This is a genomic window from Pseudomonas sp. CLCA07 (assembly GCF_053615335.1).
In genome coordinates this window covers 5,260,652-5,491,337 of record NZ_CM132131.1, presented here as the reverse complement: position 1 = coordinate 5,491,337, position 230,686 = coordinate 5,260,652, and the positions used below count along the sequence as shown (strand labels likewise).

The 230,686-nt window shown below is 58.1% G+C and carries 196 protein-coding genes, 5 tRNA genes and 7 pseudogenes (2 of these 208 cut by a window edge); 72 read left to right on the top strand and 136 right to left on the bottom strand.

Translation table 11 applies throughout. From position 1 onward, the window contains the following. The 15 genes from ACWGZX_RS25200 to ACWGZX_RS25130 all read right to left on the bottom strand — a co-directional run. A protein-coding gene (locus ACWGZX_RS25200) for a type II secretion system protein (RefSeq protein ID WP_452625902.1) crosses the window boundary here: on the bottom strand, positions 1-470 show its 5' portion. The gene continues 4 nt to the left of window position 1, outside the view; the window shows 470 of its 474 coding nt (coding positions 1-470); its start codon is at positions 468-470; its stop codon lies off the left edge, out of view. 2 nt (positions 471-472) lie between these two features. Then, the gene (locus ACWGZX_RS25195; RefSeq protein WP_452625901.1) at positions 473-2,497 is read right to left on the bottom strand and encodes a secretin N-terminal domain-containing protein; all 2,025 of its coding nucleotides are present in this window, start codon (positions 2,495-2,497) and stop codon (positions 473-475) included. Next, entirely contained in the window at positions 2,494-3,009 is a 516-nt protein-coding gene (locus tag ACWGZX_RS25190; RefSeq protein WP_452625900.1) for a hypothetical protein, read from the bottom strand. Before ACWGZX_RS25190 ends, ACWGZX_RS25195 begins: the two co-directional genes overlap by 4 nt. Continuing rightward, positions 3,009-3,557: a GspMb/PilO family protein gene (locus ACWGZX_RS25185; RefSeq protein WP_452625899.1), complete on the bottom strand. Its 549-nt coding sequence runs from the start codon at positions 3,555-3,557 to the stop codon at positions 3,009-3,011. Before ACWGZX_RS25185 ends, ACWGZX_RS25190 begins: the two co-directional genes overlap by 1 nt. Continuing rightward, entirely contained in the window at positions 3,544-4,089 is a 546-nt protein-coding gene (locus tag ACWGZX_RS25180; RefSeq protein WP_452625898.1) for a PilN domain-containing protein, read from the bottom strand. Before ACWGZX_RS25180 ends, ACWGZX_RS25185 begins: the two co-directional genes overlap by 14 nt. Before the next feature lies 1 nt (position 4,090). Next, the gene (locus tag ACWGZX_RS25175; RefSeq protein ID WP_452625897.1) at positions 4,091-4,894 is read right to left on the bottom strand and encodes a hypothetical protein; all 804 of its coding nucleotides are present in this window, start codon (positions 4,892-4,894) and stop codon (positions 4,091-4,093) included. Continuing rightward, positions 4,875-6,581, bottom strand: coding sequence for a GspE/PulE family protein (locus ACWGZX_RS25170; RefSeq protein ID WP_452625896.1), 1,707 nt, complete (start codon positions 6,579-6,581; stop codon positions 4,875-4,877). The genes ACWGZX_RS25175 and ACWGZX_RS25170 overlap by 20 nt, the downstream gene beginning before the upstream one ends. 85 nt (positions 6,582-6,666) lie before the next feature. Next, positions 6,667-7,200, bottom strand: a complete 534-nt coding sequence (locus tag ACWGZX_RS25165; RefSeq protein ID WP_452625895.1) for a response regulator — start codon at positions 7,198-7,200, stop codon at positions 6,667-6,669. A 221-nt stretch (positions 7,201-7,421) separates the two neighbouring features. Then, positions 7,422-8,375: a peptidylprolyl isomerase gene (locus ACWGZX_RS25160; RefSeq protein WP_452625894.1), complete on the bottom strand. Its 954-nt coding sequence runs from the start codon at positions 8,373-8,375 to the stop codon at positions 7,422-7,424. A gap of 13 nt (positions 8,376-8,388) precedes the next feature. Then, positions 8,389-9,939 (bottom strand): cytochrome c/ABC transporter substrate-binding protein, encoded by a 1,551-nt coding sequence (locus ACWGZX_RS25155; RefSeq protein ID WP_452625893.1) that lies wholly within the window; start codon positions 9,937-9,939, stop codon positions 8,389-8,391. Positions 9,940-9,948: 9 nt separating this feature from the next. Next, the gene (locus tag ACWGZX_RS25150) at positions 9,949-10,569 is read right to left on the bottom strand and encodes an SCO family protein (protein WP_452625892.1); all 621 of its coding nucleotides are present in this window, start codon (positions 10,567-10,569) and stop codon (positions 9,949-9,951) included. Further along, entirely contained in the window at positions 10,566-11,222 is a 657-nt protein-coding gene (locus ACWGZX_RS25145) for an SCO family protein (RefSeq protein WP_452625891.1), read from the bottom strand. The genes ACWGZX_RS25150 and ACWGZX_RS25145 overlap by 4 nt, the downstream gene beginning before the upstream one ends. A gap of 13 nt (positions 11,223-11,235) precedes the next feature. After that, entirely contained in the window at positions 11,236-13,188 is a 1,953-nt protein-coding gene (locus tag ACWGZX_RS25140; protein ID WP_452625890.1) for a YncE family protein, read from the bottom strand. Between the two features lie 174 nt (positions 13,189-13,362). Continuing rightward, positions 13,363-19,179: a manganese-oxidizing multicopper oxidase MnxG gene (gene mnxG, locus ACWGZX_RS25135; RefSeq protein ID WP_452625889.1), complete on the bottom strand. Its 5,817-nt coding sequence runs from the start codon at positions 19,177-19,179 to the stop codon at positions 13,363-13,365. 207 nt (positions 19,180-19,386) lie between these two features. After that, positions 19,387-19,995, bottom strand: coding sequence for a lytic transglycosylase domain-containing protein (locus ACWGZX_RS25130; protein WP_452625888.1), 609 nt, complete (start codon positions 19,993-19,995; stop codon positions 19,387-19,389). Between the two features lie 195 nt (positions 19,996-20,190). On the opposite strand from ACWGZX_RS25130, the gene gspG reads away from it, so the two are divergent. The 3 genes and pseudogenes from gspG to ACWGZX_RS25115 form a co-directional block, all read left to right on the top strand. Next, positions 20,191-20,625 carry a type II secretion system major pseudopilin GspG gene (gspG, locus tag ACWGZX_RS25125; RefSeq protein ID WP_452625887.1) on the top strand — a complete coding sequence of 145 codons (435 nt, stop codon included), beginning with the start codon at positions 20,191-20,193 and terminating at the stop codon, positions 20,623-20,625. A 12-nt stretch (positions 20,626-20,637) separates the two neighbouring features. Beyond that, on the top strand, positions 20,638-21,825 hold the full coding sequence (locus ACWGZX_RS25120) for a type II secretion system F family protein (protein WP_452625886.1): 1,188 nt from the start codon (positions 20,638-20,640) through the stop codon (positions 21,823-21,825). Positions 21,826-21,975: 150 nt separating this feature from the next. Beyond that, positions 21,976-22,530 (top strand): annotated as a pseudogene (locus tag ACWGZX_RS25115) (hypothetical protein); the annotation flags it as partial. Between the two features lie 500 nt (positions 22,531-23,030). On the opposite strand, the gene ACWGZX_RS25110 reads toward ACWGZX_RS25115, so the two are convergent. From ACWGZX_RS25110 to ACWGZX_RS25080, 7 genes are all read right to left on the bottom strand, one after another. Continuing rightward, complete coding sequence (locus ACWGZX_RS25110; protein WP_452625885.1) at positions 23,031-23,927, bottom strand: LysR family transcriptional regulator; 897 nt, start codon at positions 23,925-23,927, stop codon at positions 23,031-23,033. A 326-nt stretch (positions 23,928-24,253) separates the two neighbouring features. Continuing rightward, complete coding sequence (ycaC, locus tag ACWGZX_RS25105) at positions 24,254-24,880, bottom strand: isochorismate family cysteine hydrolase YcaC (RefSeq protein WP_452625884.1); 627 nt, start codon at positions 24,878-24,880, stop codon at positions 24,254-24,256. 71 nt (positions 24,881-24,951) lie between these two features. Beyond that, complete coding sequence (locus ACWGZX_RS25100; protein WP_452625883.1) at positions 24,952-26,790, bottom strand: amidohydrolase; 1,839 nt, start codon at positions 26,788-26,790, stop codon at positions 24,952-24,954. Beyond that, on the bottom strand, positions 26,787-27,380 hold the full coding sequence (locus tag ACWGZX_RS25095; RefSeq protein WP_452625882.1) for an antibiotic biosynthesis monooxygenase: 594 nt from the start codon (positions 27,378-27,380) through the stop codon (positions 26,787-26,789). The genes ACWGZX_RS25100 and ACWGZX_RS25095 overlap by 4 nt, the downstream gene beginning before the upstream one ends. Further along, positions 27,373-27,789, bottom strand: a complete 417-nt coding sequence (locus ACWGZX_RS25090) for a DoxX family protein (RefSeq protein WP_452625881.1) — start codon at positions 27,787-27,789, stop codon at positions 27,373-27,375. The genes ACWGZX_RS25095 and ACWGZX_RS25090 overlap by 8 nt, the downstream gene beginning before the upstream one ends. Before the next feature lie 308 nt (positions 27,790-28,097). Next, positions 28,098-28,403, bottom strand: a complete 306-nt coding sequence (locus tag ACWGZX_RS25085) for a DUF6124 family protein (RefSeq protein WP_452625880.1) — start codon at positions 28,401-28,403, stop codon at positions 28,098-28,100. A 515-nt stretch (positions 28,404-28,918) separates the two neighbouring features. Further along, complete coding sequence (locus ACWGZX_RS25080) at positions 28,919-29,839, bottom strand: LysR substrate-binding domain-containing protein (protein ID WP_452625879.1); 921 nt, start codon at positions 29,837-29,839, stop codon at positions 28,919-28,921. A gap of 240 nt (positions 29,840-30,079) precedes the next feature. Here ACWGZX_RS25080 and ACWGZX_RS25075 point away from each other — a divergent pair, with 240 nt between their 5' ends. Further along, the gene (locus tag ACWGZX_RS25075; protein WP_452625878.1) at positions 30,080-30,520 is read left to right on the top strand and encodes a helix-turn-helix domain-containing protein; all 441 of its coding nucleotides are present in this window, start codon (positions 30,080-30,082) and stop codon (positions 30,518-30,520) included. A 143-nt stretch (positions 30,521-30,663) separates the two neighbouring features. On the opposite strand, the gene ACWGZX_RS25070 is transcribed toward ACWGZX_RS25075, so the two are convergent. After that, a complete protein-coding gene (locus ACWGZX_RS25070) occupies positions 30,664-31,488 on the bottom strand; it encodes an alpha/beta fold hydrolase (protein ID WP_452625877.1) in 825 nt (274 codons plus the stop codon). Positions 31,489-31,519: 31 nt separating this feature from the next. Further along, positions 31,520-32,095 (bottom strand): flavodoxin family protein, encoded by a 576-nt coding sequence (locus ACWGZX_RS25065; RefSeq protein ID WP_452625876.1) that lies wholly within the window; start codon positions 32,093-32,095, stop codon positions 31,520-31,522. A gap of 321 nt (positions 32,096-32,416) precedes the next feature. On the opposite strand from ACWGZX_RS25065, the gene ACWGZX_RS25060 reads away from it, so the two are divergent. After that, a complete protein-coding gene (locus tag ACWGZX_RS25060; RefSeq protein WP_452625875.1) occupies positions 32,417-35,221 on the top strand; it encodes an ATP-binding protein in 2,805 nt (934 codons plus the stop codon). Here the strand turns inward: ACWGZX_RS25060 and ACWGZX_RS25055 are convergent. Together ACWGZX_RS25055 and ACWGZX_RS25050 are read right to left on the bottom strand one after the other, a co-directional pair. Next, positions 35,186-36,670, bottom strand: a complete 1,485-nt coding sequence (locus tag ACWGZX_RS25055) for an ATP-binding protein (RefSeq protein WP_452625874.1) — start codon at positions 36,668-36,670, stop codon at positions 35,186-35,188. The two genes, ACWGZX_RS25060 and ACWGZX_RS25055, sit on opposite strands and share 36 nt — an antisense overlap. Positions 36,671-36,855: 185 nt before the next feature. Then, entirely contained in the window at positions 36,856-37,806 is a 951-nt protein-coding gene (locus tag ACWGZX_RS25050; RefSeq protein WP_452625873.1) for a GlxA family transcriptional regulator, read from the bottom strand. A 256-nt stretch (positions 37,807-38,062) separates the two neighbouring features. Here ACWGZX_RS25050 and ACWGZX_RS25045 point away from each other — a divergent pair, with 256 nt between their 5' ends. After that, a complete protein-coding gene (locus ACWGZX_RS25045; RefSeq protein ID WP_452625872.1) occupies positions 38,063-38,785 on the top strand; it encodes a pirin family protein in 723 nt (240 codons plus the stop codon). Positions 38,786-38,886: 101 nt separating this feature from the next. Here the strand turns inward: ACWGZX_RS25045 and ACWGZX_RS25040 are convergent. Further along, positions 38,887-39,177: pseudogene (locus tag ACWGZX_RS25040) on the bottom strand (LysR substrate-binding domain-containing protein); the annotation flags it as partial. Between the two features lie 175 nt (positions 39,178-39,352). Between ACWGZX_RS25040 and ACWGZX_RS25035 the strand changes: the two are divergent. After that, positions 39,353-39,685: pseudogene (locus tag ACWGZX_RS25035) on the top strand (alpha/beta hydrolase); the annotation flags it as partial. Here the strand turns inward: ACWGZX_RS25035 and ACWGZX_RS25030 are convergent. Both ACWGZX_RS25030 and ACWGZX_RS25025 read right to left on the bottom strand, forming a co-directional pair. Continuing rightward, on the bottom strand, positions 39,657-41,468 hold the full coding sequence (locus ACWGZX_RS25030; protein ID WP_452629063.1) for an ABC transporter ATP-binding protein: 1,812 nt from the start codon (positions 41,466-41,468) through the stop codon (positions 39,657-39,659). The pseudogene ACWGZX_RS25035 and the gene ACWGZX_RS25030 sit on opposite strands and share 29 nt — an antisense overlap. After that, a complete protein-coding gene (locus ACWGZX_RS25025; protein WP_452625871.1) occupies positions 41,468-42,487 on the bottom strand; it encodes an AraC family transcriptional regulator in 1,020 nt (339 codons plus the stop codon). The genes ACWGZX_RS25030 and ACWGZX_RS25025 overlap by 1 nt, the downstream gene beginning before the upstream one ends. A gap of 167 nt (positions 42,488-42,654) precedes the next feature. Between ACWGZX_RS25025 and ACWGZX_RS25020 the strand changes: the two genes are divergently transcribed. The 3 genes from ACWGZX_RS25020 (at position 42,655) to ACWGZX_RS25010 (ending at position 44,695) form a co-directional block, all read left to right on the top strand. Further along, positions 42,655-43,506, top strand: a complete 852-nt coding sequence (locus ACWGZX_RS25020; protein WP_452625870.1) for a 3-hydroxybutyryl-CoA dehydrogenase — start codon at positions 42,655-42,657, stop codon at positions 43,504-43,506. Further along, positions 43,493-44,095 carry a TetR/AcrR family transcriptional regulator gene (locus ACWGZX_RS25015; protein ID WP_223511618.1) on the top strand — a complete coding sequence of 201 codons (603 nt, stop codon included), beginning with the start codon at positions 43,493-43,495 and terminating at the stop codon, positions 44,093-44,095. The genes ACWGZX_RS25020 and ACWGZX_RS25015 overlap by 14 nt, the downstream gene beginning before the upstream one ends. A 186-nt stretch (positions 44,096-44,281) precedes the next feature. Then, complete coding sequence (locus tag ACWGZX_RS25010; RefSeq protein WP_223511616.1) at positions 44,282-44,695, top strand: VOC family protein; 414 nt, start codon at positions 44,282-44,284, stop codon at positions 44,693-44,695. 72 nt (positions 44,696-44,767) lie between these two features. Here ACWGZX_RS25010 and ACWGZX_RS25005 read toward each other — a convergent pair whose 3' ends face one another. The 3 genes from ACWGZX_RS25005 to ACWGZX_RS24995 all read right to left on the bottom strand — a co-directional run bounded on the left by ACWGZX_RS25005 (position 44,768) and on the right by ACWGZX_RS24995 (position 47,466). Beyond that, positions 44,768-45,994 carry an RtcB family protein gene (locus ACWGZX_RS25005; protein WP_452629062.1) on the bottom strand — a complete coding sequence of 409 codons (1,227 nt, stop codon included), beginning with the start codon at positions 45,992-45,994 and terminating at the stop codon, positions 44,768-44,770. Positions 45,995-46,010: 16 nt separating this feature from the next. Then, positions 46,011-47,030 carry an ABC transporter substrate-binding protein gene (locus ACWGZX_RS25000; RefSeq protein ID WP_452625869.1) on the bottom strand — a complete coding sequence of 340 codons (1,020 nt, stop codon included), beginning with the start codon at positions 47,028-47,030 and terminating at the stop codon, positions 46,011-46,013. Positions 47,031-47,250: 220 nt separating this feature from the next. Beyond that, positions 47,251-47,466: a TOBE domain-containing protein gene (locus tag ACWGZX_RS24995; protein ID WP_452625868.1), complete on the bottom strand. Its 216-nt coding sequence runs from the start codon at positions 47,464-47,466 to the stop codon at positions 47,251-47,253. Between the two features lie 329 nt (positions 47,467-47,795). Here ACWGZX_RS24995 and ACWGZX_RS24990 point away from each other — a divergent pair, with 329 nt between their 5' ends. After that, positions 47,796-48,002, top strand: coding sequence for a hypothetical protein (locus ACWGZX_RS24990; protein WP_452625867.1), 207 nt, complete (start codon positions 47,796-47,798; stop codon positions 48,000-48,002). 315 nt (positions 48,003-48,317) lie between these two features. Here the strand turns inward: ACWGZX_RS24990 and ACWGZX_RS24985 are convergent, their stop codons facing one another. From ACWGZX_RS24985 to ACWGZX_RS24935, 11 genes are all read right to left on the bottom strand, one after another. Continuing rightward, positions 48,318-48,641 carry a hypothetical protein gene (locus ACWGZX_RS24985; RefSeq protein WP_452625866.1) on the bottom strand — a complete coding sequence of 108 codons (324 nt, stop codon included), beginning with the start codon at positions 48,639-48,641 and terminating at the stop codon, positions 48,318-48,320. A gap of 444 nt (positions 48,642-49,085) precedes the next feature. Next, on the bottom strand, positions 49,086-49,505 hold the full coding sequence (locus ACWGZX_RS24980) for a hypothetical protein (RefSeq protein WP_452625865.1): 420 nt from the start codon (positions 49,503-49,505) through the stop codon (positions 49,086-49,088). Positions 49,506-49,681: 176 nt separating this feature from the next. Beyond that, positions 49,682-50,041 (bottom strand): hypothetical protein, encoded by a 360-nt coding sequence (locus ACWGZX_RS24975; protein ID WP_452625864.1) that lies wholly within the window; start codon positions 50,039-50,041, stop codon positions 49,682-49,684. After that, positions 50,041-54,834, bottom strand: a complete 4,794-nt coding sequence (locus ACWGZX_RS24970; RefSeq protein WP_452625863.1) for an RHS repeat-associated core domain-containing protein — start codon at positions 54,832-54,834, stop codon at positions 50,041-50,043. Before ACWGZX_RS24970 ends, ACWGZX_RS24975 begins: the two co-directional genes overlap by 1 nt. A 260-nt stretch (positions 54,835-55,094) precedes the next feature. Then, positions 55,095-56,738, bottom strand: coding sequence for a fatty acid--CoA ligase (locus ACWGZX_RS24965; protein ID WP_452625862.1), 1,644 nt, complete (start codon positions 56,736-56,738; stop codon positions 55,095-55,097). Positions 56,739-56,839: 101 nt separating this feature from the next. Further along, the gene (locus ACWGZX_RS24960; RefSeq protein ID WP_452625861.1) at positions 56,840-58,618 is read right to left on the bottom strand and encodes an acyl-CoA dehydrogenase C-terminal domain-containing protein; all 1,779 of its coding nucleotides are present in this window, start codon (positions 58,616-58,618) and stop codon (positions 56,840-56,842) included. A gap of 7 nt (positions 58,619-58,625) precedes the next feature. Further along, positions 58,626-61,160: an efflux RND transporter permease subunit gene (locus ACWGZX_RS24955; RefSeq protein ID WP_452625860.1), complete on the bottom strand. Its 2,535-nt coding sequence runs from the start codon at positions 61,158-61,160 to the stop codon at positions 58,626-58,628. Positions 61,161-61,175: 15 nt separating this feature from the next. Further along, entirely contained in the window at positions 61,176-62,264 is a 1,089-nt protein-coding gene (locus ACWGZX_RS24950; RefSeq protein WP_452625859.1) for a WD40/YVTN/BNR-like repeat-containing protein, read from the bottom strand. 149 nt (positions 62,265-62,413) lie between these two features. After that, positions 62,414-63,772 (bottom strand): DUF1329 domain-containing protein, encoded by a 1,359-nt coding sequence (locus tag ACWGZX_RS24945; protein WP_452625858.1) that lies wholly within the window; start codon positions 63,770-63,772, stop codon positions 62,414-62,416. Between the two features lie 54 nt (positions 63,773-63,826). Beyond that, positions 63,827-65,830 (bottom strand): DUF1302 domain-containing protein, encoded by a 2,004-nt coding sequence (locus tag ACWGZX_RS24940; protein WP_452625857.1) that lies wholly within the window; start codon positions 65,828-65,830, stop codon positions 63,827-63,829. Positions 65,831-65,961: 131 nt separating this feature from the next. After that, complete coding sequence (locus tag ACWGZX_RS24935; RefSeq protein ID WP_452625856.1) at positions 65,962-66,528, bottom strand: RBBP9/YdeN family alpha/beta hydrolase; 567 nt, start codon at positions 66,526-66,528, stop codon at positions 65,962-65,964. Between the two features lie 353 nt (positions 66,529-66,881). On the opposite strand from ACWGZX_RS24935, the gene ACWGZX_RS24930 reads away from it, so the two are divergent. The 4 genes from ACWGZX_RS24930 (at position 66,882) to ACWGZX_RS24915 (ending at position 71,145) form a co-directional block, all read left to right on the top strand. After that, positions 66,882-67,916: an AraC family transcriptional regulator gene (locus tag ACWGZX_RS24930; RefSeq protein WP_223511595.1), complete on the top strand. Its 1,035-nt coding sequence runs from the start codon at positions 66,882-66,884 to the stop codon at positions 67,914-67,916. A 418-nt stretch (positions 67,917-68,334) separates the two neighbouring features. Then, positions 68,335-68,694: a DUF6124 family protein gene (locus ACWGZX_RS24925; protein WP_452625855.1), complete on the top strand. Its 360-nt coding sequence runs from the start codon at positions 68,335-68,337 to the stop codon at positions 68,692-68,694. 193 nt (positions 68,695-68,887) lie between these two features. Continuing rightward, positions 68,888-70,486 carry a phospholipase effector Tle1 domain-containing protein gene (locus tag ACWGZX_RS24920; protein ID WP_452625854.1) on the top strand — a complete coding sequence of 533 codons (1,599 nt, stop codon included), beginning with the start codon at positions 68,888-68,890 and terminating at the stop codon, positions 70,484-70,486. A gap of 2 nt (positions 70,487-70,488) precedes the next feature. Further along, entirely contained in the window at positions 70,489-71,145 is a 657-nt protein-coding gene (locus ACWGZX_RS24915) for a DUF2931 family protein (RefSeq protein ID WP_452625853.1), read from the top strand. Between the two features lie 145 nt (positions 71,146-71,290). Here ACWGZX_RS24915 and ACWGZX_RS24910 read toward each other — a convergent pair whose 3' ends face one another. From ACWGZX_RS24910 to ACWGZX_RS24880, 7 genes are all read right to left on the bottom strand, one after another. Beyond that, entirely contained in the window at positions 71,291-72,301 is a 1,011-nt protein-coding gene (locus ACWGZX_RS24910; RefSeq protein WP_223511587.1) for a YeiH family protein, read from the bottom strand. Beyond that, entirely contained in the window at positions 72,298-72,624 is a 327-nt protein-coding gene (locus tag ACWGZX_RS24905) for a Rieske (2Fe-2S) protein (protein WP_223511585.1), read from the bottom strand. The genes ACWGZX_RS24910 and ACWGZX_RS24905 overlap by 4 nt, the downstream gene beginning before the upstream one ends. Beyond that, a complete protein-coding gene (locus ACWGZX_RS24900) occupies positions 72,621-73,283 on the bottom strand; it encodes a DsbA family oxidoreductase (RefSeq protein WP_452625852.1) in 663 nt (220 codons plus the stop codon). Before ACWGZX_RS24900 ends, ACWGZX_RS24905 begins: the two co-directional genes overlap by 4 nt. Then, on the bottom strand, positions 73,280-74,611 hold the full coding sequence (locus tag ACWGZX_RS24895) for an MFS transporter (protein ID WP_452625851.1): 1,332 nt from the start codon (positions 74,609-74,611) through the stop codon (positions 73,280-73,282). Before ACWGZX_RS24895 ends, ACWGZX_RS24900 begins: the two co-directional genes overlap by 4 nt. 92 nt (positions 74,612-74,703) lie before the next feature. Beyond that, the gene (locus ACWGZX_RS24890) at positions 74,704-75,756 is read right to left on the bottom strand and encodes a BKACE family enzyme (protein WP_223511579.1); all 1,053 of its coding nucleotides are present in this window, start codon (positions 75,754-75,756) and stop codon (positions 74,704-74,706) included. 83 nt (positions 75,757-75,839) lie between these two features. Next, positions 75,840-76,688 (bottom strand): TauD/TfdA dioxygenase family protein, encoded by an 849-nt coding sequence (locus tag ACWGZX_RS24885; protein ID WP_223511577.1) that lies wholly within the window; start codon positions 76,686-76,688, stop codon positions 75,840-75,842. Positions 76,689-76,701: 13 nt separating this feature from the next. After that, positions 76,702-77,682: a quinone oxidoreductase family protein gene (locus tag ACWGZX_RS24880; RefSeq protein WP_223511575.1), complete on the bottom strand. Its 981-nt coding sequence runs from the start codon at positions 77,680-77,682 to the stop codon at positions 76,702-76,704. A 532-nt stretch (positions 77,683-78,214) separates the two neighbouring features. Between ACWGZX_RS24880 and ACWGZX_RS24875 the strand changes: the two genes are divergently transcribed. The 21 genes from ACWGZX_RS24875 to ACWGZX_RS24775 all read left to right on the top strand — a co-directional run bounded on the left by ACWGZX_RS24875 (position 78,215) and on the right by ACWGZX_RS24775 (position 104,656). Then, positions 78,215-78,895 (top strand): DUF3313 domain-containing protein, encoded by a 681-nt coding sequence (locus tag ACWGZX_RS24875; RefSeq protein ID WP_452629061.1) that lies wholly within the window; start codon positions 78,215-78,217, stop codon positions 78,893-78,895. Between the two features lie 142 nt (positions 78,896-79,037). Continuing rightward, on the top strand, positions 79,038-79,499 hold the full coding sequence (locus ACWGZX_RS24870; RefSeq protein WP_452625850.1) for a hypothetical protein: 462 nt from the start codon (positions 79,038-79,040) through the stop codon (positions 79,497-79,499). A 551-nt stretch (positions 79,500-80,050) separates the two neighbouring features. Beyond that, a complete protein-coding gene (locus ACWGZX_RS24865) occupies positions 80,051-80,872 on the top strand; it encodes a winged helix-turn-helix domain-containing protein (protein WP_452625849.1) in 822 nt (273 codons plus the stop codon). After that, positions 80,869-81,351 (top strand): hypothetical protein, encoded by a 483-nt coding sequence (locus tag ACWGZX_RS24860; RefSeq protein ID WP_452625848.1) that lies wholly within the window; start codon positions 80,869-80,871, stop codon positions 81,349-81,351. Before ACWGZX_RS24865 ends, ACWGZX_RS24860 begins: the two co-directional genes overlap by 4 nt. 277 nt (positions 81,352-81,628) lie before the next feature. Beyond that, complete coding sequence (locus tag ACWGZX_RS24855) at positions 81,629-81,928, top strand: hypothetical protein (RefSeq protein ID WP_452625847.1); 300 nt, start codon at positions 81,629-81,631, stop codon at positions 81,926-81,928. A gap of 206 nt (positions 81,929-82,134) precedes the next feature. Further along, the gene (locus tag ACWGZX_RS24850; RefSeq protein WP_452625846.1) at positions 82,135-82,521 is read left to right on the top strand and encodes a hypothetical protein; all 387 of its coding nucleotides are present in this window, start codon (positions 82,135-82,137) and stop codon (positions 82,519-82,521) included. Between the two features lie 199 nt (positions 82,522-82,720). Next, positions 82,721-83,689, top strand: coding sequence for a helix-turn-helix domain-containing protein (locus tag ACWGZX_RS24845; RefSeq protein WP_452625845.1), 969 nt, complete (start codon positions 82,721-82,723; stop codon positions 83,687-83,689). Positions 83,690-84,028: 339 nt separating this feature from the next. Continuing rightward, a complete protein-coding gene (locus tag ACWGZX_RS24840) occupies positions 84,029-85,000 on the top strand; it encodes an EAL domain-containing protein (protein ID WP_452625844.1) in 972 nt (323 codons plus the stop codon). Positions 85,001-85,105: 105 nt separating this feature from the next. Beyond that, positions 85,106-85,609, top strand: coding sequence for an outer membrane beta-barrel protein (locus tag ACWGZX_RS24835; protein WP_223511563.1), 504 nt, complete (start codon positions 85,106-85,108; stop codon positions 85,607-85,609). 234 nt (positions 85,610-85,843) lie between these two features. Further along, positions 85,844-86,446, top strand: a complete 603-nt coding sequence (locus ACWGZX_RS24830) for a transglycosylase SLT domain-containing protein (RefSeq protein WP_452625843.1) — start codon at positions 85,844-85,846, stop codon at positions 86,444-86,446. A gap of 1,683 nt (positions 86,447-88,129) precedes the next feature. Beyond that, the gene (locus ACWGZX_RS24825; RefSeq protein ID WP_452625842.1) at positions 88,130-89,569 is read left to right on the top strand and encodes a tyrosine-type recombinase/integrase; all 1,440 of its coding nucleotides are present in this window, start codon (positions 88,130-88,132) and stop codon (positions 89,567-89,569) included. 90 nt (positions 89,570-89,659) lie between these two features. Then, positions 89,660-90,094 (top strand): hypothetical protein, encoded by a 435-nt coding sequence (locus tag ACWGZX_RS24820; RefSeq protein ID WP_452625841.1) that lies wholly within the window; start codon positions 89,660-89,662, stop codon positions 90,092-90,094. 174 nt (positions 90,095-90,268) lie between these two features. Further along, complete coding sequence (locus ACWGZX_RS24815; protein WP_452625840.1) at positions 90,269-90,469, top strand: AlpA family transcriptional regulator; 201 nt, start codon at positions 90,269-90,271, stop codon at positions 90,467-90,469. Between the two features lie 3 nt (positions 90,470-90,472). Then, the gene (locus ACWGZX_RS24810; protein WP_452625839.1) at positions 90,473-90,835 is read left to right on the top strand and encodes a hypothetical protein; all 363 of its coding nucleotides are present in this window, start codon (positions 90,473-90,475) and stop codon (positions 90,833-90,835) included. Between the two features lie 17 nt (positions 90,836-90,852). Continuing rightward, the gene (locus ACWGZX_RS24805; protein ID WP_452625838.1) at positions 90,853-91,740 is read left to right on the top strand and encodes a toprim domain-containing protein; all 888 of its coding nucleotides are present in this window, start codon (positions 90,853-90,855) and stop codon (positions 91,738-91,740) included. Continuing rightward, positions 91,737-93,725: a DUF927 domain-containing protein gene (locus ACWGZX_RS24800; RefSeq protein WP_452625837.1), complete on the top strand. Its 1,989-nt coding sequence runs from the start codon at positions 91,737-91,739 to the stop codon at positions 93,723-93,725. Before ACWGZX_RS24805 ends, ACWGZX_RS24800 begins: the two co-directional genes overlap by 4 nt. Before the next feature lie 8 nt (positions 93,726-93,733). Beyond that, on the top strand, positions 93,734-94,306 hold the full coding sequence (locus ACWGZX_RS24795; protein WP_452625836.1) for a hypothetical protein: 573 nt from the start codon (positions 93,734-93,736) through the stop codon (positions 94,304-94,306). A gap of 189 nt (positions 94,307-94,495) precedes the next feature. Next, on the top strand, positions 94,496-96,328 hold the full coding sequence (locus tag ACWGZX_RS24790) for an AAA family ATPase (RefSeq protein WP_452625835.1): 1,833 nt from the start codon (positions 94,496-94,498) through the stop codon (positions 96,326-96,328). A gap of 2 nt (positions 96,329-96,330) precedes the next feature. Beyond that, the gene (locus tag ACWGZX_RS24785) at positions 96,331-96,975 is read left to right on the top strand and encodes a 4Fe-4S single cluster domain-containing protein (protein ID WP_452625834.1); all 645 of its coding nucleotides are present in this window, start codon (positions 96,331-96,333) and stop codon (positions 96,973-96,975) included. 14 nt (positions 96,976-96,989) lie between these two features. Next, positions 96,990-103,301: an AAA domain-containing protein gene (locus tag ACWGZX_RS24780; protein WP_452625833.1), complete on the top strand. Its 6,312-nt coding sequence runs from the start codon at positions 96,990-96,992 to the stop codon at positions 103,299-103,301. Continuing rightward, positions 103,298-104,656: a hypothetical protein gene (locus ACWGZX_RS24775; RefSeq protein WP_452625832.1), complete on the top strand. Its 1,359-nt coding sequence runs from the start codon at positions 103,298-103,300 to the stop codon at positions 104,654-104,656. Before ACWGZX_RS24780 ends, ACWGZX_RS24775 begins: the two co-directional genes overlap by 4 nt. A 210-nt stretch (positions 104,657-104,866) precedes the next feature. Here ACWGZX_RS24775 and ACWGZX_RS24770 read toward each other — a convergent pair whose 3' ends face one another. The 4 genes from ACWGZX_RS24770 to ACWGZX_RS24755 all read right to left on the bottom strand — a co-directional run bounded on the left by ACWGZX_RS24770 (position 104,867) and on the right by ACWGZX_RS24755 (position 113,389). Next, positions 104,867-110,011, bottom strand: coding sequence for a RecQ family ATP-dependent DNA helicase (locus ACWGZX_RS24770; protein ID WP_452625831.1), 5,145 nt, complete (start codon positions 110,009-110,011; stop codon positions 104,867-104,869). Between the two features lie 1,112 nt (positions 110,012-111,123). After that, the gene (locus ACWGZX_RS24765) at positions 111,124-111,738 is read right to left on the bottom strand and encodes an AAA family ATPase (protein WP_452625830.1); all 615 of its coding nucleotides are present in this window, start codon (positions 111,736-111,738) and stop codon (positions 111,124-111,126) included. After that, positions 111,735-112,445: an FAD-dependent thymidylate synthase gene (thyX, locus tag ACWGZX_RS24760; protein ID WP_452625829.1), complete on the bottom strand. Its 711-nt coding sequence runs from the start codon at positions 112,443-112,445 to the stop codon at positions 111,735-111,737. The genes ACWGZX_RS24765 and thyX overlap by 4 nt, the downstream gene beginning before the upstream one ends. 44 nt (positions 112,446-112,489) lie before the next feature. Continuing rightward, positions 112,490-113,389 (bottom strand): dCTP deaminase domain-containing protein, encoded by a 900-nt coding sequence (locus ACWGZX_RS24755; protein ID WP_452625828.1) that lies wholly within the window; start codon positions 113,387-113,389, stop codon positions 112,490-112,492. Positions 113,390-113,595: 206 nt separating this feature from the next. On the opposite strand from ACWGZX_RS24755, the gene ACWGZX_RS24750 reads away from it, so the two are divergent. Next, the gene (locus ACWGZX_RS24750; RefSeq protein ID WP_452625827.1) at positions 113,596-113,805 is read left to right on the top strand and encodes a hypothetical protein; all 210 of its coding nucleotides are present in this window, start codon (positions 113,596-113,598) and stop codon (positions 113,803-113,805) included. An 11-nt stretch (positions 113,806-113,816) separates the two neighbouring features. Here the strand turns inward: ACWGZX_RS24750 and ACWGZX_RS24745 are convergent. Beyond that, positions 113,817-114,500, bottom strand: a pseudogene (locus tag ACWGZX_RS24745) (transposase); the annotation flags it as partial. Between the two features lie 117 nt (positions 114,501-114,617). On the opposite strand from ACWGZX_RS24745, the gene ACWGZX_RS24740 reads away from it, so the two are divergent. The 4 genes from ACWGZX_RS24740 (at position 114,618) to ACWGZX_RS24725 (ending at position 120,244) form a co-directional block, all read left to right on the top strand. Next, positions 114,618-114,968, top strand: coding sequence for a nucleotide pyrophosphohydrolase (locus ACWGZX_RS24740; protein ID WP_452625826.1), 351 nt, complete (start codon positions 114,618-114,620; stop codon positions 114,966-114,968). After that, on the top strand, positions 114,965-116,434 hold the full coding sequence (locus ACWGZX_RS24735; RefSeq protein ID WP_452625825.1) for an HNH endonuclease: 1,470 nt from the start codon (positions 114,965-114,967) through the stop codon (positions 116,432-116,434). The genes ACWGZX_RS24740 and ACWGZX_RS24735 overlap by 4 nt, the downstream gene beginning before the upstream one ends. 365 nt (positions 116,435-116,799) lie before the next feature. Next, complete coding sequence (locus ACWGZX_RS24730; protein ID WP_452625824.1) at positions 116,800-119,040, top strand: MrcB family domain-containing protein; 2,241 nt, start codon at positions 116,800-116,802, stop codon at positions 119,038-119,040. Next, positions 119,030-120,244: an McrC family protein gene (locus tag ACWGZX_RS24725; RefSeq protein WP_452625823.1), complete on the top strand. Its 1,215-nt coding sequence runs from the start codon at positions 119,030-119,032 to the stop codon at positions 120,242-120,244. The genes ACWGZX_RS24730 and ACWGZX_RS24725 overlap by 11 nt, the downstream gene beginning before the upstream one ends. 306 nt (positions 120,245-120,550) lie before the next feature. Here the strand turns inward: ACWGZX_RS24725 and ACWGZX_RS24720 are convergent, their stop codons facing one another. Beyond that, the gene (locus tag ACWGZX_RS24720; protein ID WP_452625822.1) at positions 120,551-122,068 is read right to left on the bottom strand and encodes a DNA sulfur modification protein DndB; all 1,518 of its coding nucleotides are present in this window, start codon (positions 122,066-122,068) and stop codon (positions 120,551-120,553) included. A 932-nt stretch (positions 122,069-123,000) separates the two neighbouring features. Between ACWGZX_RS24720 and ACWGZX_RS24715 the strand changes: the two genes are divergently transcribed. Continuing rightward, positions 123,001-123,471 carry a hypothetical protein gene (locus ACWGZX_RS24715; RefSeq protein WP_452625821.1) on the top strand — a complete coding sequence of 157 codons (471 nt, stop codon included), beginning with the start codon at positions 123,001-123,003 and terminating at the stop codon, positions 123,469-123,471. Positions 123,472-123,570: 99 nt separating this feature from the next. On the opposite strand, the gene ACWGZX_RS24710 is transcribed toward ACWGZX_RS24715, so the two are convergent. The 9 genes from ACWGZX_RS24710 to thrS all read right to left on the bottom strand — a co-directional run bounded on the left by ACWGZX_RS24710 (position 123,571) and on the right by thrS (position 131,027). Continuing rightward, positions 123,571-123,647, bottom strand: a tRNA-Pro gene (locus tag ACWGZX_RS24710). A gap of 89 nt (positions 123,648-123,736) precedes the next feature. Then, complete coding sequence (locus ACWGZX_RS24705) at positions 123,737-124,093, bottom strand: MerR family transcriptional regulator (protein WP_003179985.1); 357 nt, start codon at positions 124,091-124,093, stop codon at positions 123,737-123,739. Continuing rightward, positions 124,074-124,376 (bottom strand): integration host factor subunit alpha, encoded by a 303-nt coding sequence (gene ihfA / locus ACWGZX_RS24700; RefSeq protein WP_002553164.1) that lies wholly within the window; start codon positions 124,374-124,376, stop codon positions 124,074-124,076. The genes ACWGZX_RS24705 and ihfA overlap by 20 nt, the downstream gene beginning before the upstream one ends. A 3-nt stretch (positions 124,377-124,379) precedes the next feature. After that, entirely contained in the window at positions 124,380-126,761 is a 2,382-nt protein-coding gene (pheT, locus tag ACWGZX_RS24695) for a phenylalanine--tRNA ligase subunit beta (protein ID WP_452625820.1), read from the bottom strand. A gap of 26 nt (positions 126,762-126,787) precedes the next feature. After that, positions 126,788-127,804, bottom strand: coding sequence for a phenylalanine--tRNA ligase subunit alpha (gene pheS / locus ACWGZX_RS24690; protein ID WP_007905876.1), 1,017 nt, complete (start codon positions 127,802-127,804; stop codon positions 126,788-126,790). 109 nt (positions 127,805-127,913) lie between these two features. Continuing rightward, positions 127,914-128,270, bottom strand: a complete 357-nt coding sequence (gene rplT, locus ACWGZX_RS24685) for a 50S ribosomal protein L20 (protein WP_007905879.1) — start codon at positions 128,268-128,270, stop codon at positions 127,914-127,916. Between the two features lie 28 nt (positions 128,271-128,298). Next, a complete protein-coding gene (rpmI, locus tag ACWGZX_RS24680; RefSeq protein ID WP_002553160.1) occupies positions 128,299-128,493 on the bottom strand; it encodes a 50S ribosomal protein L35 in 195 nt (64 codons plus the stop codon). A 60-nt stretch (positions 128,494-128,553) separates the two neighbouring features. After that, complete coding sequence (gene infC / locus ACWGZX_RS24675; RefSeq protein ID WP_172435341.1) at positions 128,554-129,105, bottom strand: translation initiation factor IF-3; 552 nt, start codon at positions 129,103-129,105, stop codon at positions 128,554-128,556. Further along, on the bottom strand, positions 129,105-131,027 hold the full coding sequence (gene thrS / locus ACWGZX_RS24670) for a threonine--tRNA ligase (protein WP_223511537.1): 1,923 nt from the start codon (positions 131,025-131,027) through the stop codon (positions 129,105-129,107). The genes infC and thrS overlap by 1 nt, the downstream gene beginning before the upstream one ends. A gap of 374 nt (positions 131,028-131,401) precedes the next feature. Here thrS and ACWGZX_RS24665 point away from each other — a divergent pair, with 374 nt between their 5' ends. Beyond that, positions 131,402-131,704, top strand: coding sequence for a hypothetical protein (locus ACWGZX_RS24665; RefSeq protein WP_452625819.1), 303 nt, complete (start codon positions 131,402-131,404; stop codon positions 131,702-131,704). Positions 131,705-131,996: 292 nt separating this feature from the next. Beyond that, positions 131,997-132,209, top strand: a complete 213-nt coding sequence (locus ACWGZX_RS24660; protein WP_003179963.1) for a cold-shock protein — start codon at positions 131,997-131,999, stop codon at positions 132,207-132,209. Positions 132,210-132,281: 72 nt separating this feature from the next. Here ACWGZX_RS24660 and ACWGZX_RS24655 read toward each other — a convergent pair whose 3' ends face one another. Next, positions 132,282-132,602, bottom strand: coding sequence for an I78 family peptidase inhibitor (locus ACWGZX_RS24655; RefSeq protein WP_452625818.1), 321 nt, complete (start codon positions 132,600-132,602; stop codon positions 132,282-132,284). 164 nt (positions 132,603-132,766) lie between these two features. Beyond that, positions 132,767-133,072: a hypothetical protein gene (locus ACWGZX_RS24650; protein ID WP_452625817.1), complete on the bottom strand. Its 306-nt coding sequence runs from the start codon at positions 133,070-133,072 to the stop codon at positions 132,767-132,769. Positions 133,073-133,204: 132 nt separating this feature from the next. Here ACWGZX_RS24650 and ACWGZX_RS24645 point away from each other — a divergent pair, with 132 nt between their 5' ends. Next, entirely contained in the window at positions 133,205-133,417 is a 213-nt protein-coding gene (locus ACWGZX_RS24645; protein WP_452625816.1) for a hypothetical protein, read from the top strand. A gap of 31 nt (positions 133,418-133,448) precedes the next feature. Here the strand turns inward: ACWGZX_RS24645 and ACWGZX_RS24640 are convergent, their stop codons facing one another. From ACWGZX_RS24640 to ACWGZX_RS24605, 8 genes are all read right to left on the bottom strand, one after another. Next, a complete protein-coding gene (locus tag ACWGZX_RS24640; protein ID WP_452625815.1) occupies positions 133,449-134,477 on the bottom strand; it encodes a nucleoside hydrolase in 1,029 nt (342 codons plus the stop codon). Between the two features lie 43 nt (positions 134,478-134,520). Further along, entirely contained in the window at positions 134,521-134,925 is a 405-nt protein-coding gene (rbsD, locus tag ACWGZX_RS24635; protein ID WP_452625814.1) for a D-ribose pyranase, read from the bottom strand. After that, positions 134,922-135,839 carry a ribokinase gene (gene rbsK, locus ACWGZX_RS24630; protein ID WP_452625813.1) on the bottom strand — a complete coding sequence of 306 codons (918 nt, stop codon included), beginning with the start codon at positions 135,837-135,839 and terminating at the stop codon, positions 134,922-134,924. Before rbsK ends, rbsD begins: the two co-directional genes overlap by 4 nt. A gap of 57 nt (positions 135,840-135,896) precedes the next feature. Continuing rightward, positions 135,897-136,916: a LacI family DNA-binding transcriptional regulator gene (locus ACWGZX_RS24625; protein WP_452625812.1), complete on the bottom strand. Its 1,020-nt coding sequence runs from the start codon at positions 136,914-136,916 to the stop codon at positions 135,897-135,899. 3 nt (positions 136,917-136,919) lie between these two features. After that, positions 136,920-137,897: an ABC transporter permease gene (locus ACWGZX_RS24620; protein WP_223511526.1), complete on the bottom strand. Its 978-nt coding sequence runs from the start codon at positions 137,895-137,897 to the stop codon at positions 136,920-136,922. Beyond that, positions 137,894-139,447 carry a sugar ABC transporter ATP-binding protein gene (locus ACWGZX_RS24615; RefSeq protein WP_452625811.1) on the bottom strand — a complete coding sequence of 518 codons (1,554 nt, stop codon included), beginning with the start codon at positions 139,445-139,447 and terminating at the stop codon, positions 137,894-137,896. Before ACWGZX_RS24615 ends, ACWGZX_RS24620 begins: the two co-directional genes overlap by 4 nt. A 55-nt stretch (positions 139,448-139,502) precedes the next feature. Continuing rightward, entirely contained in the window at positions 139,503-140,459 is a 957-nt protein-coding gene (locus ACWGZX_RS24610) for a substrate-binding domain-containing protein (protein ID WP_452625810.1), read from the bottom strand. Positions 140,460-140,650: 191 nt separating this feature from the next. Next, positions 140,651-141,097 (bottom strand): hypothetical protein, encoded by a 447-nt coding sequence (locus ACWGZX_RS24605; protein WP_452625808.1) that lies wholly within the window; start codon positions 141,095-141,097, stop codon positions 140,651-140,653. A 347-nt stretch (positions 141,098-141,444) separates the two neighbouring features. Here ACWGZX_RS24605 and ACWGZX_RS24600 point away from each other — a divergent pair, with 347 nt between their 5' ends. From ACWGZX_RS24600 to ACWGZX_RS24590, 3 genes are all read left to right on the top strand, one after another. Beyond that, complete coding sequence (locus ACWGZX_RS24600; RefSeq protein WP_223511522.1) at positions 141,445-142,533, top strand: asparaginase; 1,089 nt, start codon at positions 141,445-141,447, stop codon at positions 142,531-142,533. Positions 142,534-142,702: 169 nt separating this feature from the next. After that, the gene (locus ACWGZX_RS24595) at positions 142,703-142,993 is read left to right on the top strand and encodes a DUF1654 domain-containing protein (protein ID WP_123434414.1); all 291 of its coding nucleotides are present in this window, start codon (positions 142,703-142,705) and stop codon (positions 142,991-142,993) included. Between the two features lie 4 nt (positions 142,994-142,997). Next, positions 142,998-143,687 (top strand): endonuclease, encoded by a 690-nt coding sequence (locus ACWGZX_RS24590; RefSeq protein ID WP_452625807.1) that lies wholly within the window; start codon positions 142,998-143,000, stop codon positions 143,685-143,687. A 68-nt stretch (positions 143,688-143,755) separates the two neighbouring features. Here the strand turns inward: ACWGZX_RS24590 and ACWGZX_RS24585 are convergent, their stop codons facing one another. Further along, positions 143,756-144,133, bottom strand: a complete 378-nt coding sequence (locus tag ACWGZX_RS24585; protein ID WP_452625806.1) for an SPOR domain-containing protein — start codon at positions 144,131-144,133, stop codon at positions 143,756-143,758. Positions 144,134-144,383: 250 nt separating this feature from the next. Between ACWGZX_RS24585 and csrA the strand changes: the two genes are divergently transcribed. After that, a complete protein-coding gene (csrA, locus tag ACWGZX_RS24580) occupies positions 144,384-144,578 on the top strand; it encodes a carbon storage regulator CsrA (protein WP_007938114.1) in 195 nt (64 codons plus the stop codon). 189 nt (positions 144,579-144,767) lie between these two features. On the opposite strand, the gene ACWGZX_RS24575 is transcribed toward csrA, so the two are convergent. From ACWGZX_RS24575 to ACWGZX_RS24565, 3 genes are all read right to left on the bottom strand, one after another. After that, positions 144,768-145,223, bottom strand: coding sequence for a DUF2214 family protein (locus tag ACWGZX_RS24575; protein ID WP_223511515.1), 456 nt, complete (start codon positions 145,221-145,223; stop codon positions 144,768-144,770). Positions 145,224-145,721: 498 nt separating this feature from the next. After that, a complete protein-coding gene (locus ACWGZX_RS24570) occupies positions 145,722-145,916 on the bottom strand; it encodes a hypothetical protein (RefSeq protein WP_150781553.1) in 195 nt (64 codons plus the stop codon). A 135-nt stretch (positions 145,917-146,051) separates the two neighbouring features. Continuing rightward, the gene (locus ACWGZX_RS24565; protein ID WP_452625805.1) at positions 146,052-146,210 is read right to left on the bottom strand and encodes a hypothetical protein; all 159 of its coding nucleotides are present in this window, start codon (positions 146,208-146,210) and stop codon (positions 146,052-146,054) included. Positions 146,211-146,712: 502 nt separating this feature from the next. Between ACWGZX_RS24565 and ACWGZX_RS24560 the strand changes: the two genes are divergently transcribed. After that, positions 146,713-147,459 (top strand): hypothetical protein, encoded by a 747-nt coding sequence (locus tag ACWGZX_RS24560; RefSeq protein ID WP_452625804.1) that lies wholly within the window; start codon positions 146,713-146,715, stop codon positions 147,457-147,459. Positions 147,460-148,041: 582 nt separating this feature from the next. On the opposite strand, the gene ACWGZX_RS24555 is transcribed toward ACWGZX_RS24560, so the two are convergent. Further along, positions 148,042-148,218: a hypothetical protein gene (locus tag ACWGZX_RS24555; protein WP_452625803.1), complete on the bottom strand. Its 177-nt coding sequence runs from the start codon at positions 148,216-148,218 to the stop codon at positions 148,042-148,044. A 177-nt stretch (positions 148,219-148,395) separates the two neighbouring features. Here ACWGZX_RS24555 and ACWGZX_RS24550 point away from each other — a divergent pair, with 177 nt between their 5' ends. Continuing rightward, the gene (locus ACWGZX_RS24550; RefSeq protein WP_452625802.1) at positions 148,396-148,977 is read left to right on the top strand and encodes a hypothetical protein; all 582 of its coding nucleotides are present in this window, start codon (positions 148,396-148,398) and stop codon (positions 148,975-148,977) included. A 525-nt stretch (positions 148,978-149,502) separates the two neighbouring features. Here ACWGZX_RS24550 and ACWGZX_RS24545 read toward each other — a convergent pair. After that, positions 149,503-149,579, bottom strand: a tRNA-Val gene (locus ACWGZX_RS24545). Positions 149,580-149,762: 183 nt separating this feature from the next. On the opposite strand from ACWGZX_RS24545, the gene ACWGZX_RS24540 reads away from it, so the two are divergent. Beyond that, the gene (locus ACWGZX_RS24540; RefSeq protein ID WP_452625801.1) at positions 149,763-151,046 is read left to right on the top strand and encodes an NAD(P)/FAD-dependent oxidoreductase; all 1,284 of its coding nucleotides are present in this window, start codon (positions 149,763-149,765) and stop codon (positions 151,044-151,046) included. A gap of 187 nt (positions 151,047-151,233) precedes the next feature. On the opposite strand, the gene ACWGZX_RS24535 is transcribed toward ACWGZX_RS24540, so the two are convergent. From ACWGZX_RS24535 to leuC, 23 genes are all read right to left on the bottom strand, one after another. After that, a complete protein-coding gene (locus ACWGZX_RS24535; RefSeq protein ID WP_452625800.1) occupies positions 151,234-152,205 on the bottom strand; it encodes an XdhC family protein in 972 nt (323 codons plus the stop codon). Between the two features lies 1 nt (position 152,206). Beyond that, entirely contained in the window at positions 152,207-153,442 is a 1,236-nt protein-coding gene (locus ACWGZX_RS24530) for a c-type cytochrome (RefSeq protein ID WP_452625799.1), read from the bottom strand. Positions 153,443-153,444: 2 nt separating this feature from the next. Further along, entirely contained in the window at positions 153,445-153,984 is a 540-nt protein-coding gene (locus tag ACWGZX_RS24525) for a (2Fe-2S)-binding protein (protein WP_452625798.1), read from the bottom strand. Continuing rightward, a complete protein-coding gene (locus ACWGZX_RS24520; RefSeq protein ID WP_452625797.1) occupies positions 153,977-156,808 on the bottom strand; it encodes a xanthine dehydrogenase family protein molybdopterin-binding subunit in 2,832 nt (943 codons plus the stop codon). The genes ACWGZX_RS24525 and ACWGZX_RS24520 overlap by 8 nt, the downstream gene beginning before the upstream one ends. A gap of 473 nt (positions 156,809-157,281) precedes the next feature. Continuing rightward, positions 157,282-157,358 (bottom strand) — tRNA-Asp (locus tag ACWGZX_RS24515). A gap of 92 nt (positions 157,359-157,450) precedes the next feature. After that, a tRNA-Asp gene (locus tag ACWGZX_RS24510) sits at positions 157,451-157,527 on the bottom strand. Positions 157,528-157,582: 55 nt separating this feature from the next. Then, positions 157,583-157,658, bottom strand: a tRNA-Val gene (locus ACWGZX_RS24505). Between the two features lie 247 nt (positions 157,659-157,905). Next, positions 157,906-158,682 (bottom strand): SDR family oxidoreductase, encoded by a 777-nt coding sequence (locus ACWGZX_RS24500; protein WP_452625796.1) that lies wholly within the window; start codon positions 158,680-158,682, stop codon positions 157,906-157,908. Then, positions 158,679-159,890, bottom strand: coding sequence for an O-succinylhomoserine sulfhydrylase (locus ACWGZX_RS24495; protein ID WP_452625795.1), 1,212 nt, complete (start codon positions 159,888-159,890; stop codon positions 158,679-158,681). Before ACWGZX_RS24495 ends, ACWGZX_RS24500 begins: the two co-directional genes overlap by 4 nt. A 164-nt stretch (positions 159,891-160,054) precedes the next feature. Further along, positions 160,055-161,560 (bottom strand): amidophosphoribosyltransferase, encoded by a 1,506-nt coding sequence (gene purF, locus ACWGZX_RS24490; protein ID WP_007935163.1) that lies wholly within the window; start codon positions 161,558-161,560, stop codon positions 160,055-160,057. Positions 161,561-161,601: 41 nt separating this feature from the next. Further along, a complete protein-coding gene (locus tag ACWGZX_RS24485; RefSeq protein WP_046026887.1) occupies positions 161,602-162,162 on the bottom strand; it encodes a CvpA family protein in 561 nt (186 codons plus the stop codon). A gap of 99 nt (positions 162,163-162,261) precedes the next feature. Then, positions 162,262-162,921: an SPOR domain-containing protein gene (locus tag ACWGZX_RS24480; protein WP_452625794.1), complete on the bottom strand. Its 660-nt coding sequence runs from the start codon at positions 162,919-162,921 to the stop codon at positions 162,262-162,264. After that, a complete protein-coding gene (folC, locus tag ACWGZX_RS24475; protein WP_452625793.1) occupies positions 162,905-164,212 on the bottom strand; it encodes a bifunctional tetrahydrofolate synthase/dihydrofolate synthase in 1,308 nt (435 codons plus the stop codon). The genes ACWGZX_RS24480 and folC overlap by 17 nt, the downstream gene beginning before the upstream one ends. Further along, positions 164,209-165,129 carry an acetyl-CoA carboxylase, carboxyltransferase subunit beta gene (accD, locus tag ACWGZX_RS24470; RefSeq protein WP_452625792.1) on the bottom strand — a complete coding sequence of 307 codons (921 nt, stop codon included), beginning with the start codon at positions 165,127-165,129 and terminating at the stop codon, positions 164,209-164,211. Before accD ends, folC begins: the two co-directional genes overlap by 4 nt. A 253-nt stretch (positions 165,130-165,382) precedes the next feature. After that, a complete protein-coding gene (locus ACWGZX_RS24465; protein WP_452625791.1) occupies positions 165,383-166,009 on the bottom strand; it encodes a phosphoribosylanthranilate isomerase in 627 nt (208 codons plus the stop codon). A gap of 63 nt (positions 166,010-166,072) precedes the next feature. After that, complete coding sequence (gene truA, locus ACWGZX_RS24460) at positions 166,073-166,897, bottom strand: tRNA pseudouridine(38-40) synthase TruA (protein WP_223511637.1); 825 nt, start codon at positions 166,895-166,897, stop codon at positions 166,073-166,075. A 300-nt stretch (positions 166,898-167,197) separates the two neighbouring features. Then, the gene (locus ACWGZX_RS24455; RefSeq protein ID WP_452625790.1) at positions 167,198-169,807 is read right to left on the bottom strand and encodes a FimV/HubP family polar landmark protein; all 2,610 of its coding nucleotides are present in this window, start codon (positions 169,805-169,807) and stop codon (positions 167,198-167,200) included. 208 nt (positions 169,808-170,015) lie between these two features. After that, positions 170,016-171,026: an aspartate-semialdehyde dehydrogenase gene (locus ACWGZX_RS24450; RefSeq protein ID WP_452625789.1), complete on the bottom strand. Its 1,011-nt coding sequence runs from the start codon at positions 171,024-171,026 to the stop codon at positions 170,016-170,018. Between the two features lie 240 nt (positions 171,027-171,266). Further along, positions 171,267-172,379 (bottom strand): aspartate-semialdehyde dehydrogenase, encoded by a 1,113-nt coding sequence (gene asd, locus ACWGZX_RS24445; RefSeq protein ID WP_007944112.1) that lies wholly within the window; start codon positions 172,377-172,379, stop codon positions 171,267-171,269. A 68-nt stretch (positions 172,380-172,447) separates the two neighbouring features. Beyond that, the gene (leuB, locus tag ACWGZX_RS24440; protein ID WP_123434394.1) at positions 172,448-173,530 is read right to left on the bottom strand and encodes a 3-isopropylmalate dehydrogenase; all 1,083 of its coding nucleotides are present in this window, start codon (positions 173,528-173,530) and stop codon (positions 172,448-172,450) included. A 65-nt stretch (positions 173,531-173,595) separates the two neighbouring features. Then, the gene (locus tag ACWGZX_RS24435; protein ID WP_452625788.1) at positions 173,596-174,363 is read right to left on the bottom strand and encodes a class I SAM-dependent methyltransferase; all 768 of its coding nucleotides are present in this window, start codon (positions 174,361-174,363) and stop codon (positions 173,596-173,598) included. 135 nt (positions 174,364-174,498) lie between these two features. Beyond that, positions 174,499-175,143 carry a 3-isopropylmalate dehydratase small subunit gene (leuD, locus tag ACWGZX_RS24430; protein ID WP_007944116.1) on the bottom strand — a complete coding sequence of 215 codons (645 nt, stop codon included), beginning with the start codon at positions 175,141-175,143 and terminating at the stop codon, positions 174,499-174,501. Positions 175,144-175,154: 11 nt separating this feature from the next. Continuing rightward, positions 175,155-176,573: a 3-isopropylmalate dehydratase large subunit gene (gene leuC, locus ACWGZX_RS24425; protein ID WP_223511451.1), complete on the bottom strand. Its 1,419-nt coding sequence runs from the start codon at positions 176,571-176,573 to the stop codon at positions 175,155-175,157. 148 nt (positions 176,574-176,721) lie between these two features. Here leuC and ACWGZX_RS24420 point away from each other — a divergent pair, with 148 nt between their 5' ends. Both ACWGZX_RS24420 and ACWGZX_RS24415 read left to right on the top strand, forming a co-directional pair. Then, the gene (locus ACWGZX_RS24420; RefSeq protein WP_223511450.1) at positions 176,722-177,612 is read left to right on the top strand and encodes a LysR family transcriptional regulator; all 891 of its coding nucleotides are present in this window, start codon (positions 176,722-176,724) and stop codon (positions 177,610-177,612) included. A gap of 69 nt (positions 177,613-177,681) precedes the next feature. Continuing rightward, on the top strand, positions 177,682-180,975 hold the full coding sequence (locus ACWGZX_RS24415) for a sensor domain-containing protein (protein ID WP_452625787.1): 3,294 nt from the start codon (positions 177,682-177,684) through the stop codon (positions 180,973-180,975). Positions 180,976-181,037: 62 nt separating this feature from the next. Here the strand turns inward: ACWGZX_RS24415 and ACWGZX_RS24410 are convergent, their stop codons facing one another. After that, a complete protein-coding gene (locus ACWGZX_RS24410; protein WP_452625786.1) occupies positions 181,038-181,409 on the bottom strand; it encodes a DUF6124 family protein in 372 nt (123 codons plus the stop codon). Between the two features lie 230 nt (positions 181,410-181,639). Beyond that, positions 181,640-182,209 (bottom strand): DUF4174 domain-containing protein, encoded by a 570-nt coding sequence (locus tag ACWGZX_RS24405; protein ID WP_452625785.1) that lies wholly within the window; start codon positions 182,207-182,209, stop codon positions 181,640-181,642. 180 nt (positions 182,210-182,389) lie between these two features. Here ACWGZX_RS24405 and ACWGZX_RS24400 point away from each other — a divergent pair, with 180 nt between their 5' ends. Continuing rightward, positions 182,390-182,758, top strand: a complete 369-nt coding sequence (locus ACWGZX_RS24400; RefSeq protein ID WP_452625784.1) for a VOC family protein — start codon at positions 182,390-182,392, stop codon at positions 182,756-182,758. Between the two features lie 20 nt (positions 182,759-182,778). Here the strand turns inward: ACWGZX_RS24400 and ACWGZX_RS24395 are convergent, their stop codons facing one another. Beyond that, positions 182,779-183,564, bottom strand: coding sequence for a sulfite exporter TauE/SafE family protein (locus tag ACWGZX_RS24395; RefSeq protein WP_452625783.1), 786 nt, complete (start codon positions 183,562-183,564; stop codon positions 182,779-182,781). A gap of 192 nt (positions 183,565-183,756) precedes the next feature. On the opposite strand from ACWGZX_RS24395, the gene ACWGZX_RS24390 reads away from it, so the two are divergent. Next, positions 183,757-184,053 carry a transposase gene (locus tag ACWGZX_RS24390; RefSeq protein WP_452625782.1) on the top strand — a complete coding sequence of 99 codons (297 nt, stop codon included), beginning with the start codon at positions 183,757-183,759 and terminating at the stop codon, positions 184,051-184,053. Next, positions 184,050-184,883: an IS3 family transposase gene (locus ACWGZX_RS24385; protein WP_452624859.1), complete on the top strand. Its 834-nt coding sequence runs from the start codon at positions 184,050-184,052 to the stop codon at positions 184,881-184,883. The genes ACWGZX_RS24390 and ACWGZX_RS24385 overlap by 4 nt, the downstream gene beginning before the upstream one ends. Before the next feature lie 137 nt (positions 184,884-185,020). Here ACWGZX_RS24385 and ACWGZX_RS24380 read toward each other — a convergent pair whose 3' ends face one another. Then, on the bottom strand, positions 185,021-185,770 hold the full coding sequence (locus ACWGZX_RS24380; RefSeq protein WP_452625781.1) for a hypothetical protein: 750 nt from the start codon (positions 185,768-185,770) through the stop codon (positions 185,021-185,023). Between the two features lie 232 nt (positions 185,771-186,002). Between ACWGZX_RS24380 and ACWGZX_RS24375 the strand changes: the two genes are divergently transcribed. Together ACWGZX_RS24375 and ACWGZX_RS24370 are read left to right on the top strand one after the other, a co-directional pair. Further along, complete coding sequence (locus tag ACWGZX_RS24375; RefSeq protein ID WP_452625780.1) at positions 186,003-186,824, top strand: aldo/keto reductase; 822 nt, start codon at positions 186,003-186,005, stop codon at positions 186,822-186,824. A 30-nt stretch (positions 186,825-186,854) separates the two neighbouring features. Beyond that, positions 186,855-187,325, top strand: coding sequence for a DUF1810 domain-containing protein (locus ACWGZX_RS24370; protein WP_452625779.1), 471 nt, complete (start codon positions 186,855-186,857; stop codon positions 187,323-187,325). Here ACWGZX_RS24370 and ACWGZX_RS24365 read toward each other — a convergent pair. Further along, positions 187,290-189,650 carry a DNA polymerase II gene (locus ACWGZX_RS24365; protein ID WP_452625778.1) on the bottom strand — a complete coding sequence of 787 codons (2,361 nt, stop codon included), beginning with the start codon at positions 189,648-189,650 and terminating at the stop codon, positions 187,290-187,292. The genes ACWGZX_RS24370 and ACWGZX_RS24365 overlap by 36 nt on opposite strands. Positions 189,651-189,872: 222 nt before the next feature. Between ACWGZX_RS24365 and ACWGZX_RS24360 the strand changes: the two genes are divergently transcribed. Then, entirely contained in the window at positions 189,873-190,313 is a 441-nt protein-coding gene (locus tag ACWGZX_RS24360) for a CBS domain-containing protein (RefSeq protein WP_007944798.1), read from the top strand. Between the two features lie 139 nt (positions 190,314-190,452). Here the strand turns inward: ACWGZX_RS24360 and ACWGZX_RS24355 are convergent, their stop codons facing one another. Next, entirely contained in the window at positions 190,453-191,076 is a 624-nt protein-coding gene (locus ACWGZX_RS24355) for a glutathione S-transferase (RefSeq protein ID WP_452625777.1), read from the bottom strand. A gap of 250 nt (positions 191,077-191,326) precedes the next feature. Between ACWGZX_RS24355 and ACWGZX_RS24350 the strand changes: the two genes are divergently transcribed. After that, complete coding sequence (locus ACWGZX_RS24350) at positions 191,327-191,611, top strand: hypothetical protein (protein WP_452625776.1); 285 nt, start codon at positions 191,327-191,329, stop codon at positions 191,609-191,611. An 80-nt stretch (positions 191,612-191,691) separates the two neighbouring features. Here the strand turns inward: ACWGZX_RS24350 and ACWGZX_RS24345 are convergent, their stop codons facing one another. Then, a complete protein-coding gene (locus ACWGZX_RS24345) occupies positions 191,692-192,786 on the bottom strand; it encodes a DUF1615 domain-containing protein (RefSeq protein ID WP_452625775.1) in 1,095 nt (364 codons plus the stop codon). A gap of 186 nt (positions 192,787-192,972) precedes the next feature. Here ACWGZX_RS24345 and ACWGZX_RS24340 point away from each other — a divergent pair, with 186 nt between their 5' ends. Beyond that, positions 192,973-194,508, top strand: coding sequence for an FAD-dependent oxidoreductase (locus ACWGZX_RS24340; RefSeq protein WP_452625774.1), 1,536 nt, complete (start codon positions 192,973-192,975; stop codon positions 194,506-194,508). 62 nt (positions 194,509-194,570) lie between these two features. Here ACWGZX_RS24340 and hemB read toward each other — a convergent pair whose 3' ends face one another. The 3 genes from hemB to ACWGZX_RS24325 form a co-directional block, all read right to left on the bottom strand. Beyond that, on the bottom strand, positions 194,571-195,545 hold the full coding sequence (hemB, locus tag ACWGZX_RS24335) for a porphobilinogen synthase (RefSeq protein WP_223518514.1): 975 nt from the start codon (positions 195,543-195,545) through the stop codon (positions 194,571-194,573). A 292-nt stretch (positions 195,546-195,837) separates the two neighbouring features. Further along, positions 195,838-196,680, bottom strand: coding sequence for a PhzF family phenazine biosynthesis protein (locus ACWGZX_RS24330; RefSeq protein ID WP_452625773.1), 843 nt, complete (start codon positions 196,678-196,680; stop codon positions 195,838-195,840). 24 nt (positions 196,681-196,704) lie between these two features. Next, a complete protein-coding gene (locus ACWGZX_RS24325) occupies positions 196,705-197,403 on the bottom strand; it encodes a glutathione binding-like protein (RefSeq protein WP_452625772.1) in 699 nt (232 codons plus the stop codon). 372 nt (positions 197,404-197,775) lie between these two features. On the opposite strand from ACWGZX_RS24325, the gene ACWGZX_RS24320 reads away from it, so the two are divergent. Both ACWGZX_RS24320 and ACWGZX_RS24315 read left to right on the top strand, forming a co-directional pair. Then, the gene (locus tag ACWGZX_RS24320) at positions 197,776-198,450 is read left to right on the top strand and encodes a histidine phosphatase family protein (protein WP_452625771.1); all 675 of its coding nucleotides are present in this window, start codon (positions 197,776-197,778) and stop codon (positions 198,448-198,450) included. Positions 198,451-198,541: 91 nt separating this feature from the next. After that, positions 198,542-199,597 (top strand): permease, encoded by a 1,056-nt coding sequence (locus ACWGZX_RS24315; protein WP_452625770.1) that lies wholly within the window; start codon positions 198,542-198,544, stop codon positions 199,595-199,597. A 137-nt stretch (positions 199,598-199,734) separates the two neighbouring features. On the opposite strand, the gene mnmH is transcribed toward ACWGZX_RS24315, so the two are convergent. The 5 genes from mnmH to ACWGZX_RS24290 form a co-directional block, all read right to left on the bottom strand. Then, entirely contained in the window at positions 199,735-200,838 is a 1,104-nt protein-coding gene (mnmH, locus tag ACWGZX_RS24310) for a tRNA 2-selenouridine(34) synthase MnmH (protein ID WP_452625769.1), read from the bottom strand. Beyond that, positions 200,838-201,872 carry a selenide, water dikinase SelD gene (gene selD / locus ACWGZX_RS24305; RefSeq protein WP_452625768.1) on the bottom strand — a complete coding sequence of 345 codons (1,035 nt, stop codon included), beginning with the start codon at positions 201,870-201,872 and terminating at the stop codon, positions 200,838-200,840. Before selD ends, mnmH begins: the two co-directional genes overlap by 1 nt. A 199-nt stretch (positions 201,873-202,071) precedes the next feature. Further along, positions 202,072-203,028, bottom strand: coding sequence for a quinone oxidoreductase family protein (locus tag ACWGZX_RS24300; RefSeq protein WP_452625767.1), 957 nt, complete (start codon positions 203,026-203,028; stop codon positions 202,072-202,074). A 28-nt stretch (positions 203,029-203,056) separates the two neighbouring features. Further along, positions 203,057-203,230: a DUF1427 family protein gene (locus ACWGZX_RS24295; RefSeq protein ID WP_452625766.1), complete on the bottom strand. Its 174-nt coding sequence runs from the start codon at positions 203,228-203,230 to the stop codon at positions 203,057-203,059. 302 nt (positions 203,231-203,532) lie between these two features. Next, complete coding sequence (locus tag ACWGZX_RS24290; RefSeq protein WP_452625765.1) at positions 203,533-204,312, bottom strand: AraC family transcriptional regulator; 780 nt, start codon at positions 204,310-204,312, stop codon at positions 203,533-203,535. A 146-nt stretch (positions 204,313-204,458) separates the two neighbouring features. Between ACWGZX_RS24290 and ACWGZX_RS24285 the strand changes: the two genes are divergently transcribed. After that, a complete protein-coding gene (locus ACWGZX_RS24285) occupies positions 204,459-204,686 on the top strand; it encodes a DUF6555 family protein (RefSeq protein ID WP_452625764.1) in 228 nt (75 codons plus the stop codon). A gap of 133 nt (positions 204,687-204,819) precedes the next feature. Here ACWGZX_RS24285 and ACWGZX_RS24280 read toward each other — a convergent pair whose 3' ends face one another. The 3 genes from ACWGZX_RS24280 to ACWGZX_RS24270 all read right to left on the bottom strand — a co-directional run bounded on the left by ACWGZX_RS24280 (position 204,820) and on the right by ACWGZX_RS24270 (position 206,852). Then, positions 204,820-204,987, bottom strand: coding sequence for a metallothionein (locus ACWGZX_RS24280; protein ID WP_452625763.1), 168 nt, complete (start codon positions 204,985-204,987; stop codon positions 204,820-204,822). A 72-nt stretch (positions 204,988-205,059) separates the two neighbouring features. Then, positions 205,060-205,404, bottom strand: a complete 345-nt coding sequence (locus ACWGZX_RS24275; RefSeq protein ID WP_452625762.1) for a DMT family transporter — start codon at positions 205,402-205,404, stop codon at positions 205,060-205,062. 131 nt (positions 205,405-205,535) lie between these two features. Next, positions 205,536-206,852 carry a Na+/H+ antiporter family protein gene (locus tag ACWGZX_RS24270; protein ID WP_452629060.1) on the bottom strand — a complete coding sequence of 439 codons (1,317 nt, stop codon included), beginning with the start codon at positions 206,850-206,852 and terminating at the stop codon, positions 205,536-205,538. A gap of 216 nt (positions 206,853-207,068) precedes the next feature. On the opposite strand from ACWGZX_RS24270, the pseudogene ACWGZX_RS24265 reads away from it, so the two are divergent. Beyond that, positions 207,069-208,502 (top strand): annotated as a pseudogene (locus ACWGZX_RS24265) (PDC sensor domain-containing protein); the annotation flags it as partial. A 150-nt stretch (positions 208,503-208,652) separates the two neighbouring features. Beyond that, the gene (locus tag ACWGZX_RS24260; RefSeq protein ID WP_411741858.1) at positions 208,653-209,408 is read left to right on the top strand and encodes a methyl-accepting chemotaxis protein; all 756 of its coding nucleotides are present in this window, start codon (positions 208,653-208,655) and stop codon (positions 209,406-209,408) included. Between the two features lie 126 nt (positions 209,409-209,534). Here ACWGZX_RS24260 and ACWGZX_RS24255 read toward each other — a convergent pair whose 3' ends face one another. From ACWGZX_RS24255 to ACWGZX_RS24240, 4 genes are read right to left on the bottom strand one after another with little or no spacing between them, the layout of a single operon-like run. Further along, positions 209,535-210,848, bottom strand: coding sequence for a sensor histidine kinase (locus ACWGZX_RS24255; RefSeq protein WP_452625761.1), 1,314 nt, complete (start codon positions 210,846-210,848; stop codon positions 209,535-209,537). Beyond that, entirely contained in the window at positions 210,845-211,513 is a 669-nt protein-coding gene (locus ACWGZX_RS24250; protein ID WP_452625760.1) for a response regulator transcription factor, read from the bottom strand. The genes ACWGZX_RS24255 and ACWGZX_RS24250 overlap by 4 nt, the downstream gene beginning before the upstream one ends. A 3-nt stretch (positions 211,514-211,516) precedes the next feature. Then, on the bottom strand, positions 211,517-211,822 hold the full coding sequence (locus ACWGZX_RS24245; RefSeq protein WP_452625759.1) for a PepSY domain-containing protein: 306 nt from the start codon (positions 211,820-211,822) through the stop codon (positions 211,517-211,519). After that, positions 211,822-212,130 carry a PepSY domain-containing protein gene (locus ACWGZX_RS24240; RefSeq protein WP_452625758.1) on the bottom strand — a complete coding sequence of 103 codons (309 nt, stop codon included), beginning with the start codon at positions 212,128-212,130 and terminating at the stop codon, positions 211,822-211,824. The genes ACWGZX_RS24245 and ACWGZX_RS24240 overlap by 1 nt, the downstream gene beginning before the upstream one ends. Positions 212,131-212,446: 316 nt before the next feature. Between ACWGZX_RS24240 and ACWGZX_RS24235 the strand changes: the two genes are divergently transcribed. The 4 genes and pseudogenes from ACWGZX_RS24235 (at position 212,447) to ACWGZX_RS24220 (ending at position 219,268) form a co-directional block, all read left to right on the top strand. After that, complete coding sequence (locus ACWGZX_RS24235; RefSeq protein ID WP_452625757.1) at positions 212,447-213,526, top strand: patatin-like phospholipase family protein; 1,080 nt, start codon at positions 212,447-212,449, stop codon at positions 213,524-213,526. Between the two features lie 268 nt (positions 213,527-213,794). Further along, positions 213,795-214,979 carry a tyrosine-type recombinase/integrase gene (locus tag ACWGZX_RS24230; protein WP_452625756.1) on the top strand — a complete coding sequence of 395 codons (1,185 nt, stop codon included), beginning with the start codon at positions 213,795-213,797 and terminating at the stop codon, positions 214,977-214,979. A 391-nt stretch (positions 214,980-215,370) separates the two neighbouring features. Then, positions 215,371-215,612 (top strand): annotated as a pseudogene (locus ACWGZX_RS24225) (hypothetical protein). Positions 215,613-215,869: 257 nt separating this feature from the next. After that, positions 215,870-219,268 (top strand): Ig-like domain-containing protein, encoded by a 3,399-nt coding sequence (locus ACWGZX_RS24220; protein WP_452625755.1) that lies wholly within the window; start codon positions 215,870-215,872, stop codon positions 219,266-219,268. 590 nt (positions 219,269-219,858) lie between these two features. Here the strand turns inward: ACWGZX_RS24220 and ACWGZX_RS24215 are convergent. Genes ACWGZX_RS24215 through ACWGZX_RS24205 form a run of 3 tightly spaced genes read right to left on the bottom strand, consistent with a single transcriptional unit; the run spans position 219,859 to position 223,974 of the window. Continuing rightward, complete coding sequence (locus tag ACWGZX_RS24215; protein WP_452625754.1) at positions 219,859-221,739, bottom strand: potassium transporter Kup; 1,881 nt, start codon at positions 221,737-221,739, stop codon at positions 219,859-219,861. 10 nt (positions 221,740-221,749) lie between these two features. Next, complete coding sequence (gene kdpE, locus ACWGZX_RS24210; RefSeq protein WP_223461100.1) at positions 221,750-222,442, bottom strand: two-component system response regulator KdpE; 693 nt, start codon at positions 222,440-222,442, stop codon at positions 221,750-221,752. After that, positions 222,439-223,974, bottom strand: a complete 1,536-nt coding sequence (locus ACWGZX_RS24205) for a DUF4118 domain-containing protein (RefSeq protein WP_452625753.1) — start codon at positions 223,972-223,974, stop codon at positions 222,439-222,441. Before ACWGZX_RS24205 ends, kdpE begins: the two co-directional genes overlap by 4 nt. Before the next feature lie 167 nt (positions 223,975-224,141). Here ACWGZX_RS24205 and ACWGZX_RS24200 point away from each other — a divergent pair. Next, positions 224,142-224,433: pseudogene (locus ACWGZX_RS24200) on the top strand (IS5/IS1182 family transposase); the annotation flags it as partial. A gap of 302 nt (positions 224,434-224,735) precedes the next feature. Here ACWGZX_RS24200 and ACWGZX_RS24195 read toward each other — a convergent pair. The 7 genes from ACWGZX_RS24195 to ACWGZX_RS24165 all read right to left on the bottom strand — a co-directional run. Next, on the bottom strand, positions 224,736-225,530 hold the full coding sequence (locus tag ACWGZX_RS24195) for a DNA adenine methylase (protein ID WP_452625752.1): 795 nt from the start codon (positions 225,528-225,530) through the stop codon (positions 224,736-224,738). 203 nt (positions 225,531-225,733) lie between these two features. Beyond that, the gene (locus tag ACWGZX_RS24190) at positions 225,734-226,768 is read right to left on the bottom strand and encodes a phage late control D family protein (RefSeq protein ID WP_452625751.1); all 1,035 of its coding nucleotides are present in this window, start codon (positions 226,766-226,768) and stop codon (positions 225,734-225,736) included. A gap of 52 nt (positions 226,769-226,820) precedes the next feature. Then, entirely contained in the window at positions 226,821-227,027 is a 207-nt protein-coding gene (locus tag ACWGZX_RS24185) for a tail protein X (protein ID WP_027923855.1), read from the bottom strand. Beyond that, entirely contained in the window at positions 227,002-227,859 is an 858-nt protein-coding gene (locus ACWGZX_RS24180) for a phage tail protein (RefSeq protein WP_452625750.1), read from the bottom strand. Before ACWGZX_RS24180 ends, ACWGZX_RS24185 begins: the two co-directional genes overlap by 26 nt. Positions 227,860-227,868: 9 nt before the next feature. Beyond that, positions 227,869-230,220 carry a phage tail tape measure protein gene (locus ACWGZX_RS24175; RefSeq protein ID WP_452625749.1) on the bottom strand — a complete coding sequence of 784 codons (2,352 nt, stop codon included), beginning with the start codon at positions 230,218-230,220 and terminating at the stop codon, positions 227,869-227,871. A gap of 142 nt (positions 230,221-230,362) precedes the next feature. Continuing rightward, positions 230,363-230,671, bottom strand: a complete 309-nt coding sequence (locus ACWGZX_RS24170; RefSeq protein WP_452625748.1) for a phage tail assembly protein — start codon at positions 230,669-230,671, stop codon at positions 230,363-230,365. Positions 230,672-230,682: 11 nt separating this feature from the next. After that, positions 230,683-230,686: the 3' portion of a phage major tail tube protein gene (locus ACWGZX_RS24165; protein WP_223512645.1), read on the bottom strand. The gene runs 500 nt beyond the window's last position; only the last 4 of its 504 coding nucleotides appear in the window; its start codon lies beyond the right edge, outside the window; its stop codon occupies positions 230,683-230,685.

The following is a 230,686-nucleotide window of genomic DNA, read 5'->3' as shown; positions in this document are numbered from 1 at the left end:
CACTCCCGGTACGCGATGCCGTTGAGCCCTTTGCCCCGGGCCTTGGAGTAGACGTCAAAGACGTCTTCACCGTCGCGCGGGTTTTGAGCCGTGCTGTCATATGAGCGCAAGCCCCAGCCACCTTCGTCGTCACGCTTGACCGTCGTCAGCGGGTCATGGGGTATGCGGCGCAAAAAGTAGAACTTGGCGCCCTTGGCGCTGCGCACATCGCGCACGCCCTCCACCAGGACTTGAAGATTGGGTGGATAACCGTTGCTGTTCAGCGACTTCTCGATATAACCGGCGTCAAAGGCGCGTTTGTAGTCGTCAATGGCGTCGCGAATCTGGTACAGCGCCGTGCGCAATTCCTGCTCTTTGCCCCGGCGCACGATGGTCTCGGTCAGCGGCGCGGCCATACTGGCCAGCAGGCCGATCAGGGCCAGCGTCACGACGACTTCGACCAAGGTAAAACCACGTTGCGAGGCGTTCATGATCAAGGCTTCTCGATGGTCACTTGGGTGGTGGCAGCCAGCGGCCGGCCGACGGTCACTTGGGTAGTGGCGGCCGCCGGCCGACCGCCGCTCACTTGGGTGGTCACGCCAGCCACCGGCCGACCGCCGCTCACTTGGGTGGTCACGCCAGCCACCGGCCGACCGCCGCTCACTTGGGTGGTCACGCCAGCCACCGGCCGACCGCCGCTCACTTGGGTGGTCACGCCAGCCACCTGCTGTTCGTTGCTCTGGGGCTCAATCGAAGTTTGCATCCCACGATCCGGCGCCTGGACGTGCATGCTGGTTTCGGTACCGGTCTGGAATTCCATGTCCGAAGGGCTTTGGTATGGCAGGTTGCGCACGATCCGTGGGGTGATCGACAGCACCAGCTCCGATTTGCCGACGGTGTCCTTGTTGCTGCCGAACAACCGGCCAAGGCCTGGAATGTCGCCAAGACCCGGGATCTTGTTACCCGTGCTGCCATGATCGTTACGCACCAGACCGGCCAGGATCTGGGTTTCGCCGTCATGCAGACGCAGTGTGGTCTGGGCGTTGCGGGTATCGACCTGAACCGGAATGGTGCCCTGGCGGGTCGGCTCCAGCGGCGTGGCGTTACTGACTTCCAGAGCGATCTTGATCGCCACTTCATTATTCAAGTGCACGATCGGTTGCACTTCGAGCTTCAGACCGACATCGAGGTAGGTGACGCTTTCGGTGATCACCGGCCCTTGAGTCGACGGCACCGAGGTCGCACTGATGATCGGCACGCGTTGACCAATGTGGATGCGCGCCTGCTCACGGTTGGTAACTCGAATCACCGGGCTGGCCAAGGTGTTGATGTCGTTGTCTTGCGCGTTGATCTTGGCTTGCGGCGACGGCGAAATGGTGATCCGGCTGGAGTCGATGCCTTTGAGTTGATCGAGGATCGTCACGGGCGAACCGTCGGTGTTGATCACGCCGAAGGTGTTCGGCCATTGCAGACCGAGGTCGAGAATCCGTTGACGGGCCACTTCCATCACTTCGACTTCCAGCACCACTTCCGGGTTGGACTGATCCTGTGATTGCAGGAGCTTTTCCGCCATGCGGACGGCGTCTTCGGAGTCGCGCATGGTCAAGGTGTTGAGGCGTTCGTCCACAAACACGTCGCGGGTCTTGAGCATGGTTTTGATCATGTTCAGCGCGGTGTTCGCATCGATGCTGGTCAGGTAGAACGTGCGCATCACCAGCTCTTGGTAATCCTTGAGCTTCTGTGGCGAGTCCGGGTAGATCAGCAGGGTGTTTTCGTTCACCACTTTCTGGTGCAGCTGGTTCTGTTGCAGCAGCAGTTGCACCGCGTCCTCGATGCGCACGTCGCGCACGAAGATCGTGGCTTTCATGTCCGGGCGCAGGTCCTTGTCGAAGATGAAATTCAACCCGGCCACCTGGGACAGCACTTCGAAGATGGTTTTCAGGTTGGCGTCGCGAAATTCCAGGGTTACCGGACGGTCCAGCCGGGTGCGCAGTTGTGGATACGGGACCACGTTGCGACTCTGCACCAGGCGAATGCTGGCTTGCAGTTCCAGGGCGCCGTCATTCTGGGGGTCGAGTTCAAGGATCTGTTTGACCTGACGGTCGGCCCCGTAGATGTCGCCGCGACGCAGGTCACCACGGGCCAGTTCGAGTTTTTCATCCATGCTGCGCAAGTAGTCGAGTTGACGCAGCGCGTCCTGGGCACGGCGGTTGTTCGGTTCGATGTTCAGCACTCGGCCGTAAGCCAGGCGCGCCGAGGGGAAATCGCGTTGTGCACGATCCATGTCGCCTTGGGTCAGTAACGATGTCACTGCCAGGGCCCGTCCGCTGGTGAGGGCTATGTGCAGCGAGGTATCGCGAGGGTTTTCGCGCAACCCCTCTTCGATACGTGCCAGGCCGGCTTCGTACTGCCCCGACTCGATCAGCTCGGTGCCTTCCTGGTTCGCGATCTGCGCCGAACTGCACGCGGCCAGCGCTGCAACGATGCAGACGCTCAGCAGTAAACGGGATCGGTTCATTGCTCGCTCCCCAAAGACAAAGTCTGGGACAAATGCAGAGGCAAGTAGACAAAGCTCAGTTCCACATCGGAAATCCGCTCGATCCGCCAGATGTCGTCGATCACATCCCCTTTGCGTACGACGTATATTTTTTCGCCGCTCTGCAAAAACACTTGCAGGTCGGAATGGTCATCAAGCTTGCCAATGAACTGGAAAGGCATCGGCGGTACGCTGGGGGCTTGGACCACCGGGGTTTGGTTGACGGGTTGTTCGGTGACGCTGGCCAGGGTCGGTGCCGGCTTCCAGCTGCGGGCGCCGAACAGGTCGCCGGACGGGCTCAGGTCCTTGATCACTGCCGGTTTGCCATTGGCAGATACAGCCGGCAGCGCGCCGCCGGTTTTGCCTTTGGCCGGGGTGGTCACGGCGCCAGTACCCTCACCCTCCTCCGCTTGCTGGAAGTATTGAGGCCCCCAAGCCAGCCCCCCGGCCACGCCGAAGAACGCCACCCAACTCATTACGCGCTTGGTATTCATCATGACCTCGACAGGTAAAGGGTCATGCGGATCCGCCCGGTCAGCTCGGTGTCGGCGATTTTTTTACGCTGAAACTCCATGTCTTCCACCACCACCGCCGGCAACTGGCCAAGCAAGGCGTGCAGGAAGCGCCGCAGTTGCGGATAGCTGCCGCGCACCGGCAACAGAATCTGGTAGCGGGCCAGGTGCGTCTTGGGGTCGATGCCTAGCGAATACTCACCACGGGACAGGGTGATGCGTTCCTGGGCGGCCAATGCGTAGATCTTGTCGATGGCCACGGTGGCCTGAGGTTGTGCCGGCAATTTGCTGCGGAAGTCATCGAGCTGACGTTGCGGCACTACCGGGGCCGCGACGCTGCCGTCTTCAACCTTGGCCAGGTACTCGCCGGCTTCACGGGTCTGCTGGCTTAGCTGTTGCAGCGCTTGCCAATCCGGCATCAAGCCGCCCAGGCCATACACCAGGGCTACCAGCAGCAGCGCCATGCCGGCCAGGCCGGGAATCCCCAGACCTTGCAGGTATTCGTGGATGATCAATTTAGGGACTCGCATCGCCGATCTCCCAACTGGCCGACAGGTTGAATTGCACCGGGTGTTCCGGCACGTTGGCGACGATTTCGTGGCTGAGCAACGACACGTCGGACAGCTCGTCGCTGGCTTCCAGTCGTTGGTGGAATTCGAGCATGGCTTCCAGATCCCGCGCCTCGGCACTGATGCGCACCTGACCCTTGCGAGCATCCGGGGTCAGCGTCAGCAAGGCGACGTTTTCCCTTGGCATGGCTTCGAGCATGGCGAACAAGCGCTCCCAAGGCCGACGCAGTTGCTGGGAGACTTTGCGCATTTCGGCCAGGTTCTGTGCCTGCTCGCGGATTTCGGCAGGGGTCAAGGTGACTTTGCTGCCGGTGTCGCCGGTGAGCACACGCTGGGTGTGCTGCAAATGCCCTTGCAGTTGCGAGGCCTGTTCGTCGAGGTGCTGCTGGGCGAAGAAACACACCAGCGCCAGTACCACGCCACCGCCGAGCAAGCTCCAGCCCAATGGGCCGGAACGGCGGCGCGGCTGGAAGTCGAGCATCAGCGGGCGCATGTCAGGCCACCGCCCGAGACATGACGTACAAACTGTCGCGTACGGATGTCTGGTCTTCTTCAAGGGTGCGCAACTGCACACCGGGCACGTCAGGGTGTGAGTCGAAGCGCGCCGGGGCATGCAGGTAGAGATTGAACGGCCGTTCGCTGGTGGAGGCCTGTAGTTGGCTTTCACGGCCGATCAGTGCGGTCAGTGCGGCATCGCTGTCACTGCTACCCACCGAACGCACGGCCACCCAACGCCCTTCCCGCGCCAGCAGCAATACACTGCGCACCGGCTCGGCAACCACAAACAGAAAGTCGCCACCGTCAAAGCTCTTGTCGAAGTGGTTGAACGCGGCCATCAGGTACGGCTGCACCGAACGCAAGCGCAGGCCGCGACCGCTGACCAGGCTGCGCAGGCGCGTCAGCAAGTCTTGCGGCAGCGCAGTGGCGATCCGGTCGTAACCCGCAGGCTCGGCCGACAGCACGATGCTCCAGGGTTGAGCCGGGACACCGTAAAGGTCTTCGAAGCACAGTTGGGCGAACCCGAGCAATTCGTCGGGGGTGCTGATCTCTTCACTCCAGGGCACCAGGCAGAAACGGCTGAAGTGCCCGGAAATAACCACACTCAATTCCGCACCGGCATGAGCGTGTTCGCCCAGCAAACGGTCGAGCGTTTCTAGGGCGACTGCCCATGCATGGAAGCCTTCATCGATAAAGCCGACGCTGCCCAGCCACAGGGTTTCGCTGCCCTTGCGCTGGCCCAGGCCGACACCACTGGCGCCGAGCACGGCGATATACCGATCACGAGACAAAAGTGACACGATTGATCTCCTCGAGCGTGGTCCGCCCCTGCTGCACCAGCTCCAGTGCCGACTCGCGCAGCAGGCGCAGGCCACGTTTGCACGCATGGGCCTTGATTTTCGAAATGGGTTGGCGCTCTACAATCATTTGCCGCAGCTCATCGTCCAGGTGCAGCAGTTCGGCGATCGCACTGCGCCCGCGATACCCGGTACCCCGGCAGTGGCCACAACCCTTGCCATGCACAAAGTGGTAGTGCCCGACTTCTTTTGGATCGAGACCCGACGCCTGCAACTCGTCGTCGGTGGGGGTGACCGGTGCACTGCAACTGGCGCAGACCAGACGGATCAAGCGCTGCGCCAGCACCGCGTTGAGGGCCGACACCAGGCTGTAAGGGTCGATTTCCATTTGGGTGAAACGACCGATCACGTCGAACACGTTGTTGGCGTGGATGGTGGTAAACACCAAGTGCCCGGTGAGTGCTGATTGCACGGCAATTTGCGCGGTGTCCGGGTCGCGGATTTCACCGACCATGATCTTGTCCGGGTCATGGCGCAGGATCGAGCGCAAACCACGGGCAAAAGTCAGGCCTTTCTTTTCATTGACCGGGATTTGCAGCACGCCCGGCAGTTGATACTCCACGGGGTCTTCGATGGTGATGATCTTGTCCACGCCGTGGTTGATCTCGGTGATCATCGCGTACAGCGTGGTGGTTTTGCCGCTACCGGTCGGCCCGGTCACCAGCACCATGCCATAAGGTTCGGCTGCCAGGCGCCGCAACTGGCGCAGGGTTTCCTCTTCGAAGCCCAGCGCCTGCAATTGCACGCCGCTGACCTTGTCAGCCAGGTCTTGTTTATCGAGGACCCGCAGCACCGCGTCTTCACCGAAAATGCTCGGCATGATCGACACCCGGAAGTCGATTTGCCGACCGCTGATACCGATCTTGAAGCGACCGTCCTGGGGCACGCGTTTTTCGCCGATGTCCAGTTCGGCCATGACCTTGACCCGGGAAATGACCTGCTCGGCGAATTCGCTGCCCTGGATTTTACTGATGTTGTTCAGCACGCCATCGATTCGGTACTTGATCACCAGGCCGCTGCCGGTGGTGCCTAGGTGGATATCACTGGCGTGCATTTTCAAGGCGTCGTAGAGGGTCGAGTTGACCAGTTTGACGACGACGCTGGCGTCTTCGCTGATGCTGGTCAGGGACAGGCTTTGCAGGTTATCGATTTCGACGCCGGTATCGGATTGGGCATTGAGCGACTCCACCGCGTGGAAGCTCTCTTCGTGACGCGCCAGGTAGGCTTTGAGGTCGTCGGCATGCACCAGGTACAGCGGAGCACCGTGCAGGCAGTCGTCGATCCAGGCCAGGCGCGCCGTATCAAAGGGGTCGGCAAACACGCCAATGACCGCATCCTCGTGACGCAGCAGGATGAATTCGCGTTTGAGGCATTGGGCCAGGGTGACCCGGTCGAATACCGGGATGGCCTTGAACAGGCTGTCGGTGTCGAGCACCGGATAATGCAGGGTTGTGCCGAGGCACTGGATGAAGGGCATCGGGGCCAGTTCGCTCAAAACCCCAAGAGCTTCCAGTACCCGTTCGCCGGAACTGGTGGCGCGGACCCGGGCCTGGGCTAATTGCTCACTGGAAAAACGAGACGGTACGCAGTCCAACAACGCCGGTTCGACGGCAAGGGATAGACGGTCCATGAAATGCTCTCCAACACCCGGGGCTTTAAGCCCTGTCGGCGCGGCGAGTCATTGCGGCGTGTGCCGGAACGTCTTGTCGCGCCAATTACTCCCCGGTGAGCAGTTGTTCGTCGTCTGGCGCCAAGGAGGCCGAGGTTTTTTTTCGGCGATCCGCAAGCACCCAACTACCGTCGTACAACTGCAGCGGGAAACTCTCGGTCCTGCTCTGGCGTCGTTCGACGAATCCTTCGCTAGTGCTTACGCCCGTTCTGGGTTCGCGCTTCATCCCTAAAAGGTCACAGACTGCACGGGCCAATTCCGCCAAAGGAAACGGTTTGAACAGGATATGGCTGACTCCCAGTTGCCGGGCCCGCTCACATACTTCAGCGGTTGGGTGCCCGGTAATCAACACATAGTGGCACTTCCTGTTTGGGCGGACGGCATCTAGCACCTCAAAGCCTTCCATATCGGGCAAGCGGTAATCGAACACCATCACATCGGGTGCAAATCTTTCGACTTCGCCGATAGCCTTCGCACCGTCGTTCGCTACCAGGACTTCCAGCCCCTGCGCCGCCAGATAATCCTGGAGGTTTTGTGCAAGCAGCTGTTCGTCTTCAACAACCAGTATTTTGTTCAACAAGGTCGACTCCTTGTAACCACAGGTCCGATATTCGTGCCTGGGAGTACGTGCCCTAATTAGGCTAACGCACACTTCATGCCAGACTGAGAGCCGGTTTTCGACCGGAACATCTCTTTGATTCTCATGATAAAACTTTTTCGCTCACGAATTCCGTCCCCCAAAAACGGGGAAGCGTCAGGATTTGCAATGATGCTTTCCCCACTATTGGGGGGGGACAAGCGTTAATCATCATCAATCCGTTCGATTCGATTGCTTGATCGAAGCTGCGCCAAGACTTGCAGGCGAGCCTGAGCCTGTTCCTGTCGGGCAAGGTACGCCCGTACCATTTCAAGCCCCTGCGTTTCTGTGACATCGGCCGCATCCCAGTGGTTCTTTAGATAAATCAAATGCCAACCCAGTGGCGTGCGCACCGGCTCACTGACGTCACCCGGCGCCAGAGCAAAAGCCGCTGCTTCGAACTCCGGCATCATGCGCCCACGAGGGAAAGTGCCCAAGTCCCCACCTTCGCTGGCAGTCGCGTCTTCGGAGCCGGCCTGGGCAACGCTGGCAAAGTCTTCACCCTGGCTAATTTTCACGCGCATCTCTATCAAGCGTAGCCGTGCCGCTTCCACTGTGGCGGCATCGGCACCCTGGGGCACCTTGATCAGGATGTGCCGGGCCTGAATTTCTTCCGGCCGGTTTATGTCGGCGCGGTGTTCCTCGTAAAACGCCCTGACCTGTTTTTCATCCGGCTTGCCCACCTGAATCAGGTCGGCAAAGACCTGCTGGGCCGCCAACTCACGGCGGGTGTATTCGGTAAAACCGGCTTCATCGAAACCGGCGTCTTCGAGCCGGCGGGCAAACACCTCGGGGCCACCGATCGCTTGCCGGGTCTGGGCGACCTGGTTTTGCACGTCGGCGTCGCTGATCACCACGCCGCGCTTGACCGCTTCCTGCCACAACAACTCCTTGTCGATCAACGCATCCAGCGCCTTCTGACGCAGTTGCTTGTAGGCCTTGGGGTTACGAATGTTGCCCACAGCCCGGCCCTGATCTTCAAGGAATTCGGCGAAATAGCGCTCCAGGCGAAACTCGGAAATCTCTTCTCCATTAACCCGCGCAGCGGCCGGCCCGTTGCTGCAGAACGCCACCGGGGCCCACAGTGTCAGCAGTATCAGCACAGTGTTGAGTTTCATGATCGACCTCCGTTCAAGGCATGACACTAATGGGTTTGTAGGGGGCAACCAGGAAGAAGCGCTGGCCGGGCAGGTCCACCGTGACGACATGCGCTCCACTCAAGCCCTGGCGTCGACCCGGGCCAAAGCTGATCAGCGGGGTCAGCCCGGTATCGAAATTGTGCAGGCCTTCCAGGGCACTGATGAGCTTCTCGCGGCTGGCGTCGCGCCCGGCCTGCTTCATGCCTTCGCTCAACAGTTGCATCGAACTGTAGGCGCCCACTTGCAGCACTGAGTGCTGACCGCCAAGCCCCTGTTTTTCGCGCAATTGCGTCAGCGCCAGGCGTCCGGCCAGCGTCCAGTCACTGGGCACGAACGGGTAGGCCAAAAACAATCGACGGGAAAATCCACTGGGCACGTTCAACACCTCACCGGCCACCTGATTCGACGCGGCGAACAGGTAAGGCACCTGCCCCGCTGTTTGCAAACGTTCGGCCAGACGACAGAAGCCGCTGCCACTGCCCAGGTAAAACACCGACCGCGAACCCAGCGGCAGTTCGTCTTGTGCCTCGTCCCAGGCTTGCAGGCGCACTTGTTTCCAGGCGTTATCTTGCAAGTACTGACCAAGGTTTTGCGCCGCCAGCCGTTGGCTCGGTTCGTCCGGGTAGGTAATCAGCGTCGGCCCCTGGAGCACACGCAAACTGGCCGCAGCGTAGTTGGCCAGGGCGATCAGCTGTTCGCGCAGCCCCGGCAACGGTTCAAAGATTTGCCGACTGGCCTGCGCCGAGCCCTGCAACGAAAGCGGCCCGATCAGCGGAATCCCCACCTGTTCCAGACGCGCCGCCAGGTCCGCGTCCAGCGCCGGTGCCAGCGGTGCAATCAGGGCGAACACTTGCTCCTGCTCGATCAATTGGTCCAGCGCCCACTCGGCGCTGGCGCGGTCCAGGCCAGGATCGAGAATGGTCAGGCGCAATTGCCGACCATGGATGCCACCCGCCGCATTAATCCGCGCCACGCTGCCCTTGAGCACTGCCGCTACGGTGACACCCTCGTCGGCCAAGGGTCCCTGACTGGGCAACAACGTACCCAAGTGCAAACTGTCGGCGGTCAAACCGGGGTCGCGGTCTTCGGCCACACGCTTGAGGTAGGCCGTGAGGTTGCGTTGATCTTTCATCGACAGCACGAACCGCGGCATCGCCGGGTCGAGTCGGTTGTTGGCTGAGTCGCGACCTTGCGCAATGGCGCGGGCCAGCGTGCCCTCGGTGTAAGCCGGATAGTCGCGACCGTTGATTTGCTCCTGGCCATAGCGGCTGGAGAGCCGCGACCAACTGATGTCCGGGGGACGTACCCCGCCTTCCGGCCGCCCCTGACCGTCAGCGCCATGACAGTTGGCGCACGGCAAGCTGCTGGCCGGCAGCAACATATCGGCGGCGCCGACCCTCGCCATGACCGGTTCACCACTCTCGGACACGCCTTCGCGGTACAGGCGTTTGCCCGCACTTTCGCTGGGGGTCAACGCTAATGCATAGGCGGCGAAAGGAGTGCCGCCAAGCAGTAGCAGGCCGAAAACGAGGGAGGTTTTCATGATGCGCACTCAGCGACCGGCCACGGGCATGGTCAGCAACTGCAAGCGCTGAGCAATGGCGGCGGCCGTGGCATCGGGACGGATTTTGCTCCAACGCTTGTTCGCCACATCACCGACGATCAACTGCGTTGAATGCTGTTCGGGGGTCGGCACAATCTGGCCGATACGCCCCAGGACAAGGTCCATTTGCGCCTTGTCGCCGGTAAGAAAAAGCCAGTGGGGCCCATCGACGCCCTGCTTCAAGGTATAGGCCTTGAGTACCGCCGGTGTATCACGCAGCGGATCACTGGTAAGGGAGATAAAGGTGATGCCATCCGCCTTGTCGCCCAGCAACTCACGCACTTCCTTGAGCTTGCGGGTGATCAGCGGGCAGGCATCGTTGCAACTGGTGAAAATCACGTTTAGCAGCACCACGCGGTTTTGCAGCACGTCACTGTAAAAACGCAAGGTCTCGCCGTTCTGATCCTGCAACGGCGTGTCGGTGAACCAGGTTTGTGCGTCGTACGTGCCGGTCGCCGGTTGCGCGGCAGCCACTGCTGGCGCGGTTTCTTCGTGCCCTTCGTGGGCAAACGCCGTCAAGCTGAACAGGCCAAAGCACATCGACATGAGGGTCAAGGTGAGTGCTCTCATGGCTGTTGCTCCATGGCAATGGCGGTGTGTTTGACGTGGGTATTGCGCTGGCCGCTAAGTTTCTCGACTTCACGAGTCAGCACCGCCGGGTCCGTGAACCCGTAGTAGCGTGTCCAGTGACGGCTGTTGCCGTCGCCGACGAGGATCAATGGCTGATGGTTCTCAAAGTCACCGCTGAACGAGCCGAGACCTTTGAGGGTTTCATTGATCGACTGCGAACTGCCGGTCAGCCAACTCCAGCCCGGTCCATTCTGGAAGTTGCGGGCGTAGTCGTTCAGGCGTTTGGCGTCGTCGCGCTGCGGATCGACGCTGATCGACACCAGTTGCACCTCGCCGCCGACCCGCGCACCCAGTTGTTTTTGCACCTTGCCCATGATCGAGGACACCACCGGGCACACCGTGGTGCAACTGGTGTAGATGAAGCTCATGACCACGATTTTGTTGCGGATCAGGTCCTTTTCCAGGCGCACCGGTTTACCGTCCTGGTCCACCAGTGCCACATCGGCGAATTTGACCTGGGCACTTTCGGAACTGGCGCTTTGGGCCGGTATGTCGTGCCCGGCATGCTCATCCGCCGAATGCGCCAGGGCTTGACCGATACCGGCAGTCAACAGGCAGAACGTCAGCAATCCACGATTTGCGAAACAGTTCATGTCAGTGTCCTCTTCAGTTCGTATTGCCGGGCAGAACCCGCACGCTGGCAAAAGTCTTGTCGTCAAAATTCGCACCCAGCGACGCCGCACGGACGTGCAAGTACCACGCGCCGTTCTGGTCCAGGGTCACCGGAGCCTCATAGATGCCGTTGCCCACGTCGAGGGCGGCGACTTCCTGAACCCGTGAAGTCGGGGCGAGGAAGTAGCGCACCTGCACATCCTTGACCCCGCTGCGCTGGGCTTTCTGCTGACCCTCGACGATGCGAAAGCGCACCACGTAAGGGCTGCCGATGGCGGTCGCTGCCTTGTCGAGCATGAACTCTACTTTGGGCATGCCAGCGTGCTGGACGAGTTGTTTGTCGGGCTCAACCAATGCCGTGAAGCAATGGATGATGTTCGGTTGATTGAGCAGAAACGCCACGTCGAAACGCCCGGCCGAGGGCAGCTTGATCCGCGCGCTGTACAGCCCCGGTTCGACCTCGCGCAGGCTGCGGTCGATGACCATCGCCGCCCGTGCCACTTGCCCGCGATTGGGGTAGCCGGACATCGGCGCATTCATGCCTTCGGCGTAGAAATAGGTAGTGTTGTCGACCGGATTGACCACAAACACCGCGTTGTCGTCCCGCGACACCGCCAGGCTCGACGCCAGCGGCAGATCACCGACCAGCCGTGGCGGCTGCGGCCCGGCTTCGAAACCCTGGCTGATCGGCGTGCGACCCTGGCCCAGCGACGACAGGTTGATCATCGTGACTTTGGCCGACGCCAGTCCGCGTACATAGGCATACGCTTTGGTAAACACCACTTGATACGGCTCGGCCGACACGTCCACTTCATGGATCAGCGAGTCGGTGGCGGCGTCGATTACCGAGGCCTGGTTCTCCAGCGTGTTGAGCACAATGCCGAATCGACCGTCAGCACTGAACCCCATCGGCCCAAGTCCCTGCTTCACCTGGATCACCCGACGCACCGCCAGGCTGGCGCTGTCGACCACGGTCACGGTGCCGTCCTGGCCATCGGCGACATACACCGCCTGGGACAGCGGCGAGTACGCCACGGATAGCGGGTGCGAGCCGGTCTTGAGTTGTTTGCTCACGGTCAGGCTAGCGATGTCGATGATGCTCAATGTGCCGTCGTCGCGGTTGGTGACGAAGGCAAACCGGCTGTCCTTGCTGAAGGCGATTTCGTGATGCCCGGCCCCGGTGGCCAGGTGTTTGAGGGTCTTGAGGCTGTGGGTGTCGATCACCGTGACGCCGGACTCGTCGGCTTTCGACGCATTGTTGCCGACCCACAGCAAACGTTCATCCGGTTGCAGGGCCACACGCACCGGGTTGCTGCCGGCAGTCACCGACTCCAGCAACTTGAATTGCTCGCTGTCGATCACCGCCACTTCCCCGGCCGTCGGCATCGACACAAACACCCGTTTGTTGTCCTTCTGGGTTACCCAATCCATCGGCGGCTGTTTGAGGTTGATCCGTGCCATGGTGCTGGTGATGCCCCCCACCGACACCGACGGGTCGACCACCGAAACGCTGGCATCGCGATTCATCACCAGCAGGAAATAGCTGTTCAGGTCCAGTAACGGCCGCGCGCCAATGCTGGATTTGAGGAACACCCCGACCCGCGACTTGCAACTTTGCTCGCGGCCTTGGGCCTGGTCGGCGGCGACGGTTTCGGGGTCGAGCCAGGCGCCGGGATTGACGCCCGACAACGGCTGGCCCGAGGCACTGTCGTTGACCCGGAACTGCACGTCGGCGAACTCACCTTCGTGCAGCACACCGTCCTTGGCCAACGGCTTGACTTCAAGCGCCACCGAAATACCGTCACGGGAGAGACTTTGGCTGCTCCAGGTGTCCGGCAGGGCGACCTTGCTCGGCATGTCGGGCGGCGCGGTGCGCCAGACGCCGAGGCTGATCAGCGCGCCCCCGACAACCAGCGCACAACTGGCGATTTTGATAGTCCTGTCCATCCGCTCTCTCCCCTCTTTAATTCTGTACCCTGTGGCGAGGGGGCTTGCCCCCGTTGGGTTGCGAAGCAGCCCCAAAATCTCTGATGCAACAAGATCCTGTGAGTGCTACGCACTCAAACGGGGCGGTGCGGCGGTCCGACAAGCCCCCTCGCCACATCTCTCTCATCTCTCGGCCTACGGAGTCGGCGCCGGTTCAGGTTCGTTGGTCACCCGCAGCAAACCCCAAAGCCCTGCGGTATTGCCGTACGCCGCGTAATCACGAAACAGGTAGTCGCCCGGTATCGCATTGCTGCCCCCGGCGCTCGGGTGCATGAAGCTGAAGTGCGCCGCCGGCAGGATGCTTTCGTGGGCGCCGATGTACATCGACATCGGGTTGTAGCCGAACCGCACCGAACCCACGCCAGGCGTCCACATCGGGTAACCGCCGGTGTCGCTCTTCTCCGACTGGAACGGGTTGACCGACCAGACGTGACCGTCAAGCTGGAAGGTCGAACCGCGGCTGCCACCGGTCGGCATCAGGATGTGGGTGCGGAACGGTTGCCCCGGCTTCGCATACAGCACCGGCGTTTGCGGATCGCCTCCCACCAGCGCGTTGCTAAAGGCCATGTGCGCGTTGGGCACGTCGCCGTAACCAAAACCGTTGGCGTGACCGAAAGGTGCATCCGGCGGCAGGCCGAAGCGGTACCACATCGGTTCGGTTTTATAGTTGATCGCCATGCTCGAGTTGTCCTGCGGATCAGTCGGCACACCCGCTTGCGAGGCAATACCTTCGACCGGACGACCATTGGCCCAACGCATGTTCAACGCCTTCTGCCAGACCATCGCAAAGTCGCGGTAGCTGGTCTGCCCAGGTGCGGTGACCGTGGCATTGACTTTGCGCGTGTCTTCAACCCAGGTCGCGCCGACCGGCAGGATGCTCATTGCACCACCGAGGCCTTTTTGTGGCTGCTTGATCACGTCCGCCGGGGTGAAATTCAACCCGCCAAACTCCACCGGCGTGGCGTTGATGTTGTCGACATTGCGCCCCCCTTGCATGTTCGGCTTGCCTTCGCGTTCCAGGTGCCCGGCGTAGTACTGATAAGTACGAGTCGGGTACGCTCCGCTGTTGCCAACACGTGGAGGTACGGTCTGGATCGGATTGACGCCGACGTTGGTGCCGTCGGATTTGGTGATGTCATATGCCAGCAGTTGCGCGTGCAGGCCAACGTGGCTGGACGGCCGCATCAGGTTGTTGCTGAAGGTGGTCGAGCCTTCGCTGCCGTTGCGGTCACGCTTGACTATGCCCATCACCGACGCCGTCTGGGTCAGGTCCGGCATCACGCTCGGCAGGCGATTTTCCAGGGTGATGTTGATGCAGTCACCGGCCGCCGCGCGCAGCACCAGCGGTTCGACAGGTACACCGGATTTCAGCTTGCCGGTGGCCGGATCGAGGTCGGCCTTGCGCACGTACAGAATCGCGGTCGGGTCATGCAATGGGCCGCTTTGCCCGCCGATGGTGAAGGTCGTCCCGTCCTCAGGGTCGTTCACCGTGACCTGAGGAATGCTTACTGCACGGGAGTTGTACACCAACGTACCGCCCGCCGGATTTAACGCCCCGCCGACATGCTGGCCAAGCCCCGCCGGATCCGCCATGGACAGGTTCAGCGGATTGCCGAGGATGTCGTTGGCCAGTGCCGCGACTACTTCAAAGTTGCGTTGCACGGTGGGGCGGTTGCCATTGCCGTTCGGATTGGCGCCAACCCGTGGGCAAGTGCCATCGAATGCCGCGGTGTTGCGCGCGCCGATCGGCTTCGGGTTGTTTGGCAGTACAAACAGATCGTTGCGTTGCGCGGTGTAGTTGCGCATCACGCCCCAGATTCCGCTCCAGTAACCTTCCAGGGACGCATCCATCGAGTACAGATAATCCCCGGTGCTCGCCGCCGAACTGGATAGCATCGAGACGGGCGCAATGAAGCCCATCTGCTCGGAGATCCCGATCATTTGCGACGCGCGCCAGCCGGAGTTGGAGCTGTTGCCGAAACCGGAACCGTTTTGCAGCCATTTCACGCCGTGCAAGGTCACGTTGTGCTCTTCTTCGTGACCGCCGGCATGCACCCGCAACCGCACATTGTCACCGGTGTAGGTACGCAGCATCGGCGTGAACGGGTCACCCGGCTCCGCACCGCCACGGTTGATGTGTGGCGGAAACAGCGTGGTGCCGCCGGTTGGGCCGGTGGCGGCGGTGACCTGGTTTGGCGCCAGGTTCATCGCCGGGATCGCCCGGTCGGTACGGCTTTGCATGGCGTACGCGAGGTCGCCGCCGAGGCCGTCGGCCTGCATGCCGCGCTTGCCGTCCGGGCCGATCTTGTTCGGGTCGTACACCCGCAGGGCCAGCGGTTCGTTGCGGTAATTGACCACGAACATCCCCGGATCATCCACCGAGATGGCTTGCGGGCAAGGCCGGCTTGGGCAGCCAGGCGACAGTCCACCGCGCGCTTCGACCACCTGTTCAAGCAGGGTTGCGGCCTCCTTGCGCACCGGCGGGTTGATCGCGTAACGGAAGCTGTCGGCGGTGGCCGGAAAGGCTTGCGCATCCGGCACGCCATTGGGGCCGGCGCCGACGTACACACCGGCTTCATAAGCGTGCTGGAAGTCGCTGTATTCGAGGAAGAACTCACGGAAGCTGTCGTTCTTGCCGTCGCCATCCAGATCACCGGTAGACACCACCGCTTGCCACGAGGTCGGCCCGCCATCCTGCCGCGCGCCGCTGTACAACGGCTCGCCGGTTTCGGCGTGGAACCAGGTGGAACCTGCTGGCTCTGCCAGTACGGTGGCGTACAGACCGATTTGTTGGTGCGTCGATGGGCCTAAGTGGTCGTGGGTGAAAATGGTCCCCAGGCCACGGTCGACACCCTTGGTGTTGACCACCGGATCGACAAACCAGCGCTGCATCGCCGTGCGCGCGCCCACCCAGTCAGCCCGGCCATATTGGCCAAAGAACGGATGCGCCTTGGCCACCGGGCAGACCGGCGTGCCGTCACGCGGGTCGGTGCCTTCGCACTGGTTGAATAGACGAATGGCGTGGATGCGCTCTTGCACGGCACCGGGGGAAAGCACGCCGTCTTCATAGTTCCAGCCGTTGGCCGAGCCGTCAGCGGCGGTCAGGTCCCATTTGGGCAGGTGAATGTGCTGGCCGATCACGTCGGTCGGTGTGCGCACCTGATAGTCGTCCATCTCGTAGATGGCCGGCACCAGGTTGGTTTGCTGATACTGCACGCAGTCGAAGGTGTTCATGCGCATCACCAGAGGCTCCGGCGGACGCTGTTTGGTGATCACCGGCCAGGCGTCTTCCCACAGCGCCAGAATGCGCGCTTGCGGGAAGTGGTAGCCGACCTTGTTGTACACCGCATCAAACTGGATGTTTGCCGCTTTGTAGATGCGTGGGCGGTCGGCGGTGAAGGTCGACGAACCGGTGAACGACAAGCCGTCGATCCGTTCGCCGCTGTTGAACTCGCCCGTGCCGGCGCTGGCGGTCAGGCGTTTTTGCCGATCGTCCATGCACGGTTCGTAGTACGGCGCACCCGCCATCGGCAAGGCGCCGTTGGTGCGGAAGTTGCGCGCCACCACTTGATTGCCCGGCAGTACGGCGTAGCTCGCGTGTTCTTTTTTGGCGTGGAACGCCATGGCCGCCTGTTCGACTTCGGTGCCTTCTTCAGGCATGTAGATCGGTTTGGCCCGGGTCACTTCCTTGGAGAAATCCAGCGAAGTGGTCACTGTGTGCGCCTCACCACCCGAGGAGAATCCATCCAGTGAGTGGCGCCCCAATCCACCGTCCCAGCCACCGGACTGCGCCGGATCAAGGTTGGCCCACAAGGCATTGCCGCTGGTTTTCAGGGATTGCGCCTTGGCGGCGTCAAGCATGTCCAGCGGCGGGGTTGGCGGACGTTGGCCGACCGATGTTTCCATGCCGCCGATCCAGAACGGATAGCCAGGGTTTTTCAGGCTGCCGTCGGCATTGCGGTTGGCTTCGCTGCGGTCGACCAGGGCCAGGGAACCGATGGCTTGAGCACCACCGCTGCCACCGTGATGTTCGCCGTCGTCATCGCCATTACCGGCCACCAGGGTTTCGCCGATCTTCGGCACGACCGCCACTTTCCCCGGCATCGGCGCCATGGCTTTGCCTGGCAGCGGCACCACTGCTGGAATCGGCGTGCCGGCAATGATCTCGCCATCAGGCAAGGCCCGGGCACCCGCCGCCGGTTTACCGCTGCGCAGGGCGTAAGGTTCGCTGTGATAGCCGTCGTTACCTTGTTGGGAAACTTCGAGTTTGGTGCCCTCTTCAAACACATCGTGCACTCGCCACATCGCCCACATGCCTTGGGCAAAGTGCGGATAGAAGTGGCAGTGATAGATCGCATCGCCCGCCACTCGGTTGCGGTTGCCCGAACCACCGTTGGCGATTTCGTAGGTGTAACCGGCGCCCGGGCCAATGCCCTGGGCGTCTACATAGTCGGAGTTATCGTCGTTGGGGTTGAACAGCCATTGATGGCCGTGCAGGTGGAAGATGTGTTGCTCGTGGCCATTGTGTGTGTTGCGGAATTTAACGAAGTCACCGATGTAGCTGTGGTTGACGTTCGACGGCTCGGACGGATACAGCGCCATGGTCGCCTTGACCCCGATTTGATCGGCGCGTGGCGTTTCACCCGGACGAATGCTTTCCAGGCCGACGTTGGCCGGTACGTCCACCAGCATCGCCACGTCCCCCACGGTGTGGGAGCTGAGGAAGAATTCTTCGTAGGCGCAGGACAGGCAATCGTGCATCGGCCCGACGCCCAAACGGTTGGCCACCACCTCGGCGCCCATACCGCCGGAACCGTAATTGATCATGAACGAGTCGCGGGTCGGCTCCAGCACGTGGGCCATCACCGGGTCAGCCCAATACGCCGGGAATGCCTGGGTCGCGGCGGTTTCATCCTGGAACTGCGAAGCGAAATCGCGGAACGGTTCCAGCCGGTTTGGCAGCGCCGGGTTGCGTTTGCCGATGGATTCCAGCGGATAGGTCGAGGGCGCAAAGCTGCCGTCGGCGTTGCTGCCCATCACGATCGCGTCGCTCTCGCTGGAGATGATTTCATTGCCGTCGACCATGTTGATGATCGGCGTGCCGGCCTTACCTTCACGGATCCACGGCTCACGCTGCGGGTAGCGCGCCTGGTAATCGACAATCGGCTGGCCGGCCGGAGTACGGCCAGCGCTGGCCAGGCGCATCTCTTCTTCAGTCAACGTGTTGCGATAGGTACGGCCGCCCCTGGGTACCACCACCACTTCGCCGAACAGACCGTTGGCCACGTTGCCCGCATCGCCCTCCCCGCCGAAGGTGGCGCCACGGCTGCTGGCGGCAAACGCGCCTTCGCGCTCGGCGTACAAGGTGTAGGAACGGGTGGCGCCAGGCGGGATCAATGTATTGGCGTTGCGTCCGGTAAAAGAGGCGATGTCGTCAATGCTGTTAACCGCTTGCAGGCCGTTTACCTGGAAGCCGACGTGACGGTCGGTGACTTGCTCATCGACCTTGAATTCGTCGGCATTGCCGGTTGCTCCCCCTTCTTCACCCCCTTCTTCACCCTCGACTTCGGTCTCTTCGTGTTTGCCAGGGTTGGCCCGATACGCCAGCAGGTTTTGCAGGTTGATCGTCAGGCAATCACCGGCGGCCACACGCAGCACCAGTGGACGCGGACGCTTGTCGGGGCGCAGCGAGACTTTGCCCGGCACCGCCGCCCCGCCCCGGGCCAAAGACATATTGTTGTCATCGACCACGTCGCGGCGCAGGGCGAACATCATGCCATTAGCGTTCTGTGCACCCAGGCGGTTGAACATCAGCGGCTGATCCAGCGCCACGACGTTCGCCACCAGATTACGCTCGCAACGCACGGCTGCTTCGGCCAGCTCGATGCCGAGCATCGACGCCACCAACAGCAGCAGATGAAACAACGTCGGAGCGTAAGGTATGCCGGTCATGACCACGGGCCTCGCGGTGGGTGCTCACAGGAGTAATTCTCGACAAGTGCGGCAAAGCAATCCCCATGCCACAAATATTTTTGTTATTTTTCAGCTAGTTATATTGATAACTTGATAAATCGGGGGGGTATTCCCCACTTATTCCCCCACTTTTCTGCCGGGGCAAAAATTCCCCACTATTGGGGGTTGTCGGCACGCCGTTTTCGATTACAACGGCGCATCCACGGCCAGACCCTGCAGGCGGCGGTATTGGCGTAAAACATCCGGTACGTAACGCTGGGTTTCGGCGAACGGCGGGATTACTCCGCCACGGCTGAGCACTGCCTGCGGCCCGGCGTTGTAGGCTGCTACCGCAAGGGCAATGTCGTTATCGAACAGGGTCAACAGACGCTTGAGGTATTTGGCGCCGCCCTGGATGTTGGCCTTCGGATCGTAGACATCCTTGACGCCCATCTCCCGCGCGGTGTCGGGCATCAATTGCATCAGCCCGCCAGCGCCCTTGGGGGACCTTGCGTCGGCGTTGTAACGGGACTCGGCGCGGATGACCGCATGCAACAGTGCCGCCGGCACTTCATTGGCCGTGGCGGCCGCCGAGACCAGCTCGGCATAGGGTTGCGCGGCGATCATCTGGGGCTGCTGATCGAGGCTGACGACCGCCGCGGCAGGCTCGTGAATGACCCGTTCATAGGTGCGGCCGGGACGGTGAACGTTGGACAGCACGTAGCTGCCCTTGGCGTCCACGGAAACGAATACGTCGGCCTGTGCAACGCTGGTCAGCAGCAAATATCCGAGTAATCCAGTGGTGAGTGTTTTCATTGTTCTACCTCCCCTGGCCGGCCCCGAAAATTGGGGGTATTGCCCCAGTGGCCGATCGTGAATCAGCCATATGCAAGCTCTGCGCCGTAAGCGCGAAGGCCCATGGCACGGGGAGTCCAGAAGGTTGCCCAAAGCTGAGCATGGCAATTGCATAAACCTTTATTGCGACCCTTCTGCCGATTGTGTGAGGTCATCATGAAACAACGTCTATTTCGTGCCCGGCGTACTCAACGCGGGTTCACCCTGCTCGAACTGCTGGTGGTGCTGGTGGTGCTGGGGCTGTTGGCCGGTATCGTCGCGCCGAAGTATTTCGCCCAACTGGGCCGTTCCGAAGTCAAAGTCGCCAAGGCGCAAATCGAAGGCCTGGGCAAGGCACTGGATTTGTATCGCCTGGAGGTCGGCCATTACCCGTCGACCGAACAGGGCTTGCAGGCGCTGGTCACTGCGCCAAGCGATGAAACCCGCTGGACCGGCCCTTACTTGCAGAAAAAATTGCCCCAGGACCCATGGGGTCGTAACTACACCTACCGCTATCCCGGCGAAAACGGTGAGTACGATTTACTGTCCATGGGCAAGGACGGGCAGCCCGGCGGCGAAGGCGAAAACGCCGAAGTCACCAGCTGGCAATGACGAGGGGAGACCATGCGCTTTCATCTCAAAGCCGTGGGCAAGGCCGGTGTGGTCTCGATGACCGTCGAGGCCCCCGGCCACAGCGAAGCCCGGCGAATTGTCGAAGACCAGGGCATGCGGGTGGTCAGCCTGCACGCCGAGCGGCATTGGCGCGCCTTGCGTCTTCAAAAGCGGGAGAGCTTCAACCTGGTTTTATTCAGCCAGGAACTGACCACATTGCTCAACGCGGGCCTACCGTTGATCGATGCGCTGGAAAGCCTGGCCGAAAAAGAATCCGCGCCACAAGCCCGTAAAACCTTGAGTGAGCTGGTGCGCTTGCTTTATGAGGGCAAATCGTTTTCCCAGGCATTGGGCCAGTTGTCGGGGGTTTTCCCGCCGTTGTACGTTGCGCTGGTACAGTCCAGTGAAAAGACCGGTGCCGTGGGCGAAGCCCTGGGCCGATATGTCAGCTATCGCCAGCGCATGGACGAGGTTCGCCAGAAAATCGTCAGCGCGTCGATCTACCCCATGCTGTTGCTGGTGGTGGGAGGTGGCGTGGTTTTGTTTTTGATGGGTTACGTGGTTCCGCGCTTCAGCCTGGTGTTTGAAGGTCTGGGGTCGAACCTGCCGTGGCTATCGCAAGTCCTGATGACCAGCGGGATGTTCCTCCACGCGCATCAGGGCGAATTCTTCGGCGGGTTGCTGGCGCTCATCGCCGCCCTCGCCTTCCTCCAGCGCCAACCGGCCTTTCGTCGGGGCGTAGACCGTCTGATCGAAAAACTCCCGGCGATCCATCAACGCATCTTCATGTATGAACTGGCGCGCTTCTACCGCTCGCTGGGGATTTTGCTGCAAGGTGGCATTCCCCTCGTCACGGCCATGGGCATGGTGCGTGGCCTGCTCACCGTGGCCTCCCGCACACGCCTGGACGCAGCCTGCGAACGGGTGCGCGAGGGTCAATCGCTGTCGGCTGCGCTTGAGCTCAATCACCTCGTGACCCCGGTATCCCTGCGTTTGCTGCGTGCTGGCGAGCAGTCCGGCAACCTCGGGCAAATGATGGAGCGTAGCGCCGACTTCTACGACGAAGAAATCAGTCGTTGGCTCGAATGGTTCGTAAGGCTGTTTGAACCGCTGCTCATGACCTTCATCGGCCTATTGATCGGGGTCATCGTGATCCTGATGTACATGCCTATTTTCGAACTGGCTTCAAGCATTCACTGACCCTCTGGAACAGGGTCGAGCAGTACGTTGCATTTTTTTCGACGTTACATCTGAATAAATCAGAACACTGAGGTGTTCTTCTACTGAATCGAGCAGCACGTTGCATTGTTCATCAACGCTCCAACCCTGAACAAGAAGATGGAGAACGACATGCACATCAACAAGCTTTTACTTGCAGTAGCTATTGGCGCAGTCCTGTCGGCGTCCACCGTATTGATACCGGACAGTTTGTCCAGTATGTCAACTGCTCAGGCCAAGGATGGTGGTGGGGGTGGCGGCGGGGGTGGCGGGGGTGGCGGCGGTGGCAATGGCGGTGGCGGCGGTGGCAGTCACGGTGGTGGCGGCAACAGCGGCGGTGGCGGCGGCAGTCACGGTGGTGGTGGCGGCAACAGCGGCGGCGGTGGCGGCAGTCACGGTGGTGGCGGCAACAGTGGCAGCGGCGGTAATAGCGGCAGTGGCCACAGCGGCAGCGATCACAGCGGCAGCGACCATGGCTCGAGCCATTCCGGCAACACAGCCTCCTCCAACTCCGGGCGCAGTGGCACGCACGCCGAACCTGGCGATGACCATGGTGTTCATCGTTCCGGTGAAGTGGCCCACGACAATGGCGTTCATCGTTCCGGTGAAGTGTCCCACAACCAAAATGGCGTTCATCGCTCCGGTGAAGTGTCCCACAACCAAAATGGCGTTCATCGCTCCGGTGAAGTGTCCCACAACCAAAATGGCGTTCGTCGCTCCGGTGAAGTGTCCCACAACCAAAATGGTGTTCATCGCTCCGGTGAAGTGTCCCACAACCAAAATGGTGTTCATCGCGCCGGTGAAGTGGAACACGACAATGGCGTTCATCGCGCCGGTGAAGTCGCCCACGACAAAGGCGTACGCGCCAATGGCGAAGTCGGCGATGACCGTGGCGTACATGCCAACGGCGAAGTCGGCGATGACCGTGGCGTACATGCCAACGGCGAAGTCGGCGATGACCGTGGTGTACATGCCAACGGCGAAGTCGGCGACGACCGTGGCGTACATGCCAATGGCGAAGTCGGCGATGACAAGAAGAGCTGATAACCGCTAAACACGGGAACCCCAGAAACCCCCTGTGGGAGTGAGCCTGCTCGCGATAGCCATTCGTCATTCAACATTGATGTCGTCTGACACTCCGCCATCGCGAGCAGGCTCGCTCCCACAGGGGGATCTGTGTGTGAGGCTCAGAGCACACCCTCAGTCTGTTCCAGTCGCTCGCGCAAAAACTCGATCAACGCCTGCACCGGTCGCGAACTCTGACGGTGCTGCGGATACACCGCCGACAACGTCAACGGCTCAGGCCGAAAAGCATCCAGCACCGGCACCAGCCTGCCGTCCTTCAAGGCCCCGCCGACGATAAACGTCGGCAAACAGGTAATCCCCATCCCGGCAATCGCCGCGTCCTTGAGCAACTCACCGTTGTTGACCCGCATCCTGCCCGTGACATTGACGATCAGCGGTTTGCCCTGCCCGGCGAACCGCCATTGCACCTGACGACCGTGACCATAGGGCAGGCAGTCATGGCTGTGCAGGTCTTCGGGTTTGAGCGGCGTACCGCGCTCCGCCAGGTAGGTCGGGCTGGCACAGTACACACGCTGGATTGACGCGATGCGTCGGGCAATCAGCGTCGAGTCTTCCAGAATGCCGATGCGCAACGCCAGGTCGTAGCCTTCACCGAGCAAATCCACCGGGCGATCGCTGAGGTCCACTTCCACGGTGACGTCACGATAACGCTGCAAGAACACCGGCAGCAGGCAACCCAAATGCGCCACCGCAAACGACAACGGTGCGCTTATGCGAAGGGTGCCGCGTGGCTCAGTGGTCTGCCCGGCAATACCCTGCTCTACTTGCTCGACCTCACTCAGCAGGCGCAAGGCTGATTCGTAATAACTCTGCCCCAGTGGCGTGACGTCCAGCCGCCGCGTCGAGCGATTGAGCAAGCGCACGCCCAGGCGCTCTTCGAGTTGCATCAAACGCCGGCTGACGAACTGCTTGGACAGCCCCAATTGATCAGCTGCCGCAGTGAAGCTGCCGGATTCCATGACCTGGCAAAAAATACGCATGTCTTCGAAAGGGTTCATTGTCATTCACTGGTTGACAGTCAAACATTTTATAGCCGCTTTTACGCTTATCGGCCCCCCAATAATCACACGTCCAACTCCTGTAGCAGCTGTCGAGCAGCGCGAGGCTGCGTTCGGCTGCGTAGCAGTCGTAAAACCTGAGTGCGAGTTTTTTCTGACACACCACATTGTTTGAACTCACGACTGCTACGCAGCCGAACGCAGCCTCGCGCTGCTCGACAGCTGCTACACGAGCCGGACGCGGGCTTGGCAGTTGCTACAAAAAGCTCATTCGTCAGACAAAAAAATGCCCGCGCATTGGCGGGCATCTTTCATTGCGGCAGGACTTACTTCGCAGTTAGCGCCGAATAGCTGTTCATCAAATTGCGGTAGTTCGGAATGCGCGGCGACAGTAGGTTCGCCAAGCCTTCCATGTCGTTGCGCCAGTCGCCTTGCAGCTCGCAGGCCACCGAGAACCAGTTCACCATTTGCGCACCGGCCGCGGTCATACGCGCCCAGGCAGCTTGCTGCACGGTTTCGTTGAAGGTGCCCGAGGCGTCGGTGACGACGAACACTTCAAACCCTTCCGCCAGCGCCGACAGTGTCGGGAAGGTCACGCAAACGTCAGTCACCACACCGGCGATGATCAACTGCTTGCGACCCGTGGCTTTGACGGCTTTGACGAAGTCCTCGTTGTCCCAGGCGTTGATCTGGCCAGGACGCGGGATGTATGGCGCGTCCGGGAACAGCTCCTTGAGCTCCGGCACCATCGGGCCATTCGGGCCGTTTTCGAAGCTGGTGGTGAGGATGGTCGGCAGCTTGAAGAACTTGGCCAGGTCCGCGAGGGCCAGCACGTTGTTCTTGAATTCGTTGGGTGAGAAATCCTGAACCAGTGAGATCAGGCCGGTCTGGTGGTCGACCAACAGGACAACGGCATCGTCTTTGTTCAGGCGTTTGTACGGAACGTTGCTCATGTGAAACTCCTCGGTGGATGTTTGTCGCTCAGGGCGTCGACCAACGCGGCCGGCGCTTTTATATTTGATCGTCAGAACGCGAAGCACGAGCAGCCAAAGGCGCCCCAGAAACCCGCAAAATCGCTGACCGGGGCGTTCGACAAACGTGCCTTTTCATGGCTGTGTGAATGTACGCCACAGGGTCCGCTGCAATGGTGAACCTGCGTCTGCATCGGCGAAGTCGGACGCCAGTGGCCCGGCACGTTCGCTACCGGCGACCAGTCCGGCAGCACCGGCACACTGGCCGGCCCAAGTTTTTCGAAGTCACCGGCGGCGTACACCACTTTGCCGCCAACCACCGTCAGCACCGACTCGATCCATTTGATCGCTTCTTCGTCGACGCTGAAAAAGTCCGCGCTAAGCGCCGCGACGTCCGCCAGTTGGCCGACCTTGATCATGCCTTTCTTGCCCTGCTCGGATGAGAACCAGGCGCTGCCGTGAGTGAACAGTTCCAGCGCAGTCTGCCGAGACAAGCCCTCGGCGTGCAGCTCAAGCCCACCCACGGTGCGGCCGCTGACCATCCAGTACAACGAGGTCCAGGGATTGTAGCTGGACACTCGCGTGGCGTCGGTGCCTGCGCCGACCGGTACACCTTCGGCCAACATGCGCTTGATCGGTGGCGTTGCTTCAGCGGCTTTGGCGCCATATCGCTCGACAAAGTATTCGCCCTGAAACGCCATCCGATCCTGAATTGCAATGCCGCCGCCCAGCGCCCTCACCCGCTCGATGTTCTGCGGGGTGATGGTTTCGGCGTGATCGAAAAACCATGGCAGACCGTTGAACGGAATGTCGCGGTTTACCTTCTCGAACACGTCGAGCATGCGGCTGATCGATTCGTTATAGGTGGCGTGCAAACGGAACGGCCAGCGCTGTTCCACCAAGTGGCGCACCACCGGTTCCAGCTCGTCTTCCATGCTTTGTGGCAGGTCCGGACGCGGCTCGAGGAAGTCTTCGAAATCCGCTGCCGAAAACACCAGCATTTCCCCGGCGCCGTTGTGCCGCAGGTAATCGTCGCCCTGGTGCAGGGTCACGTTGCTGGTCCAGTTCTTGAAATCGGTCAGTTCTTCTTTCGGCTTCTGGGTGAACAGGTTGTAGGCGATGCGAATGGTCAGTTGCTGGTCCTTGGCCAGTTGCTCGATCACCTGATAATCGTCCGGGTAATTCTGGAAACCACCGCCAGCATCGATGGCGCTGGTCAGGCCCAGACGATTGAGTTCGCGCATGAATTGACGGGTCGAGTTGACCTGATACTCCAGCGGCAACTTCGGCCCCTTGGCCAGCGTCGAGTACAGAATCATCGCGTTGGGCCGCGCAACCAGCATGCCGGTCGGCTCACCGTTGGCATCGCGCACAATCTCGCCACCCGGCGGGTTCGGTGTCGTGCGGGTGTATCCGGCCACGCGCAGCGCGGCACGGTTGAGCAAGGCGCGGTCGTACAAATGCAGGACAAACACTGGCGTGTCCGGCGCGGCCTGGTTCAATTCTTCGAGGGTCGGCATGCGTTTTTCGGCGAACTGAAATTCGTTCCAGCCACCGACCACCCGCACCCATTGCGGCGTCGGCGTGCGGTCGGCCTGATCCTTGAGCATGCGCAAGGCATCGGCCAGCGACGGTACGCCCTCCCAACGCAGTTCGAGGTTGTAATTCAAACCGCCACGTATCAGGTGCAAGTGCGAGTCGTTAAGGCCAGGGATGACGCAGCGGCCCTTGAGGTCGATGATCTGTGTACCCGAACCGCGCAGGGCCATGGCCTCGGCATCGGTGCCGACCAAAACGAAACGACCGTCGTGGATGGCAACGGCACTGGCGAGCGGATTTTCACGGTCAACGGTATGAAATTGGCCATTGAATAGAATCAGGTCGGCGTTCATCGCTTTTCCTTGGGCTGAATGGAAGGAGATAACCAGGGCGCGAACAGGCGCGTCGCCATCGGCATGAACAGGTACACCACCGACACCACGATGGTCAGGGTGATCAGGAACGTCGCGACCACGTAACTGGAGAGAAAAACATTGAGCTGGAGCAGCGGCCCCCAGATCAGTGGCACCAGCAAGGTGTGCGGCAGAATCACCAACAGCGTCACCACGGCCTGTTTCCAGCGCGGCGGCGGTGGCGACGCGGTGTCGGCCTGCGGCGCGAACCAGAATTCATTGACAGGGTTAACCTCGGTCTGGTCTCCGTCGGCGAGCATCGGCGTGGCTTCGCGGACCAGTTCCAGCCGCTGCGGCGAATCGAGCCAATGCTGCATCGCCTCGGTGGTGCAAAAGCGCAACACGCAGGTGTACATGTCGAGACCGGCGCTTTTACCGCGCATCACGTCCACACCCAGGTGCCCTTCCTGCTGCCCGGCGATGCTGACAATGTTGCGTAGCCAGGCTTCGTAAGGCACTTCAAATCCCGCCTTCACCCGGTGCTTGATGACCAGGGTCACGACTTCCTCAAAACGATTGGACTCAGGCATACCGTAACGCTCCGGCGAATCGGACATTGAACGCCAGCCGTCCCGGCCCGGCGATGAAAATGCTGGTGAACAGGATCAACAGCAGCCAGCCGAATTGCCCTTCTTCAATGCTCCATTGCGCATGCACCACCAGCAACGCCACCAACAACACGCACAAAATCGGCAGGCACGCCAAACGCACCAACAGCCCGGCGATGATCAACAGCGGGCACAGCACCTCGGCGAAAATCGCCAGCATCAGCGTCAGGTTGGCGCCGAGGTGGAAAGGGTCTTCGATGACTTGCAGTTGAGCGCTGTAGTTAAGCAGCTTCGGCAAACCGTGCACCCACAGCAGGAACAAACTGCTGCTGACCCGCAAAAAAAGCAGACCCAAGTCCTGAGCCCGTTCATCCCGTCGCGAAGCGTTCATGAGCTACCTGCACAAATGAAAAAACCACCGGCAGCGAGGTGCCGAGACATCATTCGATAGTGCCGGTGCGGGAACGGGAAAAATTGGATGGGTGTGCTCTTTTTGCAAGTACACGCTGATCTGCAATGCAACGAATATCCTGTGGGAGCCGGGCTTGCCCGCGAAAGCGAAGGGTCAGCCAATATCATTGTTGACTGGATGACCGCCATCACGGGCAAGCCCGGCTCCCACAGGGATTTTCGTTGCTGGAAGGCTTCTGCCAGGCACAAAAAACGGCCTCGCCGAGGCCGTTTTTTTAACGGACAGAGTTACTGCGGATCAACAATGTCCAGCGCCCGATTCACTGCCAGTTCAGCCAACATGATGTTCTGTTGAATACCGAGCATCGTGTTGCGATGCGGCCCTTCCATCAGCCCGGCGAAATCGCTGGCCATGACGCTGGCCGAGGCCAGGGATTCGCAGGCATTGACCAACAGGGTTTCGGTGTCGACACCAGGGGCGATGAGATAAATGGTGCTGGGCTTGCGCGGTGGGAAAGTGGATTTCAGGGGATTGAGAGAGTGATCCGGCGCGCGGTCATCGGATTCCGGGGGATTGGGTGTGGCTTTGAACATGGTGAAGCTCCTTTGGAAAATGGCGCCACCGGAACTTGTCGCTAAACAAGTAAGGGTGGCGATTGTATGCAGGTTAGCGAACCGGTCAAAGGCAACCCGGTAGACCCGAAGGTCTCCCGCATACAACCGCCATAACGTAATTGCAGACGACAAAAGTCTGCAACAAAGTCTGGAGCACGGATGCACTTTGAATAGTCCGGGTCGCTAAACCCGATCGCTGATTGGCAGCGATGCGGAAACGATAGAGTTCAGGGTCAAAGCACACAAGCCGGCGGATTCTGGCGTAGTCATAGACAACGGCGCAAGGCGCTGTAGCTTTCAGGAAGTAACGCTAAACAGCATTAAACGGACTCTTCGGATCAGTACACATTCCCTGTAGGAGCGGGCTTGCTCGCGAATGTGGTGTGTCATCCAGCATTGATGTTGGCTGACACTCCGTCTTCGCGAGCAAGCCCGCTCCTACAGGGGTTCGGTGAATGTCTGGGGGAATTTGGTCGACCCGAAGGTCGCCGTGCTCATGCCGGAATAAGCAAAGGTGCGGACATGAACTCGCTGATCCGCGACCGTAACCACCGCTCTGCCGGGTCGTTGTCATGTACCCCGCTCCAGGCCATCGAAAGCTGCGCCGCATCAATTGGAAACGGCGGATCTTCAGCCCGCAACCCACAGCCTTCCACCAACGCACACGCGGCATAGTCCGGCACGGTGGCGATCATCTCGGTGCCGGCGAGCAATGCGCGCAAGCCGCTGAACTGCGGCACCCCCAACACCACGCGGCGGCTGCGACCGAGCTTGGCCAGGTCGAGGTCAATGTTACCGCTCAGGTCGCCAGAGAACGACACCATGGCATGGGGCCGTTCACAATATTCATCCAGCGTCAGCGTGCCCGGTCGCTTGTCCCCGCGTAGCACTTTGCAGGGAATGTCCCGCAGTTTTTTGCGTTTGGCGTTGGCCGGCAAGTCGGTGGTGTAGCTGACACCTACGGAGATTTCCCCGGAAGCCAGCAACGCCGGCATCAGCAGGTAGTTGGCTCGGCGCACCACGACCACAATCCCCGACGCATCTTCTTGCAGTTGCCGCAATAACGGCGGAAACAAACCGAACTCGGCATCGTCCGACAGCCCGATGCGAAACACATCGCAACTGGTCGCCGGATCAAACTCCTTGGCCCGGCTGACCGCCCCCGAGATCGTATCCATCGCCGGCTGCAATTCTTTGAGAATCGCCAGCGCCCGTCCGGTCGGCTCCATGCCGCGCCCGTTACGCAGCAACAACGGATCGTCAAACAGATCGCGCAACCGCCCCAACGCCGCACTCACCGCCGGTTGGCCCATGAACAGTTTTTCCGCGACACGGGTCAGGTTCTTTTCGAACATCAACGCTTCGAAAATCACCAACAGGTTCATGTCGACGCGGCGCAGATCATTACGGTTCATAGGCACGGTTCCCTTGTGTGTTGAGCCTGGCATGAAGCGGTGAGACTTTACTCGATCAGCGGTCACGCGCAACGCCACCGGATGACGGCGATCGTGCAAGTACCGCGCCCGAAAAAAATTGCAGCAATGTGCTGAGTTAGCGCCTTTGCGGGTATTGCGCGGGGACGAAATTAACAACGTTTAACTCGCCTGCCAACGCCCCGCGACGAAGAATGAAGCTCACCGACACGGACATTTGTCATGGCCCATTCTCAGCAAAACGCTGCCCTCGCGGCAGTCACTGAATCGCCAAAGAAGACCACTGGCGGCTTGACCCCGTGGCGCGAAAGGCTGGTGAAACAACTGATCCTCGACCGTCTCGATGAAACCGTCGAGGTCTCCGAACTGGCACGGGCCTGCGCCCTCTCGCGCAGTCATTTTTCCCGCGCGTTCAAATGCAGCACCGGTCTCTCGCCACAAGACTGGATTCGCAACCAACGTATCGCCCGCGCCAAGCAACTGATCCAGAACACCGACCTGTCGCTGACGCAAATCAGCCTCGAATGCGGTTTCTGCGATCAGGCACACTTCTGCCACATCTTCACCCGCAGCGAAGGCATCAATCCGTTTGCCTGGCGCTGCCGAATGGTGCGCTCACACCCCCACCACCCCGCCTACTCCACACATCATCACGCGCAATAGCGCCCCACGTTTTGTAGCAGCTGCCGAGCCCGCGAGGCTGCGTTCGGCTGCGCAGCAGTCGTCAAATCAGTCACCGCGGTGTTTCAGATAGACCGCGTGATCAGGTTTCACGACTGCTGCGCAGCCGAACGCAGCGTGGCACGTTAACCCTTGAGGAATGCCAGCAAATCAGCGTTGAGCTGATCCTTGTGGGTATCCGTCAGGCCATGGGGGGCACCCGGGTAGATCTTGAGCGTCGAGCCTTTGACCAGTGCTGCCGAGGCGATGCCCGCCGCTTCGATCGGCACCACCTGATCGGCGTCGCCATGCACCACCAGCGTCGGGATGTCAAACTTCTTCAGGTCTTCGGTGAAGTCGGTTTCAGAGAAAGCCTTGATGCAGTCGTAGGCGTTTTTGTGGCCCGCAGCCATGCCTTGCACCCAGAACCAGTCGATCATGCCTTGAGAGGGTTTGGCGTCCGGTTTGTTGAAGCCGAAGAACGGCCCGCTGGCGAGGTTGATGTACAGCTGCGAGCGGTCGACCAGTGATGCCTGGCGAATGCCATCGAACACCTCGATGGGCAGACCACCGGGGTTGGCTTCGGTCTTGAGCATCAGCGGCGGCACCGCAGAGATCAGCCCGGCCTTGGCCACGCGGCCAGTGCCGTGGCGACCGATGTAGCGCGCCACCTCGCCACCGCCGGTGGAGAAGCCGAACAGCACGGCGTCTTTGAGGTCCAGCAACTCGATCAACTGCGCCAAATCGTCGGCGTAGGTGTCCATGTCATTGCCGGTCCACGGCTGGCTGGAGCGCCCGTGACCACGACGGTCATGGGCGATGACACGGTAGCCTTTAGAAGCCAGGAACATCATCTGCGACTCCCAGCTGTCGGCATTCAACGGCCAGCCATGGCTGAAGACGATGGGCTGACCGGTGCCCCAGTCCTTGTAGTAAATCTCGGTGCCGTCTCGGGTGGTGAACGTACTCATGCGATATCTCCTTAGCGAGGGTTGGGGTGAATCAAAACGGTGAGTGGTTCATGCGTTCGGCCAGCCGGGCCACCCGCTCGCCCAGATGCGCAGCGGTGCAGCGGTCTTCGGGCGGCGGGGCCAGTTCGGGAGGTTGCTCGACATTTGACTGGGACATGGCACCCAGCGAGCTGCCCAGGCGATTCATCTGCCCATCGAACACGCCGGTGCCGGAGCGCGCCGGCAGCACGTCCAGACCAACCCAGATCATTGAGTGTTGGGCGGCGAACACTGCCATCTGCAACAAGGTGTTGAGCTTGTCGCCGCACAGGCTGCCGGAGTTGGTGAACCCGGCCGCCAACTTGTCGCGCCAGGGTTGGGCCAGGTAAAACGCCGCAGAGGCTTCCATGAATCTTTTGAAGGGTGCCGAGGCGCTGCCCATGTAGGTCGGCGCGCCAAAGATGATGGCGTCGGCGTGGTGCAATCGGTCCCAGTGGTCTTCCACTTCTTCGACAGCAATCAATTGGCAGGTGCTGCCCAAATGCCGTTCCACCCCTTGGGCGACGGCCTGCGCCATGACCCGGGTGTGCCCGTAGCCGCTGTGATAGACCACCACCACGTTGCTCATTCCGGTGTCCTCATGACAATGAATCCCTGCTTGCCTGCAATCCCACAGGAATCGCACTACGATTAACCGGTGGAAGTTGAAGAACAGAGTTTTGGACGTAGACCAGATGCAGGACGAGTTAAACGTTGTTAATTTTCCATGGCGCGCCAAAAACCATAACGCTGCCTTTGCTACCGTAAACACGGCACCGGCTGCCTATGTCGGGTGCTGCAGTCGTGGCGACCACCCAACAGTCACCCAAACCCTCGTTGCGTTGACGGAAAAACCTGAGGAATATGCTCGAAAACCACGTCCTGGACGGATGCAAGCTGGAGTGCCTCGTTGACCCTTTCCCCCGAGCAGGCTGTGCATTTCGGCCCCTACCGGATCTACCCCGGACAACGCCTGGTGATGGAGGCTGACCAGCCCTTGCGCCTGGGCCGACGTGCCATGGAAATTCTGTTGATCCTGCTGGAGCACGCCGGCCAGGTGGTCAGCAAACAGCAACTGATCGCGGCGGTCTGGCCCAAAAGCGTGGTGGAAGACATCAACCTGCGGGTGCACATGACGGCACTGCGCAAAGCCCTCGGCGATGGCCAGGCCGGCCAGCGCTACATCGTCACCGTGGCGCAGCGCGGCTATAGCTTTGTCGCGCCCTATTCACTGGAACTGATCGAACTAAACCCCGACACCGAAAGGCCTGTGCCCAACGGCCATAACCTGCCCGTGCGCCGCACTCGCCTGATCGGTCGCCAGTCCCTGGTCGACACCCTGGTGACGCAACTGGCACGCCAGCGTTTCATCACCCTCGTCGGCCCTGGCGGCATCGGCAAGACCACCGTGGCTCTGCGCGTCGCCGAACAGCTGATCGGGCGCTACCGGGACGGCATTCGCCTGTTGGACCTGGCACCGATCAACGACCCGTTGATGATCACCACGCATTTGGCGACGCTGCTGAATTTATCCTTGCACGACGGCGAACCCGTGAGCGAACTCGCCGCCTTCCTGCGCGACCGGCAGATGCTGCTGGTGATCGACAATTGCGAGCATCTGCTCGACGCCATTGCCTTGCTCTGCGAAGGCATCCTGCGGGGCGCGCCGCAGGTGCATATATTGGCCACCAGCCGGGAGAGCCTGCGGGCCGAAGGCGAATTTGTTCAGCGCCTTGAATCGCTGGATTGTCCACCCTCCATCGCCGTGCTGGACCGCACTCAGGCCATGACGTTTTCGGCGCTGCACTTGTTTGTCGAGCGGGCAATGGCCAGCCACGACAGCTTTGAATTGAGTGATGACGAGCTGCCACTATTGGTCGACATCTGCCATCGTCTGGACGGGATTCCGCTGGCCATCGAGCTGGCCGCCGCGCAAGTCGGCAACTTTGGTTTGAGCGGACTGCTGGACCAGTTGCAAGGCAGTTTTCGCCTGCTCACCCATGGGTGTCAGCGGGTGTTGGGCCGGCACCAGACCCTTCGCGCTACGCTCGACTGGAGCTTCGAACTGCTGACGGCCTGCGAACAAACCTGCCTGCGCCGATTGAGCGTGTTCAGGGGCGGATTCACCCTGGAGTCGGCCGCGGCGGTGATCGTTGGTGAACACATCGACCCCGACAAGGTGTTTGGCGCGATTACCCAATTGGTGGCCAAGTCGCTGCTGAACGTGGAGGTGGGCGATGAAGAGGTGTTCTACCGCCTGCTCGACACCACACGCAGCTATGCCCTGGAGAAACTCGACCAGACCACTGACTTGGCGGACACGCAAATCCGCCATGCCGAACGCTGCCTGGCCTTGATGCATCAAGCTCAGAATGACTGGGAGCACATCCCCACCGGTGTGTGGATAGAGCGTTATGCCCGAGGTCTGGAAGATATTCGCGCGGCGCTCGATTGGGGCTTGAACGGACACGGGCCGCAAGCGCTGGCGATCCGCTTGGCCGCAACGTCCACGCCGCTGTGGCAGGAACTTTCGCTGCTCAAGGAACATGGCGTGTATGTGCGCAAGGCCCTGACGCTGCTCGATGCGACGCCCGAGCTCTGCCTTCATCTGAAAATGACCCTGAAGCTTGCCCTGGGCAGCTCCTGTTACCACACGCAGGGCGGCACGCCGGAAACCATCGAAGCCTTCGTCAGCGCCAGAAACCTGGCCAGACAGTGCAGTGACGTGGCCGGTCAGCAGCGGGCGGTGTCCGGGCATATGGCGGTCAGCCTCAGTTGCGGCAACTATCAACTGGCGCTTGAGCAAAGCCAGCAATTCGACCGGTTGGGTGCACAAGACGATGCCGTGCTGTCGCTGAGCACTCACCGCTTACGGGTGCTGGCCCTACACTTTGCCGGGGATCAAGAACAAGCGGGGGCGGATGCCAAACAAGTGATCCAGCGCATGGCCCAGAGCGGCCACCTCAACCGCTTCACTCACGGTTTTGGCGTGCAATACGATCAGAGCGTGGCCGCCCTGACGATTCTGGCGCGCATCTTGTGGTTGCGGGGTCAACCGGAGCAAGCCTGGCGCACGGCGCGCCAGGCGCTGGACATCGCGGTTCAGATCAACCATGGCACCTCGATTTGCTACACACTGGCCTTGGCCGGTTGTCTGATCGCCCATTACAACGGCGACACCCGCAGCGCTCGCAAACTGCTGAGCTTGCTGCTGGAGCAAGCGCAAAAACATTCTGTGCTTCTGTTCTACACCTGGGCACGCCACTACGCGCAGGTGATCGACCCGGCGCAAGCGCAAATGCCATCGTCACCTGGCATGGGGTTGATCAAAGACATCATGGTCACGCTGGACAACGATTTCGTCGATAACGCCTTGCTGCAGCGAGCGGATACCGGCACCGCCGGCTGGAGCACGGCAGAGATCCTGCGGGCCAGCGCGAACGCGCTGCTGGCAGAGGATTGCCCGCAGCAAACCGAGGCGGCCGAGACCGTACTGATCAGGGCGCTGAACGTGGCCAAAACCCAAGGCGCCCTCGCCTGGGAACTGCGCAGCGCCACCTCACTGGCAAAACTTTGGCAGCGTCAGGGTCGCTATCAGCAAGCCCATGAGTTGCTGGCGCCGATCTACCAGCGGTTCACTGAAGGCTTTGCCACACCGGACCTGATGAAAGTCCGTCGGTTACTCGACGAGTTGCAATGCCTCCTGCCCGCCTGACGTGGAACGCGCCCCGCTGATGTAGCGGGCGTACCGCCTTTCAAAATCGCGCAACGCTCCACTGTGTTCGAGCTTTTCCAGGGCATACGTGCGGGTGGTGTTGAGGAAACGGTACTGGCTCACACCACTACCCTGCTCCAGCGATAACAGTGATTTGAGCGCCAGGTGTTCCACCGCTTCCCTCACGCGACCAGGCAGCAGCACCGCGCAGCTCATCACGCCAATGGCGGCGTCCAGGGTGAAGGCCATTTTGAACACCGACAGGCGCTGCAATACCGTTTGCTCTAACGGGCTCAGCCGTTCATAGCTCCAGTCCAGTGCGGCTTTCAAGGTTTGATGCCGGGGGACGGCGGTGCGGCGGCCCTGGGTCAGCAGTTGAAAACAGTTATCGAGCTGGGCTTGCAACCCCACCAGCGCCAACGCGTCGATTTGCGCGGCGGCCAACTCGATGGCCAACGGCAAACCATCGAGCCTGCGGCAGATGTCACCCACGGCTATGAGGTCTTGTTCGCGCAGGACAAAGCCTTGTTGACGGGCACGGGCGCGGCTGACAAACAGTTGCACGGCCGAATACCCCATGACTTGAGCGACACTTTGCAGTTCGCAGACGGGCGGCACCGCCAGTGGCGGTAAACGCACGAGCGTTTCCCCAGCGGCCAGCAAAGGCTCGCGACTGGTGACCAGAATCGACAGCCGGGGCGCCGCGATCAGCAGGCTTTCGACCAATGTCCGGCAACGCTCAAGCAGGTGCTCGCAGTTGTCGAGTACCAGTAATGCGTGGCGCTGCGCCCACCCATCGAGGGGCGCCCCGACATCCAGTTCGAGGGTGCACCTCAGGTGGTCAAGCACTTGCGCGGGATCGTCGATCGCCCCCAGATCAACCCGCCAGACACCGTCCTGATAGTGCTGCAACAACAGTTCGGCCACACGCAACGCCACGGTGGTCTTGCCGATCCCGCCGGGTCCGACCAGTGTCATCAGACGCCGCAGCGGTAACTGGCGGACCAGACTGCCGACAATCGAGTCACGGCCGGTCACCGGCGTTAGTCGTGCAGGCAGGTTGTGCTGAGCTTTTTGAACAGTCTGGATCGACACAGGTACGCCCGCCGGCGCGTGCTGCACCGGGGCAACAAAGCTGTACCCGCATTGTGGAATGTTGACGATGTAGCGCTGACCGTCCTGCCCATCGCCTAAGGCGCGGCGTAACGCAGCGATGTGTACGCGCAGGTTGATTTCTTCGACCACCGACGTCGGCCAGACCTGGGCAATCAACTCGTCCTTGCTGACCACCGTTCCGGCACGTTCGACCAGCACCTGCAAAATGTCCAGGGCTCGCCCGCCCATGCGCAGCGGCCGATCACCTTCCAGGATCAGCCGTTGCCGCTGGTGAAACGCGTAGGGGCCGAAATGCAGCACCGCTTCGCGGTGTAAATGTGTGAGGCTGTTCATGCACGTTCGCGTGCTGAAAACCTGGCCCGGCTCAAAGTGCCGCAAATATCCTTCGCACCCGCCCTCCAGGCTCCCGCACCTCCATTGCAAAGAGTTCACGGCTATCTTGGCAGACCTCAGTGACGGTTCAACGGCCACGGAGGGAGCATACCGGCCATCACGGTGCGTGCAACGGACACATGGCGCTAGCTGAACTGTTCACGGTATTGGCTGGGTGTCAGGCCGAGTTTTTCGCTGAACAGAAAACGCATGTGCCGCACACTGCCGAAGCCACTTTTGAAGGCCACGGTCTTGAGCGGCACGTCACTGGTTTCCAGCAGGCTCCTGGCGCGATCGATGCGTGCGTTTTGCAAAAACTCCATGGGCGTCATGTTCACTTCCCGGGCAAAAACCCGGGTGAAATGGCGCGCGCTCATGTTTGCCAGGCTAGCCATGCGTTCGATACTGAACGCTTCCTCCAGATTTTCGAGCAAATGGTTTTGCAGTCGGGTGATCGGTGTTTCATGGGGAGCGACCGCGGCCATCAACGGGCTGAACTGCGCCTGCCCTCCCTGGCGTTTCATCACCACCAGCAGCACTTTGGCCACGTCCTGCGCGACTTTTTTGCCATGGTCTTCGGCGACCACCGCCAGCGCCAGGTCGATGCCGGCGGTTACGCCGCCGGAGGTAATGAGATTGCGGTCCTGCACATAAATCTGATCGGTCTCCACCGTGGCCTTGGGAAAACCTTTGATCAACCGTTCGGTGTAATGCCAGTGAGTGGTCACGCGGTAACCGTCGAGCAAACCGGCGTGCCCCAACAAAAAGGCGCCGGTGCAGATCGAACCATAGCGCCCGGCGCGATTCACAGCGCCCTTGAGCCAGCCGAGCAACGGCGGAAATTTCTCGTTATAGGCACCGGGGCCGCCAGGCACCAGCAGCAGGTCGTAATTGTTAATCGCCTGATCAATGTGCAGATCGGCCTGAACCCTGACGCCATTGGAGGCACGCAACGCTTCAGGCTCGGTGCCGATGGTCGTGAGCATGTAGTGGTCAGCCGGGGCCAGGTATCGGTTGGCGATGGAAAACACTTCCATGGGACCGGCCATGTCGAGCAGGAGAAAGTCCGGAAACAACACCATAGCGACGGTTTTCATGGGTCAAAATCACTGAAGTCAGAAAAGAATACTGGCCAGACACCGGTCCCACAGGGGTGTGCGTCCGGCATCCAATAGTGCTGTGCATTATGGCCAATCGTGGCATCGACGTCGGATCAGAATACGTGATCCCCCGCACACAATCGTCAACCTGAAAGAGACAGTGTTTCAATTTCCATCTACTTATTGCATCAGCCAGTAACCATTAACCTTCTCCTCACTCGGACGAATCATCGTCCCAACAGGAGATTTCATCATGCTGACCCTTCGCAAAGCCTCGGATCGCGGCGCGGCCAATCACGGTTGGTTGAAGTCGTTCCATACCTTTTCCTTCGCCAACTACCGCAACCCGAAAGAACAGGGTTTTTCCGACCTGTTGGTGATCAACGATGACCGCGTGGCGGCCGGTAAAGGTTTCGGCCAGCACCCGCACCGCGACATGGAGATATTCTCCTACGTGCTCGACGGTGCGCTTGAACACAAGGACACGCTGGGCACCGGTTCGGTGATCCGCCCCGGTGACGTGCAGCTGATGAGCGCCGGCAGTGGCGTGGCCCACAGCGAGTACAACCACTCGGCGACACGGCCCGTGCACTTCCTGCAAATCTGGATCGTGCCAGAAGTGAGTGGTGCCAAACCGCGTTATCAGCAAGAGCATTTCAGCACGCAAAAGAAGCGCGGGCGTCTGCAACTGATCATCTCCCCCGTCGGCGACAAGGGTTCGCTGAAGGTGCGCCAGGATGCACGGGTGTACGCCGCGCTGATCGACGGCAAGGAAAGCGCCGCGCTGGAACTGGCCGCGAATCGTTATGCCTACGTGCATGTGGCCCGTGGCAGTGTCGAACTCAACGGCGTGCCGTTACAGGAAGGTGACGGCGTGCGGGTTCGCGATGAGCAGGTGCTGACGTTGAGCAACGGTGTGGATGCCGAAGTGCTGGTGTTCGACCTGCGCCCGCAAGAACTGCCTGAAATGCCATAAGATCAAGAGCTCGCAGCCTCGTTTCACTCAACAGCTCCTACAAGGTTTTGCGTTCACCTGTAGGAGCTGTCGAGTGAAACGAGGCTGCGATCTTTTTGCCTTCACTCACCCGTGCCTGAAAACACCGCGACAATTTCATCAATCACCGCCAGCACCCGCGCGGTGTGCCGCAAGTCGGCGTGGGTCACTAGCCAGACGTCATACGGCAGCGGTCGCGTGCGCTCCGGCCAGAGCCTGACCAGCCCGTCCCTCTCCCCCATGTACACCGGAACTTCCCCAAGCCCGATGCCCGCTGCAATGGATCGACGCACCAACAAGCTGGAGCTCAGGCTCGACACAATCCGCCCGCGAGTCAACGGTTCCGACACCAGTGTCATGTCCTTTTGGCTTTGTCAGTTGTCCCCACCCCCACCACGCATCTGTTAAAACCCGTCCTTTCCCGCTGATCTTCCGGACCGCCGCATGTTGTCGAGTTGGATGAGCCGCTTGAGCCGTCGTTGGCTGCCGCTGCTGTGCATGGCCATACTGATCGTCGGCCTGCCGGTGAGTTGCGATGTGCTCAAGTACACGCTGGGCGATGCCGTGGCGCAAGTGGCCGACAACAACCTGCCGGTGAAATGGCTGCCGGTGCGTTGGCTGGTGTCGCAGAAATTCGACTCCATCGACAAGATTGTCGACATCGACATGCCGCTGTTGGTGGTTCACGGCCTGGCCGACCCGCTCATGCCTTCACGTTTCAGCCAGCAATTGTTCAATGCCGCCAACGAACCCAAGCGCCTGCTGCTGGTGCCCGGTGGTACGCATAACAACAGCATGAGTCTGGGTGGCAGCCAATATCGCCAGGCAATCGATGGCTTGATGAAAGCAAAACCTAGCGGTAACCCCGGGCTTGCAGGTTGAACAACTGCGCGTAGCGTCCGCCCGCGTTCACCAGGCTGTCGTGATCGCCGCGTTCAAGAATCGCCCCCTGGTCCAGCACGATGATGTGGTCCGCATTGCGCACGCTGGAAAACCGATGGGAAATCAGCAACGTCATGCGACCTTCGGTGTGCTCGCTGAAATGCTCGAACACCGCCGCTTCCGCCGCCGGATCGAGTGCCGACGTCGGTTCATCGAGAATCAGGATATCGGCGTCGCGACGCATGTAAGCACGCGATAGCGCGATCTTTTGCCACTGCCCCCCGGACAGCTCTTGCCCACCGGCAAACCATCGCCCCAATTGCGTGGCATACCCGCGATCCAGACGCTCGATGAACGGCGCGGCCATGCCCTGCGCCGCCGCGTCCTGCCAGCGCTGTTCATCATTGAACGCCAACGTGTCGCCGACGCCGATGTTTTCGCCCACCGAGAATTGGTAGCGGATGTAATCCTGAAAAATCACGCCGATGCGCTGTCGCAGCACGTCCTCCTTCCAGGTCTGCAAATCGCTGCCGTCGAGCAAAATACGGCCTTGATCGGGTCGGTACAAACGGGTCAGCAACTTGATCAGTGTGGTCTTGCCCGAGCCGTTCTCCCCCACCAGCGCCAGGCTGCGCCCCGGAACCATGTGCAGATCGATGCCTTCCAATGCCGCACGACTCGCACCCGGATAACGAAAACTGACGTTCTCGAAACGCAAACCATCGCCCGGCACCGCGCCCTCGGTGAGATGTCCGGAATCGGCCACCACCGGTTCGGCCAGGTATTCATAAAGGCTCGACAGGTAAAGGCCGTCTTCATAGAGACCGCTGATGGCGCTCAAGCTACTGCTGACCGCGGTTTGCCCCTGCTTGAACAACACCAGGTACATGGTCATTTGCCCCAGGCTGATGTTGCCGTGAACGGTATCGACCACCACCCACGCATACGCCAGGTAAAACGCCGACGTGCCGAGCAGGCCCAGGACAAATCCCCAACCATCGCGACGCAACGTCAACCGGCGGTCTTCGGCGTAGAGACGCGCGAACGTGTCGCGATAACGCTTCAACAACAGCGGCGCGAAACCGAACAATTTGACCTCTTTGATGTACCCCTCGTGGGACAACAGCGTCTCGATGTAATTCTGCTGCCGGCTCTCCGGCGCCCGGCGGGTGAACAGCCGAAAAGCATCCCCGGAAAAATGCGCCTCGGCGAAAAACACCGGCAATGCACCGACCACCAACAGCACCAGCGCCCACGGCGAAAAGTGCACCAGCAACACGCCGAAGCTGATCAGCACAATCAGGTTCTGGATCAACCCCAACGACTTCATCACCAACGCCAGCGGCCGGGTCGAAGCCTCGCGCCGCACCCGCACCAGCTTGTCGTAAAACTCGGAATTCTCGAACTGCACCAGCGACAACGTCTGGGCTTTCTCCAGAATCATCGTGTTGACCTTCTGCCCCAACTGCACCCGCAACAGCGACTGCTGAACCGACAACGCCCGCTGAGTACCAGACAACAACGCCAGCACCCCCGCCTCCATCAACACATAACGCACCACCGGCCACAACGGCGCACTGCCCTGCTGCGCGTGCAACTGCATGGCACTGACCACGGCATCGACGATGCGTTGACCTATCCAGGCGGCAAGCGCCGGGAGTACGCCGGCGATCAGAGTAGCCAGGACCAGGCCGAGGAATAATCCGCGAGAGGTGCCCCAGACCAGCAGCAAGGCGCGTCGGGCCTGGTCGAACAAGGCGGTGAAGCGGCCAACCATGGGGATCACCCCGAACACTCCACCTGAAACCGCGCCCGATACCGCCCCGGGCTCTCCCCCGTCCATTTCTTGAACGCCCGATGGAACGCGCTCGGTTCCTGAAAGCCCAGCCGCTCAGCGATATCACTGATGCTCGCCTTACTCTGGCGTAATTGCTCAAAGGCCACGCCTCGCCGCACTTCGTCCTTGATCTCCTGATATGAGCACCCTTCACGCTCCAATTTGCGGCGGAAGGTGCTGGGGCTCAGGTGTTGTTCCAGGGCGAAATCCTGCAGGGTCGGCCATTCGCTGTAATCGCTGTTGCGCAGGCGCTGGTGGACTTGCGAGGCCAGGCCATGTTGGTTGCGGAAGCGGATCACCAGCCATTGCGGGGCCGTGCGCAGGAATACTTTCAGTGAGGCCAGATCTTGAACCACCGGCAGGCGCAGGTAGTGGCTGGCGAATTCGATTTCGGTGCGCTCGGCGCCGAAGGTCAGGTTGGGGCCCCACAGCAGGCGGTCATCGCTGAGGGACACGCGTTCATGACGGAAGTCCGCGCGATCGATGGGGATGCGTCGCCCCCCGAGCCAGCACAGCAGACTGATCATCAGCACCAGGAACGTCTCTTCGCCAAAACGGCTGACCTCGTCGTTTCGCGCGTGGGTGTCCAAGCTGATGAATGCGCGCTTGCCGCGCACTGTCAGGGTGCCACGGAAGTCGCGCAGGAACAGACCGAAATTGGCCAGGCACTGGCGCATGGCTTTGTGCAGGTCGGGCTCCTGAATCAAGGCACGGCAGATCAACGCGAAGCTGCCCGGCGGCATGCCGTGGGAGTCGAGGCGGAAAAACTCGTCGTTCAACTCGCGGATCTGAATCAACCACAGCTCGGCAAACGCGCTGGCCGACACCCGCGCCGTGGGCTCAGACATCAACGCCGGATCGATACCGGCCTGTTCCAGCGCAGCCTTCAGGCGCTGCGGATCTTGCGCCAGTGCATGGATCATTGCCTGCACGAAATAAACGGCAACCGAGTCGTTTTCCCGCATGTGAACGTTTCTCTCCCTAACACTTGAACTGGCAAAAAACGCCAGCACCGTTGAACAGTTGCGGCATAGGACAACCGGGCTGCCGGTTCTAGACTCGCGGCCAATAGTACGCCTTCGACCGTTGTCACGGCCAAGGTATCGCACGGTATGACCGGAAGGACGGCAACATGAATCTGCAAAACATTGGCGTGATCGGCGCGGGCACCATGGGCAACGGCATTGCGCAGGTCTGTGCGCTGGCTGGCTTCAACGTGACCCTGATCGACATCTCCGACAGTGCCCTGCAAAAGGCCCTGGCAACCGTCAGCAAAAACCTTGATCGCCAGGTCGCCAAGGAAACGTTGACCGAGGAGCAGAAGAACGCAGCCCTCGACAAGATTCGCACCAGCACCCAATACGATAGCCTGCAGAACGCGCAACTGGTGATCGAAGCGGCCACCGAAAACCTCGATTTGAAACTGCGCGTGCTGCAACAAATTGCCGCGCAGGTCAGTGCCGAGTGCGTGATTGCTTCCAACACCTCGTCGCTGTCGATTACCCAACTCGCCGCCAGCGTCAGCCAGCCTGAGCGCTTCATCGGCCTGCACTTCTTCAACCCGGTGCCGGTGATGGGCCTGATTGAAGTGATTCGCGGCCTGCAAACCAGCGACAGCTCGCACGCCCTCGCCCTGGACATGGCGACAACCCTGGGCAAAACCGCGATCACCGCCGGCAACCGCCCGGGTTTCGTGGTCAACCGGATTCTGGTGCCGATGATCAACGAAGCGGTTCTGGTATTTCAGGAAGGTCTGGCCAGTGCCGAAGACATCGACGCTGGCATGCGTCTGGGCTGCAACCAGCCGATCGGCCCGCTGGCCCTGGCGGACCTGATCGGTCTGGATACCCTGCTGGCCATTATGGAAGCCTTCCACGACGGCTTTAACGACAGCAAGTACCGCCCTGCTCCACTGCTCAAGGAAATGGTCGCCGCCGGCTATCTGGGGCGCAAAACAGGACGTGGATTCTATGCCTATGCCTGAACGTTGCTCGCGCTTTGCCGAGTACCGGGACAAAGTGCTGGAGTTGTTCTCCAGCAAGGGTTTCGGTCAGGTCGGCATGCGTGAACTGGCCGCGTGCCTGGGGCTCTCCCCGGGTTCGTTGTATCACCATTACCCGAGCAAGCAGCACTTGCTGCTCGACCTGATCGAGGAGTTCTACGAAGAACTGTTGGCGACCCTGGGTCGCCTCGATCAAAAGGGCCCGGCCAAACGCGACAAACTGCAAAGCCTGATCCGCGCGCATTTGAATCTGCACCGGGAAATGCCCTGGCATTTTCGTCTGGCGGAGCGTGATGCCGGTTGCCTCAATGACGAGCAACAAGCGCGCGTCCGGCAATTGCGCGAGCAATACGAACAGCGATTGCTGCTGATGATCGGCACCAAATCGCGGGTCGGTGAACAGGCGCAACGTGCCACTGCACACGCCATCGCCAACTTGCTCAACAGCGCCCCCAGTTGGTTGATGCAACATTCGCTGAACGAACATGAGCATGATGAACTGCTGGAGAACCTGGTGAGCGGGGCCATTGAGCGCCTGCTTCGGCCCTCGGCACCGCGTGCAGTGGCCTGAGGAGCTGACGCAATGTCAGCACACCGAGGCCGCTGGTCGTCATAAAACCCAGCGCTTCAATAGAAAAAACATCTAAAAAAATTTTGCCAATCACTCCCTCTAACGCTTTGCTAATGGCGTCCAATCACTGCGGAGCTGACGGTTAATCCAACCTCGTTCGGCTTCCTTCGTTACCGGGAGCAAATCATGAAAATCAATCCCTACCTGATCTTCAACGGCGACTGCAAAGCGGCCTTCACCTTCTATGCCCAAAGCTTGCCCGGCAAGATCGAAGCCATGATGACCTTCGGCGAGACCCCGGCCGGCGAACACGTACCGACGGACCTTCACAACCTGATCATTCACACCCGCCTCGTCGTGGGGGATCAGGCCATCATGGGGTCCGACACCACACCGGATCGTCCTGTCGATGATATGGCCGGTTTTTCGGTATCGCTGAATGTCGACAGCATCGCGGAAGCTGAACGCGTGTTCGCTGCGTTGTCGAAAGACGGCACCGTACAAATGCCGCTGGAACAGACGTTTTGGGCGGCACGTTTCGGCATGCTGGTGGATCGGTTTGGCGTGTCGTGGATGGTCAATTGCGAGAAGGATCAGTGACCGTGTCAGGCCTGAAAAAACGCAGCCTGAAAAGACTGGGTTTTCTGGCCTGACTCACTATTGCCGAAGGGCTCAGCCCTTTACGCACACCACCTGACGCAGGGTGTGCAGCACTTCCACCAGTTCGCGCTGGGCGTGCATGACGTGATCGATGTCCTTGTAGGCCATCGGGATTTCATCGATGACCGCCGCATCTTTGCGGCACTCGACATGGGCGGTGGCGCGGATCTGGTCTTCCACAGTGAACAGGCTTTTCGCTTTGGTGCGACTCATGGTGCGGCCGGCACCGTGGCTGCAGGAACAGAACGATTGCTCATTGCCGAGCCCGCGGACGATGAAGCTTTTCGCGCCCATCGATCCCGGGATGATCCCCAACTCGCCCTTCTGCGCCGACACCGCGCCCTTGCGGGTGACAAGTATGTCCTGACCAAAGTGCCGCTCTTTTTGCACGTAGTTGTGGTGGCAGTTGACCGCCTCCAGCGCCACCTCAAAGGGTTTGCTGATCACTTTGCGTGTCGCCTGAATCACCGATTGCATCATCAATGCACGGTTCTGTCTGGCGAAGTCCTGGGCCCAGCCCACGGCTTCGACGTAGTCATTAAAGTGGCGGCTTCCTTCGTTGAAGTAGGCCAGGTCACGGTCCGGCAAGTTGGCTAGGTGCTGGCGCATGTCGGCCTGGGCCAGTTGAATGAACAGGTTGCCAATGGCGTTACCAACCCCGCGTGAACCGCTGTGCAACATGAACCAGACGCGGTTGGTCTCATCCAGGCACACTTCTATGAAATGGTTGCCGCTGCCCAGCGTGCCCAAGTGCACGCGGTTGTTGGTGCTGGCGAGTTTCGGGTACTTGGCGGTAATCGCCTTGAACCGAGAATCCAGTGCGGCCCAGGCCTGATTGGCCTGTTTCGGAACACTGTCCCAGGCACCCTTGTCGCGGATGCCACGCCCCATAGTACGGCCGTGGGGCACCGCTTTTTCGATGGCGCAGCGCAAGCCGTGCAGGTTGTCGGGTAAATCAGCCGCCGTCAGCGTGGTGCATGCGGCGATCATGCCGCAGCCAATGTCGACCCCGACGGCAGCCGGAATGATCGCGCCCACCGTCGGAATCACACTGCCGATGGTCGAGCCCTTGCCCAGATGGACGTCAGGCATCACCGCCAGGTGTTTGAAGATGAACGGCATCTTCGCGGTGTTGATCAACTGCTGCCTGGCTTCGTTTTCTACCGGGACGCCTTCGGTCCAGAGTTTGATCGGTTTGCCGTGGGCGACTTCCAGTAGTTGATAGGTCGGTGTTTGCATGATGTGCGATTTTTTCTCAACTGCCTGCACCGCCATGTGCTTCCTCAAAGAAGTAATCTTTCCAACTGTCAGCCTTGTTTTTCAGCACACCTAACGCCTGCAGTTTCTCGGCGTAGATATAGGTTCGCTGTGGTACCACGGTAAAGTCGATTTCGGGGTCGGCGACGATCTTCTCAACCAAGGGTAAGGATAGTTTCGATTGCTCCACACGGATATAGGTCTGGGCTGCCGCCGGCTTATCGGCCTTGATGATTTTCTCGGCCTCGGCCAGCGCCGCGTAAAACGCCTTATAGGTTTTCGGGTTTTCGTCGTGGAATTTCTCAGTGGTGTACAGCACGTTAAACGTAGCCTGGCCACCCAGCACGTCGTAGGAGCTCAGCACCTTGTGCACATTGGGACTTTGCAGCTCCTGGTACTGGAACGGCGGGCTGGAGAAATGTGAGTTGATCTCCGAACCGCCAGCAATCAGCGCCGATGTCGCATCGGGATGGGCCAGGCTGATCGAGATGTCGTCAAACTTTTTGAAATTGTCCGCGCCAAACTGCTTGGCCGTTTCGATCTGTAAAGTGCGCGACTGGAAACCGACACCCGCTGCCGGCACCGCGATGCGGTCCTTTTCGGTGAAGTCCTTGAGGCTTTTCACATTCGGATTGTTGGTCAACAGGTAGTTGGGCATCGACCCCAGCGAAGCGATGGCCTTGACGTTTTGTTTGCCCTTGGTCCGATCCCAGATCGTCAACATCGGCGGCACGCCTGCCGAGACAACATCCAGCGCACCGGCCAGCAGCGCTTCGTTCATTGCGGTGGCACCCGAGATGCTGCTCCAGTCGACCTTGATGTCGAAGCCCTGCTCCTTGCCATGTTTCTCGATGAGCTGCTGGTCGCGCACCACATCCAGAATCAGGTAACCGATACCAAACTGCTGGGCAATGCTGATTTTGCCTTCGGCCTGAACGACGGGACTGAGTAACGCACTCACCGCCGCCACGGAAGTGGCCAACAGGGTCAATGCGCTGCGTTTGAAAGGTGTCGTCATGAAAACCTCAAGGTGACGGGGACGCTAATACCGATAAGTGCAGGAACGACACAATCCGTAGCGGCTGGCGAAGCCTGCGTCCGGCTGCGAAGCAGTCGTAAATCCTGAGTTTGCGGTCTTCCTGAAACACCGCATCGCCTGATTTCACGACTGCTGCGCAGCCGGACGCAGGCTTCGCCAGCTGCTACAAAGTGCGTTTTGGCTGAACTGACTGTCGGGGTCAGAGCTTGGCGATGGAGACCTCGGTGGATTTGACGAAGGCAATCACTTCACTGCCCACTTTCAATTCAAGATCGCGCACCGAGCGGGTGGTAATCACTGAGGTGACGATTCCGGAGGCGGTTTGCACGTCGATTTCGGACACCACGTCGCCCTGGACGATTTCCTTGATGACGCCTTTGAACTGATTACGGACGTTGATCGCTTTGATGGTCATGATGAGGCTTCCTGTCTGATGGCGGGCGTATCCGTACGGATGCGCAGGCCCTCAAAGTGCATCACCTACACAAACAACAAAAGGAATAAATAATTATCTATTTATTCCTTTTTTGAATATAAAACCGTCATGCGATCGTCAGGTTTGCGTGCACTACAACCATTCGTCGCATGGGAAAACCCTGGACGCAAATGCTCAAAGTGTCTGGCGCGGGGATTGCACAGGCCGGTCGTAGCCGCACGGAAACGACGTAATTCTGACGCAGCAACAATCAAATTAATAATTAAGGACCCCAGCGCAACGCTTGGTGAGTCATCCGGAGATTTAACGTGTCAACCCTCAGTGAAATCGCAGCGAACCACGCGAGAATGGCTAAAACAAAGGTACAAGAGTCGACCGGATTGATTGAGCGGCACGTGCAAATTGTGGGTAGCTTCGAAGTCTCCTCCCTGGAAGAACCACCGCATATTCCACTGCACCTGATGGCTGGCGTGCAGGACAACCACCTCGGACAGGTACCGGCCTACCAGCTCTGAGCGTGTTTGCGCACCAAGAAGTGGCATCAACCGATTGAAGACCACTTCTTTCGCTCTTTTTTGGTGCGTTTAAAGACTAACCAAATGCCTGAATGTCCCCGTCAAAAAACGGGGACATTCAACAACCCTGTGGCGAGGGGGCTTGTCGGAACGCCGCATCGCCCCGTTCGGCTGCGAAGCAGTCGCCAAACCAGGCTACTCGGTGTAACTGACAAACTTAGGCTGCAGATTTTCTGGGAGGGGCTGCTGCGCAGCCCAACGGGGGCAAGCCCCCTCGCCACAGGCAAGCCCCCTCGCCACAAAAGCAGCTAGTCGCTACTCCGAAGGCCGTGCCCGCAACCGCCGCCCAAGCACATCCAGCACGTCACACCCATCCCGCAACGGAATGGCGCACAGCAACGCAAAATCACTAAGGATGAACGACTCACACTCGACCGAACCGCGCATCGACATGTTCTCCAGCACCTGCGTAACGGCACGAATTCGATAGTTGGCGGCGTCATACAAAACATCGAGCGGCGCGTGGGTATCGACGAACAGCGTGGGCATGTCGGTGCAGTTGCTGGTGAGGGCCATGAAGCGGTTTTTGGGATGGGGGATTGGTTTTTCGTAGGGTGGATCGGGGTGAAGGGTTTTCATTTTTTGAAAGTCCATGGAGTACTAATTTGAAGCTACCAACGGCCTTTCCTACGGGCTTGGGTGGCAGCCGTGCGCGGGAGTAGGAAACTGAGATACTCCAACTCAGCCACGTCGAAACGTGTCCCGCACACAGCCGCCGCGAACGATATTACGGACTCAATATAAGTGCCGCAATCAATCGACAGTACTGATGCACGTTGGAGTAAGGGTTCCTACACCCTGCCGCTGCATTTGCAGCGACAGACAAAGACTATCCATGGATGTCACTTCGCACCAGTTCATGGAAATCGATACGGATCGAAGGAAACTTCCGATGACCTTGCCAGGAAATTTCGTAAAAATTACGATGATTTTAAACAGCACTTAAACATCCCGTAGTGCTGGCAATTGGCATTGAAAATACCAATGCGTGGGATTCCAGCCTGACAGGCGCCACCGTCTCCATCACCAGCCGGACTGATCTTCAAGACTTGCTTTATGAAGATCATCTTTCCACTCCAAGCTTGCCAACCTATATATATCCTCAAAAAAGCCGCGAGGGTCTACTATCTCCGTCTCATCCCACGCGATAGTAATGCATTCATCGTAATCGCTTTCAAACTGTGTAGAAAAATCAAACTCCCTATCGGCCAACGCCTCCTCAAGGACCTTAAATAGAGCAAATCGGTGTCTATAACTTAAGTAATCCAACTCACGCAGCACGAACTTTTTAATTACTTCACATCGTTCCTGATGGAGATTAGGGTTATATTTCCTAAGAACCTCCCCTTTCTCTTCCTCCCGATCATAAATTTCCAGACCGGCTAAAACGTAAGAAAGACGAGGTTCCCAAGGCAGGCTTACATTTTCAAATGGAGATTTCAAAATCTGCTTCTCTCTTTTATCTCGGAAAAGCCGTAAAGAAAAAAAAAGGGGACGGATTTATTTGTTGCTCTACAACAACACCTTCGAAGCTGGCAGCAAAATAAATCCATCCCCTTTGGCAGTCCCCTTTGGCAAAAAAGTCTGTTCAGACATCAGGCTTTTTCCTTCTATAGGAATTAATCATTGCCACTTCCTTGATTTTGATACCGCTCCAAACAATTAATGAGAACTGTCATAAACCGCCTTTGATCTTTAACATCATCATCAAAATAAGTGTCCATTTTTGAAAAAATCTCATCAAAACTGTTACCTGCCTCCAGATAATAAGACAAAGTTTCGATTAGTAAAATGCGCTCTTGCTCACTATAAATAAAAAATTCCTGGCGTAGCAAAGCGTCAAAAAGCTCGGCAAGCTCTTTATCATCATTCACATTCTTCGAAACGATAATCTCCTCCCGCTCCAAATCATGCGTATTTTCAATATCAAAAACAAAAAGCAGACCTCGTATACTCCACAGTGTGTACGGCCTATTCATCAGTCAAATTCCGTGTATGAAGTTTTAGCTTTACCATTTTTGTCCAGTATAACGACCGCTCTAGTTTGCACACCATACTGCAATCCCTCCCTTTTAAATCCTTCTCCTATTTTTTTATCCATTTCAATAGGTTGTCGTGAAGCATCTATACCACTCTGCCTAAAAATCAACTGCGCACGTTGTATTGCATTAAATTGATCACGATGACTCAGAAATCGCGTCGCTGCCGAAGGAATCACAGGCTCGCCTTTTTTCTTTCCTTTCTCGTACCTTTCTATTACGCCTGTCGTGGGATTCTTGCCTTCCTTCACTCGATCAAACTGGGATTGCAGGGTTGTTTGTGCACCATGTTTCTGCTGGAAGTGGGCACCATCAGTCGATTCTTCCATTTCCTTTAAGCGCCTGTAAAAAACCGACTCTGATAACTCATCAATTCTTGCCCTCTGCTCCGCCCCCGTCAGCTTCGGCAGCGCCGGCTCACCCTCATCAACCCTAGCGCCCGTCGTATCATCCGGCGCGCTACACCTAGGCTTACCCGACGGCGGACAGTTCCCGCTCAACCCCAACGGATCAACCCACCCCGTCGGATTCGGCGTGTATTGATACGGGTTCAGCCCACCCGCCAACTTGATCGGGTCCGGCGTCAGATACCGTCCAACATCCGGATCATAGTACCGATGCCGGTTGTAGTGCAGGCCGCTCTCGGCGTCGAAATACTGCCCTTGAAAGCGCAACGGTTGCTCAAGCTGCTCGCCCCCGCCCAGCGTCAGGCGCGTGACCTTGCCGTAGGCGTTGTACTTCGCCGACCAGACAATCTCGCCACCAAAATCGGTCAGTTCCTGCGGTGTGCCGAGGTGGTCGAGTTGGTAGTAAAACGGGCAGGCCTTGCGTGGGCCTTTGCCGTCGAGCATCGCCAACGGACGGAAGCTGCCGGGTTCGTAGATGTAGCTGCGGTAGTGTTCGCGGCTGCTTTCGGCGACGAGGTTATCGCCTTGCCAGAAGAATTCGGTGGTGTGGCCGTCGACGGTTTTGGCGATGCGGCGGCCGAAGGCGTCGTAACGGTAGCTGGCGGTGCGACCGTCCGGGGTGGTGACGCCGACCAGGCGGTGCTGGCAGTCGTAGCGGTATTCGGTGACGAGTTTTTGCGCGGTGCCACGACGTTCACGAACCAAATTGCCGAAGGCGTCGTAGTCGTAGTGGCGGTCGCCTTGCATGAGCAGGCGATTGCCTTTGACGGTCGCGGCGCCGGGGCGGTCCTGCATCAGCAGGTTGCCGGCCGGGTCGTGGGCGAAGCTTTCCGGCGGGTCGTCGCGGGTGTGGCGCACGCGGGTCAGGCGGTTGAGCGGGTCGTAGGTGTAGTTGCGTTGGCCGTGGCGGGTGTCGGCGATGCTGTCGAGATTGCCGTTGGCGCTGTAGGCATAGTCGCGGCGATACAGTGGTTGCTGCGGTTGGCTGACGGCATGGGCTTTCAGACGCCCCTGATCGTCGTAGGCAAAGTCGCTGAGCAACTGACCTTGCTGGCGTTGCTGTTCGCGGCCGAAGGCAAACTGGTGGCTGGTGAGCCGTGCGCCATTGAGGTCGATGGCGGTCAGCGCGCCGCCCTTGGCGTGGTGGTAGTCGAGTTTGCTGCCGTCCGGCAGGCGCAGGCGCAGGCGCTTGAGTTGACCGCAGGCGTCGTAGCCATAACGCAGGGTGCCCCAGCCCTGATGTTCGGTGATCAGGCGGTCCTGTTGGTCGTACTCGAATTCCAGCGGATGGTCGTGGCCGTCGTCGACGCCGATCAGGCGGCCGAGGCTGTCGTAGCGGTATTCGACCTTGATGCCGTCGGGCAGGGTTTTGATCAGCAACCGCCCGGCCGAATCGCGTTCGTAAGCGGTGATCAGCTGTGAACCGTCAGCGCCGAACTCGGTTTTTTCCAGCAGATGGCCATTGAGGTCGTAGGCATACGCCGTACGTTGGCCGTCGAAGCCGGTTTCCTGTCGGATCAAGCCACCGGGGGTGTAGTCCAGCCGATATTTGTCGCCGGATTCGTTTTCGATTTCCGTGAGCAACAGCCGTGCGTTGTCGTAGCGGTATTGCAGCTGGGTACCGTCGGCATTGAGGCGGCGGCTGACCAGGTGCAGGTCGTCGAGGTATTCGTAGCGCGTGATGCGGCCGAGTTCATCGCGTTCGGCGGTGATTTTGCCGTAGGCGTTGTAGCTGTAGGCGCGGCTGGCGCCGGTCGGCAAAGTCGTCTGGATCAGTCGGCCAACGGCATCCCATTGCGACTTGGTGACGGCGCCGTGTTGGTCCTGACGGGTAATCTGCCGCCCCAAGGCATCGTAGGAAAAGCGCCGCTGCCCACCGTCCGGCAGCGTTTCCTCGACCAGTTGCCCCAAACCGTTCCAGACGAACACATGCCGACTGGTGTCCGGGTAGCGGATCGACAGCAGCTGACCTTTGTCGTCGTAGTGGTAATGGGTGACCTGACCGTCGGGGTCAGTCGCTTCGGTGATGTCCCCCTGAGCATTGCGCTGCCAAGTCCAGACCGCTTTGCCGCGATAACGGGCGTGCAGAAAACCGTTGCGATACTCGTAGGCCGTTGGCTCGTCTTCTGGCGGAATTAGCGCGACCAGCCGTCCGACTTCGTCGTAGCGGTATTCAGTGACGGCGCCGAGCGGGTCTTGTTCCGCAACCAGCCGTCCCTGATCGTCGTAAGCCTTGAGCTGTTCACCGCCATCCAGTTCGACCTTGCGCACCAACCGCGCCTGCTCATCGTGGACGTAAACCTCTTCGCTGCCGTCGAGGTTGTGGACGGTGACGCTGCCCGCGTCATCCCAGACATAGCGCGCGTCCATCTGCGCAAACGACGCCCAGTGGCGGATGCAGCGTGCGGCTTTGCCGGAGCGTTCCCACTCCCAGAAGAAACTCGCCCCACCGGCCAGTTGCCGCTGGAGGATGACGTGTTGGTCGTCGTAGTCGTAGCGTTCGCTTTCGCCGGCGGCGTTGCTCGCTTCGATCAGTTGCGCGCGTTCGTCGTAGGCGTAACTGACCAGGGTTTGCTCAGTCTTCCAGGACGCATCGAGGGTCTGCGCCGGAACAAAGACCTGATAGTCGATGGCGACCAAATGGCTGCGTTCATAGCGCAAAAGCAAGGCGCGGCCAGCGCCGTTGTCGAGGCGCTGGATGCGCTCATGACGGTCGCGGGTGATGCGCAGGCGGTTGTCGTAGGCGTCGCTGATCGCGGTCAATCGACCGTTGCGGAAGTGATAAAAGCGCGCGTCATCACCGGCTTGGGCGAGGATCAGTTCCTCCGATTCAGCCCCGAGATAAATCGCCGCGCGCGACAGGCTGTTGTGGATCGCCGGGCGTTCAGCGGACGGCAGCGGGAAAGTGGTGCGACGGTTTTCGTGGTCGATCCAGATGACCGTGTCGCCATCGATGTCCAGTCGATGGGATAAGGAATGGCTCCAGCCAAACCCGAGTCCGCAGTCGATTTCGGCGGCGCTGGTGCGATAGAGCCGGGTGAAGTCGAACGGCAGGACGCCATCCAGCGAACCGTCGGTGAGGGTCAGCAGTTCTTCGCCGGTGACCATCGACACCGGGCATTTATTGGTCGCGGTTTTGTCGGCGGAGTCGGCGCTGTCACCGTTGGGGTTTTTAGCCTGATCCGGGACGTTGTCGTGGTGTTCGTTTTGCTTGAGCGTTGTGTTGCGTTTGGCATCCCAGCGTAACTGCATCCGGCCTTTTTTCAGGCCAGCCGCGACGCCGCGCGCGGCGACTGCTTTGTACTGGTCGACGTACTTCATGAAGCGGTTGAGGATGTTGAATGTGGCCTCGACGAAACGTATCGCGAGACCGGCCAGCACCATGCCGTACTTGAGCCCGCGAGCTGCTAAATAGGCTTTGGCGATGGGTATACCTACCCCCGTCCAGGCCAGCGCCAAAGCAATCAAAATATCGATCAGCACCGAAACGATGACGTGGCTGGCTGTCTCTGCTGTGGTACCGACAATTTCGCTGGGTGGTAGCGCCGACAGCCACAGACTCGCGGCGCGAAATAGCAAGCAAAGCGCCGCTTCATCGCTGGCCAGCAGCATGGCTTTTTCCATCGCTGCGGGTGATTGCTTCGCCAGATCGATGAGTTGCTGTGCACTGCTGCCGAGCTTTTCAAGGTGAGCGCCGGGGTTTTTAAGGATGTCAAAGACAAGGCTCAGGCCATCCCAAACGCCCATCACCGCAGCCCAGCCTCCTGCGAGCAATCCGTTCCCGGCCGCCGAAAAGGTCGACTGCGACCACTGCGGTTTAAACCCTTCCCACTCCTTGCGCAGCCAGCCCTCCAGCTCTGCAGTCAGGCCTTTATAAGAATCAAAAAGCTTGTCGATTTGCTTCGGGGTGACTTCACTCTGTACGTGAACGCGATAGAACTTGCCGGCGGTGCCCTTAAATTTCCCCTTGCCGTTTGCATCAAGGGAAACAGACTTTTTTTCGCCGCCATCAACAGCAATCACATCAACCGAAATGTTCCCCAACGGAATGTCATAAACAGACTCAAACTTGCTCTCGATCTCCAGAATCCCGCCGTCCGGACACTGCGCAACACTGGATAAGAAATCATCGTCGCCACTGCTCACCGCAGTCGTCGTGTTACCGAGTTTTATCAGCCGCTCCATGCCCATCAGCGACGGCAAATCAGCTGCACGACTGGCCTGGTCTGCCGTCCGGCTAAACCAAATTTTTAGCTGTTCGCGGTAGAGAGAAAGGGTGTCCGGAAAACTGTCGAGTTCCTGCTCGATGCGGGCGATGTGGGTCATCAACACACCGAACGGCAGGAAGTGGAGTGGAAAATCGGGTCGAACATGAGCAATCCCTCGCGCAGAAAATGGGGCGCGCGAGACTTTGCAGGGGATCAGTCAGGAAAGAAGTCAGAGAAGTAGGCGATGACTGTAGGGAAAGTCCTTAAAAACGCCTCAACAAACAACAGACAGGCCAAAACGCAAACGTGGCGTGAGGTTTCCCTCACGCCACGTTTGTTTATCTACCTCAGGAGGCTAGAACCCAGCGGTTTCAACCGTCAGTTCGACGCGGTTTCCCGAATCAGCTTCTTGTTGATTTTCCCGACGCTGGTCTTGGGGATCTCAGCGACGAATTTGAACTGCTTGGGGATCGCCCATTTGTTGATGCGCCCACACTCGACAAAAGTCAGCAGGTGCGCTTCGAGTAGCTGCTTGTCGAGGTAATGCCCCGGCTCACACACCACCATGGCCATGGGCCGTTCGCCCCACTGCTCATCGACGATGCCGACGACCGCGACGGACATCACTGCCGCGTGTTCGCTGATCAGGCTCTCCAGTTCCAGTGAGCTGATCCACTCGCCTCCCGTCTTGATCACGTCCTTGATGCGATCCTTGATTTCGACACCGCCCATTGGGTCGATCGAAGCCATGTCGCCCGTGTGCATCCAACCGTCGAGCCAGAGCTCGGCGCCCTTTTCCGGTTCCTTCAGATAACCCTGGGTCAGCCAAGGCGCGCGGACCACGATTTCGCCCAACGACTCACCGTCATGGGCAACATCGTTGCCGCTGGCATCGATGATTTTCAGGTCAACCATGGGCACCGGTGTGCCGGTCTTGATGCGGGTAGCCAGTTGCTCTTGCATGGGTTGTTTGAGCACGTCATCACGCAGGTAACTCAGGCACAGCAGCGGGCAGGTTTCCGACATGCCATAACCGCTGTGCACCACCATGCCTTTGGCGCTGGCTTCGCTGGCGATACCGAGGGTCAGCGCGCTGCCGCCCAGGAGCATTTTCCAGCCATCAAAACGAGTCTGCTTCCCGGCCTCGCAATTCAGGATCATTTGCAGAATGGTCGGTACGCAATGGGAAAAGGTGACCTTCTCCTCACGATACAGTTTGACCAGGGCGTTGGGCTCATAGCGGCCTGGGTACACCTGTTTGATCCCCATCAGGGTGGCGACATACGGCACACCCCACGCATGCACGTGAAACATCGGCGTGATGGGCATATACACGTCATCGGAACGCAGCAGCGGCTGGCCTTGGTAGACGCCCAAGGTGCCGACGGCGTTCAAGGTGTGCAGGACCAATTGACGGTGGGTGAAGTACACCCCTTTAGGGTCGCCGGTGGTGCCGGTGGTGTAGAACAGGGTTGCCACCGAGTTCTCATCGAAATCGGGGAAGTCGTACTGGTCTGACGCTTGGGACAGCAGGTGCTCGTACTCACCCAACACCGGTAACGAGGTGTCGGTAGCCGTGTCGTCAGTCAGTTGCAGGTAACCTTTGACGGTCGTGAGTTGCCCCTGGATCTGTTCAACCAACGGCAGGAAATCATCATGCACCAGCACCAGATCGTCTTCGGCGTGGTTCATGGTGAAGAGCACTTGATCCGGAGAAAGACGGATGTTCACCGTATGCAACACCGCGCCGATCATCGGTACGGCGAAGAAACATTCCAGGTAGCGATGGCTGTCCCAGTCCATCAGCGCCACGGTGTCGCCGGCTTTCACGCCGGCTGCCGTCAAGGCGTTGGCCAGTCTGCGAATCCGCTTGTTGAGCGTCTCGTAGCTGTAGCGCAGTTTGTCGGCATACACGATTTCCCGACCCGGCTCATAGCGCACACCGGACAGCAATAATTGCTTGATCAGCAAGGGGTAGGCATAGGCGCCTTCGGCGGGCGGAATTATTTTTGTCGCCATCATGATTATTGTTCCCTGTCCTTTATTGTTGGCTCAGTGCCCCTCGGTGCACACAGGTGCAATCGACTCCCGACGCTGTGCCGGGAGTCGCGGGGGCCTGGCAATCAGAACTGCGTTGCGTCCAGTTGGTAGAGGCACTCGCTGCCGGCCTTGACCGAAGCGCTCAATGAATGGATGCGCGGCAGCAGGCGAGCGAAGTAGAAGCGTGCGGTGGCCAGCTTGCTGACGTAGAAGTCGTCCTCGGCTTGCTTGCCGATGGCGGTCTTGGCCATCAGTGCCCACATGTAGGCGTAGGCCACGTAACCGAAGGCTTGCAGGTACTCGACCGAGGCCGCGCCGATTTCATTCGGGTTGGCTTTTGCCCGGTCCAACACCCATGCGGTCAACTCGTCGAGCGTGTCCACGGCAGCGTTCAACGGCTTGCTGAACTCGTTGAGTTCCTCGCTGGCGTTGGCGGCGAAGTCGCGAATTTCGGAGGCGAACAAGCGGTAAAGCGCCCCGCCGCTGCCAACGATCTTGCGCCCGACCAGGTCCAGCGACTGGATGCCGTTGGTGCCTTCGTAGATCTGGGTGATGCGCACGTCACGCACCAGTTGCTCCTGGCCCCACTCGCGGATATAGCCGTGGCCGCCGAAAATCTGCTGGCCGTGGATAGTTGTCTCCAACCCCATGTCGGTCAGAAACGCCTTGGCCACCGGGGTCAGCAGCGACACCAGCTCTTGCGCGCGATTGCGGGTTGTCTGGTCTTCGCTGTACTTGGCAGTGTCCAGTTGCAGGGCCACGTAGCTGGAGAACGCACGACCGCCTTCGTTCAAGGCTTTCATGGTCAACAACATGCGCCGCACGTCCGGGTGGACGATGATTGGGTCGGCAACCTTGTCCTTGTTCTGTGCACCCGTTGGCGAACGGCTTTGCAGACGGTCACGGGCGTATTCGACGGCGTTCTGATACGAGCGCTCGCCCAGCGACAGACCCTGAATGCCTACGCCCAGACGCTCGTAGTTCATCATGGTGAACATCGCCGCCAAGCCCTTGTTCGGCGCATCGACGATCCAGCCCGTGGCGCCGTCAAAGTTCATCACGCAGGTGGCGGATGCCTTGATGCCCATCTTGTGCTCGATCGAACCGCAGGACAGCGCGTTGCGCTCGCCCAGGGAACCGTCGGCATTGACCAGCACCTTGGGCACCAGAAACAGCGAAATACCCTTGGGGCCGGCCGGCGCATCCGGCAGTCGGGCCAGTACCAGGTGAATGATGTTTTCAGTCAGGTCGTGCTCACCGCCCGTGATGAAGATCTTGCTGCCACTGACCTTGTAGCTGCCGTCGGCCTGAGGCTCGGCGCGGGTGCGGATCAGGCCCAGGTCGGTGCCGGCATGGGCCTCGGTCAGGCACATCGAACCGGTCCAGGTGCCGGCGTACATGTTCGGCAGGTAACGTTCCTTGAGCTCTTCGCTGGCGTGGGCGTTGATCGACAGACACGCGCCGGCGGTCAGCATCGGGTACAGGCCGAAGGACAGGCCGGCCGAGTTGACCATCTCTTCGACCTGAGCCGAAATCGCCTTGGGCATGCCCATGCCACCAAACTGCGGATCACCACCGACGCCGACCCAACCGCCCTCGGCGAACGCCTGATACGCGGCGACAAAACCGTCTGGCGCGGTGACCGCGCCGTTGGTCCAGGTGCAGCCTTGTTCGTCGGCACTGCGGTTCAGCGGTGCGATCACTTCACCCGTGATCTTGCCGGCCTCTTCAAGGATCGCGGCAGCCGTCTCTTCGTCAATGACCTCGGCCAGGCCAGGCAAACTGGCCCATAGCCTGGACACCTCAAAGACTTCATTAAGGACGAAGCGCATGTCGCGCAAGGGAGCTTTGTATTCGGACATAGTGAACTTACTCAGGAGTAGTCAATGCATGAGGAACAAGCGGAGCGTGCGAGGTGCCGGCTTCATGGGCAGGCGCCCCCAGGTCATCCGCAGCTGGATGAGTCTCCAGCGATTTTTCGCGTAGCAGGAAATACGACAGCGCAGGAATCAGGATCAGTGCGCCGAGCATGTTCCACAGGAACATGAACGTCAGCAGGATGCCCATGTCCGCCTGAAACTTGATCGGCGACCAGACCCAGCACACCACGCCCGCCGCCAGGGTGATGCCGACCAGGCCAACCACGCGCCCGGTGAACGACACCGCGTTACGGTACGACTCGGACAGCGACAAGCCTTGGCGCTGGAAGTGCAACTGCACACTCAGCAGGTACAGCGCGTAGTCCACACCGATCCCCACCCCCAGCGCGATCACCGGCAACGTCGCCACTTTCACGCCGATGCCCATGGCCACCATCAAGGCTTCGCAGAGGATCGAGGTCAGGACCAGGGGCAACAGCGCGACCAGGGTGGCACGCCAGCTGCGGAAGGTGATCAGGCAGAACAGGGTCACCGCTGCGTAGACGTACAGCAGCATGGTGTGATTGGCCTCGCGCACCACGATGTTGGTCGCCGCTTCGATACCGGCGCTGCCGGCGGCCAGCAGGAACTGGCGATCTTCGGTGCTGTTTTCCTTGGCAAACTTGTCGGCGATGGCAACCACCGAGTCCAGGGTCTCGGCCTTGTGGTCCTTGAGGAAGGCAATCACCGGCATCAACGAGCAGTTGTTGTTGAACAGCTCCGGGGAGTTGACCGAGGCTTGCTGCGCGGCGTAGTTCAGCACGTCCTGGTTGCGCTGGATGCTGTTGAGCTTGGGGTTGCCTTCGTAGGTTCCGGCGGTGATTTGCCGCACGGCGTTGACCAGCGACGTCGTCGCCCGCACGCCCGGATTCTGTTGCAGTTCCCAGGCCAGACGGTCGGCCAGCACCAGCGTCTTGTAGTTCAGGCAGCCTTCCGGTGCGGTCTTGATCATCACCGCGAACAGGTCGCTGGACAGCGCGTAATGTTGGGTGATGTAGGCGTTGTCACGGTTGTAGCGCGAATCGGCACGCAGCTCCGGGGCACCACTTTCCAGGTCGCCGATCTTCAGGTTCAGGCTGACCATGAAGCCGCCGATACCCATCAACAGCGCGACCAGTACTGCTCCAGTAGCCCACTTGCGTGTGGTGAAGCGGTCGAGTGTGTCCCACAATTTGCCGAAGCCTTTGTGCCGGTCGGCGCGGGTGTCGATCTTCAGGGCGCGCTCGGCGGCTTTTGCACCGACGCCGACATACGACAGCGCCACTGGCATCAACAACAGCGAGGTGAAGATCAACACCGCGACACCGATACTGGCAGTAATGGCCAGGTCCTGGATCACCGGAATGTCGATCAGCATCAACACAGCAAAACCCACGGCGTCGGCCAGCAGCGCGGTGACGCCGGCAATGAACAGACGGCGGAAGGTGTAGCGCGCGGCGATCAGTTTGTGGGTGCCACGGGCGATGTCCTGCATGATGCCGTTCATCTTCTGCGCGGCGTGGGACACGCCGATGGCGAAGATCAAAAACGGCACCAGCACCGAGTACGGGTCGATGGCGTAGCCCAGCCAGGCGACGATGCCCAGTTGCCAGACCACCGCGATCAGCGAACAGCCAACCACCAGCAGGGTGCTGCGCACGCAACGGGTGTAGCCGTAAATGATGATCAGCGAGGTGATCACGGCCAGGCCGAAGAACATCATCACCTGAATCAGGCCATCGATCAGGTCGCCCATCAATTTGGCGAAACCGATCACCCGGACCTTGTAGTGGCCCTTGCCTTCTTCACCGGACTTGCGCGCGGCACTGTCACCGCCATATTCAATCTTGTCGCGCAATTGCTCTTCGAGCATCTGCGAGAACTGATGGTAATTGATGCTCTGGCCAGTGGCCGAGGCCTTGTCCATCAGCGGCACGATCAGCATGCTGGATTTGAAGTCGCTGGCCACCAGGCTGCCGACGATACCGGCACGGGAAATGTTCTGGCGCAGTTGCTCGATTTCTTCCGGGTTGCCCTGGTAGGTGTCGGGCATCACCGAGCCACCCTGGAAACCTTCCTCGGTGACTTCGGTCCAGCGCACGGCCGGGCTCCACAACGACTTCATCCAGGCCCGGTCGACGCCCTCGGTGAGGAACAACTGATCGTTGACCTGCTTGAGCACGTCCAGGTATTCAGGGTCGAAAATGTCGCCCTGGGTGTTTTCCACCACCACACGCACCGAGTTACCCAAACCACGCAGCGACTGGCGGTTTTCCAGGAAATTCTGGATGTACGGCTGGCTCTGCGGAATCATTTTTTCGAAGCTGGGACGCAGCTCCAGACGGGTGACCGCCATGAAGCCCAGCACCACGGTGGCGAGCGCCATCATCAGCATGAACATAGGGCGGTAGTTGAACACCAGCCGTTCCAGCAGGTTGCCGGAGCGACGGTCAAAATCACGCATGTCGCGGATCACCGGCATGGCTTCTTGTTTTATATTGCCCATGTCTGGGTTCTCGCTTTAAGGGTTCGAGGTCTTATCGACGGACAGCGCCAACGCACCACGCAAACCACCCACCACCAGCGAGCCGTCTGAGGCCTCAGTGGCGCCGGCTACCGGCGTCGGTACGGGTTGCTGAACCAGGTGCAATTGCGCGCCAGTGCCCTGGCTGACCAGCATCTGCCCACCCAGGGTGAACAAGCGGTAGTCGCCACGGTTATCGACAAGGCCGGCGGTGATACTGATGCGCAGGCCGCTGTCCAGCGCGGTCCAACTCTGGCCGCCGTCGGTGCTGCGCAATACGTTGCCGCGCAAGCCGTAGACGAGCACTTCCCCTGGCTTGCCCAGCACGCCGAAGAAACTGCCCTGATAGGGCGTCGGCACGGCAGCAAAGCGCTGGCTGGCGTCATCCCATTTGAGCAACAGGCCCTGCTCGCCGGCGATGTACAAGCCGTCGCCGGTCGAGGCAATGGCGTTGAGGTGAAAGCCTTGCGGGTTGTCGGTGCGGTCCTGATACGGGGTCCAGGTTTGGCCACCGTCTTCAGTGCGCAGAATCAGATTGAACACGCCGACCACATAGCCGACTTGTTCATTGGCAAACCAGACGTCGAGCAAGGGTTTGTCCGCGCCCTGCTCTATCAGTCGCTGGCCTTCGGCGGCCCAATGCGACCATTCTTCGTTGTCAGGTTGGGCACTCGCCAATGCACCGTAATGCTTGACCAGTAACTCACCGATCTGACGGCCGTCCAGTTGCTTGCGCCAGGTCACGCCAGCATCACTGCTGTGCAACACCACGCCATCATTGCCGACCGCCCAGCCTTCCCTGGCCGATGGAAAATTCACAGCACTGAGATCGGCACTCACTGGCACAGCTGCTTGCTGCCAGTGTTTGCCGCTGTCATCTGAATAGAGAATGTGCCCACGCTGCCCGACGGCTACCAATCGGTCGCCTGCGCGGGTCATGCCGGACAACGGACTGCTGACTGCCAACGCACTGACTTTGGCGGGCAGATCCAGCACATCGATGTAGCCGGACGCCTGGGTGACGCCCTGCGACAAGACAAGCACGGCGCCGAACGCCAACTGCAGGTACTTTTTGTACGAACCCATACCGCGTCCTCTTGGGAAAACCGCGTCAGGGACTGCAACGTGCAGCCCGACGTTAAAAACTGTCGCCGCGATGATCGGCTTGCACCGACCTTCGCGCGGTCACACGGCCTTTTGGGCCGTGGACCGATGGACGCTTTGTTGCGGTTTGCTTAGCGAATGCCGGCGCCCGCCAGGGACTCCGACGACCACTGCGCCTTGGAGAGCGGATCGATGTACTTGATGCCGCCGTACGGGCCGACTACACCGTTGATGTTGTAGGAACCGCCCACCAGGTCATAGATCATGAACGGGGTGGAGTCAGGGACCTGCTTGTCATAGCTTTGGCTGAGGAAGGCAAACGAACCACGGTAGAGCTGACCACGAGCGTCATATTGATCCGAAGCCAAAGCGGTCCAGCTGTCTTCGTCAAGGTAGAAGCGACGCTTCTGGTAGATGTGACGAGCGCCAGACTTGAGGTTGCCCTCGACGACCCATACACGGTGTTTTTCCCAACGAACGAAGTCCGGGGCCAGGTGGTTCGGAGTCGTGATCGACTTCGGATCCTGGACGTAGGTCAGCTTGTAGGTGTTGTAAGGCACGATCATTTCCTGCTTGCCGACCAACTTCCAGTCGTAGCGATCCAGCGCACCGTTGAATACGAAGACGTCGTCGTATGTACCGGCGCCAGCGGTGCCTGGATTAGGCGTGTCGTAGGCCAGGTTCGGTGCCAGCTTCACACGGCGCTGACCAGGCAAGTACTGCCAGGCACGACGTGGTTGTTGCAGCGGGTTGGCGGCGTCCTTGAGCATCACCGCTTCGCCGGCACGACGCGCCGGGCCGGTGTATTGCAACTTCATCTGGTAGTACACGTCGGCACTGCTGATCGGCTGTGCCAGGTTTTCGTAGATCGGATAGGAGATGAACGCCATCCCGGTGGTCGCCAGGCTTGGAACGCCCGCGGAGTCAACGTTCCAGGAGTCGTACTTGGAGTTGATGCTCACACCCTGATAGCGCAGCAGGAAGTTCCACATCGCCTCGTTACCCGATTGCGGGATCGGGAAAGGCACGCCCGGCAGCACGTTGTCGATGGCCAGGCCACCTTCAAGGGACTTGGCGCCAGTGGCGTTTTTCACGCCGTTGTCGAGGATGGCTTTAGGCAGCGAAACGGTGCGGTGAGTCGGGTACACCTCGACTTTGAAGGTCGGGAAACGCTTGGCCAGTTCCGCCGTGGTGGCGCTGAGCAGGCCTTTGTACTGATCGACGTTTTTGCCGTCGATGACCAGCAGCGGCTTTTCAGCAGCGAACGGATCGGGACGCATGCTGTCACCGGCCTTGAAACTGGCTGGCGGCGTGGTCAAGCCGCCGTCATAGGCGGGGATGGAACCATCGGCATTACCGGCTTTTTCAGCGCCGACCAGGGTCAGGCTGGTGCCCAGTTTGGCGGCGTCTTGAGCCGATACAGCGGCATGTGCCTGGGCGGCGACGATCATCGCCAGCGAGGCAGCCAACACGGTTTGTGCAAATTTCATATTGTTATTCTCCTGCTTGCATTGAGCAAATCAGTGGTGAATCAAAGTTGTAAATCAGAAGGTTGTTTTCATCGTCAGGTACACGGCGCCACGGTCCTCAGTCGTTGCACCACCACCGGAGAAGGACGAGTAGCCACCGGCGAAACAGGCGTAGTTTTCGTTGCCGCTAAAGGCGTTCGGAGTAGAGCCATCGCCACCCGTCGGGCCGGTGCTCACGCCACTGGTATTGCACTTGTCGGTTTGGCCGAAGGAGTCCACGTACTTCAGGTCGACAAAGTATTTGTTGTACACAATGGCACCGACGCCCAACGCATAGTTGCCAGTGTCCTTGGCACCGCCACCGGAGACCGGTGACACGCCGGCGAGGCCGACGTTGACGGACATTGGCGCGTTGAGGTCAACACCGGGGAACACCTGGTACCAGGTCGGTGTGAAGTTGACCGCGACGCCCCAGTTGTCCCGGGTCGGCTGGTCGATGCCGCGATAGGTGCCTTTGCCCTTGTAGAGCGCTTCGTTCTTGTCATCGAGCTTGAGCAGGTTGCTGTAGTACAACTCGCCCAGCAGCGTTGCCGAATCGAACACCGGCATTTTCGGAATGGTCATCAGACCGTTCAGCGTCCAGTGCAAGGTATCGCCGGTGGCGCTCAGGCTGTCGCCGCGGCTCGGGGTGTCGTAGATCACACCGGTGGAAGCCGTGCGCGCCGGCAACAGGCCGAGGCCCTGGCCCAGGCCCAGCGGGCTGGTGGTGCTGACGATGGCCGGGATACTGGCCAGCGGCATGTTGTGACGGATGTTCAGGTCCGAACCCACACTGATACCGCCGACATCCTTGGACAGACTCAGACCGGCAATCTTGATGTTGTCGGCATAGGCCAGTTGATAGGTGGCGGTGCTCAACGAGTTGAGCGTGTTGACCACCGCCGGCACTTGCCCGGCTGGCCGGGTGCCGTTCGGGTTGGCCGAGGAGATGCCTCTGGCATCCAGCCAGGCTTGCGGCAGGATGTCCGAGGTTTCGCGGTAGTAGACGCCGAGTGTCCCGTCCAGCCAGGCCGGCGACCACTTGGCCATCACGCCCCAGTCACCGCTGTTGTGTGGATCCAGGTCATGACCGCGACGCACGTTGGTCAACGCGTTGCACGGTGCCAGGCCACAACCCAGCGGGCTGCCCGGAACCACCGCGTTGGTGTTGCCCAACAGGAACGATTTCGCGCCAAAGCCCAATAGATCGGAACCACCGTAGTAGGTGCCCGCTTCAGGCAGGCGAGCGGCGTCCCAATCCATGAAGTACTGGGCACCCACGGTCAACTCGGGGTTAACGGTGAACGACATCGACAACTGGTTACGCGGAACGAACAGCTCCTTGGCTTCTGTACCCGGCGACGCCGCCAGTTTGGCCAGGTCGAGGCCGGACTGGCCGTAGCTGATCGAGTGCACCGGGTTGAGAATGGTCTCGCCCCAGAACACGTTGTGCTGACCGGCCTTGGCGCTGAACAAAGACTCTTCGCCCACTTCAGTGCTGTAGAACACGAACGCATCGAGAATTTCGCCAGACGGACCGGTGTAATAACGCTGGGCGTAGTTGCTCAGGTGCGGGCTGCCAAAGCCGACGTTGTCGTTGGTGACGCCGGCCAGGCGTGGGTCGTTAGCGACCAGACCAGACCGTGAGTCATTGCCGTTGACGAACGGGTTGGAGTTGGAACCGGTGTTTTCATACGCCTTGTCGTACCAGCTGGCAGCACTGACACGAAAGCCCATGGCGTTTTTGTAGACCACGTCCATCTCGGTCAACAGGTCGACACGGTTGGTGATGTTGGTTCCGGACTTGCGGAAGTTGTAGTCGCCATCGTTGTTGTTTGGCGTCCCCAACATGCGCTTGTCGGCGCTTTCAGTGCGCACACCGTAGTTGTATTTGACGGTGTTATCGATACGCGCGGTCCAGTCCGGGTTGCCCGTATCCAGTTCAACCGCCTGGGCGGTCGGCATGGAAGCTGCCAGGATGGCCGATGCCAGCAAGGTGTAACGCGGAACCGTGAAGCCTTGACTCTTATTGTTGTGCATTGCGATGTTTCTCCGCCTTTTTGTATTTGTTTTAAGCGCAGCAGCCCTCACGCAGTCCCTTGTACCAGGGACTTGCGCTTCTCAGGAGTGAGGGCAATTGCCGGTTGGCTAACAGCCAATCGGCGCCTGAACTATCGGTCCAGTTCCAGGATTAGCGCTTGCGCTTCTGGCCAGTGGCCAAATCCTGCAGCTGGATTGAGATGACCCACCGCGCCAAAATTGCGCAGTTCGGCACCCCAGCCTTGAGCCATGCGAGTGACGGCGTCCAGACTGGCGAGGTGATCATTGGTGCTGCCGGCCACCAGGCTTGGGAACGGCAACGGACCTTGGGGTAGCGGATCCCAGCCATGGGCCCGCAGAGATTCAGAAGTGGGGTAGCCTTGCGGCCAAGTAGCCTCGAGGTCCGGTGGCGCGGCCAGCAGAGCACCCTTGATCGGACGACTGTGCAACGCTGCCCAGTGCGCGACCATCAACACACCGGCACTGTGGGCAACCAGAATCACCGGCCCTTCGATCTGCTCCAGTTCGTGCTGGATCGCGCGAACCCGTGCAGCGCAGTCGAGTTTGTCGGTTTCAAGCGGCGGGACGCTGCGTACTTTGCAGAGTCTGGCTTCAAGCAATGTTTGCCAATGTTCGGCCACATGCTCACGCAGGCCCGGCACGATCAAAACGGTTGCGACAGTATTCAGTTTGTCCACGTCAGGCACCTACGCTTTCTCGATGACTCGACTGACTCGTTGGTCAGAGATTTTTGTTGTGCTGACATTAAAGTTCCCCCACCCCGGGCGCTTTTCATTGGACGTCAGTCACTTTTCTTTTCATGACAAATTTCACGGTGCCGACATGAGGTGCCCGCTGGTCGAAAACCACAGCAGGTTTGCCCAAGGCCACTGTAATCAATAGGTGAGCGGATTTACCTCGATGAGACGGGGCGATTAGAGGAAGCAACGGGCGCTCGCCGACGCTTACGCAACAACTTTCCATTTCATGACGTGCTGGATATAGTCGCCACGCTCATTTCCACCTTAACCGGCCCAGGGAAGACCCACGCATGACCAAGCTTGTTCGCGCAGCTGTCTTGACCAACTACCTGGAGGTCACCCAGTACCTTGGGTTTAACCCGCGCGATGTACTGGCTGCCAGTGGCTTGAGCAGGGCTCAGTTGTTAGCACCGGAACATCGGATTCCCATCGATTCCGCGGTGCGCGTACTGGAAGATTCAGCCGTCGCCAGTGGCTGCCAGAGCTTCGGCCTGAGCATGGCCGAGTCGCGCCACCTCTCGGATTTCGGGGTGGTCAGCCTGCTGCTCACTCACCAGCGTACGCTGCGGGACGCCTTGCAGGTCGTGGTGCATTACCGTCACTTGATGAATGACTCGCTGGCGATCTTCATTGAAGAGGCTGGCAAGATGGTGATCATTCGCGAGGAGGTGGTGACCGACACGCCCATGCCCTCCCGGCAAGCCAACGAGCTGGCCATCGGTGTCATGTTCCGTTTGTGCGCGGCCCTGCTCGGCGCGCATTGGCATCCCTACAGCGTCAACTTCACGCACCAGCCTCCGGACAACCTGCAACTGCATCGCCGCCTGTTCGGCTGCACGCTGGAGTTCGGCAGCGAGTTCAACGGCATCGTCTGTCCCAATGCCAGCCTGGACGTGACCAACCCTCATGCCGACCCGGCCATGGCACGTTACGCGCAGGGTTACCTGGACTCGTTGCTGAGCGATGAAGGACCGTCGTTGCTGTTCGAGGTGCGCAAAGCCATTTACGTCCTGCTGCCAATGGGGCGCGCAACCATTGAGCAGATCGCCCAGACCCAGGGCATGAACGTGCGAACGCTGCAACGTCGCCTCAAAGATGACGGCTGCGCCTTCAACGATCTGATCAACGACGTGCGCCGCGATCTGGTCCTGCGTTACCTGGACAATCCGAATTATTCGCTGGGGCGCATCGCCGACATGCTCGGGTATTCCATGGCGAGCTCCTTCACACGCTGGTTCATCACCCAGTTCGGCATGCCGCCCGCCACTTGGCGCGCACAAAAGCAAACCACCTCAAAGCCCGTCTCTGGTCACAACGAATCCTGAGCCAGCCAAATCTTCGAGTTCCCACCCTGGGGACTTGGGGTATTAAACATCGCCAGAAAGGGGTTGTTTAAAACCCATCCAGGTTACGTCCTGAAAGCCACAAAACCTTGCGCCGTTGCCTACGGCTACGCCAGAATCCGCCGGCTTGTGCGCCTTGGGGCCGCTCGGTAACTTGATTCGTGTCACTGCCCATCAGTGATCGGGTTTCGCAGCCTGGGTAATCTCTAGACGCACAACGTCTACCGTCCATGAGCAGATGCTTCGTCAGGTCTGTCACTCATGTCATGGCGGCTGTGCGTGGGAGACCTTATGGTCTGCCGGGTTCCTAGAGTCCTGGTCTGCGAACCCGCGTACAGTTGCCACCTTATTTTCGTTTCGCAGCGAATCGTGGCAGCTCCATATCTCTAGGAGTTTCACCATGTTCAAAGTAACGCCCAACCCACCGGACACCGATCCGGCTTCCCCGTACGAAGCCGATTCAAAAAAACTCAACGAGGCCGCCGAGCGCGCGCTCAACTTCCACTTTCCGTCGAATGCCGACATCAAAGCCACCGCGCGTAAACCCAGCAAGTTGTTTGCCGTGAACCCGGAGGCGACGGCAGAAACCCTGGGGGTGTTTTTGGTCGAGACGCTGGCGGCGATCGATGTGATGGTCCATCACTTGGTCGATCATTTGGAGGGTGAGTCGCGCCACGCCCTGCTGGGGATTTCCAACAGCATCATGGTGGCGGAGATCACGGCGATCCGGGTGCTGGATCACATTGAGCCACCCGTGTAACCGCTCCCCCACCACTGTTCATTGCCTGAAGCCTTTTCTGACAGCCCCAGGCTTCAAGCATCCCATCCCGATCCTACAAGTAATCAGGCGGCGACTGGCAGCATCGCCCATCCCCCGAAGCGCATCGTTTTTCCCTGACACCAATATTTGATTTGGCGCCCAAGGAAGGGCTTTGCGCTCGAGGGATGCATCCATGAAAAATGACTATGGGGGTTGCCAATGTGCTATTTGCCGCAAACGCAAACTCAGGCGAGGCCCGCGACCGGACCAGGCAGCGGAACAACGTAAATTCGACGAAGCAATGGCCCGACAACGGGCAAGGGAAGAGGCGCTCAATGCGGCCTGGGAAGACAAGGAGGCACGCGAGGAGGCCTCGCGGGTGAAGATCACTCTGCGTATCGGGGTGTTTTTCGATGGTACTGGCAACAACCCGTTCAATGTCGAGATGGGGCGAAAGTGCGGCGCTCATCATCCGGTGTCCGAGCAGGATATGGATGGGAGTTGCAAGCCGTACATGCAAGACCCTGACAGTAGTTATGGAGGGGAAGTGACGAATGTTAAGCGGTTGCATGAGTTGTATATGGAGTCGACTGGCCTACAAGAAATTATTCAGAAGAATCAGGCATTCGACAAAGTTTACATCGACGGAATTGGAACATCGGCGGGCGAGCAAGACAGCCTGTTGGGCATGGCGTTGGGGCGCGGTGAAACAGGTATCGAAGCTCGAGTTTTTCTGGCATTCGGTCGAATCAAACAACGGTTGCGTGCCGTTCATGGACTCTACCCAAACATCCAAATAGGTGCCTTGATCTTCGACGTTTTCGGCTTCAGCCGTGGTGCGGCCGCCGCCCGACACTTCGCCTGTTTGTGCCTGAGCAAAATCAACGGCCCGCTCAGAGACACCCTGGATCTGCCGGATAGCCTGTTCGCCCGAGATTTCAGCAAGGTCTTTGGTGAAGGTGTCAACACCGGGTTTATCGGCCTGTTCGACACCGTCGCGTCTGTGGGCGGCCTGAGTAACCTGGGCTATGTGCGCAGCCCGGCAGCCCCCGGGATCAAGTTGTATTTGATGCCGCGCTTCTTTCCCAATGTTGTGCAACTGGTGGCACGGGACGAGTACCGCGCCAATTTCGCCCTCAACAGCGTCAGCCCGGATCATTCGGAAATCAGCCTGCCGGGCGTTCACTCGGATATCGGCGGTGGTTACCGCGATGAAATCGAAGAGTGCGTATTGCTCAGCCCTATGCAGGCCTTGGACGTTGGCGAGTTCACCGACGTAAAAACCACCTCGATCTATCGCGAAGCCCAACAGGAACAGGCGAAATGGCACGCCAAGGGTTGGCCACTGGAGATGCTGGAACTGATCACCCCTGCCCCGGTAACGCTGCGGCCTGAACCAAGAGAGCAAAATGCGCCGAAACAAAAGCGCGTATTTGTCGGGTTGCAGCTACGGCGCAAGATCGGCGCTGGATTGTCGCTGGTGTACCTGCGGGTGATGTATGAGGCGGCGAAAAAACACGGCTGTGAGTTCTTACCCATCCCAGACGAGCCAGAAACCGCGGTGCCGGACGACTTGAATAGTCTTTGTGAGCGATTCGTCGCCGGTGACTACAACATTACGTCGAGTGAGGAGCAATTACTGAAGCTGCATTACATCCATCAGTCAGCGCACTGGAACCCGACCTTTCTCTCGGGACCACGCACCACCACCTTTGAACTGGCTTATGCCCACGCCCCGACGGCGGATGCCGTACGGGTGCACCACCCTCATGTACCGGAATGGACACTGTAACCATGAAAATTCTGACCGTTTTGTTAGCACTCGTAGCGATAGGTGCCTGCCATTCTGTCGATCCGCTATCGGCCAAAAATGACTACAAACTGCCTTGGTGGGGGATTGGCTTCACCGAGCCTGCGCACATGACAGTTTGGGTGGAGACCTCTGCAGTCGAAGACATCAAGGGTCAGATGTTTCACTCTGTCGCATCGGGTGCAGCCGCTAGAAGCGATCATGACGATGGAACTGAAAACGCACGAGGCTGGGTAGGCATCGGCGGAGCGGGAACGTCGGTCACGGGTGCCGACCTGCCGAAACGCATCTTCGTGCGCTGGCAATCGATAGTCGAACGCAAGACCTACGCCGGCTGGATCGATATCTCCGAATCCACCCGCGACATCATGCGCAACTCGACGGCCCAGCGCTGCCACGAAACCCCTCAGTTCACCGCCAACCCGAGTGCTGCCCTGAATCTGGGACTGGCGCCGGGCGGCATCATTCAGGTTTGGGTCTGGGACGACTGCTTCCGCGCCCACAAAGTCGACCGAGGGCAAGTCGGTATCGAGCCTCTTGGCCCTTATCTTGGCAAAAATGAAGGGCGCTACGCCTGGAAGATCAAAGACTCCTCCCAACGCTACATAGAACGTTTCGGCATCCCCTATGGAAGTTGGTGATGACGTGTTTTCGAGCCAACGAAAAAACGGCGACTGTTGTGACAGTCGCCGCAAAAAGCCGGTGTTTGTGACACCGACCGAGTGCCGCAAAGCGCTGAGGAGTCAAACGCAATGCGGCCCTGCCGTAAAAGGATTCAGGTCGGGCTCAGAACCCCCAGCGCAGCAACAGCAGCACCAGGACAACGAGGAACACCGTCTCCCCCACCATCAGGAGGATGGGCTTGATGCCGACGGAGGCCAGCTCCTTGAGCTGAGTCTTCATGCCCAGGGCACTGATGGACACCACCAGGCACCAGCGCGACAGGTCATTGACCGTGCCTTGCACGGCGGGCGCTATCCATCCCGTGCTGTTGATGCAAGCCAGCAGCAGAAAACCGACGGCGAACCACGGCAGCAGTGGCGGTCGCTTGCCTCCGGTGTCGGCGCCCTGCATGCGTGTAACCATGGCCGCACAGACGATCACCGGCAGGAGCATCGCGACCCGCATCAGCTTGACCACCGTGGCCGTGTCACCCGTTTCAGTCGACATGCTGTAACCGGCACCGACCACTTGGGCCACATCGTGGATGGTGGCGCCTAGGAATATTCCCGCCATTTGCGGTGACAATGAAAACCAGTTGGCAATCATTGGATAAACGATCATTGCCATGGTCGACAGGGCGGACACGCCAATGACGGTAAACAGTGTGGCGCGTTCTTTCTGCGGATGATTGGGCAATGCCGCCGCCAGCGCCAAAGCCGCCGAAGCGCCACAGATCGCCGTTGCGCCACCGGTGAGCATGCCGAACAAACGCTGGAAACCCAGCAGCTTGGCCGCAATCACCGAAACGCCAATGGTCACCACCACCAGCGTCACCACCAGTGCTACTGGCTTCCAGCCCAGCCCGGCAATCTGCTCAAGGGTAATGCGCATACCTAACAGGGCCACGCCGATGCGCAACACGGTGCGCGCCGTAAACTCGATGCCGGCCTTGCAGACGCCCTCACCGGCCAGGAAGTTCAGCGCCATGCCCAGCAGCAAGGCAAACAGCATCACCGGCGCACCGTAGTGCTCGGACAAAAAAGTAGCGGCGGCTGCGACGATCAGACTGACGATAAAACCCGGAGCCAGTTCGCGTGTTCGGCTATGGATACGGGTAAGAGCGATGGCGCTCATGGCGCGGACTCCTCAGAAACTAAAACGATAAAGGCCTGGTCGTCGACAACTTCGACCGGGTAGTTTGGGACCTTGAGCTGGGTGGAATTGAGCAGGTAGCCGCTGCGCAAATCGAAGCGCAGGCCATGGGCACAACATTGAATAACCCTGCCGTCCAGACGCCCGCCACACAGCGAAGCGCCCTGATGCGGACAACTGTCATCGATGGCAAACAGCTCGCCCTCGACGTTGAACAACGCCAGGCTTTTGTTCTCGAACTCAAACAGCGCACGACCGCCCGCCTGTGGAAATTTTCCGGCAGGTACGGGGACACGACGCGTCATGACGGTGACCGCACGCGCTGGCGCTCCAAGGCTTCGTACATGGCGCCAAGTAGCACCTCGGCAGGCTGCGCGCCGGTCATCGTTATTTGGCTGTCGAACTGAAAACTCGGCACACCGCTGGAGGCCCCAATCTCGTTACCGACAAAGGGACCGGATCCGTCTTTCAGGTAGTCCTTCACCGCGTCGGCGTCGTAACCGCACGATTGGGCGATGGTGATCAACGTCTCGCGGCAACCCAGGTCCTCGCCGTTCTGGAAGTACGCGGCGAACAGACGCTCAAGCAACAGGTCGCGCTGAGCCGCACTCCCCAATGTGTTGGCGTGCGCCAGCAGACGATGGGCGTCAGCCGTATTAGGCATCGTGGCGATGCGGCTCAAATCAATGGGCACCCCTACCGCCTGCGCGGCCTGCCGCACTTGGGCCTGACGCATCGCCACCGCTTCGGCACTGCCTAGACGGTTGAGGTAGAACTCGGCGAACGGCTCACCCTGAACCGGCAGGTGTGGGAGCAACTGCACCCCATGCCACACCGTGGTCACCAGCACTTCTGGTCGCTGCGAGTGCAACAACTCTAGAGCGCGCTCCAGTTGGCGTTTTCCGATCAAGCACCAAGGGCAGATAAAATCGAAAAACACATCAATACGCAAACGACCACTCACACCTTCACCTCTACCGCAGTTTCACTTACCGAATCGTTGACATGCTCACCTGCCAGCCGGGCAATATCCTTCTGGTAATGGCATTTGGCATAAAAGAACACGGCTGCTGCCGCGATGCTCACCAGCGGTACTAACTGGAAGGCCGCCTGCAAGCCGATCAGGTCGGACACCTTGCCGGTGATGAACGGCCCCGGCGCCAAGCCGAGCAAGTTGTTGGCCAGGGTCAGCGTGGCAAACGCCGTACCGTGCACCGAATAATGAGTCAGGTTGGCAACCATCGCCCCGGCAGGTCCGGTGGTGCCGGCGGCAATCAACATGCCCAGGCAAATCAACAGCAATTGCGCAGGTCCCGGCGGCAAGGCGAACGCCGCCGACAGCAGCAGGCAACTGCCCAGGCAATAGGCGATAGCCAGAGCGACCTTGCGCTCGGCCGACTGACGACACATGCGATCACTGAGCATGCCGCACAGGATCATCCCGGCGCCGCTGCACAGGACGATGATCGCCGCAACACCGCCAGCCTTGTCGGTCGCCATGTCGTAATAGCGGTTGAGGTAGCTGGGCATCCACACGATCACGGTACCGCCGACGAACAGCTGCAAGCCACTGCCGATGTAAGCCGCAATCACCGAAGGGCTGGAGCACAACGTGCGCAATGGGCGCTTGACCACCGCGCTGACTTTTTTGCCGGCTTGTGCGGCACGCTGGGGCGCAATGCGTGCTTCCTTGACGATGATCGGGTAAAGCACCGCCAACATCAGACCAAACAGAGCCATACCGGCAAACGACCAGCGCCAGCCCAGCTTGGCCGCAATAGCGCCGCCCAAAGCCATGCCCAACACCGAGCCGAACATACCGCCTGCCATGAAGGCACTGGCCAGCGTTGCTCGCATGTGTTTCGGAAACACCGAAATCACTACAGCAATACCGACGCTGCCATAGGCAGCCTCACCGACACCCACCATGAAGCGGGCGATAAACATTTGCTGGTAGTCCTGCGCCAATGCGCAGCCCAGCGTGGCGATACTCCACAACAGCGCCATCAGCGCCAGACTTTTAACGCGGCCGAAGCGGTCAGCCATCAACGACAGCGGAAAGGTCAGCAGGCCGACCATTAAGGCAACGATGCCGCTGAGCAAACCGAGCTGGCCATCACTCAAGGCCCACTCGCCCTTGAGCATCGGAAATACGGCGTTCAGCACTTGGCGTGACATGTAATCAGAAATCAACAGGCCGAACGTCAGTGCGAAGACGATCCAGGCATATTTGCGCGCGATACCGACACCACTGGTGTCGTCATCGCCGGCGGCGATCGGGTGAAAGGCCATGCAGCCTCCTCGAAACTTCGTTTTATTTTTGTTATCGAGCGTATTGCAAAACAGCGAGCGAGAGGTCTTCGACCTCCCGCCCTCGCTGCCGGTCAGCCGCGTTGCGGCACACCTTTTTGCCCAGCCTTGCGGTTGGGGGCCATGCCGTTGGCCAACAGAGTTTCTTCGATAGTTTCGTACTGCACGCCGATGCGATAGATCTCGCGGGCTTCTTTGCCGGTGGCGATTTCGCGACCCAGCTCGTGAGCGATGCGCACGGTCTGCTTGATCTGCGCAACCGAGCCGAAACGGTCGCCCTTGTGGTCAATGATGGTGTCTTCATTGCCCACACGTGGGTGCATGCCCATGGCCATCGACATGGTGTTGAACGGCATTACGTTTTTGAGCAGCGATTCGGAGGTCACGGTGGAACCGTCCGGCGCGCGATGGAGGAAGTTGAAGAAGTTGAACGGATTCGGACCGTCGAAACCGCCACCAATGCCGATCCAGGTCAGGTTCAACGGACCTTTGTAGACGCCCCTGCGCACCAGACGCTCGAGGGTTTCCAAGGAGTGCATGCCAGTCAGCTGGAAGTGCGGCTGAATGCCGTTGGCCATCAGACGCTTGAGGTGCTCGGCAACCCAGGCCGGGCCGGCTGGCACGGTCATTTCGCTGTAGGCAGCCTGATAGGCCGGGTTGGCCAGGGAAGTGCCTTCCAGGTATTCCGGATACAGCAGCTCCATGATGTTCATCTGGACGGTGTTGATCGCCACCGTGACCTGATCCGGTTTTGGCGTCAGCTCGGCCAACATGTGGCGGGTATCGTCGGACAACCACAGGGCGGCTTCGCCATCGCTTTCAGGTGCGAACGAAATCGAACCGCCAACCTGGATAATCATGTCCGGCACCGCTTCACGTACGCCGGCAATCAATTCGTTGAACTTGGACAGACGCTTGGAGCCCTTGCCGTCCAGTTCACGCACATGCAGGTGCAGAACCGTGGCACCGGCTTCGTAGCACTCGACCGCTTTCTGAACTTGTTCATCCATGGTCAGCGGGATGTCTTCCGGGAAGTCTTCCGGCATCCACTCGGGGCCGTACGGGGCCACGGTGATGACCACTTTGTCCATGTTTTCCGGGTGCAGGGAATCGTCGAAGAATTGCATGAGTTACTCCAGTTTTTATGGTTGTCCGCCTGCCGGTCATGCCTGGCAGGCGACTCTACGAGTGCTAATACAGAGGGCGTTGATCAGAACGTCTTGTCACCGATAATCCCGGCGCGTTCCATCTTGCGATGGCACGGCGGGTAATCCATGACCGCGTAATGCTGGGTACTGCGGTTGTCCCAGATCGCGATGCTGTTGGGTTTCCAGCGCCAGCGCACCTGATACTCAGGGATGTACGCCTGGCTGATCAGGTAGCGCAGCAACTCGCCCGCACCAGGGTTTGCGTCCTGGCCGAAACGCACCCGATCAGGGGTGTGGTAGTTGCTGATGTGGGTGGTGAAGGCGTTGACGAACAACACCTTTTCCCCGGTCTCCGGGTGAGTACGCACCACCGGGTGCTCGGCATCCGGGTACATCGCCTTGAGCGCCAGACGTTTCTCGATTGGCATGGCCGCGCCAAAGCTCGCTTCGATGCTGTGCCGGGCACGCAGGTCGGCGATCTTCACTTTTACGTCTTCCGGCAGGCGCGCATACGCCTCCACCATGTTGGTCCACATGGTGTCGCCGCCCACGGGCGGGCACTCTACGCAACGCAGCACACACCCCATCGGCGGGGCCTCGCGCCAAGTGGCGTCGGTGTGCCAGGCGTTCTCGTAGCGGTCCATTGGTTGGTCCGGATTCTTGTAGATGCGCACCAGTCCCGGATGATCCGGGTCACTGCCGGCCACCGGGTGATCCTCCAGCTCGCCGAAACGTCGGGCGAAGGCCACGTGTTCGGCGCGGCTGATGTCCTGATCTCGCAGGAACACCACACGATGCTTGAGCAACTGGGCACGAATCTCGGCAAAAAGACCGTCGTCATGCACCGCATCGGCGAGGTTGACGCCGATCAGTTCGGCGCCAATGTTGCAGGTCAATTGTTCGACTTTCATGGCTGGCAGCTCCTTAAATGACGAAAATCGAAGAGCCGGTGGTCTTGCGTGATTCCAGGTCGCGATGGGCCTGTACGGCATCTTGCAAGGCGTAGTGCTGGTTGATTTCGATCTTGATCCGACCGCTGCCGACGTGGTCGAACAACTCGCCAGCCAGGTCGGCTTTTTCCGCAGGGTCTGCGATGTAATCGGCCAAGGCCGGACGGGTCAGGAACAGCGAGCCTTTCATTGCCAGCATTACCGGGTCGAAGGCCGGGATCGGGCCGGACGCCGTGCCGACGCACACCATCAAGCCGCGACGCTTGAGCGAATCCAGGGAACCCATGAAGGTGTTCTTGCCAACGCTGTCGAACACAACGTTGACACCCACACCGTCCGTCATCTCGCGAACGCGTTGAGCAACGTCTTCATGGCTGTAATTGATGACATGGGTGCAACCATGAGCCAGGGCAATTTCACCCTTGGCCTCGGTGGACACGGTGCCGATGACATTCACGCCGAGCAACTTGGCCCACTGCGAAACGATCAGGCCCACACCACCAGCGGCGGCGTGCAGCAAAATAGTGTCACCGGCCTTGAAGTCGTAGATGCGGCGCATCAGGTACGACGAGGTCAGACCACGCATAGTCATGGCCGCGGCCGTTTCGAAGCTAATGGTTTCCGGCAACTTGATCAACGGCGCGGCCGCGATCAGACGCTCGGTGCTGTAGGCACCCAAGGTGTTGAGGAAACCGGTGTAGGTGACGCGATCACCAACTTGAACATTGGTCACACCTTCGCCGATAGCCTGGACCACACCGGAAGCCTCAACACCCATGCCGTTTGGCATAGGGATCGGGTAGGTGCCATTGCGAAAGTAGGTGTCGGCATAGTTCAGGCCAACCGCTACATGACGAAGACGAACCTGGCCTGGACCAGGATCGCCGACTTCGACGTCTTCATAACGAAGGACTTCGGGACCACCGGTTTCGTAAAAGCGAACGGCTTTGGCCATGATTTCTTATTCTCCAATCTGCAATGTTGGCTTGCTGCGTCGAATTGCGCTGATTGGACTGTAGGTTGCTGCCTCTGGAGCCGCTTCTCATCAGACGACAATGGCTTTTCATTTCGTGACAGAGGCCCGGTGTTGCGAGATATGGATGCCTGTGGCGGATGGTCGGGCGACGGAGGTTCAGCCTCTGCATCAATGCGCGCGGCAACGCCCGACAGGAGAATTGCTGGTCAACAGGTATTAATGGACATCATGGGGCAACGCTGACCTGCTGCCTTTGCGATCAGGGCTTGCTCATCAGACCGATACGTTCTTCGCAAATAGCCGCCCGCCTTAGGGGGCTGCGGGACGGACACACTCTGGCGGTTCGGTTTAATAGTTTTTGAGGGTTATTGATTCGGATTATCCAGCCACTCCGGGCAGGATGCGCCCCGCATTGACCGACGTACAAGCTCGCGCTTTGCGTAGCTCAGGTCAGCACCTGGGACCAGGTCGGAAACTGAATGACAACTTTCATCACTTGAGAACAGAACACATGGGCATGTCGAATAAATGGATTGTGGGTATTGCTTTGAGTAGCGTGTTTCAGGTCGGCTGTGTCTCGAAGGTCACGCAGCAGGAGCAATATTCGGGCTTCCTGGCCAATTATCAGGGACTGGAAGAGCAAACTACGCCGAGCGAAAAAAAGGTGCTGCGCTGGGTAAAGCCAGGGTTTGATCCTAAGGCTTATTCCACTGTCGTGTTCAAGCAGGTAGAGCTGTATCCAGCGCCGAAGCCGAGCGATCGCATCAACCTGAAAACCCTGCAAGACGTGCAGACCATGGCCAGCAACAGTGTCAAGAACGCCTTTGCCCCCTCCTACACAATCGTCTCTGATGCACAGCAAGCACCCGCAGCTTCGCGGACATTGATCTTGCATGCGGCGATCACCGAGGTCAGCGCCACCAACGAGGGCATGCATTGGTATGAGGCCGTACCGATCTCTGCTATTGTCGGGGCAACACAAGCAGCCACCGGGCATCGCGATCAGACAGCCGAAATGTATATCGAAGCCGACCTGATCGATGCAAAAACCGGTTTGCCAGTCGTCAAGGTGGTACGCAAGGTGTTCGGCGAGACATTGGATAATGCCAGCCAGCCAATAGCTGCCAATGACTTCAAGGCCGCACTCAAAGAGATGACGAACGACATGCAGGCACTGCTTTCCAAGCAGTAATAACCGCGTAATACCCCATTGCAAACGTTGAATTGCCTGCCATCCATTGTCATGGGATTGCATCGCGAGCATGGGGTTTGAGCCGCGTCACCTTAAACAAACCGTTAGGCCATGTAACGATGTCTAACGAGAGTCCGACTTGATGAAAATACTGACCTTTACCTTATCGTCATTTGTGTTGCTCGCCAGTTCTGGCGCGTTGGCGGTGACGGTAGTTCCACTAAAAGGGCAAACGTCCCAGACAATTCAGCAAGACACCAGCACCTGCCAATCACAGGCCAACGCTCAATTCCCGATACAAAACACCGTGCCATCCGGTGGTCGGGTAAAAGGCGCTGCCACCGCCGCCGTCGCCGGAGCCACTGCAGCGCAGGTTCGGGGCAATCAACATGACAACGTCTATGACCAGATCGACGACGATATCAAGCAAGACTATCGCCAGAACCAAGCACGCAGCGCCGCGGCGGCTGGCGTGGTGATCGGGGGCTCAAGACAACGTCAGGAACGCAGACAAAACGCTGGAACCACCGAGCAAAGCATCACCGCCAACAACTCGGTTTACAGCAGCTGCCTGCAACAGCGTGGCTACAACGTTTTGCCTTGATCCCGATGGTTATTCTTCTTCGAATGCTCCGATATCAACGTTGCGAACTGACAATTTTCCCGGATAACTTAATTGATGTTCCGATGTAATTACCCAGTTATGCGATCAACAATTTAAGTTCGCCCTGCCTCTGAAGCAACTTCACTTCCCTTATCCCCTGCCCTCGCCTGTATCTCACTCAAATGCATGGCTTCAATCTGCTTGAGGGTCAAAAATGTCCCGTCAGCAAATGGGAATCAGTTCAGCCAAACCGCAGGCTTGTGTGTCAAATAGAACTCAGTCTCAACCCCCGGCCTTGCAGTTTTCGGATAGCGCACATTATTCGTACCGAGCATCATCATGGCCCTCGATTGTACCTCCGTGGATTAACCTTGCTTGATTCCAGTGAGATTTTTGATAGGCTGTCCCAGCATTGTCTAGTGGCTCTCGCTGCACCTTCCGCTCTTGCCCGCTCGTAGCCGTTCATCCCCTGACAAATATGTATTACGTCAAATCCAGCCTATCAAAACTGTCTTAATAGCCAGCCAGATCCACCTGAACGAAGGATTCTCATGCGTTACGCCTTCAAGTTGAAAAATGGTGCCATGGCCCTTTTCGACCCAGACACCGCCCTGCTTTCCATCACGACACCCTACGGAGATGTGCAAAACACTACGATAGGTAGAGCTGAATCGCGTCTACTGGACCTGCTGCTTATGGAACCCGGTCAGACTAAAAGCCGTGAGGAAATCATCGACTACACCTGGAATGACCGCGTCGTCGCCTCTGGCAGTTTGAATCAGGCTGTTTTCTCACTTAGAAACATTTTGAATGACAGTCGAGATCACGAAATTTTGATGACGGTTCCACGAAGAGGCTATTGCTTCAACCGTCACTATGTTGTTGATGCACAAACAGACTTTCTGATGCCTTCCGATGAAGCCGCGCAACCTGCTGTGCCCGCCTTTGAAGCGCTTCCGCTAACCGAAAATGATGGTGTCCTGGAGTCATCAGGAAAAACCATAAAATCAACTTACATTAAAAAATCCCTGTCAGTCGCTTATGTCTTGACCTTGGGAGTATGCGCCTTCACTGGTTTCCATTCGGGCTTCGACACACCGAAAATAGAAATTTCCAGTGTACAAGTGAACGAATTAGTCATTCATGCAGTAGGTAACAGCGTCGCAGAAGCTCAATCACTGCGGGATCTTTCGGCTAAACAGGTTCAACAGCTTTCGCCAAATTTAAAGGGTCAGGTTTGGTTGAATCTCTTTAAAACAAACTATTCCGTGTCGTGCGTTCGTCCGGACCTAAGCACTGCAAACTTACAGTTAAATAGCAACCAAAAAGACCTCGCCTTGATGATCCAACAATGTTTGGAAGCAACGCCATGAAGCTAACAATACCTTCAACTGCTCACTGGATAGTGCTGGGAATTATCAACGCCGCCTGTATTTTCTCGTTGATGTATTCGCCATCTTATTACATGGAAAATACCAGTTATCAAACCATCACTCGACAATGGCTCGAAGATTTAAATCAACTCAACTCTGAAGAATATCTGACCATCGGGCACGGCCGACTTACGCAAACCACTCTGGAAAGCCTGAACGGAAAGATCCGCAACGCTACGATCACGGCGGATGTCATCCGAGAAAGCTATCATCACGTTCAGATAAAAGTAAGTAATGTCAAACTTAGCCAGGATGACGAGCTATTCGCCATTGAAAAAACACCCGATCTCTTTTTCAGACGCCAGTTTGCTCTGCAAGAAGGCGCTGTTCTAAACTACGAATTAATCCCTACCACCGATAAAAAAGCCGTATGCTTTTATGTGCACGACTTTGGCCGCTTGCGCTGCATGAATCACTAAGCCATCTATTGCCAATCACGTCACGCATATTCGACCAGGCAACAGGACTTGATACTCCTTGCGCCGCTAAAGCCGACTCAAACAAAAAAATAAGAATTACTGATTTGAGTCAAGCGCCCTTTCCCTTCAAAGTCTCTCCTCTATAGTTTCGGAGCCGTGCCTGCTATCTCTCAGCACAAAAACCGGCTCCCTGCTTCTCCAAACAAATGTCATGACAGCCTGTAAAGTTTTGTTTCAGCTTCATACTCCTTCAAAACAACTTTTCCTGGGGTGGCAGGTGAAAACACCTATTTTTTTGCGAGCCGTAAAATCGATGATAACCAAGATCCTGGTAGCTCTATCTCTGGTTGCAATGCCCTTTCATTCGATGGCCCACGATGAATATTCTATCGGTAGCGCGGAAATCGAAATTTACGAAATAGAATTGAGTCCGAATGAGAAACTAAAATTGTCGTATCTGAAAATCTACTCTGAAAATGAGTTCCATGAGGAGGAAGAGGCAACAAACGACTACCGCTCCTCCCCACCCCAAAATACGGCTAATGAGCGTCAAGATTTTTCACTCATTCCACTTTGATGATATTTTTTTTTGGCTGCGTAGCCTCTCAATACATTGAAAGCTGCCCCTTGCGTCATCTGCAAATAGAGCGGCCACTCCGAAAATATGAGTTTTTGACTTTGATAAGCCTCGTTGGAGCGAGACTATCCAGAGGCCAAGCCGTGGCAGTGATGCGGCTGACACTATGCTCTGCCTGAAAAGCCATTCATAAGGAAAGCACGTCAATGCAGCTAAAAAACCTCGCAACCGTATCGTTTGGTGTATTGCTTTCTGTCAAGGCCATGGCCTATGAAGACGAACCTCATGGTGCCGACCTGACACGTATTGAAAGCAACAAAAAAGCACTGAGCGATGAAAAAGCCAGATATAAAATTTGCACCAACTATCGTGTCAATGATTTGTTTGCCTATGATGCCGCAGCCATCGGCCCAACAAGTCAAAAAACGGCCATCTTTGGTTCGAAAATAGCGCCGTGCAAACTTCAAAGCCTATTGGATATACCATTGAACGATGCATATGTTTTTTCAGCGGCGTTGGATCTGATGCCGGAGTCATTGACGGACAAAAATGACGACAGCGCTGAAGTCGAGCCAAGTGCGTTTGCGTCATAGTCAATACGCTGAATGTGAAAATTTAGAAGTAAAAAAATTGTTACACTCAGCGCTTATTTTTTATGGACGTGACTGTCAAGGAGCGATCAAATGGATCGCTCGTCAAACTCTCTCGACTGATTTGCATTAACGACCGACACCACCGTCGTTGACACACATTGCTTAGCACTATCCATTTAGCTGAAGAGCGTTCAACTCCATGAGCATCCCCAATGAAGTCTTTCGTGTAACCTCTACGCCTGCGGACAAATCCCATAGAACAATTGGTCGGTGGGAGATGAGCCTTGTCCCATCAGAGCGTGAAGCAAGCATTCGACAGCATAAACTCATTAATAGCCCCAAACTCCAATGCAGTCGACTGGAGTTTGATTCAGCGGTGACTATTATCAGTTCTGTGCCTCACGGCTATGTCACCTTTGCCATTTCACAGACTTCCGTTGGTCGACCCACTATAAATAACCATGAATTACGACCTAACGAAATCATCGTACTGACTAGCGACGAGCCCGTGCATTACACGTGCGAGCCGAATGAAACTCTTTTCACACTCACCACGACTTTACAACACTACAAACAGTGCCTGGAAAGCAATTCAACTATCGATGTGCTTGCAAATAGAAAGGAATACCGCTTTCAGGTTGCAAATTTCAAATTAATTCAATCTGCCATCCAAGCCATCAACGCGTGCTCTAATGACGTCAATAATCCACCTTTAGAACAGCGCGACCGCTCCGATACCTCAGCCATTGAAAGTACGCTGCTGGTTTCTCTACTTCGGGTACTGACACCTGCTGGTCGCTCCTCGCTAAAAGTCCCAACCAGAAGAAAGGTCGCGATGGCAGCGATAGAATACATTCATGACAACCTGAAAAAGGCGCTCTGCATGAAGGCGCTAGTAAAACAGCTACAGACTACAACTCGCACCTTGCATCATGGATTCGTCGAAACATTCGGGATTTCACCGATCGCTTACATTCGAAATTTACGACTCGCCAATGTCCGCCGGGACTTGATCCGTAACACATGGCCAACAGTTACCGAAACTGCAATGCACTGGAACTTCCAGCATCTAAGTCGGTTTTCCAAGGCCTACCAGGATGCTTATGGAGTGACCCCCTCCGAAACCACCAGGCGCAACGCTGCAAAACTGGCGGCGCCCAACTGCTGAGTATTATAAATGGCAAGGTGACGCTACTCATGCGGGATGCTGCAGGCGCTTTTCATTCACTGCAACAAGCGCACCGCCTAGACGACGAAATTCCCAAAAAATAACAATCAATAATTTCCATCCATCCACCTGAACCACCAACATTGATTACTTCTAATTCAAGGGGGTAAGCATGCGTTATCGATTAAATTCACTGCCACTTAAGCAAAAAATTCTCTTTTGTCTTCTCGCCTACTTATGTGGTGTAGCACTGGCCTGGTTGATTGACTATTAACAAGCGCACTTTTAACACTTCAGGCCACCCCCACCAAGTTGAAGTCGTGTATTTCGGAGTTTTTTATGATTACGGGGTATAAAGCTTGGCTTAGAAGGCACACGGTAGCTTTATGCCTAACGGCTGCTGCGGGCTCGGTCGCATGGTTTTGTACCGGGAGTCTTGCTGAGCATCTGGCTCTCGGATGGAAGTTATTCATTACCCTCGCGTTTATGCTGGGAGCATTGCTTTACAGTGCACGGAAGATTGAAAGGTATTACACCTCAACCGCCATTCAGCTTCGCAAGGCCATAAGGGCGAATGAGCTGGATGTTCACTACCAGCCTATAGTTAATTTGCGGACGGGTAACCTGGTCGGTGCCGAATCGCTGTCTCGCTGGAGCTCTAAAGGAGCCATCATTCCGGCGGACGTATTCATCGCGGCGGCAGAGAAGTCCGACTTGATCTGCGAGCTTACGCGCTCGGTCATACGCCGGGTTGCGGAGGATTACAGCACCTATCTTTGGGCGTGTAAGGATTTCTACATCACAGTCAATCTTTCCGCTCAAGACATTCTCGATCCAACCTTTCCAGACTTTGTGGCCAACATCATGGCAGCGTACAACTTGCCAGCCACCGCCATCGTCTTTGAAATTACCGAAAAAACCTTGTTAGACCAAAAAAGTGCAGCGACTCAGTTGCACAGACTTCGAGCACGCGGGCATCGTATTGCCATTGATAACGTCGGCTCCGGCTACTTCCGCCTCTCGCTCATCGAATCAGTACCTGTCGACATACTGAAAATAGATCTTACGTTCATCAACCACGACACCATCGCTGCCAAGGATGCTCTGTGGCGACATATTGCCAAACTCGCCAGGACTCTAAAGCTCAACGTCGTCGCCAAGGGCGTGGGAAGTCAACAGCAACTACCGCACTTGACTTCAGAAGGTGTGTTATTGGCGCAAGGCTGGTTGTTTTCCAAAGCGCTCCCTGTTCGTGCATTGGCAAGACGGTATTTTCAATTACCAGCGAACATCAGTCCCCACACTGATTGAAGTGACTCAAAAATATAAATCAATGACTTCTATCAGTCTTCGCGATCACTCAAATTCTTGGCGAACACCTCACAATCGACAATCTGTAGAAGGATTCCACCTCACATGTTTTTTCGAAACCTTGGCTTCGTTTCACTGCTTTCGTTGCTGTCTTTTCAGGCAGTCGCGGAGGATGACAGAGGTTTGTATCTTGGAGCTGGCGTAAGCAACATTGAAACCGACAAATCCAGTCTGAGCGATGAAGACTCCAGCTATAAGGTTTTTGCCGGCTATCGTCTCAACGGCTATCTGGCCTTCGAGGGCGCCTTCGTTGATCTCGGCCAATTCGAGGACAAGAATCTTGATTTCGATGGCAAATCTGTCCAGGCCAGCGCCCATGTCGGCTTTCCACTTGGAGACCGGATACGCCTTTACGGCAGTGTCGGTGCTCATGCCTGGGATGCTGACGGCAATGCCAGCGATGATGACACCGGGGTGGATCTGACCTACGGTGCCGGTGTTGAATTTGATGTGTTTCGCAACATTGGTATCCGCGCTGAATATGAAGTACTGGAGGTCGGCGACATCGACCTGAATCAAACAACGGCCTCTGCTTTTATTCTCTTTTAACGCCAACTTGCATTGAGCGGCCATGCGGGTCGCTCAACGCACACCCTGAGACCATCATCCTCGCCGGACTTGCCCTGTCGCGCCGCGCGTCACCACTGGCAAATCTGCCATTCCAGCAGTCGGCATTCGCTGGCGCCCTATCAATTGCGCCGTGACATCGAATGGTCTGTTTTACACAGGTTCTGTGCTGCAAGCGGAGGGCTACTAACGCCCTTATTTTTCTGAGGGCTATGGATGAAACAAGGGCGAGTTTGGGCGCTGTTGCTAGTGTTTGCGATCTTGACGGGCTGCACGACGGCGCCGCCAAAGGATCAAAATAATCTGTGCAATATCTATCGTGAGTACCCTGACTGGTACGAAGACTCGCTAGAGATGCAGAAAGAATGGGGTACGCCTCAACACGTTGCGATGGCGATCATGAAGCAGGAGAGCAGTTTCGTCTCCGATGCATTGCCTCCCCGTGACTACGTGCTTGGGGTGATTCCCTGGGGGCGAGTCAGTTCTGCCTATGGTTATGCGCAAGCCCTAGACCCTGTCTGGGGTGAGTACAAGGATATGACCGGCAATGGCGGCTCGCGGGACAACTATGATGACGCGATCATGTTTATCGGCTGGTACACCACTGGCACCCACAGCCAGCTTGGAATCTCCAAAGGGGACGCCTACAACCAGTACCTGGCTTACCATGAAGGGCGTGGCGGCTTTCGTCGTGGTACCTATCGCAGCAAACCATGGTTGATGCAGGTGGCACGCAAAGTAGAGCAGCAGTCAAAGAACTACGATTCGCAGCTCAAGCAGTGCCGCGAAGAGCTGGAGGATGATCGCAGCTGGTTTTAACACCGACTGATCAGCATCTACCGAAGAGGCACCTGGCAACGTCGTTTCGTTCTGCGGCGCAGATCGAAATGCCCAATTTCTGACCCTGTCACACCGTCGTCACATCCACCCGGCACAATGCGATCAGCCAAAAGGATTTGGCTACGTGTATGAAGAGCCCGGCCACTGCGCCGGGCTTTTTCGTTCCTGCGACATACTTTTCACGAAGCGCTCACATAATGGAGCGCAGATTGAGCAAACAAAAGGATTTGACCCCATACAGAAGGCCCGCCATGTGCGGGCTTTTTGTTTTCAGACTCCCTCTCTCCTACCCGCTTGTATTCCACGCAGGTGCCCCTCTGCGAATTCGCGACGCTTTAGCGGATGCCATTTACCGGATAAGCATGGAATCAGGCACGCCCCGAATTCCCACGATGACCGGTATTGAACCGAGAGCGTTGAATTGCGTCCAACGGAAATGAATCGCATCAAGGGGATGAGGGCGATGGAAACGCGTGCAGTGATCAAGTTTTTTGCAGCTTACTTGTCTGTCACTCTAACAATTGCATGGTGCGTAGCCGAGGCTTCACCCTGGATCGCCTCTCATATCCTGATGAAGTGGATGCTTTAGCACAGCAGTGATCGAACCGGGAACAAGCACCGAGCATGAACAGCGTTCACGCTGACAACGCCGTTGCTGCTCTGGGTGTCGAATATCATGATTAGTTAACGCATGAGTATTCAACAAGCGTGCTTTCAAGAATTTCCAAATTCAGCCGCTCGCATTCTGCATTGGCCTCAATTCGTGTCGGATAGCAGATTTTTAGCCTGCACTTACCTTCAATATCGTAGATGTCGAAATCTATAGGCGCCGTCGTGCAGTAGAAGCGTACCCCACTGCGGGTTGATCCGGTTTCCTTTGGAATCGAGTGGACAACAACGAATCTCGCCATATTGGTTTTCCCTGCAATGCCCACATGTCAGTGACTTAAGGAATAGCGGCTACTAGCCACTAGATCAAGTGAGCATCTTAAAAATCCGATGAGCAGTTTGTTACATCCAAAACGCATTCGGATTCACCGACGTGATTACTACTCAATCATACATTTAGGGTGCGTTGATTGACCGTCAAGGTGCTTTAGCTCAGGCGTGAAGGCGGCGATATACGGCTCGGATGCTGCGCACAATCGCCAATGATTTTGGCTCGGGTGAGCGCGAGGCTCGGTCGGTCGGCACGGGAACGTTCTCAGGCTTTACATGCCTCGTGGGTGCATTGAACAGCTCTTCCAAGCTGGTCTGCTTTCGGTGCGAGAGATCGCCTCAGCTTGTGCCAGAGAGGCGGCACCGTTGATCCGCATGCAGGACGTGGAAACTAGCAGCCGCAAGTTAACAATCTTAAAAAGGAAACGAGCGTGAAAAACCGAGGAGTCACGTAAATCTCACGCACATGAAAAAGGCCAATGCTGTGAACATTGGCCTAAGTCATTGAAAAATATGGTCGGGACGGAGTGATTCGAACACTCGACCCCTAGCACCCCATGCCATTATTTTATGAACATCAATGGACGAATGGAGACGTCAAAAGATAGCTTATATATGGATAAACAAAGGGCTGCAGACTAGAATTCACGTCTATTAAGATCCACGAACGCCTACTGAAAGCCGGCGTTTTTGTTTACCCCTTTGTTTACCCCTGAGACGAACATGAATAGATACCCCAAAGCCGGCAAAGGCGGAGAGTGGAAAGTTAAAGAACTGCAAGCTATCCCTGCTGACTGGAAAGGCGACACCATCAGTGATGGAGGAGGGCTATCTGGCGAGGTACGCGTAAAAGCGGACGGCTCTATCAGCATTCGCTTCAAATACGCATTCCGCTGGAATGGCAAGGTGGCGTGGCATCAATGCGGGACATTCCCTGACACCGGGATTGCCAACATTCGGGCCGAACGCGACCGCGCACGCCAGAAAGTAGCCGAAGGTATCAATCCCTCCGATGAGAAAAAGGCCGACAGGATAAAAAAGCAGGCAGCCAACGAAGCTGTCATTGCTGAGGCCGAGCGTAAGGCCACCGAAAATTTGACAGTAGCCAACCTCTTTGAAGAGTGGATAAAGGATGGTGTCGCCCGACAGGACGGCAATGCAGAGTTAAAGCGCAGCTTTGGTAAGAACGTGATGCCCGCCATCGGCAAAAAGGCCCTGCGAGATTTGACTGAGAAGGACTTACTAGACGTACTACGAACTTTACGAGCACGTGGCCTGAACCGGGCAGTCGTCATACTGAACAATGACATGGGACAAATGCTGCGTTGGGCAGAAAAGCGGAAGCCTTGGCGCGGCTTGATGATAGACGGCAATCCCGCCGCCTTGGTGGAAGTGGAAAAGCTTCTGGACCACGATTATCAGGAACAGCGCGACCGCGTCTTATCTCCGGATGAAATTCGCGAACTGCGTGACATATTCGAACGCATGGAGCATGAGTATGATGCCCTGCCTGCTGGCCAAAAATATTCCGGCATCCGCTCCCTGGAGAAAAAAGCCCAGCTTGCAATATGGGTATGCTTGAGCACCCTCTGCCGTATTGGCGAACTACTCAAGGCCGAATGGCACCACGTCGATCTCGCCAAAGGTACTTGGTTTCTTCCAGCAGAGAACACCAAAGGGCATCGCGGAAAGCGACAGGACCACCACATCTTTCTGTCGTCCTTCGCCTTGCGCAAGCTTAAGGAGTTGCACACTCTCACTGGCACCACATCCTATCTTTTCCCTGCAACCAACAATACCGGCCACGTCGATCTCAAAAGTATCTCCAAACGTGTAGGCGACCGGCAGGTGCAGTTCAAGAATCGCAGCAAGCCACTCGCAGGACGCCGCCATGACAACACGCTGGTATTGAGCAATGGCACCAATGGCGAATGGACACCCCACGACCTCCGGCGCACGGGCGCCACGATGATGCAGGAGCTTGGCGTCAGCTTGGATATTATCGACCGTTGCCAGAATCACCTGTTGGGTGGGGCAAAGGTACGCAGGCACTACTTGCACCACGATTATGCAAAGGAAAAGGCCGAAGCGTGGCGCCTTTTGGGTGAGCGAATCGAGGCGATTCTAAATACCGCAAATGTAATTTCAATCAAACATGCCTGACCGCGCCACAAAGGGCGCCTCATCCACCGGCTTCCACCCGCTTCCGAGCAGTTTGCTAAACTAATCAAGACGATTATGTGGAGCGTTGTGATGAAAAGGTCTGAGCGCAAAATATTTTTGGAGCTTTACAAGGCATTCCGAACCAATGAGCCAATGAGCCCCGAGGTAATGGAGGCCGCTGATCTGCTAGCGAATGATCTATTGAAAGTGAAGCCCGTTGGCCACCCTCGACTGCTAACCAATGATTGGCGCCAAAAACCGGCATACTTTGCCGCTATAGAGGTTGAAGCAAAAGTGCAGGATGGGGAAACCTATACTCAAGCCACGGCTATGGCTGAAAACATGCATCCCGCTGTCTCGCGCACCATTGAGCGATACAGACAGAGAGGAAAGTCTCTACACCTCATGGTTGGCCAGCCGATGTCTTCCTGGAAGGTACTTGCAAATGTCCTTCCGGGGGATTCCCATCCTTTTCCCAGCCAGCCACCTCGAAAGATGAAGCTTCGCAGCGACGATACAAATTAGGCATCCAATCAATGTTGATGCCATATGGAAAAATTTTCGATTGAAACATAGCTACACCACCAAGTGCACCGACATCAATTAAGCTCTAATTGATGTCGGTGCCAAGCAGCAAGTATGTGTATTGAATACATAGCCAGACCCACTAAGCGCTACTAAGCGCAAAAGGAGCTGGCCATGTCTGCAACTATCACTCTCCCCTCTCGCCGCATTCTGCGACTGCCCGAAGTTATGGCATCCGTTGGCTTTGGCCGCGCTCATATCTACAACTTGATCGCAATGGGACGCTTTCCCAAAGCCAAACGCATCGGCGTTAGGGCCGTAGGCTGGGATTCGCGGGAAATTGAAACCTGGATTGCACAACACCTGGAGGGCTGAGCCATGAACTCAATCAGTACTTCAACTCTGAACCCCCACAATCAATTGGCGTTTGAACCCTCCGGGCCACTGACGGATTTGCCTGTCTTTATCGTCCTAAACACCATTCTTTTTTGTGGCGACGACCTGAACCAGCTGTACCGTGGCCTCGTACTTCTCTATCAAGTCCTTTGCCGCACTGATGAGATACAGGTAGCGCATGAAAACGATATTCAGCTGCTTCATCAGTTCGTCGATAACTACAAGGCGATGGACTCCCTCCCCACCTTCACCGCTGCTGAGCCCTTCTTCTTTGAAACCGTGAAGTCCGCCCTTGAATTGGCTTTACGGATGAGAAGCTATCACATCATTTTTGACTCACCATAAGCGAAGGTGCAGATCTCATGGACCCTATCCGCGCTTTCCTTGACGTAATGCAAGCCGCCTTTGGCCCGCTGGCGTTCCTACCCATCGCAGACGGCAGAATTCATCGTTTTCACGCTCCCGGCGACCGACCCGGAAGCAAAAATGGCGCCTACCAGCTTTTCCCTGACGGCATCGCCTCGGGTTGGTACGGCACTTGGAAAGATGCGGGCAACTGGCACAACTGGAGCAGCCGCCAGCCCGCCAGCCCACTGGAAGTCGAACAGGTGCGCCAGCGCAGTGAGCAGGCCAAGCAACAGCGCGAAGCAGAGCTTAAAAATAACCAGCAAGAGGCTGCCGAAAAAGCTCTGCGACTATGGCGGGATGCTTTTCCCGCCGATGCCAATCATCCTTACCTGGTCGCCAAGGGATGCCAACCGCATGACCTGCGCCAGCTCGGGCAAATGTTGCTGGTGCCGCTTTACCACGAAGGGCAACTGGTGAACCTGCAACGCATTTTTTCGAACAGCGACAAGCGGAACCTTGCGGGTGGCATGGTCACGAGTTGCTATTCACCTCTGGGCATCACCAAACCCGACCAACCGATGTACATCTGCGAAGGCTGGGCAACCGGAGCCACCCTTTACGAAGAAACGGGCGCCGCCGTGGCCTGTGCCATGAACTGCGGCAACCTCTTGGCCGTAGGTGAGCACCTGCGCCGGCTCTACCCCGATGCTGTGCTGATTATTGCCGGCGATGATGACCGTTTGTCCCCCGATAACCCTGGACGCGCTTACGCCGTCAAGGCTGCACGGAAACTGAACTGTGGGGTTGTGTTCCCTCCCTGGGCGGGGACTGAACCCCCGAGCCTTACAGACTTCAACGACCTGCGGCAGTGGCGGAAACAACAATTGGAGACGCAACCATGACGTTTAACCATGCAGCTAATGAAAAACGTGGGGGAAATGAGGGCGAGGTCTGCAAGGGCGGAACTTCCCCGATGCCCCCATCAAAAAAGCATGGGGACAAGTCCAGCCAAGAAGAAGCTTCCAACACTTTACCGGCTAAAAAAGATGATGGAACAGATGGAACAGATGGAACACCCAACAAGAACGGGACGTCTATCTGCTCCATCACCCAAAAACATGATGGAACAAATGGAACAGAGCTGGTACCAGAAGCCCAACTTCCAGATATACAACGCCCCTGCTTTGCAGTGTATGCCAAGAAAACCAGAATCAGCGACGACAAAGAGTTGCGCCCCGGCGTGTACTTTCACGGCCTGCACCAGAGTAAAGGCTCAGCAGATGCAACGCCGATCGATCAATGGATCTGTTCGCCAGTCTATGTCGAGGCCACCACTTCCAATGACGGAGCCGACTTTGGGCGCCTGCTACATTTTATCGATACCCTAGGTCATTGGCATTACTGGGCAATGCCAATGCACCTGCTCAAGGGTAGTGGCGAGGACATGCGCGGCGAGTTACTGAACATGGGGGTAGAGATCGACCCTGGCTCGTTCAAGTTATTGAACCACTACCTTCAGAGTCAACACCCCAAACGTAAGGTCATTGCCGCCACCGCCACCGGCTGGCAATCGCCAGAGCTGTTCATCATGCCCCAACGGAATATTGGCAAGGGTGATGCGTTTTATCAAAACGAGACGGCGAGACTAGATGACTTTCGCCAGGCTGGAACCTTGCAGGGCTGGACAGCCGGGATTGGCGCACGCTGTACCGGCAACCCTCTGCTGATGTTGGGCGTCTGCGCCGCCTTTGCCGGGCCTTTGCTGTATCACCTGAAACGCCAGGGCGGCGGTCTTCATATAGTCGGTGATAGCTCGATTGGCAAAACCGCCGTAGTCCAGGCCAGTGCATCAGTCTGGGGTCATGGTGAGCAGTTCATGCGCAGCTGGCGTGCCACCAGTAATGGTCTGGAGGGGGTTGCGTCGCTGCACAACGACACGCTGCTAGCGTTGGACGAGATGGGCGAGGCTGACCCGCGTGAGATCGGCGCGGTGGTTTACGAGATTGCTAATGGTGCCGGAAAGTCCAGGGCTAATCGCAGCGGAGCCGCACGATCCCACCGGCGCTGGCGAGTTATGTTGCTTTCATCGGGGGAAGTGGGACTCTCCGATTACATGACCGAAGGCGGTAAGCGCAGCCGGGCCGGGCAGGAAATCCGCCTCTTGGATATACCGGCTCAACGCAATTTCGGCGCCTGGGATGATCTGCATGGATTACCAAGCGGCCAGCAATTCACCGACGCCCTCCTGCGCACCAGCGCGACCCATTATGGTCATGCCGGGCCAGCTTTTATCGAGCGTATGCTAAAGAGTGGCGAAACCGACGATCTGCCCGCTGCACTGGAGATGCTGTGCGAGCAATACCCCACTGGCACTGGCCAGGAAAATCGAGCGGCAGAGCGCTTCGCTATCCTTGCCCTTGCGGGCGAATTGGCGATTACGTGGGGATTGCTACCAGCTACCGAGGGCACTGCCCGTGACGCCATGCTGGCGCTATTCGATGCCTGGCGCAGCAATCGAGGGGAAGGCCAGGGTGAGGACGCGAGGATTCGTGCCAACCTGCGCAATTTCATCTCCCGGCACGGCGAGTCGATGTTTGCAGAATATAAAGGACCCCAGACTAAGTTCAATGGGGACTTACCCGTCCGGGATCGCGCCGGCTGGAGGAAAGCTGACCAGATAGGTAACGAGCAGCGACAGGTGTTTATGTTCACCTCGGAAGGCCTGCAACGGGCTTCACCGGGCTACAGTTTTGACCGCATATGGGATGCCGTCGAGAAGGCAGGCTGGGTCACTGAGCATAACCCGAACGAACGCTGGAAGCGGGTGAGAATGGATGGGGGGAGCCCATATCTGTACCACCTGTCACTGCCTGATGCGGCCTGGTGAGGTCTGATATGGGGTGGCTACTGGGTCTGGTCGAACACCTGACCTTTGAACCTGTTCCATCCGTTCCATCACCCAGAAACATGATGGAACAGCTAAAACCCGCGCAGGTTATGGCTGTTCCATCTGTTCCACCACAAAAATCGAAATTCCAAAGTGAATCCCTTTTTTCCACCCATTCAGCGGCAGCGCGGCAAGTCTGGCTGTCGGACGTGGCCCAACTGTTGGGCTGCTCACCGGATTACCTGCTAGTGCATGGCTTTATTGACCCGCTCGACTTGGACGAGCAACGCGCCATCTTCCCCTGCCTGGCTGCCCAACTGATCCAGCGCCATCCTAATTGGATAGTTGTCGCTACACCCGCACCACCCTTCCTCGACAACACTTCAGCAGCGGTTCAGTTGTGCGCCTACACCACTTCGACTGAGTGGCGCCACGCCCGTGATTTGTACATAGGCCACCTGATGATTTGCCGGAGCTGCTATGCGCCGACAGGCCATTACTGCAGAGCGGGCTCCCAGTTGCGCGCCCAATACAACGCCCCTACAGTTTTCTCTATCGAAACCTCCCCTAACAGCAGTTGAGTATCTGACGGAAGGCTGAATTCGCTTTAGGAAACGCTTGAAACAAGCGTTTAAGGGGCATTGACCAGACGTTTACCTAAGACCAGCACATTTATCACTATTTCAGACAGACCTTTCGTAGCGATGAACTGGAAAATGCTTGCATTGGGCAATACCCTGCCTGTATCTACCAACGTTACGAGCTGAAATATGTCAGGGAATAAGATGTTTGAAAGCCCACGTTGGATTCGCGACCTTCTGCGTTTCTTGCCACTGAAGAGCCAGTTCGTTCTGTCAGGCAACATCCGCGACCTGCAGGCCAGTGAAGTGGTGCCTGGCACGGTAACCGCGCAGAGCTTCAACCAGACCCTCTGCAATGCCTTGCTCAACGCAGGGTACGCCAATGTACTCGCCTGGGACCCGGTATCCGGCTTCCATGCGATCAGCAATCCTGGCACGGACCCGAGGGCCGGCCATACACTGATGCAGGAACTCGGGTTGACCCCGGTTGACGGCATCGCGCCAGCAGGAATTGACCTACTCGGCGCCACTCTACCGCGCTTGATTGGCCGTGCCGGCGAGCCTGTCGCGTTGTTGATCGACTTCGCCTCGCGCTTGGTAGTGCGCAACGACTCACTTAGCGCTGCCGAACATCAAATGTTCACCCAGGCTCTGGTGCTTTCCCATCAGGCTCGCAGCCGACCGGCCACGGAGTCGCGCAGACCGTTCTTCAACACCCTGCTCTGGTTGGTAGAAAAGGAAGGTGATCTGCCCGATTGGTTGCTGATCGACAATCCCCGCATGCGCCACATCCCGGTTTCCAAACCTGACCAACTGGCGCGTCGTGCACTGGCACCAGCCCTGCTCAAAGGGCTCAATGGTAACCAGAGTGCCAGCGAAGAGGCCACTCGCCAGGCTGTGGATGCATTCGTACAGAACACCGAAGGGCTGCTGTTGCTCGATCTCAGTGCCATCGCGCAACTGGCACGGGTCGAGGGTGTGGTTATGGAGCAGATCGCCGATGCTATCCGCCGCTACAAGATCGGCGTGACAGAAGATCCATGGCTAAAAATAGACCGCCAGCGCATTCGCCAGGCTGACGCCATTGTCCACCAGCGGATTAAAGGCCAGCAGCACGCCGTCACTCACATGCTCGACATCGTAAAACGAGCGATGACCGGCGTCGGTGCCACTCGCAAGGGCAATCGCCCCCGGGGCGTTGCCTTCCTCGCCGGCCCAACCGGGGTGGGCAAGACCGAACTGGCTAAAACCATCACCAGCCTACTATTCGGAGACGAAAGCGCCTACATTCGCTTCGACATGTCGGAGTTCAGTGCCGAGCATGCAGATCAACGCTTGATTGGGGCACCGCCTGGTTACGTGGGTTATGACGTCGGCGGTGAACTGACCAATGCAATCCGCGAGAAACCGTTCAGTGTGGTGCTTTTCGATGAAATCGAAAAAGCCCACCCGCGCATCCTTGATAAATTCCTGCAGATCCTCGACGACGGCGTGCTCACCTCCGGCCGTGGGGATCGGGTGTACTTCTCCGAAGCGCTGATCGTGTTCACTTCCAACCTGGGCATCTACCGCCATGGCGACAATGGCGAACGGGTCGCCAATGTCCTACCAGGTGAAGCCTTCGAGCAGGTCCAGAGCAAGGTGCACAGTGAAATCGACCGCCATTTCAAGCTAGTGCTGAACCGTCCGGAGATTCTCAACCGCATCGGTGAGAACATCATCGTCTTCGACTTTATTCGTGAGGACGTCGCCGTGCAGATCTTCGAGCAGATGGTCAACACCACTTTCAGCGACCTAGAGGCACAGGACCTCTTCATCGAATTGACAACCCAGGCACGACAGACCCTGCAAAGTCTCTGCTTACAGGACCTGTCCAACGGTGGCCGAGGCATCCGCAATCAGTTAGAAGCACGCCTGCTCAACCCATTGTCACGAGCGCTGTTCGACCAGGATGCACGACCGGGTGAACATTTTAGGATCACCGAGTTGAGCAACCGCGGACTGACGATGGAACGTTGCTGAACATGGACCTGAGCCTGTCGCGCGTGCACTTTCCGGTTACCACCCTCGGCCCCGGCCGACGCTTAGGCATTTGGTTCCAAGGCTGCAGCATCCGCTGCCCTGGCTGTATTTCTGCCGACACCTGGGGGTCAGGACATCTCCGTTTGTCGACGGCGAAACTGCTTGAACAGATTACACCCTGGCTGCATGAGGCAGAGGGCATAACGATTTCCGGCGGCGAACCATTCGACCAGTTCGACGCCCTGCTCCACCTGCTCCAAGGCCTGCGTCGTCTTAGCCAGGCTGATATCTTGGTCTACAGCGGCTACCCCCTCGAAAAGCTCGACGAAAAACTGCGCAAGGCTAACGGCCTGATCGACGCTTTGATCAGTGACCCCTATGACGAAACACTCAGCCAAACCATGGCCCTGCGTGGCAGCGACAACCAACGCGTTAGTCTCCTCACCCCAATAGGCCGGACGCGCCTGGGCGACTACGATCGCCCACTCGAGCCCGCCGACAAGGCGCTCGACTTGATGTTCGACGAAACGGGCAGCGTGTGGATGGCCGGAATTCCCCAGCGCGGTGACCTGTTGCGTTTACGCGACCTACTGGAGGACCAGGGCCACCATTTACAGATCAGCGAACACGCACCTCGACGCCGCTGAGTGGAGTACACCCCATGATACGTTTCTGCCCCAATTGCAAAACTGAGCGCGCTCTCCATGAGATGTTTTGCGAGGGGTCTATCCGGGACCAGTCTTGCGGATGGGACCTCGCCGGTGAGCTCATCCACCCTGATGGATGGCGCCCCCAGGCTATCGTCACCCAGGAAAGCATCGCCGATGTTAGCCCGGCACAGGACAACATCCTTACTTTAGTTTGCGAAAATGGTCACCAGATGGACGATGGCGACCTGATGTGCCTCGAATGTGGTGGGGCACTTGCGCAAGCTGTGGCGACCTCCGTCTCTGAGTCAGAAATCGGCGAGCCAGGGGCCACCACTGAAACTTTAATTGATGGTTGGCGCCTGATCCGACAGATCAGCAATACCGATGGCGTACATGAACGATACCTCGCCATACACGACGAAACCGTGCAGCAAGCAGTGCTAACCCTATATCGACAGGGTGCCGAACCGGATCCGGCGATCTACGACGTGATCCGCCGTCTGCCGCGCGGACATGTCCCCGAGATCATCTCCACTGGTCGCTGGGATGACCGCGCCTTCGAGGTCATCGAAGAACTCAACGGCGGTACTCTGTTAGACCTTGGCAACGTGATTCGCGATAGCGAAAGCGTTCGCTACGTCGTCAGTGAACTGGGACAGGCACTTCATGCTTTCAACGAGGCAGGTCTGCGCCACCGTGACCTGCGCCCTGCCAGTCTGCTGGTACGCTCCCGCGACCCTTTAGATCTGGTGATCAGCGGCTTCGGTTCAGCACGCCTTTCGGAGTTCGACTTAGATATTGTGTCGCCACTAGAAACCAGCCGCTACATGGCGCCCGAGGCCATCGCTGGAGGTGTTGCGGCGGCATCGGATTGGTGGAGCATGGGCATGATCCTGCTCGAGCAACTGACCGAGGGTGCCTGCTTCAATGGCATAAATGCCAATGCCTTTCTTATCCACGTGCTGGCCAACGGCGTGCCGATCCCCGACGACCTCGACCCACAACTGAATCTGCTGCTGCGTGGTCTGCTGGCACGAGACCGCCACCAGCGCTGGCAATGGCGGCAAGTTGAGGACTGGCTCAACGGCATTGCGGTCGAGGCACCGGCCTCCTCCGTCCAACAGAGTGACGGCGGCGAAGGCGCCACACTGCAGTTGGGTCCGCGGTCTTACCACAAACCCGGTGTATTCGCCCTGGCGGCAGCACAGCCTGATAACTGGCAACAGGCCCTAGACCATCTGCTACGCGGAGTGATCGTGACTTGGGCGGAGCAGGTCGGCCTACCGCCCTCCCTGGTCGCGGGCTTGCGACAGATCGTCCAGCACGAAGGCATCGAAGACAACTTCCGCCTCATGCTGGCACTGAAGGCGCTCAACCCGGAAATCCCCTTGATCCATTGCGGTGACATTGTCACCCCGGGATGGCTGCTAGAGCACCCCCTGGAAGGTTATCGTCTGATCAGCGGTTCGGTCCCAGACCTGCTCGAGCAACTACAGACTGAGCATTGGCTGTCGCGCCTGAAGACCCGCGCGGAGAGCGTCCGTCAGCGAGCCCTACATCAACACATCGAACTGGTCGAGGAGCCGTTGCGGATTTACCTGTTGTCGACATCGCGCGCCAAGCTGGCGACACAGTGGCAGGAACGTCAGCGGCTGCTTCCAGACACCGATCACCCAGGACTAATGTCTTTGTCGGAACGCCGAGTGATCGCTGAAGAGGATCTGATCGTGTTGCTTGGTGCCGCGATCAGCCAATTCCGTTCGGCAACCTCAATCGTCGAGGAGGCCGCTGAGCTGGCCACGACTGCCAATGTTGGCTGGTTCGACGCCGAGTCGGCAGCCGAACTGTTGCTGAATTCGCGTACGGAACTGTACCGCAGTGTCGATGAGCGCATCCGCGGCTTTGCTCGCTGCGGCCTACCGGCTGTGGACGAATGGGCCGAGCAGTTCCGCCTGGAACGGCGCATGCCCTTGGCTCAGACTTTGGTGCTGCTGGCCATCCCATCAAACCAGTGGCTGGAACCACAGAAGCAGCAATATATCTCGCAAATCCTCGACTTCTTCGAGAAAAAGGTAGTAACAGCCGTGATGCGCGGCCCCCTAGTGCGCATGAGCATTGGCAAGACCACCGCACGCGTCGATATCAACGAACTGAACAGTGAACGCAGTCCGGCCACGGCCTTGCTCGACCACTTACTGCAACGCAATGCCAACGCAGTAAACCTCGACCCGGAAAGCTTCCAGCTCAACGGCCAACTGGAATTGCGCCTGCACGCCCTGTACCGACAGAGCGCGCTGTACAAGCGCGACACCGGTATCGATGGCCTGTACCTAGGCTTCCCGTTCCTGCTCAACCGCGATGCACGTGGCACCACGCGCACGCGGATAATCCCGTTGCTGCTGTGGCCGGTGAAACTGCTGCTTGAGCTGGGTAGCCGTGGCCATGCCGCCCTGGCCTTCGACAGTGAGCGTGAAGAAGTCCGGCTCAATCCCGCCTTAGAAAGCGTGCTTGGCACCGAAACCTTTAAGCGCTGGCGCAAGACCGCCGATGAACTTCTAGGCCGCTCGTCGATCCGCGCCGCGGATGTAATGGATGCCTTCGGTATGCTCACCACCATCCGCTCCCGGACGCTCGGCAGCTTGCCGACCAGCACTGTGGAAGTTGCTCCTTATCAAGATGAACTGAACTGCGCCGCGGTGCTGTTTCATGTGACGTTTATGGGACAAGCCATCGGCGAAGACTTGCGCCAGCTGAAGAACCTGTCTCCTGCCGGCACCGGCCTGGAGACTGCTTTGCGCCTCAAAACCGCCGACGCGGCAGCGTCCGAGGCATCGCCAAACGAACTGCAGCGGTTCTTCACTGTGGCCAGCGACCCTTCGCAGGAAGCAGCGGTGATCCAAGCACGACAGAGCCCGGGGCTTCTGGTCGAGGGACCGCCAGGCACCGGCAAGAGCCAGACCATCGTCAATATGGTCGCCGACGCCATCGGCCGCCAGCGCAGTTTGCTCGTGGTCTGCCAGAAGCATGCGGCACTGGAAGTGGTGTACAAACGCCTGGTGGCCGAAGGTCTGGGGCAGCGAATCGTCATGCTCAATGACGTCAACCGCGACCGCGAACCGGTTATCCGTAGTATCCGCGAACAGCTGGAAAAATTGTTTACCGACGGCAGTCGGGCGCAAGGCTGGCAGCGTCAACGCGAGCAGGTTGCAGCCCGTATCGAAGCCCTGGAGGGCGAACTTGACCGCTTCCACCAGAGCCTGCATCGCCTCGATGAAAATACCGGCCTCAGTTATCGCCAACTGCTCGGCGAACTGATTGAATTGGAGTCCGGCGCGGCGCCGATCGAGTTCCCGGCATTGCGTCAACGCTTGTCACCCCTGGACCTCGCCAGCCTGACCCGCCTAGAAGAAAACTGCGCCCCTCTGATACGTCTGTGGCTGCCAGCTCGCTTCGAAGGCAGCCCATTGGCGCAGTTGCAGCCATTCGCCGCCGACCGCCCGACCTTACAGGCCTTCACCGACAACCTGCACAGCTTCACCCAGGCCGAGACCAACCGTCAGGCTACGCTGCAGGCGCATTCCGCCAGCTTCGAAATCGATGATCCGACGCCGTACCGCAGTTGGATAGCGACCCATGTCGCTACTCTCCTCAGCTTGAAGGAAGAACAACGCCTACGCTTGGCGCGCTGGTTGCCATTGTTCCGCAGCCGCGAAGCCGGCCAGACGCCACGAGGTGAGTCGATTCTTGATGAACTGCGCCAACTCGATCAGCAGCTCGGGCAACTGGACCAGGACCACTACGCAGCCACACTGTCGCCAACACTCAGCCTGGTTGAGAGCAAAGCGCTTAGGCATCTGGAGCACGACTGCGCGAAGGTCATGGCCACCCGTTCCTGGCTTGCGAACATCAACCCGTTGCATCTACTCCGACGCAAGCGTCTGCGCAACTTCCTTCAAGAGCAGGGACAAAGCCTAGCCGGTGAAGTTCTGCCGATCCTGCACGCCGCCATCTGCCTGGAAACCCAGTGGCGTCCTCTGCGCGCCGAGCTGGCAGCACTGCATCAGGTATTAGAGCTAGAAGCAGTAAGTCAGCAAGCCTGTCTAGAACTTATCAGCACAGTGAAGCGCGACATCCGCCACCTGCTGGAGATCCAGGCTCTGGCCCATGCCATAGCACAATCACCGCGCCCCCAGGAGGCCGACGAGGCCGTCTTGGCCGGGGACAAGCAACACCTCGAGGCGCTGCTCAACAATCTGGACGCCTCGCTGATGCGCCACGGCGTTCGCCAGTCCAGCCTCGACCAGCTCAAGGTACTCGGCGATTGGCTGGGCGATGAGCTGGTGCAACAACTGCAACACTCCATCGCGCACAACCTTAACAATCAATTGATACTTGATCGCCTGCATGAGGCGCAGCCCTTCCTCGCCGACTATCAGTCATTTCGCGGCCGCGCCAGCCAGTTGGCCGTGCCGGAGCTGGAGTTGCTCGCACTGCTGCGCCAGCGCCAGGAGCAACTGGACGGTATCGCACCCGAGCAACTCGAAACCGCCGTGAGGTGCTTGCTTAATCGCGAAGCGCGACTGGGCTGGAAACATCGCGTCGAGCAGGCCCACCCCGAACTGCTGTTCAGCCAGGACGAGGCTCGGGCCAAGGTCGCCAGCCTCGCACAAGCCGATGCGCAGATGCGTGTGCTCAACCGCGAACTGCTAGCGAACGGCATCGACCTCGCTCGCCTGGGTAATCGCAAGCAGTGGGAGGATGTCACCCGTCTGACCGGTAAGCGCTCGCGGCGCCTGCGGGAATTCATCGAACTGGGCAGCAACCTCGGTCTAATGAGCTTGCGCCCGGTGTGGCTGATGAACCCGGACGTGGCCAGCCGCGTGCTGCCCCTGAGGGCCGGCCTGTTCGATACCGTGATCTACGACGAAGCCTCGCAGATGCCCGTGGAGTTCGCCTTGCCGACCCTGTTTCGCGGCCAGGTCACAGTGGTCAGCGGCGACGAGAAGCAAATGCCGCCGACCGCATTCTTCTCCAGCCGCATCGAAAGCGATGAAGCCGAATTATTCGACGGCGACGAGCCCGAAGCAGACGCTGACGAGGAACAACGCGAAGCTTTTGAAGACACCTGGAACCGTCGCGAGATCAAAGACTGCCCCGACCTGCTGCAATTGGCGCGCAATGCCCTGCCCAACACCACGTTGCAGATCCACTACCGCTCGGCCTACCGCGAGCTGATCGGTTTCTCAAACGCCGCGTTCTACGGCAATCGTCTTAACGTCCCGGTCCGTCATCCGCAGGCGAACATTCTGCGTATCAAGCCGCTGGAGCTTATCCAGGTTGGTGGCCTGTACCAGAACCAGAGCAATGGCGAGGAAGCCGAACGGGTCGTCGAATACCTCAACGAACTCTGGCAGCAACCCTATGACCAGCGGCCCTCGGTCGGCGTGGTCACTTTCAACCGCAAGCAGGCCGAACTGATCGAGGAGCACCTTGAGCAGCGTGCCGAGCAGGACGAGTTGTTCCGTGCTGCCTACACGGAGGAACGCGAGCGAAGCGAGGACGGCGAGGACATGTCGGTGTTCGTCAAGAACGTAGAAAACGTGCAAGGCGATGAACGTGACGTCATCGTCTTCTCCTCCACCTTCGGCCGCAACAGCCAGGGAACCTTCCGCCGCAGCTTCGGCGTGCTAGGGCAGACTGGCGGTGAGCGCCGTTTGAATGTGGCAGTAACCCGTGCACGACGCAAGGTTGTGATGATCAGCTCAATGCCGATCGCCGATATCTCCGACATGCTCAACACGCATCGTGCGCCCAAAAGCCCGCGTGATTACCTGCAAGGCTACCTGGAGTACGCCCGCGCCCTCTCCTCGGGCGAATTTGGTAGCAGTGGCAAACTGCTCGAGCGACTGCAGACGGACCGCAACAGCCAGCAACGCGAAAAAGGTCAGCGGCGTGATGGTTTCGTCAGACTGGTCGGCGAGTTCATCCAGTCCCTGGGCTGGCAGGCCGCGCCCGCTAACGAGGGAGATGCCTTCGGTCTCGACTTCGCCATCGAGAACGCAAGCACAGGCCTGTACGCCATCGGCATCGAATGTGATGCCCCATGTCACGTGCTGCTCGAGCGCGCGCGCGCCCGGGAGATCTGGCGCCCGTCTGTGCTACACCGGGCCATCCCTCATATCCACCGGGTCTCGTCACAGGCCTGGTATCACAACGGCGAAAGCGAACGCGCACGCCTGCGTGAAGCCATCGAACAGGCCATGCAGGCCACGCTCCCGTCGCAACAGACGCCCACCACAGCCGATATGGAAACCTGCCAATGAGCGGTCCGAAGGTCGTTCGCATTGTCACCCGGGAAGAAATCATCGCCATCTGCGAAGGCCACCTGCAGCGCCTGGAGCACGTAGTGGCACGCTGGCAGGCGCAAGCCTGCAAGGTCGGCGAGCTAAGCGAACAGGAGTGCGTCGCCACCTTTGCCCGACGCAATCGCCTGCGCGCCTTGCTCGCGCAGGAACGCTTCGCCGAACTGCAGAAAGCCGTGCCGGTTGAGATCGAGCATCTGCGCCGTGACCTGGAGGATCGCGAAGAGCGCGCGATCATTCGCGCAACCGAGCGACGCCAACGCGAACGACGCCTCCAGGAAAACGCCGCGGCTTTACTCAATGCCCTGCAAGTCAATCCAGAAAGCGTCGATCAAGGGTTGCTGCATTCGCTCTCGCGATTAGCCAAAGGCGCCAGCCAGGATGACGGCGAGCGTCTGCTGGCCGAGGGTTTCGCCCAATTAGCTAAGGCCAGCCAGAAAGAAATGCTGAGCGAAGCCCAACGTGCCTTGGCGCAGCAACTCAAGGTCGAGGAACCCAAACTCTCCCTGGCCGACTGGATGGTGGCCCGACAGCCAGAGGCATCGCGGGATGTACGCCTGCAACGCATCGACCGGCATATCGTCGAACTGCAACTACTGCAAGGCGCCGATAGCGCCGCACCATTTCTCCAGGCACTGGAAAGAGCCGGAGAGGAAACTCAAGCGCAGCGGCGTAACCTGCTGCTGGACAGCCTTGTACTCGACTTGGCCACGTCCACACGCGATTTCCAGAGCAAACGCGAGTGCTTCGAACAGCTTCAGGACCTGGCCTGCGAAATCGAAACACAGGCAAGTGCCGAACACGCCTCGATACTTAGTAAGATCGCTACCTGCACCATCGCCACCGACCTCGCAATGATGGCCGGGCTAATCGAGCAGTGTGAAGGCCTTATCGCGGCTAATTTTCAGACCCGGGCCGCCCTCGCCCGCCGCGAAGCCGTGCTCGGCGGCCTGGCCAGCCTCGGCTATGAGGTGCGGGAAGGCATGGCTACTGCCTGGGCAGAAACTGGCAAGGTCGTGCTGCGCAAGGCTGCCACTCCCGGTTACGGCGTGGAAGTTGGTGGCAAGGCCGACAACGGCCGCCTGCAAGTTCGCGCAGTCGCCCTCAGCAGCGACCGTGACAAAACCCGAGATCGCGATGTTGAAACCATTTGGTGTAGCGAGTTTCATCGGCTACAGGCGCTGCTGAAAGACAAAGGCTGCGAGTTACTGATCGAGCGTGCACTGTCGGTAGGTGAGGTCCCGCTCAAAGAATCGAGTATTTCCATGTCCAGCAAAGAAGCAAGCGTTGATCAGCAAAAGACTATTAATCCGTGAGGCTTACAAATGCCTATTCAAATATTCAGACAGTCAGTTTGACGTAGCTGAGCATCGATGTCCTACACCATTACGGATCTCAAAACCATAGCGCTCCAAAAAACTTTGTGCAGCCAAGCTGGACGAACTCATCGATAGCAGTCTGAACTACAGCAAGACCGCGAATCTTGGGGAGCTACGCCATGAGTTCCTTCCTTTTCTCAGGTAGCTTCAGGCTTTTGCACTGCTCTTCAGGACCCGGCCAGCAATTCTCGGCACGATTAACTCCCACTCTTGCGAACGATGATGGGCTCGGAAGGCCTCTTCACACCGATCAGAATGCCGCACTAAAACAGCTGCCACTTCACAATCCTCAATCTCAAGGTCCAGATTGAATGACTTTGCTGTACGGCCTACAACCTGACCGTCCGCATCCTGAATCAGATATCTCCCTTCATGAGCTTTGAACGCAAGCGTGTCGCCAGGCTCAAGCGCCGCCAATGTCTTATGTATTGATGCCGTAGGGTTCTTGCGCCCAGCATAATCGAGATCAATATCCTTCAAAGAGAGCTGTAGGTAGCGCTTCTCCAGCTCTGCGAGGAATTCACCTTGGAAGGTGCGTCCCATGACCTCCTCGGTAAGTTGGCGGCTGAAGGGATTGCCCCCAGCGAATTCACACATGGTCAGGGTTTGCTCGGCGCGGGTCATGCCCACGTAGTAAAGTCGGCGTTCATCGCAAAGAGTTTCCGGCTGAGTGGACCAGCCGCCATCAAGCACTACAACGTGGCGGAACTCCAATCCTTTGGCAGAATGGATAGTGCCTAGGTAAAGTCCATTCCTGGGTTGCTGGCGTAGCTCCCGGAAATAGTCGTAGAGCCAATCGACCAGCGTCTGGGCGCTCAGAGGGCATTGTCCGAACTCTGCTGCGAGCTGTTCAAAGGCGGTGGCCAATATGCCGTGCCAATCCGGCGCGACGTGCCTTTCGCTCATGCATGCCCATGCCTCGGAAGCACTCAGCGGCTCGGTAATCCCGCGTAGCATTTCAACAGCCTGCACGAAGCCGCGCTGAGCGGTCAAAGGCAATACACCTTCCTTGTCGGCAGCAAGGCAATACGGAACGCCATGAGCTTCACACCAGGCCTGAAGGGGCAGCAGGTACTTGTGAGTACGGGCCAACACCGCGCAGCCCTGCCAATCCTCGGTGTCCAAACTGAGCAAACGCTGCAGCTCAGTCATCGCAGCTTGGGCCTGCAGGTTCGCCATCGTGTCGCCCTCAGACTCTATCCTCAGGCGAACCACGCGTCCTGCCCGCTCGAGGTCCAGGGTCTCCCAATCGCCGCCATTCGGCCGTGTGCGGCGAACAGTGTCGATCTGAATCGGGTGATCCTTTTTGAGCCGATCGGGGTTGCGGCCAATGACGCTGTTGGCCGCATCGATGATGCAGCCGCTGGAGCGGTAATTGTCGACCAGATAGTTCTTTGTGGCCGAGTAATCCTCGCGAAAGCGCTCTATGTATCGATTATTGGTATCACGCCAGGCGTAGATGTTCTGGTCATCGTCACCTACCGCCAAAATGCACAAACGTCCTTCCTCTTCGGACTTGCGCCCGGCCAATGCACTCACGAGTCGATACTGCAGGTCGTCGATGTCCTGGTATTCATCGACGAGGATGTAGCGGTAGCCTCGCATCAGTTGCTCGCGTAGATCGTCCTCGCCTTCTACCTGACGCTTGCCCTCGAGCAACTCAACAGCGTCTCCCATCACTTGGGCCAGGCGCCCTTCCTCGACCGTTTCACCTCGCTCGAAGCGGGTACCAGTCAGGCGCATCGCCATGCGGTGATAAGTCATCACGTTGACCCCAAAGGCATCGGGGCCCACCAATTTGAGCAGGCGCTGCTTGATCTCGTTGGCCGCGTGACGGTTGAAAGTCAGAGCCACGATGCAGCGCGCCGGCACGCGCCGAACTCGTAACAGATAAGCGATACGGTGCACGATCACGCGGGTCTTGCCGGAACCGGGACCAGCCAGAATCAGGCGGTTCACGTCATCGTCGTCGGACACGATAATCCGCTGGGCAGCGCTGAGTCTCTCGACGATACTACGCCAGGACTCTTCACTCGTGGCAAGCTTAAGCACCTCCTCGCGACCTACGAAGTAGCGGCGAATGAATTCCTGTTTGGCTAGCGTGAAATAGTGCTGAACCAGGTCACGGGCCTCTCGCATCGAGCCGAGCCCAACCTCGGCATACTCGCGCATAACGTGAACCTGAATACGTTTTTCTCGGTAATGTTCATCAAGGCGCTGGTAGTCATCCTTGAGGTATCCGGTACGTTTTTCCGCGTTGACTTCGATCGTCATAGCGCGACGCATGACTGTCATGCCGTGGTTAAGCGTAAGCACGTCTTGCTTGTGCAGGTACAGCAGTACGTGCTCAATGGCCTTGCGGCGCTGCGACTCCGGGATTCTGGAGCGCAGCTCAAGATCCTGATCAATGAGGCTCATGAGCTCCCCGAACGTGGTGTCGACCAATAGATCCTTGTTACGTGAGCCCGGCGGCAATTTGCCAATCAGAAATGGGAGAACCACGGCAGCCAAAGCACGTCGGCGCTCACCCAACCCTTGAATACCGCTCCAGCTGTACCCGCCGCGGATACGCAGCTTGAGAAAATCCTGACTGATCTGACGCAGTTCGAAGCTGCTACGCAGTTGACTTTCGCTGTCGTGATCCTGGGCCAGACTGCGCAGCAGTCGCAGGACGTGTAGCGGTATCAGATCTTTGTTGCCGGTGGCTGTTTTGAGCGCCGAGGTCAACAGTGGCACGTTAAGATCCTGCCATTCTCCACTCTCGGCCTCCGGCGCCAATTCCTGCAGCAGGTCGAACAAGGCAGACTCGAGCTTTAAGGTGGTTTGCAGACGTTGGGTCGAAGGGAAAACGACGCCATGCCGGACGTACAAAGTGAGCTTGGAGTCGTTGACTAAAAGGCCCAAGTCCTCCATCTGACGTAGTGTCGCAGTGACCTCTTCGGACGTGAGGCTGGTCAGTGCCATCAGGGAGTCGGTGTTGATGCGCTCATCAGCACTCGCCTCGTACAGGTAACTCAGAATGGCCTTGAATTCTTCCAGCCGTCTTGCCGGCAGTTTGGCAGTGATCAGTCGCTTGTCGGCTTCCTCCTTAGTCAGCTTCAGGCTTGCCGGAAAGATCTGGGTTTGATTCTCCTCCCGCTTTAAAAACTGCCCGCGCTCAAGCCAGGACACGGCCGTGACGACTTTGGTTTCAGCATCGCGTTCCCCGGCCTCAAAGCTGGTCTCGACCTGCTCATCCATCAATACTTCGCCGGCAGTGATGACGAGCCTGCCGCCCTTGCGTCGGTCGCTCTCCTTGCGCAGTTTGCGTAGGATCTGCTGAATATCACGAAGGGTCAGTTTCGACCCTTCGCACATCCCGAACTGGTTCTCGATATCCTGAGCGTCATACAGGAGCACGCATCGAGCCTGCCCTTGATCGCGCCCAGCGCGCCCAGCTTCCTGCAGGTAGTTCTCCAGCGATCCCGGAATATCAGCATGTACCACCAGGCGAATATCGGATTTGTCTACGCCCATGCCAAAGGCATTGGTGGCCACGATGATCTTGAGTTCCCCAGCCTTGAAGGCGTCCTGTATGTCCTTCTTCTCGTGTGGCTCCAGCCCCGCGTGAAAATGCTTGCAGGCCCAACCGTGGCCGATCAAAAAATCCGAGAGATCTTCAGCGCCTTTACGGCTAGACACGAAGATCACCGCCCCACCCTCGTTAGAGCCTAGTTCTTCCGCAATCAACGCCTGAGTGTGGTGGCGCTTCTCTGAACGGGCACAGGGCAGGACTTCGAAGTGCAGATTGGTACGCTCGTGAGTACCGATGAAGCGCTTAAAGGTGATGCCAAGTTGCTCTTCGAAGTGCTGCTCGATGTCCTCAAGCACGTCAGGCTTGGCAGTAGCCGTAAAGCAGCCGATCGCAGCGAGCTGACCGTCACCAGTGAACTGCTTGATGAAACGCGAGACATAGAGGTAATCCGGGCGAAAATCTGCGCCCCATTTGGACAAGCAATGCGCTTCGTCGAAGATCCAGGCGCCGACCTGGCGTTGGCTGATCGCGCGGCGAAAGGCCTTATTGCGAAACTGCTCGGGCGAGACTAGCAGAATGCCTACATCCCCCAACTGGATCTTCTCCAGCGCCTCGGCCCGTTCAGGCATGGTCAACAGGCCGTTCAAGGTCGCAGCGCATTGGACGTTGCGAGCAAGAAGGCCGTCGACCTGATCCTTCATCAGTGACTGCAACGGCGAGATGATGACTGTCAGGCTGCCGTTCCGGTGAAAGCGGTTCAGGGCCGGCAGTTGGTAGCACAGGGATTTGCCGCCCCCTGTCGCGAGAATCGCGAGCACGTGCTTGCCCTGCATACCGGCCAGCACCACGTCATGCTGTAGGGGGCGCCCGTCCGGCTCAGTCCGAAAATCCTGAATTGGGGTGAAGTAGCGCCTGAGCTCGTGGCGGGGGTCATGAGTAGTGCTGCAGTAGCCGCAGAGGCTTTCTCCGCAGGGTACGTCGCGTAGCTCGGCGATTAGCCGACCGACCACGGGAAATTGGTGGCGCACCCAGGGCGCCAGAACCGAGTTGCCGCCCGAGACGCGCAGCCAGGCCAGCGCATAAGCTAAGGGCCAATGCAGGGTCCCGTCCATGAGGTCGGTATACAGCAACTGGTTCAGACGGGTGCTGCAGACCTTGTAAGTACGAGTCAGGGTCGGGTCGGTTTCCCTAAGCAGCTCGGGAATCAGACTGCGCAATTCTGTGAGGGGTCTTGGCTCCTGGCCAGTGATCGAGGCGAAGAGCGACCCAAGGTCGCTCTTCGGCGTTGGGGCGAGCAGCGCTTGGTAGCAGAGCAGTTCGGCCGGGTGCTTAATGTTCAGATCTGCGAATGCCTGGCGCTGGTCGTTGAACAGGGTCAGGGTGGAGCGGCAATCGGACAGCGGTGAGTTGAGGCTGTCGCGAATGAGTTTGTAGTCTTTGACCAAGCGGTGATACGGGTTCTGCGGAAAAGCCAACGGCGATAGGCGCAGAGTGTCGATCACCGGCAGCTGGTGTAAGACCAGGTGCGCGGCTTGCTCTTGGAGTATCGGCAAGTCATGGTCGATGACGTTATGGCCGAGTACGAAGCTGGCGCCCTGCCCTAAGCAATCTAGGGCCTCGAGGGCAGCGGGCAGGTCCTTGTCGACCTTACGCTCGAGCTCCTCTTCCGTGTCGGGACGCATCGCGCCAACCATAAAGATGCGGTCTGGTTGATTGGCTTTGCCGGGGACGACTTCCAAGTCAAAAATCAAGCTTTTGGGTTGAGTCGGTGAAGCCATCCGAACAGCATCCTTGAAAAAACTTCTGAGCTTGCCGCACTTTAACGGCAAATGAGCAGCGCAGATAGGTGCGCGAGGTCTCGGTGAGGCGCAGCCAGACAGGTCAGCGATTGGTATCGAGGCATAGGAGTGGTGATCCAATGCGGATCGACGAGGCGCGGCAAACGCTAGTCAGGCTTTTACGAAGAAGAAATACTCATTTTCACTCAACGCATCTAATCAGACAGTCGCGATAAGTCTCGCTCAACGCGCTCACGATAATCCCAGAGCGCCCCCTCCATTCAGCGATGCTTTCATCAAGCGAAGGCAGCAAAAACCTTGTAAATCTATGCAATTTATTGCTAATTGAAACCGCTGCGTGCCGCAGGCTTGCTGAACTGGGAAGTGTTTTCTTGGCTGGGCAAAAAATCATTCTCTGTCTAAAAGCACACTAGCTAATACGTCCCGTCATTGCGAACCAACAAATAAGGCTTGCCGAGCGGATAGTGAGAAGGAGTTTATAGACGGTGGGGCTGCCCACCTTTCATTTGACGACAGCGCCTTTTCATTTCAGGACAGTCCATGACCTTTGATCTGGGTGGCACATGACGCTGCTTGATTCGTTTTTTTGCGTGGCAGTTATGCCCCTCTCCAAGCGTGCCGATTTGTCGCCAGTGGTTTGCGAATTTGTGACTGGGGTTTGAGAGTTTGAAATCCTGAGCGCCAGCTGTAGGTCGATTCTGTGGAAAAAGTCAGTTCGCCCAAACGACCTAGTCATTGACTGGTGAAAACGCCTTTTTTTGCGCGCTACTGCGTGAAATCTGAGTTCGGAAGCCTCTGCCGAAAGTAAAGATTTCAATCTCAGACGCATATTTTTCTGCTGCGGAAACCATGGCCGACTTTTTCAACAGAATCGGTCGATTGCGGACTGTCGACGGGAACCGCATTCGACCCTAAGGCTGCCGGTCAGTACCGGCAGAAATCGGCCAAAATAGTTAATTCGGAAATGACTGTGAAACCAGTGGCCATTTAGGGCGAATATCCAAGAAGGCAATCAAAAGATAAATGGCAGCAGATTATAAACTTACCAATACTACTAGCAAGCAACTGACCTAACTTAAAGGCATGGGGTTCTACGGGCATTCAATGAGACTACCAATGAACTCAAAGCGTTCTTCCACGCCCATTAATGGGACTCGGATGGAATTATGTCCAAGCACTTGGTAAAGCTCCTGAAAAAGATCATACAACAAGTTTCTAGAGTGTACCGATTCAGCGCGAATTATATCGTCCGCATCTAATGGGAGCGGGACAACGTCAAGCAGAAAAACCTGCCTAAAGTGCAGGCGAGCAGCCGCCTGAACAATCACATCATCCCAGGGTATCCCAGCAACTTTCATGAAAGCTAATGATTCAGCAATCCCATAATCGAAAAGCACTTGCTCATTGTCGGGAATGACGTCGACAATGCTAAGTACGCGCCTTAAAACCAAATGTTGGAATCGACGATAATCACGACGCACTATGGATGGCGGGACCCCTTTTCGAAGTTGATGTTCAAATTCCGCGCGCCCCGGATCCTCAATTGTGCGCCAACCAGCATCGGCCATACGAGCTGCTATTGTAGTTTTTCCACTTCCTGGCGCACCTGTGATGAGCACCCAAGAGGTATTTCGTCGTTTCCCTTTTTGTTGCGCTGTCGCCACCGCCGAGGCTAACCAATCGCGCTCTGCAATAGAAAGTTTCATTGAGAAGTTGAACTCACATATCTACCCAGTCTGTCCTCGAGTATTTCGAATCCGGAAAACAGTCGCGGAGAGGAGCTAAGTAATAGCTGATAGATGGAAATACAATATTCTCGCATTTCAATATCTCCTGCAATGTCACCCCGAACACTTAGTAGGTGTCGCCAGGCTCTTGCATTACCAGTAATCATAATTGTTGTACAGGTCGCATTAGGCAGAACTGATCGGGCCATTGATCGAGAGTGCCGTTGCTGTTCTTTGGCGTTTAGATGCGCTAACTCAGAAACCTTTAAATTTGCAGACCGTAAACTATCATGCATTGCACGAGTTGCTGCACACCATTGTAGCCATTGTGCCTTTAATTCAGGATTTTCGTCCAGCCCGTGAGGCTGAGCAAACTCAGCATCTGATTCATCATGGTACTGCTGTGACAATTGACTATACGCAAAGCCAATTCGGTGTCGTACTAACTGATGAGAAAGTGCGCGTGTCAAGCCATCCACAAGTATCGTAAAGCTCGCATGTTCAAGCACACTGTCATGACCTTGATGCAAAATGTTTGATATATACTCCTGAGTAGTTTTTCGATACTGTTTATCCCCGAATGACATGTAACAAACTCTTCCTGCAGCCTCGACAACCAATTCGGGATCACAGACATCATCATCGTGTGCCCAAGAAAGATCTCGATCCTTTAAGAATTTAGACATGCCGTCCTCAAGCGTACTTCTAGAAATCAGATAGACTTTCATAATTAGTTAGCAGCTCGATGATTATCGGACGCAGCTTTAGCCTGCGGGGCCGATTTGATCTGATGTGGTGGCACTTGTTTTGGTGGTGATTTTTCTTTGAGCTTACTCTCGATGCCGATCAACCGCTCTTGAAGTGGGTAGCTTAGCTCCAGTGCTTTAATCCGCTCCGAGGTTGTGGAGGTCTCCAATGATTTAATCCGCTCCTCAAATGTTTTAGTCCGTTCTTCCAAACGATTTGAGGTAGAAAAGTAGGTTGCTGCTGCTCCAAGCCCAGCAGCAACAATAGTAGCAATGACTGGGAATACAAACTGTAACCATTGAGTGCGTAGCACCGCCCGATCAATATGCTTTTTTGCCGCCTCCTCAGCACGAGACTTCACATTGAGAAAGTCTGGGGACAGCTTATTAAGCAGTTCTTGAAGCACTGGAGTGCTTGTCGGAGGTTGAGTAACGGCTGGAGCATCCAGTTTGTGTATGAATGCACGCAAAAACGATTGTCCTGGCTGAAGGGAAAACGGTTCCTGCCCCATATTTATAACTGTTACATGTAGTCGGCCGCTGTAGCCTGGATCAACATGTCCCGGGTTTGTCATCAACAAACCTTGAATCGAAACACGGCTTGAGGGAAAAACAAAGCCCGCATGGAGATTATCCAGCTTGAAGGATTCAACAGTCTCGATGACTGCTGTGTCACCTTGCGCCAGGGAAACAGGAAGACGATGGGGATTGGTAGCTGAACCCTCCTTACCGGCTTTAATCCCTGGACGATAAATTGGACCTATATGCAATTCAATCGAGCAACCACGGATGGTTGGAGTGACACTAGAAGCTGTAATATCGATCAGTTCTGAAGGGGTTTTGCTGACTTTGGCGCGTAGCTGGGTGTCGATCAAAATGCTCATAAATGCCTTCCACTGGTCAGTAGAGACGAGTGTATCGCAGTGAGAGCTTCGGAGCCCAGGGAGGGTTATTGTCAGCGGTTACATGAAGGCCATGACTGCCATGACTCCCCGGATATGGCTGATTTCGGCCTGCTGCCAACGTCAGCGATGTGTCGGTTGCTGCCCATCGCGACAGGCAGTAATCCGCCAAAAGAAGTCATCTCAGGATGACCGCAAACTATTTCAAGCGCGGATCGGAAAAAATCCTTCGCAAAGGGCCGCTATTGGCCGATCCTTTTGAAAAATTCGGATTTTCAGATCATCTGAACTCAGGCACGACCGCCATCGAAGAACCAACTCACCACATTGAGTGGTTTCTCGGCCCTTCGTTGACCTTTGCTGCGTTGTTATTGGCTAGTGAGAGGTTTTTGGCTTAGTGCAGGCGCACCTATCCCGTGACTGGTGGTCCTTGAGATGTCAGTTTGGCCAGCCGTCGCAGGTTCAGCACCGCGGCCGCCAGCGTGAACTCATCGGTCGCGCCACTCATGCCACGTAAACGCAAGCGATCCAGTTTCAAGATCCATTTGAGGTGGGCGAACAACATTTCGACCTTCTTACGTTCGTGGCGAGAGCGCTGATGCGCCGGCGTTGCTGCAATGCGCCGAGCCACATCACGAGCGGATTCATGGAAGCTGCGAGCAGTCTTGCGGAACGCTGTGTTCGGGCAACTGGGCTTTCATCGGACACGCTACGCAATCGGTCTGCCTGGATCGGAAGATGGTGGTGTTGGCTTTGGTAACGTGCGAACACTCGTTCTTGAAGGCTCGCCATTCACTGCGCAATACCTTGCCGGCCGGGCAGCCGTATTCTTCAACCTCTTCAATCCAGGTGGAAATCGTTGCTCAAAAAAACCGTCGTTCTTGCGCTCGGTTTTGTCCCACACCGGCACATACGGCTCGATGTCCTTTTCCTCCACCATCCAGGCCAGCATCGGCGCGGTGCCGTAAGCGGTGTCGCCAATAAGGCGTTCCGACTTGATGTCGAACTGCACCTTGACCCGGTCGATCATGATCTTGGTGCTCTCGACCTCAGCCGTGCGATGAGCCGGTGTGGGTTCCACCGAAACATCTACCAAGGCGGTGCCGATTCAACCTTGGTTTTCAATGAGATCTGCGCCGTTCATATCTGGCCAGGAGCCAGAGCTTCTGAGACGATAGAAGCCTATTGCAATAGCTAGTCGAGGGAATCGATGAACGTCGAGCAGATACAGCAGCAACTGCGTGTCTTTGCACAAGAGCGAGATTGGGAGCAGTTTCATACACCGAAGAATCTTGCTTCTGCTTTAGCTGTAGAAGCATCGGAGTTACTTGAAATATTCCAGTGGCTGACCGACTCCCAAGCCATCTCTATCAAGGGCGATTTAGCGCGTATGTGCAAGGTTGAAGAGGAAATGGCCGACGTCACCCTGTATCTATTGCGTCTCGCGGATATTCTTTCTCTTGATCTGCAGAAGGCGGTAGATCGGAAGCTCCGTATCAATGCGGAAAAATACCCGGTCGAAAAAGCTCGCGGGAGCGCCAAGAAATACAGTGAACTTTGAGTAATTTAGATATGGATGTTATTTCGCACGTTGTTGCTGCTGTTTCCCGCGGTGAGGCAGTCAAAGCTAACGGCCCCATTGAGCATTGGCTAACCACCTTGGCGACGGGCTTTTGGGGGTTTGACGATAGCAAGGAAGGCATGTGGTCCGGGCTTCAGAAGGGGGATGTTCTGATTTTCCAAGCAGGTCCCCCAAACTGGAATTTCGTCGATAAGTATAGGCCGAAACCCAAAGTCAGTGGCTTTATTGGTGCTGGGATTGTTGAGCGAGTTTCTAAGAAGGTTGAGCCGCGTTGGCTTTCGGAGGTCATCGAGAGCCAGGGTCATGGAAGCGCGACACCAAAGCTCTGGCCTAACCTTGTTCACTTCTCCAATGCGGTATGGTTCGGAAACGTTGACGGTATTCCTGCGCCAGCAGTGCAGGAACTCATTGAAGGCTGTAAGACCAAAACCTTGGATATGAGGGTCCACATTAAGAACTTGGCGCAAAATAATCTGACCTTCAAGGCTATGACGAAAGAAGGATTTACCTGTGCCCCAATGGGAACTGGTGGGCGCCTTATCAAGAACTCTCAAATCCTTGCCCGTCTACTCCTGTCTCAGGCACCAGCTGCAACCTACCGAGTGTACTCAGGCGGCGTAGGCAACCTCGAAGACAGTCGCACCTGGGAGAAAGCCCTTGCTGCTGTAACTCAACTTGGAGGCACCGCCAGCCGAAAGCAGGTCGCAGATTGGATTCTCACTCGCGATCCGGATTACAACACCAAGAACCTGGCAGACCTCTACATGATGGCTGTCAATTCCCCCGGCCGGACTGGCTACTCGCAAAATGAAAAGCCTCGAAGGACTGATCAGGGCAACCGCTACGACAGGCTGTTCAAGGTCGGCAAGGGCATCTTTGAGACTTACGATCCTGCTCAGCATGGCATTTGGGAAATTTACTCCGACGCATCATCGGGGAGCAGACTTGGCGTCTCTATTCGACGGGTTTCGAATCCTGTCGAAGAAGCGTTAGCAGTCGCCGAGGATACTGCTGAACAAGCAGCCATCTTTGATCCCACAGACGTGGCTGACGCCAGAAAACGCGTAACCGCCGACATCATCCGTCGCAGAGGGCAACCCGCTTTTCGCAAGGCTCTAATGGATACCTATGGTAGCGCCTGTGCCATTACAGGCTGCAATCTACCCGCCGTGCTCGAGGCCGCGCATGTCCACCCCTATAAGGGCGACCACACCAACGTTGTGACCAATGGGCTGCTGTTACGGGCGGATATCCATACTTTGTTCGATCTAGGGCTGATCGCAATCGAATCCGAGACGATGTTCGTACGAGTGTCACCAAAACTGAAAGGTACCGATTACGAAAAGTTGGATGGTTCCCCGCTTCGCCACCCAAAACAAAATGCTCACCGAGTAAGCCCAGATGCCTTAGATTGGCACTGGAACTTGTGTGGATGGTGCGACTGAACGAGTAAAATCGCCCCGTAATCTACAGATACCGATGTCAGCTTTTGGCCGTTCTCTTCCGATCGTGATTACGATACTAGCGGGTCAAACCCGTACAGTCGATGGTCACATAACATGAAAATCGCTGGTCAAGTCGAATGCAAAAGAGTGGTCAAACGGCACAATTTCGCACGCTTCGTTCAGCCAACGACTCGGGCTATGCGTGCAATCCGAATTGGGAAGACGGTAATCAAATAATACTGGGGCATTAAATTGGCAATTGGTAATAAGCTTGAGCAGATTTTTCAGTCTACTGGCCACCAACCGTCAGCCCCAGCAGTGCGCCGATCAAGGTAAGCATTGGGGATTGCTTAGGGAGAAAGTGTATGGCGATACCACGCGTTGACAGAGCGAGAATCCTCGAGGCGATTCGCGAGTTCGACACCATTCTGTTACCTACGGACGAATGGCGAGCTTGGGAAAGCAACGGCTCTCAGGTCTGGGCTTTGGTTCACGACGGGAAACACTACCCTCCCAAGAAGATTATTTCGTTAGCTACGGGAACCTCCGTCAATGAGTTCTCCGGTGGCCCTGAGACAAATGGCTATCTCGATGCCTTGGGATTCGATGTTATTAAACTTCGGCCGTTAACTCTCGATTCAGTCTTCCAGAGAATCCTTGAGCGTTACGACGAAGCACGTAAGACCATTGGGTTTGCAGGAAATCACGAAATCAAGGAGCTCTTTACCGATGCTCGTCGAATCCTGCGAGATTCACCCAACGTAAAGAGCTATCCGAACATCAACGTCGTCGCGTCATATGGCAAGGGCAACTGGGCTACGATCCCCTGGGTATCGCTCCTCGACCGGCGCGAGACAGATACAACACAAGCCGGGACTTACATTGTCTATCTCTTTGAAGAAGGTGGGAACGGTCTCTATGTAAAGCTTGCCCAGGGTGTCACAGCGGCTACGAAAGAGCTTGGTGCTAATGCCGAAGCGGTCTTGGGCCAACGTGCAGACGAGGTACGTCATCAATGCATGCATCTTGCCGAGCAGGGCTTCGATTTGTCCGGCAGAACCAATCTTCATACAGAGGGCCGACTAGGAAGGCTCTATGAAGCCTCGACAATCGCCTCTAAGCATTACTCTCGTAATGCAATACCTAGCGAGACAGAGCTGCTAGCCGATCTCGACGTACTTCTCCAAGCCTACGATAACTATGTCGCTCAACGTGCTCCCAGCACGCCCCCAATCCGTGATCCACGTCCGCTAGCTCTCATCGGAACTTGGCGAGATGTTCGGGCGGATGCACCGGCAATTCAGGCAGAAATTGCACAGAATGGCGGGCTGGCGTCTTGGTGGAGTTTTCCGATCAAAGTTGAGTCCCTGCCCAGACTGCTAACACCTTTCAATCTCTATGCGTATATCGGAAACGGTACTATTGGTGCGCGTATACGTGTTGCGGAATACAGGACTAGCCGTGGTAATACAGGCATGGAGTCCCCTTGGCCAGAACTCACGAGTGAAGAGCTTCGGGGGAAAACCCGAAGAGAGGAAGGTCAATCGTTTATCTTCAAAACCTGGTTCCGAATCGACAAGCTGGAAATTCTCGATCCACCCCAGAGCGTTTCAAATTTTGACATTGCACACGGGCTCTCCACACCTGAAAGCCTGCTCAATCAAAGCACATTCGGATACGTTTACGACCAGCTCGCCGAGCCGACTGCAAGCGGTCCTGAGCCGATAGAACTACTTCCTCCTAAACTGGAGCCAACTAAGGAGTGGCTGATTGCGCAGACAGGTCTAGAACTCCACGTGCTCGAGGAAATGCTCGCCGCGCTATGCGGCGACTTGCCGCAAGTCATCCTCTCGGGCCCACCGGGCACCGGAAAAACCTGGGTTGCACGTGCACTGGCCCATTACCTCGCACGCGGTAATGAACAGAACATTCGCTTTGTCCAATTCCACCCCAGCTACTCTTACGAATCATTTATCGAAGGGCTACGCCCCGTGTCGCGGGGAGGCAGCATCTCATTCGAAGTCACAAAGGGCCTCGTTCTGAGCTGCGTCCGAGACATGGAGAAACTTGGCGCGCTGAATGACCATACTCAAGATCACGTCATCGTCATCGATGAAGCCAACCGCGCAAATCTCCCCAAGGTCCTCGGCGAGCTCATGTTCCTTTTTGAGTATCGTCAGCATCCGGTTCACCTCCCATACTCAGGAGAATTCAGTCTGCCGGAAAATCTGCGGTTCATCGCCACAATGAACACCGCCGACCGCAGCATTCGCTCGATCGACGTCGCATTGCGGCGACGTTTTGAAGTATTCGAGCTCGGGCCAGACCCAGAGATCTTGCGCAAGCACTATGAGAGCGGTCGTCCCTCGCTCACGGGCTTAGTTGATGGCTTCATCCACCTTAACAAGATGCTAGAAACCGAGCTCGATCGGCACCATACGATAGGTCACACCTTCTTTATGCGCGAGCGGATGGATGCCCTGACTCTGAGACAAATCTGGAACCGTCGCGTCTACCCGCTGATTGAAGAGTTTTTCTTCGACCAACCTGAACTGGCCAAAGAATTTAGAGTAGAAAAATTCTGGTACGCCGCCAATGGCAACTGACTTTGAACTTGTCGAGTCAAAGCAAGCGTCTTTAAAAATATCCGAAGACGATGCATCGCTACTATCTGCGATAGGGCGTGAGCTCGCCTCAACTCAAGCATGGTGGGGAGAAAGCCAGCCCAGAGAGAATCGTAGCGTTATTGACGTTCGGCGCGGCTACACCGGCTCATACGATGTCACCTTTCGCGAAGTCATCGGCGTAGTACAGCTCGGTCGATTAAGAATCCGTGTACTCCCCAAAATCCCTTGGGAGCATTTTGTTTACATTGCTTCCCGCTCTGAATTATCGCCGCGTGTCTCATCGGATATCGCAACCGTTGAGCCAGGATTCGAATTTCTCGGGATGCTCTGCAGCTGGTTCGTCGACTCCGCCGAACGATTAGTCCGTTTAGGCTTGCGTAATGACTATAGAACGACAACTCAAGAACTTGAGGAGGTCCGCGGCAGCCTATTGCCGCTCGAAACCGCTACCGAAATCCTAAAAGGCCGTCCTGTCGCAGTATGCACTTTTGACGAATTGTCTTTCGACACTCCGCTGAACCGCACTGTGCGAGCAGCCTGCGTCCGTGTGTCCTGTCTTAAGGGCATACCAGACGACACGCGAAGACGAGCTAGGCATCTGGTCTATCGTATGGATGGAATTGGCCCACTCCTCCACGCCGATCGACGATTTAAGCCTGATCGGCTCTCAAAGAGTTACATCAACCCAATTTCTTTAGCCCGTCTCATCCTCGATGGTTGTGGGCTTTCGCTTTCGGACGGGAAAACGCAAGGAACCTCATTCTTGATGCGAACCCCGGAGGTTATCGAAGACGGTCTGCGCTCAATTATTGCGGAGGGACTACCCAACATCGGGGTAAGAAAGCGCCGCCAAATGCTAGGCGATTCTGGGATATCAATGAACCCTGATATTGTTTTCGGAAACCGACTCGCCATCGCCGACGTCAAGTACAAATACTTCGGTCGTGAGTGGAATCGCAACGACTTCAATCAGATTGTTGCGTTCGCAACTGCTTTTGATTGTCAACTTGGCGCGCTCTTTGGTTTCGTCAGCGGCCCCGAGTTTCCTCCAGCAACCAGCGTCCAAGTTGGCAGAGTGAAGGCATGCAGAATTGCCTGGCCAGTTGGGCCTGGGGCGTCTCCAGAGATTGTGACTCAGACGATTATTGAGCAACTCAATGGTTGGCTTTCTAACTATCAGTGACGCTGTAATGTCCCTTTATCGAACCGCCTTCCTATGGCGCACTGTAGGGTCATGCGTTGCATCGATTGGTTGAATCCACAACCCATAGCTGTCAGTCGTGACATGCAGAAATCGGCCAACAGCTACTACCCAACAGCCCCACATTTCTGTCGGTTGAATAATAGGCCTGACCTGAAGGTTGCACTCGGTGGAGCGGCAAAACCTTCCAGGCGAGTTTGAAAGCGGCAAGAGCGCCCACAGAGGGGCGCCGTTGAGTTGGCTCAGGCTGGGAGCCGGTTCCATGGCTCGTTATTAAGTTTCCAGGGGCTAGGCCGTGGCATGAGCGATCTTAGTTTCCATGAGTTTTTCAGACTCGGCCTCAGCAAGTTTCTTCTTTAGGGTCAACAGTCCAGGCCTGGGCTCCAGGCCGACCTTATCCCGGAACAGGTAGCGGACGAGGTCAGCAAGGTACCTGGTGACGTCTCGTGTGTTTGACCCCAGCTGAAGACGGCTACTATCTTCATCCCAGATACCGTAGGGCTTACGAGCTGCATCGGGCGTAATGTAGTCCTCGATCCCCGGAAAAAGCTTTTCGCGTTGCTCAGGGTTCATCAGGTAAACACGCCACAGTGGGTTCGTATGGGCGAAGTCCACCTCTTGGTTGGCAATTGCCTCAATGATTGCGTCGCGTTTGGCATGCGCGCCAGTCTGGTCACGCGCCGCCTCCTCCCCGTTGTGAAAGGACCGCACTAAGAAGGCCATGGCTTTGAGCATTGTAGCCTGGGAGAGAAGTGTAATTTTGTCCCATGCCTTCTTTCCCCATTCTGGCTGCTTGGCCAGCGCGCTCCAGAAATGGTTCGCATATTTCTCCGCCCCTATTACGTCGAGTGGAGTGATACCAGACTGGTTAAAGGCACCGCGAAAGAGAATCGCGCAGGTGCTGACGAGGTCGTCGCGAAAAATTGCGGGCTCCTCTAGTTTGACTCCCGACTTCTTGTGGCCGGTGTCCACCACCCGTAGCCCGTGGACCTTACCTTCAGGCGCTAGATGCTCGCTCACGTATCGGCTTACCGGGTTAGCAGCATCGAACGCCAGCGACTGTGAAGCAGACGGTTTCTTTCCGAGCACATTGAGGTCGTGGAAAAGCTGGCGCTCCTGCTCTGGGTCCAGGCCCAGGTGTACAGTTACATCCACAGTAAAATGCTGACCAAACTCAGTCATCGCCGCAGTCCACAATTCCAATTCTTCGGCAGTAACCTCCTGGCTCTCGCCTATCCAAAGCCCCTTCTTCGGGTACTTCACATTGGTGAGGAGCCCGTTAAGCCAGTCATGAACGATTTCTCCTGCACGGAGCCTGTGTTGACCATCTACCACGAACAGCTTTTGAAGCTTGTGGAGATGAAAGACGACACCGCTAGGCGTGTCCTCAAACTCAAGACCGTTATCTTGGATGTTGCGAATGTTCGCTGTGAACGGCTGAAGTGCCTGATATGGGCCTTCACCCAGCTCGGCGAGAATATCGTGTAGGCAGTCAGGGATGTGATTGCCGTCTCGAGTCCAGCGAGCCTTAACGCTAGCAAGAAGGCCGCGAAGGATGTAGATGGCCAGCTTCTTAGCATGATCCGGAATGAGTTGGCGCTGTGCAATCTGCTCCGGCCCTTCACCCATAGAAATCATTCTTGCTTCGTTAGCCACAAGCGCCACATCGCGGAACGTGGACATCGTCATGGTTACGTTCAAAGTTTGGTTGCCCATGTTGTAGCCCGACAACATCGATAGGGTGATCGTCCCTCGCCCGCCTGTCTTCTTAAGTTGTTCGAGTCCGTACCGCTTGCCATCAGTCATGTCGTGCACTCCTATTGATTTGGGTACAGAGGTACCGCCTGGCTCCGATTTCAACGCTTAAATAATCCCATGTCAACGGCCAGGCAGAGTAAATATTCAGCCAGGCCGATAAAAAACATCCGCCTGGCGGAGATATTTATTCGTGTACACGAACTTTTGTGGTGGTTTCGACTCATCCAGCCGGCTAGACACCGCCAGTGTCGGGATCACAGCAACCTACGCTCCGAAACTGCCGCCGATATCCCCATGGGCAGGTTTGGGGCAAGCGCGAGCCAGGGCAGCCCCCACTTTGTGCTCGATCGTGCCAAGCACGGCTCGAGTTGCGGCCAGGGTTTGGGCATCCACCTTCTTGAGCTGCTCAACCCACCATTCGGCCCTTCGGCTTTCGGATGCACTCGGTAGGAGTGAACAGAAGCCCTCATTACAACCTAGAGCGAGGCGCAGGTCCCACGAAGGGTTAGACCCCCGATCACGGCTCGCATAGCGCAGGCGGTGTCGGCAGGCGAGGGTGTACTGAACTCTGTGTAAATGGGGTAGCTACTGAATTCTTTTGGCTGCAGTTCGTAGTTCACGACAGCGCTGCCTTTGATGCAGGTCAACTTGGCTAGCATCCATGGCTATCGATGGATGCTATTGGCCGATTTCTGCTCATCACTGTGGAATTGTATAGGTAGGCCCAATGAAAAATTGTTCAGCATTGGGCGATGGGGTTCTGGTCAGCAGCAGTGAATGGCAGTGTGGCTGATGGACGAACTTGCTTCGGTGCGTCGTACAGCCAGACGGCTCTCCCCTCAAGGTCTAGAATTATGGTTAGCCGATTGTAAGGATGTGGATCCTGGAGGGGGGGGGGCTATGCCTCGAAAAGGCGACAAAGCACCGAGCGGCCACTGTGCCTTTCTTCATTACTGATTAGAGTGATTTCGAGGTCGAAAATGGCCAGAAGACAAGCGGAAATCCGGAAGTTACCGGAGACCTCAATCGATACCAAGGTCGAGGCGATGCAGGCGACTCGGATGGTTTTGACGCCGACACGCAATCTTGAACCGCGCGCACAGCAAATTTTCGAGATGATTATGAGCATGCGGCCAGTGACCATGTGGGGAGCCTATGACCTGCACTTGGCGACCGAACTGTCCGAGATCAATGCCCAGATAGAATGGACTCAAGAGGTGTTAGCAGTCGAAGGTGACGTGCTAACGACTCGCCTCGGTACACCGATCATCAACCCTCGAACGACCCACTGCGGTAACCTCAAGCGCCAGGCGGTGACCTTTGTTCGGGCACTGGGACTGTCAGCAGGTCAACGACACTTGGGTGATGAGCCCAATCGCAAACGTGCGGGCAAGCACCTCGAATTGCAACAGGCCTCCCGTGATGCTGAGGGTGATCCATTGTTGGCTTGAGCGTGCACATAGGGCAAATGTGTTTACCCCTTTGTTTACCCCTAAGCCATAAATGAAAAAGCCCAATCTTTGCAGATTGGGCTAACTCATTGAAAAATATGGTCGGGACGGAGTGATTCGAACACTCGACCCCTAGCACCCCATGCTAGTGCGCTACCGGACTGCGCTACGCCCCGACTAGGCGTGAAACTCGTCCCTCACCTCGAGGAACGCTCAAGAATATATCCCAAGCTTTTGAAAACTGGAAGTATTCAAACGCAGTAAATTATTTCTTGAGAACCACCAACACATCTTCCAGCTCAGCAATCATCTGCCGAATCATCTGTTTGTATTGGGTGGTGTCGTCCTTGGCTTCATCGCCGGACAAGCGCAAGCGCGCGCCGCCGATGGTGAATCCTTGATCGTAAAGAAGCGCGCGAATCTGCCGGATCATCAGTACGTCTTGTCGCTGATAATACCGGCGGTTTCCGCGGCGTTTGACGGGGTTGAGTTGAGGAAACTCCTGTTCCCAATAGCGCAGCACGTGCGGTTTTACCGCACACAGCTCGCTGACTTCACCGATGGTGAAGTAGCGTTTGCCTGGGATGACGGGGAGCTCGTCGTTATGACTTGGTTCCAGCATAAGCCTCAACTCGGGCCTTCAACTTCTGCCCTGGACGAAAGGTGACCACACGGCGAGCCGTGATCGGGATTTCTTCCCCCGTTTTCGGATTGCGGCCAGGCCGCTGGCGTTTGTCCCGAAGGTCGAAATTGCCGAAACCGGACAATTTGACTTGTTCGTTGTCTTCAAGAGCGTGCCTGATTTCTTCAAAAAACAGTTCGACCAATTCCTTGGCCTCCCGTTTATTCAGGCCCAGCTCTTCATACAGACGTTCCGCCATCTCAGCTTTCGTCAGAGCCCCCATACGTCACTTCCTTAACGTGGCGTTCAACCTTTGTTCGAGCGAGGTGAGGATGTTTTGCGTCGTGGTATTCACCTCATCGTCATTAAGAGTGCGCGATGGATGCTGCCAGGTCAAGCCGACGGCAAGGCTTTTTCTATCAGGATCAATGCCTTTACCCTGATACACGTCAAATAGCCTGAGGTCCGTCAGCCATTCCCCTGCATTTTCACGGATTACATCCAGTACGGCGCTGGCGGCGACGTCTTTTTCAGCGATCAGTGCAAGGTCACGACGCACTTCAGGAAAGCGCGATAACTCCTGGAATTTAGGCATTTTGCCCAACGCCACTTCTGCCAGAACCAGCTCGAAAACGTAGACCGGACGGTCGAGACCGAGGGTTTTCGACAATTCAGGGTGGATGGCGCCGACGAAACCTACCAGACGGCCTTCACGTTCGATGCGCGCGGTCTGACCCGGGTGCAGCGCTGGGTGTTTGCCCGGCACGAAAATGAACGAGTCCAGCGCACCAGCGAAGCCCAGCACCGCTTCCACGTCAGCCTTGACGTCGAAGAAATCCACGACATCGCGCCCCTGCGCCCAACCTTCCGGCAGACGGCTGCCGCAAACAACACCAGCCAACATCGGCTCTTGCTTCAGGCCTTCGAGTTGGCCAACGAAGCGTAGACCGCTTTCGAACAGGCGGACACGATCCTGTTGACGGTTCAGGTTGTGCTGGAGCGCCTTGACCAGACCTGGCCACAAGGACGAACGCATGGCAGCCATGTCGTTGGAAATCGGGTTGGCCAGCAGCAGCGGTTCCACACCCGGATTAAACAGTTCGAATTGTTTCGGATCGATGAAGCTGTAGGTGATCGCTTCCTGATAACCACGGGCGACCAGCAAACGACGCAGCTCAGGCAGATCGCTACGCGCTTCAGCCTTGGCTTGCGGCGCCAGACGAGCTTGCGGATAACGAACCGGCAGACGGTTGTAGCCGTACAGACGGGCCAGCTCTTCGATCAAATCGACTTCCAGGCTGATGTCGAAGCGATGGCTTGGCACTTCTACACGCCACTGCCCTGCCCCTTCGGCGGAGACGGTCAGGCCCAAAGCGTTGAGCAGACGCTCAACTTCGGCCGAATCCATTTCCATACCCAGCATCTGGGTGATGCGTTGCGCACGCAGAGTGACCGGCGCGATTTTCGGCAGGTGTTGCTCGCTGACGGTTTCGATGATCGGGCCGGCTTCGCCGCCAGTGATGTCCAGCAGCAGGCCAGTGGCGCGCTCCATGGCTTCACGGGCCAGTTGCCAGTCCACGCCGCGCTCATAGCGGTGCGAGGCATCGGTGTGCAGGCCATAGGAACGAGCCTTGCCAGCGACTGCGATCTGATCGAAGAACGCGCTTTCAAGGAAAATATCGCGAGTGGTCGCGGTGTTCACGCCGCTGTGCTCACCACCCATGACGCCGGCAATCGCCAAAGCACGGGTGTGGTCGGCGATCACCAGGGTATCGCTACGCAGGCTGACTTCCTGACCGTCGAGCAGAACCAGCTTCTCGCCTTCTTCGGCCATGCGCACGCGGATGCCGCCATTGATTTCGGCGAGATCGAACGCGTGTAGCGGTTGACCCAGCTCCAGCATCACGTAGTTGGTGATGTCGACAGCCGCATCGATGCTGCGCACCTCGGAACGACGCAGACGCTCAACCATCCACAGCGGCGTAGGCCTGGACAGGTCGACGTTACGGATCACTCGGCCCAGGTAGCGCGGGCAAGCAGATGGCGCCAGCACTTCAACCGAACGCACTTCATCGTGCACGGCTGGAACGGTCGCAACGACCGGGCGAGTAACGTTGGCGGCGTACAGCGCGCCGACTTCACGGGCCAGACCGGCCAGGGACAGGCAGTCACCGCGGTTCGGGGTCAGATCGACCTCGATGCTGGCATCTTCCAGGTTCAGGTATTCACGAATGTCCTGACCGACCGGCGCATCGGCTGGCAGCTCCATCAGACCATCGTTGCCTTCGCCCACTTGCAACTCGGCTTGCGAGCACAGCATGCCGTTGGACTCAACGCCACGCAGCTTGGCTTTCTTGATTTTGAAGTCGCCTGGCAGCTCGGCACCGATGGTGGCGAACGGGATCTTCAGGCCCGGGCGCACGTTTGGCGCGCCACAGACTACCTGGAAGGTCTCCGAGCCATTGCTGACCTGGCAAACACGCAGCTTGTCGGCGTCCGGGTGCTGCTCGGTGCTCAGCACCTCGCCCACGACCACACCGCTGAAAACACCGGCGGCCGGCGTAACGCTATCGACCTCAAGACCGGCCATCGACAGACGAGCAACCAGCTCGTCGCGACTCACCTGCGGGCTTACCCAGCCACGCAGCCATTGTTCACTGAATTTCATCCTGCTCTCCTAAGAATTCGTTACGACTAGCGAAATTGCGCGAGGAACCGCAAGTCGTTGTCGAAGAACAGACGCAAGTCGTTCACGCCGTAACGCAGCATGGCCAGACGTTCAACGCCCATGCCGAAGGCAAAGCCCGAAAACTCTTCCGGGTCGATCCCGGACATGCGCAACACGTTCGGGTGAACCATGCCGCAGCCCATCACTTCCAGCCAGCCAGTCTGTTTGCAGACGCGGCAGCCTTTACCGCTGCACATTACGCATTCCATGTCGACTTCAGCGGACGGCTCGGTGAACGGGAAGTACGAAGGACGGAAACGCACGGCCAGTTCTTTTTCGAAGAACACGCGCAGGAACTCTTCGATGGTCCCTTTCAGGTCGGCGAAGTTGATATCGCGATCGACCAGCAGGCCTTCGACCTGGTGGAACATCGGCGAGTGAGTGATATCGGAGTCGCTACGGTACACACGGCCTGGGCAGACGATGCGGATCGGCGGTTGTTTCGATTCCATGGTGCGGACCTGTACCGGCGAGGTATGGGTGCGCAGCAACATGTTGGCATTGAAATAGAAGGTGTCATGCATCGACCGGGCCGGGTGATGGCCTGGGATGTTGAGCGCTTCAAAGTTGTGATAGTCGTCTTCGACCTCAGGGCCTTCGGCGATGCCGTAGCCGATGTGGGTGAAGAACTGTTCGATACGTTCCAGAGTGCGAGTAACAGGATGCAGACCACCAGAGGTCTGACCGCGGCCAGGCAGGGTCACGTCAATCGACTCGGCAGACAGCTTGGCGGCCAGGTCGGCCTCTTCAAACAGTGCCTTGCGAGCGTTGAGAACCTCTGTGACACGCTCCTTGGCAACGTTGATCAGGGCGCCGACTTGCGGACGCTCTTCTGCCGGCAAATTCCCCAGGGTCTTCATCACCTGAGTCAATTCACCCTTTTTGCCAAGGTAGTGAACCCGGATTTGCTCCAGGGCATTGATATCTTCAGCGCTTTGCACCGCCTCTAGTGCTTGAGAGACGAGCGCATCCAGGTTTTCCATGTACAGACTCCAGATACAAAATAGGGGAAGAGCTTGAAGGCTCTTCCCCTATTTATGACGTTTAACACCTGACCCCACAGAGGTGAGGCCGGGTGACTGTCGGGGGTACTTAAGCCAAGGTGGCTTTAGCTTTCTCGACAATCGCAGCAAACGCCGCTTTTTCGTTCACTGCCAGATCAGCCAGAACCTTACGGTCGATCTCGATGGACGCTTTTTTCAGGCCGGCGATGAAACGGCTGTAGGACAGACCGTTGATACGTGCACCAGCGTTGATACGAGCGATCCACAGAGCGCGGAACTGACGTTTTTTCTGACGACGGTCACGGTAGGCGTATTGGCCTGCCTTGATTACCGCTTGCTTGGCAACACGGAATACGCGCGAGCGAGCGCCGTAGTAGCCTTTAGCAAGTTTCAGAATTTTTTTGTGACGTTTACGGGCAATGACGCCACGCTTTACACGAGCCATGAGTTACTTCCTCTATTCTTGACTAAAATTAACGAAGGCGCAGCATGCGCTCGACTTTTGCCACGTCAGACGGATGCAGCAAGCTGCTACCGCGCAGTTGACGCTTACGCTTGGTCGACATTTTAGTCAGGATGTGGCTCTTGAAAGCGTGCTTGTGCTTGATACCGTTAGCAGTTTTCAGAAACCGCTTAGCAGCACCACTTTTCGTTTTCATTTTTGGCATGTTCGGATACTCCGCATTCAGTTGATAAACATAATCAGAAGGCCTGCCGTGCCCTGTTGATTACTTCTTCTTTTTCGGGGCGATGACCATGATCAGCTGGCGTCCTTCCATCTTAGGATGCTGTTCGACCGAACCGTACTCGAGCAAGTCACCTTCAACTCGCTTGAGGAGTTCCATCCCCAGCTCCTGGTGGGCCATCTCACGGCCGCGGAATCGCAAGGATACCTTGGCCCTGTCCCCATCACTCAGGAAACGTACCAGGTTGCGCAGTTTTACCTGGTAATCCCCTTCCTCCGTCCCTGGACGAAACTTGATTTCTTTAACCTGAATTTGCTTCTGGTTTTTCTTGGCCGCAGCAATCTGCTTCTTCTTCTCGAAGATCGACTTGCCGTAGTCCATCAGCTTGCAAACAGGGGGTACTGCATCGGCGGAAATTTCCACCAGATCCAGTTTGGCCTCTTCAGCCTTAAGAAGCGCGTCTTCAATTGACACAATCCCAAGCTGCTCACCCTCAGCCCCAATTAACCGAACCTCGCGTGCCGAGATATTCTCGTTGATCGGGGCTTTCGGTGCAGCTCGTTTATCTTGTCTCATTTCACGCTTAATAATAATTACTCCGAATCTGGGCGACCACGCCGGGAAACCGCTTGCGCGAGAAACTCAGCGAACTGGGCGACGGGCATCGAGCCCAGGTCAGCACCTTCACGAGTACGCACAGCGACAGTCTGCATCTCGACTTCCCGATCTCCAATAACCAAGAGATAGGGAACCTTGAGCAAAGTATGCTCGCGGATTTTAAAGCCGATCTTTTCATTTCTCAAGTCAGACTTGGCACGAAATCCGCTTTCGTTGAGAGTTTTTTCAACCTCGGCGGCAAAATCAGCCTGTTTATCAGTGATATTCATGATCACTGCCTGGGTCGGAGCCAGCCACGCAGGGAATGCACCCTCGTAGTGCTCGATCAGAATTCCGACGAAACGTTCGAAGGAGCCCAGGATCGCCCGGTGCAACATTACCGGGTGCTTGCGACTGTTGTCTTCAGAGACGTATTCGGCTCCCAGACGGACAGGCAGGTTAAAATCGAGCTGAAGGGTACCACACTGCCAGACACGGCCAAGGCAATCTTTCAGCGAGAACTCGATCTTCGGACCGTAGAAAGCACCTTCGCCCGGCTGCAGATCATACGGCAGGCCAGCGCTATCAAGGGCTGCAGCCAATGCCGCTTCGGCGCGATCCCACAGCTCGTCGGAACCAACGCGTTTTTCCGGACGAGTGGACAGCTTCATCTCGACATCTTTAAAGCCGAAATCGGCATAAACGTCCATGGTCAGCTTGATGAATGCAGCGGATTCGGCCTGCATCTGCTCTTCAGTACAGAAGATGTGGGCATCGTCCTGAGTGAACGCACGCACGCGCATGATGCCGTGCAACGCACCCGATGGCTCGTTACGGTGGCAAGCACCGAATTCGGCCAGACGCATCGGCAACTCGCGGTAGCTTTTCAGGCCCTGATTGAACACTTGCACGTGGCAAGGGCAGTTCATCGGCTTGATGGCGTAGTCGCGGTTTTCCGACTGAGTGGTAAACATGTTGTCGGCGTAGTTGGCCCAGTGCCCGGACTTCTCCCACAGGCTGCGGTCAACGACTTGTGGAGTCTTGATCTCCAGGTAGCCGTTGTCGCGCTGTACCTTGCGCATGTACTGCTCGAGTACCTGGTACAGAGTCCAGCCGTTCGGGTGCCAGAACACCATGCCCGGCGACTCTTCCTGGGTGTGGAACAGGCCCAGGCGCTTGCCGATCTTGCGGTGATCGCGCTTTTCAGCTTCTTCGATGCGCTGGATGTAAGCCGCCAGCTGCTTCTTGTCTGCCCAAGCGGTGCCGTAAACGCGCTGCAATTGCTCGTTTTTGGCGTCGCCACGCCAGTAGGCGCCGGACAACTTGGTCAGTTTGAAGGATTTCAGGAAACGCGTGTTCGGCACGTGCGGGCCGCGGCACATGTCGACGTATTCTTCGTGATAGTACAGGCCCATCGCCTGCTCGTTCGGCATGTCCTCGACCAGGCGCAGCTTGTAGTCTTCACCGCGAGCCTTGAACACTTCGATCACTTCGGCGCGCGGAGTGACTTTCTTGATCACGTCGTAATCTTTCTCGATCAGCTGCTGCATGCGCTGTTCGATAGCGGCCAGGTCGTCCGGAGTGAAAGGACGCTCGAAGGCGATGTCGTAATAGAAGCCTTCGTCAATGACCGGCCCGATCACCATTTTGGCGGTCGGGTACAACTGTTTGACCGCGTGGCCAACCAGGTGGGCGCAAGAGTGGCGAATGATCTCCAGCCCCTCTTCATCCTTTGGCGTAATGATTTGCAGCGTGGAATCGCTGTCGATGCTGTCGCTGGCGTCTACCAGCTTGCCATTGACCTTGCCGGCCACGGTGGCTTTGGCCAGACCTGCACCAATGGATGCGGCGACCTCGGCTACGGAAACCGGGTGATCGAATGAACGTTGACTGCCGTCGGGAAGAGTAATAGTTGGCATGGCGCCTCCTCTCCTAGTGGTGACCCCTACCAAAGGTCACGTGGGTTGGGATGAGCCAGTACAAGATCCGATCCAGGCCATTCAATGACGAACGCCTGCCTTACAGCGGCAGGAGCCTTGCGGCCAACCGGAAAACCGAACCAGAGTGACTGGGATTCAAATCAGGGTTATTCGCGCAGTTGCCGCCACCGGGACTGAAGGTCATCCGGAGCTTGCAAACGCCCGAGCGAGGCATGCTAGCACAGATGACCGGTCGTCGACGCAAGCAGACTTTGTGCGGGGGCAAATCGGGCATTTTTATGCCAGAGTGCTGAACTTGAACAGCGCTTTGCCCCTCAGATAACACGTCATTGACCCACAAGGAGTATCCCAGCATGCGTCTGAACCGTTTGTTCGCCGTAGTCGCCCCCATCATTCTGCTGCTGCCATTGGCTGCCCATGCCGACTGGCCAAAGGGGGAGCGCGAGAAATACATGGCGCAATGCGTTCCTGCGGCGGCACAGAAGATCGGTGATGCGAAGGCAAAAGCCGTCTGTGCTTGCGGCGCAGATCAGCTCAAATCGTATCCGGCCAAAGACCTCCAGGCATTGATGGACGGCAAAGCAAGTCAAGAGTTGGGAAATCAGGCGATGCAGAAAATCGCCACTTGCAGGGTCGATACCGGCGCGAAAAAATAAGCTTCACGCATTCATTTTTTCACCTGCAATGACCGAAAAAACTGCCCGAATGTCGCTTTGTCAGACATTTTTTGAAGGTTTTACAGCTTTTTTTATCGTCTTTACTTTCGGCTGAAAGCCTTTAAAATCGGGGCTTCCAGCTACTTCAAGCACCAAAGAACGCTCGACAGCAAGGCAAACAGCACGTCCGGGGGGCTCCCAAAGCGAACATTTCGACTATGATACTCCGGTGTGCCCAGTTGGCCTGAGCAGCACAGCACTACTGAAAATATATGTTTCTTGGAGATACACCATGTCTAATCGCCAAACCGGCACCGTTAAATGGTTCAACGATGAAAAAGGCTTCGGCTTCATCACTCCTCAAGGTGGCGGTGACGACCTGTTCGTACACTTCAAAGCTATCGAAAGCGACGGTTTCAAAAGCCTGAAAGAAGGCCAGACCGTTTCCTTCGTGGCTGAGAAAGGCCAAAAGGGTATGCAAGCTGCACAAGTTCGCCCAGAGTAAGTTTCTGGCGCACTAAGAAAACCCCGTCCATGTGACGGGGTTTTTTATGGGCGAAACAAAAGCCTGACGCGCTCAGCCGCAGTTGACGCGAGTGACCACCCGATTGGCATCGGTGTGCAGGTTCAAGCGATCAGAGCGGTATTCCAGCGTCACCATGTCATTGGGCGACAGGAACCGAGCGTTCTGTGCGCCTGCGCGAGCGCGCGCCTGCTCCAGCAGTTCGGGCGAAGCCGCTTTGCCGAGGGTGAATTCGGCAGCCTTTGCCTCACAGCGGCTATGTCCCGTGTCAGTCGTCGTTACAGGGTCTTTTGTCGACTCGGATGACGTACTGCTGCAACCTGCCAGCAGAGTGACGGCGAACAAAGTACCCAATGGCGCTAGCTTCCAAGGCATGAAGCCTCCTTTGTAAATAATTGAGCTGAGATCGTGCGACCGCCATTTCAGCGGTAGGGTTCAAGGTGAATGCCATCCCCTGCCCTCGCTCCGGAAAAGAGACGAGTTTGCCTGAGCATCGCCCTGACCTTCATCACTCAATCGTGACTGAATATGAACAGCGCTCAATAAACGTCGATGTAGTCGTATGGCGGGTTCGGCCAGTTCTCTTTCAATGCATTGAAAATCTGCATGACCCAGACTTCGTCACTGGCTGCAACCAATCCTACATACCCCGAGCCTTTGGCCCACGTCTCCAGGCGAAATAGCAGCCCACTGATATCGGTGCCGCCCACAACACCCGATGAAATATAGGCGATACCGCCCTTGGTCACACGCAACTGAGTGTGTTCATCATCACTGGCAGCAGCCAGTAGCTGGCGTACAGCCTCAAGGGTCAAACCGTCAGGAGTGTTCAAATCGATCTGCACAGCGCGGTCCTTGAAAATTCGTCAAAGACCAAGTGTCGCATAGCCCTCCCCCCATGCCTAAGTCGGAGTGCTAAACGCCGCGCAAAATGGTTAACTCGACACCCAGACCTCCCCGACTTCACGAGCGCCATCATGACCACTGTAAGTATCGACGCCGACATCAAAGCCAAGTGGCAAGACGGGCACAGTTCTTACAGCCCAGGCAGTACGGAAGAGCTTGCCATTATCGCTATCGATCTATTGGTCAGGGATCTTGGAACCGAGGCCGCCCAGCACTTCATCAAGCAGATTTTCGAAAAACACCTGGCGGACCAAAAGGCCGCAGTGGAGGCACGACAGGCGTAAAAACCGCAGGTTGGCACCTGCGGCGGGCGGCTTACTTCAGCCGAGCCAGTCGCTGAGTCAGCAAGTCGAAGAAGCCCTGAGCATTGCCACTTTCAACCCAGAAAGCATTCTTCGGTGCTTTCAGGCCGTCATGCCAGTCGACAATGGTTTGACCAAAGGTCGGGCCTTCGCGGCTATCAACGACCACGTTGACCGAGCGACCGGTAAAGAGCTCAGGCTTGAGCAGGTAGGCAATGACGGTTGCGTCATGCACCGGGCCACCCGAAAGACCGTAGTGCTCCATATCGCCTTTGATGTATTCGTTGAGAATACCGCCCACCAGCTTGCTGGCATTGTTGTTCAGCGCGGCGATCTGTTTCAGGCGCGATTCGCTGGTGAGGATCTTGTGGGTCACGTCCAGCGGTAGATAGGTCAGCTTCACACCACTTTTCAACACAACTTCAGCAGCCTGTGGATCGGCGAACAGATTGAACTCCGCCACCGGCGTAATGTTGCCACCGTTGAAATGCGCGCCGCCCATGACCACCACTTCCTTGATGCCCTGAACAATCTCCGGCTCCTGGATCAGCGCCAGGGCCAGATTGGTCTGTGGACCTAGCATGGCGATAGTGATGCTGTGGGGTTTGGCGGCTTTTAAGGTATCGATCAGATAATTGACCGCATTGCCTTCAGCCAGCCCCTTCTTTGGCTCGTGCACGGTGACGCCCGACAGACCTTCCTTGCCATGAATGTCCTCCGCATAGATCGGCGTGCGCATCAGCGGTTTCGGTGCACCGGCATAAACCGGCACGTCTTCGCGCCCCGCCCACTCACGGGCCAGCCGCGCGTTACGCGACGTCTTGTCCAGACGCACATTGCCCGCCACGGTGGTCAGCGCACGAATATTCAGCTCTTGCGGCGAAGCCAGCGCGAACAGCAAGGCGACTACATCGTCGGCACCCGGATCGGTGTCGATGATCAAGTCGATCTGTTCCGCCGCCTGGGCGCTCGTTGCAGTAATCAGGGACACAAGCAGCAGACTCCAAAGCAGGTGATGCAGTTTCTGAGCATAGCGGTACATATCGCACTCCTTGTGCGTGGGGGAACCGAATGTGTTCAGTGCGCTAGAACGTCACCCCCGACACCAGCACGATGTTGCAGTACGGCGCGCATTCGCCGGTACGAACAATCGCCCGCGCCTGTCGGCTGAGGACCTTGAACTGGTCATGGCTAAGCCATTCGCGCGAACCCAGAACGCCATCGACGTTCAGTTCGTCCAGAACGCTCAATGCCGGCGGCTGCTTGTCCAGAATCTCTTGGGCCAACACATGGCTTTCGACCTGCATTTCGCTGAGCACAACCTTCAAGGTACTGATGAAGTCCGGAATACCTTGGGTCAGCGCCAGATCGATCAACTCGACGCCTGGCGGCACCGGCAGCCCGGCATCGCCGATGACGACCATGTCACCGTGACCCAGCGAGGCAATCAGCCGCGACAACGCGACATTGAGCAGCGGTGTTTTTTTCATGGTGCTTTAAACGCCTGTACGTCGGACAAGGTGGGAATCGAGGGTTGCGCGCCTGCCCGGGTGACCGACAGTGCCGCGGCGACCTGCCCGAACCGAATCGCTTCGGCTTCGCTGCTGCCGGAGGCCAATGCGGCAGCAAAACCACCCACGAAGGTATCCCCGGCGGCCGTGGTATCGACGGCTTTGACCTTCGGTGCCGGGAAATGCTCCAGGCGTGTGCCATCGGCAAACAGCGAACCTTCGGCACCCAAGGTGATAATCACTTTGCCCGCGCCCATCGCGACCAGTCGGGTCGCGGCGGTTTCTGCCGATTCCAGGGAATCCACCGGCAACCCCACCAGGGCAGAGGCTTCACTTTCGTTGGGGATCAGGTAATCGATGGCGGCAAACCAGTCCGCCGGTAATGGGCGACTGGCGGGTGCCGGGTTGAGAATGACAGTCTTGCCCAGTTCACGACCTCGTTTGAGGGCATGGCCAACCGTAGCGTCCGGCACCTCCAGCTGACAGATGATCACATCTGCCGCCTGCAATACGGCATCGAAACGGTCGATGACTTGCGGCGTCAGCGCACCGTTGGCACCCGCGACGATGACGATGGCGTTCTGACTGTTGTCATCGACCACGATCAACGCCACGCCACTGGAGTCATCAACGGTGCTGACTGCCTGACAATCAATCTGTTCGGCCAACAGTGCCCCGCGCAATTGCGCGCCATAAGCATCGCTGCCCACACAACCGACCATCGACACATCGGCACCCAATCGGGCCGCCGCGACAGCCTGATTGGCCCCCTTACCACCGGAAACCGTGGCAAACGACTTACCGATCAGCGTTTCACCGCCACGTGGCAACCTTGGAGCCCGGGTTACCAGGTCCATGTTCAGACTGCCTATCACCACTACTTTTGCTGGCATACATCGCTACTCATCAATTCTGTTTCTGCGGTGCTTTGGGTTTTGCGGCTTTCTGTTTCAACGGAACTGGGCGAATACGCCGGCGAGCGGCGCGGTCGACTCCCGAAGGACAATACTGGGCGTCACGATTCGCTGCTCGGTGACCATGTCCGGTGTGGCGATCCTGCGCAAAAGCACTTCAGCCGCCATCTCTCCGAGCTGCAGGATCGATTGCCCCACCGTGGTCAGCGCCGGGTAGACATAACGGCTCATCTGGATATCGTCGAAGCCGATCACCGACAGCTCGGACGGTACGCGAACATTGCGTTCGGCAGCCGCTCGCAGCACACCGATGCCGATCATGTCGTTACCCGCGAAGATCGCGCTGGGCGGATTCTTCTCCAGCAAAATCGCGGCCGCGTTGTATCCGCCGGTGCTGGTGAAGTCGCTTTCCAGCATGCGTTCGCGATTCACTTCGACGCCCGCCTCTTGCAAGGCACGGCAATAACCGGCCAGACGCATTTGCGCCACGCTCGTACCCGCCGGACCACCGATGGTGGCGATGTCCCGATGCCCCAGCTCCAGCAGATGTCGAGTGGCCAGATACGCACCGTATTCGTGATCGATGCGCACCAGATCGACATCAACGCCCTCCAGCCCGCGGTCGACGATGACCATCGGCGTGCGCACCCCGGCGAGACCTTCCGCCAGCCCCGCATCGCCGCCGGCCGATGCCACGATCAAACCGTCAATTCGCTTTTCCAGCAACACGCGAAGGTAGCTGCGCTGCTTGTCCGGGTTGTCGTCGGAGTTGCAGAGAATGACGCAGTAACCCTTGCGCTCGCAGTAATCCTCAATGCCTCGCGCCAACTCGGCGAAGTACGGGTTGAGGCTGTTAGGCACCAGCAAACCAATGGTCGCGGTGGTCTTGGCTTTCAACGAACGGGCTACGGCGCTCGGCACGTAGTCCAGGGTTTTGATCGCCGCTTCGACCTTGATTCGCACCTCTTCACTGACCGGTCGGGTCTTGTTCACCACATGGGACACCGTGGTGTAGGAAATTCCCGCCAGTGCGGCTACATCCTTGATCGTTGCCATGACTCAGGTCCGCCGGCTTGCGCGCTGACTGCGATAAGTATCAAGCACCACCGCCACAACGATCACCGCGCCGGTGATGATGCGCTTGGTGGGCTCGGTCGCGCCGATCTGCGCCAGACCGGCCGCCAGCACGGAAATGATCAGGACCCCGAAGAACGTACTGATCACCGAACCACGGCCCCCCATCAAACTGGTGCCGCCGATGACCACGGCTGCGATCACCTGTAACTCCAGCCCGGAGCCGGCATTCGGGTCTGCCGCCTCCAGTCGCGAAATCTGAAACAGCGCGGCAATGCCGGCCAGCAGCCCCATCAGGCTGAACACCAGAATCTTGTAAGGTTTTGGATTGATACCCGCCAGACGCACCGCTTCTTCATTGGTGCCGATGCCGATCAGGTAGCGACCGAACACCGTTCGGGTCAGCACGGCCTGGGCGATGAAAATAATCAGCAAGGCGATGATGAACGACGGCGAGATGCCGAAGGCAATCGGATTGGACAGCCAGGCGAAAGCGTCACCGATGTAGGCCGTACGTGATCCGGTCATCTGATACGCCACGCCCCGTGCCATTTCCAGCACACCCAGGGACACGATGAACGAAGGAATCCGCCAGGCCACGGTGATCGAACCGGTGATGGTCCCAGCCAGAGCTGCCGCCGCCATGCCGAGCAGCGCTGCCGGCAGCACGTTCCAACCCCAGCCGAGAATGGCCACGCTGACCGTTGATGCCGCCAGTGCCAACACCGAACCGACCGACAGGTCGATGCCGCCGATGATCAACACGAAGGTCATGCCGACCGCCAGCACCATCAAATCGGGAATCTGGTTGGCCAGGGTGCTGAACGTGTCATAAGACAGAAAGTGGCTGCTCAATACCGAGAACAGCGCAATCATCGCCAGCAACGCACCCGCCAGACCCAGATAGGTGCCCAGACCGTAGAAATTGCCACTACGTTTGCCGGCAAAAGTTGCAGTTTTCATGGAAGATCCCTAGGCGCTGCTTCATTGAGCAACGCATCACGTTTTTGGTAGCCGGCAAAAGCGGCGGCAAGCAAGTCGTCCTGGTTCCAGCTGTCGCGCTCGAAGGTTTCTATCAGGCGCCCAGCCGATAGCACCCCGATCCGGTCGCAGATCAGCATCAGCTCGCGCAGGTCACTGGACACCACCACCAGCGCTTTACCTTGGCGGGTCAGTTCGCCGAGCAACGCGTAAATGTCAAATTTGGCGCCGACATCGATGCCACGGGTCGGCTCGTCAAACAACATCACCGAGCAATCGCGCTCAAGCCAGCGGCCGATCACGACCTTCTGCTGATTGCCACCCGAGAGCTCGGAGACCAACTGTGCCGGGCTCGAACTGCGAATGCGCATGGCATCGATCTGGCGCTGCGCCAAAGCCATCTCATCGCCGTTATTGACGAAACCGCCACTGGAAATCACCGGCATGTTGCCCAAGGCGATGTTGGCGCTGATCGATTGGGTCAGTAGCAAACCTTCGCCCTTGCGGTCTTCTGTGATCAGGGCAATGCCGTGACTCACCGCGTCGGCTGGCGAACGGATACTCACCACCTGAGCCGGTGAGCCCAGCGCCACCGTGCCGCTGTCGGCGGTGTCGGCACCGAAGATCAGACGCAGCAACTCGGTGCGCCCTGCCCCGATCAATCCAGAGATCCCGTAGATTTCACCGGCGCGCACTTCGAAGGACACATCGCGAACCTTGTCGGAGCGGGTCAGGCCTTTGACCGTCAACGCGGGAGCGCCGATCTTGCGCGGCCCCATGTCCATGTGTTCACCGAGCTCACGACCGACCATCAAGGTCACCAGTTGCTCGCTGTTGTAATTGGCCATCGGCTCGACGCAGACCAGGTTGCCATCGCGCAAAACTGCAATGCGCTGGGCGACCCGCGCCAATTCTTCGAGGCGGTGGGAAATGTAGATGATCGCCACGCCACGAGCCCGCAAGCGAGTGATCTGTTCGAACAGCATCTCGACTTCGCGCGCGGTGAGCATCGCCGTCGGCTCATCGAGGATCAGCACATGGCAGTCGCCGATCAGATTGCGGGCAATCTCAACCATTTGCTGGTGGCCAATGCCGAGGTCACCAACCAGGGTGTCCGGGTCGATCGCATCGAGGCCAACCTGGGTCATGGCCTCGATCGCCGCTTTGCGCAATTGCTTGCGACTGATCCAGCCGCCATGGCTGGGCAAATTGTCGAGGAACAGGTTCTCCGCCACCGACAGGGTCGGCAACAGATTGAGCTCTTGCATGACCATGCGGATGCCCAGGTTTTCGGCCTGGGTCCGGCTGCCGGGGCGGTAATCCTGGCCCTGGAACTGCATCTGGCCGGTGGTTGGCGTCACCAACCCACCGATGATCTTCGACAGCGTGCTTTTTCCCGCACCATTCTCGCCGGTCAGCGCCAGCACTTCGCCGCGGATCAGCGCCAGGTCGATGCCGGTCAGCACCGGTTGGGCGTAAGTCTTACCGATACCGCTGACCGAGAGGACAACGTTCGGTGCGCAAACGGACATAAAACTCTCCATGTGCTCTCCCGAGCGGGCGAGCACTATTGTGTCGCCAGAAGGCTTACTTGGTGACCAGTTCAACCGGCGTTTCGATCACGCCGTTGGTGCCGCTGTCGACCTTCTCGCCCTTGATGATTTTCAGCGCAGTCTCGATACCGAACACCGCTTGCCTGGCGGCAAACTGGTCAGCAGTCGCCAGTACGCGGCCATCCTTGAGCATTGGCTTGATGGCATTGATGTTGTCGTACCCGACGACTTGCACCTTGCCGGCCTTACCCGCTGCACGTACGGCGGAAACGGCACCGACGGCCATGCTGTCGTTACCGGCCAGCAGGGCTTTGACATCCGGGTATTCGCTAAGGATCGAAGCGGCAACTTTGTTGCCTTTGTCGATCTCCCAGTCACCGGACTGCACCGAAACGACCTTGATCTGCGCCGCTTCCATCGCATCCTTGAAGCCTGCGGTACGGGCCTGAGCGTTGGTAGTGGTGGAGACGCCTTCAATGATGCCGACTTCGTCACCGGCCTTCAGCTGCTTGGCCAGGTACTCACCGACCAGACGCGCGCCTTTGCGATTATCCGGGCCTACGAACGGCACCGTCATGTTCTTGCTTTTGACGACGGCCGGATCCAGCTGGTTGTCGATGTTGATCACGGTGATACCGGCATCGATGGCTTTCTTGATCACAGGAACCATGGCCTTGGAGTCCGCTGGCGCGATGACCAGCGCATTGACCTTGGCCAGAATCATTTGCTCGACGATGCGTGTCTGGCCAGCAGTATCCGTTTCGTCTTTGATGCCGTTGGAGATCAGCTCGAATTCGCCGGAATTGTCTTTCTGATACGCCTTGGCGCCATCTTCCATGGTCAGGAAGAACTCATTGGCCAGGGACTTCATGACCAGCGCGACTTTGGGTTTTTCAGGAGATTCGGCGAAGGCCGATGTAACAGGCAGCGTGGCGGATGCGACAGCCAGCATAGCGACAGCAAGAAGACGTCCAGCGAATGGCAGCTTCATGGATTCACCCCGATCTTATGATTATTGTGAGCAACGCTTGCACTGGAGTAACGCCTGGACTCCGATCGTCGGTGTTACGAGCCACCAACAGAGTCGCGCAAACGTTTGCGTAGATCGAACTATGCGAATCCGGCCGGGAATTGTCAACGACCGGTTTTGTGTCTCGACAGGTAAAAAACCAGCCTTGTTCCTCAAGCAGCCGTGCTGACCAGGCCTCCCGTGCTGGAGTCCTTGGCCAATTCTTTCACCAGATTGCCCATCACTTGTGACAGCGCACCGCTGGTGTCGGCGATTTGCCCCTGAATAGACATCACCGCTGAAGCCTTGGCTTCCGGGGTCGGATAAGTCTTTGCCTGAGCAGCCGCCAGTTGTTGCTGTTGCTCGCGCAGTTGTTGTTGCAGTTCCTGCATTCGCTTGAGCAGCGTTTGCACCGCAATACTTTGGGTGCTGCCGCTCTCGGATTTGGTTTCCTCCTGAGCGCCGCCACCGGTTCGAACCTGGTTTTCACCCCCCTCGCCCTTACCCAAAACCTGTGTGGCGGCATCTGCCGTCGCTTCGTTCAGGGCATTGATCGTCGACGGGGCCTTGCCACCGATGGTGATCGCGCCCGCATTGGGAAAACCGATAGAGAAGGACATGGGAACTCCTGTAAGAAAAATAACCTTTGAGGGGCATCGACCTATGCCCGGGATTCTTTAGCACTAAATCTTAATCTCGCAAGGCGACCTTCTCGACATTAGTCGTAGGAGTTTTCGGAGAGCCGAACGTAAACGATCAACTTATTCGGAAACCCGGACACCGTCATTTTCAACGCTGACGATTTTTAGAAAATTAACCTTATAAATCAGATAGTTAAAAGTTTTTCTCATTCAGTGTATGACTGGTACAGATCCTGCTCTTCACATACACCCACGGTGTTCAGAGCTGCCGCGGGCGTATCTAGATGAACTTGCATCAGCACCGTCTGACTACTAGAGAGAAAATAATGAAATCTGCTTTCAACACTTTTATTCCGGGCGCTTTGGCCCTCCTGCTACTGCTGCCTACTGCCCTTCAGGCTAAAGAAGTCGAAACCCAACAGAAACTGGCGAACGTGGTCATTCTGGCCACTGGCGGCACCATCGCCGGCGCAGGCGCGAGCGCTGCCAACAGCGCGACGTATCAAGCGGCAAAAGTGGGTATCGAGCAATTGATTGCCGGCGTTCCGGAACTCAGCCAACTGGCAAACGTTCGTGGCGAACAGGTCATGCAGATCGCCTCGGAAAGCATCACCAATGACAACCTGCTGCAACTGGGCCGTCGCGTGGCTGAACTGGCCGACAGCAAAGACGTCGATGGCATCGTGATCACCCACGGCACCGACACCCTGGAAGAAACTGCCTACTTCCTGAACCTGGTGGAAAAGACCGACAAACCGATCATCGTCGTCGGCTCCATGCGCCCAGGCACCGCGATGTCGGCGGACGGCATGCTGAACCTGTACAACGCCGTTGCCGTCGCCAGCAGCAAAGAAGCGCGCGGCAAAGGCGTCCTGGTGACCATGAACGATGAGATACAGTCCGGTCGCGACGTCAGCAAGATGATCAACATCAAGACTGAGGCGTTTAAAAGTGCCTGGGGTCCATTGGGCATGGTGGTCGAAGGTAAATCCTACTGGTTCCGTCTGCCGGCCAAGCGCCACACCATGGACTCGGAATTCGACATCAAAACCATCAAGAGTCTGCCTGACGTAGAAATCGCCTATTCCTATGGCAACGTCAGCGACACGGCGTACAAGGCGCTGGCCCAGTCCGGTGCCAAGGCGATCATCCACGCTGGCACCGGCAATGGTTCGGTTTCCTCGCGCGTCGTTCCCTCCTTGCAAGCCTTGCGCAAGGACGGCGTGCAAATCATTCGCTCCTCCCACGTCAACGCCGGCGGTTTCGTGCTGCGTAATGCCGAACAGCCTGACGATAAATACGACTGGGTTGTCGCGCACGACTTGAACCCGCAAAAAGCCCGCATCCTGGCCATGGTTGCACTGACCAAGACCAACGACAGCAAAGAGCTGCAACGGATGTTCTGGGAATACTGATTCACCCTCGCCCGACCGGTTCTGGTCGGGCACTTTCTTAACCACTCGTCAGCGTTGACGAGTGGTTCACGCCCCTCGCAAAATTCCGATAAAAGTTTTCCCCTCTTCCTACACCAAACGGGAAAAACTGCTGTCAGAGGATTTTCTTGAATTTTAAGCAGTTGCGAAAATGCTTACAGTTAAATACTGTATGCACGTACAGCTTAATAAGGATAATCCTGTGGCCACCACCTCTGCCTCTCCTGACACCTATGCACGCATGGGTCTGCGCGTTCAGAAAATCATCAATTCCCCCACCGCTCAAAAAGCCAAAGCCGCACTGATCTTCCGCCTGCCGGACGAACCGGTGGATGAGTGGGAACAATTGCTCGAAGAAATCGACGAGAACGACAACGTCACCCTCGCCTATCGCGACGATGGCGGTGTGCAGATTTTCTGGGTTGTGCCGAAGGAAGATTGAGTCAATGAGTGTCCGCTGGTTTGCTTTGCTGTTTCTGCTCGTCACTCTCGGGGCCCAGGCTGGCGCCCCACGCACCTTCAGCGAAGCCAAAAAAGTCGCCTGGAAGCTATACGCGCCGCAATCCACCGAGTTCTATTGCGGCTGCAAATACACCGGCAACAAGGTGAACCTGGCGGCCTGTGGTTATGTGCCGCGCAAAAACGCCAAACGCGCGTCTCGCATCGAATGGGAACACATTGTCCCGGCGTGGCAGATCGGCCATCAGCGCCAGTGCTGGCAGGCAGGTGGACGCAAGAACTGCACCCGTTACGATCCGGTTTACCAGAAGGCCGAAGCCGATTTGCACAACCTGGTGCCGAGCATTGGCGAGGTAAATGGCGATCGCAATAACTTCAGTTTTGGTTGGTTGCCGGTGCAAAACGGTCAATATGGCTCGTGCCTGACTCAGGTCGACTTCAAGGCGAAGAAGGTCATGCCCCGCCCCTCCATTCGCGGCATGATCGCCCGGACTTATTTTTACATGAGCAAGCAGTACGGTTTGAGCTTGTCGAAACAGGATCGCCAACTATACGAGGCCTGGAACAAAACCTATCCGGTTGAACCCTGGGAGCGTCAGCGCAACCAAAGCGTGGCGTGCGTCATGGGTCGCGGTAACGATTTTGTCGGGCCGGTGAATATGAAAGCCTGCGGCTGATCGCCCGCTGAAAAGTAAAAAGGCCTCGGCGTAATACCCGAGGTCTTTTGCGTTTCTAGCCGCCTGCGTTACTGGGCCGCAGGACGCTCAAGCACCAGCAATTCGACATTCTGCTTCTTGGCCCGTGCAAGCGCCGCGGCCACCTCTGCCTGCTTGGCCTCGGTCTCGGCTTTCGAATTGAATGGCCCCATCAGAATGCGCGCCTTGCCGTTTTCCATGACGACGTTGGAAACGAAGCTATGCTCGATCAACCAGCCACTCAGATCGCTGACAGCCTGGGTTGTTTCGCCTCGCACTTCGAGATCCCATTGCTGCCCGCTAGCCGCAGCCGGTTCAGACGCAGGTGCGGAAACGACTGCAGGTTTAGACTTTTGAGCGTCAACATCCTTGCCCTCACCGCACCCTGCTAACGCCAATAGAACGATTACCATGACCATTTTGCGCACAACGGTTCCCTCTGAATGCTGAAAGCGGGGATTTTAACATTCATGAATACTTCCCGAGTGCCGCAAAATGGGCACAAAACAACGAGAATGATGGTGGCGGCCTCTGTATAGTTACACCTTGGGAATTAATGCAGCATCTGCGCGTCAGAAAGAGGCACCCAAACCGTGAGACTTCGCACTAATCTATACGTACCACCGACCTCTGCACTGTTCAAATCAGGTGCCCTACAAAGCAATCAAGGAGAAGACCATGCTGATACTCACCCGCAAAGTCGGTGAAAGCATAAACATCGGTGACGATATTACGATCACTATCCTGGGCGTGAGCGGCCAGCAAGTCAGGATTGGCATCAACGCCCCGAAAGACGTTGCAGTGCATCGTGAAGAAATCTATCAGCGCATTCAGGCTGGCCTCACCGCGCCGGACAAGCCGCAAACTCCCTGAATCCCGTTGCAGTCAGTAGCCAGCCCGTTCGCCCAGAACATCGGCTGGCTAAAGATTCGAGCGCCGTATTGCCCGCCGTTTACTCATTACCCTCTCTCGCCAAAACATGCAGCTGATAATACCGGCGTGCCCCAGGCCATAGCTGTCAGACATTTCTGATTTACCCCGAGGAAGGATATACCGCACCGGCTAACCAAAGGTCACCCCACGTGCCATGCCGGTCGCCGCTATGACCATCAGCAACACCAGCAATGCCTCGACATGACTGAAGCGGGCAAACAGTTTTACGTGCCTGGTATCAATTGCCGAGCCACGGCCAAGCGCAATTCGCCACTTGATCAGCGCCACCATTGGAGCGACCTCAAGCAGCAGAATCAGTATGAAGAGCGTCATCTTGAGATGGAACAGTGGCTGGTGAAGGTAGTAATCGGTACCTTTTTCGTACCCGCCAAAGGCTCGCAGCCCACCGGTGACCAGGAGGATGGCTGCGCTGATCCCCCACAGATTATCGGCCACCAGCACGCGACGAGCCTCCCCCGTCCCGGCCGCCAGTCGGCTGAATGCCGTGCCTCGGGTCAAAACCGCCCAGAAGCCCAACGCAAAAGCCAGCAAGTGAATTGCCGCAAGACACCAATGAACCAGCATCGATAGACTCCCATCAGACCGAGTTTGAGTATGGCCAGTCAGTAATAGCCCAAAAACGCGGGATCTACCCTATTTGAGCGGGCGGCGCCTTGATAGGAATCGAGTAAATGAATCGGCAACAAGCGCTCGCGCTTGTATGACTACCGGCGATGGACGGCATTGGCGCTCGAAGGGCCCAGGACAAATTTCAGGCAAAAAAAATCCCAAGCAGCTGATGGAAGCTTGGGACTTAAAAATGCATAAACCGTGGTGGTGAACGCGGGGCGATAATATCCCAACATACCACTTGTAACAATATATTTTCACTCACTATTTGGTTAATAAAAATCGTAACTCTTTAAATATCCACACTATTTTTATGGTTCTTTGGAAATTTATAGCTGCGCCAAGCCATCGCAGGCCAAATCAGCAGACCTGATTGCCTGATTCAGAACACCCACATTGCCCGTCATTGAGGTCGCCAGATGTGACGAGCCCAGCGCGACGGCTGGGCTCCGGTTATTTTCTGTTTTCCATCATCTTGTCGGCGAGGGCCTTGGCTCTTTCAATCAACAGGTTCTGCCTGTCTTCGTGAGTAGCCCCTCCTACGACCGGTGCCGTCAGATTGCTTTCCGCAATCAACGCAGCACAGAAATATTGATCCCAAACAGCCCTGCCTTCAGATGCCTGCTTGTTCATTTGATCGGCGATCATATGCGGCTCCTTTTGGTGAGGTAACACCGCTATCTTACGCCCGAATCGTGAACTACCCGTGCTACTGAAGCCATTTTGAAAAGTAAGAGTGGCAGGGTGTAGCGGGATCGACCAAAGGGAAACACATCAGGGAGATCAGAGCGGGTTAGTCGTCCCTATCATCACGATCACGATCACGATCGCGATTGCGTTCATACCCCTGATCATTGTCGCGACGATCATATCTGCGGTAATGCCCTCGATCATCGTCATAACCTCGGTCATACCCTCGACCATGATCATAACCCCGATCACGGCCGTACCTTTCTCCATCGTCCCAATGAGGCCCGCAGCCGCCCAACAGGAGAGAGCCTGAAATAGCCATGAACATTATTACTGCACGCTTCATTTCAACGTCCTAAAATCAAAGGTCGCCGATATGACCGTGAGTCTGTTCAATGATTCACTGGTGAGATTCAGCAAAGCAGCCACAAGAGCCATCGCCTTTTGCGACCCTTTAGAAACCAATAAACATTGGTCGAAACGGTTGCATTTTGGGGAAGAATTTCCCGCAGAAAATCCCACCTCCGGCTCTCTGCCGACCAAACACAATTCACCTTGCGCAGTAGTGAACCACTAAAGCATCGCTGGAAATCTCGCCACCAGGTTCGCCAGACATTAAGAGATGGAGGCGAAAATAGAAGTCCCGAAGCGAAAAATACACCACCCCCTCCCGATAACTGGTCCAACACAAGAAAACAGCTATCGTTGTATGTATCGGTCCACTCTGGACCAATAGTGTTCTGGTGGGGGGTTTATGAATAGAAGGAATCTTACTGCTCTGGTCACCACCCTTCTTGCGGGAATCGCACCAACAACTTCTAGCGCTGCTACTCTTACAGATCCGATTTTTTCATTTGGCTTACTGGGAAGCTACAGCGTACTCGAATTCTCCGGACACAGAAGCTCCAACACCGAGCACATGCCGGAAGGAGGACTATTTCTCAACTACGGTAACAAAATGACGGCCCAGGCCGGCTTTGTTTATCATGCAGAAATCAGTGGGCAATACTCTGAAAAACAGGATCAAAAAGTAAAGGACGGCCAAGCTGACTTGGATCTTGGCTGGAGGATTGCTTTGAATTCACGCAATTTTATAGATTTCTTGCTGGGCGGTGGATACAAATGGAATCGATTTGAACCTGACTCTAACAAATACAACATTGATCTCACCAACCGCACTGCTTTCGCTAAAGCAGCTGCAGGCTACAATCATCAGTTCAGCACTACAATCGTGCGTATTGAAGCGGGAATTCGAAAGGGAATAAATGGTGATGCGCAACTAAAACTCCATGGGGTCAGTAGCGAGACTCTGGATTTAAAAAACAGCACCAATCCTTTTATTGAGCTGAGTTTCCTGTTTAATCCGCACGAATCGATTCCGGTTGTAGCATCACTATACTTCAACCGGTTCAATTATGACCTAGATGGGCAATTTGCAGCGACCGCCTTCGACAAACAAACCCGGGATGAGTATGGCGTAAAATTAGGTATCGCCTTTTAACGCTTTGAAATCAACTGAAAAACAGGCAGTTCAAGCTCCCTCGTCCGGCGTCCTGCCGACCGAATACCACTCCATCCAAATCATTTTTTCGACTAATACGCTTTCTTCGTCCACGGAGAATTAGTGCGTGCCAAATTCATACCTGCCCCCCTCCCTGCTGCTCAAAAGGATCGAAAACGAGTTCGCGTTTTTCAAGATGACGCTCGCGGTGCTCATGGCGCCTGAGTGAATCAGTTTTAACGACCACCATTAGCGTGAGGCCCTAGCCTCATCTAAGGGAAAAAAACCATCATGTAGGGCGCCCCCCTACAGACAGCAGTTTGCCTAGCTGGCTTAAATCACTCACCAGCAAGGACGCATCCCAACCCTACACTCGCACCACTAAAGGCAGTCGAGTACGATGCGTTATTTAATCTTCATCCTCATAGCTATGATCGTTGTCACCCTTGGGGTAGCGCTGTATGGCTGGTATAGCCACCTGCGAGATGACGAAGACTACACATATTCGCCCGAAATCCCTGTCAATTTAACCCCTGCACGTACGGCCGGCATGCCGCCAGCAGCCAGGCCGCGACAGCGAGATCACGCCGGCGCAGCCGAGTCCTTCGCCCACAACCTCAGCCGATCCGGATGGCCATTGAGCCCACCGTTGATTTGCCGAGTGATGAATTCGAACTTGTTGGCATCGGCCGAGGTGTTCAGCCCCTTGGTCGCCCAGAACCAGGCGGCCGACAGACAGGCGTACCGCGGAGGCTCCAAAAGCCCCGGCTGAGCAGGTTGTCGGTGAGTGTCTGCGTTCACCGCTGGTGTCGCTGTACCTGATCCACTACACCCTCCTACCTGTAACAACCCCTCCCCCATCCGTGCCAATGCCAGGGGGCCACTTTTCCACTGCTATGCTGATAACATCTGTTTCATACACTAGAGACGAGCAGCATGGCAGCAGAAGGCAAGCGATCCCCGCTCACGCTCAAGGCTATGGCCTACTCGGCCGGGGGCCTCCTTGTCGCTTGGGCAGTCACAAAGCTGCTCGACACTTACTTCGACCTGACATTGCTGGCAGATACCAAGGTCTGGTTGCTACGTGTTTGGGATTGGCTTTTGCTGGAAACGCCAATGCCGAATTGGTCGCTGCTGATGATTATCGCGACTTTAATCAGCACTCTGTCTGTAGCGATTTACTACACCCGCACCACTGACGGGGCTTACGGTGAGTTACATGAGATAGAGCGAAAAATTTACAAAAAGAACAACCCTCAGTTTCCACAGTTGACAGATAACCAAACGCTACTGATGGAAGCTTTAGCCTATCATGCGAACTTCAGAAAGATTGCAAATTTAGACTCAGTTTGCAAACTTGTCTCACTCAGCACGCAGGAAGTTGAAGCAGGTCTAAAGCAACTCGAAGTTAAACGTCTTGTGAAGCGAAGTGCGACACGAGGTACGTTCGGCTCCACCACTTTTTCACTTACCTTGGCAGGTAAGGATTACGCATTAGAGCGACTTGAGCTAACGTAGTAAAGACACACGGGACGTGACCTAGAGGCACGAGTAACTTAATTCACCCTGTGGGCGACATGATTCACCTTTTCACAAGATCAAGTGGACTCATGTGCGTGATGTCTACGGGTGCGAACTGACTAGTGATAGCTATCGAGGGATTTGCGAGCGAAACGAAGAAAACGGGACGGCGAAGGGATTAGATTGGAGTGACAAAAGGCGGGATGCGATGAGCAGTACAATTGAGCAGTACAAATCGGAAAAGAAAAAGCCCCGTACCCGTTGAATTACAGGATTTTTAGAATAATGACGAAGGGATAGGGATTTGAACCCTAACTTCCCACGCTCACCAAAACCTCTCGACAACACAACCTCCCCTGCGACAAGAAGAATCCCAGCTCAGGACAGGTCTTATAGGCATTCACATTGCCCAGTGTGAACGAACCCTATATTTTGTGAACGTTCTGCAAGAAATTCAAAGCACAAAAAAGGGCCCACCTTTCGGTGAGCCCTTCCAGACCGCCCAGCAGAGCGGATTTTGTTTGGTAGGCGCGATTGGACTCGAACCAACGACCCCCACCATGTCAAGGTGGTGCTCTAACCAACTGAGCTACGTGCCTGCTGTGAGGCGGCATTCTACGGAATTCCGGAGGGGTGTCAACACCTTTTTTCGAGCTAACCCTATGAATATGCAAAATATTTAATTTTGCAGTTACGAAGAAGATTTTCCGGTGGCTGGCGGTCGATTTTTAACTCGAGTAGGATCAATGCACTCGTAAAATATATTAAACAGAGGCTGCAGGATGGAGAACACTCCCTACCCAGAGTCCTATTACGCCGCATCGGCCAATGCGGTCCCGCCGCGGCCGGCCTTGCAGGGTGATGTAGAGACTGATGTCTGCGTGATCGGCGCCGGTTATACCGGCCTGTCCTCCGCCCTGTTTCTGCTGGAGAACGGTTTTAAGGTAACGGTTCTGGAAGCGGCCAAGGTAGGTTTTGGCGCGTCGGGCCGTAACGGTGGCCAGATCGTCAACAGCTATAGCCGCGATATCGATGTGATCGAGCGCAGTGTCGGTCCCAAGCAGGCTCAGTTGTTGGGGCAAATGGCGTTCGAGGGTGGGCGGATTATTCGTGAGCGGGTCGCCAAATATAATATCCAGTGCGACTTGAAGGACGGTGGCGTGTTCGCGGCCATCACGGCCAAGCAGATGGGCCACCTGGAATCGCAAAAGCGCCTATGGGAACGTTTCGGTCATGCGCAGCTTGAGCTGATGGATCAGCGTCGAATCCGTGAAGTCGTGAATTGCGATCAGTACGTTGGCGGCATGCTCGACATGAGTGGCGGGCACATTCATCCCCTCAATCTGGCGCTGGGCGAAGCGGCGGCCGTTGAGTCGCTGGGCGGCACCATTTATGAACAGTCGCCAGCAGTGCGCATCGAGCGTGGCGCAAATCCGGTAGTGCATACGCCACAGGGCAAGGTCAGGGCCAAATTCATCATCGTCGCCGGCAACGCCTACTTGGGCAACCTGGTGCCGGAACTGGCGGCCAAGTCGATGCCCTGCGGGACTCAAGTCATCACCACCGCACCGTTGGGCGACGAATTGGCGAACAACCTGCTGCCGCTGGATTACTGCGTCGAGGACTGCAATTACTTACTCGACTACTACCGCCTGACGAGCGACAAGCGGCTGATCTTTGGCGGCGGTGTGGTGTATGGCGCGCGGGATCCGGCGAACATTGAGGCGATCATTCGGCCAAAGATGCTCAAGGCGTTCCCACAGCTTAAGGACGTGAAAATTGACTACGCCTGGACCGGTAATTTCCTGCTGACCCTGTCGCGCCTTCCCCAGGTCGGACGACTGGGTGACAACATTTACTATTCCCAGGGTTGCAGCGGTCATGGCGTGACGTACACGCATTTGGCGGGCAAAGTATTGGCCGAGGCGCTGCGAGGCCAGGCCGAGCGTTTCGATGCGTTTGCCGACCTGCCCCACTACCCGTTCCCCGGCGGACAATTGCTACGCACACCGTTCGCGGCGTTGGGCGCCTGGTACTACGGGCTACGGGACAAGTTCGGATATTGATACAAAAAAGGGGCTGCTGAATGCGGCCCCTTTTTTGTATCAGCTTGGGAAGTCAGCACTCCCCCCAGTGGGAGCCAGCCTGCTCCGGGCGGCGTTCCGACGATAGCGGCAGGTCAGCCAACGCAGGTATCAATTGGATGACCTCATCGCGGGCAAGCCCGGCTCCTACAGGGTTCAGCGCACGGCTTCAAAGTCGATCCCGCGCGATGCCGCTACGTATTCGCAAAATATCGGCGAGTACGGCGAGGGCAATCTCGGCAGGCGTCTTGCTGCCCAGGTTCAAACCGATGGGCGCATGAATCCGCGCCAGCTCGGCCTCCCCCAAACCACCAATCCTGCGCAAACGCTCGAAGCGCTTTTGCGATGTCTGCAGGGAGCCCATCACGCCGATATAAAACGCCTCGGTGCGCACCGCTTCCATCATCGCCAGGTCATCGATGCGCGGATCGTGGGTCAACGCCACCACCGCCGTGTCGCTGTGGCAGCCGCCGTCAGCAATGAACACTGAGGGCAGCTGACGACGAATCTCGACGTTTTCCAGCACCACGCCTTCCAGCACCTCGTCACGCGGGTCGCACAGAATCACTTCGAAACCCAGCCCGACGGCAAACTCTGCACACGCCTGAGCAACCGAGGAATACCCCGCCAGCAGCAAGCGCTGGGCCGCGCCGATCCGCACGCGCACCCGATCGATCTCACGTTCGATTCGCACACCCTGCTCACGATCATCGAACAGACTCCGCGCACCGCTGGACAGATCGACCTCGCGGATCAGCCGACGTTGGCCCAACAGCGCCGACTCCAGCTCCCGTAGATGCGCCTGTACCTCGCAAACCGGTTCAAGCTTCTCAACCAGCACATCGAGCACGCCGCCGCAGGGCAGACTCACCCGGGAACGCGGATCGTCGCCCTCGCCATAACGAACAACGCTGACCGCTTCGAGAAACGCACCCTCGGCGACTCGTTCGAGAAAATCCTCCTCAACACAGCCACCCGACAGCGATCCGATCCAATGCCCGTCGGCGTTTACCGCCAGCAGCGAACCCGGCGCACGAGGCGCCGAGCCGTAGGTGGCGAGCACCGTGCAGAGCCAGAGGCGCTGGCCGGCCGTTGACCACTCCAGCGCCCGGCGCACCACTTGCAGATCGAGATGCTGCATGTCAGTGCGCCTTGTGCTCAAGCGGCGGCGCATCGGCACGCAACGTTTGCACAGCGTTGACCGCCAGATCACCCGGCTGACCACCCCAGCTCTGACGCAAGTAGTTCAGCAGATCCGTGAGTTGCTCGTGACTGAGCTTCTCAGCGAAACCTGGCATCGACTGCATGTGTTCGAACCCGGCAAATTTCTGCTCACCGATACCGTCATCAATCACCCGCACCAGGTTGCGCGGATCTTCCAGGCGCAGCGTGGTATTGCCGCGCATGGCCACAGCAATGTGCGGCTTGCCGTCACCACCAACCTCATGGCAACCGGCGCAGACGTTCAGGTATTCCTGACGGCCACGCTGGGCACTTGCAGTGAGCTTGTCGAACGGCACGTCAGTCAGCACCTTCGCCGCCGGCGGTTGATCGCCAAGCAGGTAGGTCGCCATCGCCGCCAGATCCGGATCAGTCAGGCCCTGGGTGCTGTTGTGGAACACCGGGAACATCTCGTTGAACATCGTGCCCTGAGCGCTCATGCCGTGCTTGAGGAATGAGCTCAGGTCTTGATGATTCCAGCCGCGAGCCGCCAGGTCATCGGCCAACAGGCCAGGCGCCAGATAGCCATTGAGCACGCCGCCGGTCAGGCGCTTGTCCTGTTGCATCGCACCCGGCAAACCGCGTGGGGTGTGGCATTCGCCGCAATGACCGAGCACATCAACCATGTACTGGCCACGCTTGAAGGCTTCGCTTTTGCCCTCGGTAGGCGTCAGCTTTACATCCTTGCCATAAAGCATGTTCCAGCCCATCAGGCCCAGACGCACGTTGAACGGAAAGCTCAGGCTGGTGGCCGGTGCTGCACGCTCAATTGGCTCGAACGTTTTCAGGTACGCGTGAATCGCGTCGGAGTCGTCGCGCGGTATCAGGTGATACGAGGTGTACGGCATTGCCGGGTACAGGTTGGCGCCATCACGGCGCTTGCCTTCGGTGAGTGCAGCGAAGAATTCTTCATCGGTGTAGAGGCCGATGCCGTGCTCTTTGCTCGGGGTGATGTTGGTGCCGTAGATCGTGCCGAACGGCGAGACAATCGGCAGACCGCCCGCGTACGGCGCGCCACCCGGCGCGGTGTGGCAAGCCATGCAGTCAGCGGCACGGGCGAGGTATTCGCCGCGCTTGACCTGATCTTCGGCATGAGCCAGCAACACCGGCGCAGCCAGACCAACCGCCAACGCCAGGCGGGAAAGTAGTTGCTTCATGCTTAGCCCTCCTTGACCAGGCCGAGATCGGTCAGCACATTGCGCGTCGCGCTGTAGTAGCGCACGTAACCGGTGCAGCGGCAGATGTGGTGACCGAGGCTGTCCTCGATGACTTTTTCCAGCTGGCTTTTGACGATGGGCTGACGCTGCAACTTTTCCACCAACACGGTCGCGGCATTCACGAAACCCGGCGCGCAGTAGCTGCACTGGAAGGCAAATTCGTCGACGAAGCGCTGCTGGATCGGGTTCAGTTCAGTGACTTTCCCTTCCTCATCGCGTTTCGCGTGACCTTCGATGGTCCGTACTTTTTTGCCTTCAAAGTAATGCGCGCCGGTGATGCAGGTGCGCACTTCTTCGCTGGTGCCGTCCGGGTTGTCGACGATCACCACACACGCGTGGCAAATACCCTGGCCGCAGCCCAAACGGGAGCCGGTGAGGTTTTTGTATTCGTGCAGGTAATCGATCATCGGCAGGTCATCAGGGATGTCCACCGGGCCGACAGTTTGACCGTTGAGGGTCAGTTGGAGCGGACGGTTAGCCATTGAGGGCCTCCTTGATGCGTGCAGAAGTGATAGGCAGGTCGCGGACCCGTTTGCCGATGGCGTGTGCCACGGCGTTACCGATGGCACCGACCACCGGGATCATCACCACTTCGGCAATGCCCTTCGATGGATCACTCGGCGACAGCGGCGGCAGGATTTCAGACGTCTGCTTCCAGACCGCCACATGGCGCGCCATCGGCAAGCGGTAACGGTTGAAGTTCCAGTCACCCTCCCCCGGCCCGCCTTCGTACAGCGGCATCTCCTCCATCAACGCATGACCAATGCCCATGGCGATCCCGCCTTCGATCTGGCCCTTGACCAGTTCTTCCACCAGCACCCGACCGCACTCGACCCACGAATGATGGTTGAGCACTTGCACTTCGGCCGAGCCTTTGTTGACTTTCACTTCCACCAGCGTCGCGACCGGGCTGTAGTAAGTCACTGCCGCGTTGTTCAGCTGAGTGTCGGGGTAATGCACGTTCTGGCGATCCAGCAGATGGAAACCGGCGCTGTTCATCTGCGCCTTTTTCACGCTCGGAGCGCCGTCGCCATACTTGACGGCCAGGCCATCGAGCGGCAGACGTTCGCGCACGCCATCGATGCTGAACTCGGCATCGGCCCAGCTCCAACGGTTGAAACCGTGCACGGTTGCGCCAGTGACCAGGCCACGCTCGTGGGCATGCTTGGCCAACTGCTCAAAGCTCAGCGGCTGCATGCCGTTGGCGGTGAGTTTGCCGTCGACCCAATGCGCATCTTCGCGACGCACCACGTAAGGGTTGGCCGCTCCGCCGTAAGGACCCTGACTCCAGATTTGCATCGCCGCCGGCCACAAGCCGTGGTTGAACAACACACGCGCCGCTTCACGGGTAGCGTGGCTGAAGTAGTAGGCCGAGTTGGTGGCCGACGAGGCCGAGGCGATCTTGCCGACCCAGCGCGGGTTACGCAGAAAACCGTCTTGCTCGGCCTGGCTCATGATGTAAGGGTTGCCGCCGCTGATCAGCTGCAACTCCTTCCATTCGGTCTCGCCGGTCTTCACTTCGGTCGCCGCAACACCGAGGAAATCGGCCACGACCAGAGCTTGAGAAGTGGACATGCCGGTGCCGATTTCGATACCGATGTGGCGCAGGGTGACGTGCCCTTGCGCGGTGAACTCGATGCTGGCCATCGGCGCTTCAGAACCCGTGCCGAAGTCTTTCTGACAGATGGCGAAACCGACGCCGTACCAGTTGTCCGGATCCTGCGCTTCGCGTTGCTTTTTGATCGCGTCGCGGTTTTTCCAGACGTCGTGAACGGCAGCCTTGTCGAGAATCTCGTGCAAGCGTAAAGCACCCGCCGGCACCGCACCCTGGGTATTTTTCATACCCGAGACCATAGCGTTTTTCTTGCGCAGATCGATGGCGTCGATGCCGAGGCGACCGGCAATTTCATCGACCATCATTTCGGTGGACGCCATGCTTTGCAGTGTGCCGTAACCCCGCATCGAGCCGGCTTCAACGGCGCGGGAATGATAGGCCGTGACCTGCAAATCGTTCTGCGGCATGTAGTAGATCGACTGCGCCGCCGTGGCGCCAACCGCCGCCACCGACGCGCTGTAGTTCACTCGCCCGCCGCCGTCGACGCTCATGTCGGCGCGGAAAATCTTGAAGCTGTGATCGTTCTTGTCCACCGCCAACTGGTAGTGGATGTCAAACGGGTGACGCTTGATGCCGCTCTGGAACTGCTCGTAGCGGTCGTTAGCCAGACGCACCGGCACACCCGCGCCGTACAACGCCGCGAGGGCTGCGTAGTAGACGAAAATGTTGTGGTCTTTGGAGCCGTAGCCGACGGTATAACCCGGGTGCATATTCAGGTGCGCCAGGCCGAAACGCGACGGGGCGATCATTTTCGCGGTTTCAGTGGCGGTTTCCAGCGGACACTGAGTGGCCACGACGAAATGCAGGGTCTTGGTCGCAGGGTCGTACCAGCCGTTGCCGTTGTCTGGCTCCATCGCGGCAGGTTCAATCGATGGGGTTTTGTAACGTTCGTCGAACACCAGCCAGTTGTCTGGCGGCGTGTCGATCTGCTGTTTCATGCGATCAGCATAGAACAAACCGCGCTCTGTCAGATTGCCGTGCAGGTTCGGCTGGGAATTCCACACCGGGCGACGGTTGCGCAGCATCGGGAACAGGATCGAGTCCTTGAGGCTGGCAAATTCGTCCTCGTCCGCCGAGGTCGCCCCGCCCACGCGCACATAGCGGAAGCTGCCGTAGGGATCGCGTTCGTAGAACGGCACTTGGGCGCCGTAGCGGATTGCTTTGTCATTGAACTTGAGTTTGGCCTTGGCCTGGCGGAAACGCTCGAAGTCGTTCCAGATCAGGATCGCCACCGGGTGACCGATGAACATTGGCACTTTGCCTTCCGGCAGCAGCGGATCTGGCGCGTGCTCTTCCGGGAAGGCGATGCCGTCTTTTTCCAGGTCGGCGGCGGTGACGATGCGATCAGGCTGCAACTCGGCGCCGAGCCACGACAGGTCCATGCCCGCGTAGATGCGGTCGGCCTTGATGGTTTTCAGCAGCATGGCGTGGCCTTGCTGCTGCGGCCAGCCCGGCATGTCCTTGGCGCGGATGTCGCGGGCAAAGACTTTGCTGCCGCAGACTTTCGACAAGGCATCGTTACGCGAGCGTGCCTTGCCATTGTTGCCGAGCCACTGCTCGGACGGCACGGTCACGCTGTTTTCCATCAAGGCGGCGAGCGCCTGACTGCTGAGCGGCGTAAGCGTCACGCTCACACCCGCTACCAGCCCGCCCTGAAGGAACGAGCGCCGGGATATATCACGGTTGGACATGGATCATCCTCTGAGCGGTTAGGGACCCGCCCTTTTGATTATGTACTGGAAATCTCGAGTCGTGCAGAAACCCTTATTGACGAAACAAAGGGCTGAAATGACAGTGCAAAGCTGACCGAAAGGTTAAGTTTATAGGCTTATACGCTTGCGGCAAACAGCCCAATACAAAAAACTGACCGGCGAATCAAAATATTGTGATTTTTTTATTACAAGAATTGATGAGGTCAGCGGTTGTGAGGCCAAGGCCAACCCTGCCAGACATCGTCGTCGCGAAAGACCTACAGACGGTCAAGGAGAAAGGTAGGCAGAAAGCCCCGGCAAGGGAGAATACAAGAGGAGGAAAAACAAAATTTCAGACACAAAAAACCCCGGTCTTTCGACCAGGGTCTTTGCTATCGACTCGAAGTAAACACTGACATAACCAGCGGCTTTCTTCGTAGCTCCAAGGCGTTCAGTGGGCCTTGCAGCAGATATGGCGCAGCGGACGGGACTCGAACCCGCGACCCCCGGCGTGACAGGCCGGTATTCTAACCGACTGAACTACCGCTGCGTATCGCTTTGGACTTTCGTCCAAGTAACTCGTCTGATTGAAAACTCAGAAGCTTTTCAATCTCGAACCAGATAAATCTGATCCGGAAAATATGGCGCAGCGGACGGGACTCGAACCCGCGACCCCCGGCGTGACAGGCCGGTATTCTAACCGACTGAACTACCGCTGCGCGTCGGTGGAGGCTTTTTACAGCTTCCATCTTGCTTTCGCAAGACTCTCGGAAGTGGTGGGTGATGACGGGATCGAACCGCCGACATTCTGCTTGTAAGGCAGACGCTCTCCCAGCTGAGCTAATCACCCGTTTGCATCTCCGAGGCCGCGAAATTTACGCAGGTACCGAACCTAAGTCAATAGCAGGATTGAAGTTTTTCTGAAAAAGACAAAATCGTGTCAATCCAGACAACTGCCAGACAGCTTTCGCGAGCAGGCTCGCTCCCACATTAGAAATGCATCCTCCCTGAAGATACGCGAACTACTGTGGGAGCGAGCCTGCTCGCGAAGAGGCCGGCACATCCAACATCAACCTGTAGTAGCCACTGCTTTAGGGCTATTCGCTGTAAATCATCTTCTTGGTCATGCCACCATCGACCACGAATTCCTGGCCCGTGACAAAACCGGCATTCTTCGACAGCAACCACGCCACCATCGCCGCGACATCTTCGACCGCCCCTACCCTGCCCGCCGGATGCTGGGCATGATCGGCATCCGTCAGCGGCTCGGCACGCCGCACAGAAGGGTCTCGCGTGTCGATCCAGCCAGGGCTGACCGCATTCACACGTATTTCCGGCCCAAGACTGATCGCCAATGCGTGAGTCAGCGCTAACAAGCCGCCCTTGCTCGCCGCGTAAGCCTCTGTATCAGGTTCTGACTGCCCGGCGCGGGTCGAAGCCAGGTTGACGATCGCACCGCTGTGAGCACGCAGGTACGGCGCACAGTGTTTGGCCAACAGCATCGGCCCACTGAGGTTCACCGCCAACACGCGGTTCCAGTAGGCCAGATCAAGGCTTTCCAGTGTAATGTTGTGCGGATCGGCCACCGCCGCGTTGCACACCAGCGCATCCAGGCGCCCGAACTGGCCCAGCACCTCGGCGACGCCCAACGCCACCTGCCCTTCGTTCGACACGTCCATGGCAATAAACCAGGCATTGTCGCCCAGCACCTTCGCCACTTTCGAACCGCGCACCCGATCCAGATCGCTCAGCACCACCTGCCAGCCTTCGCTGATCAACCAGGCCGAAATCCCCAACCCAATGCCGCGCGCCGCACCGGTGACCAGTGCAACACGGCCATTGGACCCGATTTTCGGCGAAGGCAACTCGATCACAAGGCCGCCAACCCGCGCGCCAGGTCGGCTTGCAGGTCAGCCACGTCTTCCAGGCCGACCGCAATGCGGATCAGGCTGTCACGAATGCCCGCCGCTTCACGCTCTTGCGGCGCCAAACGGCCGTGAGAGGTAGTGCTCGGATGGGTGATGGTGGTCTTGGTATCACCGAGGTTGGCCGTGATCGAAATCAGGCGGGTCGCATCGATAAAGCGCCAGGCGCCCTCTTTGCCACCCTTGACCTCGAAACTGACCACCGCTCCGAAACCTTTCTGCTGGCGCTGAGCCAGTTCGTGCTGCGGATGGCTTTTCAGGCCGGCGTAATGGACTTTCTCGATGCCGTCCTGCTGCTCCAGCCACTCAGCCAGTTGCTGGGCGTTGGCGCAATGCGCCTTCATCCGCAGGTTCAGGGTTTCGAGGCCCTTGAGGAAAATCCAGGCGTTGAACGGGCTGAGGGTTGGCCCGGCAGTGCGCAGGAAACCGACCACTTCTTTCATTTGCTCGCTGCGACCGGCCACGACACCGCCCATGCAACGGCCCTGGCCGTCGATGAACTTGGTTGCCGAGTGCACGACAATGTCCGCCCCCATTGTCAGCGGCTGCTGCAATGCCGGGGTGCAGAAGCAGTTGTCGACCACCAGCATCGCGCCTTTGACGTGAGCAATTTCCGCCAGCGCGGCGATGTCCACCAGCTCCGCCAGCGGGTTCGATGGCGACTCGACAAAAAGCAATTTGGTGTTGGGTTTGATCGCCGCATCCCAACCGGACAAGTCCGCCAGGGGTACGTAATCGACTTCGATGCCGAAGCGCTTGAAGTACTTTTCGAACAGGCTGATGGTCGAACCGAACACGCTGCGAGAAACCAACACATGGTCCCCGGCGCTGCACAAGCTCATCACCACCGCCATGATCGCAGCCATACCGGTGGCAGTGGCCACGGCTTGCTCGGCACTTTCCAGGGCGGCAATGCGCTCTTCGAACGCGCGCACGGTCGGGTTGGTGTAGCGCGAGTAGACGTTGCCCGGCACTTCACCGGCAAAGCGTGCCGCCGCGTCGGCAGCGGTACGGAATACGTAGCTGGAGGTGAAGAACATCGGATCACCGTGTTCGCCTTCCGGCGTGCGGTGCTGACCGGCGCGTACGGCCAGGGTATCGAACGCTACGCCTTCAAGGTCGCTGTCCAGCCGACCGGCATCCCAATCCTGACTCATGTTCTCACTCCTTGCCTTATTCGGTAGTAGATACGAAACCGGCCTTGAGGAGAGACACCTATGTAGGAGCTGGCTTGCCAGCGAAGGGGGCATCACATGCAACATCTTCGTTGCCTGTGATACCGCCTTCGCTGACAAGCCAGCTCCTACAGGCCGGTAGAGATTTAGTTGTTGTACAGATCGATGATCGCACTGACTGCCTGCGTCTTGACCTTGGAGGCATCGTTACGTGCCTGCTCGATCTTGTTCAGGTAAGCCTCGTCGACGTCGCCGGTGACGTATTGGCCATCGAACACCGCGCAATCGAACTTGTCGATCTTGATCTTGCCGCCACCGACCGCTTCGATCAAGTCAGGCAAGTCTTGATAGATCAACCAGTCAGCGCCAATCAGGTCAGCAACGTCTTGGGTCGAACGGTTGTGGGCGATCAGCTCGTGAGCGCTCGGCATGTCGATGCCGTAGACGTTCGGGTAGCGAACGGCCGGTGCGGCGGAGCAGAAGTAGACGTTTTTGGCGCCGGCTTCGCGAGCCATCTGGATGATCTGCTTGCAGGTCGTGCCGCGAACGATCGAGTCGTCCACCAACATGACGTTCTTGCCACGGAATTCCAGCTCGATCGCGTTGAGCTTCTGTCGAACGGATTTTTTCCGTGCGGCCTGGCCCGGCATGATGAAGGTCCGGCCAATGTAACGGTTCTTCACGAAGCCTTCGCGGAACTTGACGCCCAAGTGGTTCGCCAGCTCCAGCGCCGCTGTGCGGCTGGTGTCCGGGATCGGGATGACCACGTCGATGTCGTGATCCGGACGTTCGCGCAGAATCTTCTCGGCGAGCTTCTCGCCCATGCGCAGACGGGCCTTGTAGACCGAAACACCGTCGATGATCGAGTCCGGACGCGCCAGGTAGACGTGCTCGAAGATGCATGGGGTCAGGGACGGGTTGGTTGCGCACTGACGGGTATGCAGCTTGCCGTCTTCAGTGATGTAGACCGCTTCGCCCGGTGCCAGGTCGCGAATCAGGGTGAAACCGAGCACGTCCAGGGAGACGCTTTCGGAGGCGATCATGTACTCGACGCCTTCGTCGGTGTGACGCTGACCGAAAACAATCGGGCGGATGCCGTGCGGGTCACGGAAACCGACGATGCCGTAACCGGTCACCATCGCCACCACTGCGTAGCCACCGACGCAACGGTTGTGCACGTCAGTAACAGCGGCAAAAACGTCTTCTTCGGTTGGCTGCAACTTGCCGCGCTGGGCCAGTTCGTGAGCGAACACGTTCAGCAGGACTTCCGAGTCGGAGTTGGTGTTGACGTGGCGCAGGTCAGATTCGTAAATCTCCTTGGCCAGCTGTTCAACGTTGGTCAGGTTACCGTTGTGCGCCAACGTGATGCCGTACGGCGAGTTGACGTAAAACGGTTGAGCTTCGGCCGAGGTCGAGCTGCCCGCGGTCGGGTAACGCACATGGCCAATGCCCATGTGGCCGACCAGGCGCTGCATGTGGCGCTGATGGAACACGTCACGCACCAGGCCATTATCCTTGCGCAGGAATAACCGGCCATCATGGCTGGTCACGATACCGGCAGCGTCCTGGCCGCGGTGCTGGAGGACGGTTAGCGCGTCATACAGCGCCTGATTGACGTTCGACTTACCGACGATACCGACGATGCCACACATGCGACGCAACCCCTACTTAATGGATCTGAACTGAACAACACTCACTGAGGCGTTTTGGCCATTGGCAAGAGTTGCTCCTTGAACGGTATCTCAGCGGGTACGCTGATACCGCTGGCAAGCCACTGACTGCTCCACCCGAGAATCAGGTTTTTGGACCAGTCTGCGACCAATAGAAATTTTGGCACGAGCTGTGACTCTTTCCACCACCCGTCCTGCTGTACCGGCCCCAGACTCAACAGCCCGACCGCCACGACCACCAGCAGCACGCCACGCGCAGCGCCGAAGGCCATGCCGAGGAATCGATCGGTCCCGGAAAGCCCGGTGACGCGAACCAATTCGCCGATAAGATAATTGATCATTGCGCCTACGATTAACGTGGCGACAAACATGATGGCACAGCCCGTGATCACACGAGCCGACGGCGTTTGGATGTATCCGGCGAGGTACTCGGACAATGAACCACCGAACATCCAGGCAACGGCTCCTGCAATGATCCAGGTCACCAGCGACAGCGCTTCTTTGACGAAGCCGCGGCTCAGACTGATCAATGCGGAGATGGCGACGATTGCAACGATCGCCCAGTCAACCCAGGTAAATGGCACAGTGCAGCCTACAGACGGATAAGGCGGCGCATTTTAGCAGAGCCCATGCTGATCGGTAAGCGGCGATTGTCAGTGCATTTCAAATCGGAGCGATAGTTTTTAACCGCGCTCGGGCTGGAAGCGCACGACAAAACCCTTGAGGTTATGTTGGCGGCTCAACAAATCGCGCAGACGATCGGCTTCGGCACGCTCGATCAGCGGCCCGACGAACACCCGATTCTTGCCATCGGCCGAGCGGATATAGGCGTTATAGCCTTGGCTGCGCAGGGTTTTTTGCAATTTTTCCGCGCTTTCGCGATTCGACAGGCTGGCCACTTGAATCGACCAGCTGATCGACAGGCCATTGGCATCGATGCGACTTTGAGTGGTATCCGGCTTGGTCGGTGCAGTTGCGATAGGCTGAGCGGGCGGCGTCGAAGCCTTGGCGGCTGGCACAGGTGCCGGGACGGTCGGTTTGGCGACAGGTACCGGAGCCACAGGGGCCGTCGTTGCAGCGGGCGTCGACGGCGCTTCCTGCTGAGCGATTTCATCATCGCTAGGCACAGGCTCTTGAGGCAGTGCCTGCGGCTCAGGCACCGCTACTGGCTCGACCTGCACTTGCGACAGCTCCGGTGCATGCGGCATCGCTGGCGCATCGACCGTCACCTGACGCTGCTCATCCTGACGGGAAAACAGCATCGGCAGGAAAATCACCGCCAGTGCCACCAGCACCAGCGCGCCGACCATGCGTTGTTTGTAGGCCTTATCCAGCAATGCCATTTGCCGCTTCCTCCGTGGAGCGCCGGGCCAACCATTCAAGGGCCTCGGCGACACAATAAAATGATCCGAACAACAGTATCTCGTCGTCGCTCGTCGCCAGCGCGCTCTGCCCTTCCAGGGCTGCCGTCACGCTGTCATAGGACGTTACCGACGCGCCAAGGTTCTGCAACGCAGCCTGCAAATCGGCAACCGGGCGCGCACGCGGCGAGTCCAGCGGCGCGACAGCCCAATGCTGGACACTAGCACTCAATTCACCGACAACACCATCCAGATCCTTGTCAGCCAGCAAACCGAACACTGCCAGACGCTTGCCGGTCGGCGGTCGACTGGCCAAGCGGCGAGCCAGGTACTCGGCGGCATGAGGGTTATGCCCCACATCCAGTAACAGGTTCAGGCGCTTGCCCTGCCAGTCGAACTGACGGCGGTCGAGACGACCCACCACCCGCGTCGATTTCAGCGCTTCAATAATCTGTGCGTCCACCCAAGGCAAACCGAGCAGCAGATAGGCCTGCAGGGCCAATGCGGCGTTTTCCATTGGCAGATCGAGCAACGGCAAATCGTACAACTCGACCGCTCGCCCTTGAGCGTCGAGCCCGCGCCATTGCCAGTTGTGATCAGTCACGCCGAGGTCGAAATCGCGACCACGCAGGAAAAACGGGCAAGCCAGCTCTCCCGCCTTGTCCAGCAGCGGTTGTGGAGGATTCAGATCACCACAGAGCGCAGGCGCGCCCTGACGGAAGATGCCGGCCTTCTCGAAGGCCACAGACTCACGGGTATCACCCAGATAATCCGCATGGTCGACGCCGATGCTGGTGACCAGCGCCATGTCGGCATCCACCACATTGACCGTATCCAGACGCCCGCCAAGGCCGACTTCCAGCACCACGGCATCGAGACCGGCCTGTTGAAACAGCCAGAACGCCGCCAGGGTGCCCATTTCGAAATACGTCAGGGACGTGTCGCCACGACCGGCCTCGACTGCGGCGAACGCTTTGCACAGATCGGCATCCGCAGCTTCGACGCCGTTGACCTGCACCCGCTCGTTGTAACGCAGCAGGTGCGGAGAGTTGTAGACACCAACGCTCAGGCCCTGCGCCCGCAGCAACGAGGCCACGAATGCGCAGGTCGAACCCTTGCCGTTGGTGCCTGTGACCGTAATCACCCTAGGCGCCGGCTTGCCCAGCCCCATGCGAGACGCTACCTGCTGCGAACGCTCCAGGCCCATGTCGATGGCCGAAGGGTGCAACTGCTCAAGGTAGGCGAGCCACTCGCCAAGGGTACGCTCAGTCATACGTTCGCAGGTACCGGCGGAACCACGATTGGTTCGATTGGCGCAGCGACGAATTTCGGCGTCGGCAGACCCACCATTTGCGCCAGCAGGTTGCCCAGACGCGGACGCAGTTCCTGACGGTGAATGATCATGTCGATAGCGCCGTGCTCCAGCAGGAATTCACTGCGCTGGAAGCCTTCCGGCAGTTTTTCACGCACGGTTTGCTCGATCACACGTGGGCCAGCGAAGCCGATCAGGGCTTTTGGCTCACCGACGATGACATCACCGAGCATCGCCAGGCTGGCGGAAACGCCGCCGTAGACCGGGTCGGTCAGCACCGAAATAAACGGAATGCCTTCTTCACGCAGACGCGCCAGTACCGCCGAGGTCTTGGCCATTTGCATCAGGGAGATCAGGGCTTCCTGCATCCGCGCGCCACCGGAAGCGGCAAAGCAGATCATCGGGCATTTCTTTTCCAGCGCGTAGTTGGCGGCGCGAACAAAACGCTCACCAACGATGGCGCCCATCGAACCACCCATGAAGGAGAATTCGAACGCAGACACCACCACCGGCATACCCAGCAAGGTGCCGCTCATGGAAATCAGTGCATCTTTTTCGCCGGTCTGCTTCTGGGCAGCGGTCAGGCGATCCTTGTACTTTTTGCCGTCACGGAATTTCAGACGGTCAACCGGCTCCAGGTCCGCGCCCAGTTCGGCACGGCCTTCAGCGTCGAGGAAGATGTCAATGCGGGCGCGGGCGCCGATGCGCATGTGGTGGTTGCACTTCGGGCAAACATCCAGGGTCTTTTCCAGCTCCGGACGGTACAGCACAGCCTCGCAAGATGGGCATTTGTGCCACAGACCTTCAGGCACCGAGCTCTTCTTGACCTCGGAACGCATGATCGAAGGGATCAGTTTGTCTACTAACCAGTTGCTCATGCTTTCTTTCTCCAGTACCGGCGGCCCGAACGCTCTGGTTCGCAGCCCCGCGTATGCCCTTGAGCTAAATTCATATGTGTGGCGATGATTGATCGGGTGGCCGCGGTCAGCGCGAGACTTGACCTGCGTACAATCCATAAATCCTCAGCCATGCCTGCTTTGTGCAGGTGCACCTCTTTTGTACACAGCAGTGGACGGCGGCAGTCTGCCAGCCGTCACATCAACGTCCGGTTCAAAAAATCGCAGCCTCGCTTCACTCGACAGCTCCCACAACCGCCTTGATGAATGCCTGAATCTTTGCGTGATCCTTGATGCCCTTGCTTGCTTCTACCCCACCACTGACGTCCACGGCGTAAGGCCGCACCCGGGCAATCGCCCCAGCGACGTTTTCAGGGGTCAAACCGCCCGCCAGAATGATCGGCTTGCTCAAGCCTTGCGGTATCAGAGACCAGTCAAACGCCTCACCGGTTCCACCGGGCACGCCTTCGACATAGGCGTCCAACAGGATACCGCTGGCGCTGGGGAACGCATCGCAGGCGGCCGCGATGTCGTCACCCGCCTTGACCCGTAGCGCCTTGATGTACGGCCGGTGCCAGCCTTCACACTCGGCGGCCGTTTCGTCGCCATGGAACTGCAACAGGTCCAGTGGCACGGCATCGAGCAGCTCGCCCAGCTCGCAGCGACTGGCATTGACGAACAAACCCACGGTGGTGACGAACGGCGGCAGCGCCTTGATGATGTCGCGCGCCTGCTGAAACGTCACGGCCCGAGGGCTTTTGGCATAAAACACAAACCCGATGGCATCGGCCCCGGCCTCGACCGCCGCCAACGCATCTTCTATGCGGGTGATCCCGCAAATCTTGCTGCGAACGGCAGACATGTCGATAAATCCTCAGGGTAAATCCGGGAAAGTCCCGGATGGTAACAAATGCGTTCGAGGGCGTCAGCCGTCAAGTTCCGTGAAACCGGTCAGGAAGTGTGGGCCAATGTAACGTTCGGGCAATTGGAACTCATCACGGTACTCGACCTGCACCAGATACAGGCCGAACGGATGCGCCGTCACCCCGCCGGAACGGCGAATGCGGCTTTCCAACACCTCCTTCATCCACTCCACCGGACGCTCGCCGGTACCGATGGTCATCAGCACGCCCGCAATGTTGCGCACCATGTGGTGCAGGAACGCACTGGCGCGGATGTCCAGCACGATCATCTTGCCGTGACGCGTGACTCGCAGGTGATGCAATTCCTTGATCGGCGACTTGGCCTGGCACTGCCCGGCGCGGAACGCACTGAAATCATGCGTACCCACCAGGTACTGCGCCGCTTCAGCCATGCGTTCAACGTCCAGCGGGCGGTGATTCCAGGTGATTTCTTCGTTGAGGTGCGCCGGCCGGATCTGATCGTTGTAGATCACGTAGCGGTAGCGCCGGGCAATAGCCTTGAAACGCGCATGAAAATGCGCCGGCATGACCTTGGCCCAGCTGACACTGACGTCGTGCGGCAAATTGATATTGGCACCCATGACCCAGGCCTTCATCGAACGCTCGACCTGAGTATCGAAATGCACCACCTGACCGCACGCATGCACACCAGCGTCCGTTCGTCCGGCGCACAGCAGCGACACCGGCGAGTCGGCGACTTTGGACAAGGCTTTCTCAAGGGTTTCCTGCACTGTGAGCACGCCGCTGGCCTGGCGTTGCCAGCCACGATAGCGCGAGCCTTTGTATTCAACGCCCAATGCGATCCGGAAAAAGCCGTCGGCCGCCATTTCGGCAGCCGGATTATCTATATTTGCCAAGGGGTGACAGCCTGCTGATGTGCGCAAAGGCGGGCATTATAAGGCCGCTGAAGCGGGACGCCAGAGGCGTATGTCTTTTGTTGATTGGCCTCAACATCCATGTTGAATGTGATGGACTCTTCGCGAGCAGGCTCGCTCCCACATTGAAATGCATACCCTGTGGGAGCGAGCCTGCTCGCGAAAGCAATAGACCCAACACCGCTGGCTCATCGCGAAAACAAAAACGGCAGCCTCAATGGGCTGCCGTTTTCTTTACTGCTGCCTGATCACTCAAGCCAGACGCGAAAGCATTTCCCTGGCTTCGCTCTTCTGCCCGGCATCACCCTCGGTCACCACCTCATTGAGGATGTCCCGTGCGCCGTCGTTGTCGCCCATGTCGATGTAGGCCTGGGCCAGATCGAGCTTGGTAGCGACTTCATCCGTACCAGAGAGGAAGTCGAAGTCCGGCTCGTCAGCCGCCGAGGCCATGGCGTCTTCTGCGGTAAAGCTCGGCTCGCCAATGCTCTGGGACAGACGATCCAGCTCGTCGTTGACGTCATCCAGTTCAGCTTCAAAAGCGTCCGGAATCTCAGCGGCGCGAGGCTCGGCCGGGGTCACGTCCATTTCATCAGCCAGCGACAGGTCAAAATCGGCAGGCAGCTCCAGATCGTCCTGCGGCACTTCAGGCACGACGGGCAAATCCTTCACGCCTTCGTCCAGATCCAGCAGGAAGTCGTCTTCGGCGAGAATGGCCGGCGACGGATCTGCGCCCAGATCCATGTCCAGATCGAAGTCCGACAGGTCGTCGAGGTTTTCCTTGATGTCGGTTTGCTGCTGCAATACCGATTCAAAGCTCAAATCGTCATCCAGCGGAAACTCGTCCAGCTCAGTCGACGCGTCTGCTTCTGGCGCAACCACAGCCGGTGAAGCGGCTTCCAGGTCGTCCAGGCTCAAGTCGAAAGCGCTGTCGAAGTCGTCATCAGCAGGCGCCGGGGCTTGCGGCTCGTCCAGCAGCAAGTCTTTGACGTACTGAGCGTCCAGCTCTGCGGCGATAGCCGCTGCGGCCAGACCACTTGCGGCGACCACGGCCATAGCCGGGAAGCGCGATTTAAGTTTTTCGACCTGGGCAAAGTTATCGCCGTTGGCGACCAGCTGGCGCTCCTGGCCAACGAATGCATCACGATCGCCCTGCTGACCGTAAACCTCCATCAGTTTCAAACGCAGCTCACTGCGTTGCGGCTCTTGCTTGATGCCGTCTTCCAGCAACGCGGCAGCCTGGTTCAGGCGACCGGCAGTGATGTGCGACTGCGCCTTGCTCAGCACATCGTCATCAGGCTCGGCGGCAGGCGACACCAGCGGTGCAGCTATTGGCGCAGTTACTACAACCGGCGCAATCACTGGTGCTGGCGCAGGTGCCGGGGTCGGCGCAGTGGCGAGTTTTACGCTCGCAGGCGGAACTTCCAGGCCGTCGAAACTGCTATACGACAGGTCGCTGTCAAAGGACAAATCCTGCCCTTCTGACAAGGCATGGGCCATGCGCAGGTGTTTCTCGGCTTCTTGCTGAGCTTTGCGGCGACGCGCCAACAACAGCAGCAAGAGCGCCAGAACCACCGCACCACCACCGATCAGCCCCAACAGCACCGGGTTGGACAGCAGCTCGTTGAATTTCTGGTTGTCGGAGAGAGCCGGTGCCGGCTCGGTTGTCGGTTCGGCAGGAGCGGCAGCTGCTTCTGGCGCAGGTGCTGCCGGAGTCGGTGCTACGTCAGCCGGAGCCGTCGTTGGGTCGGCCGCCAACTCAGCCGATATGGCCGGAGCAGCCGTTGCAGCAGGTGCACCCGCCGCACCTTCGGCCTGCAACTTGGCCAATTGATTGTTCTTCAGCTCGAGCAGGCGTTGCAGCTTGTCCACCTGACTTTGCAGATCAGTCATGCGGCTTTTCAGTTCAGCGTTGTCACGACGCGTCGTGTCGAGGCTTTCCTGGGTCACGGCCAGCTTGTTGCTCAGGTTCTTGGCATCGCCCGCAGCGCCTTTGCCGCCCGCCTTGCCGGATTCGGCCGAGACCAGGCTCAGCTTGTCCTTGGTGTCTTGTGCAGCACCCGCGTCAGCGTTACCACGCTTGGTGGCATCGAGTTGTTGCTGGCCGGTGCCGGGTTTCGCCACATAACGACGGCCCTGGCGCCACGCGGTGTTCTGCGCGGCCACTTCAGCGATTGCCTTGGCGTGTGGCAGGCTGGTGGCTTGCGCCTGATCCGGCAGGCGCAGCACTTGGCCGGTTTTCAGGCGGTTGATGTTGCCGTCGATAAAGGCATCCGGGTTCAACGCCTGGATGGCCAGCATCGTTTGCTGAATCGAGCCACCGTTGCGCGCCTTCGCGGCGATTTCCCACAGGGTGTCGCGCGGCGCGGTGGTGTGTTGAGTCGGTTTAGTCGCACCAGTCACGGGGGCGGTGACGGTTTGAGTCGGCGCTGGCTGCGTAGCCGCATCAACGGTCTGCGGCGAGAATTTGGACGGATCGAGCAGCACGCTGTAATCGCGTAGCAGGCGACCGTTTGGCCACATCACTTGAACCAGGAATTTCACCATCGGTTCGGACAGGGGTTTGCTGGAAGTCACACGCAGGATGCTTCTACCACTGGCGTTGAGCACCGGTGTGAAGGTCAGGTCATTGAGAAATGCCTGGCGGTCGACACCGGCCTTGGCGAAGTCTTCGGGCGAGGCCAGGCTCGGCACCACTTCGGCAACCGTAAGGTCCTTGACGTCAAGCAGCTCGATTTCTGCTACCAAAGGTTGGTTCAGCGTCGACTTCAGGGTCAATTCCCCGAGCCCGAGGGCATGTGCCATGCCGGAGGACAGCGCCGAGGCGGCCGCAATTGCTAACACCAGTTTGCGAACTTGAACCATAGCCTCATCCTTTGTTTGAACATTCCTCGGCCAGCGAGAAGGTCTTGATAGTCGCTGCCGTCAGGCATTGCGCGCGGCGTCGACGTGTCATCGCGCGCGATCATTTCTTGCATGCTCCGCAAAGCCCCGCAAGGTGGCTTTCCTTTAGCACCGCGGCCAAGCATAGCGCCCGGCTAGAATCATTCTGCAAATTGTTGCCAAGTATCTTTTACAGCAGGTCTTTTATCAACAATTCAGCCACCTGCACAGCATTCAGCGCGGCACCTTTGCGTACGTTATCTGACGTCAGCCACACATTAAGTTCCGACAGGTCGTCGATACCGCTGCGAACCCGACCGACGTACACCACGTCCTGCCCCACCGCATCGCCCACTGCGGTCGGGTAGTCGCCGGCCTCGACCAGCTCGATACCGGACGCATCCTCCAGCGCCGCGTTGACTTTCGCCAGGTCGACAGCACTCGCTGACTGCAAGGTCACACTAAAGCTATCGCCAAAAAACACCGGGGCTTGAATGCAAGTGACGGAAATCTTTAATGACGGCAGCGCCAACACCTGCCGCAACTCACGCACCAGGCGTTTTTCCAGCAGCGTATGGCCTTGCTCATCCGGCTTGCCGACCTGAGCCAGCAGGTTGAAGGCCATTTGCCGATCGAAGAACGTCGGCTCCAGCGGACGCACGTTGAGCAACTCGGCGGTTTGCCGGGCCAGCTCCGTTACCGCTTCGCGACCTTGGGCGGAGACCGCCAGGCTGGCGGTCACATTGACCCACTGCAGATCGATCACCCCGAGCAACGGCGCCAGCACCACGGCCAGCGTGGTGGCCGACGGGCTGGGGCTGCTGACCTGGAATGGCTTTTTCAAGCCAGCCAACACCTCGGCATTGGCTTCCGGCACCACTTGCGGCGCCTGATCGGCCGGCAAAGCGCCAGACAGGTCGATCAACGAGCAACCGGCGGCAGTAGCACGCGACGCGAAACTGAGAGTCACCGCAGGGCCAGCCGCGAAAAACACCAACTGGACTTTGCTGAAATCGAACTCATCGACTTCCCGCACCCGCACATTCTTGCCGCGAAACGGCACCGAATGCCCGGCCGATTCGCTGCTCGCCAACAAATGCAGGTTGCCGACCGGAAAGTTGCGCTCTTCAAGAATCTGCACGAGCGTTTCGCCGACAGTACCGGTGGCGCCGATCACGGCGATATCAAAGGACTGGCTCATGGTTCTACCTCTGGCGAAACGGGGGGAGCGGCACTTTACCGGCTGGGTGGCGTACAGGCAATTTCTGACGGGGATTTGTGGTGTCTGTACCGTCCTCATCGCGAGCAAGCTCGGCTCCTACAGGATCGGTGTCGCTCTTGTAGGAGCCGAGCTTGCTCGCGATGGCGGCTTAACAGACACCCAACAACCAAAAAACCCGCACCTCTTTCAAGGCACGGGTTCTTTTATTGCTTCAATCGATCAACGCTCAAGCAGGATCCGCAGCATGCGACGCAGCGGCTCGGCCGCGCCCCACAGCAGTTGGTCGCCGACGGTGAAGGCACCGACGAATTGCGAACCCATGTTCAGTTTGCGCAGACGGCCAACCGGCACGTTCAGGGTGCCGGTGACCTTGGTCGGGCTCAGCTCCTGCATGCTGATGTCGCGGTTGTTCGGCACCAGTTTCACCCAAGGGTTGTGCTGGCTGATCAGCCCTTCGATGTCGGCGATCGGCACGTCTTTGTTCAGTTTGATGGTCAGTGCCTGGCTGTGGCAGCGCATGGCGCCGATGCGCACGCAGATGCCGTCAACCGGGATCGGGCTCTTGAAGCGACCGAGGATCTTGTTGGTCTCGGCCTGGGCCTTCCACTCTTCGCGGCTTTGACCGTTCGGCAGTTCCTTGTCGATCCACGGGATCAGGCTGCCGGCCAGCGGTACGCCGAAGTTTTCGGTCGGGTACGCTTCGCTGCGCATGGCTTCGGCCACACGACGGTCAATGTCGAGGATGGCGCTGGCCGGGTCAGCCAGTTGATCCGCGACAGCAGCGTGGGTCGCGCCCATTTGCTTGATCAGCTCACGCATGTTCTGCGCGCCGGCACCGGAGGCCGCCTGATAGGTCATGGCGCTCATCCACTCGACCAGACCGGCTTCAAACAAACCGCCCAGGCCCATCAGCATCAGGCTGACGGTGCAGTTGCCACCGATGTAGTTCTTGGTGCCCGCATCCAGTTGCTGGTCGATGACCTTGCGGTTGACCGGGTCCAGGACGATGACCGCGTCATCCTGCATGCGCAGGCTGGAAGCGGCGTCGATCCAGTAACCCTGCCAGCCGGCTTCGCGCAGCTTGGGGAATACTTCGCTGGTGTAGTCGCCACCCTGGCAGGTCAGAATCACGTCGAGGGTTTTCAGCTCTTCAATGCTGTAAGCGTCCTTGAGCGGAGCAATGTCCTTGCCCACGGACGGGCCTTGGCCACCGACATTGGAAGTGGTGAAAAACACCGGCTCAATAAGATCGAAATCCTGCTCTTCCAGCATCCGCTGCATGAGCACGGAACCGACCATACCGCGCCAACCGATCAGACCTACACGTTTCATCGCAACTACACCTTCTTAAAAAGTGGGCCGCTGCTTTCGAAGTTGAAAGTGGCAGCGGGCCCAAGAGATTACAGATTCCGCAGCGCGGCGACTACTGCGTCGCCCATTTCTTGCGTACCGACTTTAGTGCAACCGGCCGACCAAATGTCGCCCGTGCGCAGGCCTTGGTCCAGCACCAGGCTCACGGCTTTCTCGATGGCATCGGCCGCAGCCTGCTGGTTGAAGCTGTAACGCAGCATCATCGACACCGACAAAATGGTCGCCAACGGGTTGGCGATACCCTTGCCGGCGATGTCCGGCGCCGAACCGTGGCACGGCTCGTACATGCCCTTGTTGTTGGTGTCCAGGGACGCCGACGGCAGCATGCCGATGGAACCGGTGAGCATCGAGGCCTGGTCGGACAGGATGTCGCCGAACATGTTGTCGGTGACGATCACGTCGAACTGCTTCGGCGCACGCACCAGTTGCATGGCGGCGTTGTCGACATACATGTGGCTCAGTTCGACTTGCGGGTAATCCTTGGCCACTTCCTCGACGATTTCACGCCACAGCTGGCTGGACGCCAGCACGTTGGCCTTGTCCACCGAGCACAGTTTCTTGCCGCGGACCATGGCCATGTCGAAACCGACGCGGGCGATGCGGCGGATTTCGCTTTCGCTGTACGGCAGGGTGTCGTAGGACTGACGCTCGCCGTTTTCCAGGGTACGGGTGCCGCGCGGCGCGCCGAAATAGATACCGCCGGTCAGTTCGCGAACGATCAGGATGTCCAGGCCGGCCACGATTTCCGGCTTCAGGCTCGAAGCCTCAGCCAGTTGCGGGTACAGGATCGCCGGACGCAGGTTGCCGAACAGGCCCAGTTGCGCACGGATTTTCAGCAGACCGCGCTCAGGGCGGATGTCACGCTCAATGGTGTCCCATTTCGGGCCGCCCACGGCACCCAGCAACACAGCGTCGGCTGCGCGGGCACGCTCCAGGGTTTCGTCGGCCAATGGCACGCCGTGCTTGTCGATGGCCGCGCCGCCGATCACGTCGTGGCTCAGCTCGAAGCCCAAGCTGTACTTGTCGCTGGCCAATTCCAGCACCTTGACCGCTTCGGCCATGATTTCCGGGCCAATACCGTCACCTGGGAGAATCAGAATCTGCTTGCTCATGCTTTCCTCATGTCATCAGTCGGTGCGCCCAGGGGCGCACCCGGAAAAATTCTATCGCCCGGAGCTTATCGTTCTGCAATCAGTACCAGCACATCTGTACTGAACGAACCATCGGCCTCAATCTCGAAATATTCGCGTACTTCATTACCCATCGACTGCTGCAACTCGCGGATGGCAGCGCGCATCACTTCAGGTGTGCGCATGCGCTCAACCCACGAGGTGTATTCCAGACGCAGCCGTTGACGCGTGGTGCTGCGGGTATGCAACCCCGCTTCACTGACCTGACGCAACCACTCGCCGGCGGAATAATCGCGCACGTGACTGGTGTCGCGCAGCACTTCGACGCTTTGCAGGTAAGTGTCGAACAACGGACTGCCCGGTGACAACACGTCGATGAACGCCGCCACGCCACCCGGTTTCAGCACCCGACGAACTTCCCGCAGCGCCTGGCCGAGATCGCTCCAATGGTGCGCCGAATATCGGCTGAACACGAAGTCGAACTCGCCATCGGCGAACGGCAGGCGCTCGGCGGCACCGAGGACCGTCGATACGTTGCTCAAGCCACGATCAACGGCAGCACCGGCGACCACATCGAGCATTTGCCGGGACAGGTCGTAGGCCACCACGTCCTTGACCAGCGAGGCCACATGAAAACTCACATGGCCGGCGCCGCAGCCCAAGTCCAATACTCGAGCATCGCCCTGCCCGGCCAGTTCGGCCTGTAGCAGCGAAAATTCGGTGCCTTGAGCGTGAACGGCGCTGCTCAGATAGGCCGAGGCCTGTTCACCGAATTGCTTTTGGACTACCTGGCTGTGCGGGGCGGTGCTGGTCATGCGGACTTCCTTTTTGGGATGAGTCTTGTGGTGTCTACTCGGGCCTCTTCGCTGGCAAGCCAGCTCCTACAGCAATTGCGCTGTCCTTGTAGGAGCTGGCTTGCCCGCGATGGCGGTATCACGCCTTACGCAAAATCAAGCGTCGCGAAACAACCACGGCTGGCTCGCACGATGCTTGGCCTCAAACGTCGCAATCGCCTCATGGTCCTGCAACGTCAGGCCGATATCGTCCAGACCGTTCAACAGACAATGCTTGCGAAACGCATCAATCTCAAAGTTCAGCACCTTGCCATCCGGGCGCGTCACGGTCTGGGCTTGCAGATCAACCTGCAACTGGTAGCCAGGATTCGCTTCAACCTGCTGGAACAACTCATCCACTTCAGCGTCGCTCAAGATGATCGGCAGCAAGCCGTTCTTGAAGCTGTTGTTGAAGAAGATGTCGGCGTAGCTCGGCGCGATGATGCTGCGGAAACCGTACTCTTCCAGCGCCCACGGCGCGTGTTCACGGCTGGAGCCGCAACCGAAGTTTTCACGTGCCAGCAAAACGCTGGCGCCTTGATAACGTTCGGCATTGAGGACGAAGTCCTTGTTCAGCGGACGCTTGGAGTTGTCCTGATACGGTTGCCCCACATCCAGATAACGCCATTCATCGAACAGGTTCGGGCCAAAACCCGTGCGCTTGATCGACTTTAAAAACTGCTTCGGAATGATCTGATCGGTATCGACGTTGGCACGATCCAAAGGCGCGACAAGACCAGTGTGCTGGGTAAAAGCTTTCATGCTGCGCTCCTTTAGATCAATTCACGGACGTCGATGAAACGACCGTTTACAGCGGCGGCGGCGGCCATCGCCGGGCTGACAAGGTGAGTACGACCACCGGCGCCCTGACGGCCTTCGAAGTTGCGGTTGGAGGTCGAAGCGCAATGCTCGCCCGACTCCAAACGGTCCGGGTTCATCGCCAGACACATCGAGCACCCAGGCTCACGCCATTCAAAACCGGCTTCGAGGAAAATCTTGTCCAGACCTTCCGCTTCGGCCTGCGCCTTCACCAGACCCGAGCCCGGCACCACGATGGCCTGCTTGATGGTCGACGCTACTTTGCGGCCCTTGGCGATCACGGCGGCTGCGCGCAAGTCTTCGATCCGCGAGTTGGTGCAGGAGCCGATGAACACGCGATCCAGCTGAATGTCGGTGATCGCCTGATTGGCGGTCAACCCCATGTACTTCAAGGCGCGAACGATCGAATCGCGTTTGACCAGGTCCATTTCCTTCGCTGGGTCCGGAACGTTCTGATCGACAGCCAACACCATCTCAGGCGAGGTGCCCCAGCTGACTTGCGGCTTGATCTGGGTGGCGTCGAGCTCAACGATGGTGTCGAAGGTGGCGTCTTTATCCGACACCAGGTCTTTCCAGGCTTCGACGGCCAAGTCCCATTCCGCGCCTTTCGGGGCGAATGGACGGCCCTTCACGTAGGCCACGGTTTTTTCGTCCGCTGCTACCAGACCAACGCGAGCGCCGGCCTCGATGGACATGTTGCAAATGGTCATGCGGCCTTCAACGGACAAGTCACGAATCGCGCTACCGGCGAATTCGATGGCATGGCCGTTACCGCCAGCGGTGCCGATTTTGCCGATCACGGCAAGGACAATGTCCTTGGCCGTCACGCCGAACGGCAATTGGCCTTCGACCGACACCAGCATATTCTTCATTTTCTTGGCGACCAGGCACTGAGTGGCGAGCACGTGCTCGACCTCGGAGGTGCCGATACCGTGAGCCAGGGCACCGAACGCACCGTGAGTCGAGGTGTGGGAGTCGCCGCAGACCACGGTCATGCCCGGCAAGGTCGCGCCCTGCTCCGGGCCGATGACGTGGACGATGCCTTGGCGAATGTCGTTCATCTTGAATTCGACGATGCCGTATTCATCACAGTTGTCGTCGAGGGTCTGAACCTGCAAACGCGAGACCTCGTCGACAATGGCTTCGATGCCGCCCTTGCGCTCTGGTGTGGTCGGTACGTTGTGGTCCGGGGTCGCGATGTTGGCATCGATGCGCCAAGGCTTGCGCCCGGCCAGACGCAGGCCTTCAAAGGCTTGCGGCGAGGTCACTTCGTGGATGATGTGACGATCGATATAAATCAGCGCCGAGCCATCGTCGCGCTGTTTGACCAAATGCGAATCCCAGAGCTTGTCGTAGAGCGTTTTGCCGGCCATCAGACGGTTTCCTCATCAGCTTGTTTCTATGCCCCGGGCCTTGAACGCTTCAATAACCCTTTGGCTTGTGAGGTCGATCCTAGGGGGTTACATTAAATAACTCAAATTCATATTTTTTATGCTTTGGATAACCAACTGGAATACAACAATGGATCTGGCCAACCTCAATGCCTTTATCGCGATTGCCGAGACCGGGAGCTTCTCCGGTGCAGGTGAACGGCTGCACCTGACCCAACCGGCGATCAGCAAGCGCATCGCCGGGCTGGAGCAGCAATTGAAGGTTCGGCTGTTTGATCGCCTGGGCCGTGAAGTCGGCCTGACCGAGGCCGGCCGCGCCCTGCTGCCACGGGCTTATCAGATACTGAATGTGCTGGACGACACCCGGCGCGCCCTGACCAATCTGACCGGCGAAGTGTCCGGCCGTCTGACCTTGGCTACCAGTCACCATATCGGCCTGCACCGTTTGCCCCCCTTATTAAGGGAGTTCACCCGGCGTTACCCTCAAGTGGCGCTGGATATTCAGTTCCTCGATTCGGAAGTGGCCTACGAAGAAATCCTCCATGGCCGCGCGGAACTGGCAGTGATTACGTTGGCGCCGGAGCCGCACACGCTGGTCAAGGCGACGCCGGTGTGGGACGACCCGCTGGATTTCGTGGTTGCCCCGGAGCATTCGCTGATCAGCAACGGCCCGGTGAGTCTGGCAGATATCGCCCTGCACCCGGCGGTCTTCCCCGGCGGCAACACCTTTACTCATCACATCGTTCAGCGGCTGTTTGAGGCGCAAGGCCTGACACCGAACATCGCCATGAGCACCAATTATCTGGAAACGATCAAGATGATGGTCTCAATCGGCTTGGCCTGGAGCGTATTGCCGCGCACGATGCTGGATGAACAGGTTGCGCGAATACCCTTACCCGGCATACAACTGACTCGCAAGCTAGGCTATATCCTACACACCGAAAGGACGCTATCGAATGCAGCAAGGGCATTTATGGCTTTGCTGGATGCACAAATCGATCTGCCAGGGACTCAGGGCTAACGTGTACTACGCCTATAGAGCCGAAAAACTCTACGCTTAACGCCCATTTCCGCCCAAGGCCTGTTGCCAATGCCGAAATCTGTTGACCGAATCCCCTCAATGCCGCGCATTCAGGCACTTGACCCTAAACGGTCCGAGCTGAGCTGGCAAAGCGCGCCACAATTGCTCGCCGCGTTGAACGGCGCTCGGCTGGGTGCCTGGTGTTGGGACATCGAGCGGGGGCAGATCAGCTGGTCGCGGGGGACTCAGGCGCTGTTTGGTTTCGATCCGCATGTGCCATTGCCCGCAGACCTGCAATACCTCGATTTGGTGCCGCCGGAAGATCGCGCGAAAACCGTCCGGGCGTTCGATGCCGTGATTGCCGGCGCCCCCCTTGCACAAGCGATGCGCCACCGCATCCGCTGGCCCGATGGCAGCCTGCACTGGCTGGAAATCAGCGGCAGCCTGCTGCCGGACATGAACGGTCGGCCACGCATGATTGGTGTCATCCGCGAAATCACTCATCAGCGTCTGCGCGAACAAGCCCTGATCAGCTCGGAAAAACGCTTCGCCACGCTGTTTCACCTGTGCCCGAACATGGTGTTGCTGACCCGCCAGGAAGACGGCCTGATCACCGAAGCCAACCAGTACTTTGAAAGCCTGTTCGGCTGGCCGGTGCAAAGCGCGATCGGCCGCACCACGCTGGAACTGGGCCTTTGGGTTCACCCGGAGCAACGCGCCGAACTGGTTTCGGCCAGCATGGCCAAAGGCGAGCTGATCAGCATGGAGGTACAACTTCGTGCCAGCAACGGGCAGATCCACAATGGCATCCTCAGTGCACAAAAGGTTGAACTCGAGGGCCAGCCGTACTTGCTGAGCACCTTCCTCGACACCACTGAACGCAAAATCGCCGAACAAGCGCTCAAGGATAGCCAGGAGCGTCTCGACCTCGCCCTGGATTCGGCGCAACTCGGCACTTGGGACTGGCACATTCCCAGCGGCATGCTCTACGGCTCGGCGCGGGCCGCGCAGTTGCACGGGCTGGAGGCCAAACCCTTCCATGAATCCTTCGACGATTTTTTCGAAGGCGTGCCTGGCGAAGATCGCGACACCATGCGCAACGCCTATCGCAGCCTGCGCGAAGGCCCGGCCGGCAATTATCAACTGACCTACCGTGTACAACTGCCGGACGGCAGTTCGCGCTACCTGGAAAGCCGCGCCCGCCTCTACCGCGATGAAAACGGCTTGCCGCTGCGCATGGCCGGCACCCTGCTGGACATCACCGATCAGGTAGAGCGCGAACAGCGACTGGTGGCCTCCGAAGAGAAATTCGCCACACTGTTCCAGGTCAGCCCGGACCCGATTTGCGTGACAGACCAGGACACCGGCCAATTCATCGAGATCAACTCCAGTTTCACCCAGACCTTTGGCTGGAGCGCCGCCGAAGTGATTGGCCACAGCGCCGACGAGATTGGCCTGTGGGACGCGGCGGCGAACAGCCCTCAACGGATCGAACAGATCATCCGTGAACAAGGGCTGGACAATGTAGACATCGTCGCCCAGCACAAGGACGGGCAATCCCTGACCTGCGTGATTTCCAGCCGCCAGATCAGCGTTGGCAACCAACCCTGCATCGTCACCACCTTGCGCGATATCTCCCACCAGCAACGCTCCGAAGCGGCGCTCAAGGCCAGTGAAGAGAAGTTCGCCAAGGCGTTCCACTCAAGCCCCGACGCCATCACCATTACCGAGCGCGATACCGGGCGTTATCTGGAGGTCAACGACGGTTTCTGCCGCCTGACCGGCTACCGCGCGCAAGAGGTGATCGGTCGTACGGTGTATGAAGTGGGCATTTGGGCCGAAGAGAAACAACGTTCGGCGTTGCTGACCGAGCTGCAGATCAAGGGCCGTGTGCATCACCGGGAAATGCTCGGACGCAATAAAGGCGGGGAGTTGTTGACCGTCGAAGTCTCGGTCGAGCCGATCACCCTCAACGAAACCGCCTGCCTGTTGCTGACGGCTCGCGACGTCAGCCTGCTGAAAAACGCCGAAGCGCAAATCCGTCACCTGGCCTACCACGACCCCCTGACCAACCTGCCCAACCGCGCCTTGCTGATGGACCGCCTGAGCCAGCAAATCGCCTTGCTCAAGCGCCATAACCTGCGTGGTGCGTTGCTGTTCCTTGACCTCGATCACTTCAAGCACATCAACGACTCCCTCGGTCACCCGGTCGGCGATACGGTGCTGAAAATCATCACCGCGCGACTGGAAGCCAGCGTGCGGATGGAAGACACCGTGGCGCGGCTGGGCGGTGACGAATTTGTGGTGTTGCTCAGCGGTCTGGAAGGTTCGCGCAATGAAGTCAGCGCTGAGGTTCAGGAACAGGCCAACACGTTACGAGAACTGCTGTCGGAACCGATGTTCCTCGATGGCCAGCGCCTGCAAGTGACGCCAAGCATAGGCATCGCGCTGATTCCGGACCACGGCTCGACCCCGACCGACCTGCTCAAACGCGCCGACATCGCGCTTTACCGCGCCAAGGACTCGGGGCGCAACACCTCGCAGATGTATCACAACGCCATGCAGAAGGCCGCCAGCGAACGCCTGCGCATGGAAACCGACCTGCGCCTGGCCCTTTCCCGGGGCGAATTTCATGTGCATTACCAACCGCAGGTCGACGCCCGGGGCAATCGCATTGTCGGCGCCGAAGCGCTGGTGCGCTGGAACCACCCGGAACTCGGTGCGCAATCCCCGACCGAGTTCATCAAGGTGCTGGAAGACAGCGGCCTGATTCTTGATGTTGGCACCTGGATCATTGACGAAGCCTGCGGGGCCTTCAAACAGCTGGTCACCAAAGGCCTGGTCAACCCGCTGAGCTTCAGCCTGTGCGTGAACATCAGTCCGAGACAATTTCGTCAAACCGATTTCGTCGAGCGCATCGAACACTGCCTCACCAGCCACGGCCTGCCCTGCTCGCTGCTGAAACTTGAAATCACTGAAGGCATCGTCATCCAGAACCTGGAAGACACCATCAACAAAATGCGCCGCCTGAAAAAACTCGGCGTGAGTTTCGCGATGGACGACTTCGGCACCGGCTACTCCTCACTGACCTACCTCAAGCGCTTGCCGGTCGACACTCTGAAAATCGATCAGTCATTCATTCGCGACGCTACTACCGATCCGAACGACGCCGAGATCATCCGAGCCATTGTCGCAATGGCTCGCAGCCTGGAGCTGAAAGTGATTGCCGAAGGGGTAGAAACGCCCGAGCAACTGGAGTTTTTGCAGGGGCTGGGTTGCGATTTTTATCAGGGGTATTTACACAGCCGGCCGTTGCCGGTGGAAGAGTTTCAAAAACTCCTCAAGCAACCCCGGCCCCTGTAGCAGCTGCAAAAGGCAAAAAATGGGTGACCCTTTGCGGTCGTCCATTTTCGTTGGATACCTGCTTAATGCCGAGTCACTGGCTGACCGGCAGACGCATCGTCACGCGAACCAAGATTGTCCCGCACCTGAGTCACCAACAACTCGGCGACCATCGCCAACTGCTGAATCGAAAACACTTCACCGCGGTTCGGCCCTTCCAGTTTTGCGGCAAAATTCTCGAGCAGGGCATTCAGTGACGCGAGGGTTTCGCAGGCTTGTTTTAGCAGGGTCAGTGTGTCGACGCCGGGGGCAATGGCGAATATCTGCTGGGGCGAGGAAACACGCCTGGGGCGCTGCGTGACCGCCACTTTTGCGGTCTCGCACACCTTCGCGGGAGCGGGATGATCGGCATCGGTTGGGGTTTGCGGTTGTTGAGGCTTGCTTAACTTTTTCACAGGCGAGGCTCCTTTTTTCTACGGGTGTTTTCGTCCTTGGGTCCCTCAATGTCGCGGACTTCCATGAAGGCTAGCGGTGCGCGCTGTACGGCACCAGTTCATCAAGTGCTACACGACTTGAAGGAAATTTCCGAAGCCAATGAAGGCGGATACTTCACCGGCAAAAAAAATGGGTGATCGTGACAGTCGGGTATCGCTATAACTGATAACCACAGGGGTTCTGTGGAGTGTCAGTCATCCGGCATTTCAGGAACCTTGGCGGGTTTGCCCGATTTGCCATGCTTGGCAGCCTTGGTGCCTTGGGCATCTTTGACCGGATCGGCTACAACGGGGGCCGCTACCGTGGGCGCGGGGGCTTCTTTCTCTGCCGCTGGCAGGGCGTCAATTGTGTCGAAAATCTTCTTCAAATCGACCGACTTTGATTCATCCCCCGAGCTCTCAAGCTTCTTCTCGCCGTCCTTGCCGATCAGGATCACTTTGGGCAACCCCCCCACTCCGAGTTTCAGGGCGCGTATCAGTGCCATAGTGTCCTGCTGACCGAGATCCTTGCCGTCGAGTTGCCCGAACATGTTCAGCACGCTGTACACCCTGATATTGCGCTGGGCGATACCCTCCTTGTTGGCCGGATCGTTCAGCGACTTTTTCAGGCCCGTCCAGACCGGGTCAACGGTGCTGGGCGCAATGACAATCAGTGGCCGGAACCTGCCTTTATCCATGTCCAACGGTGAATCGCTTTCGGCTGCGAGCAAGGGACTGGCGAAAGCCAGCAAGGTTGTCAGGGTCAAAAACCTGATGAGCATGCGCATCTCCTTTTGATAACCACGCTCTAATGATTGCGCATCGCGGCGTTCGTTCCGGGTGACGCACCGCGAATGTGTTTCGCCTTGACCCAAGCTTAGGTCAGGGCGGTCATTGCGCAACAGGCTGGGCTAATCTCAAAGCTCCTGTCGATCCACCTGAATCGCCGTGAGGACATCTCCATGAGCGCTCAGCTGAACCACACCATCGTCTGGTGTCGCAACAAGCAGCTATCGGCGAATTTCCTCGCCGAGCTCCTCGGTCTGCCCGCCCCCGAGCCTTTTGGCCCAATGCTGATCGTCAAATTCGACAACGGCGTGTCGCTGGATTTCTATAACAACGAGCCGCCGATAGCGTCCCAGCACTATGCGTTCTTGATCGGTGACGACGACTTCGACAAAGCCTTCGCGCGCCTGCAAACACACGGCCTACCGTGGTGGGCGGACCCGGGCAAGCAGCGGCCAAAGGAAGTCAATGAATACGCCGGGGGACGGCGGGTGTATTTCGATGACCCGGACGGGCATCTGCTGGAGATATTCACCCGCGAGTGACACTGGCGAATCAGTCGGAATCAGAACGCCAGTTTGTAACCAATCAGCACCAACATCGTCGCCAGGCAAGGACGCAGAACTTCATCGGAAATCTTGCCGGTCAAATGACTGCCCAACCAGATACCGGGTAGCGAACCGATCAGCAGGTAACCCAGCACGTGCCAGTCCATGTTGCCCATGCTCGCATGGCCAAGCCCGGCGACCAGGGTCAGCGGTACGGCGTGGGCGATTTCCGTGCCGACAAGGCGACGGGTTGGCAGCAGCGGATACAGGATGAACAATGCCACGGTGCCAAGGGCGCCAGCACCGATGGACGTCAGCGCAACCATGGTGCCCAGCACCAGGCCGGTGATGACTGTCATCACGTTGAGGCGCTTGCCGCTGGGGTTGTAGTTACCACCGGCACGATTGTGCGCAAACTCAAGCAGGCGCTTCTTGAAGAGAATCGCCAGCGCCGTAGCGAACAGGACGAAACCCAGCGCCTGTTTGATGATGGCATTCATCGTTTCTGGCGCGGTGTGCAAACTGCTCAGGAACCACAGCGTCAACGCCACGGCCGGCACGCTGCCAAGAGTCAGCCAGCCGGTAATCGCCCAATCGATGTTGTTGTTTTTCCTGTGAGCCAGCACGCCACTGGATTTGGTGATCGCCGCGTACAGCAGATCGGTACCGACCGCCGTCGCGGGGTTGATGCCGAACCACAGCAGAATCGGGGTCATCAACGACCCACCACCGACGCCAGTCATGCCAACAATAAAGCCAACCACCAACCCGGCAACGACCAACCCGATGTTCACTAAATCCATAGATACGTCCACAAAGACCGCAGGAGAAATCTGGCCCGCAGCATAGCGATTTTTCTTATAACCACTTATATCGATGCGAACTATCGTTATATCCGAGAGGTAACTACACCCCCCATTCCCCTGTAGGAGCGGAGCTGTTGTGGCTCAATGTTTTTGGACCATGATGTAGGAGTATCGACCTAAGGAAGCATCATGGGATATCGGGTTGTTAGTCCTGAGGAAAAAGCGGAGGCCATTCGTTTGGTTGTGGAGATGAAATGCTCCATTCCTAAAGCCTGTGAGCTTACAGGCGTGGGGCCCACAGCTCTACGCCGATGGGTTTTGCACTGGCGCCGGGAGCATGCGGGGATTTTGCAGGCCTCCCGGCCCCAAGATCAGCAGATGATCGAGTCGTTGCAGGCAAAATTGGCCCTGCTTGAGGCCGAGAATCATGTCTTAAAAAAGCAATTGCCCTCTCATCTGAAAGTTCTGTTCAACCGAACCAAGTGATTGATGGCGTTAGAGGAGCAATGTCGATTCGACGTATGTGCTCGGTCCTGGGTTTGGCTCGCAGTAGCTTTTACGCGAAGCGTAAGCCTGCGTTGCCGCGTGTTATCGAAAAGGACCTGGAGCTAAAAATTCGTGCGGTACATAAGGAGCATCGCGAAGCACTGGGTGCGCGCGGGTTGTCCAAGGAGCTGAGAAAAGGTGGTGTTTTCATTGGGCGTCACCGAATGCGCTCCTTGATAAATACTTTGGAACTCGCCAGACGTCGACCGCGTTATGCCCACTATCGCCGCGCCACCAAGCCCGGAGTCACGGCACCAAACATACTTGATCGTCGTTTTAATCCAGTCCAGCCGGACACGCTATGGGCGGGTGATATCACCTACATCAAAGTGAGGGATAGCTGGTTGTATTTGGCGGTAGTGATGGATCTTTTTTCACGCAGAATTGTGGGATGGGCCTGTTCCAGGACAGCTGACACGGACTTGTCCATCAAAGCCCTTAAGCTGGCAGTTGCGCTGCGTCGTCCGATGCCGCAGCTGTTGTTCCACTCAGACCAAGGCTGCCAGTACACCTCTGACCGCTTCGCGACATGCCTGGAAGAAAGCCGGATCGTGCATAGCGTAAGCCGGCGTGGAAACTGCTGGGACAATGCGGTGGTCGAGCGTTATTTCAGAACATTGAAGCATGACTGGATGCCGGAGAGCGGCTACCAGAACCATTTCGAAGCGGAGAAGGATGTGATCGATTTTGTGTCGCATTACAACCATCGTCGTTGCCACACCGCTTCGAATAACCTGCCGCCGGCTCTCTTTGAGCAGCAGGCGGCCTAAAAACTCCTACAGAGTGGTCCAAAAAAACTGGACCCCAACAAGCTTGCTCGCGATGGCGGACTGTGAGCCAACACATAGGTTGAATGCTATACCGCTATCGCGAGCAAGCTCGGCTCCTACAGGGTCTGCATTGGGGCTTATTGCACCGGCAGGAAGTTCAAAAACAGCAGACTCTGCGCGTAGTTCAAGCCGATGCGTCGGTAGCGCTCGTCCAGCATCTGCGTCAGCAAGTCCAGCCGCGCAACGATTTTGCCGAATTCCACAGCAAAACTCAGGTTGCTGCCCTCCTCCGAGATCTCATTGGAGAACAGCAAAGGCTCGCCTTGCTTGTTTTGTCGTTGGCTGAGAATCCATGTGGCTATCTCGATGTTACGCGCGGCATTGCTGACGAACGTCGGGTTGATCGCATCCGTCATGTAGAACTCCAAACGATTGCCGTGAGCGGTCACCAACATGCTACCGATGGCATAAATGAAAGCACCGACCCGGTCACCGAGAAACTCCGGGCTCATGGCATACCTGAGCGCCGCCAGGTCTTTTTTGCCGCCGAGGGTGGGCAGTGGCTGTTGCTCTTCGATGGCCATACGCACTTGCTTTCCGGCTGTTCGGGCGTCGAGGAAGCCGGATTTCTTCAGCTCATCGGGGTTGCGCAGGTAGAGCTTGCTCATCAGCAAGTAGAGGCTGTCGAGGTTGTCACGCATCGCCAGCGTGGCCATGCGGTCAACGCTGGTCTGGAGAAACTCCTGGGGGCGGCCTTCGCGGAACTGGCTGACGATGTCGCTGCCCTGCTGCTGACTGCAACCCGTGACAAAGAGCATCGCCAGACAAGCCAGGAGCAAGCAACGGCGGTGGATCGGTGGGGGGATTCGGGGTAAAGCTCGAGCCATGGGTTCTTGAACTTGGGCATGGGCCAACGGAGGGGATCGCCGCCGGCTGCCCAAGGATAGAGCCACCAAAGGCAAAAAAGTGCGGTGCCGGTGGTCCGTGAACACGCAGACCAAGCCCTGAAAGCTGATATTTTGTCTTGTTTGCTATCATCAGGAATCTGCCGCTCCGAGGAACAACGACGTAATTTTGCTGCCAATCTAGTATTCACCGAGTCACGTAGAGGAGGTTTTCATGCGCACGCTCGAATTGGCTGGTGTCTCCGTGCCGGTCATCGGCCAGGGCACTTGGCGTATGGGTGAGGATCCCTCGGCGTACGCGCGTGAAGTCTCGGCCCTGCGCCTGGGCATCGAGTTGGGCATGACACTGATCGATACGGCTGAAATGTACGCAGAAGGCGGCGCCGAGGAAGTCGTCGCTGAAGCCATTACCGGTCTGCGCGACAAGGTCTTTCTGGTCAGCAAGGTCTACCCTCACAACGCCAGCTGCCAAGGCATTCCCCAGGCCTGCGAGCGCAGCCTTCGGCGTTTGAAGACCGATTACATCGATTTGTACCTGCTGCACTGGCGTGGTCAGTATCCCCTGGAAGAAACCGTTGAAGCCTTCGAGCGCCTGCGTGAAGATGGCAAGATTGGCCGTTGGGGCGTGTCCAATTTTGATATGGACGACCTGCACGAACTGAACTCACCGGCCTGCGCCACCAATCAGGTGATGTATAACCTGGAAGAGCGCGGCATCGAATTTGATTTGCTGCCCTGGAGTCAACAGCATCGGCAGCCATTAATGGCGTATTGTCCAATCGGTCAGGGCGGAGAAATGCTCGCCCATCCAGCGCTTGAAAAGATTGCCGCCCGTCACGGGGTGACACCGGCTCAGGTCGCGCTGGCATGGATTCTGCGGCAGACAGGTGTGATTGCCATCCCCAAAGCGGTCAAACCTGAACATCTACAATTGAATGCACAATCCCCGCAGCTGCAGCTCGATCCCGGGGATCTGGAGGCGCTGGACCACGCGTTTCACGCGCCACAACGCAAACAGCGATTGGCCATGGTCTAAGCCATCGCCGTATTGTCAGAGGGTTTCTGCATGAGAAGCACCGATCAGCTCGATGCTTTTAACTTGCCACGTTTCGTTCAGGCTCAAGAACCGGTCTTTGAATGGGTGCAGGAAGAACTGATTGCCGGTAAAAAACGCCGCCACTGGATGTGGTTCATCTTTCCGCAACTTGCCGGACTGGGCGAGAGCGAGATGTCCCGACACTTTGCCATACGCTCCAAAGAGGAAGCCGTGGCGTACATGAAGCATCCGCTGCTGGGTCAACGTCTGCGCATGTGCACGCAATTGGTCCTGAACGTCAAACAGCGCTCGATCGCCGAGATTTTCGGCCATCCCGATGACCTCAAGTTTCACTCGTCAATGACGCTGTTTGCCCAGGTCTCCCCCGAAAACAGCCTTTTCCATCAGGCCCTTGAGCAATATTTCCACGGCATACCGGATGGCTGGACGCTGTCGTTGCTGGACTTAAAACAGGCCCATTTGCCCACCAATCAGGGTTGAGAAGTCATCGTCCACAAACGGCAGGATCGCGTCCGCCACCGGTTGCAGTTGCCGGGTGACATAGTGGTCGTAGTCGATGGGGGCGCTACGAATCTCCAGCGGCTCGGGTCCGGCGACGGTGATCACGTAGCTGATCCAGCCGCCGTTCTGGTACTGACGCGGGCGGCCCTGCCGGTCGTTGAAGTCATCGGCGATGCGCGCGGCACGCACGTGGGGCGGTACGTTGCGCTCGTAGTCGTCGAGGGTTCGGCGCAGACGCTTGCGGTAGATCAGACGGTCGTCGAACTCGCCCGCCAAGGTCTTTTGCACGTAGTCGCGTACGTAATCCTGATAAGGCTTGCGGTGGAAGATCCGCGAGTACAGCTCTTGCTGGAATTGCCGGGCCAGCGGTGACCAGTCGGTGCGCACGGTTTCCAGGCCTTTGTAGACCATTTCATCAGTGCCATCGGCGCGGGTGACCAGGCCGGCGTAACGCTTCTTGCTGCCCTCCTCCGCGCCACGGATGGTCGGCATCAGGAAGCGTTTGTAGTGGGTTTCGAACTGCAACTCCAACGCGCTTTCCAGCCCGTATTCCTCGCGTACATGTTCGCGCCACCATTGGTTGACGTGGTCCACCAATGCATGACCGATCCGCGCGGCCTCCTCTTGACCGTGGGCACGGCGCAGCCAGACGAACGTGGAATCGGTATCGCCGTAAATCACCGTGTGGCCCTGGGCTTCGATCAGCTGTCGGGTGCGCAGCATGATTTCGTGGCCGCGCAAGGTGATGGACGATGCCAAACGTGTGTCGAAGAAACGACAGCCGCTGGAGCCAAGTACGCCGTAGAAGGCATTCATGATGATCTTCAGCGCCTGTGACAGCGGCGCGTTGTGTTCGCGCTTGGCGGTTTCGCGGCCTTCGGCGACCCTGGCGACGATGGCCGGCAGGCAATGCCGGGTTCTGGAAAAGCGTGCCCCGCGAAAACCCGGTACAGAGTCGCTGTCATCGGGATGCTGCAAACCTTCGATCAGCCCGACCGGGTCGATCAGGAAGGTGCGGATGATCGAGGGATAAAGGCTTTTGTAGTCGAGTACCAGTACCGACTCGTACAGGCCCGGTTGCGAGTCCATGACAAACCCGCCGGGGCTGGCCTGCGGTGACTTGCCGCCCAGGTTCGGCGCCACAAAGCCCTGGCGGTGCATCAGCGGCATGTAAAGGTGGGTGAACGCCGCCACCGACCCACCGCTGCGATCCGCCGGTAAACCAGTGACGCTGGCGCGTTCCAGCAAAAATTTCAGCAGTTCGGTCTTGGCGAAAATCCGTGTCACCAGCTCGCAGTCTTTGAGGTTGTAGGTGGCGAGTGCCGGTTTGTCCTCGGCGAACATGCGGTTGATTTCATCCATGCGCTGGTACGGCGTGCTGATGGCCTTGCCCTCGCCTAACAAGGTTTGCGCGACGTTTTCCAGACTGAACGAGGGAAAATTCCAGGTCGCCGAACGCAAGGATTCAATGCCGTCGATGATCAATCGCCCCGCCGCGGCAGCGAAATAATGAGTGCGGCTACCGTGTTCGCGCCACTGCATCTCTTCACCACCGCGCCCAAGCTTGAGCGGTACGCCCAGGCGTCGGGCGTGTTCATGTAGTACGCGCAGGTCGAACTGCACGACGTTCCAGCCGATGATCGCGTCGGGGTCGTGGCGGGCAAACCAGTCGTTGAGTTTTTTCAGCAGCACGGTTCGCGAGTCGCAGTATTCGAGCTGGAAATCCACCTCGCTAGCGTCGCCATTGGGTGGCCCGAGCATGTACACCTGGCGCTCACCGCAGCCTTCCAGGGCGATGGAGTACAACTCGCCCTGAGCGGTGGTTTCGATGTCCAGCGAGACCAGCCGCAGGTTGGGCCGGTAGGTTGGATCGGGTTTCATCTGCGCGTCTAGCAACAGCCCCTCGCCATTGGGCGTACCGCCAAAGATCACCGGCGCCGTGATGAACCGCTCCATCATGTAGCGCTCCGGTGGGCGAACGTCGCCCTCGAACATCTCGACCCCGGCCTTGCGCAGCGCGGTTTCCAGGCGCATCAACTGACCGTGCTGCTGGCAATACAGGCCGAGCACCGGGCGGTGCTCGAAATCCACAAGGGCCAAGGGTTTGAGCTCGACGTTTTTCTCGCCGTGCAACACCTGTTGCGCTTGCTCGCGTTGGACCGCCGGAATGAACGCCACCGACGGTTGATGAGGCAGGCGGATACGCCGGGGACCGGTGTCGGTCGCCAGCCAGAACTCGACTTCCGTACCGGCCGGGGTGTCGCGCCAATGCCGGGTCAGGACGAAGCCCTGCTGTAAATCCACCACTGCAACCTCACGTATTGATTCAGGCCGCAATTCTACGCGTCATCAAGGGACAGCGGGTCATGCACGCCACTTTCGACTTCTCTGTGCGGTTTCCACGCGGTTTGCTGAAGAAAAACCGCTGAATGGCGTTTTTTGAGTGTTATCTGCCGCTTTCTCCCTTGCCCTCAGCGCTTGGGTCTATGATTCTTCAAGAACAACGACAACACCCGAGAAGCCACCATGAAAACCGTCGCCCAACTGCTCAAGCTCAAAGATCAGAAGAATCAGGAAGTGCACCAGATCAAGCCTGATCACATGGTGCTGGAAGCGCTGATGAAGATGGCCGAAAAAAACGTCGGCGCCTTGCTGGTGGTGGAAAATGATGAAGTGCTGGGCATCATCAGTGAACGCGACTACGCACGCAAACTGGTGCTGCATGGCCGTTCTTCGGTGGGCACGCCGGTTCGCGACATCATGGTGTCCCCGGTCATCACCGTGGACACCCATCAAACCGTCGATACGTGCCTGGGCATCATGTCCGATCGCCGCCTGCGCCACCTGCCGGTGGTGGAAAACGGCAAGTTGATTGGCTTGCTGTCCATCGGCGACCTGGTCAAGGAAGCCATTGCCGAACAGGCGGAATTGATTCGACAACTGGAGCAGTACATCCGCGGCGAGTAACGCAGGCACACCATAATCCCTGTGGGAGCCGGGCTTGCCCGCGATGCAGGCGACTTGGTTCAACGTCGAACCGAGTTGAACCCATCGCGGGCAAGCCCGGCTCCCACAAAAGCCTGTGCCCACAGTTGATATTCGTTGTTCAGGTGGGCCAATGCCGGGCGAAGACCGGTGCCAGTGTCGGGTGCCGGTCGATGCGTTCCAGCCACGCGAAAAAACCGGGTCGGGCGCTGCGTAAATGCTCCCGACTACCGGCCCATCTGGACACCACCGCCGCCAGCACATCCAGTGCGCCCGGTGCCTCATCGCCCAGATACAGCTCACCGGAAAACTGATCGGCAAACACCTCCCAGCTCCAGTGCAATCGCGCGCGGGCGCCGGCCATGAGATTTTGCCTGGAAACCTCATCCGTCTCGGCTAACCAGCGTTCGGGGTAATCGATAATGCCGATGGCCACGTAGCAATTGCTGACGATGTACGCCAGGCCCCGGATCGCCTGATCGCGGTCAGCGGGCAGTTTCGGTAACAGATTCGACTTGGGAAAGGTCAACCCGAGATGAATCAGAATCGCCGCGCTTTCCGTGAGAACGCTGCCATCGGGCAGTTGCAGCGTCGGAATCTGCTTGAGCCGGTTGAGTTTCTCCAGTGTCTGGGCTGCCTCCGAGGACAACTCGACGTCGATAAAGCGGTAAGGGATGTCACACAGCTCCAGCGCCGCTTCTATCGCCGCCGCGCCAGAGTTCTGGTGTCCATAAAGCTGATACATGGTGCGGCCTCCTGGCGAGACAAGAATGGGGTCATTAGCGGCGTCATCTGCTGGTTACGCTCCCAGTGTAGAAGCGCCGGCTGACCCCATCCGTGCCATCCGACGACTGAACCATCACGCCCGCGTGGGGCGACTCACATCGTCTATCAATACCGTCGATGTTCACCATCACATCAATGAAGTTCTCATAAAAAATCCTCGGCGTAACATCCGCTCCATACCAACCAATCACACCCCGGAGCACACCATCATGAAACGCCAAACCCTTCTCAGCATCGCTTTCTCGGTTTTCGCAGTTAACGCTTTTGCCGCTACCTCTGCTCAGCCTGTGGTCGCTGAAGGCGGCTCGGATCGTCTGATTGAAAGCCGTGTGGCTGAAGGGGGTTCGGATCGTCTGATCGAGAATCGCGTAGCCGCTGATGGTTCCGACCGACTGATCGAAAACCGTGTAGCCGCTGATGGCTCCGACCGACTGATCGAAAACCGTGTAGCCGAAGGTGGCTCCGACCGTCTGATCGAAAGCCGCGCGGTGTAAATGAAGGGTTTTACCGCAGTACTCAATGAAAAACCCGGCCTGACCCGCCGGGTTTTTTTATGCCTGTTTTTTGAATCGGGTCACTTGCCAGCCCGCACCATGCAACGCTGATAACGCTCATCGACCCGTTTGGCGAACCACGCGGTGGTGAGTTTGCGGGTGATTTTCGGGCTTTGCAGCTCGATCCCCGGCAACACTGCGCGAGGCAACGGCCGGCCCTCGGCCTGATCGGCCAACGCGAACACTCGCTGGTAGAGTTCGGTCTCCTCGAACTTGAGACTTTTGCCCTCCTCCAATTGATTGCGAATGGTGATATTGCGCAGGCCCAGCTGCTTGCCAAGACTTCGCACTGCCAGTTCGGTGGTGCCGGGCATGATCGAGTCATAGCGCACCAGATCGCCATCCAGCGCCAACGGGCTGCCTGATACCCGACTCAGCGCATTCTGAAACGCCGCATTGCGGCTGGCATACCAACCGGCATTGAAGTCAGCGAAACGATACAGCGGTTCTGTGTAGCTCACCGGGTAACCGAGCAAGTGGGCAATGCCGAAGTACATGCCGCCGCGTCGAGTGAATACTTCATGGCGGATTGGACCGTTCACCGGATACGGGTAACTGTGCGTTTGCTGTTCGGAGAAATCAATGCTGACCTGCATAGGCCCACCGGTGTGCACCGGGTTGAAGCCACCGAACAGGGTCTTGCCCATGGGCACCATGCCAATGAAGTCATCGAAAATCGCGCTGAGTTCCTTTTCGCTGCGCGCCGCATTGAGACGGTCGCTGTAACTTTTGCCATTGGGTGATTTCACCTGGAGCGCACCACTGATCAACAGGCTGGGGATGTGGACTTTCGCGGCGCGGCGGTCGATTTCCTCCCGAGCGATCTTGCCCAGGCCCGCCACGGGTGGGTCGACCTGGAACGTGGATTCCTGCTCGGTAACGGCGAGCACCGAGCACAGGTTTTGCGTGGATGGGTAAATGTTCTGCGCGGCGAATGCGGCGTAGATGTCCGTGGCCCAGCCTTGGCGATCCGTGGTGTTGGCCGGCAGCAGGCGCACGATCTCGGCCTTGACCTCGGCGGGCTTGCGCTCGGGTGGTTCCTGCGTGCGCTGAGTGCCGCAACCGGCCAGCAGCAACAGCGCCGCGACGCCGGTGATCAATTGATTGGCTTGCATGGTGCTCCATCAAATCCGTTGAGCCGGGTTAACCATACGACCAATGGCATGGCGCAGGCTATGACTCCGGCCGCCGCGCCCTGTTCCATCATCCCGCCTGCCGGGTGCATTTTCCGTTGGGCAGTCAGCCTGCCTGTGCTTTGCGACTGGACCATACTTGAGCCAGGCACCGAGGAGGACAGGCTGATGAATCGTAGCGACGTACTGATCGTCGGCGCCGGCCCGACCGGGCTGGTACTGGCGCTGTGGCTGAGCAAACTGGGGAGCCGCGTGCGGATTCTCGACAAGACCTCAGCCCCCGGCACCACCTCGCGGGCACTCGCGGTCCAGGCGCGGACGCTGGAGCTGTATCGCCAGCTCGACCTCAGCGAGGCCGTGGTGCAAAACGGTCATCGCGTGGCGGCGGCAAATTTCTGGGTCAAAGGCGAACCAGTGGCGCGTTTGCCCCTGAGCCGCATTGGCGAGGGTCTGACGCCTTACGCCTTCCTCGAAATCTACCCGCAAGACGAGCACGAACGGCTGCTGATAACACGCCTTGAAGCGTTCGGCATCCACGTGGAGCGCAACACTGAGCTGGAGTATTTCGAAGACACCGGCGCTGGCATCACCGTCCAACTGCGCTTGCCCGACGGTCAACAGGAAATCTGCCAGACCTGCTACCTGGCGGGTTGCGACGGCGCCCGGTCAGTCGTGCGCAAGACACTGGACACCGGGTTCCCTGGTGGGACCTATCAGCAGATTTTCTATGTTGCCGACGTACAAGCCAGCGGGCCGACCTTCAATGGCGAATTGCACGTGGACCTTGATGAAGCAGACTTCCTCGCCGTGTTTCCACTCGGTGATACGGGCCGCGCCCGGTTGATCGGCACGGTGCGCGACGAGCGCGCAGACCAGGCTGAAACCCTGCGCTTTGAAGATGTCAGCAGCCGGGCCATTGAACACTTGAACGTGCAGATCGAACAGGTGAATTGGTTCTCGACCTATCGCGTGCATCACCGTGTGGCCGATCACTTTCGCACCGGGCGAGCATTTTTGTTGGGCGACGCGGCGCACGTTCACAGCCCGGCCGGTGGTCAGGGCATGAACACCGGGATTGGTGACGCCATTAACCTTGCGTGGAAACTCGCGGCGGTGTTGAGTGGCGGCGCCGAAGAGAGACTGCTCGATACTTACGAAATCGAGCGCATCGCCTTTGCCCGTAAACTGGTCGCCACCACCGATCGTGTATTCAGTTTCGTGACCGCCGAAGGGCGCTTGGCCGATGTGCTGCGTACACGGCTGGCACCGTTTTTAATCCCAAAAATGGCCTCGTTCGAGACGTCCCGCGAGTTCCTGTTTCGCACCGTCTCGCAGATCACCCTGAACTACCGAGGCATGCCATTGAGCACGGGCGTCGCCGGGCACGTTCACGGCGGCGATCGCCTGCCCTGGGCGCATGACGGCGAAGGTGACAACTTTGAATCGCTGAGGAATCCGAACTGGCAGGTGCACGTCTATGGCGACACCAGCGACGAAATGATCGCCTGGTGCGCCGAGCATCACCTGCCGTTGCAGGAGTTCGAATGGCGGCCGGCGTTTGAAACGGCAGGGTTGGGTCGTAACGGGTTTTACCTGTTGCGACCGGATACGTATGTGGCGATTGCCGAGACGTGTTCCGATCCGAAAGTGATTGAGCGGTATTTCAGGGATCACGGGATTCGGCCCTACTTCGGCGCTCCCTGACTCAACACAAATCTACTGTGGGAGCGAGCAGGCTCGCTCCCACAGGGGGGATGTGTTGGGGGTTAGATCCCGGCCAGGGCCAGGTCCATCGCGAAGTAGGTGAAGATCAAATCCGCCCCCGCCCGCTTGATCGCCCCGAGGCTTTCACGCACCACTCGATCTTCATCAATCGCCCCCGCCTGCGCGGCGAATTTGATCATCGCGTACTCGCCGCTGACCTGATACGCCGACAGCGGCAAACGCGAAACCTCGCGGATGTCGCGGATGATGTCCAGGTACGCGCCGGCCGGCTTGACCATCAGCGCGTCAGCGCCTTCCTGTTCGTCCATCAGCGATTCGCGCACCGCTTCGCGGCGATTCATCGGGTTCATCTGATAGCTTTTGCGATCGCCCTTGAGCGCGCTGCCGCCGGCTTCACGGAACGGGCCGTAGAGCGCCGAAGCAAACTTGGTCGAATAGGCCATGATCGCCGTCTGACTGAAACCTGCGTCATCCAGCGCCCGACGAATCGCCTGGACCTGCCCGTCCATGGCCGCCGACGGGGCAATCACATCGGCGCCCGCCCGCGCCGCCGCCACGGCTTGTTTGCCGAGGTTGATCAGGGTCTGGTCGTTATCGACTTCGTGGTTGTGCATTACGCCGCAATGACCGTGGTCGGTGTATTCGCAGAAGCAGGTGTCGGACATCACAATCATCTCCGGCACGGCATCCTTGGCGATTCGCGACATGCGCGACACCAGCCCGTTGTCGCTCCAGGTGTCGCTACCGCTGCTGTCCAGATGATGCGACACGCCGAAAGTCATCACCGACTTGATCCCGGCGCGGGCGTAGCGCTCGATCTCGCCGGCCAGTTTCGACTCTGGAATGCGCATCACGCCGGGCATGCTGTTGATCGGCACGAAATCGTCGATTTCTTCTTCGACAAAAATCGGCAGCACCAGATCGTTCAGGCTGAACTCGGTTTCCTGGAACAGGCTGCGCAGGCTCGCATTGCGGCGCAGACGGCGTGGACGTGCTTCGGGGAACTGACTGGACATGGGCATTCCTGAAAAACGGAGGACAAGACGAACGTCGTAGGCGGCGAAGCTTATGCCCTGTAAGGCGTAAGGCACAAACTTCAAGCACGGAAAAAACCCTTACCGGCTCGGCAATAATCCCCGCATCCAACACATCCCTTGTAGCAGCTGCCGAGCCTGCGAGGCTGCGTCCGGCCGCGAAGCGGTCGCAAAACCTGCAACCGTATGCTTTCAGTCATGCCGCGTTCACTGGACTGCGACCGCTTCGCGGCCGGACGCAGCCTCGCAGGCTCGGCAGCTGCTACAGGGCGGGTTAAAGCGTCAGGGTGCCACTGATGCAGGTCACCACTGAGCCACCAATCCAGATATCATCGCCCACTTGCTCTACCTGAATGCGCCCCGCCCGGCCCATCGTCAGGCCCTGGCTGACCACGTAGGACGCTGGCGCCAGCCCCTCAGCGAGCAACCATTGCGCAATCCCTGCGTTCAAACTGCCGGTGGCCGGGTCTTCCGGCATGCCGTCCCCGGAGATGAAGGCCCGTACTTCGAACTGTGCGTCATCGCCATCACGCTCGGGATTCCACGGCGCGATCACGCCGACCGCAAGGCCAAGCATTTGCGAATGATCCGGTTGCAAGTCCAACACTTGCTGGCGGTCCTCGACCATGACCGCCAACCAGCCAGCACCGTTATCAACCCACTGCGCCCGGACAATCGCGCCGACCTGCAGACCAAGCCCGCGTCGCATGCGCTCCACCAATTCGGCGTCCACTGGCCCGTTGTTGATCAGGGGTGGCGCGAGAAACGCCAGTTCCGCGCCTTGTCGGCGGACTCGCACCAACCCGACGCCGCACTCCTGAATGATCTCCTCGCCCTTGGGCACACCACCCGCCTCAAGCCATGCATGACAGGTGCCCAGCGTCGGATGACCCGCGAACGGCAACTCGTTCAGGGTGGTGAAGATCCGCACGCGGTAGTCGGCGCGCGGATCGCGCGGTTCCAGCACGAACGTGGTTTCACTGAGGTTGGTCCAGGCCGCGAACGCGGCCATGCGTTCGTCACTGAGCTCGTCCGCGCCGAACACCACCGCCAATGGATTGCCCTTGAGAGCGACGCGACTGAAGACATCTACTTGTTTGAAATCAAATGAACGCATGATCTTCCTTGTTCGTGAAGCAATCTATTTAGGAATTTCCAGACCGCGCATCACCGCCGGTCGCGCCAGGAAACGCTCCAGCACGCGCGTGACGTTCTTGAAGTCCTTGATGCCCACCAGATCGCCGGCCTCATAGAAGCCGATCAGGTTACGCACCCACGGGAACGTCGCGATGTCGGCGATGGTGTAGCGCTCGCCCATGATCCAGTCGCGCCCTTCAAGGCGTCCATCCAAAACCTTTAACAAACGTTTGCTTTCATCGACGTAACGGTCGCGGGGCCGTTTGTCTTCGTAGTCCTTGCCGGCAAATTTGTTGAAAAAACCGAGCTGGCCGAACATCGGCCCGATGCCACCCATTTGAAACATCAGCCATTGAATCGTCTCGTAACGCGCTGCCGACTCCTGAGCCAGCAGTTGCCCGCTCTTGTCGGCGAGGTAAATCAGAATCGCCCCGGACTCGAACAATGGCAGGGGTTTGTCGTCAGGACCGTGGGGGTCGAGGATCGCCGGGATTTTGTTGTTGGGGTTCAGCGACAGAAATTCGGGCGACATCTGGTCATTGGTATCGAAGCCTACCCGATGCGATTCGTAGGGTAGTCCGATCTCTTCAAGCATGATCGACACCTTGACGCCATTGGGGGTCGGCAAGGAGTAAAGCTGGATCCAGTCAGGGTATTGAGCCGGCCATTTTTGGGTGATCGGGAACGCAGACAGATCGGTCATCGGGAACATCCATCGCCAAAAGAAAGGGTTGAGCATAATCCAGGATCAGCACCCACAGGTTGCGATTTTTTGGCGTTATCGAAACCGCTGATGATCACGATCAACAGAACTCCGCCTTCGCCAACCCCTCTAGCGTGTACCCTGTCCATAATTTCGCAACATCTTGTCAATAACCTGAGCTGCAACCCGTTCAAGGTTGTCGATAAAGTGCTGCGCACCCGTCGGAATCGAACCAAATGGGCTTCAGAGGACTCTGAGCAATGCCCTTTCGGACACGGACCGGCTCAACGACATGGAAAACACCCGAAGCTGGGAGCTTGTGGTGTAAAGGTTTGTCAGCCTTAACTAATGCGCTGAAGATCACTTTTACCAATGACCAACCTTTTGAGATTCGCTAAACGCTTCAAGCACCATGCGTATGTACTTCTGCCGGTGGTGCTGGTGACGAGCGCATTGTTTGTGACGCTGCAGTCCCGCGAAAGCCGCGCCCAACAGGCAAACGGCACTCAGACACTGGTGTTCCTGCGTCACGCGGAAAAACCCGCTGGCGGTCTGGGCCAGCTCAACTGCCAGGGCCTTAACCGCGCCATCGACCTGGCCACCTTGTTGCCGGAAAAATTCGGCAAGGCCAACTACGTGTTTGCCGCCAACCCGACGCGCAATGTCGAGGAAGGCGAACTGGACAATTCGTACAGCTACATCCGCCCCTTGATGACCATCAGCCCCAGCGCGATCAAGCTCGGTTTGCCGGTGAACATCAATTTCTCGGTCAACGACACCAGCGACCTGGCGGACGAATTGCTGCAGGACAAGTACCACAACTCCGTTATCTACACCGCCTGGTCCCACGGCTACCTGCCAGAGTTGATCAACGAGGTCGCTGGAGAAGCCGTCGGCAAGAAACAGAGCATCATCGAGGACTGGGAGTCCAGCGACTACGATTCGGTGTACGTGTTGACCCTGACCTGGCGCAATGGCAAGGCCAGCCTCGTCAGTCACAGTTACAAGCAAGGGCTGGATAACGGATCGCAGACGTGTCCGACCTAACCGGTCGGCAACATCCCACAAGCGGTGAGGACCACGGCAGTCGAGGGGCGGGCTATCATGTATCCATCTCTCCCTTGCCTGGATACTTTCCATGTCACTCTCTTCCGCAGCTGTGCCCGCCCGGGGCTGGTCGTTCTGGTGGAAACCCGCCCTGTTCGTTCTGGTTGCCTGTATCGGCCTCTATTACGTCAAGTGGTCGCCCTACTACCTGAAAGCCTTCATCGCCGCTGACAACCACAGCATCGGCGCCTCCATCCTCAACGACGAACAGACCGCCCCGCTGGCCGCCGCCCTGACGTACGCCAAGGTGTATTTCCTGGCGATCTGGAAAGCGGCCGTACTGGCGGTGATTCTCGGCTCCCTCCTGCAAGTGCTGATTCCACGAGACTGGCTGTTGCGACTGTTCGGTAGCGCCAGCTTCGCTTCGACTTTGCGCGGAGGCCTGTTCGCCCTGCCGGGGATGATGTGCTCGTGCTGCGCAGCGCCGGTGGCCGCCAGCATGCGTCGCTCGAATGTCTCGGTTGGTGCGGCGCTGGCCTTCTGGATCGGCAACCCGGTGCTCAACCCGGCGACCCTGGTGTTCATGGGGTTCGTGCTGGGCTGGGGGTTCACTGCGTTGCGCCTGGTCGCCGGGATTGTGCTGGTGTTCGGGGTGTCAATGGTCGCCCAGCGTATCTCCGGACCGGAAACCTTGCCTGAAGCCGCCGTCGAGGCGGTGGCCGAAGTCAGTGAAAAGGAAACCCAACCGTTCCTGACGCGCTGGGCCAAAACCCTGTGGCAATTGTTCTGGAGCACCATCCCGATCTACATCCTGGCGGTATTGGTGCTGGGCGCGGTGCGAGTCTGGGTGTTTCCGCATATTGACGGGGCCATGGCCAACGGCTTGTTGTGGCTGGTGCCGCTGGCGATCATCGGTACGCTGTTTGTGATTCCTACCGCAGCGGAAATCCCGATCGTGCAAACCATGATGACCTTGGGCATGGGCACCGCCCCGGCCGTGGCGTTGCTGATGACCCTGCCGAGTATCAGCCTGCCGTCGCTGCTGATGCTGCGCAAGGATTTCGATGCTCGGGTGCTGGTGAGCGTGGCGCTGATGACCATGGGGGTTGGGGTGGTTAGTGGATTGGTTGGGGCTGCGTTGCTTTAAGATTTGTAGCGCCTGTAAGGGCCCCTTCGCGAGCAGGCTCGCTCCCACAGTTGATCTTCAGTGAACACAGTTTTTGTGTACTACCAAGATCCAGTGTGGGAGCGGGCTTGCCCGCGAAGGGGCCAACAAGGACAACCTCACCCTCGCTGGTTGACCCGCGCCCGCAGGTATTCAAGAACCGCCGCTTTCTCCCCGGCAAACTCAATCCGCGCGCCTTTCTTCTCCCGCTGAAACGCATACATCGGGTCGTAATACTCGCGAAGCAGCCCTTCGATCCAGCCACGGTGCAAGTCCACCGCTCCGCTTCGGCCCTGCTCCGTCAAGGCTTCTTCCATCAAGATCAGCATCCGCCGATGGCGTTCACCACCCAGACGCTTCTGAACGTTGTTCAGGCTTTCCAGCAAGCGCTCGGAAAACCGCGCAAATCCTTCCTCGCCATGCACACCAATGAATTCGGCACACAGGTCCACCACGTAGTCGCGCAGAATCCTCTCGACGCGTCCTTCAAGGCTGTCTTCCAGCCAAACCATCGGAAACTGCTGCATGCCCTGATACAGCGGCAACGGCAAGGCGCAACTGCCGACCGCCCGGCTCTCGTCTTCCAGCACAAACTGCTCGATGCCGTGGGCGCGTTTCTTCAGTACATCCACTGCCAAACGGTTTTCAAAATCGATGTTGGTCGGTTGCCCCGTCGCGCGTTTGCCAAAGCTGGAGCCGCGATGATTGGCGTGGCCTTCAAGGTCGATTCCGTTGTTCAACTGCGTGAGCACTTCGGTCTTGCCGGTGCCGGTCATGCCGCCCAGCAAGACAAAATCGCACTGGGTGACCGCTTGATCGAGCGTGTCGAGCAAGAACGTACGCATGGCCTTGTAGCCACCACCGACCCGAGGATAGTCAATGCCGGCCTCGTCCTTGAGCCATTGCTGGACGATCTGCGAACGCAAACCGCCGCGAAAACAATACAAATAACCCTCGGGGTGCGCCCGGGCGAAATCGGCCCAGGCCTGGATGCGCTCAGCCTTGATCTCGCCGGACACCAGTTGATGGCCCAGCGTGATGGCCGCCTGCTGACCTTGCTGCTTGTAGCAGGTGCCGATGCGCTGGCGCTCGCTGTCATTCATCAGCGGCAGGTTAACCACGCCGGGGAATGAACCCTTGGCGAACTCCACCGGCGCACGGGCATCCATCATCGGCCGGTCGTTGAGAAAGATGTCGCTGTAATCGGTGAAGTCGGTCGACATCAAAACACCTCAACCGCGTGTGTCTGTCGCTCAACCAGTTCACCGATCGGTTCCAGGCTCAGGCCCAGTTCGGCCGCCACCGTGAGGAACTGTTCATTACCCTCGGGCGTGACCGCAATCAACAGACCACCGCTGGTCTGCGGATCGCACAGCACGCGCTTGTGCAGTTCCTGAAGCCTTCCCAGTTTGCTGGCGTAGCTGTCGAAGTTGCGTAGCGTCCCGCCCGGCACGCAGCCTTGGTCGAGGTAGTACTCGACACCCGGCAGGCGCGGCACGCGGTTGTATTCGATGCGGGCGGTCAGATGGCTGCCGTCGGCCATTTCCACCAGATGCCCCAGCAGACCAAACCCGGTGACGTCGGTCATTGCGGTCACGCCGTCGAGCTTGCCGAAACGGCTGCCGGGTTTGTTCAGGGTGCACATCCAGTCGCGGGCCAGACCGATGTCGGCCGTGCGCAACTTGCCCTTTTTCTCGGCGGTGGTGAGGATGCCGATGCCCAGCGGCTTGGTCAGATAGAGCAGGCAACCGGCCGTGGCCGTGTCGTTGCGCTTCATGTGGCGCTTTTCCACCAGCCCGGTCACCGCCAGGCCAAAAATCGGCTCCGGCGCATCGATGGAGTGCCCACCCGCCAGCGGAATCCCGGCTTCATCGCAGACTGAACGGCCGCCGCGAATCACTTCACGGGCAACTTCCGGCGCCAACACATTGACCGGCCAGCCGAGGATCGCAATCGCCATCAGCGGATCGCCGCCCATGGCGTAGATATCGCTGATGGCATTGGTGGCGGCGATGCGGCCGAAATCGAACGGGTCGTCGACGATGGGCATAAAGAAGTCCGTGGTCGAGACCACGCCGCGCTCTTCATCAATGGCGTACACCGCCGCGTCATCGCGCGAAGCATTGCCGACCCAGAGTTTCGGGTCCAGGTTCTGCGCCCCGCTACCGGCCAGAATCACCTCCAGCACCTGGGGGGAAATCTTGCAGCCACAACCTGCACCGTGGCTGTATTGGGTCAGACGAATCGGCTCGCTCATGGGGGGACACCTTGGGAAGTCAGTGAGGGCGATTCTAGCATTGTGGTGTGTCGGTCGGGCCCCATCGCGAGCAGGCTCGCTCCCACAGTGGATCTGTGTCGAACACAGGACTTGTGTCCACTGAAAATCAACTGTGGGAGCGAGCCGGCTCCGGGCGGCGTTCCGACAATGGGGCCGGCACATCCAACATCAGTGTCAGTTATGGCAACAGAATAACTTTGTCACCAGCCCCCTGATTCAATTCCGAGTACCGCTCCAGACCTTCCGACAACGGTGACTCAAACAACCCCTCGGGCAACGGCAACAAGCCCTGATCGAAAAACTGGCCAAACTGATCAAGCATCGCCGCGCACGCCTGAACCCCGTACAGCAACGAGTTGATCCCCACCACCGAGCCACCCTTGCGATACAGCGCCAGTGCCGGCAGTTGCACCATGCCGTCCACCGGCGCGGCGATGATGGCGATGCGGCCGAAGGTTGCCAGTGCCGGGACCGAGGCCGGCAGCCAAAACCCGGTGGTGTCGAAGATCACGTCAGCGCCGCCGGCATACACATCGTTCACCTGGACGCCCAAATCCTCAGGCTTATCCAGCTGCAACGTCTGATAGCCCAGAGCCTGCAACTCCTGGACCTGCTCCGGTCGCCGCGCCGCCGCCAGCACCTGTGCACCGCGTACCTTGGCCAGCGCCAACGCCGCACTGCCAACCGCCCCGCCGCCAATCACCAACAGTCGCGTTTTCGCGGTCACCAGGCTGCGCTCCAACGCATCCCACGCCGTGGTGTAGGGCACGCCGAGGCTGGCGGCCTGGGCGAAACTCAGATGGGTCGGTTTGAGCGCCACGCCGTTGGCCGGCAGTTTGACGAATTGCGCATGGGAGCCGTCGGCAAAGAACCCCAGTTCACGCCCGGTACCCCAGACTTCCTGGCCGATCAATGCCTGCGGGCCTTCAACCACGACACCGGCAAAATCCCGACCGGGGATCCGTGGCAACGTGGTGTAGGGAAAACGTCCCAGCACGTTCTTCACATCGCTGGGGTTGAGGCCGGCGGCCTTGATCTGCACCAACACTTCATCAGCGCCGGCAACAGGGGTGGGCACGTCAACGTAGCGCAAGGCCGAGAGGTCGCCGGTTTGGTCGAACTGCAATGCTTTCATGAGCGTTTCCAATGAATAAATAAACGGTTCAGGAGATCCAGCCAGCCACCAGTTGCCGGCCCATGGGCCACAACTGTTCGCCGGCCAGCATGCCGAGCAGCCCGACCAGCGCGATGGCCGGTGGTGCGGGGGAACGAAAATCCAGCGCGCCGTAGAGCAAACCGACGCCCAGACCGATGACCAGCGAGATGAAGTAGCTCATGGCGGACTCCGTGGGCATTTAAGGTAGGCCCAGAGTCTAGTGGGAGGTCGCGCAGGGCATCGGCCAAGTACTTCTGCTTTTCGGCCAAAGTGCTAATGCCGGACGCAAGGCATCCTGTGCCGCTGACGAAGCCCTGTAGGAGCAAGCTGTGGCGAGGGGGCTTGCCCCCGTTTGAGTGCGTAGCACTCACAAGTTCTTCGGTTCATCCGAGATCTATAGGGGCATCAGGCATTTTTGGGACTGCTTCGCAGCCCAACGGGGCGATGCGGCGTTCCGACAAGCCCCCTCGCCACAGCTCGCTCCTACAGGGTTTGGTTATGGCTGGGAAACTGCGAAGGCGCGACGCCCAGCTCACGGCGAAACATGTCACTGAAGCTGCTCGGCGAATAGCCCAGCTCGCGGGCGATCGCGCTGACCGGCACACCCTGAATCAGCTCGGCCACCGCTGTCGCGAGTTGCACCTGTCGCCGCCACTCGGCGAAGCCCATGCCCAGACCGTCCTTGAACAACCGCGCCAGGGTACGCACGCTGGCACCGGCGTTTTGCGCATGTTGTTCGAAGGGAATGTCCAGTGATGGCGCGGCCATGACCGCCTGACACAGGTTCATCAGGCGTCGGTCGGAATCATCCGGCAGGGGGATTTTCAGCTCGGATCGCTTGGCACGCCGCAGCTCCAGCAGTGCCAGGCCGACCAGCGCTTCGTAATACTCGGGCGCGCCGTCGTTGCCCTGTTCGACCAAGCCGACGATCAATTCACGCAGCAAGCCGCCGACTTCGATGACCTGAACCGTGTCGTCCAGCGTCGCGGCAAGGGACGGCCGCAGGTAGATGTTGCGCATCTGCAAGTCCGAAACCACACGAATCCCGTGAGGCACGCCCGGCGGCAGCCACACTGCCCGTTGCGGCGGCACCACCAGCGCCTCATGGGGCGTTTCGACCCACATCACCCCGCTCATCGCATACAGCAATTGGCCCCAGACATGCTCGTGCGGCTCGATATACAGCCCGCGCGGATACGTGCGCGCCAGCGGTTGCACGGGCACATCGGTGTCACTCAGGTCAGGGGGCGCGGCAAGGGCCATGGGGCAGCAATCATTGAGGTTTTCAGACCTTGCATGGTAACCAGCCGAACGCCTTGTCGCCACTGGCCGCCGCCGTCTGACAATAAGACTGAATTTTCCGTAACCCCAACGATCCTTCTATTACCACAGGGAGGAATACGGGCTTTATGAACAACGCAAAACTATTCGTCATTGAATACACCCTTCATGGCGCCCCCAAGTCATTCATCATCCGCCTGGACAAGATGGACAACGCGCAGGCTTGGCATTGGGCGAGTTGCGACGCCGGAGTGGGCAGGATCCCGCGATTTGGCCGGGAGAAGGTGCAAAAGACCAGCAAACCGATGGCGGAAAAGTTCGGGGTCGAGAACGTGACTTGGCGGCCAGCAAGCTAAAGATGCAGCGCATAAAACCCTGTGGCGAGGGAGCTTGCTCCCGCTGGGGTGCGCAGCGCCCCCAAAACGGGACTGCTGCGCAGTCCAGCGGGAGCAAGCTCCCTCGCCACAACGTTATCTGAACAGACTTGCGCTATTTGGCGTGAGCACAATTACATTCCTTGTGGGAACACTCTTCGCCATGTTCATGGTGCTTGGCGCAGGCTTCGCAGCAATAGTGTTTGCCGTGTCGCGCGATGGGATGCTCGCCCAGCTTGCACGAGCATTTGGGGCAATCGCAGATACTTTCACTGCTGATCATGGGTCAGACTCCATTGGTGTGGTCGTCGGGGTGCCGCAAACGCGGCCCGTCTTACCAGTGTAGGAGTTTGTTTCAAGCCTGCCGGGTGCTGCTGCGATACATAAACACCAACGCCAACCCCAGGCACACCATCGCCACGATCCGGTTGTTCGACAAGTCGATGGCCGGATTGCCCAGCCAGCCGAAATTGTCGATCAGCATGCCCATGCCCAGATGCCCGACGATCACGGCCACGGTCGCCACCGCCGTCCCGACCCTTGGCACCGCGCCGACCATGACCATCATGTACACCACGCCGAACAGCGCGCCACTGAGCTGCCATTTCGGCACATCCAGCAAGCTCATGGCCTGCGCCGGTTCGAAAAACAGGATCAGCAACCCGGTGACCACCGCCCCCACCCCTTCAAGTCTAAACATACAAGCGAGCCTGCTCGCGATGGCGGCGGCACATCCAGCATTGATGTGACTGAAAGACCGCTTTCGCGAGCAAGTCGAATCGTCGCACCGCCGCTCCCACATTTGATCCACGTTGATCAGTGAGGACGGGGTTATAGAACCATCGCCGCCACCCAACCAAACGCCAGCAGCGGCAGGTTGTAGTGCAGGAAGGTCGGGACCACGGTGTCCCAGATGTGGTGGTGCTGGCCGTCGATGTTCAAACCCGAGGTCGGGCCCAGGGTGGAGTCGGAGGCTGGCGAACCGGCGTCACCCAAGGCGCCGGCCGTGCCGACGATGCACACGATGGCCAGCGGGCTGAACCCCAGCTGCACGCACAGCGGCACGAAAATCGCCGCCAGGATCGGCACGGTGGAGAACGACGAACCAATGCCCATGGTCACCAGCAAGCCCACCAGCAACATCAACAGTGCGCCGATGCCTTTGCTGTGGTTGATCCACGAGGCCGAGGACTCCACCAGCGTCTGTACCTGACCGGTGGCTTTCATCACTTCGGCAAACCCGGACGCGGCGATCATGATGAAGCCGATCATCGCCATCATCTTCATGCCTTCGGTGAACAGGTCGTCGGTTTCACGCCACTTCACGATGCCCGACACCGAAAAAATCAGGAACCCGACCAAGGCGCCAATGATCATCGAGTCCAGCAGCAACTGAATAATGAAGGCCGCCACGATGGCCACACCGGCAACTATCAGGCTCAGCGGGTTGTACTGCACCGCGACCTGCTCGACTTGTTCGATTTTTTCCAGGTTGTAGACGCGTTTCTTGCGGTAGCTGAAAAACGCCACCGCCAGGCCGAACACCATGCCCAGCGCCGGGATGCCCATGGCATGGGTGACGTTGATGCCGCTGATGTCCACGCCGCTACGGGCAACGTTGGCCAGCAGAATTTCGTTGAGGAAGATGTTGCCAAACCCCACCGGCAGGAACATGTACGGGGTGATCAGACCGAAGGTCATAACGCAGGCAATCAACCGGCGATCCAGTTGCAGCTTGGTCAGCACGTATAAAAGCGGCGGCACCAGCAATGGGATGAACGCGATATGTATCGGCAGAATGTTCTGCGAAGCGATGGCCACCACCCAGAGCAAGCCAATCAACAACCACTTGACCTGACTGCCACCGCTAGCGTGTTGGCGATCAACCATCGCCAGGGCCTTGTCCGCCAAGGCATGGGCCATGCCGGATTTGGCAATTGCCACCGCGAACGCCCCGAGCAAGGCATAGGACAACGCCACCGTCGCCCCGCCGCCAAGGCCGCTGTTGAAAGCTTTAAGCGTGGCGTCTATGCCCAGGCCGCCGGTCAGGCCACCCACCAGCGCGCCGACAATCAGCGCGATCACTACGTGCACGCGGGACAGGCTGAGGATCAGCATGACGCCGACCGCAGCAATTACAGCATTAATCATCGTTACCTCAAGGCACGCGAAATGAGCTCCGCCGGCAGTCTGCGAAGCGCCGCCAGCGGAGTAGAGAATTGGTTTTATTAGAGGGCGCGCACTGTGCCGCAGAGCGCGCGCGCTGTCAAAGCGCGAGGGACTGGCGATATGTAACGAACTGTGGAGCCCTGTGGCGAGGGGGCTTGCCCCCGTTCGGCTGCGCAGCAGTCGTAAAACCAGCCGATGCGGGTTGTCTGGGGACAATATAGAGGGCCGCTTCGCGACCCAACGGGGGCAAGCCCCCTCGCCACAATAATCGCCCCTTTCACCACAACCAATCGTAGGTTTCGATATTTGCCAACCGGGATAAAGAAACCGGATTCACGGCCGTTACAGTGCAAAGTCTCAGATATTTATCGAATAAAGGACGTCTCCATGTCACTAAGACAACTTTCCATTCAATGGAAAATCACCCTGCTGGCCGGGCTTTGCCTGGCCGGTATCGTGACCCTGTTGGTGGGTCTTTCGCTGTACCGCATGGAGCACAGCTCCGAGATGGTGAAAGCCTCAAGCATGGAGATGCTCACTGAAGCCGCCCAGGCGCGGATCGAATCCCAGGGCGAAAACCAGGCGCTGCTGATTCGTCAGCAGTTCATGGACGCCTATCAGTACGGCCATGGCTTTTCGCGTCAGGTGTTGTTCCTGCGTGATCAGGCGGAAAAGCGCTTTCTGGATGCCTTCGACCTGCGTGAAGACCTGACCCGCCAGGTCAAGTCCGCGCTGCAAGCCAACCCGGAGCTGCTCGGCCTGTCGCTAGTGTTCGAAGCCAATGCGCTGGACGGCAAGGACGACTTGTTCACCGGTCAGGCGGAATTGGGCAGCAACGACAAGGGCCGTTTCGCCCTGTACTGGTCACAGCCGACACCGGGCAAGATCACTTCCATGGCGCTGCCGGAAAGTGACATGGCCGACACCAGCACCGGCCCGAGCGGCGAACCGGCCAACGCCTGGTTCACCTGCCCGCGCACCTCGCTCAAGCCGTGCGTGATCGAACCGTACTTCTACACGATCGACGGCCAGAACGTACTGATGACCAGCATCGTGTTTCCGCTGATGGTCAACGGCAAAGTCATCGCCTCGCTGTCGGTGGACCTCAACCTCAACAGCCTGCAAGCGATGAGTCAGGGCGCGAGCAAAAAGCTCTATGACGGCCAGACCAATGTCAGCATCCTCAGCCCGGTCGGTCTGCTTGCCGGCTACAGCGCCGACGCCAGCAAGCTCAGCCAGCGCCTGGACGCCGTGGACAAAGCCAACGGTGCCGAACTGATCCGTATGCTCGCCAGCAGCAGCAAAACCGAAAGCCTGCACAACGATCACCAATTGAAAGTGCTGTCGCCGTTCCAGCCGATTCCCGGGGGTAAATCCTGGGGTGTGCTGCTCGACGTGCCGCAGAAAGTCCTGGTCAGCCGGGCTGAGACGCTGAAAAAACAACTCGATGACAGCAACCGCACCGGCACGCTGGTCGAACTCGGCCTCGGCGTGCTGGCCGCGTTGATCGGCCTGATGCTGGTGTGGCTGATGGCCCGCAGCGTGACCAGACCGATCCTCGGCGTGGCGCACATGCTCGAAGACATTGCCAGCGGCGAAGGCGACCTGACCCGGCGCCTGGCCTATGACAAAAAGGACGAACTGGGCCAGTTGGCCGGTTGGTTCAACCGTTTCCTCGACAAGCTGCAACCGATCATCGCCGAGGTCAAACGCTCGGTGCAGGACGCGCGCAACACCGCGGATCAGTCGTCGGCCATCGCGACCCAGACTAGCGCCGGCATGGAGCAGCAATACCGTCAGGTCGATCAGGTTGCCACCGCGTCCCACGAAATGAGCGCCACCGCCCAGGACGTCGCCCGCAGTGCCGCCCAAGCGGCTCACGCAGCCAAGGATGCCGATCAGGCGACGCGTCGAGGGTTGACCGTGATCGACCAGACCACCACCAGCATCGACAACCTCGCTGCCGACATGAGCGCGGCCATGGTGCAAGTCGAAGGGCTGGCGGCGAACAGCGAGAAAATCGGTTCGGTACTGGAAGTGATCCGCGCAATTGCCGAACAGACCAACCTGCTGGCACTCAACGCCGCCATCGAAGCGGCCCGTGCCGGTGAAGCCGGACGCGGTTTCGCCGTAGTCGCCGATGAAGTACGCAACCTGGCGCGACGCACGCAGGAGTCGGTCGAAGAAACTCGCTTGGTGATCGAGCAATTGCAGAGCGGCACCCAGGACGTGGTCGGTTCGATGAACAACAGCCATCGTCAGGCCCAAGGCAGTGTCGAACAGGTCAGCCAGGCCGTGACCGCGCTGCGCCAGATCGGCGATGCGGTGACGGTGATCAGCGACATGAACTTGCAGATTGCTTCAGCGGCGGAAGAACAGAGCGCAGTAGCTGAAGAGATCAACAACAACGTGGCGACGATTCGCGATGTGACAGAGTCGCTGTCGGGGCAGGCGAATGAATCGGCGCGGGTGAGCCAGTCGCTGAATAGCCTGGCGAATCAGCAGCAGAGTCTGATGGATCAGTTCCGCGTTTAACCCGGCCACTGAAGTTCCCATGTGGGAGCGAGCCTGCTCGCGAAAGCGGTGTACCAGTCGACATCTCTGTTGCCTGACTCACCGCATTCGCGAGCAGGCTCGCTCCCACAGGTTTTTGGGCTGGGGTCAGCGTTTGGGAAGTTCGATGACTACCTTCAACCCGCCCCACTCGCTCTCTTCCAACCGCAGCACCCCGCCCCAGGTGTCGACGATGTCGCGCACAATCCCCAGCCCCAACCCGTGCCCATCCGTCTGTTCATCCAAGCGCGTACCGCGGCTGAACACCTGAGCCCGCTGGTCTTCGGGAATTCCCGGGCCATCATCTTCAACACTTAACTCAAACCCGCCTGCCGTCTCGACCACACTCAAGCGAACCTCGGCATCCGCCCATTTACAGGCGTTGTCCAGCAAGTTACCGAGCAGTTCAAGCAAGTCCTCACGGTCCCACGGTAACTGCAAACCGGGCGATGCACGGTAGCTGAGCGCCAGGTGCTCGCCATGAATCATGTTCAGCGTCGCCAATAACCCTGGCAGTTCTTCATCGCAATCAAACAACGCCCCCGGCAGCGCCTCGCCGGACAATCGGGCGCGGTTGAGTTCACGATTGAGGCGTTGCTGGACCTGCTCCAGTTGCGCCTGAATCACCTTGCGCAGCTCCGGGTGAGCATCGAGTTTTTCGCTGGACGCCAGGCTCAGCAATACCGCCAGCGGGGTTTTCAATGCGTGGCCGAGGTTGCCCAAGGCATTGCGCGAACGCTTGAGGTTATCTTCGGTGTGAGCGAGCAAATGGTTGATCTGCTCCACCAGCGGCTCAAGCTCGATCGGCACCTGATCATCCAGTTGCGAGCGCTGGCCTTGCTGCAACTGGGCGATCTGCTCCCGGGCCTTTTCCAGCGGACGCAAGGCGCGGCGCACGGTGATGCGTTGCAGCAGCAAAATCAGCAACAGCCCGGCCAATCCCAGTCCCAGCCCCACTTGCTGCATGCGCTTGAAGCTCTCGCGCACCGGCGTGTAGTCCTGCGCAACGCTGATGGAAATCGACTGACCGAGGCGTCGATAGTCTGAACGCAACACCAGTAATTGCTGCCCTTCCGGCCCCAGTTGCAGGTTGCTGTGCAGGCCAGGCTGCTCCAGCCATGGCAGTTCCTGATCCCACAGCGAACGGGAGCGCCAATGGTGATCGTCGAAGTCGATGCGAAAGTAGTGCCCGGAAAACGGTCGCTGGTAAGCCGGCGCCAGGTGCCGCTCCTCCAACTGCAACCCCTGCGGCCCGCGCACCATTGCCACCAGCAGGTTTTCGCTGTCGTTGCGTAGCCCGGCTTCGAGGTAGCGCTGCAAGCCCATTTCGAATAACCACAGACTGGTTTGCGCCAGCACCAGGCCGACGACGACCATGACGCTGATCAGTCCCAGGCTCAAGCGGCGCTGGATCGACCTCACTGTGCGGCCCCGCCGAACAGGTAACCCTGACCGCGACGGGTTTCGATCACGCTGCGCCCCAGCTTTCGTCGCAGGTGGTTGACGTGAACTTCTAGCACGTTGGAATCGCGCTCGGTTTCGCCGTCATAGAGGTGTTCGGCGAGGTGGCTTTTGGAGAGGATCTGTTCGGGGTGCAGCATGAAATAGCGCAGCAGGCGAAATTCGGCGGCGGTGAGCTGGATGTCGGCGCCGTCGCGGGTCACGCATTGGCGACCTTCGTCCAGGTGCAGCCCGGCAGCCTTGAGCGTCGGTTGATTCGCCTGGCCGTGGGAGCGACGCAGCAGCGCCTGAACCCGCAGGTGCAATTCTTCCGGATGGAAAGGCTTGGTCAGGTAATCGTCGGCACCGGCCTTGAGGCCTTCGATGCGCTCGGCCCAAGAACCCCGCGCGGTGAGGATCAGCACGGGCGTCATCAGGCCACCGGCGCGCCATTGCGTCAGCACTTCAAGCCCCGGCAAACCGGGCAAGCCGAGGTCGAGGATGATCAGGTCATACGGTTCGCTGCTGCCCTGATACGCCGCGTCGCGACCGTCGGCCAACCAATCCACGGCGTAACCCTGCCGGTTGAGGCCGGCCATCAATTCGTCGGCCAGCGGCACGTGGTCTTCCACCAGCAGCAATCGCATCGGTCAATCTTCCTTGTCTTTCAGTAAACGGCCGGTGGCGGCCTCAATGTCCAGTTCACGAACCACGCCTTCGGGGGTCAGCAGCTCGACTTCATAAATGTAGACGTCATGCTTTTCTTCAAGCTCGGCTTCCAGCAGCTTGGCGCCGGGATAGCGATCCAGCGCCTGTTGCAGCAATTGCTCCAGCGGCAGGATCACCCCCTGTTGGCGCAGGCGCAGGGCTTCGTCCTGATCCAGGTCGCGGGCCAGGACCGCCGAGCAAAACGCCAGAAGCACCAGCGCCATGCGTGAGAATGAACGCACCTTCATTACGTATCCTGATGATCCTTGAGAATCTGGCCGCTGACAGCGTCTAATTCCACGTCCCACTCGATGTCCTGTGGATCGCGCAGCTCAACCTGATAGATGTACTTGCCGTACTCTTCTTCCAGTTCGGTTTGGGTCACCGTCGAACCGGGGTGCTTGGCCAGAGCGGTGGCGTTGAGCTTCTCGAAAGACGCAATGGTACCAGCGTCACGCAGCCTCAGGGCTTCATCGGGACCGAGGTCGCGAGCGTGGGCGAGGCTGGCGGTCATGGCGATGATCGAGGCGCTGAACAGGGCAGTCAGGGTGTTCATGGGTGTCTCCGGATCTTTTATGTGTTGCTTACGGGAGGCACCTTAGCGAGCTGAACTTAATTGAAACTGAATTGCCATCATTGAAGACGACTCCACGGAATTGCAGCCCCTCCACAAAACCCTGTGGGAGCGAGCCTTTGTGGCGAGGGGGCTTGCCCCCGTTCGGCTGCGCAGCAGTCGTAGTGATTCTGGGGCCGCTTCGCGCCCCAACGGGGCGGTGCGGCGGTCCGACAAGCCCCCTCGCCACACAGGCTCACTCCTACAATGACCGTGTTGCATGTTTATAATCTTGCGCTTGCCAACAATTGAGACCGGTATGACCGCTATCCACATCAAGTTCCCTTCCCTGATCCTCAAGGCCGGCCCGCGTGCGTTCGCGCGCATCCGTAAAGATGGCTTGAGCGCCGCCGATGTCGGGACGCTGCCGGGTGCCGCCGGAGGGCCGAAGGCACTGGGGATTCAAGGTCTGGACCTGGCGTTGTTTGGCGAATGGCTGCCGGCCGCACCGCGCGAGCGTTCACTGATTGGCGCCTCGGTCGGTTCCTGGCGCTTCGCCAGTGCCTGCCTGCCGGACGCCGCCGAAGGCATCCGGCGCCTCGGTCATTTGTACACTGAGCAGAATTTCGCCAAGGGCGTGACCATGGCGCAGATCAGCCAGAGCTCGCAGCGCATGCTCGATGAACTGCTGAACGGTCGCGATGCCTCGATCTTGAGCAACGTGCATTACCGACTGAACATCATGGTGGTCAAAAGCCACGGCCTGTTGGCGCACGACCATCGCGGCCGACTCGGGCTGGCGCTGGGATCCGTGATCGCCGACAACCTGCGCGGGCGCGCTCGGCTGTCGCGGCATTTCGAACGACTGATCATCCACGACCCGCGCCTGGCGCCGCCGGTCAATGCGCTGAATGACTTCCCCTCGCGCTTCGTCGCGCTGAACGCCGGCAACTTGCGCCAGGCGCTGCTGGCGTCGGGCTCGATCCCGATGGTGATGGAAGGCGTGCGCGACTTGCCCGGTGCGGGTACGGGAACGTTCCGCGATGGCGGCTTGCTCGACTATCACCTCGACCTGCCCTACAGCGGCGATGACATTGTTCTATATCCGCATTTCACCGACCGGGTGATTCCCGGCTGGTTCGACAAGGCCCTGCCATGGCGCCGCGCCTGCCCCGCGCGCTTGCAGGATGTTCTGCTGCTGGCGCCGTCCAAGGAGTATCTGGCGCGCTTGCCCTACGGCAAACTGCCGGACCGTAACGATTTCAAGCGCTTCATGGGGGACGCACCGGCCCGGCAGAAATACTGGCGCGCCGCCATGGATGAAAGCCGTCGCTTGGGCGATGAATTCCTCGAACTGGCCGCCAATGGTCGCCTCGGCGAGCGCTTGCTGACCCTTTAGTCAGTGTTTCGCCCGCAGCTCTGTTAAACTCGCCACCTGCCCACATCGCCGCGGCGATCGCCACCTGACAGAGCTGAAATCACTGTGGAAATCTTCAAAGATTCCACGACAGCCTCCCACCGAAAACCTCCCCGTATCAAAAAACCGCTAAAACCCACGTATTCAGCACTTCTCTAGTATCACCGCGTACCGCTCAATACCTTCCCAATGCAAAGCACTTAGTACATCATCCAGTACATTGAAAAATGATCATCAGGGGAATGTACTAGTGACACTCACGGACACGGCAGCCAAGCAGGCGAAGCCAAAGGAAAAAGCGTACACACTACCGGACGCCCTCGGCCTTTCCCTCTATGTGGCCTCAAGCGGCGTCAAGAGCTGGCACTTTCGATTCACCTGGCTCGCCAAACAGGTACGCATTTCATTCGGGACTTACCCTGAAACGGGTCTGAAGGAAGCGCGCGCACGCAGAGACGAGGCGCGAGAAGATGTTGCGAACGGAGTTGATCCGCGCAATTCGAGGCGGGAGAAGAAGGCCGAGATGATCGAGGCCGGGGGCCGCACCTTCCGTCGTGTCTATGACGAGTGGCTGGCTTTCAGGAAGGGAAGCATTTCCGCTGGCACCTATAGGGTGATCAGCAATGCCATGGAGCTTGATGTACTGCCTGCCTTCGGAGACCGGCAAATTGATGCCATAAAACGCGCTGACGTCATCGGATTGATTCGACGTGTTGAAAAGCGCGGGTCAGTTGGTACTGCCGTGAAAGTTCGGCAGCGGATGGGTCAGGTGTTCAGCTACGCCATTGCTACCGGATTGATCGAGACGAATCCGACAGCAGAGATGCACGCCGTTACTGAAAAGATGGGACAGCATAAGCCTCACCCGTTCCTACCTTTCAGCGAAATGCCGAACACCATGGCGGCGATCAAAGATTGTGCCTCGGGCCATCAATTGAAGACAGCACTCATGCTAATGATCTACACCGCCTCGCGCCCGGGCGAAGTCCGTCACGCCGAATGGTCGGAAATCGACCTCGATACTGCGACATGGACGACGCCGGCCGCCAAGATGAAGATGCGAAGGGACCATTCGGTCCCACTGTCGCGCCAGGCCGTCGACCTGCTGAAAAGTATGCTGCCGATCACCGGCGGCAAGCGTTATGTGTTCATGAACCGCAACATCTCGACAGCCCCCATCGGCACCAACTACGCGAACAACGTCATGGACTCCTGCGGACTTACCGGCAAGCAATCGCCGCATGGCTTCCGACACCTGTTCTCAACCGAGATGAACGGGCGTGGGTACAATCGCGACTGGATCGAGCGCCAGCTTGCCCACGCCGACAGCAGCTTCATCCGTGACGTGTACAACCACGCCGCCTATCTGGAACAGCGCCGGGAGATGATGCAGGAGTGGGCTGATCTCGTAACACATGGCAGCAACAAGGCGTAAGCACCCCACCCGCGCCAGCATCCTGCCGACCGAACACAATCCACCTATCGCAGTAGTGAATTACAAATACATCGCTGGTAATCTCGCCGCCACGTTCGCCAGACATTAAGGGATGGAGGCGAAAATAGAAGCCCCGAAGCCGCGAACCTTCGGGGCTTTGCATTTCTGCATTGGAGCAGAATTACACCGCGATTCTAAAGGGGTAAGGCAAAGTACTCAGGGCCAATGAAACCGGGCACTTCCTTACTTTGGAGCACCCGGTTTTAACCTGCTTTACACGGTCTGTGGTACAAAAATTGGTACAAGCTTCATTCCCTCCCTAGGCGTCCTGTCTACCGTTCGTCACTTCCTAATACTGCTACTACGCTGAAGCCTCCACGGAGGAATCGCGATGCCAAACTCAGACCTGCTCCCCTTCCCTGCTATTCAAGATCAACGAAAACCAGCTCGCCCTGCAAGCTGCCATCATGGAACTCACGCTTTGGGTTGAGCAGTGGGGATCGGGCGACGTCGCCGGCAACGTGCGCGGTGCCTTAGAGGCGATCGACAAGAGAGTTCATCAAGATGACGCTCGCGATGATGATGACTCCGGTCGCCCTAGGGCAAGCAGCCCCTACCAAAAGCGGTCGATGACATAGGCCGCGACTATCCCCATAAATGGGGGACTACACCCACCATGCCGGGCGTTTACCACCTAATTTGAGGAATATCCCCCACCCTACACCTCACCCAAGATAAATGCTTTGAAACAACTTACTAATTACTCGATATTTTAATTCCCTTCCTCATCATGGCCCGACGGTTGCTTACCCCCTTGCAACGCAGGCAGATGCTGTCACCAGGCGGGGATGGCGGAGTTCGCCGTTGCGCTATGTCGCGAGGGGAACTTCATGAAAATCATTGCATCGCCACTCAATTCGTTCCGCTTCTTAAGGGTTTCGGGCGCTGGCTCTGTACTGTTGATCACCTTCAGTCTGTCCCCGGTCAGCGCTGCCCCCATCGATGATGTCGGACAACCACCACCTACCGATCCCTCAGCGTACATCAACCAGCCGGCTGATCCAGCCGCTGCGCTGGAAGCATTGAAGACCATGCCAGAGGCGAACCAGGGTGCATATGCCCTGCCCAACGGTGTGTATGGCAACAAGGACACGACCCGCACCGAAAACGTGCTGCCGCCGAGTTTGCAGACCTCGTTCAACATCCCCACGAATGGCAAGCCCAGCCCCCTGTTTGGCGCTCAACCGTTCACCCAGCAACTGCTGCTGTTCGAGGAATTTGGCACGGAAAAACTAGACCCGACCCTGCCGCAACCGCCGCTGTCGTTCCCCGTGCCGCTCGCCGGCCCGGCGCCCCAGCAGGACCCGAACAGCATCGCCCGCAGCGTCCCGTCGAATGCCGCGCTGGATGCATTCATGCGCCAGCCGGGGTTGTATCCGTTCCCGTCGCAATACTCCAATGTGCTGGACCGCAACCCGTGGAAGTCGCAGATCGAAGCCTTCCTCAACCGCCATCCGGTCGGCTCGCCCGCCGAAGGCCGTCCACCGGGAAAAGGCTGGTCGCATCAGCGCTGGAACGAGTTCTACCCGCAGGTCGATTTCAAGACAGTGCAAGCCGGCGCACGGACCAACCTGGGCATGCGTGACCGCAAGCAATTGCACAACTACGCCAAGGGTGAATTTGCCCCCGGTGGGCTCTATTACCAAACCTCGGATATTCCGACAACCGCTGGCACCACCAAGGGCATCGACATACGTTTTCACCCGAAAATGCCGGTGCAAAATTACAAGTCTCTGTGGACCTTCGACGGCACCTTTCCGCCAAAATTGCTCATGGTACGGTATGGCCAACCAGTGCTAATGCGCCACTACAACGCCCTGCCGATCGACCCGGCGGCGAATGCCGGTTTCGGCTTGCATACCCTGACCACCCACGAACACAACGGTCACTCCCCGGCGGAAAGTGATGGTTATGCCAACGCGTTTTTCTTTCCGGGGCAGTATTACGACTATCGCTGGCCGATCCAGCTGGCCGGTTACGACACCATCAACACCACGGCGCAGGATCCGCGCGCGGCATTCCCTTGCGCGCCCGGCGAAACGCTGTACGTCAACGACGCCAGTCCCGGGCTGAAAACCTGCGACAACGGCAGCATCAAGATTCGTGGCGACTGGCGCGAAACCATGAGCACTCACTGGTTCCACGACCACATGCTCGATTTCACTGCGCAAAACGTCTACAAGGGCAACGCGGTGATGATGAACTACTACAGCGCCCTGGATCGCGGTAACGAGGCGATCGAAGACGGCGTCAACTTGCGCTTCCCCAGCGGTTCGGCAATGCCGTGGGGCAACCGTGACTACGATGTGAACCTGATGATTGCCGACAAGGCCTGGGACGCCAACGGCCAGTTGTGGTTCAACCCGTTCAACACTGACGGCTTCCTCGGTGACCAGGTGTTGGTCAACTGGCAGTACCAACCGGTGCTGAAAGTACGGGCGCGCAGCTATCGGTTCCGTATCCTCAATGGCTCGGTGTCTCGCTACTTCAAAATAGCGCTGGTACGGCAGGTCAGCGGCACCAGCGGTGAGTTTCCAGGCCCGGCGGGGTCCGGGGTTTCCTACAATCGCGTGCCGTTCCACATGATCGGCAACGACGGCAACATCATGGCGCACAGCCTGCCTTTCGACGGCAGCATGGACCTCGACGGCGACGGTAACTTTCAGGATCACAACGCCATTCTGCCGACCCAAGGCATCGCCGAACGCTACGACATCATTGTCAACTTTGCAAAATACGGCATCAGCACCGGCGACAAACTGTTCTTCGTCAACCTGATGGATCACCAGACCGGTAAAGGCCCGGAGAAAATAGAACTGTCGCTGGCCGACGTGCTGTCCGAAAAATACAAAGCGGTGCTCAAGCAAACCAACAATGGCCTGAAATGGGACAACGGCGATCCGGCGGTGGGCAAATTTCTGGAATTTTTGGTGCAGACTTACGCCGGTCAGGACCTGAGCATGGACCCGGTCGCCTATGAGCCGGCCAAACCCGGCAAGCCCGCCGGCAAGATCATGATCCCGCTGACCATTGACCGCGATAGCCCGACCGATCAGGCCAAACTCGCCGCTGCGCGGCATCGCGAGTTCATTTTCGGGCGTTCTGACGGCACCGATCTAGCGCCGTGGACGATCAAGACCGATGGCGGTTTCGGTTACTCCATGGACCCACGCCGGCTCAGTGCCGCACCGCAATTGGCCAACGGCCCGACCGATGCCGGGTTCTCCGGCGACGGCACCCTCGAAGTGTGGCATATCAAGAACGGCGGCAACGGCTGGACCCACCCGGTGCATGTGCATTTCGAAGAAGGCGTTGTTCTCACTCGCGACGGTAAGGCACCACCGGATTGGGAAAAATGGGCACGCAAGGACGTCTATCGCATTGGCGAAGGCGTCGACAGTACGATGGACGTGGAAATGGCAATCCGCTTCCGCGAGTTCGCCGGCACTTACATGGAGCACTGCCACAACACCCAGCATGAAGACAACGCGATGCTGTTGCGCTGGGATATCGAGCATCCGGGCCAGTTCCAGTTGATGCCAACACCCTTGCCGGGTTGGGACGGTGTGACCTACGTCGCTTCCGTGGCGCTGCCTACCTTCCGCACCGGCAATGACGCTAACAATAACGAGGGAGACAACAAAAAACCCGTGGCCAACCCCGACAGCGCCACCGCCAGCAACGGCCAGCCGCTGACCATCAACGTGCTGGCCAACGACACCGACCCCGACAATAATCTGCCGCTCAAAGTGGTGGAGCTGAACCAGCCGGATTCCGGTAAGGGCACGGTCAGCACCGACGGTTTGCGGGTGATCTACACCCCACCAGCCATCGTCCCCGCACCGTTCACCGCGACCTTCACCTATCGCGCCAGCGATGCCAAGGACGCGAAGTCGGACCCGGCGATGGTGTCCGTCAATGTCACCGCTGCAGCGGCCAACGAGACTCTGGCGGTCACCAGCGCTTTCGTCACCGTTCGTAGCGGCAATCGCTACACCTGGGATATTTCCGGGACCACCACGCGTTTTACCGGCAATAGCGTGACGGTGACCGCGTCCACTACCGCCGGGCCGCTTAATCTGGGCAAGGCCACGCTCACGCAAGTCGGTACGGGTGCGAAGTGGCGAGTGCTGGTGGCGACTTCCGGTGCCGGGCCGGCGCCAAACCCGACCATCACTGTCACGTCTGCGTTTGGCAAGACAATAACGGTGCCGATAGTGGTGCGCTGAGTTACAACTTTGCTTTGACAATGAGGGTCTCATAGATTTTTGAGGCCCTTCTGTTGCAATTGAATCGGCACCTTGCTTAGCAGCCAAATCTCCAGCAGACCGGCATTTCGAGCAGTAGCTCAAATCGCCGGCGAACAAATGACCGTTATGGGTCGATTCTGTTGAAAAAGTCGGCCGTGGATTCCACGACAGGAAAGTACGCGTTTGAGATTGAAATCTTTACTTTGATCATAGGATTCCGAGTTCAGATTTTGCGTAGCGACGCGCAAAAAAGGCGTTTTCAGTGGTCAGCATGCGGGCAGTCTGGAGGAACCGACTTTTTCAACAGAATCAGTCGTTTTCAGCCTGTCGCAATAGGCAACAATCGGCTGTGGATTCAACCGGTCGATGCAACAGCTTTAGTACTACCTCACTCTTGCTCGGAATTGATGCGCACTTCCACATCTCCTTCGGATCAATCAAGCAGATCTTGGGGTTGATTTCGCAAACAACCTTAAGCGCGGGCATCAGGAAGGTAGGTTTGGCAGACGCTGACGCCATGACCCCGGGGACCCACTCTATTCGTTGGAGTCAGACCGTGAAGGATGGCGCTATAGCACCACTTGAGTACCCAATTCGACCACCCGATTAGAGGGGATTTTGAAGAAGGCAGTAACGCTGCCGGCATTGCGGAACATCGCCACAAAAATCAGGGCCCGCCAATAGACCATGCTTGAACCTAACTTCGGAATCAGCGTTTCGCGCCCAAGGAAGAACGACGTATCCATCATGTTGATCTCCAGCCCTGCCTCACTTACCAGGGCCAATGCTGCAGGAATATCTGGTTGGTCCTTGAAACCATATTGCACGACCACTTGTGCGAAGTTGCTCGCCAGGCGACGAATTAGCAGGCGGTCGTCAATAGGGACATAAGGAACATCAAGAACCTTCACGCTCAGGATAATGATCTGCTCATGCAGTGCTTTGTAATGCTTCAGGCTGTGAATCATGGCATGCGGCACGGACTCTGGCTCTGCGGTCAGGAATACAGCCGTCCCAGGTACACGCTGAACGCTGCCTTCGACAATATTGGCGATGAATGGCTGCAACTGCATCGCTTCGGCCGCCAAGCGTTCCGCCAGTAGTTCGCGGCCACGTTTCCAGGTGGTCAGCAAGATGAAAATAGCCATGCCGAATACCAGTGGGAACCAACCACCGTCTGGAATTTTCACTGAGTTGGCCAGGAAAAATCCGAGGTCAATGCAAATAAAGGGTAATGCCCCCAGAACGGCGCGCAACGGACTCCAATGCCACAATCGAATCGCTACAGCTATGGCTAGAAAATTGGTGATAAGCATGGTTCCGGTAACGGCAATGCCGTAGGCGGCAGCCAGGTTTGAGGACGAGCCGAACCCGACAACTAGAGCAATGATCGATGCGAGCAGCAGCCAATTTATGGCCGGCAAATAGATTTGTCCTATTTGCCGATCCGAGGTGTGCTGAATTTCCAGGCGGGGGGTGTAGCCGAGTTGCATCGCCTGCTGGGTGATGGAAAAGGCGCCGGAGATCACAGCCTGTGAAGCGATGATGGTTGCCACTGTCGCCAGAATCACCAGCGCATAGCGTCCCCATTCCGGAGCTAGCAGATAAAACGGGTTCTGTATTGTCTTCGGATCAGCAAGCAACAGAGCGCCCTGGCCAAAGTAATTGATCAGTAGTGCTGGCAGAACATACCCAATCCAGGCGTATTGAATAGGTTTGGCACCGAAGTGACCCATGTCGGCATACAAAGCTTCGGCACCGGTAATGCATAGAACCACTGCACCCAAGGCGAGAAAGCCAAGGATGGAGTTCCCAAGTAGAAAGTGCATGGCATGCAGCGGGTTGATAGCCGCGAGTACTGACGGATTGCCAATAATGGCGGCAGCACCCAATACCGCCAGAACGGCAAACCAGAGGAGCATCACCGGCCCAAACAGGGCCCCTACGCCGGCGCTGCCCTTGCGCTGAAAGGCGAACAGGCCAATCAAAATGGCCACGGTAATGGGGATGATGTAAGGCTTGAACGTGGGCGTGATGATTTCCAATCCCTCGACAGCCGAGAGCACTGAAATCGCTGGGGTAATGACCCCGTCCCCGTAAAACAGCGCCGCACCGAAAAGCCCGAGAGTAACCAGCAGTTTTTGCTGCCAGGAACGCTCCACACCTTTCTGCAAGGCCAGGGTCATTAGCGCGATGATGCCACCTTCGCCCTTATTGTTGGCCTGCATGATGAAGACCACATATTTCAGCGTGACCACAATGATCAGCGACCAAAAAAACAGGGACAAAACTCCAAGTACATTTTCCGGGGTAATGGCGACCGGATGGTGAGCACTACCGAATACTTCCTTGAGGGAGTAAAGCGGGCTGGTACCAATGTCGCCATAGACAATGCCCAGCGCAGCTAGCGTCAATGTGGCCAGACGTTTTTTGCCTTGTTCGTCTTGCATGCAAGTCCCCTCAAGGCTGGAAGCGGTAACCCACGCCTGTTTCTGTCAGAAAATATTTGGGTTGAGTAGGATCGTCTTCGAGCTTCTGGCGCAAGTGTCCGACATAAACGCGTAGGTAGTGACTGCTCTCGACATAGGCTGGCCCCCAGATTTCCCGCAGCAAACTGCGTTGGGTCAGGACCTTGCCGGGTTGCCCCAGCAGGGAAGAAAGCAGTTGATATTCAATCGGAGTGAGGTGAATCGTCTCGCCGTCACGGACCACCAGTCGGCGCGATAAATCCACGCTGATGGTGCCGAACTCGATAATCGGGGAAGCCGCTTCCGCACTCCGACTACGGCGTCGCAGCAGCGCGCGAACCCTTGCACGCAGCTCGCCAACACTGAAGGGCTTGGTCAGGTAGTCGTCGGCCCCGGCATCCAAGGCATCGATCTTGTCGTTTTCCTGCGATCGTGCAGACAGAATCAGTACCGGAACATCGGACCAACTACGTAAATCCCGTATCAGGTCGATGCCGTCTCCATCCGGTAGACCTAGGTCGAGAATCAGCAGATCGGGCTTTCTCGTTCCCGCTTCGATCAGTCCGTGGCTCATCGTTTCAGCTTCAGCCACCTGGCAGCCTTCTGCTTCCAGTGCCAGCCGAACGAAACGACGGATTTGCTTCTCGTCTTCAATAACCAGAACTTTGGCTGAGGTCGAGATCATGGCTGCTCTTCCTCAACAATCGGTGGTGTCCCTTTGGGCAGGGTAAAGCTGACGCTGGCTCCACCGCCTGGTCGATTGTCGGCGCTGATCCGTCCGCTATGCGCTTCCACAATGGCTTTGCAAATGGCCAACCCAAGCCCTGTCCCCGGTTTGTCAGATACGCCTTCCCCTCGGACGAATATCTTGAATAGATCGTCGCTTCGTTTGCTCGAAAACCCTGGACCAAGGTCTTCGACACGGACCTCTACGTTGTCGTCATTCTGTATGGCCACCAATTCAATGGCGCTACCTTGAGGCGAATACTTCGCAGCATTTTCAAGCAGGTTGCAGAGGACCCGTTCGATCAGGACTGCGTCATAGTTGAGCAGCGGCAACCCCTTTGGGAGGGTCACTTTGATGGGATGTTCAGTCAATGCGCTGCCAAGCAACTTGATGCTGGCACCAATTACCTCTTCAAGCAGCTGCCACTCACGCCGCAAGGTGACTTCACCAGCATTCAGCCGGGCCATATCCAGAAGGTTGCTGACTAGACCCGCCAGGCGCGCGGCCTGCTCGTGCAAGGCCTGAGCAGTTTCCAAGGCCATCGCAGGCAACGCCGGCTGGATAAGCGATAACGAGTCAGCCAAGCCAACCATTGCGGTTAACGGCGTACGAAGATCGTGCGATAGCGCCGCGAGAATGGAGCCGCGTAGGCGCTCTGTCAGCATATTAACTTCAGTGGTTTGCGCTACTTCGACGTAATGCAGGCGTTCGACCGCGACTGCGATCAGGGACGCGAGGGTCTCTAATAGTGATAGGGCATTGCTTGAGAGTTTTGGCGAGCCTTCTGCGAGTTTGACTGCAAGTACACCCCGAGTGCGCATCGACGACCGCAAGGGCAGATACAGCGGCGCATAGCCCATGCTGTTGAGTTCGTCGTTACGCACCAGTTGTCCACTCTCCAGCGCGACCTGGGCAAGGCGCATTTCAACCAGCGGAGATCCGGGCTTAGGCGAGTTGCTCAGCACTTCTTGTTCATTGGGCAGCAAGATGACTGACTGTGCATCGAATTGCGTCTTGATGAAGGATTGGCCAATGTCCACTACCTGTTCAACGGTGAGGGTTCCGGCCAGTTGGCGGGCCAGTTGATACAGCGCCTGCGTTTGTTGTTCGCGGAAGTGAGATTGTTGTGCCCTTTGTTTCAGTCCGGCGGCAAGCTGCGCGGTCGTCAATGCGGTCACCAGCATGACGCCAAACGTGACCAGATACTGGATGTTGCTGACTGCCAGAGAAAAACGTGGCGGTACGAAAAAGAAGTCAAAGAGTAAAACGCTGAGAACTGAGGCCAAAATGGCTTGATTGCGCCCTAGCTTTGCCGCCACCAGTTGCACGGTCAGCAGGAACAGCATCACGATATTGGCCAAGTCGAGATAAGAGAGCAGCGGTGTGGCTATAAGCGTCATTGCGCTGCAGGCGAGGACGGTCAGTAAATACCCCCGTAGCGAGGTGAATTTTTCCGACTTACTTCTCAACAACGACGCCTCGTTGGTCATATTGAGCATCCTCTTACGATAAGCAACAGACTAGCCACCACCGTGTAAAAACGCTGACTATTCTGGTGAGCTCGACGTAGAAATGTCGTAAAGATTTCAGCAGGTATAGTGACGGTGAAAGTGGTCGAGCCATCAGGACTCCGATACGAGAATGCTGTAGCTGAAGCCCCAAGCCAATGACCTCAGGAGCCGAGGCAGACGGGCGTTTCAATAACGACGCCTTCATCTATGACTCGGCAAAAAACGAATACATATGATGCCTGGCTGGCGAAGCGCTGATCTGGCGCTATAGCAACATGAAAAGATCTGAAGCTGTACCGTTACTGGAGTTCGAAATACCAGGGCTGCGCGCTGAAGTCGCAGTGCACACCTAACACGGAACGACGGGTTCGACGCTGAGAACATGACGCCGTAATGGAAGAAATGCAGGACAGGCTGCGCAACGCGCCAGAGATGGTGTGAATCCGCAAACGGACAGTTGGCCAAACTTACATCTCGAGGGCCACCTGCAACGGGATAGGTGCGCCTGCACGAAGCAAAAACCCAAACCAACCCAATAACCTAGCAGCAAAGGTCAACGAAGGGCCGAGAAACCACTCAATGTGGTGAGTAGGTTCTCCGATGGTCTTCGTGCCTGAGTTCGGTCGAGCTGAAAATCCGACTGTTTTCAACAGAATCGGTCGATATCCGCCGTCCGTGAAGGGCCGCTAAGGTCGATTTCTGACTGTCGCCACTGTCAGCGTTGGGTGAAAGCTTTCACGTCAAAACAGTCCTCCCAACGCCGCCGGCTCCCAGTTCATGATCACTAATTCGCCACTGACCTCGGCCTTACCCTGCCGTTGGTTGGTTGTGGTGTAGCGGATATCCAGCGTCTCGAAGTGAAAGCCTTCGAACACCCGGCGAATGTCGGGGTGGTCGTTGATGCTGACCATCACCCTGCCCTTGCAGCGACGCATGAAGTCGGCCATGCGTTCATAGTTTTCAAACGGAAAGTCCACCCCATACCCAGCGGTCTGCCAGTACGGCGGGTCCATGTAGTGGAAGGTATGCGCACGGTCGTAGCGTTCGGCGCAGTCGAGCCAGGGCAAGTTTTCCACATAGGTGCCGGACAGGCGCTGCCAGGCGTTTGAGAGGTTTTCTTCGATGCGCAGCAGGTTGATGGCCGGGCCAGTGGTGGCGGTACCGAAGGTCTGCCCGGTGACCTTGCCGGCAAAGGTATGGTGCTGCAGGTAGAAAAATCGGGCGGCACGCTGAATGTCGGTGAGGGTTTCTGGGCGGGTCATCTTCTGCCACTCAAACACCTGGCGCGAGCTGAGCGCCCATTTGAATTGGCGCACGAACTCTTCGAGGTGGTTCTGCACCACGCGGTACAAGGTCACCAGGTCACCGTTGATGTCGTTGAGCACTTCCACCGGCGCGGCCTGGGGCCGCATGAAGTACAGCGCGGCACCGCCGGCAAACACTTCGACATAGCATTCGTGCGGGGGAAACAGGGGAATGAGGCGATCGGCCAGGCGGCGTTTGCCGCCCATCCAAGGGATGATAGGGGTAGACATAGAGTGCAAGACCTTTACTGTATAAATAAACAGGTGCTAGGCTCGCTCCGCTTTGTGCACAGAGCAGGAGCCTTGGCGGGACTTGCAGGGACAATCTGCGGGGACGGTGGCCAGGCTGGATGTTGACGCATCCAGACTGGCCGCTCCTTTTACTTTGAGACTCAAACTTCTTTTCCTGGGCTCGACTCTCGCGCCCCAGGCAATCAATCCGGCACTTCAAGCACAACTTTCTGCGGCTTGCCGGAGGCCTTGGCCTTGCCCTCCTTGCCACCATTGCATTCCACCGACACCGTCCACCCGGACGGGGTGAAGGTGTGATCCACCGACTCCGCCAGGTACTCGCCATCGAGCCCACGCTTGAAGCCCTGCGCCTCGATCATGCATTCGGCAAACAGGTCAGTCCGGCCCGGAAGATCAAGACGCACCGAGGCCGTCGAACGATTGAACGCCGCCAATCGTGCCTTCGCCGCTTCGTCGGCAGCGCTTTTATCCGGGTAGAGATGGCGATCGGTGTGCACCGGCGGCAGGCCCTCGGGCACGTTGGGATTGTCCAGGTGCGAGACCAACAACTCCCCGCTGGCCGGGTCCTGGTACTGGGTGCTGACCCCTTGATGCGCACTGCGGTCGCTCAAGCGAAACTGCCAGCGGGTCACGTCATTGCGGTGCAAGGTGATCACTCCCAAGGCCTTGCCACTGGCGCTTTGCCCGCCTTGGCGCGGCAGGACCAACAGCTTGCCGTCGGCCACCTTGGCGGTGCAGTCGTGCTTTTTGGCCAGGCGGGTGATGAAGTTGAAGTCCGATTCATTGAGCTGGTCCATGCGCGGCACGCGGGTGTCCACCGGGCACGACGGCTGCCAGCCATTGCGCGCCGCCACGTCACCGACGATCTGCGCCAGGCTGACGTCCTCCCAACTGCCGCTGCGGGTGCTCTTGCCGCTGCCGCGCATGTCGCTGGCCTTGCCGCTGATCACCAACGTGTCCGGCGGGCCGGAGACCGCGACTTCATCCACGGTATAGCGGCCCATGCGGGTCAGGTCGGTGCCGGCATACCCCAGGTAGACCTCGATACTCGCACCACGCGCCGGCAGCGACACCGCGCCGTCGCGGTCATCGATGCGCAATTCGAACGTATCCGAAGCCATGCCGGGCCGGTCGGAGAGCTGCAGCGAGACTAGCCGATCATTGATCAAGGTGGTGATGTCGGCACCGTCAGCGACGATGCGGAAAAGCGGTTGCATGTGGGTACTCCAGACAAGAAAAAACCCGCAGGCGGCGGGCTGGGTAACGGGATCAATCCCACAACGAAATGACACTGTCGGGCTCGATCACCAGATCCGGCAGCGTGATCAGTACGCCGGCCCGGAACGGTTGCGGCTCATCGGCCAGGCCCTGATTGGCCGCCAGCACCGCCTCGACGCTGCGGTTCAGATGACCGTAATAGTGGTGGCACAGGGTGTCGAGCAGATCCCCGTCAGCTGTTCTGCAAGTCATCGCCATAACGGACAAACTCCAATGAAAAGCCTTGTTTGCGCGGGATCGCCCCAGGCAGCAAGGCGCTCTGTTCCTCGTCGATAGTGGTCAAACACCAGTTGCCCAGCACCTCGCCATAACCCGTGGTCATGTTCAGCGGCAGCAACTTCGAACCGATGCTGCGCAGCCTATCCAGCTGCTTCAAGCCGCCTTTGTAGCTCGGGTAGATCGCGCCTTTGATCGTGATTTTCTCCTCGCCCAGACCCACCGCCTGTTGCGCCGGACGCCGGGTCAGACGTTCCTGCGCGGCCCAGCGAAACGAGGTCTGCCGGCGCAGTTCGTCAAACGCCGCGGTGTCCAGGTTGAAGTAATACGGCCGCTCATTGGCCTTGAGCGGGTAGAGAATCAGCAGGTGCGGAAACGGCTTCACCGCGTCGGATATCGGCGTCATGTCGCCGGCAAACCATTCGGTGGGGAAGATGTTGCCCAGTGCGGCATTGGCCTTGCCGGCGACCTTGTTGAACGCCGCGCCGAAGCGGCCAATCTGTTCGGTCAGCGCGGAAAAATGCTCATCAAATCCGGCCAGAGCGCGCTGGGTTTGATTGTAGAAGCTGGCCACCTTGCCGATCTTGGCCTGCGCCGAGCTGATTGCACTTTGCAGACGCCGGGTCTTGTCACTCAGGTCTTCGCTGAGAAAGGGCAAGCCTTCCAGCGCATCCGCTGCCCCGCTGATTTCATTGAGCGCGCCATTCATCGGTCCGGTCATCGACTCGAGGTCAGTGCGGCCAGCTTCACCGGCATCGACCATGTCCTTCAGCCCACCCTGCAAGTGTTGCAGGTAGGTCTTTTCATCCGTCATAACACTTCCTTAGCCCACGTGGGGCGCATCAAACAACTGGCGGTCACGCGCCTCCCGGGCAAAGTCCTCGAACTGACGGCTCAGGTACGGCATCAGCTCCTGCGCCAACCGCGCTGGGTCTTTCATATCGCCCTGCACGGTAATGACCGGGGCCGGGGCGAAGGTGAATTGCTGGTCGACCTTCGGCCATTCGGGCGTCTTTGGCGCCGTGGTCGCCATCAACGCCGCCGCCGTGACCGGCGCGGCAGGGGCGTTTTCCATCGAGCGCACGACCGCGCCCACCCCTTGACCGGCGGCCATGGGCAAGATGCCGATTGGTGCTTTGGGTATGACCGGCGTGTCCGGCCCGCCAAACAAGGCCTTGCCAATGGTTGCGCCCACGTCACCGCCGCCCCACGCGCCGAGCGCGCCACCGATCATTCCGCCTATCGCGGTGCCGAGCAGTGGAATGAACGAACCGATGGCCGCGCCGGCCGCTGCACCCGCCAGGCCGCCGGCGAGGCTACCTGCCGCCTCGCCGTAGCCTTCGGCCTTTTCATCGCGGGTAGTGGCGTTCTGGTAAGTGTCCACCACCTGAACGCCGGCAGCGGCCACCGCCAGCGCCCCGCCCAATTTCATACCACGGGACGGCCGACTTGCAGGGCCTTTGCCCTTTCCGCCCTTCCCTTCTTTGCCGTGATCCAGCCCGTCGTCATCGCCGTCATTCGCGTTGGTCACGAATACCCGCTGCACGATATTGGACCGGTCGCCGGCCGAACCGCGCGCGATGTTCACCAGCCCCCGACCGATCTTCAGCGCGGCCCAGGCCTTGCCCGCCAGCAAGGCTCCGGCACTCAGCGCCGCCAGGCCCAGCACCACCTTGGGCGTTTCCTCGGACAAGGCGGTCAAACCACGCGCTGCTGCACCGATACCGCTGGCCAGCGCATCCGTCGCCGGACGCAGGGCATCACCGATGGCGCGCAGCGAATCGTTGAACGCCTGACCGGTTTCGGCCCAACGTTGCGACGAGCTCTCGCGACGTTCGCTCAGGTTTTTGTCGAGAATGTCCTTGCGCGGACCGTTGGGGTCCGAGGCGCCTTTTTTCAGCTCCGCGTAGAATTTTTTGTTCTGGGTGTACGCCATCAGGGCCGTCTTGACCTGCATGTCGGCAAACAGATCGCCGGTACGCAACGTGGCGGCCAAGGCATCGGCCATCGCTTGCGCCTTGGCCGGGTCCGTCTCCTGGCTGATCTGGGTCAGCCCCTGATCCAGCTGCTTGGCCTTTTTCGGATCGGTCTTTTCCACATACCGGCGTGCCAGTTCGAAGCTGGCCTCGAAGGTCGACATGCCCTTGCCAATGGCCGCGTTCATCGAGCCCTGATAGTCGATCCCGGCATCGGCATAGCCTTTAACCGTTTCCTCCGAACCGATTTTCGCGACCCAGTTTTTCAGGTTGTTCGCCGCCTCATCCGCACTGCCGGCGCTCTTGATCTGCACTTGCAGCATCGCCCCCAGTTGCGTGACCGCCTCCTGGCCGGTGATGCCGGTGCTGGCCATCTGCGCCAACAGTTCCGGAAACCACTTGGCCATGTCGGCCGCCTCGAAACTGCCTTGCTGACCCAGCAGGGCCACCGACGCCAAAGCCTGTTCCATTTTCTGCGGGTCGGTGATCTTGGCGTTGTTCTGCATCGCCAGAATCATCTTCGCCGTATCCGCGCCCGACGCCCCCTGCCCGACCGCAAACTTGGCAGCCACCGGTGCATATTTCAGCGCTTCGGTCAGGTCCATGCCGCCACCGACCAGTTGGTTCACCAGCTCGGCCACTTGGGTGTTGGCCATGCCGGTGTCCTTGGAGGTCTGGACGATATCCCGGGCAGTGTTCACTTCCTGCTGGGTATTGGCGGTACCGGACTTGATCGCGATGTCGCGAATGATCGCCTGAAAATCCGCGCTGACTTTGGTCGGTACCGCCGCCAGGGTGGTACCGGCCACCGCCGTACCGATCCCGCTGCGCAGGCTTTCCTGCCCGTCCTGCACCTGGCCCATCCCTTTGGCCTTGAACTCGGCACTGCGCACCACCTTGCCCAGCGCCAGGTATTCTTTTGTCAGGCGCCCGACTTCAATGCCCTGTTTGCGCAGGCTGCTGTTGTTAGCCTCCAGCTTTTTGAGCAAGGCGCCGGCATTGGCCGCGCCGCTGTCGTGGGCTTTTTTCCATTCCTCGCGCAGACGCATGGTCTCGCCGATGACTTTCTGCAAACCCTTGGCGCGCATGGTTTGCGCCTCGAGCTTTTTCATTTCGCCGCTGACGTTCTTGAAGGCGGCGCCCAGGGAGGAATCGACGGCGCCGCCAATCACCAGCCCAAGGGAGAGTTTGTTCGCCATGCAGGTTACCTGTAGGAGCGGGAATTTGGCTCAGTCCGTGAGCCACCAGACCATCTCGGAAAACGACAGGCCCTGGATCTCGGCCGCCGAAAAGTTCAGCTCGACGGCCAAGCGTTTAGCCAGGGCTTTTTGCAGTCTGGGATTAAACCCCGTCGTCTGCTCCCAGACGAAAATAGGCGGTCTGCAGACGACGGTAATCACGCATCAGCAGCCCCTCCAGATCGCCACGGCCGATGCTCGCCAGGCTGCAGAACAAGACCATCTCCTGTTCTTCTTCGTTGCTCCCGCCCTGTAGGGTGGCGGCGCGCATCTCGCGCACCGTCGGCTCACGCAGGGTCAGCTGGTCGACCTTGATGCCATTGGCCTCGCTCGCTTTGGATAACATGACGGTGGCAATGCCATCACCCAGTTGCAGCCATGTCGGCAGGACGTTGTCTTTTGCGTTGCTCATGGTGATGCTCCTTAC

Excerpts from the sequence above, each read along its gene's own strand:
- ACWGZX_RS25195 (WP_452625901.1), bottom strand. The coding sequence starts at position 2,497 with ATGAACCGATCCCGTTTACTGCTGAGCGTCTGCATCGTTGCAGCGCTG.
- ACWGZX_RS25190 (WP_452625900.1), bottom strand. The coding sequence starts at position 3,009 with ATGAATACCAAGCGCGTAATGAGTTGGGTGGCGTTCTTCGGCGTGGCC.
- ACWGZX_RS25185 (WP_452625899.1), bottom strand. The coding sequence starts at position 3,557 with ATGCGAGTCCCTAAATTGATCATCCACGAATACCTGCAAGGTCTGGGG.
- ACWGZX_RS25180 (WP_452625898.1), bottom strand. The coding sequence starts at position 4,089 with ATGCGCCCGCTGATGCTCGACTTCCAGCCGCGCCGCCGTTCCGGCCCA.
- ACWGZX_RS25170 (WP_452625896.1), bottom strand. The coding sequence starts at position 6,581 with ATGGACCGTCTATCCCTTGCCGTCGAACCGGCGTTGTTGGACTGCGTA.
- ACWGZX_RS25160 (WP_452625894.1), bottom strand. The coding sequence starts at position 8,375 with ATGAAACTCAACACTGTGCTGATACTGCTGACACTGTGGGCCCCGGTG.
- ACWGZX_RS25155 (WP_452625893.1), bottom strand. The coding sequence starts at position 9,939 with ATGAAAACCTCCCTCGTTTTCGGCCTGCTACTGCTTGGCGGCACTCCT.
- ACWGZX_RS25150 (WP_452625892.1), bottom strand. The coding sequence starts at position 10,569 with ATGAGAGCACTCACCTTGACCCTCATGTCGATGTGCTTTGGCCTGTTC.
- ACWGZX_RS25145 (WP_452625891.1), bottom strand. The coding sequence starts at position 11,222 with ATGAACTGTTTCGCAAATCGTGGATTGCTGACGTTCTGCCTGTTGACT.
- ACWGZX_RS25140 (WP_452625890.1), bottom strand. The coding sequence starts at position 13,188 with ATGGACAGGACTATCAAAATCGCCAGTTGTGCGCTGGTTGTCGGGGGC.
- mnxG (WP_452625889.1), bottom strand. The coding sequence starts at position 19,179 with ATGACCGGCATACCTTACGCTCCGACGTTGTTTCATCTGCTGCTGTTG.
- ACWGZX_RS25130 (WP_452625888.1), bottom strand. The coding sequence starts at position 19,995 with ATGAAAACACTCACCACTGGATTACTCGGATATTTGCTGCTGACCAGC.
- gspG (WP_452625887.1), top strand. The coding sequence starts at position 20,191 with ATGAAACAACGTCTATTTCGTGCCCGGCGTACTCAACGCGGGTTCACC.
- ACWGZX_RS25120 (WP_452625886.1), top strand. The coding sequence starts at position 20,638 with ATGCGCTTTCATCTCAAAGCCGTGGGCAAGGCCGGTGTGGTCTCGATG.
- ACWGZX_RS25110 (WP_452625885.1), bottom strand. The coding sequence starts at position 23,927 with ATGAACCCTTTCGAAGACATGCGTATTTTTTGCCAGGTCATGGAATCC.
- ycaC (WP_452625884.1), bottom strand. The coding sequence starts at position 24,880 with ATGAGCAACGTTCCGTACAAACGCCTGAACAAAGACGATGCCGTTGTC.
- ACWGZX_RS25100 (WP_452625883.1), bottom strand. The coding sequence starts at position 26,790 with ATGAACGCCGACCTGATTCTATTCAATGGCCAATTTCATACCGTTGAC.
- ACWGZX_RS25095 (WP_452625882.1), bottom strand. The coding sequence starts at position 27,380 with ATGCCTGAGTCCAATCGTTTTGAGGAAGTCGTGACCCTGGTCATCAAG.
- ACWGZX_RS25090 (WP_452625881.1), bottom strand. The coding sequence starts at position 27,789 with ATGAACGCTTCGCGACGGGATGAACGGGCTCAGGACTTGGGTCTGCTT.
- ACWGZX_RS25085 (WP_452625880.1), bottom strand. The coding sequence starts at position 28,403 with ATGTTCAAAGCCACACCCAATCCCCCGGAATCCGATGACCGCGCGCCG.
- ACWGZX_RS25080 (WP_452625879.1), bottom strand. The coding sequence starts at position 29,839 with ATGAACCGTAATGATCTGCGCCGCGTCGACATGAACCTGTTGGTGATT.
- ACWGZX_RS25075 (WP_452625878.1), top strand. The coding sequence starts at position 30,080 with ATGGCCCATTCTCAGCAAAACGCTGCCCTCGCGGCAGTCACTGAATCG.
- ACWGZX_RS25070 (WP_452625877.1), bottom strand. The coding sequence starts at position 31,488 with ATGAGTACGTTCACCACCCGAGACGGCACCGAGATTTACTACAAGGAC.
- ACWGZX_RS25065 (WP_452625876.1), bottom strand. The coding sequence starts at position 32,095 with ATGAGCAACGTGGTGGTGGTCTATCACAGCGGCTACGGGCACACCCGG.
- ACWGZX_RS25055 (WP_452625874.1), bottom strand. The coding sequence starts at position 36,670 with ATGAACAGCCTCACACATTTACACCGCGAAGCGGTGCTGCATTTCGGC.
- ACWGZX_RS25050 (WP_452625873.1), bottom strand. The coding sequence starts at position 37,806 with ATGAAAACCGTCGCTATGGTGTTGTTTCCGGACTTTCTCCTGCTCGAC.
- ACWGZX_RS25045 (WP_452625872.1), top strand. The coding sequence starts at position 38,063 with ATGCTGACCCTTCGCAAAGCCTCGGATCGCGGCGCGGCCAATCACGGT.
- ACWGZX_RS25025 (WP_452625871.1), bottom strand. The coding sequence starts at position 42,487 with ATGCGGGAAAACGACTCGGTTGCCGTTTATTTCGTGCAGGCAATGATC.
- ACWGZX_RS25020 (WP_452625870.1), top strand. The coding sequence starts at position 42,655 with ATGAATCTGCAAAACATTGGCGTGATCGGCGCGGGCACCATGGGCAAC.
- ACWGZX_RS25015 (WP_223511618.1), top strand. The coding sequence starts at position 43,493 with ATGCCTATGCCTGAACGTTGCTCGCGCTTTGCCGAGTACCGGGACAAA.
- ACWGZX_RS25010 (WP_223511616.1), top strand. The coding sequence starts at position 44,282 with ATGAAAATCAATCCCTACCTGATCTTCAACGGCGACTGCAAAGCGGCC.
- ACWGZX_RS25005 (WP_452629062.1), bottom strand. The coding sequence starts at position 45,994 with ATGCAAACACCGACCTATCAACTACTGGAAGTCGCCCACGGCAAACCG.
- ACWGZX_RS25000 (WP_452625869.1), bottom strand. The coding sequence starts at position 47,030 with ATGACGACACCTTTCAAACGCAGCGCATTGACCCTGTTGGCCACTTCC.
- ACWGZX_RS24995 (WP_452625868.1), bottom strand. The coding sequence starts at position 47,466 with ATGACCATCAAAGCGATCAACGTCCGTAATCAGTTCAAAGGCGTCATC.
- ACWGZX_RS24985 (WP_452625866.1), bottom strand. The coding sequence starts at position 48,641 with ATGAAAACCCTTCACCCCGATCCACCCTACGAAAAACCAATCCCCCAT.
- ACWGZX_RS24975 (WP_452625864.1), bottom strand. The coding sequence starts at position 50,041 with ATGAATAGGCCGTACACACTGTGGAGTATACGAGGTCTGCTTTTTGTT.
- ACWGZX_RS24970 (WP_452625863.1), bottom strand. The coding sequence starts at position 54,834 with ATGACCCACATCGCCCGCATCGAGCAGGAACTCGACAGTTTTCCGGAC.
- ACWGZX_RS24965 (WP_452625862.1), bottom strand. The coding sequence starts at position 56,738 with ATGATGGCGACAAAAATAATTCCGCCCGCCGAAGGCGCCTATGCCTAC.
- ACWGZX_RS24960 (WP_452625861.1), bottom strand. The coding sequence starts at position 58,618 with ATGTCCGAATACAAAGCTCCCTTGCGCGACATGCGCTTCGTCCTTAAT.
- ACWGZX_RS24955 (WP_452625860.1), bottom strand. The coding sequence starts at position 61,160 with ATGGGCAATATAAAACAAGAAGCCATGCCGGTGATCCGCGACATGCGT.
- ACWGZX_RS24950 (WP_452625859.1), bottom strand. The coding sequence starts at position 62,264 with ATGGGTTCGTACAAAAAGTACCTGCAGTTGGCGTTCGGCGCCGTGCTT.
- ACWGZX_RS24945 (WP_452625858.1), bottom strand. The coding sequence starts at position 63,772 with ATGAAATTTGCACAAACCGTGTTGGCTGCCTCGCTGGCGATGATCGTC.
- ACWGZX_RS24940 (WP_452625857.1), bottom strand. The coding sequence starts at position 65,830 with ATGCACAACAATAAGAGTCAAGGCTTCACGGTTCCGCGTTACACCTTG.
- ACWGZX_RS24930 (WP_223511595.1), top strand. The coding sequence starts at position 66,882 with ATGACCAAGCTTGTTCGCGCAGCTGTCTTGACCAACTACCTGGAGGTC.
- ACWGZX_RS24925 (WP_452625855.1), top strand. The coding sequence starts at position 68,335 with ATGTTCAAAGTAACGCCCAACCCACCGGACACCGATCCGGCTTCCCCG.
- ACWGZX_RS24920 (WP_452625854.1), top strand. The coding sequence starts at position 68,888 with ATGAAAAATGACTATGGGGGTTGCCAATGTGCTATTTGCCGCAAACGC.
- ACWGZX_RS24915 (WP_452625853.1), top strand. The coding sequence starts at position 70,489 with ATGAAAATTCTGACCGTTTTGTTAGCACTCGTAGCGATAGGTGCCTGC.
- ACWGZX_RS24910 (WP_223511587.1), bottom strand. The coding sequence starts at position 72,301 with ATGAGCGCCATCGCTCTTACCCGTATCCATAGCCGAACACGCGAACTG.
- ACWGZX_RS24905 (WP_223511585.1), bottom strand. The coding sequence starts at position 72,624 with ATGACGCGTCGTGTCCCCGTACCTGCCGGAAAATTTCCACAGGCGGGC.
- ACWGZX_RS24895 (WP_452625851.1), bottom strand. The coding sequence starts at position 74,611 with ATGGCCTTTCACCCGATCGCCGCCGGCGATGACGACACCAGTGGTGTC.
- ACWGZX_RS24890 (WP_223511579.1), bottom strand. The coding sequence starts at position 75,756 with ATGCAATTCTTCGACGATTCCCTGCACCCGGAAAACATGGACAAAGTG.
- ACWGZX_RS24885 (WP_223511577.1), bottom strand. The coding sequence starts at position 76,688 with ATGAAAGTCGAACAATTGACCTGCAACATTGGCGCCGAACTGATCGGC.
- ACWGZX_RS24880 (WP_223511575.1), bottom strand. The coding sequence starts at position 77,682 with ATGGCCAAAGCCGTTCGCTTTTACGAAACCGGTGGTCCCGAAGTCCTT.
- ACWGZX_RS24875 (WP_452629061.1), top strand. The coding sequence starts at position 78,215 with ATGGGCATGTCGAATAAATGGATTGTGGGTATTGCTTTGAGTAGCGTG.
- ACWGZX_RS24870 (WP_452625850.1), top strand. The coding sequence starts at position 79,038 with ATGAAAATACTGACCTTTACCTTATCGTCATTTGTGTTGCTCGCCAGT.
- ACWGZX_RS24865 (WP_452625849.1), top strand. The coding sequence starts at position 80,051 with ATGCGTTACGCCTTCAAGTTGAAAAATGGTGCCATGGCCCTTTTCGAC.
- ACWGZX_RS24860 (WP_452625848.1), top strand. The coding sequence starts at position 80,869 with ATGAAGCTAACAATACCTTCAACTGCTCACTGGATAGTGCTGGGAATT.
- ACWGZX_RS24850 (WP_452625846.1), top strand. The coding sequence starts at position 82,135 with ATGCAGCTAAAAAACCTCGCAACCGTATCGTTTGGTGTATTGCTTTCT.
- ACWGZX_RS24845 (WP_452625845.1), top strand. The coding sequence starts at position 82,721 with ATGAGCATCCCCAATGAAGTCTTTCGTGTAACCTCTACGCCTGCGGAC.
- ACWGZX_RS24840 (WP_452625844.1), top strand. The coding sequence starts at position 84,029 with ATGATTACGGGGTATAAAGCTTGGCTTAGAAGGCACACGGTAGCTTTA.
- ACWGZX_RS24835 (WP_223511563.1), top strand. The coding sequence starts at position 85,106 with ATGTTTTTTCGAAACCTTGGCTTCGTTTCACTGCTTTCGTTGCTGTCT.
- ACWGZX_RS24830 (WP_452625843.1), top strand. The coding sequence starts at position 85,844 with ATGAAACAAGGGCGAGTTTGGGCGCTGTTGCTAGTGTTTGCGATCTTG.
- ACWGZX_RS24825 (WP_452625842.1), top strand. The coding sequence starts at position 88,130 with ATGAATAGATACCCCAAAGCCGGCAAAGGCGGAGAGTGGAAAGTTAAA.
- ACWGZX_RS24820 (WP_452625841.1), top strand. The coding sequence starts at position 89,660 with ATGAAAAGGTCTGAGCGCAAAATATTTTTGGAGCTTTACAAGGCATTC.
- ACWGZX_RS24815 (WP_452625840.1), top strand. The coding sequence starts at position 90,269 with ATGTCTGCAACTATCACTCTCCCCTCTCGCCGCATTCTGCGACTGCCC.
- ACWGZX_RS24810 (WP_452625839.1), top strand. The coding sequence starts at position 90,473 with ATGAACTCAATCAGTACTTCAACTCTGAACCCCCACAATCAATTGGCG.
- ACWGZX_RS24805 (WP_452625838.1), top strand. The coding sequence starts at position 90,853 with ATGGACCCTATCCGCGCTTTCCTTGACGTAATGCAAGCCGCCTTTGGC.
- ACWGZX_RS24800 (WP_452625837.1), top strand. The coding sequence starts at position 91,737 with ATGACGTTTAACCATGCAGCTAATGAAAAACGTGGGGGAAATGAGGGC.
- ACWGZX_RS24795 (WP_452625836.1), top strand. The coding sequence starts at position 93,734 with ATGGGGTGGCTACTGGGTCTGGTCGAACACCTGACCTTTGAACCTGTT.
- ACWGZX_RS24790 (WP_452625835.1), top strand. The coding sequence starts at position 94,496 with ATGTCAGGGAATAAGATGTTTGAAAGCCCACGTTGGATTCGCGACCTT.
- ACWGZX_RS24785 (WP_452625834.1), top strand. The coding sequence starts at position 96,331 with ATGGACCTGAGCCTGTCGCGCGTGCACTTTCCGGTTACCACCCTCGGC.
- ACWGZX_RS24780 (WP_452625833.1), top strand. The coding sequence starts at position 96,990 with ATGATACGTTTCTGCCCCAATTGCAAAACTGAGCGCGCTCTCCATGAG.
- ACWGZX_RS24775 (WP_452625832.1), top strand. The coding sequence starts at position 103,298 with ATGAGCGGTCCGAAGGTCGTTCGCATTGTCACCCGGGAAGAAATCATC.
- ACWGZX_RS24770 (WP_452625831.1), bottom strand. The coding sequence starts at position 110,011 with ATGGCTTCACCGACTCAACCCAAAAGCTTGATTTTTGACTTGGAAGTC.
- ACWGZX_RS24765 (WP_452625830.1), bottom strand. The coding sequence starts at position 111,738 with ATGAAACTTTCTATTGCAGAGCGCGATTGGTTAGCCTCGGCGGTGGCG.
- thyX (WP_452625829.1), bottom strand. The coding sequence starts at position 112,445 with ATGTCTAAATTCTTAAAGGATCGAGATCTTTCTTGGGCACACGATGAT.
- ACWGZX_RS24755 (WP_452625828.1), bottom strand. The coding sequence starts at position 113,389 with ATGAGCATTTTGATCGACACCCAGCTACGCGCCAAAGTCAGCAAAACC.
- ACWGZX_RS24750 (WP_452625827.1), top strand. The coding sequence starts at position 113,596 with ATGACCGCAAACTATTTCAAGCGCGGATCGGAAAAAATCCTTCGCAAA.
- ACWGZX_RS24740 (WP_452625826.1), top strand. The coding sequence starts at position 114,618 with ATGAACGTCGAGCAGATACAGCAGCAACTGCGTGTCTTTGCACAAGAG.
- ACWGZX_RS24730 (WP_452625824.1), top strand. The coding sequence starts at position 116,800 with ATGGCGATACCACGCGTTGACAGAGCGAGAATCCTCGAGGCGATTCGC.
- ACWGZX_RS24725 (WP_452625823.1), top strand. The coding sequence starts at position 119,030 with ATGGCAACTGACTTTGAACTTGTCGAGTCAAAGCAAGCGTCTTTAAAA.
- ACWGZX_RS24720 (WP_452625822.1), bottom strand. The coding sequence starts at position 122,068 with ATGACTGATGGCAAGCGGTACGGACTCGAACAACTTAAGAAGACAGGC.
- ACWGZX_RS24715 (WP_452625821.1), top strand. The coding sequence starts at position 123,001 with ATGGCCAGAAGACAAGCGGAAATCCGGAAGTTACCGGAGACCTCAATC.
- ACWGZX_RS24705 (WP_003179985.1), bottom strand. The coding sequence starts at position 124,093 with ATGCTGGAACCAAGTCATAACGACGAGCTCCCCGTCATCCCAGGCAAA.
- ihfA (WP_002553164.1), bottom strand. The coding sequence starts at position 124,376 with ATGGGGGCTCTGACGAAAGCTGAGATGGCGGAACGTCTGTATGAAGAG.
- pheT (WP_452625820.1), bottom strand. The coding sequence starts at position 126,761 with ATGAAATTCAGTGAACAATGGCTGCGTGGCTGGGTAAGCCCGCAGGTG.
- pheS (WP_007905876.1), bottom strand. The coding sequence starts at position 127,804 with ATGGAAAACCTGGATGCGCTCGTCTCTCAAGCACTAGAGGCGGTGCAA.
- rplT (WP_007905879.1), bottom strand. The coding sequence starts at position 128,270 with ATGGCTCGTGTAAAGCGTGGCGTCATTGCCCGTAAACGTCACAAAAAA.
- rpmI (WP_002553160.1), bottom strand. The coding sequence starts at position 128,493 with ATGCCAAAAATGAAAACGAAAAGTGGTGCTGCTAAGCGGTTTCTGAAA.
- thrS (WP_223511537.1), bottom strand. The coding sequence starts at position 131,027 with ATGCCAACTATTACTCTTCCCGACGGCAGTCAACGTTCATTCGATCAC.
- ACWGZX_RS24665 (WP_452625819.1), top strand. The coding sequence starts at position 131,402 with ATGCGTCTGAACCGTTTGTTCGCCGTAGTCGCCCCCATCATTCTGCTG.
- ACWGZX_RS24660 (WP_003179963.1), top strand. The coding sequence starts at position 131,997 with ATGTCTAATCGCCAAACCGGCACCGTTAAATGGTTCAACGATGAAAAA.
- ACWGZX_RS24655 (WP_452625818.1), bottom strand. The coding sequence starts at position 132,602 with ATGCCTTGGAAGCTAGCGCCATTGGGTACTTTGTTCGCCGTCACTCTG.
- ACWGZX_RS24645 (WP_452625816.1), top strand. The coding sequence starts at position 133,205 with ATGACCACTGTAAGTATCGACGCCGACATCAAAGCCAAGTGGCAAGAC.
- ACWGZX_RS24640 (WP_452625815.1), bottom strand. The coding sequence starts at position 134,477 with ATGTACCGCTATGCTCAGAAACTGCATCACCTGCTTTGGAGTCTGCTG.
- rbsD (WP_452625814.1), bottom strand. The coding sequence starts at position 134,925 with ATGAAAAAAACACCGCTGCTCAATGTCGCGTTGTCGCGGCTGATTGCC.
- rbsK (WP_452625813.1), bottom strand. The coding sequence starts at position 135,839 with ATGCCAGCAAAAGTAGTGGTGATAGGCAGTCTGAACATGGACCTGGTA.
- ACWGZX_RS24625 (WP_452625812.1), bottom strand. The coding sequence starts at position 136,916 with ATGGCAACGATCAAGGATGTAGCCGCACTGGCGGGAATTTCCTACACC.
- ACWGZX_RS24620 (WP_223511526.1), bottom strand. The coding sequence starts at position 137,897 with ATGAAAACTGCAACTTTTGCCGGCAAACGTAGTGGCAATTTCTACGGT.
- ACWGZX_RS24615 (WP_452625811.1), bottom strand. The coding sequence starts at position 139,447 with ATGTCCGTTTGCGCACCGAACGTTGTCCTCTCGGTCAGCGGTATCGGT.
- ACWGZX_RS24610 (WP_452625810.1), bottom strand. The coding sequence starts at position 140,459 with ATGAAGCTGCCATTCGCTGGACGTCTTCTTGCTGTCGCTATGCTGGCT.
- ACWGZX_RS24605 (WP_452625808.1), bottom strand. The coding sequence starts at position 141,097 with ATGTCCTTCTCTATCGGTTTTCCCAATGCGGGCGCGATCACCATCGGT.
- ACWGZX_RS24600 (WP_223511522.1), top strand. The coding sequence starts at position 141,445 with ATGAAATCTGCTTTCAACACTTTTATTCCGGGCGCTTTGGCCCTCCTG.
- ACWGZX_RS24595 (WP_123434414.1), top strand. The coding sequence starts at position 142,703 with ATGCTTACAGTTAAATACTGTATGCACGTACAGCTTAATAAGGATAAT.
- ACWGZX_RS24590 (WP_452625807.1), top strand. The coding sequence starts at position 142,998 with ATGAGTGTCCGCTGGTTTGCTTTGCTGTTTCTGCTCGTCACTCTCGGG.
- csrA (WP_007938114.1), top strand. The coding sequence starts at position 144,384 with ATGCTGATACTCACCCGCAAAGTCGGTGAAAGCATAAACATCGGTGAC.
- ACWGZX_RS24575 (WP_223511515.1), bottom strand. The coding sequence starts at position 145,223 with ATGCTGGTTCATTGGTGTCTTGCGGCAATTCACTTGCTGGCTTTTGCG.
- ACWGZX_RS24570 (WP_150781553.1), bottom strand. The coding sequence starts at position 145,916 with ATGATCGCCGATCAAATGAACAAGCAGGCATCTGAAGGCAGGGCTGTT.
- ACWGZX_RS24560 (WP_452625804.1), top strand. The coding sequence starts at position 146,713 with ATGAATAGAAGGAATCTTACTGCTCTGGTCACCACCCTTCTTGCGGGA.
- ACWGZX_RS24550 (WP_452625802.1), top strand. The coding sequence starts at position 148,396 with ATGGCAGCAGAAGGCAAGCGATCCCCGCTCACGCTCAAGGCTATGGCC.
- ACWGZX_RS24540 (WP_452625801.1), top strand. The coding sequence starts at position 149,763 with ATGGAGAACACTCCCTACCCAGAGTCCTATTACGCCGCATCGGCCAAT.
- ACWGZX_RS24535 (WP_452625800.1), bottom strand. The coding sequence starts at position 152,205 with ATGCAGCATCTCGATCTGCAAGTGGTGCGCCGGGCGCTGGAGTGGTCA.
- ACWGZX_RS24530 (WP_452625799.1), bottom strand. The coding sequence starts at position 153,442 with ATGAAGCAACTACTTTCCCGCCTGGCGTTGGCGGTTGGTCTGGCTGCG.
- ACWGZX_RS24525 (WP_452625798.1), bottom strand. The coding sequence starts at position 153,984 with ATGGCTAACCGTCCGCTCCAACTGACCCTCAACGGTCAAACTGTCGGC.
- ACWGZX_RS24520 (WP_452625797.1), bottom strand. The coding sequence starts at position 156,808 with ATGTCCAACCGTGATATATCCCGGCGCTCGTTCCTTCAGGGCGGGCTG.
- ACWGZX_RS24495 (WP_452625795.1), bottom strand. The coding sequence starts at position 159,890 with ATGAGTCAGGATTGGGATGCCGGTCGGCTGGACAGCGACCTTGAAGGC.
- purF (WP_007935163.1), bottom strand. The coding sequence starts at position 161,560 with ATGTGTGGCATCGTCGGTATCGTCGGTAAGTCGAACGTCAATCAGGCG.
- ACWGZX_RS24480 (WP_452625794.1), bottom strand. The coding sequence starts at position 162,921 with ATGGCATTGCTGGATAAGGCCTACAAACAACGCATGGTCGGCGCGCTG.
- folC (WP_452625793.1), bottom strand. The coding sequence starts at position 164,212 with ATGACTGAGCGTACCCTTGGCGAGTGGCTCGCCTACCTTGAGCAGTTG.
- accD (WP_452625792.1), bottom strand. The coding sequence starts at position 165,129 with ATGAGCAACTGGTTAGTAGACAAACTGATCCCTTCGATCATGCGTTCC.
- ACWGZX_RS24465 (WP_452625791.1), bottom strand. The coding sequence starts at position 166,009 with ATGTCTGCCGTTCGCAGCAAGATTTGCGGGATCACCCGCATAGAAGAT.
- truA (WP_223511637.1), bottom strand. The coding sequence starts at position 166,897 with ATGGCGGCCGACGGCTTTTTCCGGATCGCATTGGGCGTTGAATACAAA.
- ACWGZX_RS24455 (WP_452625790.1), bottom strand. The coding sequence starts at position 169,807 with ATGGTTCAAGTTCGCAAACTGGTGTTAGCAATTGCGGCCGCCTCGGCG.
- ACWGZX_RS24450 (WP_452625789.1), bottom strand. The coding sequence starts at position 171,026 with ATGAGCCAGTCCTTTGATATCGCCGTGATCGGCGCCACCGGTACTGTC.
- asd (WP_007944112.1), bottom strand. The coding sequence starts at position 172,379 with ATGAAACGTGTAGGTCTGATCGGTTGGCGCGGTATGGTCGGTTCCGTG.
- leuB (WP_123434394.1), bottom strand. The coding sequence starts at position 173,530 with ATGAGCAAGCAGATTCTGATTCTCCCAGGTGACGGTATTGGCCCGGAA.
- ACWGZX_RS24435 (WP_452625788.1), bottom strand. The coding sequence starts at position 174,363 with ATGACCAGCACCGCCCCGCACAGCCAGGTAGTCCAAAAGCAATTCGGT.
- leuD (WP_007944116.1), bottom strand. The coding sequence starts at position 175,143 with ATGAAAGCTTTTACCCAGCACACTGGTCTTGTCGCGCCTTTGGATCGT.
- leuC (WP_223511451.1), bottom strand. The coding sequence starts at position 176,573 with ATGGCCGGCAAAACGCTCTACGACAAGCTCTGGGATTCGCATTTGGTC.
- ACWGZX_RS24420 (WP_223511450.1), top strand. The coding sequence starts at position 176,722 with ATGGATCTGGCCAACCTCAATGCCTTTATCGCGATTGCCGAGACCGGG.
- ACWGZX_RS24415 (WP_452625787.1), top strand. The coding sequence starts at position 177,682 with ATGCCGAAATCTGTTGACCGAATCCCCTCAATGCCGCGCATTCAGGCA.
- ACWGZX_RS24405 (WP_452625785.1), bottom strand. The coding sequence starts at position 182,209 with ATGCTCATCAGGTTTTTGACCCTGACAACCTTGCTGGCTTTCGCCAGT.
- ACWGZX_RS24400 (WP_452625784.1), top strand. The coding sequence starts at position 182,390 with ATGAGCGCTCAGCTGAACCACACCATCGTCTGGTGTCGCAACAAGCAG.
- ACWGZX_RS24395 (WP_452625783.1), bottom strand. The coding sequence starts at position 183,564 with ATGGATTTAGTGAACATCGGGTTGGTCGTTGCCGGGTTGGTGGTTGGC.
- ACWGZX_RS24390 (WP_452625782.1), top strand. The coding sequence starts at position 183,757 with ATGGGATATCGGGTTGTTAGTCCTGAGGAAAAAGCGGAGGCCATTCGT.
- ACWGZX_RS24380 (WP_452625781.1), bottom strand. The coding sequence starts at position 185,770 with ATGGCTCGAGCTTTACCCCGAATCCCCCCACCGATCCACCGCCGTTGC.
- ACWGZX_RS24375 (WP_452625780.1), top strand. The coding sequence starts at position 186,003 with ATGCGCACGCTCGAATTGGCTGGTGTCTCCGTGCCGGTCATCGGCCAG.
- ACWGZX_RS24370 (WP_452625779.1), top strand. The coding sequence starts at position 186,855 with ATGAGAAGCACCGATCAGCTCGATGCTTTTAACTTGCCACGTTTCGTT.
- ACWGZX_RS24360 (WP_007944798.1), top strand. The coding sequence starts at position 189,873 with ATGAAAACCGTCGCCCAACTGCTCAAGCTCAAAGATCAGAAGAATCAG.
- ACWGZX_RS24355 (WP_452625777.1), bottom strand. The coding sequence starts at position 191,076 with ATGTATCAGCTTTATGGACACCAGAACTCTGGCGCGGCGGCGATAGAA.
- ACWGZX_RS24350 (WP_452625776.1), top strand. The coding sequence starts at position 191,327 with ATGAAACGCCAAACCCTTCTCAGCATCGCTTTCTCGGTTTTCGCAGTT.
- ACWGZX_RS24345 (WP_452625775.1), bottom strand. The coding sequence starts at position 192,786 with ATGCAAGCCAATCAATTGATCACCGGCGTCGCGGCGCTGTTGCTGCTG.
- ACWGZX_RS24340 (WP_452625774.1), top strand. The coding sequence starts at position 192,973 with ATGAATCGTAGCGACGTACTGATCGTCGGCGCCGGCCCGACCGGGCTG.
- hemB (WP_223518514.1), bottom strand. The coding sequence starts at position 195,545 with ATGTCCAGTCAGTTCCCCGAAGCACGTCCACGCCGTCTGCGCCGCAAT.
- ACWGZX_RS24330 (WP_452625773.1), bottom strand. The coding sequence starts at position 196,680 with ATGCGTTCATTTGATTTCAAACAAGTAGATGTCTTCAGTCGCGTCGCT.
- ACWGZX_RS24325 (WP_452625772.1), bottom strand. The coding sequence starts at position 197,403 with ATGACCGATCTGTCTGCGTTCCCGATCACCCAAAAATGGCCGGCTCAA.
- ACWGZX_RS24320 (WP_452625771.1), top strand. The coding sequence starts at position 197,776 with ATGACCAACCTTTTGAGATTCGCTAAACGCTTCAAGCACCATGCGTAT.
- ACWGZX_RS24315 (WP_452625770.1), top strand. The coding sequence starts at position 198,542 with ATGTCACTCTCTTCCGCAGCTGTGCCCGCCCGGGGCTGGTCGTTCTGG.
- mnmH (WP_452625769.1), bottom strand. The coding sequence starts at position 200,838 with ATGTCGACCGACTTCACCGATTACAGCGACATCTTTCTCAACGACCGG.
- selD (WP_452625768.1), bottom strand. The coding sequence starts at position 201,872 with ATGAGCGAGCCGATTCGTCTGACCCAATACAGCCACGGTGCAGGTTGT.
- ACWGZX_RS24300 (WP_452625767.1), bottom strand. The coding sequence starts at position 203,028 with ATGAAAGCATTGCAGTTCGACCAAACCGGCGACCTCTCGGCCTTGCGC.
- ACWGZX_RS24295 (WP_452625766.1), bottom strand. The coding sequence starts at position 203,230 with ATGAGCTACTTCATCTCGCTGGTCATCGGTCTGGGCGTCGGTTTGCTC.
- ACWGZX_RS24290 (WP_452625765.1), bottom strand. The coding sequence starts at position 204,312 with ATGGCCCTTGCCGCGCCCCCTGACCTGAGTGACACCGATGTGCCCGTG.
- ACWGZX_RS24285 (WP_452625764.1), top strand. The coding sequence starts at position 204,459 with ATGAACAACGCAAAACTATTCGTCATTGAATACACCCTTCATGGCGCC.
- ACWGZX_RS24280 (WP_452625763.1), bottom strand. The coding sequence starts at position 204,987 with ATGATCAGCAGTGAAAGTATCTGCGATTGCCCCAAATGCTCGTGCAAG.
- ACWGZX_RS24275 (WP_452625762.1), bottom strand. The coding sequence starts at position 205,404 with ATGTTTAGACTTGAAGGGGTGGGGGCGGTGGTCACCGGGTTGCTGATC.
- ACWGZX_RS24260 (WP_411741858.1), top strand. The coding sequence starts at position 208,653 with ATGGAGCAGCAATACCGTCAGGTCGATCAGGTTGCCACCGCGTCCCAC.
- ACWGZX_RS24250 (WP_452625760.1), bottom strand. The coding sequence starts at position 211,513 with ATGCGATTGCTGCTGGTGGAAGACCACGTGCCGCTGGCCGACGAATTG.
- ACWGZX_RS24245 (WP_452625759.1), bottom strand. The coding sequence starts at position 211,822 with ATGAAGGTGCGTTCATTCTCACGCATGGCGCTGGTGCTTCTGGCGTTT.
- ACWGZX_RS24240 (WP_452625758.1), bottom strand. The coding sequence starts at position 212,130 with ATGAACACCCTGACTGCCCTGTTCAGCGCCTCGATCATCGCCATGACC.
- ACWGZX_RS24235 (WP_452625757.1), top strand. The coding sequence starts at position 212,447 with ATGACCGCTATCCACATCAAGTTCCCTTCCCTGATCCTCAAGGCCGGC.
- ACWGZX_RS24220 (WP_452625755.1), top strand. The coding sequence starts at position 215,870 with ATGAAAATCATTGCATCGCCACTCAATTCGTTCCGCTTCTTAAGGGTT.
- ACWGZX_RS24215 (WP_452625754.1), bottom strand. The coding sequence starts at position 221,739 with ATGCAAGACGAACAAGGCAAAAAACGTCTGGCCACATTGACGCTAGCT.
- kdpE (WP_223461100.1), bottom strand. The coding sequence starts at position 222,442 with ATGATCTCGACCTCAGCCAAAGTTCTGGTTATTGAAGACGAGAAGCAA.
- ACWGZX_RS24205 (WP_452625753.1), bottom strand. The coding sequence starts at position 223,974 with ATGACCAACGAGGCGTCGTTGTTGAGAAGTAAGTCGGAAAAATTCACC.
- ACWGZX_RS24195 (WP_452625752.1), bottom strand. The coding sequence starts at position 225,530 with ATGTCTACCCCTATCATCCCTTGGATGGGCGGCAAACGCCGCCTGGCC.
- ACWGZX_RS24190 (WP_452625751.1), bottom strand. The coding sequence starts at position 226,768 with ATGCAACCGCTTTTCCGCATCGTCGCTGACGGTGCCGACATCACCACC.
- ACWGZX_RS24185 (WP_027923855.1), bottom strand. The coding sequence starts at position 227,027 with ATGGCGATGACTTGCAGAACAGCTGACGGGGATCTGCTCGACACCCTG.
- ACWGZX_RS24180 (WP_452625750.1), bottom strand. The coding sequence starts at position 227,859 with ATGACGGATGAAAAGACCTACCTGCAACACTTGCAGGGTGGGCTGAAG.
- ACWGZX_RS24175 (WP_452625749.1), bottom strand. The coding sequence starts at position 230,220 with ATGGCGAACAAACTCTCCCTTGGGCTGGTGATTGGCGGCGCCGTCGAT.
- ACWGZX_RS24170 (WP_452625748.1), bottom strand. The coding sequence starts at position 230,671 with ATGAGCAACGCAAAAGACAACGTCCTGCCGACATGGCTGCAACTGGGT.